The sequence below is a fragment of the Alteromonas sp. CI.11.F.A3 genome, from assembly GCF_032925565.1.
In the GTDB taxonomy this organism is placed as follows: domain Bacteria; phylum Pseudomonadota; class Gammaproteobacteria; order Enterobacterales; family Alteromonadaceae; genus Alteromonas.
The window spans coordinates 2,996,843-3,227,528 of the sequence record NZ_CP136708.1; the positions used below are offsets into that span (position 1 = coordinate 2,996,843).

General features: G+C 43.6%; 200 protein-coding genes and 14 tRNA genes (2 of these 214 cut by a window edge). 111 read left to right on the plus strand and 103 right to left on the minus strand.

Annotated features, from left to right (window positions below; genetic code table 11):
- Positions 1-583, plus strand: partial view of a glycosyltransferase gene (locus tag R1T43_RS12910; RefSeq protein ID WP_317349490.1) — the final stretch only. 638 nt of this gene lie to the left of the window's left edge; 583 of the gene's 1,221 nt are visible here — the last part of the coding sequence; the start codon falls outside the window, past its left edge; its stop codon occupies positions 581-583.
- A gap of 99 nt (positions 584-682) precedes the next feature.
- Here R1T43_RS12910 and R1T43_RS12915 read toward each other — a convergent pair whose 3' ends face one another.
- The 5 genes from R1T43_RS12915 to R1T43_RS12935 form a co-directional block, all read right to left on the minus strand.
- On the minus strand, positions 683-2,137 hold the full coding sequence (locus tag R1T43_RS12915) for an oligosaccharide flippase family protein (RefSeq protein ID WP_317349493.1): 1,455 nt from the start codon (positions 2,135-2,137) through the stop codon (positions 683-685).
- Between the two features lie 58 nt (positions 2,138-2,195).
- Entirely contained in the window at positions 2,196-3,095 is a 900-nt protein-coding gene (locus R1T43_RS12920; protein ID WP_317349496.1) for a glycosyltransferase family A protein, read from the minus strand.
- Positions 3,096-3,181: 86 nt separating this feature from the next.
- On the minus strand, positions 3,182-4,282 hold the full coding sequence (locus tag R1T43_RS12925; protein WP_317349498.1) for a glycosyltransferase family 4 protein: 1,101 nt from the start codon (positions 4,280-4,282) through the stop codon (positions 3,182-3,184).
- A 4-nt stretch (positions 4,283-4,286) separates the two neighbouring features.
- The gene (locus R1T43_RS12930; RefSeq protein WP_317349500.1) at positions 4,287-5,597 is read right to left on the minus strand and encodes an O-antigen ligase family protein; all 1,311 of its coding nucleotides are present in this window, start codon (positions 5,595-5,597) and stop codon (positions 4,287-4,289) included.
- Between the two features lie 6 nt (positions 5,598-5,603).
- A complete protein-coding gene (locus R1T43_RS12935) occupies positions 5,604-6,740 on the minus strand; it encodes a glycosyltransferase (RefSeq protein ID WP_317349503.1) in 1,137 nt (378 codons plus the stop codon).
- A 505-nt stretch (positions 6,741-7,245) separates the two neighbouring features.
- On the opposite strand from R1T43_RS12935, the gene R1T43_RS12940 reads away from it, so the two are divergent.
- The 5 genes from R1T43_RS12940 (at position 7,246) to R1T43_RS12960 (ending at position 12,505) form a co-directional block, all read left to right on the plus strand.
- Complete coding sequence (locus R1T43_RS12940) at positions 7,246-7,944, plus strand: transglutaminase-like cysteine peptidase (RefSeq protein WP_317349506.1); 699 nt, start codon at positions 7,246-7,248, stop codon at positions 7,942-7,944.
- Positions 7,941-9,884: an EAL domain-containing protein gene (locus R1T43_RS12945; RefSeq protein ID WP_317349509.1), complete on the plus strand. Its 1,944-nt coding sequence runs from the start codon at positions 7,941-7,943 to the stop codon at positions 9,882-9,884. The genes R1T43_RS12940 and R1T43_RS12945 overlap by 4 nt, the downstream gene beginning before the upstream one ends.
- 77 nt (positions 9,885-9,961) lie before the next feature.
- Complete coding sequence (locus R1T43_RS12950; protein ID WP_317349513.1) at positions 9,962-10,540, plus strand: hypothetical protein; 579 nt, start codon at positions 9,962-9,964, stop codon at positions 10,538-10,540.
- Positions 10,541-10,753: 213 nt separating this feature from the next.
- On the plus strand, positions 10,754-12,007 hold the full coding sequence (locus R1T43_RS12955; RefSeq protein ID WP_410548974.1) for an O-antigen ligase family protein: 1,254 nt from the start codon (positions 10,754-10,756) through the stop codon (positions 12,005-12,007).
- An 87-nt stretch (positions 12,008-12,094) separates the two neighbouring features.
- Positions 12,095-12,505, plus strand: a complete 411-nt coding sequence (locus tag R1T43_RS12960; RefSeq protein ID WP_317349519.1) for a 3-phosphoshikimate 1-carboxyvinyltransferase — start codon at positions 12,095-12,097, stop codon at positions 12,503-12,505.
- Positions 12,506-12,617: 112 nt separating this feature from the next.
- Here R1T43_RS12960 and R1T43_RS12965 read toward each other — a convergent pair whose 3' ends face one another.
- Genes R1T43_RS12965 through R1T43_RS12985 form a run of 5 tightly spaced genes read right to left on the minus strand, consistent with a single transcriptional unit; the run spans position 12,618 to position 18,083 of the window.
- Positions 12,618-13,367, minus strand: coding sequence for a VpsP family polysaccharide biosynthesis protein (locus tag R1T43_RS12965; protein WP_317349522.1), 750 nt, complete (start codon positions 13,365-13,367; stop codon positions 12,618-12,620).
- Complete coding sequence (locus R1T43_RS12970) at positions 13,354-14,082, minus strand: tyrosine-protein phosphatase (protein WP_317349525.1); 729 nt, start codon at positions 14,080-14,082, stop codon at positions 13,354-13,356. The genes R1T43_RS12965 and R1T43_RS12970 overlap by 14 nt, the downstream gene beginning before the upstream one ends.
- 7 nt (positions 14,083-14,089) lie before the next feature.
- Complete coding sequence (locus tag R1T43_RS12975) at positions 14,090-16,306, minus strand: polysaccharide biosynthesis tyrosine autokinase (protein WP_317349528.1); 2,217 nt, start codon at positions 16,304-16,306, stop codon at positions 14,090-14,092.
- Between the two features lie 29 nt (positions 16,307-16,335).
- Positions 16,336-16,836, minus strand: coding sequence for a polysaccharide biosynthesis/export family protein (locus R1T43_RS12980; protein ID WP_057796218.1), 501 nt, complete (start codon positions 16,834-16,836; stop codon positions 16,336-16,338).
- A 44-nt stretch (positions 16,837-16,880) separates the two neighbouring features.
- Positions 16,881-18,083, minus strand: coding sequence for an outer membrane beta-barrel protein (locus tag R1T43_RS12985; protein WP_317349533.1), 1,203 nt, complete (start codon positions 18,081-18,083; stop codon positions 16,881-16,883).
- Positions 18,084-18,821: 738 nt separating this feature from the next.
- On the opposite strand from R1T43_RS12985, the gene R1T43_RS12990 reads away from it, so the two are divergent.
- Together R1T43_RS12990 and R1T43_RS12995 are read left to right on the plus strand one after the other, a co-directional pair.
- Positions 18,822-20,276 (plus strand): undecaprenyl-phosphate glucose phosphotransferase, encoded by a 1,455-nt coding sequence (locus tag R1T43_RS12990; RefSeq protein WP_211069365.1) that lies wholly within the window; start codon positions 18,822-18,824, stop codon positions 20,274-20,276.
- 242 nt (positions 20,277-20,518) lie between these two features.
- Positions 20,519-21,433 carry a hypothetical protein gene (locus R1T43_RS12995; RefSeq protein ID WP_317349539.1) on the plus strand — a complete coding sequence of 305 codons (915 nt, stop codon included), beginning with the start codon at positions 20,519-20,521 and terminating at the stop codon, positions 21,431-21,433.
- Positions 21,434-21,622: 189 nt separating this feature from the next.
- Here the strand turns inward: R1T43_RS12995 and rplT are convergent, their stop codons facing one another.
- The 4 genes from rplT to thrS all read right to left on the minus strand — a co-directional run bounded on the left by rplT (position 21,623) and on the right by thrS (position 24,871).
- The gene (gene rplT / locus R1T43_RS13000; protein WP_013784592.1) at positions 21,623-21,979 is read right to left on the minus strand and encodes a 50S ribosomal protein L20; all 357 of its coding nucleotides are present in this window, start codon (positions 21,977-21,979) and stop codon (positions 21,623-21,625) included.
- Positions 21,980-21,996: 17 nt separating this feature from the next.
- Complete coding sequence (gene rpmI / locus R1T43_RS13005; protein WP_012518091.1) at positions 21,997-22,194, minus strand: 50S ribosomal protein L35; 198 nt, start codon at positions 22,192-22,194, stop codon at positions 21,997-21,999.
- Positions 22,195-22,307: 113 nt separating this feature from the next.
- The gene (infC, locus tag R1T43_RS13010; RefSeq protein WP_126873690.1) at positions 22,308-22,856 is read right to left on the minus strand and encodes a translation initiation factor IF-3; all 549 of its coding nucleotides are present in this window, start codon (positions 22,854-22,856) and stop codon (positions 22,308-22,310) included.
- A 98-nt stretch (positions 22,857-22,954) separates the two neighbouring features.
- Positions 22,955-24,871 (minus strand): threonine--tRNA ligase, encoded by a 1,917-nt coding sequence (gene thrS, locus R1T43_RS13015; RefSeq protein WP_057792559.1) that lies wholly within the window; start codon positions 24,869-24,871, stop codon positions 22,955-22,957.
- A 489-nt stretch (positions 24,872-25,360) separates the two neighbouring features.
- On the opposite strand from thrS, the gene R1T43_RS13020 reads away from it, so the two are divergent.
- A complete protein-coding gene (locus R1T43_RS13020) occupies positions 25,361-26,194 on the plus strand; it encodes a pteridine reductase (protein WP_317355823.1) in 834 nt (277 codons plus the stop codon).
- 55 nt (positions 26,195-26,249) lie between these two features.
- Positions 26,250-27,395, plus strand: a complete 1,146-nt coding sequence (locus R1T43_RS13025) for a DUF3080 family protein (RefSeq protein ID WP_317349572.1) — start codon at positions 26,250-26,252, stop codon at positions 27,393-27,395.
- An 88-nt stretch (positions 27,396-27,483) separates the two neighbouring features.
- Here R1T43_RS13025 and R1T43_RS13030 read toward each other — a convergent pair whose 3' ends face one another.
- Both R1T43_RS13030 and R1T43_RS13035 read right to left on the minus strand, forming a co-directional pair.
- On the minus strand, positions 27,484-28,737 hold the full coding sequence (locus tag R1T43_RS13030) for a mechanosensitive ion channel family protein (protein WP_317349574.1): 1,254 nt from the start codon (positions 28,735-28,737) through the stop codon (positions 27,484-27,486).
- Positions 28,738-28,885: 148 nt separating this feature from the next.
- Positions 28,886-29,515: a CPBP family intramembrane glutamic endopeptidase gene (locus tag R1T43_RS13035; RefSeq protein WP_317349576.1), complete on the minus strand. Its 630-nt coding sequence runs from the start codon at positions 29,513-29,515 to the stop codon at positions 28,886-28,888.
- A 209-nt stretch (positions 29,516-29,724) separates the two neighbouring features.
- Here R1T43_RS13035 and R1T43_RS13040 point away from each other — a divergent pair, with 209 nt between their 5' ends.
- From R1T43_RS13040 to R1T43_RS13100, 13 genes are all read left to right on the plus strand, one after another.
- Positions 29,725-29,925 (plus strand): hypothetical protein, encoded by a 201-nt coding sequence (locus tag R1T43_RS13040; RefSeq protein ID WP_317349578.1) that lies wholly within the window; start codon positions 29,725-29,727, stop codon positions 29,923-29,925.
- Between the two features lie 20 nt (positions 29,926-29,945).
- The gene (locus tag R1T43_RS13045) at positions 29,946-30,803 is read left to right on the plus strand and encodes a MurR/RpiR family transcriptional regulator (protein ID WP_317349580.1); all 858 of its coding nucleotides are present in this window, start codon (positions 29,946-29,948) and stop codon (positions 30,801-30,803) included.
- Positions 30,804-30,997: 194 nt separating this feature from the next.
- A complete protein-coding gene (locus R1T43_RS13050; protein ID WP_317349582.1) occupies positions 30,998-31,561 on the plus strand; it encodes a DUF924 family protein in 564 nt (187 codons plus the stop codon).
- A gap of 166 nt (positions 31,562-31,727) precedes the next feature.
- The gene (locus R1T43_RS13055) at positions 31,728-33,026 is read left to right on the plus strand and encodes an amidase family protein (RefSeq protein ID WP_317349584.1); all 1,299 of its coding nucleotides are present in this window, start codon (positions 31,728-31,730) and stop codon (positions 33,024-33,026) included.
- Between the two features lie 165 nt (positions 33,027-33,191).
- Complete coding sequence (locus R1T43_RS13060; RefSeq protein ID WP_211069372.1) at positions 33,192-34,769, plus strand: gamma-glutamyltransferase family protein; 1,578 nt, start codon at positions 33,192-33,194, stop codon at positions 34,767-34,769.
- Between the two features lie 158 nt (positions 34,770-34,927).
- On the plus strand, positions 34,928-35,746 hold the full coding sequence (locus tag R1T43_RS13065) for a sulfite exporter TauE/SafE family protein (RefSeq protein WP_129737666.1): 819 nt from the start codon (positions 34,928-34,930) through the stop codon (positions 35,744-35,746).
- Between the two features lie 9 nt (positions 35,747-35,755).
- The gene (locus R1T43_RS13070) at positions 35,756-36,991 is read left to right on the plus strand and encodes a pyridoxal-phosphate-dependent aminotransferase family protein (RefSeq protein ID WP_211069373.1); all 1,236 of its coding nucleotides are present in this window, start codon (positions 35,756-35,758) and stop codon (positions 36,989-36,991) included.
- On the plus strand, positions 36,984-38,216 hold the full coding sequence (locus R1T43_RS13075) for an allantoate amidohydrolase (protein ID WP_317349591.1): 1,233 nt from the start codon (positions 36,984-36,986) through the stop codon (positions 38,214-38,216). Before R1T43_RS13070 ends, R1T43_RS13075 begins: the two co-directional genes overlap by 8 nt.
- A gap of 89 nt (positions 38,217-38,305) precedes the next feature.
- Complete coding sequence (locus R1T43_RS13080) at positions 38,306-38,671, plus strand: AraC family ligand binding domain-containing protein (protein WP_013784606.1); 366 nt, start codon at positions 38,306-38,308, stop codon at positions 38,669-38,671.
- Positions 38,672-38,896: 225 nt separating this feature from the next.
- Positions 38,897-40,384 (plus strand): adenosine deaminase, encoded by a 1,488-nt coding sequence (locus R1T43_RS13085; protein ID WP_317349594.1) that lies wholly within the window; start codon positions 38,897-38,899, stop codon positions 40,382-40,384.
- Between the two features lie 2 nt (positions 40,385-40,386).
- Positions 40,387-41,766 (plus strand): nucleobase:cation symporter-2 family protein, encoded by a 1,380-nt coding sequence (locus R1T43_RS13090; RefSeq protein WP_317349597.1) that lies wholly within the window; start codon positions 40,387-40,389, stop codon positions 41,764-41,766.
- 263 nt (positions 41,767-42,029) lie between these two features.
- On the plus strand, positions 42,030-44,459 hold the full coding sequence (locus R1T43_RS13095; protein ID WP_211069377.1) for a TonB-dependent siderophore receptor: 2,430 nt from the start codon (positions 42,030-42,032) through the stop codon (positions 44,457-44,459).
- A 96-nt stretch (positions 44,460-44,555) separates the two neighbouring features.
- Positions 44,556-45,629 carry a purine nucleoside permease gene (locus R1T43_RS13100; RefSeq protein WP_317349600.1) on the plus strand — a complete coding sequence of 358 codons (1,074 nt, stop codon included), beginning with the start codon at positions 44,556-44,558 and terminating at the stop codon, positions 45,627-45,629.
- A 47-nt stretch (positions 45,630-45,676) separates the two neighbouring features.
- Here R1T43_RS13100 and R1T43_RS13105 read toward each other — a convergent pair whose 3' ends face one another.
- The 3 genes from R1T43_RS13105 to R1T43_RS13115 all read right to left on the minus strand — a co-directional run bounded on the left by R1T43_RS13105 (position 45,677) and on the right by R1T43_RS13115 (position 51,017).
- Complete coding sequence (locus tag R1T43_RS13105; RefSeq protein WP_317349603.1) at positions 45,677-47,689, minus strand: ATP-binding protein; 2,013 nt, start codon at positions 47,687-47,689, stop codon at positions 45,677-45,679.
- A 144-nt stretch (positions 47,690-47,833) separates the two neighbouring features.
- Complete coding sequence (locus R1T43_RS13110; protein WP_317349605.1) at positions 47,834-48,715, minus strand: diguanylate cyclase; 882 nt, start codon at positions 48,713-48,715, stop codon at positions 47,834-47,836.
- A gap of 193 nt (positions 48,716-48,908) precedes the next feature.
- A complete protein-coding gene (locus R1T43_RS13115; protein WP_317349607.1) occupies positions 48,909-51,017 on the minus strand; it encodes an EAL domain-containing protein in 2,109 nt (702 codons plus the stop codon).
- A gap of 325 nt (positions 51,018-51,342) precedes the next feature.
- Here R1T43_RS13115 and R1T43_RS13120 point away from each other — a divergent pair, with 325 nt between their 5' ends.
- Entirely contained in the window at positions 51,343-51,693 is a 351-nt protein-coding gene (locus tag R1T43_RS13120) for an Hpt domain-containing protein (RefSeq protein WP_317349610.1), read from the plus strand.
- Positions 51,694-51,719: 26 nt separating this feature from the next.
- Here R1T43_RS13120 and R1T43_RS13125 read toward each other — a convergent pair whose 3' ends face one another.
- Entirely contained in the window at positions 51,720-52,724 is a 1,005-nt protein-coding gene (locus R1T43_RS13125) for an adenosine deaminase (RefSeq protein ID WP_317349612.1), read from the minus strand.
- Positions 52,725-53,013: 289 nt separating this feature from the next.
- On the opposite strand from R1T43_RS13125, the gene R1T43_RS13130 reads away from it, so the two are divergent.
- A complete protein-coding gene (locus tag R1T43_RS13130; protein WP_317349615.1) occupies positions 53,014-54,345 on the plus strand; it encodes an NCS2 family permease in 1,332 nt (443 codons plus the stop codon).
- Between the two features lie 146 nt (positions 54,346-54,491).
- On the opposite strand, the gene R1T43_RS13135 is transcribed toward R1T43_RS13130, so the two are convergent.
- The 3 genes from R1T43_RS13135 to R1T43_RS13145 are packed head-to-tail and all read right to left on the minus strand — an operon-like array spanning position 54,492 to position 56,376.
- Positions 54,492-54,749 (minus strand): DUF3862 domain-containing protein, encoded by a 258-nt coding sequence (locus tag R1T43_RS13135; RefSeq protein WP_211069385.1) that lies wholly within the window; start codon positions 54,747-54,749, stop codon positions 54,492-54,494.
- A 51-nt stretch (positions 54,750-54,800) separates the two neighbouring features.
- On the minus strand, positions 54,801-55,727 hold the full coding sequence (puuE, locus tag R1T43_RS13140; protein WP_211069386.1) for an allantoinase PuuE: 927 nt from the start codon (positions 55,725-55,727) through the stop codon (positions 54,801-54,803).
- On the minus strand, positions 55,717-56,376 hold the full coding sequence (locus R1T43_RS13145; protein ID WP_317349619.1) for a TetR/AcrR family transcriptional regulator: 660 nt from the start codon (positions 56,374-56,376) through the stop codon (positions 55,717-55,719). The genes puuE and R1T43_RS13145 overlap by 11 nt, the downstream gene beginning before the upstream one ends.
- Before the next feature lie 310 nt (positions 56,377-56,686).
- On the opposite strand from R1T43_RS13145, the gene xdhA reads away from it, so the two are divergent.
- The 7 genes from xdhA to R1T43_RS13180 are packed head-to-tail and all read left to right on the plus strand — an operon-like array spanning position 56,687 to position 64,784.
- The gene (gene xdhA / locus R1T43_RS13150; protein ID WP_317349622.1) at positions 56,687-58,150 is read left to right on the plus strand and encodes a xanthine dehydrogenase small subunit; all 1,464 of its coding nucleotides are present in this window, start codon (positions 56,687-56,689) and stop codon (positions 58,148-58,150) included.
- Entirely contained in the window at positions 58,143-60,515 is a 2,373-nt protein-coding gene (xdhB, locus tag R1T43_RS13155; protein ID WP_317349625.1) for a xanthine dehydrogenase molybdopterin binding subunit, read from the plus strand. Before xdhA ends, xdhB begins: the two co-directional genes overlap by 8 nt.
- A complete protein-coding gene (xdhC, locus tag R1T43_RS13160; protein ID WP_317349628.1) occupies positions 60,512-61,411 on the plus strand; it encodes a xanthine dehydrogenase accessory protein XdhC in 900 nt (299 codons plus the stop codon). The genes xdhB and xdhC overlap by 4 nt, the downstream gene beginning before the upstream one ends.
- Positions 61,408-61,926 (plus strand): 2-oxo-4-hydroxy-4-carboxy-5-ureidoimidazoline decarboxylase, encoded by a 519-nt coding sequence (gene uraD / locus R1T43_RS13165; RefSeq protein ID WP_317349631.1) that lies wholly within the window; start codon positions 61,408-61,410, stop codon positions 61,924-61,926. The genes xdhC and uraD overlap by 4 nt, the downstream gene beginning before the upstream one ends.
- Positions 61,926-62,246, plus strand: a complete 321-nt coding sequence (gene uraH, locus R1T43_RS13170; RefSeq protein WP_317349633.1) for a hydroxyisourate hydrolase — start codon at positions 61,926-61,928, stop codon at positions 62,244-62,246. The genes uraD and uraH overlap by 1 nt, the downstream gene beginning before the upstream one ends.
- Before the next feature lie 5 nt (positions 62,247-62,251).
- Complete coding sequence (guaD, locus tag R1T43_RS13175) at positions 62,252-63,568, plus strand: guanine deaminase (RefSeq protein ID WP_317349636.1); 1,317 nt, start codon at positions 62,252-62,254, stop codon at positions 63,566-63,568.
- Positions 63,555-64,784 carry a urate hydroxylase PuuD gene (locus R1T43_RS13180; protein WP_317349639.1) on the plus strand — a complete coding sequence of 410 codons (1,230 nt, stop codon included), beginning with the start codon at positions 63,555-63,557 and terminating at the stop codon, positions 64,782-64,784. The genes guaD and R1T43_RS13180 overlap by 14 nt, the downstream gene beginning before the upstream one ends.
- Positions 64,785-64,839: 55 nt before the next feature.
- Here R1T43_RS13180 and R1T43_RS13185 read toward each other — a convergent pair whose 3' ends face one another.
- The 3 genes from R1T43_RS13185 to R1T43_RS13195 form a co-directional block, all read right to left on the minus strand.
- Positions 64,840-66,189: a diguanylate cyclase gene (locus R1T43_RS13185; RefSeq protein WP_317349641.1), complete on the minus strand. Its 1,350-nt coding sequence runs from the start codon at positions 66,187-66,189 to the stop codon at positions 64,840-64,842.
- A gap of 421 nt (positions 66,190-66,610) precedes the next feature.
- Positions 66,611-68,239 (minus strand): hypothetical protein, encoded by a 1,629-nt coding sequence (locus R1T43_RS13190; protein WP_410549020.1) that lies wholly within the window; start codon positions 68,237-68,239, stop codon positions 66,611-66,613.
- Between the two features lie 101 nt (positions 68,240-68,340).
- Positions 68,341-70,206, minus strand: coding sequence for an alkaline phosphatase PhoX (locus R1T43_RS13195; RefSeq protein ID WP_317349646.1), 1,866 nt, complete (start codon positions 70,204-70,206; stop codon positions 68,341-68,343).
- 373 nt (positions 70,207-70,579) lie between these two features.
- Here R1T43_RS13195 and R1T43_RS13200 point away from each other — a divergent pair, with 373 nt between their 5' ends.
- A complete protein-coding gene (locus tag R1T43_RS13200) occupies positions 70,580-72,499 on the plus strand; it encodes a tetratricopeptide repeat-containing diguanylate cyclase (protein ID WP_317349648.1) in 1,920 nt (639 codons plus the stop codon).
- 11 nt (positions 72,500-72,510) lie between these two features.
- Here the strand turns inward: R1T43_RS13200 and R1T43_RS13205 are convergent.
- Positions 72,511-72,587, minus strand: a tRNA-Val gene (locus R1T43_RS13205).
- A 143-nt stretch (positions 72,588-72,730) separates the two neighbouring features.
- The gene (locus tag R1T43_RS13210; protein WP_317349650.1) at positions 72,731-73,813 is read right to left on the minus strand and encodes a patatin-like phospholipase family protein; all 1,083 of its coding nucleotides are present in this window, start codon (positions 73,811-73,813) and stop codon (positions 72,731-72,733) included.
- A gap of 257 nt (positions 73,814-74,070) precedes the next feature.
- Between R1T43_RS13210 and hmgA the strand changes: the two genes are divergently transcribed.
- Positions 74,071-75,372, plus strand: coding sequence for a homogentisate 1,2-dioxygenase (hmgA, locus tag R1T43_RS13215; RefSeq protein WP_317355825.1), 1,302 nt, complete (start codon positions 74,071-74,073; stop codon positions 75,370-75,372).
- 320 nt (positions 75,373-75,692) lie between these two features.
- Positions 75,693-76,766, plus strand: a complete 1,074-nt coding sequence (gene hppD, locus R1T43_RS13220) for a 4-hydroxyphenylpyruvate dioxygenase (protein ID WP_211069400.1) — start codon at positions 75,693-75,695, stop codon at positions 76,764-76,766.
- A gap of 135 nt (positions 76,767-76,901) precedes the next feature.
- Here hppD and R1T43_RS13225 read toward each other — a convergent pair whose 3' ends face one another.
- Positions 76,902-77,267: a VOC family protein gene (locus R1T43_RS13225; protein WP_211069401.1), complete on the minus strand. Its 366-nt coding sequence runs from the start codon at positions 77,265-77,267 to the stop codon at positions 76,902-76,904.
- 403 nt (positions 77,268-77,670) lie between these two features.
- Here R1T43_RS13225 and R1T43_RS13230 point away from each other — a divergent pair, with 403 nt between their 5' ends.
- The 6 genes from R1T43_RS13230 (at position 77,671) to R1T43_RS13255 (ending at position 81,052) form a co-directional block, all read left to right on the plus strand.
- Positions 77,671-78,060 carry an ACT domain-containing protein gene (locus R1T43_RS13230; RefSeq protein WP_211069402.1) on the plus strand — a complete coding sequence of 130 codons (390 nt, stop codon included), beginning with the start codon at positions 77,671-77,673 and terminating at the stop codon, positions 78,058-78,060.
- Entirely contained in the window at positions 78,060-78,563 is a 504-nt protein-coding gene (locus R1T43_RS13235) for a PTS glucose transporter subunit IIA (RefSeq protein WP_317349656.1), read from the plus strand. The genes R1T43_RS13230 and R1T43_RS13235 overlap by 1 nt, the downstream gene beginning before the upstream one ends.
- A gap of 96 nt (positions 78,564-78,659) precedes the next feature.
- A complete protein-coding gene (locus R1T43_RS13240; protein WP_317355828.1) occupies positions 78,660-78,995 on the plus strand; it encodes an ArsC family reductase in 336 nt (111 codons plus the stop codon).
- On the plus strand, positions 78,989-80,122 hold the full coding sequence (gene dapE / locus R1T43_RS13245) for a succinyl-diaminopimelate desuccinylase (RefSeq protein ID WP_211069403.1): 1,134 nt from the start codon (positions 78,989-78,991) through the stop codon (positions 80,120-80,122). Before R1T43_RS13240 ends, dapE begins: the two co-directional genes overlap by 7 nt.
- Positions 80,119-80,802 (plus strand): M15 family metallopeptidase, encoded by a 684-nt coding sequence (locus tag R1T43_RS13250; RefSeq protein WP_317349659.1) that lies wholly within the window; start codon positions 80,119-80,121, stop codon positions 80,800-80,802. Before dapE ends, R1T43_RS13250 begins: the two co-directional genes overlap by 4 nt.
- 82 nt (positions 80,803-80,884) lie before the next feature.
- Positions 80,885-81,052, plus strand: a complete 168-nt coding sequence (locus R1T43_RS13255; protein WP_317349660.1) for a DUF2897 family protein — start codon at positions 80,885-80,887, stop codon at positions 81,050-81,052.
- Between the two features lie 130 nt (positions 81,053-81,182).
- On the opposite strand, the gene R1T43_RS13260 is transcribed toward R1T43_RS13255, so the two are convergent.
- The 7 genes from R1T43_RS13260 to seqA form a co-directional block, all read right to left on the minus strand.
- Positions 81,183-81,509, minus strand: a complete 327-nt coding sequence (locus tag R1T43_RS13260) for a heavy metal-binding domain-containing protein (RefSeq protein WP_013784663.1) — start codon at positions 81,507-81,509, stop codon at positions 81,183-81,185.
- A gap of 125 nt (positions 81,510-81,634) precedes the next feature.
- Positions 81,635-82,039 carry an HIT domain-containing protein gene (locus tag R1T43_RS13265; RefSeq protein WP_317349662.1) on the minus strand — a complete coding sequence of 135 codons (405 nt, stop codon included), beginning with the start codon at positions 82,037-82,039 and terminating at the stop codon, positions 81,635-81,637.
- A complete protein-coding gene (gene astE, locus R1T43_RS13270; RefSeq protein ID WP_317349665.1) occupies positions 82,032-83,069 on the minus strand; it encodes a succinylglutamate desuccinylase in 1,038 nt (345 codons plus the stop codon). Before astE ends, R1T43_RS13265 begins: the two co-directional genes overlap by 8 nt.
- A gap of 90 nt (positions 83,070-83,159) precedes the next feature.
- Positions 83,160-84,461 carry a bifunctional diguanylate cyclase/phosphodiesterase gene (locus R1T43_RS13275; RefSeq protein WP_317349668.1) on the minus strand — a complete coding sequence of 434 codons (1,302 nt, stop codon included), beginning with the start codon at positions 84,459-84,461 and terminating at the stop codon, positions 83,160-83,162.
- Between the two features lie 252 nt (positions 84,462-84,713).
- Positions 84,714-87,191 carry a glycogen/starch/alpha-glucan phosphorylase gene (locus R1T43_RS13280; protein WP_211069408.1) on the minus strand — a complete coding sequence of 826 codons (2,478 nt, stop codon included), beginning with the start codon at positions 87,189-87,191 and terminating at the stop codon, positions 84,714-84,716.
- A gap of 217 nt (positions 87,192-87,408) precedes the next feature.
- Positions 87,409-89,061 carry a phosphoglucomutase (alpha-D-glucose-1,6-bisphosphate-dependent) gene (gene pgm / locus R1T43_RS13285; protein ID WP_317349671.1) on the minus strand — a complete coding sequence of 551 codons (1,653 nt, stop codon included), beginning with the start codon at positions 89,059-89,061 and terminating at the stop codon, positions 87,409-87,411.
- 27 nt (positions 89,062-89,088) lie between these two features.
- Positions 89,089-89,826 carry a replication initiation negative regulator SeqA gene (seqA, locus tag R1T43_RS13290; protein WP_317349674.1) on the minus strand — a complete coding sequence of 246 codons (738 nt, stop codon included), beginning with the start codon at positions 89,824-89,826 and terminating at the stop codon, positions 89,089-89,091.
- A gap of 218 nt (positions 89,827-90,044) precedes the next feature.
- On the opposite strand from seqA, the gene R1T43_RS13295 reads away from it, so the two are divergent.
- The 6 genes from R1T43_RS13295 to cynS all read left to right on the plus strand — a co-directional run bounded on the left by R1T43_RS13295 (position 90,045) and on the right by cynS (position 97,691).
- Positions 90,045-90,956 carry a MoxR family ATPase gene (locus tag R1T43_RS13295; RefSeq protein WP_317349675.1) on the plus strand — a complete coding sequence of 304 codons (912 nt, stop codon included), beginning with the start codon at positions 90,045-90,047 and terminating at the stop codon, positions 90,954-90,956.
- 3 nt (positions 90,957-90,959) lie between these two features.
- On the plus strand, positions 90,960-92,048 hold the full coding sequence (locus tag R1T43_RS13300) for a DUF58 domain-containing protein (protein ID WP_317349677.1): 1,089 nt from the start codon (positions 90,960-90,962) through the stop codon (positions 92,046-92,048).
- Positions 92,045-94,072 carry a DUF3488 and transglutaminase-like domain-containing protein gene (locus R1T43_RS13305; RefSeq protein WP_317349679.1) on the plus strand — a complete coding sequence of 676 codons (2,028 nt, stop codon included), beginning with the start codon at positions 92,045-92,047 and terminating at the stop codon, positions 94,070-94,072. The genes R1T43_RS13300 and R1T43_RS13305 overlap by 4 nt, the downstream gene beginning before the upstream one ends.
- 427 nt (positions 94,073-94,499) lie before the next feature.
- Positions 94,500-95,348 carry a formate/nitrite transporter family protein gene (locus tag R1T43_RS13310; RefSeq protein WP_317349682.1) on the plus strand — a complete coding sequence of 283 codons (849 nt, stop codon included), beginning with the start codon at positions 94,500-94,502 and terminating at the stop codon, positions 95,346-95,348.
- A gap of 44 nt (positions 95,349-95,392) precedes the next feature.
- Entirely contained in the window at positions 95,393-97,201 is a 1,809-nt protein-coding gene (locus R1T43_RS13315; protein ID WP_317349685.1) for a bifunctional protein-serine/threonine kinase/phosphatase, read from the plus strand.
- 40 nt (positions 97,202-97,241) lie between these two features.
- Complete coding sequence (gene cynS / locus R1T43_RS13320; RefSeq protein ID WP_211069416.1) at positions 97,242-97,691, plus strand: cyanase; 450 nt, start codon at positions 97,242-97,244, stop codon at positions 97,689-97,691.
- A 230-nt stretch (positions 97,692-97,921) separates the two neighbouring features.
- Here cynS and fusA read toward each other — a convergent pair whose 3' ends face one another.
- The 5 genes from fusA to R1T43_RS13345 form a co-directional block, all read right to left on the minus strand.
- Positions 97,922-100,006: an elongation factor G gene (gene fusA, locus R1T43_RS13325; RefSeq protein WP_211069417.1), complete on the minus strand. Its 2,085-nt coding sequence runs from the start codon at positions 100,004-100,006 to the stop codon at positions 97,922-97,924.
- Between the two features lie 194 nt (positions 100,007-100,200).
- Positions 100,201-101,295, minus strand: a complete 1,095-nt coding sequence (rlmM, locus tag R1T43_RS13330; RefSeq protein ID WP_317349690.1) for a 23S rRNA (cytidine(2498)-2'-O)-methyltransferase RlmM — start codon at positions 101,293-101,295, stop codon at positions 100,201-100,203.
- Complete coding sequence (locus tag R1T43_RS13335) at positions 101,288-101,632, minus strand: DUF423 domain-containing protein (RefSeq protein ID WP_317355829.1); 345 nt, start codon at positions 101,630-101,632, stop codon at positions 101,288-101,290. The genes rlmM and R1T43_RS13335 overlap by 8 nt, the downstream gene beginning before the upstream one ends.
- 165 nt (positions 101,633-101,797) lie before the next feature.
- Positions 101,798-102,514, minus strand: a complete 717-nt coding sequence (locus R1T43_RS13340; protein ID WP_317349693.1) for an alpha/beta family hydrolase — start codon at positions 102,512-102,514, stop codon at positions 101,798-101,800.
- Between the two features lie 42 nt (positions 102,515-102,556).
- Complete coding sequence (locus tag R1T43_RS13345) at positions 102,557-103,450, minus strand: transcriptional regulator GcvA (RefSeq protein WP_317349696.1); 894 nt, start codon at positions 103,448-103,450, stop codon at positions 102,557-102,559.
- Positions 103,451-103,678: 228 nt separating this feature from the next.
- Between R1T43_RS13345 and R1T43_RS13350 the strand changes: the two genes are divergently transcribed.
- Positions 103,679-103,966: a hypothetical protein gene (locus R1T43_RS13350; RefSeq protein ID WP_317349699.1), complete on the plus strand. Its 288-nt coding sequence runs from the start codon at positions 103,679-103,681 to the stop codon at positions 103,964-103,966.
- A 62-nt stretch (positions 103,967-104,028) separates the two neighbouring features.
- Here R1T43_RS13350 and kdsA read toward each other — a convergent pair whose 3' ends face one another.
- The 6 genes from kdsA to hemA form a co-directional block, all read right to left on the minus strand.
- Positions 104,029-104,883 carry a 3-deoxy-8-phosphooctulonate synthase gene (gene kdsA / locus R1T43_RS13355; protein WP_317349702.1) on the minus strand — a complete coding sequence of 285 codons (855 nt, stop codon included), beginning with the start codon at positions 104,881-104,883 and terminating at the stop codon, positions 104,029-104,031.
- A 24-nt stretch (positions 104,884-104,907) separates the two neighbouring features.
- Entirely contained in the window at positions 104,908-105,279 is a 372-nt protein-coding gene (locus R1T43_RS13360) for a SirB2 family protein (protein WP_317349705.1), read from the minus strand.
- A 78-nt stretch (positions 105,280-105,357) separates the two neighbouring features.
- On the minus strand, positions 105,358-106,932 hold the full coding sequence (locus R1T43_RS13365; protein WP_317349708.1) for a DUF3369 domain-containing protein: 1,575 nt from the start codon (positions 106,930-106,932) through the stop codon (positions 105,358-105,360).
- A gap of 98 nt (positions 106,933-107,030) precedes the next feature.
- On the minus strand, positions 107,031-107,927 hold the full coding sequence (gene prmC, locus R1T43_RS13370) for a peptide chain release factor N(5)-glutamine methyltransferase (protein ID WP_317349711.1): 897 nt from the start codon (positions 107,925-107,927) through the stop codon (positions 107,031-107,033).
- A gap of 4 nt (positions 107,928-107,931) precedes the next feature.
- Positions 107,932-109,017, minus strand: a complete 1,086-nt coding sequence (prfA, locus tag R1T43_RS13375) for a peptide chain release factor 1 (protein ID WP_211069426.1) — start codon at positions 109,015-109,017, stop codon at positions 107,932-107,934.
- A 15-nt stretch (positions 109,018-109,032) separates the two neighbouring features.
- Positions 109,033-110,307, minus strand: a complete 1,275-nt coding sequence (hemA, locus tag R1T43_RS13380) for a glutamyl-tRNA reductase (protein WP_317349713.1) — start codon at positions 110,305-110,307, stop codon at positions 109,033-109,035.
- 114 nt (positions 110,308-110,421) lie between these two features.
- On the opposite strand from hemA, the gene lolB reads away from it, so the two are divergent.
- The 16 genes from lolB to R1T43_RS13460 all read left to right on the plus strand — a co-directional run bounded on the left by lolB (position 110,422) and on the right by R1T43_RS13460 (position 123,342).
- Positions 110,422-111,042, plus strand: coding sequence for a lipoprotein insertase outer membrane protein LolB (lolB, locus tag R1T43_RS13385; RefSeq protein WP_211069428.1), 621 nt, complete (start codon positions 110,422-110,424; stop codon positions 111,040-111,042).
- A gap of 13 nt (positions 111,043-111,055) precedes the next feature.
- The gene (ispE, locus tag R1T43_RS13390; RefSeq protein ID WP_317349714.1) at positions 111,056-111,931 is read left to right on the plus strand and encodes a 4-(cytidine 5'-diphospho)-2-C-methyl-D-erythritol kinase; all 876 of its coding nucleotides are present in this window, start codon (positions 111,056-111,058) and stop codon (positions 111,929-111,931) included.
- 5 nt (positions 111,932-111,936) lie between these two features.
- Positions 111,937-112,012 (plus strand) — tRNA-Gln (locus tag R1T43_RS13395).
- Positions 112,013-112,055: 43 nt separating this feature from the next.
- Positions 112,056-112,994, plus strand: a complete 939-nt coding sequence (locus R1T43_RS13400; protein WP_208806010.1) for a ribose-phosphate pyrophosphokinase — start codon at positions 112,056-112,058, stop codon at positions 112,992-112,994.
- A 310-nt stretch (positions 112,995-113,304) separates the two neighbouring features.
- Positions 113,305-115,698 (plus strand): putative bifunctional diguanylate cyclase/phosphodiesterase, encoded by a 2,394-nt coding sequence (locus R1T43_RS13405; RefSeq protein WP_317349715.1) that lies wholly within the window; start codon positions 113,305-113,307, stop codon positions 115,696-115,698.
- 88 nt (positions 115,699-115,786) lie between these two features.
- Entirely contained in the window at positions 115,787-116,242 is a 456-nt protein-coding gene (locus R1T43_RS13410; protein WP_317349716.1) for a ribose-phosphate pyrophosphokinase, read from the plus strand.
- A 101-nt stretch (positions 116,243-116,343) separates the two neighbouring features.
- Positions 116,344-117,345, plus strand: coding sequence for an NAD(P)-dependent alcohol dehydrogenase (locus tag R1T43_RS13415; protein WP_211069432.1), 1,002 nt, complete (start codon positions 116,344-116,346; stop codon positions 117,343-117,345).
- Positions 117,346-117,569: 224 nt separating this feature from the next.
- On the plus strand, positions 117,570-118,202 hold the full coding sequence (locus tag R1T43_RS13420) for a 50S ribosomal protein L25/general stress protein Ctc (RefSeq protein WP_211069433.1): 633 nt from the start codon (positions 117,570-117,572) through the stop codon (positions 118,200-118,202).
- A 5-nt stretch (positions 118,203-118,207) separates the two neighbouring features.
- Complete coding sequence (gene pth, locus R1T43_RS13425; RefSeq protein WP_211069434.1) at positions 118,208-118,789, plus strand: aminoacyl-tRNA hydrolase; 582 nt, start codon at positions 118,208-118,210, stop codon at positions 118,787-118,789.
- 38 nt (positions 118,790-118,827) lie between these two features.
- Positions 118,828-119,919 carry a redox-regulated ATPase YchF gene (ychF, locus tag R1T43_RS13430; RefSeq protein WP_057792703.1) on the plus strand — a complete coding sequence of 364 codons (1,092 nt, stop codon included), beginning with the start codon at positions 118,828-118,830 and terminating at the stop codon, positions 119,917-119,919.
- Positions 119,920-120,100: 181 nt separating this feature from the next.
- Positions 120,101-121,063 (plus strand): peptidylprolyl isomerase, encoded by a 963-nt coding sequence (locus R1T43_RS13435; protein WP_317349722.1) that lies wholly within the window; start codon positions 120,101-120,103, stop codon positions 121,061-121,063.
- Between the two features lie 171 nt (positions 121,064-121,234).
- Positions 121,235-121,311, plus strand: a tRNA-Met gene (locus tag R1T43_RS13440).
- Positions 121,312-121,351: 40 nt separating this feature from the next.
- Positions 121,352-121,436 (plus strand) — tRNA-Leu (locus R1T43_RS13445).
- A gap of 4 nt (positions 121,437-121,440) precedes the next feature.
- A tRNA-Gln gene (locus R1T43_RS13450) sits at positions 121,441-121,516 on the plus strand.
- Between the two features lie 41 nt (positions 121,517-121,557).
- Positions 121,558-121,633: transfer RNA gene (locus R1T43_RS13455), tRNA-Gln, on the plus strand.
- A gap of 305 nt (positions 121,634-121,938) precedes the next feature.
- Positions 121,939-123,342, plus strand: coding sequence for an alanine/glycine:cation symporter family protein (locus tag R1T43_RS13460; RefSeq protein WP_317349725.1), 1,404 nt, complete (start codon positions 121,939-121,941; stop codon positions 123,340-123,342).
- A 99-nt stretch (positions 123,343-123,441) separates the two neighbouring features.
- On the opposite strand, the gene R1T43_RS13465 is transcribed toward R1T43_RS13460, so the two are convergent.
- The 3 genes from R1T43_RS13465 to R1T43_RS13475 form a co-directional block, all read right to left on the minus strand.
- Complete coding sequence (locus tag R1T43_RS13465; RefSeq protein WP_317349728.1) at positions 123,442-124,059, minus strand: flavin reductase family protein; 618 nt, start codon at positions 124,057-124,059, stop codon at positions 123,442-123,444.
- Between the two features lie 550 nt (positions 124,060-124,609).
- Positions 124,610-124,783 carry a hypothetical protein gene (locus tag R1T43_RS13470; RefSeq protein WP_167347515.1) on the minus strand — a complete coding sequence of 58 codons (174 nt, stop codon included), beginning with the start codon at positions 124,781-124,783 and terminating at the stop codon, positions 124,610-124,612.
- A gap of 316 nt (positions 124,784-125,099) precedes the next feature.
- A complete protein-coding gene (locus R1T43_RS13475; RefSeq protein ID WP_013784727.1) occupies positions 125,100-125,651 on the minus strand; it encodes a carboxymuconolactone decarboxylase family protein in 552 nt (183 codons plus the stop codon).
- Positions 125,652-125,807: 156 nt separating this feature from the next.
- Here R1T43_RS13475 and R1T43_RS13480 point away from each other — a divergent pair, with 156 nt between their 5' ends.
- Positions 125,808-126,389, plus strand: a complete 582-nt coding sequence (locus R1T43_RS13480) for a TetR/AcrR family transcriptional regulator (RefSeq protein ID WP_317349734.1) — start codon at positions 125,808-125,810, stop codon at positions 126,387-126,389.
- A 463-nt stretch (positions 126,390-126,852) separates the two neighbouring features.
- On the opposite strand, the gene R1T43_RS13485 is transcribed toward R1T43_RS13480, so the two are convergent.
- Together R1T43_RS13485 and R1T43_RS13490 are read right to left on the minus strand one after the other, a co-directional pair.
- Positions 126,853-127,029, minus strand: coding sequence for a hypothetical protein (locus R1T43_RS13485; protein ID WP_211069439.1), 177 nt, complete (start codon positions 127,027-127,029; stop codon positions 126,853-126,855).
- Positions 127,017-128,261 carry an FAD-dependent monooxygenase gene (locus R1T43_RS13490; protein WP_317349739.1) on the minus strand — a complete coding sequence of 415 codons (1,245 nt, stop codon included), beginning with the start codon at positions 128,259-128,261 and terminating at the stop codon, positions 127,017-127,019. Before R1T43_RS13490 ends, R1T43_RS13485 begins: the two co-directional genes overlap by 13 nt.
- A 352-nt stretch (positions 128,262-128,613) precedes the next feature.
- On the opposite strand from R1T43_RS13490, the gene miaB reads away from it, so the two are divergent.
- The 5 genes from miaB (at position 128,614) to lnt (ending at position 134,146) form a co-directional block, all read left to right on the plus strand.
- On the plus strand, positions 128,614-130,047 hold the full coding sequence (gene miaB / locus R1T43_RS13495; RefSeq protein WP_231518729.1) for a tRNA (N6-isopentenyl adenosine(37)-C2)-methylthiotransferase MiaB: 1,434 nt from the start codon (positions 128,614-128,616) through the stop codon (positions 130,045-130,047).
- A 26-nt stretch (positions 130,048-130,073) separates the two neighbouring features.
- Positions 130,074-131,186 (plus strand): PhoH family protein, encoded by a 1,113-nt coding sequence (locus R1T43_RS13500; RefSeq protein ID WP_317349742.1) that lies wholly within the window; start codon positions 130,074-130,076, stop codon positions 131,184-131,186.
- Complete coding sequence (gene ybeY, locus R1T43_RS13505) at positions 131,183-131,650, plus strand: rRNA maturation RNase YbeY (RefSeq protein WP_211069442.1); 468 nt, start codon at positions 131,183-131,185, stop codon at positions 131,648-131,650. The genes R1T43_RS13500 and ybeY overlap by 4 nt, the downstream gene beginning before the upstream one ends.
- Positions 131,651-131,777: 127 nt before the next feature.
- The gene (locus R1T43_RS13510; protein WP_317349744.1) at positions 131,778-132,635 is read left to right on the plus strand and encodes an HlyC/CorC family transporter; all 858 of its coding nucleotides are present in this window, start codon (positions 131,778-131,780) and stop codon (positions 132,633-132,635) included.
- Positions 132,636-132,640: 5 nt separating this feature from the next.
- Positions 132,641-134,146 (plus strand): apolipoprotein N-acyltransferase, encoded by a 1,506-nt coding sequence (gene lnt, locus R1T43_RS13515; RefSeq protein WP_317349746.1) that lies wholly within the window; start codon positions 132,641-132,643, stop codon positions 134,144-134,146.
- A gap of 206 nt (positions 134,147-134,352) precedes the next feature.
- Here lnt and pta read toward each other — a convergent pair whose 3' ends face one another.
- Positions 134,353-136,488 (minus strand): phosphate acetyltransferase, encoded by a 2,136-nt coding sequence (gene pta, locus R1T43_RS13520; protein ID WP_317349747.1) that lies wholly within the window; start codon positions 136,486-136,488, stop codon positions 134,353-134,355.
- 64 nt (positions 136,489-136,552) lie between these two features.
- The gene (locus R1T43_RS13525; protein WP_317349749.1) at positions 136,553-137,734 is read right to left on the minus strand and encodes an acetate kinase; all 1,182 of its coding nucleotides are present in this window, start codon (positions 137,732-137,734) and stop codon (positions 136,553-136,555) included.
- A 525-nt stretch (positions 137,735-138,259) separates the two neighbouring features.
- Between R1T43_RS13525 and R1T43_RS13530 the strand changes: the two genes are divergently transcribed.
- On the plus strand, positions 138,260-138,703 hold the full coding sequence (locus R1T43_RS13530; RefSeq protein ID WP_317349751.1) for an Hsp20 family protein: 444 nt from the start codon (positions 138,260-138,262) through the stop codon (positions 138,701-138,703).
- A 101-nt stretch (positions 138,704-138,804) separates the two neighbouring features.
- Here R1T43_RS13530 and R1T43_RS13535 read toward each other — a convergent pair whose 3' ends face one another.
- The 7 genes from R1T43_RS13535 to dapB form a co-directional block, all read right to left on the minus strand.
- Positions 138,805-139,194: a DUF3224 domain-containing protein gene (locus tag R1T43_RS13535; RefSeq protein WP_317349753.1), complete on the minus strand. Its 390-nt coding sequence runs from the start codon at positions 139,192-139,194 to the stop codon at positions 138,805-138,807.
- Positions 139,195-139,297: 103 nt separating this feature from the next.
- Complete coding sequence (locus R1T43_RS13540) at positions 139,298-139,843, minus strand: NUDIX hydrolase (RefSeq protein WP_317349755.1); 546 nt, start codon at positions 139,841-139,843, stop codon at positions 139,298-139,300.
- 318 nt (positions 139,844-140,161) lie between these two features.
- Entirely contained in the window at positions 140,162-142,033 is a 1,872-nt protein-coding gene (locus tag R1T43_RS13545; RefSeq protein WP_317349758.1) for a hypothetical protein, read from the minus strand.
- 223 nt (positions 142,034-142,256) lie between these two features.
- Positions 142,257-142,733 carry a transcription elongation factor GreA gene (greA, locus tag R1T43_RS13550; protein ID WP_317349760.1) on the minus strand — a complete coding sequence of 159 codons (477 nt, stop codon included), beginning with the start codon at positions 142,731-142,733 and terminating at the stop codon, positions 142,257-142,259.
- A 126-nt stretch (positions 142,734-142,859) separates the two neighbouring features.
- Complete coding sequence (gene carB, locus R1T43_RS13555) at positions 142,860-146,075, minus strand: carbamoyl-phosphate synthase large subunit (RefSeq protein WP_057792733.1); 3,216 nt, start codon at positions 146,073-146,075, stop codon at positions 142,860-142,862.
- Positions 146,076-146,088: 13 nt separating this feature from the next.
- Positions 146,089-147,219 (minus strand): glutamine-hydrolyzing carbamoyl-phosphate synthase small subunit, encoded by a 1,131-nt coding sequence (carA, locus tag R1T43_RS13560; RefSeq protein WP_211069451.1) that lies wholly within the window; start codon positions 147,217-147,219, stop codon positions 146,089-146,091.
- Between the two features lie 343 nt (positions 147,220-147,562).
- Positions 147,563-148,363 carry a 4-hydroxy-tetrahydrodipicolinate reductase gene (gene dapB, locus R1T43_RS13565; protein ID WP_317349764.1) on the minus strand — a complete coding sequence of 267 codons (801 nt, stop codon included), beginning with the start codon at positions 148,361-148,363 and terminating at the stop codon, positions 147,563-147,565.
- A 243-nt stretch (positions 148,364-148,606) separates the two neighbouring features.
- Between dapB and R1T43_RS13570 the strand changes: the two genes are divergently transcribed.
- Entirely contained in the window at positions 148,607-149,287 is a 681-nt protein-coding gene (locus tag R1T43_RS13570) for a cytochrome b/b6 domain-containing protein (RefSeq protein ID WP_317349767.1), read from the plus strand.
- Between the two features lie 51 nt (positions 149,288-149,338).
- Here the strand turns inward: R1T43_RS13570 and R1T43_RS13575 are convergent, their stop codons facing one another.
- From R1T43_RS13575 to grpE, 6 genes are all read right to left on the minus strand, one after another.
- The gene (locus R1T43_RS13575; protein WP_317349769.1) at positions 149,339-151,231 is read right to left on the minus strand and encodes a propionyl-CoA synthetase; all 1,893 of its coding nucleotides are present in this window, start codon (positions 151,229-151,231) and stop codon (positions 149,339-149,341) included.
- Between the two features lie 197 nt (positions 151,232-151,428).
- A complete protein-coding gene (locus R1T43_RS13580) occupies positions 151,429-153,984 on the minus strand; it encodes a bifunctional diguanylate cyclase/phosphodiesterase (protein ID WP_317349771.1) in 2,556 nt (851 codons plus the stop codon).
- 311 nt (positions 153,985-154,295) lie between these two features.
- A complete protein-coding gene (locus R1T43_RS13585; protein ID WP_247670541.1) occupies positions 154,296-154,796 on the minus strand; it encodes a c-type cytochrome in 501 nt (166 codons plus the stop codon).
- Between the two features lie 155 nt (positions 154,797-154,951).
- Positions 154,952-156,088, minus strand: coding sequence for a molecular chaperone DnaJ (gene dnaJ / locus R1T43_RS13590; protein ID WP_317349776.1), 1,137 nt, complete (start codon positions 156,086-156,088; stop codon positions 154,952-154,954).
- Positions 156,089-156,268: 180 nt separating this feature from the next.
- On the minus strand, positions 156,269-158,203 hold the full coding sequence (gene dnaK, locus R1T43_RS13595; protein ID WP_317349779.1) for a molecular chaperone DnaK: 1,935 nt from the start codon (positions 158,201-158,203) through the stop codon (positions 156,269-156,271).
- 117 nt (positions 158,204-158,320) lie between these two features.
- Positions 158,321-158,941 carry a nucleotide exchange factor GrpE gene (grpE, locus tag R1T43_RS13600; RefSeq protein ID WP_211069458.1) on the minus strand — a complete coding sequence of 207 codons (621 nt, stop codon included), beginning with the start codon at positions 158,939-158,941 and terminating at the stop codon, positions 158,321-158,323.
- Positions 158,942-159,180: 239 nt separating this feature from the next.
- Here grpE and R1T43_RS13605 point away from each other — a divergent pair, with 239 nt between their 5' ends.
- Positions 159,181-162,666, plus strand: a complete 3,486-nt coding sequence (locus tag R1T43_RS13605) for a sodium:solute symporter family transporter (RefSeq protein WP_317349782.1) — start codon at positions 159,181-159,183, stop codon at positions 162,664-162,666.
- A 161-nt stretch (positions 162,667-162,827) separates the two neighbouring features.
- On the opposite strand, the gene R1T43_RS13610 is transcribed toward R1T43_RS13605, so the two are convergent.
- Positions 162,828-163,466, minus strand: a complete 639-nt coding sequence (locus R1T43_RS13610; RefSeq protein ID WP_317349784.1) for a response regulator transcription factor — start codon at positions 163,464-163,466, stop codon at positions 162,828-162,830.
- Between the two features lie 322 nt (positions 163,467-163,788).
- On the minus strand, positions 163,789-166,083 hold the full coding sequence (locus tag R1T43_RS13615; protein WP_317349786.1) for a TonB-dependent receptor: 2,295 nt from the start codon (positions 166,081-166,083) through the stop codon (positions 163,789-163,791).
- A gap of 273 nt (positions 166,084-166,356) precedes the next feature.
- On the opposite strand from R1T43_RS13615, the gene R1T43_RS13620 reads away from it, so the two are divergent.
- From R1T43_RS13620 to tmpT, 8 genes are all read left to right on the plus strand, one after another.
- Positions 166,357-167,652 (plus strand): GntP family permease, encoded by a 1,296-nt coding sequence (locus tag R1T43_RS13620; RefSeq protein ID WP_303462327.1) that lies wholly within the window; start codon positions 166,357-166,359, stop codon positions 167,650-167,652.
- 12 nt (positions 167,653-167,664) lie between these two features.
- Positions 167,665-168,978 (plus strand): homoserine O-acetyltransferase family protein, encoded by a 1,314-nt coding sequence (locus R1T43_RS13625; RefSeq protein ID WP_317349787.1) that lies wholly within the window; start codon positions 167,665-167,667, stop codon positions 168,976-168,978.
- 74 nt (positions 168,979-169,052) lie between these two features.
- Positions 169,053-170,111 carry a PHB depolymerase family esterase gene (locus tag R1T43_RS13630; RefSeq protein WP_317349790.1) on the plus strand — a complete coding sequence of 353 codons (1,059 nt, stop codon included), beginning with the start codon at positions 169,053-169,055 and terminating at the stop codon, positions 170,109-170,111.
- Complete coding sequence (locus R1T43_RS13635) at positions 170,104-170,871, plus strand: 3-hydroxybutyrate dehydrogenase (RefSeq protein ID WP_317349793.1); 768 nt, start codon at positions 170,104-170,106, stop codon at positions 170,869-170,871. Before R1T43_RS13630 ends, R1T43_RS13635 begins: the two co-directional genes overlap by 8 nt.
- Positions 170,872-170,950: 79 nt before the next feature.
- Complete coding sequence (nadK, locus tag R1T43_RS13640; protein WP_057792762.1) at positions 170,951-171,826, plus strand: NAD(+) kinase; 876 nt, start codon at positions 170,951-170,953, stop codon at positions 171,824-171,826.
- A gap of 96 nt (positions 171,827-171,922) precedes the next feature.
- The gene (gene recN / locus R1T43_RS13645; RefSeq protein ID WP_211069465.1) at positions 171,923-173,608 is read left to right on the plus strand and encodes a DNA repair protein RecN; all 1,686 of its coding nucleotides are present in this window, start codon (positions 171,923-171,925) and stop codon (positions 173,606-173,608) included.
- A gap of 119 nt (positions 173,609-173,727) precedes the next feature.
- A complete protein-coding gene (locus tag R1T43_RS13650) occupies positions 173,728-174,084 on the plus strand; it encodes an outer membrane protein assembly factor BamE (RefSeq protein WP_057792766.1) in 357 nt (118 codons plus the stop codon).
- 181 nt (positions 174,085-174,265) lie between these two features.
- Entirely contained in the window at positions 174,266-174,907 is a 642-nt protein-coding gene (gene tmpT, locus R1T43_RS13655) for a thiopurine S-methyltransferase (RefSeq protein ID WP_317349797.1), read from the plus strand.
- An 87-nt stretch (positions 174,908-174,994) separates the two neighbouring features.
- Here tmpT and R1T43_RS13660 read toward each other — a convergent pair whose 3' ends face one another.
- Positions 174,995-176,290: a DUF445 domain-containing protein gene (locus tag R1T43_RS13660; RefSeq protein ID WP_317349799.1), complete on the minus strand. Its 1,296-nt coding sequence runs from the start codon at positions 176,288-176,290 to the stop codon at positions 174,995-174,997.
- Between the two features lie 3 nt (positions 176,291-176,293).
- Entirely contained in the window at positions 176,294-176,710 is a 417-nt protein-coding gene (gene arsC, locus R1T43_RS13665; protein ID WP_410548975.1) for an arsenate reductase (glutaredoxin), read from the minus strand.
- A 488-nt stretch (positions 176,711-177,198) separates the two neighbouring features.
- Here arsC and R1T43_RS13670 point away from each other — a divergent pair, with 488 nt between their 5' ends.
- Together R1T43_RS13670 and R1T43_RS13675 are read left to right on the plus strand one after the other, a co-directional pair.
- Positions 177,199-177,870: a DUF4097 family beta strand repeat-containing protein gene (locus tag R1T43_RS13670; RefSeq protein WP_317349802.1), complete on the plus strand. Its 672-nt coding sequence runs from the start codon at positions 177,199-177,201 to the stop codon at positions 177,868-177,870.
- 31 nt (positions 177,871-177,901) lie between these two features.
- A complete protein-coding gene (locus R1T43_RS13675; protein ID WP_317349805.1) occupies positions 177,902-178,468 on the plus strand; it encodes a sugar O-acetyltransferase in 567 nt (188 codons plus the stop codon).
- Positions 178,469-178,567: 99 nt separating this feature from the next.
- On the opposite strand, the gene dkgB is transcribed toward R1T43_RS13675, so the two are convergent.
- Positions 178,568-179,371 (minus strand): 2,5-didehydrogluconate reductase DkgB, encoded by an 804-nt coding sequence (gene dkgB / locus R1T43_RS13680; protein ID WP_317349808.1) that lies wholly within the window; start codon positions 179,369-179,371, stop codon positions 178,568-178,570.
- A 324-nt stretch (positions 179,372-179,695) separates the two neighbouring features.
- Here dkgB and R1T43_RS13685 point away from each other — a divergent pair, with 324 nt between their 5' ends.
- Positions 179,696-180,355: a hypothetical protein gene (locus R1T43_RS13685; protein ID WP_317349810.1), complete on the plus strand. Its 660-nt coding sequence runs from the start codon at positions 179,696-179,698 to the stop codon at positions 180,353-180,355.
- Between the two features lie 224 nt (positions 180,356-180,579).
- Here R1T43_RS13685 and rluB read toward each other — a convergent pair whose 3' ends face one another.
- From rluB to R1T43_RS13710, 5 genes are all read right to left on the minus strand, one after another.
- Positions 180,580-181,476: a 23S rRNA pseudouridine(2605) synthase RluB gene (gene rluB, locus R1T43_RS13690; protein WP_317349812.1), complete on the minus strand. Its 897-nt coding sequence runs from the start codon at positions 181,474-181,476 to the stop codon at positions 180,580-180,582.
- Positions 181,469-182,113: an SMC-Scp complex subunit ScpB gene (scpB, locus tag R1T43_RS13695; protein ID WP_317349814.1), complete on the minus strand. Its 645-nt coding sequence runs from the start codon at positions 182,111-182,113 to the stop codon at positions 181,469-181,471. Before scpB ends, rluB begins: the two co-directional genes overlap by 8 nt.
- Before the next feature lie 2 nt (positions 182,114-182,115).
- A complete protein-coding gene (locus R1T43_RS13700; RefSeq protein WP_317349817.1) occupies positions 182,116-182,928 on the minus strand; it encodes a ScpA family protein in 813 nt (270 codons plus the stop codon).
- A 9-nt stretch (positions 182,929-182,937) separates the two neighbouring features.
- Complete coding sequence (locus R1T43_RS13705; protein ID WP_062086778.1) at positions 182,938-183,558, minus strand: L-threonylcarbamoyladenylate synthase; 621 nt, start codon at positions 183,556-183,558, stop codon at positions 182,938-182,940.
- A gap of 89 nt (positions 183,559-183,647) precedes the next feature.
- Positions 183,648-184,538: a PHP domain-containing protein gene (locus R1T43_RS13710; RefSeq protein WP_317349821.1), complete on the minus strand. Its 891-nt coding sequence runs from the start codon at positions 184,536-184,538 to the stop codon at positions 183,648-183,650.
- A 284-nt stretch (positions 184,539-184,822) separates the two neighbouring features.
- On the opposite strand from R1T43_RS13710, the gene R1T43_RS13715 reads away from it, so the two are divergent.
- Genes R1T43_RS13715 through R1T43_RS13745 form a run of 7 tightly spaced genes read left to right on the plus strand, consistent with a single transcriptional unit; the run spans position 184,823 to position 191,820 of the window.
- Positions 184,823-186,445 (plus strand): anthranilate synthase component 1, encoded by a 1,623-nt coding sequence (locus tag R1T43_RS13715; protein WP_317349824.1) that lies wholly within the window; start codon positions 184,823-184,825, stop codon positions 186,443-186,445.
- Positions 186,442-187,071: an aminodeoxychorismate/anthranilate synthase component II gene (locus tag R1T43_RS13720; RefSeq protein ID WP_410548976.1), complete on the plus strand. Its 630-nt coding sequence runs from the start codon at positions 186,442-186,444 to the stop codon at positions 187,069-187,071. The genes R1T43_RS13715 and R1T43_RS13720 overlap by 4 nt, the downstream gene beginning before the upstream one ends.
- Positions 187,072-187,075: 4 nt before the next feature.
- Positions 187,076-188,107, plus strand: a complete 1,032-nt coding sequence (gene trpD, locus R1T43_RS13725) for an anthranilate phosphoribosyltransferase (RefSeq protein WP_317349825.1) — start codon at positions 187,076-187,078, stop codon at positions 188,105-188,107.
- Entirely contained in the window at positions 188,100-189,497 is a 1,398-nt protein-coding gene (trpCF, locus tag R1T43_RS13730) for a bifunctional indole-3-glycerol-phosphate synthase TrpC/phosphoribosylanthranilate isomerase TrpF (protein WP_317349826.1), read from the plus strand. The genes trpD and trpCF overlap by 8 nt, the downstream gene beginning before the upstream one ends.
- A gap of 15 nt (positions 189,498-189,512) precedes the next feature.
- Positions 189,513-190,694 carry a tryptophan synthase subunit beta gene (gene trpB, locus R1T43_RS13735; protein WP_061997530.1) on the plus strand — a complete coding sequence of 394 codons (1,182 nt, stop codon included), beginning with the start codon at positions 189,513-189,515 and terminating at the stop codon, positions 190,692-190,694.
- Positions 190,694-191,503, plus strand: coding sequence for a tryptophan synthase subunit alpha (trpA, locus tag R1T43_RS13740; protein WP_211069480.1), 810 nt, complete (start codon positions 190,694-190,696; stop codon positions 191,501-191,503). The genes trpB and trpA overlap by 1 nt, the downstream gene beginning before the upstream one ends.
- Positions 191,504-191,520: 17 nt before the next feature.
- Positions 191,521-191,820 carry a YciI family protein gene (locus tag R1T43_RS13745; RefSeq protein ID WP_211069481.1) on the plus strand — a complete coding sequence of 100 codons (300 nt, stop codon included), beginning with the start codon at positions 191,521-191,523 and terminating at the stop codon, positions 191,818-191,820.
- Between the two features lie 321 nt (positions 191,821-192,141).
- On the opposite strand, the gene R1T43_RS13750 is transcribed toward R1T43_RS13745, so the two are convergent.
- Positions 192,142-192,606, minus strand: coding sequence for a pyridoxamine 5'-phosphate oxidase family protein (locus R1T43_RS13750; protein WP_211069482.1), 465 nt, complete (start codon positions 192,604-192,606; stop codon positions 192,142-192,144).
- A gap of 501 nt (positions 192,607-193,107) precedes the next feature.
- On the opposite strand from R1T43_RS13750, the gene R1T43_RS13755 reads away from it, so the two are divergent.
- From R1T43_RS13755 to R1T43_RS13765, 3 genes are read left to right on the plus strand one after another with little or no spacing between them, the layout of a single operon-like run.
- The gene (locus tag R1T43_RS13755; protein ID WP_211069483.1) at positions 193,108-193,383 is read left to right on the plus strand and encodes a PepSY domain-containing protein; all 276 of its coding nucleotides are present in this window, start codon (positions 193,108-193,110) and stop codon (positions 193,381-193,383) included.
- A gap of 1 nt (position 193,384) precedes the next feature.
- Positions 193,385-194,059 carry a response regulator transcription factor gene (locus R1T43_RS13760; protein WP_211069484.1) on the plus strand — a complete coding sequence of 225 codons (675 nt, stop codon included), beginning with the start codon at positions 193,385-193,387 and terminating at the stop codon, positions 194,057-194,059.
- 10 nt (positions 194,060-194,069) lie between these two features.
- On the plus strand, positions 194,070-195,395 hold the full coding sequence (locus tag R1T43_RS13765) for an ATP-binding protein (protein WP_211069485.1): 1,326 nt from the start codon (positions 194,070-194,072) through the stop codon (positions 195,393-195,395).
- Here the strand turns inward: R1T43_RS13765 and R1T43_RS13770 are convergent.
- Positions 195,392-196,435: an AI-2E family transporter gene (locus R1T43_RS13770; RefSeq protein WP_317349835.1), complete on the minus strand. Its 1,044-nt coding sequence runs from the start codon at positions 196,433-196,435 to the stop codon at positions 195,392-195,394. The two genes, R1T43_RS13765 and R1T43_RS13770, sit on opposite strands and share 4 nt — an antisense overlap.
- Positions 196,436-196,510: 75 nt before the next feature.
- Between R1T43_RS13770 and folX the strand changes: the two genes are divergently transcribed.
- Both folX and R1T43_RS13780 read left to right on the plus strand, forming a co-directional pair.
- Positions 196,511-196,879, plus strand: coding sequence for a dihydroneopterin triphosphate 2'-epimerase (gene folX, locus R1T43_RS13775; RefSeq protein ID WP_057792815.1), 369 nt, complete (start codon positions 196,511-196,513; stop codon positions 196,877-196,879).
- A gap of 79 nt (positions 196,880-196,958) precedes the next feature.
- Positions 196,959-197,852: a TIGR01777 family oxidoreductase gene (locus R1T43_RS13780; RefSeq protein WP_211069487.1), complete on the plus strand. Its 894-nt coding sequence runs from the start codon at positions 196,959-196,961 to the stop codon at positions 197,850-197,852.
- A gap of 254 nt (positions 197,853-198,106) precedes the next feature.
- Here R1T43_RS13780 and R1T43_RS13785 read toward each other — a convergent pair whose 3' ends face one another.
- Both R1T43_RS13785 and R1T43_RS13790 read right to left on the minus strand, forming a co-directional pair.
- Positions 198,107-200,629: an ABC transporter permease gene (locus R1T43_RS13785; RefSeq protein WP_317349841.1), complete on the minus strand. Its 2,523-nt coding sequence runs from the start codon at positions 200,627-200,629 to the stop codon at positions 198,107-198,109.
- Positions 200,630-201,328, minus strand: a complete 699-nt coding sequence (locus R1T43_RS13790; RefSeq protein WP_317349844.1) for an ABC transporter ATP-binding protein — start codon at positions 201,326-201,328, stop codon at positions 200,630-200,632.
- 17 nt (positions 201,329-201,345) lie between these two features.
- Here R1T43_RS13790 and R1T43_RS13795 point away from each other — a divergent pair, with 17 nt between their 5' ends.
- From R1T43_RS13795 to R1T43_RS13805, 3 genes are all read left to right on the plus strand, one after another.
- On the plus strand, positions 201,346-202,002 hold the full coding sequence (locus R1T43_RS13795; RefSeq protein ID WP_317349847.1) for an arylesterase: 657 nt from the start codon (positions 201,346-201,348) through the stop codon (positions 202,000-202,002).
- Between the two features lie 68 nt (positions 202,003-202,070).
- Positions 202,071-202,256 carry a hypothetical protein gene (locus R1T43_RS13800; RefSeq protein WP_057792825.1) on the plus strand — a complete coding sequence of 62 codons (186 nt, stop codon included), beginning with the start codon at positions 202,071-202,073 and terminating at the stop codon, positions 202,254-202,256.
- Positions 202,257-202,336: 80 nt separating this feature from the next.
- Positions 202,337-203,317 carry a hypothetical protein gene (locus R1T43_RS13805; protein ID WP_317349848.1) on the plus strand — a complete coding sequence of 327 codons (981 nt, stop codon included), beginning with the start codon at positions 202,337-202,339 and terminating at the stop codon, positions 203,315-203,317.
- Positions 203,318-203,380: 63 nt separating this feature from the next.
- Here R1T43_RS13805 and dusC read toward each other — a convergent pair whose 3' ends face one another.
- The 10 genes from dusC to gltX all read right to left on the minus strand — a co-directional run bounded on the left by dusC (position 203,381) and on the right by gltX (position 208,750).
- On the minus strand, positions 203,381-204,319 hold the full coding sequence (dusC, locus tag R1T43_RS13810; RefSeq protein WP_317349850.1) for a tRNA dihydrouridine(16) synthase DusC: 939 nt from the start codon (positions 204,317-204,319) through the stop codon (positions 203,381-203,383).
- Positions 204,320-204,479: 160 nt separating this feature from the next.
- A complete protein-coding gene (locus R1T43_RS13815; RefSeq protein ID WP_317349851.1) occupies positions 204,480-204,653 on the minus strand; it encodes a DUF1289 domain-containing protein in 174 nt (57 codons plus the stop codon).
- Entirely contained in the window at positions 204,653-204,883 is a 231-nt protein-coding gene (locus R1T43_RS13820) for a hypothetical protein (protein ID WP_211069493.1), read from the minus strand. Before R1T43_RS13820 ends, R1T43_RS13815 begins: the two co-directional genes overlap by 1 nt.
- Positions 204,884-204,950: 67 nt before the next feature.
- Positions 204,951-205,865: a M14 family metallocarboxypeptidase gene (locus tag R1T43_RS13825; RefSeq protein ID WP_317349854.1), complete on the minus strand. Its 915-nt coding sequence runs from the start codon at positions 205,863-205,865 to the stop codon at positions 204,951-204,953.
- Between the two features lie 128 nt (positions 205,866-205,993).
- Positions 205,994-206,069: transfer RNA gene (locus tag R1T43_RS13830), tRNA-Glu, on the minus strand.
- Between the two features lie 165 nt (positions 206,070-206,234).
- A tRNA-Glu gene (locus tag R1T43_RS13835) sits at positions 206,235-206,310 on the minus strand.
- Positions 206,311-206,534: 224 nt separating this feature from the next.
- Positions 206,535-206,610: transfer RNA gene (locus tag R1T43_RS13840), tRNA-Glu, on the minus strand.
- 221 nt (positions 206,611-206,831) lie between these two features.
- A tRNA-Glu gene (locus tag R1T43_RS13845) sits at positions 206,832-206,907 on the minus strand.
- 272 nt (positions 206,908-207,179) lie between these two features.
- Positions 207,180-207,255, minus strand: a tRNA-Ala gene (locus R1T43_RS13850).
- Between the two features lie 85 nt (positions 207,256-207,340).
- Positions 207,341-208,750 (minus strand): glutamate--tRNA ligase, encoded by a 1,410-nt coding sequence (gene gltX, locus R1T43_RS13855; RefSeq protein ID WP_317349856.1) that lies wholly within the window; start codon positions 208,748-208,750, stop codon positions 207,341-207,343.
- A 313-nt stretch (positions 208,751-209,063) separates the two neighbouring features.
- On the opposite strand from gltX, the gene R1T43_RS13860 reads away from it, so the two are divergent.
- The 4 genes from R1T43_RS13860 to R1T43_RS13875 all read left to right on the plus strand — a co-directional run bounded on the left by R1T43_RS13860 (position 209,064) and on the right by R1T43_RS13875 (position 211,527).
- A tRNA-Val gene (locus R1T43_RS13860) sits at positions 209,064-209,139 on the plus strand.
- Between the two features lie 62 nt (positions 209,140-209,201).
- Positions 209,202-209,277 (plus strand) — tRNA-Val (locus R1T43_RS13865).
- Between the two features lie 22 nt (positions 209,278-209,299).
- Positions 209,300-209,375: transfer RNA gene (locus R1T43_RS13870), tRNA-Val, on the plus strand.
- Between the two features lie 526 nt (positions 209,376-209,901).
- The gene (locus R1T43_RS13875) at positions 209,902-211,527 is read left to right on the plus strand and encodes a response regulator (RefSeq protein ID WP_317349859.1); all 1,626 of its coding nucleotides are present in this window, start codon (positions 209,902-209,904) and stop codon (positions 211,525-211,527) included.
- Here the strand turns inward: R1T43_RS13875 and R1T43_RS13880 are convergent.
- Both R1T43_RS13880 and moaA read right to left on the minus strand, forming a co-directional pair.
- Positions 211,515-212,042 (minus strand): GNAT family N-acetyltransferase, encoded by a 528-nt coding sequence (locus R1T43_RS13880; protein WP_211069497.1) that lies wholly within the window; start codon positions 212,040-212,042, stop codon positions 211,515-211,517. The genes R1T43_RS13875 and R1T43_RS13880 overlap by 13 nt on opposite strands.
- Positions 212,043-212,122: 80 nt before the next feature.
- A complete protein-coding gene (moaA, locus tag R1T43_RS13885; protein WP_211069498.1) occupies positions 212,123-213,091 on the minus strand; it encodes a GTP 3',8-cyclase MoaA in 969 nt (322 codons plus the stop codon).
- A 300-nt stretch (positions 213,092-213,391) separates the two neighbouring features.
- Here moaA and R1T43_RS13890 point away from each other — a divergent pair, with 300 nt between their 5' ends.
- The 3 genes from R1T43_RS13890 to R1T43_RS13900 all read left to right on the plus strand — a co-directional run bounded on the left by R1T43_RS13890 (position 213,392) and on the right by R1T43_RS13900 (position 215,791).
- Positions 213,392-215,185, plus strand: coding sequence for an ABC transporter ATP-binding protein/permease (locus tag R1T43_RS13890; RefSeq protein ID WP_317349862.1), 1,794 nt, complete (start codon positions 213,392-213,394; stop codon positions 215,183-215,185).
- A gap of 64 nt (positions 215,186-215,249) precedes the next feature.
- Positions 215,250-215,465: a DUF3820 family protein gene (locus R1T43_RS13895; protein ID WP_057792841.1), complete on the plus strand. Its 216-nt coding sequence runs from the start codon at positions 215,250-215,252 to the stop codon at positions 215,463-215,465.
- A 2-nt stretch (positions 215,466-215,467) separates the two neighbouring features.
- Positions 215,468-215,791, plus strand: coding sequence for a hypothetical protein (locus R1T43_RS13900; RefSeq protein ID WP_211069500.1), 324 nt, complete (start codon positions 215,468-215,470; stop codon positions 215,789-215,791).
- Between the two features lie 99 nt (positions 215,792-215,890).
- Here the strand turns inward: R1T43_RS13900 and R1T43_RS13905 are convergent, their stop codons facing one another.
- The 4 genes from R1T43_RS13905 to R1T43_RS13920 form a co-directional block, all read right to left on the minus strand.
- A complete protein-coding gene (locus R1T43_RS13905; RefSeq protein ID WP_057792846.1) occupies positions 215,891-217,234 on the minus strand; it encodes a class II 3-deoxy-7-phosphoheptulonate synthase in 1,344 nt (447 codons plus the stop codon).
- A gap of 98 nt (positions 217,235-217,332) precedes the next feature.
- Complete coding sequence (locus R1T43_RS13910) at positions 217,333-218,106, minus strand: ATP-binding cassette domain-containing protein (protein WP_317349868.1); 774 nt, start codon at positions 218,104-218,106, stop codon at positions 217,333-217,335.
- Entirely contained in the window at positions 218,103-219,101 is a 999-nt protein-coding gene (locus R1T43_RS13915; protein WP_247670543.1) for a FecCD family ABC transporter permease, read from the minus strand. Before R1T43_RS13915 ends, R1T43_RS13910 begins: the two co-directional genes overlap by 4 nt.
- 3 nt (positions 219,102-219,104) lie before the next feature.
- Positions 219,105-219,572 carry a low molecular weight protein-tyrosine-phosphatase gene (locus tag R1T43_RS13920; RefSeq protein ID WP_211069502.1) on the minus strand — a complete coding sequence of 156 codons (468 nt, stop codon included), beginning with the start codon at positions 219,570-219,572 and terminating at the stop codon, positions 219,105-219,107.
- Positions 219,573-219,666: 94 nt separating this feature from the next.
- On the opposite strand from R1T43_RS13920, the gene pepE reads away from it, so the two are divergent.
- Positions 219,667-220,389, plus strand: a complete 723-nt coding sequence (pepE, locus tag R1T43_RS13925) for a dipeptidase PepE (protein ID WP_317349873.1) — start codon at positions 219,667-219,669, stop codon at positions 220,387-220,389.
- Here pepE and bioD read toward each other — a convergent pair.
- The 4 genes from bioD to bioB are packed head-to-tail and all read right to left on the minus strand — an operon-like array spanning position 220,360 to position 224,286.
- The gene (gene bioD / locus R1T43_RS13930) at positions 220,360-221,031 is read right to left on the minus strand and encodes a dethiobiotin synthase (RefSeq protein ID WP_211069504.1); all 672 of its coding nucleotides are present in this window, start codon (positions 221,029-221,031) and stop codon (positions 220,360-220,362) included. The genes pepE and bioD overlap by 30 nt on opposite strands.
- The gene (locus tag R1T43_RS13935; RefSeq protein WP_317349877.1) at positions 221,028-221,903 is read right to left on the minus strand and encodes a methyltransferase domain-containing protein; all 876 of its coding nucleotides are present in this window, start codon (positions 221,901-221,903) and stop codon (positions 221,028-221,030) included. The genes bioD and R1T43_RS13935 overlap by 4 nt, the downstream gene beginning before the upstream one ends.
- Positions 221,900-223,168, minus strand: a complete 1,269-nt coding sequence (locus tag R1T43_RS13940) for an 8-amino-7-oxononanoate synthase (RefSeq protein WP_317349879.1) — start codon at positions 223,166-223,168, stop codon at positions 221,900-221,902. The genes R1T43_RS13935 and R1T43_RS13940 overlap by 4 nt, the downstream gene beginning before the upstream one ends.
- Entirely contained in the window at positions 223,168-224,286 is a 1,119-nt protein-coding gene (bioB, locus tag R1T43_RS13945) for a biotin synthase BioB (protein ID WP_062086808.1), read from the minus strand. The genes R1T43_RS13940 and bioB overlap by 1 nt, the downstream gene beginning before the upstream one ends.
- Before the next feature lie 98 nt (positions 224,287-224,384).
- Here bioB and bioA point away from each other — a divergent pair, with 98 nt between their 5' ends.
- The 3 genes from bioA to R1T43_RS13960 all read left to right on the plus strand — a co-directional run bounded on the left by bioA (position 224,385) and on the right by R1T43_RS13960 (position 226,732).
- A complete protein-coding gene (gene bioA / locus R1T43_RS13950; RefSeq protein WP_317349882.1) occupies positions 224,385-225,665 on the plus strand; it encodes an adenosylmethionine--8-amino-7-oxononanoate transaminase in 1,281 nt (426 codons plus the stop codon).
- Between the two features lie 79 nt (positions 225,666-225,744).
- The gene (locus tag R1T43_RS13955; RefSeq protein ID WP_317349885.1) at positions 225,745-226,266 is read left to right on the plus strand and encodes a DUF2937 family protein; all 522 of its coding nucleotides are present in this window, start codon (positions 225,745-225,747) and stop codon (positions 226,264-226,266) included.
- Between the two features lie 184 nt (positions 226,267-226,450).
- Entirely contained in the window at positions 226,451-226,732 is a 282-nt protein-coding gene (locus R1T43_RS13960) for a hypothetical protein (protein WP_317349888.1), read from the plus strand.
- Positions 226,733-226,924: 192 nt separating this feature from the next.
- On the opposite strand, the gene R1T43_RS13965 is transcribed toward R1T43_RS13960, so the two are convergent.
- Positions 226,925-228,136, minus strand: a complete 1,212-nt coding sequence (locus R1T43_RS13965) for a GNAT family N-acetyltransferase/peptidase C39 family protein (RefSeq protein WP_317349891.1) — start codon at positions 228,134-228,136, stop codon at positions 226,925-226,927.
- A 2-nt stretch (positions 228,137-228,138) separates the two neighbouring features.
- Positions 228,139-229,650, minus strand: coding sequence for a RimK family protein (locus tag R1T43_RS13970; protein ID WP_317349893.1), 1,512 nt, complete (start codon positions 229,648-229,650; stop codon positions 228,139-228,141).
- Positions 229,651-229,989: 339 nt separating this feature from the next.
- Here R1T43_RS13970 and R1T43_RS13975 point away from each other — a divergent pair, with 339 nt between their 5' ends.
- A protein-coding gene (locus R1T43_RS13975; RefSeq protein WP_317349895.1) for a calcium/sodium antiporter crosses the window boundary here: on the plus strand, positions 229,990-230,686 show its 5' portion. It continues 272 nt past the right edge of the window; the window shows 697 of its 969 coding nt (coding positions 1-697); its start codon is at positions 229,990-229,992; its stop codon lies beyond the right edge, outside the window.

Genomic DNA, 230,686 nt, shown 5'->3' on the forward strand with positions numbered 1-230,686 from the left:
GGGTGTTGACATAAATAAATTCGATTTTAAAGAGCGCCCTCTTTCCAAGCAAATTCAAATTGTGAGTGTAGCCCGCGCCACAGAAAAGAAAGGTTTAGAGTATGCTATAAAAGCAATGAGTTATTTAGACGATGCTTTTCATCTTTCCCTCATCGGGGGCGGTGCTTTAGAAGATAAACTGATCCAGATGAGTAAAGAATTAGGCGTATCTCACCGTATAACTTTTCATGGCCCAAAAACCCCACACTTTGTAAAAGAAACGCTAGATAATTCAGATATATTTTTATTACCTTCGGTAATCGATAGTATGGGTGACATGGAAGGTGTACCTGTTGCCCTTATGGAAGCAATGGCTTCAGGTTTGTTAGTTGTGAGTACTTTTCATAGTGGTATACCAGAGCTTATTGATGACGGTATAAACGGATTTTTAGTACCAGAAAAAGACCCTGAGAGTATTGCGAAAGCGATTACAAAGATAACAACATTGGAGTCACTCACTAACATTCGAACTGAGGCGAGGAAAAAAGTAGAAATGGAGTTCAACTCACTCACCCTTGCTAAAGAGTTATATAAGATAGTCTAACACGGGTACACTAATAGCTGAAAAGCCCTCTAACTGAGGGCTTTTCTTTACTTCATCTAAAAAACTTTAATGTTTATCTTCTATAATTTCATTAGTCATCTACTTTTTCTTTTTCAACAGCAGCGATTTAAGCTCGGCAACTTGTCTAGATGTTTGTTTGAGAAAGAGTATAAATGAAAAACTCACATAAAATACTGCACCTAAGCCCATTAAAATAACTAGATTTATTATGTCGTAGTTAATCTCGGCTGCAATGAAAGGTTTTACATACATCAACGCTAAAAACATTCCAATTGAGGATAATGCTGAAGGTGCTATCGACACGACTAAAGCTTTTGTATCTATAAAAATATGCTTTTTAACTATGGCTAGTCTTACTGGAGTCGCTAAAAAATTGCTAATGACGAGGCTAATAAGCATGAACGTTACACCAAACCATATTGTACATCCAGCGACAACTACGTTGCACACAATGTTAACCAAGACTAAGTTAAATGCATCTTTAGTTTTAGCTTTCGAAATTAGCAGGTTGGGTAGGAAGCTGGCTATTATTAGCGGGAAAATGCTAAAGGCAGATATCGTCATATAATTTGCACTGGCGCTAAACTTTTCACCAAAAGCTACAGTCACAAAAGGATCAGCTATTGCTGCAAGCCCCATAAATATTGGTGTCACGATTGTTGACGCCACGGTAACAAGTCTTATAAACAGCCCCCCTAAATCCGAACCCTCTTTCACACGTGAGAAACTGGGAACAATCATGGAGTTTATTGAACTCATTGTGACTTGATTTATTACTACCTCGCCTTTGTGTGCAGCTGCAAGAAGTGCGAAGCTTACAGGCCCTAATACAAACCCCGTAAATAGATTGCTGGCTTTTTTGTTTAAGAAGCGCAGTACTACCATCCAAAACAATGGTAAGCAAAAGGTGACTAATTCTTTAAAGTCATCCTTATCAAAATTAAAAGATGGTTTGAATTTCGATACATAAATTAGAAACAAGTATTGTATGGTTATATTGATTAGCTTGCCGAAAATTAGCGACCATATACCATAACCACTTTCTGCCATAAAAATAATTGAAATTGCGGATATAAGAGTGGCGCAGAATTTAGCCACTCCCATTTCTTTGTTTTTGAATTCCCTAAGCAACTTCCCTGTAACTACCACCTGTAAACTAGTTACTAGCGTTATTGGAGCTAAGCTAACGACTACTAACGCAGCTAATTCAGAATAACTGTAATACGCTATTGGAGCACCTATACCTACGATCCCTGCTGATGCTATTAAACCCATACCAAATACAAATGTCATCGTACTGGCAGCGTACCTATCTTCCCATTCTTTCCTTTGAACAAGATTTTGGTTAACACCAGCATTAACTAATGTATTCGCAAACTCTATGAATAGAAAACAAAAACCCGCTAGACCAAACTCTTCTAAAGTAAGAATTCTTGCTAAGTAAGCGTATACGAGAAAATCGACTACGTTTATCCCCGTCCGAGTTAGAGACATCCATAAACTGCCCGCGGTGGCTTTCTTTTTGATCGACATTTAACTTAGTAATCCATATGGTGACAGTCGCGCTTGAAAATTTTTTCAACCTTAAACTTTATTGTCTATTTGAGGCTTTACCTAATGAAAGCGCAATTAGTTCAAACATGCTTACTGCAAAAATTTTAAAAAGAAGAAGAACTATTGATAATTTCCTGAGCAATGAATAGTTAGTTTCAAGAACTATCTTTTTACTTCGCCCCAGAAATGTTTTTAGCAGAAGTACACAAAAATTTATTTTTTCCTTTAAACTAGCTTTACTTAAAGACGAATCCCAAGTCCCCCCTATGATGCGCTTTCTTTTCACAATTAGCTCTCGTACGTTTCTAGAGGGGTGCTTTACGAGTGCCTGGCTGTTATAAATAACTCGGCCCCCGTTTTGTACAACACGTGCACTCATTTCGATATCTCCGCCAGATTTTAAAGAGGCGTTGAAAGTTCCGCATTTATCAAAAAGCAGCTTTGAACAAAAAAAGTTAGCTGTTATACATTTTCCATTTTTTGCATTTTCTTCTTGCTTCATAGAAAAAGTATTTTCAAAGTCTAGGGCACTTTGTTCAGTTTTCTTTTCATTTTCACGATAAAACTCTACTTCTCCTGCGAGAATAGTGTTTTTGTCTAAATTCTTTAAGTTAGCTAAATTGGATTCAATCCATTCTTTCGAAACTAGGCAATCAGAGTCAGTAAATGCAAAAAAACTGCCGCGACTCAATGATATTCCATGATTTCTTGCTGCATATGAACCTGGGGTCATGCAACGTACTACTTTGACATTGTCATGTTTAAGCGGAAAAGCACTGGCTATTTCAAAAGTTCGATCAGTTGAACCATTATCAACAACTATAACTTCCAATACAAAATTAGATACCTTCTGCCCGCATATTGCTGCTATACATTCAGCGATTCTATTTTCGTCGTTATAAACAGGCACGATTACAGTTACAATGGGTTTATCCAAAAATTACCCCTTAACATTTAGGCTATAAGAGTTTTGATAAGAAACTAGGTTCACTTCACATTCTTAATAGTTAGATTTACTGTAATCTAATGTGTATCCAAGTCTTCGAATGCATCAAACGTTTCGCTTGCGATAATATCCCAATCAAATTTAGATAAAAATATGCCTTTATCTAGCTTTAAGTTAAGCGAGTCCAATCCATTTAACTTTTCACTCAATTGAGAAGTATTACCTACTTCGAAGTAGCTAACATCATGAGCTTGAATATCTTTGTTTGGCGCTATGTCACTTAATAGAACTGGGGTGCCTGCACTAATTGCTTCCAGCGCCACTATAGGCAATCCCTCGTGATATGAAGGGAGCACAAAAACTTTTGCATAACTAAATAAAGCATGCAATTCTTCCCCTTTACGTCTACCAGCAAAGATAATATTGTCAGATTTGTGCTTTAACAGATCGGAGGCATATTCATCGATGTGATCAGCATCACCAACAATTACCAATTTGTCGGTAGACTTAGAGTTTTTGTACGCTTCAATTAAATCGTGAAAACCTTTCTCCGGAACAAGTCGTCCAACGGTCAAAATATAATTTTGAGGTTTTATATCTAATTCTTGAGGCAAATGAGATGAAGAGACTTCTTCTAAAAATTTAGGCAGCATTCCATTAGGAACATAACGAACTTTTCTCGCATACTTGATATATCGGCTTCTCAAAAGCTCTGTTAGCGTTTTCCCCACTACTAGAGTGGCATTAGAGAAACGCACTCCCAAGTACTCTCCAAACTTCAGAACCTTTTTAGCAAATGGACTCCATTTTTGCCTATCATAATCAGCACCATGATGAGTAACCACGACTTTCATCCCTAATAATCTAGCTAACGGTGTAAACAAGGCGGGGCCAATAGCATGAAGATGAATAATATCTGGATGCACAAATATTCTAGCGTATAGTATGGCGAAAAAAGTATGCATAAATGTTTCTAAAAACTTATGTTTTAACGTCCACACACTTATTACATTTACACCTTCATAAGTATATTTCTTCTGCTTCACATAAGGGGAACGTGCGATTACAGTAATCGATGCACCGTTTTTTACCATGCGTGGATACAATTGTTGGCAATGTGACTCTATCCCTCCCATCACCTCCGGAATACCTCTAAGTCCTATTGCGCATATTTTCATATAATTATTTAACTTCCATACTTATTTGATGCTCTGAATAATTTCTCTGAACGCTCGGGTTAGCAAAAACAGTACCTAATGCCAGCGCAAAAAATATTAAGCCTTCAATATTCCATAGTGGCATCGTAGCCATATTCATTATCATAAAGCCGATTATCGAGAATGCTAAGATTTTGCCAAGTGGTTTATTTGAAAGGTTGAAAGACACAGTCAGAATATATGCTAACAATCCAATAAAGGATATAAAACCAAAGTAGCCATACTCATATACGTAAGAAACATATGTGTTATGAGCATATAAATCGAACTTATACTTCCATGAGTCTGGGCCAAAGCCAAAAATTTGGTGTAGTAAATCCGCGTTGGTAAACGCGTTAATATATTGACTCCAGATGTATACCCGCGCAGACATAATATCCTGCTCAGCATCGCTAAAATACATTGGAGCTTTAAAAATAAGGTCAAGATTTCCAACCAGTAGTCCCACATCAGCGAAGCGCTCTTGCATTGATAGTGACAGAACGAAAAATAATATAGCGAGAACCATAGTAACGATTGTCAGAACTGGAGCCTTCTGAGAGGGCTTTAAGCGCTGTTCGACTAAGGTAAAATAGAAAATTGCAGCTATTGGCAAAATCGTAAGAATGGCAGTTCGGTAGTTAACTAACACAAGAAGGACAACTGCTATCGTGAATAGAGTAGTTCTGAAACTAATCGCGTTTCTGTTGACTAAACCTAAAACAAATATGAACGACACTACAATCATAGAAAACGCAGCTTCATGATTATAGCCACCTATATAGCTAGTAGAGCCGTCAGCTTCAGTAGCTTTAGCTTCCCCTAAGATTATCGATAAAACTTGTAAGGTTACTGGCATTATAAACGCTACCAACAACTTCTTAAATGTTTCATTCTGCCCTTGGCTTCTGATAGACAAAAACAGAGCACCTGCCAACACTAAGAAATAACACCATTTAACTAGTACATTTATGGTGCCTGGGATTTGCATATTCACGAACCCGCTCACGGCAATGGCGGTGAAAAACATATAAAAAGGGAATAGTTTTTTTAACGTAAATACAGCGGTAGGAATAAGCAACAGCCCCAGTCCTGCCACACCTATACTGCCTAAAGCATTCAATGAAAAACCGGCCACTAAAGAAGGGTAAGTAATAGTATGAAATGCAGATAGAAAATAACGTAGCCAAATTGCACAAATGGCAAAGGCTAAATATTTATTACAGTTACCGGTAATGGTTCTATAAACCATAATTAGGCTTACCACCCCTACCAGTAGTTTGATTGCTTCAAACATAATTAATTAGTCATCTTTTTCTAGAATGGCACTTACACGCTTATGAAAAGCTGCATAAGAAAATTGCTGCGCGCACGCTTGGCTTTTCGCTACATAACGCATTCTGTTAGCGCTACCTTTAAATAATACCAATGCATCGGCAACACCTTGTGCGTTATTTAACTCACACAGTATGCCATTCTTTTCCTCGCTGGCTCCAGAAACTTGGTAAGGGTATTGTTCAGCAATAATTTCAGCCGGGCCCGATTCACAATTTGTCGCAATAACCGGCTTGTCTAAACACATGGCTTCCACTATGGCATTGGGAAAACCTTCTGCATTGCTGGTTGAAACAAAATATTCTGCTTTGGCTACATACGGGTAAGGGTTTGGCTTAAAGCCTAAGAAATGTACTTTATCTGCTATGCCTAGTGTTTTTGCTAGCCCTTTAAGCATGGCTTCTTCATCGCCTACACCAAGAATAACCAGGTCTTCAACTATATTGGCTTTCGCATAAGCGTTTAGTAACAGTGAAAAGTTCTTGTTTTTAACTAACCGCCCTACCCCAATAATATATGGTGCCTTGGGAATGTCGGTTACCTCTTCACTCGCAAGCTCATGAAGCTGAGCAATATCGTACGGGTTATACAATAAGGAAATTTTTTGTTCAGGCACTGCGTAATTTTCAATTAAATCGGCCTTTACGCCCTCAGACACCGCTACAACATTATGGGCACGCTTATACAAAAGCTTAACTAAAAATCGGCTTATAGCATCTTTTAAACCGCCTGATAAATGGCTAGTGGTATTCACTCGCTCACTAATAATGGCGCGGTAGCCTAACGATCTTGCTATCGCAATATTTAAGAAGTTGCTTCGTGTTAAGAAGCTGAAGCATACTTGCGGATTAAGGGTTTTAAGTAGCGGTTTTAATTGTTGGTAACCGGCTTTTAAGCTGCCATTGCTGGTAAGCACCGTTTTAGTAACATATGGTGGGCACTGCTGGCTTTCTTCCAGCGTGTCTAAAAGCACAAGGTGAACGGGTACGTTTGCGTGGGAAAAGTAATCTTCCATAATTGCTAGCAGCTTTGCCATTACCCGTTCAGCGCCACCGCCTTCAAGGGAATTAATTATAAACACCACGGGGCGGTTACTTTTCAGCATGAAACTTCGTTATCCTTGTCATTAGACTAAATGCTAAAGGTAAGTTTAGCACAGCTCAAAATTGGTTTTGTAGTAAAATTACAACATTACAACTAGTAGCACTTTTGCTCTATTGTGAATAACTGGTGCGAACACTAGGGGTTTGGGTTAAAACCTAACTGTTTGTGCAGCTGTTTCTTTTTAAATTATCTTTATAAGCTATCTTTTAAGCTGACTTATTAACTATATTCGCATAGTAGTAATTAATGTTCAGGCTATATACGGTTACTATTATTGTATACGGTTTCTACAAGTATTATTCAGAATGCCATTCATGAAACATGCCAAATATTAATGTTAGTGATTGTACCAACGATACTACGTTGAAAACACTTCCAACTTTTCTATAAGTTTGACATTATCAATTTACTGCCACATTTTTAATATACTATGAAGTGGTTAACTTTTTTTTACAGTTACTTTTTAGTGAATTCGTTTCACTTAGGTGCATTAAGGCTCAATTGGCATGGCAACTCGCAACGCGTGTAAAAATTACCGCCGAACCTGTATTTATGCTCTAACGGGGTTGCTTTTTAGTGCGGTATCGTATGTTGTTGCACAACAAAAAAATATATTCACCCCAGCAGTCTATAGCCGAGTTGAAGCGCTGTTTGGTAAAAATGCCTCTTCTGATGTAGCAAAGTGGCGACAATTAGTTACCAACAGTCAGAACGAAGATATTGATGAAAAGCTTTATCAGGTAAACCGTTTTTTCAATCGGTTTGAATTTGTGGACGACCTGAAGCATTGGCGTCAACCCGATTACTGGGCCACGCCTATCGAATTTATTGCAACAGGTGCGGGCGACTGTGAAGATTATTCTATTGCTAAGTATTTTTCGTTAATAGAACTTGGCATTCCTGAATCGCAACTTCGCCTTATGTACGTGACCGCGTTAGAATTGAACCAACCCCATATGGTATTAGCCTATTATCCAAGCCCTACCTCTATTCCGTTAGTGCTTGATAATATTAACCGCCGTATACTACCTGCAAATAAGCGACGTGATCTTGCGCCCGTGTACAGTTTTAATGGTGAAGGTCTTTGGGCTGCAAAGTCTATGGGAACAGGCAGAAAATTAAGAGGCAGCGGCCCCATGAAAATGTGGGACGACATGATAGATCGTTTAAACAGCGTAATGCTCGGAGATACACAAGAACAATGAAATTATCTACCCAACTAAGCGTTAGCTTGCTCATTTTTTTACTGGCCGTGTTCGCCGGTTCTTTTTTTATTAACGTAAAAATGACCAAAGAATATGTGAATGAACAATTGGCTACCCATGCACAAGACACCGCCACCTCTTTAGGTTTGGCTATGGCGCCTTATCTGTCACAAGAAAATGGCCAAGCAGTGGCCGAAACTATGGTAAATGCCATATTCGACAGAGGTTACTACCAAACAATTTCGTTAAAAGATGCCAATGGCGAAACGCTCATTATTAGGCAAAACCCGAATAAAATAGACACGGTACCGAATTGGTTTACAGAAGCGGTGCATGTAACCCCTCCCGTAAAAGATACCGAGCTGAACGATGGCTGGACTATCGCAGGGCAGCTTTCGGTACAAAGTCACCCAGGGCTTGCTAATGAAAAGCTTTGGGATAGCATTACGCAAAGTGCACTTATGTTTTTTATTGCCTTTGTAATCGCCTACTTAGTGCTGTTGGTTATTATTCGTCAAATTACTAAACCTCTGGAAATAGTGACTGAAAAAATTGGCGATATTCAAAATCAAAAATTCTCAGAAATTGATTACCAACCGTTTACCAAAGAGTTTTCTTTTATCACGCTAGCCGTTAATAAGCTGTCTAGAGCAGTAGAAAGCATGTTTAAAGAACTAACTGCACGAGCTGAACAGTTTAAGGCCATTGCTTATGGCGACAGCCTAACAGGCCTTTCTAACAGAAATGCCTTCAATCGACACATGAACGCACTATTAAGTGGCACGGCTACGGTAGAAGAAGGTTATGTGGTTTTAGTTAGGTTAACGCAGCTAGCACGGGTAAATAACCTTCTTGGCGGTGCCGAAGGTGATGAATATGTAAGTGCGGCTGCAAAAAAACTGAAGCTGGCTGTAATGCAATTTCCAGATAAAGTGACTTTATTTAGAGTGTCGGGTTCTGACTTTGCCTTACTTATGGAAGCAGTATCGCAACAAGAATGCGAAAAAAGACTGAAAAGCCTTAGCGATGAAATTAACAAAATAGATTTTCTTAAAGATGGTGACAAAACTGCCTGGATTGGTGCCGCTAAATATTCAAGTGAAAATAGCTTTTCCGAAGTGATGGAAAAAGCGGATAGCGCTCTGTTGGCAGCAACAAAGCTAGACAGAGGCTGGCAGTTTGCTTCAGAGCTAACGTACATACATAGCAATACTGAATGGCGCGAAAGGCTAAACAACATACTATTGCAGCAGTATGCCGACATTTTAATTCAGCCAATTTTTAGTACCGAAAACAAAGCGCCTTGTTATTACGAAGGGTTTGCGCGCTTTAAAGATATGTCTACCAATACAGATATACCCATGTCGCAGCTAATACCAGCATCGGAGCGACTTCACTTAATACCCCAAGTAGATAGGCTTGTAACGTCTTTAGTGGTGAGTAAATTAATGGCATCGCCACATACTGTGGCAGTGAATATTGCTACTGCGTCAATTGCGAATGCCGACTTTTGCCAATGGCTAAGTGGTTACCTTATTGAAAACAAATCGTTATGCGATAGATTAGCCTTTGAGATTGAAGATTCAGCTATTATTTATTACCGTGAAGCAACCCTTAAATTTTGTGAAATGGTTAAACGTGCAGGATGCACCATTACTATTGAACATTTTGGCGACAATCTTGCATCATTAAGTGGGTTAAGGGCTATTCAGCCCGACTTTGTAAAAATATCCGGCAAATTGACCAAGGATATTCATGAAGACAAAGACAATCAGTTATTTGTTAGCAGCCTAGTAAGTATTGCTAATGGGTTACAAATTAAGGTTATTGCTGAGCTGGTTGAAAGCGAACTTGAAAGTAATGCGCTTAATAAGCTGCAGGTTGTTTATCAGCAAGGCTATCACTTTGCTAAGCCTACAGCATGGCGTCTAGGGAAGTAAAAAGCTAAGACAAGGGGCGTTCATTTGGTATACAATACCTCATGTATGCAAACAGAATTTTTGAAGTAGGAACTATTATGCGTAATAGATTTATTTTTTCTTTAGTAATGAGTGTGCTTATTGCTATTTCGCCAGTAGCTATTGCGCAAGAAAGTGCAGGTAGCGTTCCAGGTTTGCAAATTAGAAACCAGTTATTAACCGTTATTGATAATGGTACTCCAGCTGAAGAAGCGTCGGTTACCGTTAGTAACGATGTGCTTGCGAATGGCAGTGTTGCTATTCCGGCTGAAAGCTTGCCTTTTTTACAGACTAACCAAGCTGCGTTTGAAAGCATGGTAGGTTTATTGGTAGATAACGCAACTGGGTTTGAATTAGCTATTGCTGGTTTTGGTGCATTACCAGAACAGTCATCAGAAGTGGTTACCATTGCGATGATTATGTTTCCAGAAGATGCCAACGAAATTTATAACGTTGCATTGCAAACGGGCGTAATTAGTGCCGAAGACGCATTGTTAGCTGCAATTAATGCAGGCATCGATACCTCTACCCTTACCGCTACTGCGGCGGGTGCTGCTGGCAACGACGTATCACCACTAGGTGTGGGCACAGGCGCTGCTGGTGCGGGCGGTGGCGATACTACTGTTTCAGCGAACTAAGTTATATTGTAATTAAACTCTGTGTTAGCGATCGTTAGTGGTAGTAATAAATGGCGATATTAAATGCTGAGTGTTAATAATAGAAAAACCGAAAAGCTTCTTTTCGGTTTTCTTTTATTTACCCTTTTTTGGCTGCCTATCCCTTTAGGGGCCAATCGCCCATGGGCTTGGGCCCTTATGCAAATTTCTATTTTTTGTATAAGCGCATCATTAATGGCCTTTCACTTTCGCACCGTTACTGTTGTAGTTCGCCAATATCGTGTTTTCGTTCTGCTATGGGTTTTGTTTCTTGCTTGGCAGCTACTAAACTTAATTCCCCTGCCCGCTTCACTTGTTTCCAGCCTACGACCAGAAAAGCTATTACCCGAATACGCAAATGTACCAACTGGTGCTAGTTGGTTACCGCTTAGTTTTGATGTAGGCCAAAGCCAAATTGTTTTTTTGAAATCGCTTTGCTATTGCTTGTTGTTTTTCAGTGTATTGGCATTGGTACGCTCTACATCACGGCTGAAATTTGTATTAATAACCATTAGCGCAAGTGGCATATTTCAGGCCATTTATGGGTCGCTTGAGGTGTTATCAGGTATTGAGTACAGCTTAGTGTTTAAGCAATCTGTTACCCACATTGCTACCGGCAGTTTTATTTACAAAAACCATTTTGCTAATTACTTATTGCTTTCTTTAAGCGCGGCACTAGGCTATTTAATAGCGAGTTTAGGGGAAGACGATGGCTTGTCTAAAAGAGAAAGATTGCGGCGGTGGCTAAAGTTTTGGTTAGGTAATAAAGTGCTGTTTCGTATTGGTATTATTATTATGGTTATTGCATTAGTAATGTCGCGTTCAAGAATGGGGAATACGGCATTTTTTGTTAGCATGACTATAACCGCAGCCCTAGGTTTGTGGTATTTCAAGCCTAGACAAAAAAGCTATGTAGCCTTGTTTATAAGCATGCTCGTTATCGACATTATGATTGTAAGTAGTGTATTTGGTTTAAACGAAGTGAAGCAACGCCTTGAACAAACCGATTTAACCAATGAGAGCCGAGACGAAGTAGTTACCGACGTACTGCCCTTGTTAACGGAATACCCGCTAATAGGTACAGGTGGGGGAACCTTCTATACCGTTTACCCTCAATTTCAAAGTGAGAGTATTCAGCACTTTTACGATCATGCTCATAATGAATACTTACAGTTTAGTATTGAATTTGGCGTTATTGGCGCACTGTTTATGGGCGTATTTGTACTGTGTTGCGGCATAAATGCATTCAATGCTTTTCAGCAACGCCACCACCCTCTGCCACGTGGAGCGGCATTTGCGTGTTTCATGGCTATTATTGGTATGGCCATACACAGTAGCGTAGACTTTCCCTTACAGGCTCCAGCTAACAGTGCGATATTTATTACGTTGCTGGCATTAGGGGCAATGAGTAATCGTATTCGGGTTCGTAAATCAACATCGCGCAAATGAACCTCATATAATTAGGATGCTGCTCAAGCGCCTAATTAAGGGCTTATTTATGCATATACTTATTAATAACATTATGGATAGTGCAACGTGGTTTTAAAAGTTAATCACCCCATTCAGGAAGAACCCAACGTTAAGCATATGCTAGAAAGAATGCCCAAGCATGTGGCTAACTCTTTTAGTGAAGAACAGTTAACCCATATTAATACCGCATTAGCAGGCAGGCGTTGGGGTAAGCATAAATTAGATTTAAGGGGTACCCTTGGTATTGGCCACAGCCGTTTTTATTTTGTACTTTTAGGTGGCAAAGATAAACGTGACCCTTCACGTATTGAAAGTAAAATTGGCCAACTTACTTTGGCGTTTGGTTTCACCCTATTTATTCTATTCTCGCTACTAGTAGGTATGGTTTTGCTGTACATATTAAAATCGTGGCTAGGCATTAATTTGTTTGAGAGCTTTTCGCTGGGATTGTGGGATTGGTTTAAAGCTACGTTTTAAGCAAAGGCATTATAAAGATAGTTTACACATGGCTATGCAAAGCTAATGAAAATGCTAGTAACGGCATGCTTCTACCGGTAAGTCCAACGGTAATAAATGAACCTAAATACTGCTAGTGGTACGTGATGCAGTTGGGAATGCGTTTTCTTACCGGGTAAGAAGCCAAGCGCATCCATCTGCATGCGGGCTCTTCTGCGCTGTATTTAACTATACTTTGAACAATTGCTTCTCTGCTATGGGGGTTTGCCAACCCTAATTTCATATGATGTTTTAATGGTTGAATAACGTTAATGTATTCAGGCGATCGTGCCGAAAAATTGGCTAAGCCATATTCCACTATAAATTTGTGTACTACGGCGTCTTGTGGGCCTGACTGAGCCGCTTTATTCATATATTGATAGAAAGTATCGTCTACTTCATTAAGCTTCCATTTAACCGACGCTAAGCCTATCCAACTAGCTGGCCAGAGTGGCCGTAGCGATAAACTCTGCTGGTAATTGGTAAAGGCCAGTTTCAAACTATTCGTTTTGTCACTTTCAGTAGCGCTTTGAGCCGCACTTTGAGAAACAAAGGCTTGCCACTCATAAAGCTGCCCACGCATTTGATAATACAATGCGTTATTTGGAAACATGGAAATAGCAGAATCTATTTTGGTGATAGCATCGCTTACTTTACTTTGTGTAACCAGCTCAGGTTTACTTTGCCATGCTTCTAACTGGTTGTTTACACGATAGTAATAGTTTCCCGATACGAAAAACTGAGCACTCCATATTACGCCCCAGGCGGCGGTAATAAAAAACACGGTACGCACAACACGTTTTATCAATAATTGATTGTTGTTGTATACGTTAGATAAGGTCACTACTTGCCCCTACTATCTTACCCGGTGTAGTGACGAAAACTTGCTGGGCGTAGGCCGCGTCTACCGCCGATACCACTGCAAATGCTTCGCCCATATCGTTAGGTCTACGAACAGTATCGTGGGTATCAGAAGCCACTACATGAAAACTTTTATTGGCAAGTAGTGTTAGCGCAAAGTTCTGCACTGGCTCACTGAATCGGCCTGTAAGTGCGCCAGCCGTTACTTGAAACCAGCACCCTATGCGCTGCAACCACTCAAATTTGTGTTGCTCACGTAGTAGCTCTCGGTTTCGCTCTGGGTGTGCAATAAGCGGCTGTACGTTGTTTTTCAATAACCACTTAATTAGCGGTTCTAGCCCCGAAGGTATATGACTATGAGGCATTTCAAGCAGCATCACCTTTTTGCCATCAATATCACCTAAAAACGGAACGGCGTTTTGCTTTATCCAAATAGGAATGTGTTCTGACACGCGAAGCTCTGCCGCGTAAGACAATTTAAGAGGAATATGTTGGCGTTGAAGTTCTAGCACCAGTTCATTGTACGCGTTTTCAATAATAGCAGGGGTATTATCGAAAAAGCCGGGGTGAATATGAGGGGTACAAACTAAGTGCGTAACACCGCACTCAAGCGTTTGTTTGGCCATGTCAATCGACATGGCCATGGTTCTGGCACCATCATCAATACCAGGTAATATATGACTGTGAAGGTCTATCAATTAATTTTTAGCTGTCCTTATGACTAGTATAATCATACTGATCATAAAACCCGCCGTACCTCTGTGCTACATCAGACTTTCGTAAGTCTACTTGATTTAGCACTACCCCATCAAGGCGATGTCCAACTTGTAAGAAACGAGACAACCCAGTATTGATCACTTTCTCGCTAGTACTGTCGGCGCGCACTACATAAATAATAGAGTCGCACGAGTTAGCAATAACCATTGAATCACTTACTGCTTGGGTAGGCGCAGTATCAACTACCACATATTTATATTGGGTTTTTAATTCTTTAATTAATGCATCGAACCCTTTATCGGCAAGAAGCTCTTGTGGGTTAGAAGGTATGGTACCGGCAGAAAGAATATCAATATTCGCCTGCTCATCACGCACCAAGCATTCATCAAAACTGTGGGTTTTAAGAATAAGGTTAGCCACACCGGGTTGGTAATTAGGAATATTAAATTGCTTACCAATGCTCGGGCGGCGTAAATCAGCATCTATCAATATGGTCTTATCTAATTGCCCTAACGCGAACGCAAGGTTAATAGATACGGTAGTTTTACCTTCTTTAGGCACGCTAGAGGTAACCATAATAGCTTGGTTGTCTTTATCTAAATTCAATAACGACAAACTAGTACGTAAGGTTCTAACCGACTCGGCAAACTGATGTTTTTTACCATCAAAATAAGTACGAATAGGTAAATTGGTTTTCTTCTTATGGGCCAACCATGGAATTAACCCCAACATACGCTGGCCTAATTTACGTTCTACGTCTTCTACAGAACGGATACCGCTATTTAGCGTTTCCATGGTAATAGCTAAAAACACGCCAAAACCAATACTGAATACGAAAGCCGCACCAATCAAAAGCTTTTTATTCGGCTCAGAAGGTTTAGATGGAACAACTGCGCTATCTAACACTCTAGCGTTAGCTGATTCAAAACCACCCAACTCATCGGTTTCTTTCAATCGAGTAAAGAACGAATTATACAGTTGCTGGTTAATATCAACATCACGCTGAAGTGCTTTGCGCTCATTATCTAACGCAGATAAGCCACGGAATTCTGCTTTCGCTACTTCTACTTCTTGCTTCAGCTGCGCTACGCGCTGTTCTGAAACTTGATACTGGGTAGTAATACTAGAAATAAGGTCGCGAGTTTGCGTATTTAAGGTTTCACGAATTGAAGAAAGCTCGGCATTTGCCGCAATCATTTTCGGGTGTTTAGGGCCGTACACTTTGCTAAGTTCAGACACGCGAGTCATGGCTTTGGCTTCGTCGCGGCGCACCCCTTGAATGGTAGGGTGATTTAGTACTTCTGGTAACCGTGCAATGTCTTCAAGGGTAACATTGTTACGCGTTTGTCTGTATATAACTGCATTTAATTTAAGTGCAGTTTGTGCATCAAGCAATTGTGAACTCAAACGCTCTAGTTCGTCAGCAGCAAGGCCAACTACACCGTCTATATTCACCACTTGGTTACGCTCATAAAATTGCGCCAAGTTCTTTTCAGCAATATCTAACTTGTCTTTCAAACCTTCTAAGCTTTCAGTAAGAAACGACGTTGCTTTTGCTGTCATGTCTAGTTTAGCTTGAAGGTAGTTTTCAATGTATACATCGGCAATAGTATCGGCAATTTCCGCCGACAACGAAGCAGATTCAGTGGTTACTGAAATCTTCATTACCTGCGTGTTGTCTACCATACTAACTTCTACGGCGCGCATTAACCTGAACACGGCCGAACGTTTTTTTGCTGCGATAATTTGTGCTTCGGTACGCTCTACTACTTCTTTTTGAGGAAGAAATGGCAGCATATCTTTCGCACTAGCAAGAAGCGAATCTACGATACCAGGGCCTTCTTTAGGCGGCATGAATTTATCGTTTAAGTGTAAGTTCATGCCCTCTACGGTGCGTTCTGCTATTTGGCGCGAGCGTAGTATTTCGTATTGGGTTTGCATGTAATCTTTACGCTTAGTATCTAAGCCATACACTTCTTCAATTGACACCACATTTGCGTTTTCGGAATCGACTAATATGGTAGTAGACGACGTGTACAGTGGCGTCATACGCATTACCAGCAAAGCCACCAATATGGTAAACGCAATGGCTAATGAAACTATACGGAAAGCGTAGCGTTTCAGAATTCCAAGGTAGTGTGCAATATCGATAGTTTCGCTATCTAACACACCGTGATTAACATCATCCCTATTAATTACTGCCATGTTGTTTTTATATCCTGAAATTCTGTTAATTAGAAAAAGCGTTGATTTACGGTAATGATGTCACCGGGCTGAATCATATCGCTTACCGTAACGGTAAAACTGCGTGATGTGCCATCTTTTTCTCGAACTATAGTTATTTTGTCTCTTGCTGCTCGTTCGGTATAACCGCCAGCTAACGCAGCGGCTTTATTAACCGACAAACCAGGCTGATAAGGGTAACCACCTGGGCGTTTAACCTCACCGTCTATAAAGAAGGGGCGGTAGTCAATAATCGTCACCGACACTGAAGGGTTTACTAAATAATCCCCTTTTAAGCCTTCATAAATAAGCTGTTCTACTTCGCCTAAGGTTAAGCCTACTAATTTTACTTCACCCATAAACGGGTAGTTAATAGTGCCAACATCGGGCAAACGTACTTCCATCGATAAATCGTCTTGCCCAAATACGTTAATACTTACTCTGTCACCTGAGCCCAATTGATAGCGGCTCATACTCAAATTACCTTCTTGTGCTATAGCATTGAACGACATCACTACAACAAAAAGGAATGCGAAAATACTGTTTACACGTTGCTTCACAAGCTAACCTCAGCAGATAATCCAATTACACTTCTGTCGTAACCAATAGTATCTCGGTTACTGTCTCTGTCATTTAATGTGTAGTATAGAGAAAAGCTTAAATAACGACGTGCTTGATAGTTTAATGCAGCAGTATAACGCATTAAATCATCTTCACGATTAGCAATGCCTTCGTCGTCTAATACATACTCATCACTATATCTACCAATACTGGCCGTAGTGCTTAAGCGCTCAAGCCATTCATGATCCCAAGACACTGTGTAATCACGGCCGCTAATAAAGTTACCTTCACCGTTGGTTTCACGTGTATCGGCACTGGTAGCGAAACGAAATGTAGAATACGTTAAGGGTTGCCAATCAATTCCTGCTTCCCAGTTAACGTCGTTAAAAGTACTACGAGTCGCTGACTCAAAATCTCTTTCTGTATAACCCACTTTAGCAAAGCCAGTTGTTGCGGCGGTACTTTCCCACTTAACACCCGCTAAAATACGCATTACATCACTATCTCGGCTTTCAGCAGCAGACTCTTGACGGTCATAACGAACATACGTATTGGTTACATCTAACACTAAGGCTGTTGCTGGCGCAATTTTATAGGCGAACTCTGCGCCTATCTTATTACTTGCTCTATCTCTAAGTAGGTAGGCCTGTTCTTCTCGGTCATAATCTAACGTTTGGCGACTTGTCTTAAGGGTTAGCATCCCGTTTGACGTTAACGCACCGTAGCTGTATTCAGCACCGGCATACATACTTTTAAAGGTATCAGGCGAAGTAATATCGTCGCCGGCCCCTAATGAAAAACCCGTACCTCGATCTTCATGACCATCTTCATATTGCGCAGTTCCACTTAGGCGATGACGACTATTTAGCTCGTATTCACCGGTAGCCTCAACAAAATGGTCAGTGTAGTCATCTGCACTGCTTGAAAAGTACACACCGCGCTCTAAGCGGTATCCAAATTGAACGGGGTTGCCATCAATTTCGGTTGCCGCAATAATTTCTGGCGAAAGCGTTGCGCGCCAGCTGTAAATTTTAGGTTCACCATCACGAGCATAAGCAACGTTATCAACGTAGCTCAATGAAGAGTTGAACGTGGGGATAATGTCGAATTGGCCTGCTTCAATACGGCCAGCCTCTTGTGCATTCGATATGGCGCTAATTACCGACAGTGCAACAAGGCTTGTTGTCCTTTTAAACATACTCGCTCCTAAAATTTTTTTGGTCTTATTATGGGTAAATGTTGGGGTAAAACAGTGCAACATCTGCTTGCTTGCTCAAAAAAACAACACCAACCACATTTATTTAACCGATTTGAGTGTGAAATTCATAATCTTTGCGCTATATGCCATCTAGCATGCTAATACTGTGCCATACAGTTTAACGAAACAATAAATGAAAATTTTCGTTACTTTTTATCAGCCCTAATCAACTTGTACGTATCTGCTAAACATACCCCGTATATATTTCAAAACCTACCCATCACCACTGCTAGCATAGCGAATGAATATTGCAGCAATGTGTCTAGATTACGGGCTTACCTGTAAGTTGAGGCAACTTTTCAACCCCGTTAAAGCGACGTTTTCAGGTTGAAAGTTAATAGATTTATGGCACGCAGTATAAAGATAATTAGTTATCTTACAATATCATTTGAAGAATTGCTTTCAATAGTTTTGTAATAAAATTACAACTTGCTTATACTATAGTTAAGCTGAAAGAGTGGTTAATATCGCTTAGTTAGCTTTTTGTTAGCTTGGCGTGGTTAAGCCCCTCTTCCTGTTTTCAATTTTGCTTTCAAAGCTTTTCGGTACAAATCTTGCTTTAGTTTAACTAATCAGCTTAAAAAGTAATTTAAGCTAAAGCTTATAATAAACGCAGTGGTCTTTTGCTTTATTGACAATTGAAGTCGGCGTGAACTTTTATTTCTTAGAGATACTTACATGGATAATAAAGTAGCACCTAACCAAGTCCTCAAATCTCACGAGGTTGAACCCAATGCTTCTGGCGGGCTTATCGTTAGGAACCAAAGTGGTTTCTCAACCATATATAGGCTTATTGATTTATGCTTAGTGACCTTACTTTATTACGCTTCAGCGTTTTATTACCATAGCCCAGTAACCGCTGGCAGCCTTCTATTCCTTTTTGTCTTTGTTATTAGTTTCCAATTATCTGGTGAATTTGTAGAACTTTACCGTTCTTGGCGTGGCCACAGAACGAATGAAATGCTTCGTGCAGCGGCTATAGCGTGGGCACTTAGCATGTTGTCTACCACCGCTTTTGGGTTCTTTTTCTTTGGCGATTTAAGAATTACGCCACCTGGTGTTTTATTATGGGCCGCATCTTCATTTGTTGTGGTACTTGCTTGGCGCTATGTAATGCGAAAATTCCTTTTTCGCCTTCGCCGCAGCGGATTAAACTCAAGAAAATCGATTGTAATTGGTGCAAGTCAGTTGGGTTACAACATGGCCAATCAAATTGTGTCAAATGAACATTTGGGCATTCGTTTCTTAGGGTTGTTCGACGACAGAAGCGAAGACAGATTGCCTCATGAGTTTAGAAACCAAGTATTAGGCAATATTGAATCGGCCATTGAAATGGCTAAGCGCAATGAAGTGGACTACATATATATAGCGCTGCCAATGAGTGCAGAAAGCCGTATTCGCCACATTCTTGAAAAATGTAGCGACACCACGGCTAACGTTTATATTATTCCTAACTTCTTCATGTACAACCTACTAAATGCCCGCTGGCAGTCGATTGGCTCTGTACAAGCGTTAAGCGTGTACGACACCCCATTCCAGGGTGCTAGCGACATTTTAAAACGCTTTGAAGACATTGTATTAAGTATTCTAATCTTAATCATGCTGGCTATCCCAATGTTGGGCATTGCTGCAGCGGTTAAGCTTACCTCTAAGGGCCCTGTCATTTTCAAACAGAAACGATATGGGTTAGATGGAAAGCAAATTACCGTTTATAAATTTCGCTCTATGACTACGCAAGATAACGGTGCTGTGGTTAAACAAGCCACTAAGAATGATGCTCGCTTAACTAAAATTGGTGGGTTTCTGCGCCGTTCTTCTATTGATGAACTTCCACAGTTTATTAATGTGCTACAGGGCAGAATGTCGATTGTAGGCCCTCGCCCTCATGCAGTAGCGCATAATGAAGAATACCGTAAGCTTATAACGGGCTACATGCTTCGCCATAAGGTGAAACCTGGTATTACCGGTTGGGCGCAAGTTAACGGCTTACGCGGCGAAACAGAGACAGTGAATAAAATGGTACAGCGAGTAGAGTACGATTTAGATTATATTCACCGCTGGTCTGTTTGGTTCGATATTAAAATAGTCTTTATGACGGTATTTGGTGGGTTAGCGAATAAGAACGCTTACTAACACTATCTGTTTAAATTTGGTTAGTGCCAATTTTATCAGTTTAAGATTGTAAAATTTTGATACACCTAATCTAAGCCTCAACACCACGTGTTGAGGCTTTTTTGTTTCTGTTAACGATGTATTTAAATGATGAGGCGCTTGCCAGTTCATTCTTCAACGTACTATTGGAGGCCATTTTAATTGTAGTTTCCGGCTCCTTGAGTGTATAAATAAGTGACACCCATTACATTATAAGCCACGCTATGAAGTACCTATTACTGGCAAGTACGTCATTTTTACTCACTGCTTGTTACTTATTACCTACACAAACTCCCTCACCTTGGTTAGTAATTGATACGTTCAATAACGAATCGCTAACTGGTTGGCAATTAGCCGACACGCAAAATGACACTGAACCTTATGCATGCCCCTTTAAAGCGAACGCCCAAGTGACTGAAATTAAATTTTACGATCCTCGGGCAGCTTCATGCGCAGCCTTAGGCAAAGGTACCCATACAAACATCTCCCATACTCTGCCTAACGCTAGCAACGGCTATTTAATTAAAAAGCCTGCAGCTGACGGCGTTGTGGGGAATAGAAAAGCCCTAAGCTTCAAAGCACTGCCTGTACCTGTAAACGTGGGCGATACCTATACCTTTTATACCAAAATTTGCGTTGAGCGATTTCCTAACAACCATGCTTTTGGCATTAGTAACATGAAACCTGCCGACATAATTAAACATGGTTACAACGCGTTTGAACCTACCCTAAGAGTTACCGATAAGTACGAATCGAACGGGTATAAGAACGACGGTAGCTTAATGGTGAAAATAGACAGTACGGATAAATACCGCCAATACGCCAGTGTAAAAAATGCTGACAAAAAAATATCACAGCCTCTTACGGTGGGCGAATGGTACGAAATTTGGTACGTGGTTAATAACGCCACGGTTGAAAATGGTGGGCAAGTTTATAGTGTGTACGTGAAAGGCGGCGAGTTCAGCCAGCAAACCTTAGCGTATGAAAACGCTACTTTTAGAATGAAACGAGAATTAGCCCTTATTTACTTTTTGGCTAATAGCAATACAGGGCCAATTGATAAACCATACGGTAATGGCGGCTTGGCCTATGATGATATTTATATGAGTAAGGGTGTGAATTTGTCTACACCTTATTAAGTGCGTGTGAGAGCCGTGGGCTAATCGCTATTTAACACAGCCTGGCTCTTTTCTGTTTTGGTTTTCCGTTTTGTGGGCTGCGCTGTGTACGAATAGTGCTGTTAACAAAAAACTAAACGCCAGAAACGAAAAAAGGCGAGCATCCTGCTCGCCTTTTCCCGAAAGAACTTAAACTTAATTAGTTAATAATTAAGCTAATGCGCCTTTAGCCGCATCGACTAGTGCGCTGAAAGCCGCTTTGTCATGTACAGCGATGTCGGCAAGGATCTTACGATCGATTTCAACAGACGCTTTTTTCAAGCCGTTAATGAAACGGCTGTATGACATACCATTTTGACGTGCAGCAGCATTAATACGTGCAATCCACAATTGACGGAATTGACGCTTGCGCTGACGACGGTCACGGTAAGCATATTGACCAGCTTTAGTTACGGCTTGTACCGCTACGCGATAAACACGTGAACGAGCACCGTAATAACCTTTTGCCTGCTTGAGGACTTTTTTGTGACGTGCACGTGCTACCGTGCCGCGTTTTACTCTAGCCATTAATCAGTCTCCTAAGTCTATACGTACGGCAACATGCGCTGAACCAATTTGGTATCAGAATCATGAACCAGTTTCTTGCCACGAAGGTGACGTTTACGCTTAGAGCTCTTCTTAGTCAGAATGTGACGTAAGTGAGACTGTTTGCTTTTAAAGCGGCCAGAACCCGTTTTCTTAAAACGTTTGGCGGCACCGCTTACAGTTTTCATTTTAGGCATTGCTAAAACTCCGCATTGTTAGTATCGACGCTGGGTATGCAGTTACCGGTTGTCGGTTAATGTTTAGCCGCAGGGTGTTTTGAGATTGCAGTACCTCAAAAACTTTTAGACCACTACGACTTCTTAGTTGGGGCTAGCACCATGATCATTTGGCGGCCTTCCACACGACGTGGGAAAGACTCGCACACAGCAATCTCTTCCAAATCCGCTTTAACACGGTTAAGAAGCTCAATACCGATCTCTTGGTGCGCCATTTCACGTCCGCGGAAACGGATCGTAACTTTGGCTTTATCACCACCTTCAAGAAAGCGACGCAGGTTGCGCAGTTTTACCTGGTAATCGCCTTCATCAGTGCCAGGGCGGAACTTAATCTCCTTGACCTGAATTTGCTTCTGTTTTTTCTTCTGCTCTTTTTGAGCTTTACTTTTTTCAAAGAGGAATTTGCCATAGTCCATAACTTTACAGACTGGCGGCTCAGCATTCGGACTGATTTCTACTAGATCAAGACTGGCTTCTTCAGCAAGTTTCGTCGCTTCTGCTAACGTCACAATGCCGGCTTGCTCACCGTCTTTGCCAATTAAGCGTACTTCTTTGGCTTTAATTTCATCGTTTATGCGGGCTTTGTCGCCCTGAGCCTTGTTATTAGCGCCTTTAATGTGCATTCCTCCAAACATTTAATTCTTCTGTTTGCTCATCATCTGTCTTTAATTCAGTACTGATAAGCAAACACCGTCGTGTAGTATACACGAAAACCCTCAAACTATTTAATGGTCTTTTCTGCCACTTCCTGATTTGCCATGGCAATAAAAGCTTCCAGGCTCATTTTGCCTAGGTCGTCACCGCGTCGTGAGCGTACTGCTACTTCGCCAGCTTCCATTTCTTTATCGCCTACCACTAGCATATAAGGAACACGCTTGAGAGTGTGCTCGCGGATTTTAAAGCCAATCTTCTCATTTCTCAAGTCCGACTTTGCTCTAAATCCACTTTTTTGCAGTTTTTTTGCACATTCTTGTGCATATTCACCCTGACTATCGGTAATATTTAGAATTACCACCTGCTGAGGGGCTAACCAAAGCGGGAAAAGTCCGGCAAATTCTTCGGTAAGAATACCGATAAATCTTTCTAGTGAACCTAAAATAGCTCTGTGGATCATAACAGGCACTTTACGTTCGCCGTCTTCAGCTACGTAAGTAGACCCTAAACGACCCGGCATAGAGAAATCTAGCTGAACCGTTCCACACTGCCATGCTCTGTCTAAGCAATCATGAAGGGTAAATTCAATTTTAGGACCGTAGAACGCGCCTTCGCCTGGCAAATAACTAAACTCAATATTTTTCTTATTAAGTGCTTCTGCCAAAGCAGCTTCAGATTTATCCCAAATCTCGTCACTGCCAACTCGGCTTTCAGGGCGAGTAGAAAGTTTTACCACGATTTTTTCAAAACCGAAGGTATTGTACGCATCGTATACCATGTCAATACAGCTACCCACTTCATCGAGTATCTGTTCTTCGGTACAAAACACGTGTGCATCGTCTTGGGTAAACCCACGTACACGCATTAGACCATGTAAGCCACCTGATGGTTCATTACGGTGACAACAACCAAACTCTGCCATACGCAACGGAAGGTCGCGGTAAGACTTTAAGCCTTGGTTAAATATTTGAACGTGACCTGGGCAGTTCATTGGTTTAATTGCGTATTCACGCTTTTCAGATTCAGTGGTAAACATGGCATCGCCAAATTTGTCCCAGTGACCCGATTTTTCCCACAACGAACGGTCCATCATTAATGGGCCTTTTACTTCGCCGTAGTCGTACTCGCGCAATTTGCCACGAATAAACTTTTCTAATTCTGTGTAAATAGACCAGCCATCATTATGCCAAAACACCATACCCGGCGCTTCGTCTTGGAAGTGGAACAAGTCTAGCGTTTTACCAATTTTACGGTGATCACGTTTTTCAGCTTCTTCTAAGCGCTGCAAATAAGCTTTAAGTTGCTTTTTATCTGCCCACGCTGTGCCGTAAATACGTTGCAACATTTTATTGTCGCTGTCGCCACGCCAGTAAGCGCCGGCTACTTTCATAAGTTTGAAGTTTTGGCAGAATTTCATGTTAGGCACGTGAGGGCCTCGGCACATGTCTACGTATTCTTCATGGTGGTATAATCCTGGACGATCATCATGACTGATGTTCTCATCTAGAATTTCCATTTTATAGGTTTCACCGCGTGCTTCGAATGCATCACGGGCTTCTTGCCAGCTAACTTTATTTTTAACAACGTTATAGTTAGTTTTAGCTAGTTGAAGCATACGCTTTTCAAGCTTTTGAATATCTTCCTGGGTTAGGCTTTCTTCCATATCAACATCGTAGTAAAAACCGTTGTCGATAGTTGGCCCAATTGCCATTTTGGTGTTTGGCCAAAGTTGCTTAATAGCATGGCCTAACAAATGCGCACAGCTGTGGCGAAGAATTTCTAAACCAGCTTCATCTTTTGCGGTAATGATTTGTAGTTGAGCATCTGACTCAATAAGATCTACGGCGTCTACCAATTCGCCATTTACTTTACCGGCAATGGTGGCTTTCGCTAAACCTGGGCCGATATCGTTGGCAACATCTAATACAGAAACTGATTGGTCGAAAGCGCGCTGGCTTCCATCAGGAAGGGTAATTACTGGCATGATATGTCCTTTACAGTGGTGACGCCTACTCTGCGCCACTTGCAATTTTAAATTTAAAAACACCTATTGGGTGTTAAAGCGATGTCGTTATGTTCATTGCTTGCGCGGTATTTGCGGTACTAGCGCAATAAACAATATAACTTTGATGACCGTTTACTCTTTGCCGACTTCCATACTTGGGCCGGCCGTATAAACGATAATCGATGGGCGATTATAACGACTGAAAACGCACTTGCAATGGGTAAGGGTATTTTCAATGCCTTGCTAGCCACATTTCGTGCATTTGAGTAAAAACATTTTGTGAATTTCACCTGTTTTTACCTGAAACCTTACTTATTCTTATCTTTAAATTATTGGAAATGCTGTCAAACTTAAGCAAACTTGCTTATGCGAAAAGTAACACCGAATAAAAAAATCGAACAAAAGCCCCGAACAACGGAGTAGTGCCTGCCAATGCCTAACGAACACAAACTTACCGACAACCACAACATGGAAGATGAAGCCGCTAATGCAGACATTGCTACTGAACAAGTGACACAAAAACATTCACCTGTAGCACTGATAACCGGCGCAGCGAAACGCATTGGTGCCACAATGGCGAAAACCCTTCACAGTGCTGGGTATCGCGTGATTGTGCATTACGGTCAATCGGCTGAAGACGCAACCGCTTTGGTAAGTTCGTTAAATGCAATAAGGCCCAATAGCGCAATTTGTTTGCAAGCGAACTTGTGCAAGTTAGAGGATATTACTCGCTTAGCAGAACAAGCCACTGCGCCAGATGCGTTTTCATCTAGCAGTATTGCCAATACACAGAGTCAACGCGGCATCGACGTACTCATCAATAACGCCTCTAGCTTTTACCCTACCCCCCTTGGCGATATTTCTGCGAGTGACTGGCAAAGCCTAGTGGGCAGCAACGTACAAGGCCCCTTATTTTTATCGCAAGCGTTATGGCCTGCACTAAAAGCGAGTAACGGCTGTATTATTAATATGGTTGATATGCACATAGACCGCCCACTGCCCCACCATACGGTATACGGCCTTGCTAAAACAGCGTTGGCGTCTATTACCCGTTCACTGGCAGTTGAAATGGCGCCGCACGTACGCGTGAATGGTATTGCGCCGGGCGCCATTTTGTGGCCTGAAAGAGAATTAGAGCACGATCAAAAACAGCGGTTATTAGACAGTATTCCATTAGGCGGGCTTGGCTCACCCGAGGATATTGCAAACACCGCAACATTTTTGATTTCAGCTCAATACATTACTGGGCAAATTATCTATGTAGATGGTGGTCGCAGCTTACACACTAATGCGTCGGCGTAATTGCCTGATTTCACAGCGCATCATTCAAACTGAGCGCACACATATTGGAAAGCGTATGCGATTAGCAGGTGTTGTACTTATCTTAGGTTTATTACAAGGGTGTTTTGGTGCGCCCAGTATTGATGACACCATGGATGAATATACCACTCGCTTATCTAGAGTATTAGATACACCACTGGTAGATGAACGTAGCCCTTCTACGCAGCCATTAAACCCTACTCTTGCACTACCGTCTCAAACCTACCCCTCGCTAACAGAACTTGGTAACAATGTTACTGCCTTAAATATTAATATAAGAGAGTTCTACGCCATACAAGATTGCGAGCTTGGCCGTATAGTGGCCGAAAGAAATACGGCATTGGGTAAAACGCAATTACCTTCACAGCGCTTAGGTTACGAACATCGCGTATTGAAGGCGCTGGCAAATTGCGAAACCACGTTGCAAGGTGCACAAGACCCTATTGCAGCTACGGTGGCGAGTTGGCGTAAACAAAAGCAGGCGCAGTATCAAAGCGTATGGGCAAACGTAGTACAAACCAGTACCGAAATGCGACTGGGTTTAAGCATGGCTGCCTCGCCATTACAGGCAAGTGAAAATAAAGATGCTAATGCCTCGATTAATGCGCTTAACTTTATTAACGGTTTAGCTGGCACATCAATTCTTAAAGAGGTTGTTGAAGTACAGCCAGAAACGAAACGTAAAGAAGATGGCTATAGCAGTAATAGTGGTGATAGTGGCATTAACGGCGATGCTGGCGTAGCCGATTACGACAGCCGCGAACTTGAACAACAATTACAGATTATTGCGTCTTCAAGGCTTCCCGCCAAGCTATGGCAAACGCAAGCTATACTGCACAATCGCTTAGTGGAACTTAATCAAGCTTTAGCGCCTGCTCTGAACGATGTGCATTGCGAAAATGGAGTAACCAGCGACAAGGCGACTATTTTACGCAACGTATTTTACTTGTACTTTATAGAAGAAATTCAGCCCATTGCTAGCACCTTAAACAGCTACCATTATCAGCTACAACCTTTATGGGACCAATGGAGTAAAAACACCGCATTAAGCGCGCCGTTTAAAGCGCACATTCATACTCATGCTGTTGAAAACTTCACACTGTACAGTGATGCGATGAAAGCCCACGTGGTGTTATGGCAAGACTTTCTGGGTCGCTGTAACTTATCGCCCACCGCGCCATAGTTTACGGCATTCTACTTAGAACAATCTTTCGAGAGACTAATCTTTTAAGAGGCCACTCTTTTGAAGGGCCACTCCTTTGAAAAGCTATCTACAGAATATTTTCACCACTTTCTGGGTCACGGGCTTTTTTAGCTTGTTCTCTAATATCTTCGGCTTCGCTGCTAACGTCATCGTTTTCGTGCGCTAAATTAGCTTTGCTGTTAGATGCCGGTGCTTTATTGTTAGCCGGCGTACCTGCTATTTCTACCGCCGGCTTTTGGTTTTCCGCTAACTGAGTGTTGTTACCTTGCGAAAAGGGTTTATTAAGCGATGTGAACCCGCTGCTTTCATCTTCTGCAGCGTTGTTATTGCCGTTATTGTTGCCGGCATTATCCACGGTTTGATTAGACACTATGGCTAATCCGTTAGGGAAAACACGCTCACGGGCATCGTCAGGCATACTTATATCTTCTTCTGTGAAGCGGCCCACAATTTGACGCATTAGTAATGACGACATTTTAAGCACGCTGGTATCTTCAACATTTACCCAAAAATACACTTTTAAATTGTAGGTCGATGCACCTAAGTTATCGATTAACACTTGAGGTTCGGGATCTTCAAGTACCTTTGCATGACTAGATATTATCTCAACGGCCAGATTTTGAGCATAACGAATGTCTGCATCGTACCCTACTCCTAACACAAAATGGCCGCGCATTAATGGGTTGGCGGTTAGGTTTTTAATGACACCTTTATAAATGGTCGCATTGGGAATTTGAATATGGTTTCCGTCGAAATCTACCATGGTAGTTGCACGAGACGTGACCTTTTGAATGATGCCGGTAAACTCGTTTATTTCGACAATATCGCCAATTCGAAACGGCCTTTGAATAGTCAGCAATAAGCTAGAAATAAAGTTTTCGGCAATATCACGAAAGGCAAAGCCCAGAATTAACCCTACTACACCCGTACCGCTTATTACCGCCACCGCAAAGCCGGTTAACCCTGCCATAAACAGAAATAAATACACGCCAAGCAATATAATAATCAAACTAATTGAACGTTGGGCAACCGACTTAATTAAAGGCGTTAACGAGGAAAAAGAAAACGGCTTAAGTAGCAATCGAGATAACGGCCCTGCCGCGATAATAAACAGCGTCATTATTAGCAGGCCGACACCAAGCCCAGGTAGGCGATACAAAAAGCCATGCCATAAATCTAGTAAGACCGACTGTGCTTCGGTGAAGTTTTCTACCCCAGATGTGGGCGCAACTGTATCTGCTGCTAATACAGTTAGAGGTGTTAGGTTTGCTACGTCGAAAAAGACCGTGAAAAATGCCGTAAATAAACTGATGATGCTCACTTTCGCTCCTTGAAATGAGATTAGCTACCACGAGGGAAGCCAAATAATTATACGCTCAACCCGCTAAGGTTCTTGTTAGTGCTGTTTACCACTATAAGTATATTAATACGCACATGTTAGTACGCACAGGCTCGCGAAGTGGTTTACGCTAAGGGCCAGCCACCACTAAATATGAGCCTAAACCAATGGTGAATAAAAAACTTCCCCAAATAGCATGCTCTATTACCACAATGGGTGTTGAATTTGTTTGCATGTAACGATAGCCAAATATAGCGCCACCGAACCACGATATAACAACCGCCACCCAATTCCCATAAATCAGATGCGCCAAGCCAAATACAAAAGTGCTTAACGCCCAGCGCGCATTTCGTGAAGGTAAAATACGTTTATAACGGTGGAAGAAAAAGGTTCTAAAAATGATTTCTTGAGGAATAACCGACACCACGGGATACACTAACAAGGTAACTACCCACATCCATGGCTCGTTAATCGGCCAATGCAAAAAAAGCTCAGGCTTAATGAGATAAACACACAGCGCAAGTAAACTTGCCCATGGTAGAAAAAGCTTAAGGGTACTTTTTAAATGACGGCCGTAATCTTCCCAATGCCATAAACGAATTCGTTGAAATTGTTTGTCGGCCAATAGCACGCTTAAACAAAACAAACACACTATGCCCAAAATAGGCATAAGCCAATTGGAGACATGATTAATCCAGTAAAGCACGGCAAGGGGCAATGCTACGAACAAGATGATCAATTCAGACCATAGCTTTACCACGAAGAACCCCTACTTAATTGCAAAATGATGACAGAAATATGAACTTAAAAAGATAATGAAATTATAGTGCCAATTCGCGTAGAAGTCTTACGACAGGGCTTATACATTAGGCTTATACATCAGGCGTAAATCAGGCGTAAAAAAGTAAGTCACGATAAATTAGCGTTTTTTTGAATTTCTGGCAGTGGAATAAAGTATGAGAATAGAACATGATGGCACGTGACATGGTATGTCACGAAGGTACGGCGGTTACGGTTTGCTTATTAACAGGCAAAAACGCTCACTTCGTGTGTATAAATAACACGCAGATGGGCACTGTTGCTGAAATATATTTCTTCACGATATTGTTGTTATTTGCTAAAAAGCATCAATATAGTGCAAACCTACAAGAACGCGACACCCACCACTGAGCAGTTGAAGATTATTCCCTATGGCCAAAAATTCAAACGATGTTATTAAGCAAATAGAGAAGCACTACGCGTCTTTATCGCCATCAGGCCAAACTATTGCTCAGTATTTACAGCGTAATCCTATTGCGGTTGTTACTCAATCAACCTCTCATATTGCTGAACAAACCAACACTTCAAAAGCTACGGTAAGTCGCTTTTTTCGTCAGCTTGGTTTTGAGTCGCATCAAGAAGCAAAAAATACGTTGCTTACCCTACGCGAACAGGGCGTGCCTGTTAGCCCTGGCACCACAGCGGTTTTACAGCACGAGCAAGAATTGAATAATATTTCGCAAACCTTCGACAATATTGATATTGCTACCCTTACTGCCATTGCTGAAAAGCTGGCAAACGCGCAACAAATTACCCTTATCGGGTTTAGAAACGCTTACCCATTGGCCCTGCATTTTCGCCAGCAACTTAAGCAGATTCGCACCTCGGTAAGGCTTTTGCCTCAACCTGGGCAAACCTTAGGGGAAGATTTAGTCGATTTGGGTAAAGACGATGTTGTGGTGTTGTTTGGGTTTCGTAGGCGCACCCGCCAATTTAAACACGTGTTGAATACCCTTTCTCACTGCCAAACCATTCTTATCACCGATCCTACCGGGCAAGTATACCGAGATAACGTAAAGCATTTATTGGTGTGTCATTTAGGCAATCATTTAAGTTCACAGGTAGATAACTACGCCCCATTCGACAGTTATGCTGCCCCAATGAGCTTGGTTTCTACTCTATGTAACTTTACGTATTCTGCCTTGGGCGACAGCGCATCAAAGCGTGTTAAAGCCATTACTAGCCTGTATGGCGACCTTGATGAATTAGAGCCTTCCGAGCGAAAGTAATAGGTAAAGTACGATTTAAATAACATGTAAAGTAATATTAACTACTTTTATTTGGTTGCTTTTTAAGCAAGAATGGAAGATCGAATTTTTAAATAAGCACGTATAACAATTCGTGTTGCCACACGAGATACAAAGAGACAACTGCGCTGTTCTCCCTTAAAAAAGGCAACCAAGCATTTGATGTTGGAGTTGAAATGGATAAATCCCACCTTGTTATAGAAGAGTCTAGCAGAGTTTTAGCGTTTTGGTTTAATGAACTAACCCCTTCCCAGTGGTTTACTCAAGATTCTGCCCTTGATCGCACTATTGCATCGCAATTTTTAAACTTACACCGCGCTGCATCACAAGGTGAACTATGGCCTTGGCGAGCTACGCCTACAGGCCGATTAGCTGAAATTATTTTGCTTGATCAGTTTTCACGAAATATATACCGAGACACTCCCCACGCTTTCTCGCAAGATCCTATGGCGTTAGTATTAGCCCAAGAGGCGGTGAGTGTGGAGGCCGACAAAGCCCTTACGCCTCAGCAATGCATATTTTTATACATGCCGTTTATGCATAGCGAATCTTTAGCTATACACGATATTGCGCTTCAACTTTTTGCGGTTCCTGGTTTAGAGCAGCAATACGATTACGAGTTGAAACACCTGCGTATTATTGAGCAATTTGGCCGTTACCCTCACCGAAACTTGGTGCTAGGCAGGACCAGTACCAAAGAAGAGGAACGATTCCTCAGTCAGGCTGGTAGCCGGTTTTAGTGCATATATGTCATTGCATATAACTCATCGCACATATTGCATATAACATCGCATACAACATTGCATGTAACATTGCATATAACACGCCAGTAACAAACGTTTCACTTGACAACAAAGAGAAACGATTGTTTCATGGAGGTATATTTTTCACTACTGCGAATGTGCCGTGTCTTCTCCTTTTGTTTCGATCTCTGCTGACTATAAAGTAAACGCTAAAAGTGCTTCAGATTCTGCGGCAGCCAATGCTTCACCAACAGCTGGCGAACTAACTGGTATTAGCTTGGAGGGCTACACTTTAGCGGTAAAAGACTTATTTCATATTAAAGGGCTACCAACCGCAGCCGGGAATCCCGATTGGTTGGCAACGCACCCTGTGCCAACGGCCACCAATAGCACAGTTGAAAAATTAATTGATGCAGGCGCTACCTTCAAAGGTAAAACAATTACCGATGAACTAGCCTATAGCCTTCACGGTCAAAATAAACATTATCCGCAGCTGGTGAACCCTATTGCACCTGCTCACATTCCTGGGGGGTCGTCTTCAGGTTCGGCTGTTGCTGTGTCGGCACATTTAGCTGATATTGGTTTGGGTACAGACACAGGTGGTTCTATTCGTGTTCCTGCGAGCTATCAAGGATTATGGGGGCTGCGCACTACCCATAATGCTATACCGTGTGACAATATGGTGGCATTGGCACCGTCATTCGACACAGTAGGTTGGATGAGCCGCGATCTCGATACCCTAGAGAAAGTCAGCCAAGTTTGTTTAGCTGATGGTTCGCAAGAAGAATTGGTTACACCACAAAACGTAAACGGTGCAGATAAAACCGACGTAGCCAACAGTGACTCAAATACAAGCTTAGTACGAATTGGTGCCGTTCAACACTTGCTGCAAAGTGCTAAACACGGTGTTTTGGCCACAAAATGGGTAGAAACACTTAATAAAAAAGCAGATAGCGACAATGCGGGTTTTACTATTACCCCGATTACCGAACACGAATTAGATTTATCGGCACTGAATACTGCCGCGACTTTTCGCGTATTACAAGGCGCTGAAATTTGGCGACAACATGGTCAGTGGATAACAGATACATCCCCTGACATTGCCCACGATATAATGCTTCGACTAAATTGGTGCGAAACGATTTCTGAACAAGAAGTTGAAGAAGCCAAGAAGCAGCAAGTGGCGTTTCAAGAATACATCAACAGCTTATTTGAAACTGTAGACGTATTGTTGATACCCACTACTCCCGGCATTGCACCACGGTGCGATGCCGACGAAGAAACACTAGCGAACGATAGGAACGCCCTGCTTGCGCTTACCTCAATTGCAGGTTTAGCAGAGCTTCCACAAATTCATATGCCGCTATTTACCCTACAAAATGCCCCATGTGGTTTATCACTGGTAGGCAAAAAAGGCAGCGATCTTGCACTTATTAAGTTAGCAAAAATACTGACAGCCTAATGCGCTAGTCATCAAAGGCCCGCACTGATGTAGTCGTTACTGATTTAAAATGACGCAGTCGCTACTGATTTGAAATGACTTCGTCATTAGGGGCTTAGCGGGCTTAGCCGGCTTAACATGAAAACAAGATCGCACTTGCCAAATAACAAATGGATAAAAAAAACAATGAGTGAAAAACATAACATAGGCTTCACAGCCCCTCACTTTGCGGCATCGCAAGTGGGTTTACATATTTTAGAAAAAGGCGGCACCGCGATTGAAGCAATGGTTGCCGCAGCGGCCTCTATTGCTGTTGAATACCCTCACATGAATGGTATGGGTGGCGACGGATTTTGGCTAATTAGTGAGCCTGGCAAAGCCCCTATTGGTATTGATGCTTCAGGCGTTGCAGCATTGGGTGCTACCCCTGAATTTTATAAAGACGAAAGCGCTATTCCTAGCCGAGGCGGAAAATCAGCCCTTACTATGGCCGGTGCTGTTGCAGGTTGGAATGAAGCATTAAAAATAAGCCACCAGTGGCAAGACGGCCTATCGCTTAATACGTTGTTTGATACCGCCATTAGCCAGGCTAATTGGGGTATAGAAGTTACGCAAAGCTTAGTAGACGCCAGTAATAAAACCTTTGACGATTTAGCCGGCGACCCAAATTTTGATCAGTTCTTAATTAAGGGCAAAGCCCTTAAAAAAGGTAAAATACTTAAACTGACGGCGCTGTCTAAAACCCTTAGCCACTTAGCGAAAGCAGGGCTTGATGACTTTTATCAGGGCGAGCTTGCTAGCAAACTGGCTACCGACTTAGAAGCCGCTGGTTCACCTATTCGTATTGAAGACTTTAACCAATACAAAGCACAAATTGTAGAGCCACTTTCAGTCACCACCAGCAAAGGTACTTTGTATAACTTACCTGCACCTACCCAGGGTGTGGCGTCGTTAATTATTTTAGCGCTGTACGACAAGGTGCAGCATTTAGGCTCTTCCGATGCCGACATGGTGCACTTATTAATTGAATGCACCAAACAGGCGTTTATTGCACGAAATGCGAACGTTACCGACCCTTCACGTACGCCGGTTGATTTAGCGAGCTTGCTCACCGATGCGTCACTTGATGAAATGGTAAAACACATTTCGATAGAAAAGGCACAACCGTGGCCGCATGTCGCGAAACCAGGCGATACCATTTGGATGGGTGCCTGCGACAGCGAAGGTCGAATGGTAAGTTACATTCAATCGCTTTACTGGGAGTTTGGTTCAGGCATTGTTAGCCCACAAACAGGCATTGTATGGAATAACCGAGGTACTTCGTTCTCGTTAGACCCAGCTAGCAACCAATATTTAAAGCCTGGATTAAAGCCGTTCCATACGCTAAACCCTGCGTTTGCCGATTTAGCTGATGGGCGCAGAATGAGTTACGGCACCATGGGCGGTGAAGGTCAGCCACAAACACAAGCTGCCCTATTTGCTCGACATGTTTATCACAACCAGCCAATTGATAAAGCGATTGCCCTAGGCCGATGGTTATTAGGCCGTACTTGGGGCGATGAAAGTAACAACTTAAAAGCCGAGCGTGACTTAGCTGAGTATGTAGGCGAAAGCCTTATTGCCCGCGGCCACGATATGGTGACTGTCGACCCTTGTAACGAACTGATGGGCCATGCGGGCGCGGTTATTCGCACGTCTACTGGTGCAGTCAGCGCAGCAAGCGATCCACGAAGCGACGGTAAAGCTTTTACCGATAAGGTCTAACAACAAAAATTACCCCAAGCCGTTTTATCGGTGTGTTGCTTTTGGCTTATTTTTAAAGGACGTCCACCCCTTTTTAAGTAAGTCAGAGCAACCCACCATAATTTACGTTGGGCGTAAATTTATTAGTAAGCACACTTTCACAACGAGACTCTTAATTTATGCAGTTTTTACTCGATAACATGACGGTAATATTATCGTTAATTGGTACAGGCGTGTTCGCCGGATTACTGGCTGGCCTGTTAGGTGTAGGCGGCGGTATTGTTATAGTGCCTGTTCTGTTTTTCTTATTTCAAGCGCTAGGGGTATCGGCTGAAAGTGCCATGGTGATTGCAACTGCAACATCACTTGCCACAATTGTGCCTACGTCTATTAGCTCTATTCGCGCTCACCACAGTAAAGGCAATGTAGATTTTGCCCTACTAAAAGCATGGGCTGTGTTTATCCTAATAGGTGTATTAGCCGGAAGTTACTTAGTAACGGTACTAGACGCAAACTTCCTAACCTTGATGTTCGGTGTTATTGCCACTTTGTCTGCTATCAACATGTTAGTTGGCAAAAAAGATGCATTGTTTAACGGCCTACCTGGCCGTGTTGGACAGTCAATTATGGCGGCGTGTATTGGCTTTTTCAGTTCAATGGTTGGCATTGGTGGCGGCACGCTTACCGTCCCTACCCTCACGTTTTGTAATTACCCTGCGCACAGAGCAGTAGGTACAGCAGCCGCTGTTGGCCTAATTATATCGCTGCCTGCTGCCATTACACTTTTATTTGTGGGCACTACCCCTGTTGACGCGCCGTTCGCTACCTACGGTTACGTTAACCTACTTGGTTTCGCGTGTATTGTTCCGTTAACGGTTATTTTTGCGCCCATTGGTGCAGGCATTGCCAATAAGCTAGATGCTGGCCTACTTAAGAAAATTTTCGCTGTTGTTCTCATCATTACTGGCCTGCGCATGCTTGCGCAGGTGTTTATCTAGGAGCCTATTATGACTGGTTTTACTCCATTAACACCTCCACCGCGCCTTCTAATGGGCCCAGGCCCTATTAATTGCTATCCACGTGTACTGTCTGCCATGTCTACACAACTGGTTGGCCAATACGACCCAGTAATGACAGGCTACATGAACGAAACCATGGCGCTGTACCGCACGTTATTTAATACCGAAAACCAGCAAACCATGCTGATTGACGGTACTTCTCGTGCGGGTATTGAAGCGGTTTTAGTATCGGCTATCGAACCAGGTGATAAGGTACTTGTGCCTATCTTCGGGCGTTTTGGTCATCTATTGGCTGAAATTGCCGAGCGCGCCGATGCAGAAGTCCACACTATTGAAGTGCCGTGGGGTGAAGTATTTACACCTGAGCAAATTGAAGCAGCTATTAAGAAAGTTCAACCTAAGCTGTTAGCCATAGTACAAGGCGACACCTCAACCACTATGTTTCAACCGCTTGAAGACATTGGTGCGATTTGTGAAGCTAACGACGTATTGTTCTATTGTGATGCTACGGCATCGGTTGGTGGTAACCCGCTGGAAGTAGACAAATGGAAACTAGATGCTGTTTCAGTAGGCTTGCAGAAATGTTTAGGCGGCCCGTCAGGTAGTGCGCCCATTACCATGAGCCAAAAGTTCGTAGATGTAGTGCGCACTCGTCATCATGTAGAAGCGGGTATTCGCGATGCACATCATGAAAGTGCTCGTGGCCCGAAAATTCGCTCTAACTATTTTGACCTTGGTATGATCATGGATTACTGGGGTGATGAACGCCTAAACCATCATACCGAAGCAGCGACCATGCTTTATTGCGCACGAGAATGCGCTATTTTGCACCTTGAAGAAGGCCAGCAAAATGTTATTGCACGCCATAAAGTGGCAGGTGATGCCATGTTAGCTGGTGTGCAAGCGCTAGGCCTTACGCCTTTTGGCGACCTTGCCAATAAAATGAGTAACGTAGTGGGCGTGGTTATACCTGATGGCGTGCACGGCGAACAAGTTCGCGAAGACTTATTACTGCGTTTCAACATTGAAATTGGTACTAGCTTTGGCCCTCTTAAAGGGAAAATTTGGCGTATAGGCACTATGGGGTATAACGCTCGCCAAGATGCCGTGTTGCACACCCTACAGTCGCTTGAAACCGTATTACGCAAGCAAGGTATGTCGTTACCGGCCGGTGCTGGCGTAGACGCTGCGCTTGCTGTGTACTCGGGAGCCATGAATGTCTGAGTTTTCTGATGCAGCCGCGCTAGTGATGGCGCGCTGCGAAGCGCTAGGTTCATTAAGCCAAAATCCCACCTGTTTAGACAGGCGCTATTTAACCGAACAACATAAGTTGGCGAATCAACTTACCTCTGGTTGGATGATAGAAGCAGGCATGACCACGTGGCAAGACAGCGTGGGTAACATTTGGGGTCGTTACACATCAGCTGTACCTAACGCTCCTCGCTTGATCATTGGAAGTCATCTAGACACCGTGCCCAACGGCGGAAAATACGATGGCATGCTAGGTGTGGTTGCACCTGTTACGCTAATGGCTATGTTCAGCGGCGAAAGACACCAATTCCCTTTCCATATCGATATTGTTGGGTTTTGTGACGAAGAAGGCACACGTTTTGGCACCACGTTATTAGGAAGCCGCGCGTTAACCGGAAAATGGCAAGACGAATGGCGTAGGCTAAAAGACGAAGATGGCATTTCTCTAGAAGATGCGATGAAAAACTTTGGGCTAGATTTTGATGCCATTAACAGCGCTGCAATTGCACAGACTGACTTGCTTGGTTACTTAGAACTGCATATCGAGCAAGGCCCAGTGTTAGAGCAAGAAAACTTACCGGTAGGTGTGGTGAATGCTATTGCTGGTGCGAAACGCTTTTCGTTAACCGTTACCGGTATGGCAGGACATGCGGGGACTGTGCCCATGTCGATGCGCCACGACGCATTGTGTGCCAGTGCCGAAATGATTTTGGCGGTAGAGTCTATTAGTCAGCAGCGCCCTGGTGTTGTGGCTACCGTAGGTAAAATTGAGAACGCCCCTAATGGTGTTAATGTGATTTCAGGTAGATGCCAGTTCTCTTTAGATATTCGAAGTGAAGAAGACCCGCTCAGAGAAGCCGCATTGGCAGAGATTTTGCAGAAAATCAACGACATTGCTGTACTACGCAATGTGGAATTAAAGATAGAGCAAACGCACAGTGCGCCAGCGGTACATTGTGATAGTGCGCTACAAAATACATTGCTTAAAGGTGTAACTGAAGCTGGGATCGTACCCAAAGTACTGGCCTCGGGTGCAGGGCATGATGCAATGGCAATGGCTGAAATATGCCCTGTTGCCATGCTATTCACACGCTGTAAAGGTGGTATTAGTCATCATCCGGCTGAGTCAATCACTACAGACGATGTTGCCGCGAGCTTAGCGGTAATGCACCACAGTCTTCGCAAGTTAAAGTACTAAGACTCGCTTTGGTGCTTTGTTATGGGGCTTACGCTAACCCTCACCTTTAAGTGCAATTCGTTGAATGATAAGAAACAGGTATAAGTAAGATGAAGATAGCAAGGATTTATAATGACGATGAAGGTAAGAGCCACTTTGGTGAAATCGATATTCCGCTAAAAGATGGCGGCCCTATTGGTCTATTGTCAGAAAAGTTTGGCGCCGATAAAATTATCTTTAGAGAAACTCCCGCAGACTATGACTTTAAATGGCATCCTGCGCCAGCACGCCAGCTTCTTTTTATCTTAAAAGGTCGTGCGGAATTTACGGTTTCTAACGGTGAGCGCCACGTATTTGGGTCTGGTGATGTTATTTTACTGGAAGACACTGAAGGTGAAGGGCACTGCTCAAAAGCCATGTATAACGAAGTGCGTCATTCTATCTTTGTTACGCTAGACGAAGGTGTTGAATTCTAATAGCTTTCATCGCCTTGCTGTTAATTTGAGCGCGTCATATTGGCGCGCTTTTCGTTTTAAGGCACCAACTTGGTGCGCGCCACATTTTAACCTTTATTCTTCCCGCATCTATTTTAACTAAAAATATCTGTTTATCATTGAGTTAACCTTCTTATTGAGCATGGACTAACTGGTCAGCTTCTTGCAAACCACCCGCATTATAATTTCAATACTGCTGTAGTACTCATGCGTTTGCGACTTACCTTTTTACCTTTCTATCTTGTTGTATTTATCTCTCTTTCCAGTTTTGCCTATAAAAGCGTTGCTGCATCAAGTGCGGTTGCTGATTCTTCCCCTTCTAATTCTTCATTTTCTATGCCGTTGTGGTTTGAAGATTTCAAAAAAACCGCCTCGCCACGCCAGATGTATCAATTTTTACACGCCATGCCAAAAGGAGGTGATTTACATCACCACTTGTCGGGTTCAGGGTTTAGCGAATGGTGGTATGAACTCGGTTCAGATCCTACAAAAAATGGCGGTTATACCTATTACACCCAAGTGAACAATAGAAAGTGCAAGTCAGACAAACCCCAGTCAGATAATCAAAATCCACTACGCTTTCACACCATCAGTGAAACCACATGGGTGACGCTTCCTGATTGTCTGCAACAAAACTATACCGAATTAGCGTTGCTTAACGAAGATCAGAAGCAAGATTTTATGGATAGTATTCGGCTGCATACGCCCTCAGAAGGGCGAGACGAATTTTTCTCTACACATTGGCAACGGCTAAATGAATTAACCGCCAACCCCATACTGGTTTCAAAAATATTGCTTCGCAATATGCAGGAATATCAAAAAGAAAACCTACAATATTTAGAGACGCAAGTGAATGTACGCTATGCGAAAAAACCCGACGGAAGCCCCTACTCTCCAGATGAAGCATTAGCAGTTTATACCGACATGCTTGCCAGCGAAGAAGCACAAGCCACACAGGTTACGGTTCGCTTGCAGTATGCATTAGTGCGCTTTTTGCCCGACGCGGAAGCACAGCTGGAATGGATTTATGACTTTGTAGATAAGCATAGAGATATTTATGTCGGCATAAACTTGGTGGGAAGAGAAGATGATAAAAATGGGCAGCCCACGCGTTTTGCATCAACACTGCGAAAGCTTCGTGCAAAGTATCCCAAAATTTTGTTGGCCTTTCATGCAGGCGAATCAGAAACCGCCGACTCGAACGTGCGCGACACCTTATTACTTGGTGCAGAGCGTATTGGGCACGGGTTAAATACCATTTTTGATCCAGATACTTTATTGCTAATGAGAAACAGCCATTACCTTATAGAAATTAATCTTATTTCAAATTTACTGTTAGATTATCTACCTAATTACGACAGCCACCCGTTTCCAGAATATCTACGTACCGGTATTCCTACCGCGTTATCTACTGATGATCGCGGAATGTTCGATTCCACTTTAACCGACGAATTTTATATCGCGGTAACCCAATTTAACTTGAGCTGGGAAGAACTGCTCAACCTGGGTATCAACAGCTTGCAGTACAGCTTTTTACAACCGGATGTTAAAGCACAGCAACTCGCTTTATATCATCAACGGGTGGCTGAATTTGAAAACCAAGTTGCGTCAGATACCGTGCCTACCCAAACCCCGACGTTTCGCGCATTCATCTGTACATTTGAAAGCCAACTGTGCAGCGGCGATAAGGACTGATCATGCAAGAACAACATCAAGATTTACTTTATGGTTTGCACGATAAACCCAATGCGGTGGCGTGCTTAACCGCCGCGTTTCAGCACATGCTAGCGAGTTTTATAGGGGTGATAACCCCAACGTTAATTATCTCTGCCACTTTAGGGCTTACAGAGCATACTGCTTACCTTATTTGTATGGCGCTTTTTGTCAGTGGTGTGGGTACCTTTATCCAGACTAAAAAATTCGGCCCTGTAGGCAGTGGCCTAGTGGCTATACAAGGGACCAGCTTTGCGTTTATTAGTGCGTTACTTTTAGCGGGTATGAAAGTAAAAAATGAGGGTGGAAGTAGCGAAGAAATATTGTCACTTCTATTTGGTCTTACGTTAGCGGGCGCGGTAGTTGAGGTGGTGTTTAGTTTATTCGTTACCCAGCTAAAGCGCATTATTACACCGCTGACTACCGGTATTGTGATTACCGCCATTGGCTTATCTCTGATTAACGTAGGAATGACGGATTTAGCCGGTGGATTTAACGCTGAATCTTTTGCAAGTTTAGACAATTTAGGTTTAGGGGTAAGCGTTTTACTCATTATTGTATTTTTAAATGCGTCGAATAATCATTGGGTACGGCTGTCGGCCATTTTTGTAGGAATGACGTTGGGCACTGCCTATGTGTGGATCACTAAAGGTTTAGACTTTTCTCACCTACATAACTTGCCTGCCATTGCCGTTCCACAGCCCTTTGCCTTTGGCATTAGCTTCGACATTACCTTGTTTTTACCCATTGCACTTATCTACTTATTTACCGCAATTGAAACCGCGGGCGATTTAACCGCGAATAGCCTGTTTTGCAAAGAGCCTGTGTCTGGCCCGCTTTACTTATCTCGTATTAAAGGCGGTATTTTGGGCGACGGACTTAATTCTATGATTGCTGGCGCCTTTAATACGTTTCCCAACACCACCTTTGGCCAAAACAACGGGGTTATTCAGCTTACCGGTATTGCGAGTAGAAAAGTGGGTTTCTTTGTGGCGGGCATGTTTGTTTTTGTTGGCCTATTCCCTGTGGTAGGTGGTGTGCTGCAAGCTATCCCTAAGCCGGTGTTAGGAGGGGCAACCTTAGTGATGTTTGCCATGGTGGCTGTGGGTGGTTTAAAGCTACTTGCTAGCTACGCGTTAGATAGAAGAAGTAGCTTAATTACCGCGTGTGCTTTGGGTATGAGTATTGGTGTAATGATGGTACCCAGTGCGCTATCTCAGCTTCCTACTTGGTTGGAAAACGTTTTACTCTCTCCTGTCACGTCTGCGGGGCTAACCGCTATTATTTTAGATCTTACTTTGCCCAGTGCACCGCAAAAAGCAACACAGAATATACCGAAAGCAGCAACAAATATGCACGGCTAAGAGTAAAGGGCAAATTTGGTGCAACATTCACGTTAACCATCACAATGCTGGTGCAGAGATCCACCAGCATTGTTTCACTTCACATTTTAATAACATTGACGCGTTTCCCCATTTTGAAAAAGTTCAATTAAATCATAAATTTAAATTTATTTAATTTCCTGACCAACTGGACAAGAAGATGGCACTCATTGTGCTATTACCCAGACAGAAAAATAAAAAAGTATAAAAGGCCTTTTTAAAGGCTATTAAAAATAGAGGAAACCATGATTAACACTACATTCAAACTAAACCCATTCGCCCGTGCGCTGGCATTCGGTCTGACGTTGTCAGTGCCTTCAATTGCACTTGCACAAGACGCTGAATCTGCGCCGAAAGACGCTGACGTTGAAAAAATTGAAGTAACAGGGTCGCTGGGCAGTTTGCCTGGTCAAGATGTTGAATCAGTTTTTGGTTTTGGAAAATCAATTCTTGAAACGCCGCGTTCTGCATCAACGATTTCTCAAGAACAAATGGAGCGTTTCAACGTTTCAGATATTGATGAACTAGTGGCATTTGCACCTGGTACATTTACCCAATCATTCTTTGGTGTTGCAGGCTCACTTGATGTACGTGGTACACCTGGTGAAACCTATTTTCGTGGCGTTAAACGCCTAGATAACCCAGGTAACTACCCAACGCCAATTGGTGCTTCAAGCCGAATTGATATTGTTCGTGGCCCAGCGTCTCCTATTTATGGCCCGTCTAAGATTGGTGGTTACTTAAACTTTAACCCTAAATCTGCTCGTGCATCTTCTGGTCAGTATTTAGAGAAGCCTGAAGGTGCAATCTCTTATACTACGGGTTCGTGGGATAAGAGCGTGTTAACTGCAGAGGTTGGTGGTCCAGCACAGGTTGGCGACAAAACAGTAGGATATTACCTGTACGGTGAAGTAGAAAATTCAGATAGCTATTATGAAAATACGCAAACTGATCAAACCATTCTACAAGCCGCGTTCAACATCGATATTACTGATAACCTTCGTGTTGAATTTGGTGGTATGTACCACGATTACGACGGCAACCAAGTTGCTGGTTGGAACCGTTTAACACAAGACCTAATTGACGACGGCACTTATATTACCGGTACTGCTCAATCGCTTGATACTGACGGCGACGGTTCAATTAGTCATGAAGAGTATGGTGCAGTAAACATTGCGGGTAACAGCTTCTTCTACGTTCCTGGCGCTGCATTTACCGATGATGAAGCAACTGCCCTAATGGCACTTGAAAACGTTGGTACGACTACCCTAAACGGTAGCCAAGTATTGGTTGCACCAGACGACCAACTGGGCAACGAAGCGATTACCTTTTACTTCGACACTATTTACTACGCAGACAACTGGGAAGTTCGTAACCAGTTCTTCTACGATTCATACGATAATATCAACGAAAATGCGTATGGTTTCTCGCAGTTCCACGATAGCTGGGTAATTGAAGATAAAATTGTTTTCGCCACTGAATATGAAAACGATAGCTTGTTAGCGCAATTCCAGATTTCACCGTCAATTCGTTATACCGACTTTTTACACGGTGATGATTTTACCTACGAATACTTTAACCGTCGTGATTTGACCATGGCTTCTTCAGCATTAGACAGACGTTTACTGTCTACTCGCTCAGGCATGAACTACGACAACTACGATGAAGGTAACTACCTTGATTTAGGTATTGGTGCCATGACCGACCTTACCTGGGATTGGGGCTTGAACCTTGTTCTTGGTGTGCGTTATGACACTATTGATATCGAAACCACATCACGTCAGGACTTATTATTACCTGGTGCTCGTATTGAAGGCAATGAAGGTACGCCAGTTTCTGCTGAAGACACAGTAGGCGGTTGGTCGTGGAATACCAGTATTTCATATGAACTTCCGTTTGGTTTAATTCCTTACATCACTGCTGCTGAGCAAGCGACTATTGTTGCCGGTCAAGGTGCTGAAATTGGTGTTGGGCAATTAGAAGATGGTGCATTTGATACATCTGAATTGTTTGAATTTGGTATTAAAGGTTCATTACTAGACGACACCCTATACTTTGCACTTTCATCATTCGAGATGGAAAGAACTGACTTTAGCAGCCAAAACACCGTAACGAACAACACGACCAACAACAAAGGTACTGAGTTCGAGTTACGTTGGGTAGTGAACGAAAATCTTGTAATGTCTGCTGGCTACACCAACATCAAGGTTATTAACCTTACTGCACTTGAAAATGGTAACCAGTTTGGTTTCCTAGGCGCTGAAGACCTAACAAGCCTTACCGATCCATCGCTTGTATTTGGTGGTAACGTCATTGGTTTGAACTTAATTGGTGAAGGCTTTGCTAACACTGATGCACGTAAAGCGGGTATTCCTGAAAACGTGTACACAGTAACTGCAACTTACGACTTCCAAAACGGTTATGCGGCTAACGTGAGTGTAGTTGACGTTGAAGAAGTGGCATCAGGTTTCTCTGCTTCGGTAATGCTTCCAGCATACACGCTAGTGAATGCTGGTGTGTCTTATCAAGCAGATGACTGGTCTGTTAACTTCACCGTTAAGAACTTAACGGATGAGCGTTATTTCCGTGCTAACTTCCCTGACTTATTCGGTAGCCAGGTTGTATTGCCTGAATTACCACGTCATTGGAGCGCGAAGTTCGCTTATAAGTTCTAAGCCACTGTAATATATGTGTTTGTAATACGTACAGTTGTAAAGGTAAATCTACCCTCGTAGATTTACCTTTTTTTATACCTAAGAGGACAATTATTAATGCGCTATTTTGCTAATGCTATTCTCGCCCTTTCTTTTTTCGCTTCCGCTGGGCACTGCGCTGAAACCACTCCCCCTATCGAAATCAAAGCCGTTGTGGTTGCCATGTTTGAAATTGGTGAAGACGAAGGTGACAAACCCGGTGAATTCCAACTGTGGAAAAAAGGCCAAAAGCTTTCAACCCGCTATGCCCTTCCCCATGCTCACCATGATATTTTTGTTAACGAAGAAACCGGTGTACTAGGTATTGTAACGGGCATGGGTATCGCTCGTGCCTCTGCCGCTATAATGGCGCTTGGGTTAGACCCAAGATTCGACTTAACGCATGCTTACTGGCTTGTAGCAGGTATTGCAGGCATGGATCCTGCCGATGGCACTATTGGCTCTGCTGTATGGACAGACTATGTGGTTGATGGCGACCTAGCCCATCAAATTGACGCACGTGAAATTCCAAGCGATTGGAAAACCGGCTACTTCCCGCTTTTCACTCATTCACCTTACGCTGATGCTGCGTCGGTAAACCCGGAACAAGCCCCTAACGGCGAAGTTTATATTTTAAATGCGAATTTAAGGGATTGGGCGTTTAATCTTACTAAAGATACGGCGTTACCTAATACTCCCGCTATGGATAAGTTACGTGCTACCTATACGGGGTATCCTAAAGCGCTTTCGGCACCCACCATTATGACTGGCTCTCATTTATCTGCTTCTACATTTTGGCATGGTGCTTTGCTAAATGATTGGGCGAACGACTGGGTGGGCTACTGGACACAAAGTAAAGGTAACTTTGTCACTTCAGGTATGGAAGATTCAGCAACCCTTCAAGCTCTCACCTATTTAGATAACGCTGAATTGGTTGATAAAGACCGCGTACTTATTCTACGTACTGCCAGTAACTTTACTATGCAGCCCAAAGGACTGACTGCTGCTAAAAACCTTGAATTAGAAAGTTCTGGGGAAGGCTATGCAGCGCTACAATCTGCCGTAGAAGCAGCTTACGCTGTAGGTTCGGTGGTTATTGAGGAAATTACGACAAATTGGGATACAGTGAAAACTGACATACCGGTTAAGTAATAGTAAGACAGTAGCGTTTAAACATCAGTGGCAGCGGTCTTTTGCTGTCACTGGTGCATTTCAAAAGACTTACTGAGCAACACTTTCTTAAGTTCTAGCGAGACATTACGTTGATCGACAGGTTTACACAAAAACGCTGACATGCCTGCTTCTCTACACGCTTTTCTGTCTTCTTCTGACGTATTGGCCGTAACTGCTACAATACTACCTTGGCTGTGCATCAACCCCTCTTCAAGAATGATTTTTGTGGCTGACACCCCATCGAGCACTGGCATGGCACAATCCATGAAAATAAGATCGTAGTCTTTCTGTCTAGCTTTTTGTATTGCCACTTCTCCATCTTCAGCTTCATCGGCAATGAAATTGTATTTTTCCAACATGGAGGCAAGCACGATGCGGTTAATATCGTTGTCATCCACCACCAGGATAGACAATGGTATAGTGAGTAAACTTGATGATAGGGCATCGTCGTGTTCAAGCAGGCCTTGTTTAACATCAGTTAGGGTCACCGGAAGAACAATATCAAAACAAGTGCCTACATTCATTTCAGAACGAAGCTCTAGCTCGCCATCCATTTTCTCAACTAACTGCTTTACGATAGAAAGCCCTAAACCTGTTCCACTTCCTTTAATAGCCGATTGCTTTTGCCCTTGTACGAAAGGCGTGAATAACGAAGCTTTAGTTTCCTCATCCATTCCTTTACCAGTGTCTTCTATGGAAATAAGCAAGTTAGGCACTTTGAATGCTTCTCTTAGCGTCAACTGTATGGAGATGTGCCCCCGTGAAGTAAATTTAATGGCGTTATGGATTAATTTGGAGATGATTTGCCCTATCCTGTTGGCATCACCATTTATGTAACTATTTTCGGGGAATGACAGAGCCGCGTATAAACGAAGCCCTTTTTCTTTGCACAAGGGTTTAAATACATCAATCAACTCTTCTGCCATTGCCCGCACGCAGAAGTCATTTTTCTTCAGTACAAGCTCACCATTGGAAATTTCAGTATAGTCTAAAACATCGTCGATAAGCAGCAATAAGCGATCAGCACTCTTAAGCGCTAAATCAGTTTTTCGCTCACGAATATTTACGCGCTGCTCAAACTTTATTGCCTGTAGCATGCCTGTAATACCATTAAGCGGTGTTCTCAATTCATGACTGATACGAGATAACAAGTGGCCTCTTTCTTTGAATGCCATTTCAGCATCTTTCTGCCTTGCTTCTACTTCCAAGCGAAGTTTTACCGACTTATCAACATTTTGAAATGTACCGAAAAGGCGAACACAATGGCCATCAAACATTTCAACCATGCCATGATTTTCTACCCAGACAGAGTTTCCTTTTGCGGTTACTAACTGCAAAGTAGCGCTCCATGGCTCACCCGTTTCTATCGCATGATTAACTAGGCGTATTATTTCATCACGGTGGGGCCCCTCTTTATAAAACTCTATGGCAGAGCTAAGCGCTGGCACATAGTTTTGAGGGACTTCGTGAATTACGCGGGTCTGAGATGACCAAAAAAGGGCGTTTTCAACAATATCAACTTCCCACACCCCTATGTTGGCCACTGACTGCAGTTTTTCGAACAACTCAGCATGCTTTATAGAATTATCGTCAGCACCACGTTCTTTTTGTAAAACGCTTTCTAACCAGTTATCAAGAAGAGACAACTTTCCTTTATCGTAAGAAGATTCTATATCTTCCACACTGTTTACCAGTATTAACACAACATGATAGTTACCAACACGGTGAACTCGGCCAATAATAAAGTCTTTTGCCAATAAGTTTTGCTTCGCCCACAGCTTAACCTCAGCGCAGCTTTCTAACTGACTGGAAGGAAGAGAAGCTATATCAACAGGAAAAGGGGGCAATAGTAATTGATGGGGAGCTAGAGAGGCATCGGCTTTGGCAATAACATCGATATGTTCACAAGTAACATGCAAAAGTAAGCCTTGCTGCATGGATAATATGTCGCAACCAGACCTTAGTACTTTTTCAAAGTTAAGTACCGTTGAAGAAACGGAAATAGGGTACTTTTCTTTACTATCGAATTGTTGAGACATAGCAAACCGCCATTAAAATCAAGAAGCCCTCTAAGGGAGAGAGGAGCTACTACAGTTATTACACTGCTCCATTACGGCAATAATAGTGGTTCTTGCAAATAAAAAAAATTAAACAATAGGCTATTATTCTAAGGGAGAAGCGGTTTACCCTATGGCGCGATTACGCCCTGACTCTTTGGCTTCAAAGAGAAAAATATCAGCAGACTCGATAAGTGAAGATACGCCGGTGTCCTGTAACTCAACGGCAGATCTGACAGCATAGCCCGCGCTAAGGCTTAGCATTCCACCTTTACCGGCATAATGCGTAATACATTCACTTCTTATTGCAGCCACAATGTCTTCTGCAATTTTCTTAACGCCATTCAAATCGGTATAAGGTAATACCAACATAAATTCTTCACCACCAAATCGAATGGCAGCATCTTTAGGGCGTCGAGCATGCTCAGCAATAAGCCCTGACACTTGTTGAAGGCAGATATCACCTTGAAGGTGGCCATAGTTATCGTTGTAGAGTTTAAAAAAGTCGATATCCATCATGATGACACCTACGGTGCCATGATCGCGCGCAACTTGCTTTACTAATAATGGAATTTCATTGCTCAAGTACATTCGGTTGTATAAACCTGTTAACTGATCGTGAAAGGTCATTTTTTTAAGTAGTTCTGTGCGTAACTTACCTTGTAAGTGGTTTTTTATGCGATGCGCAAGTGTAGAGGCGGTAACTGGTTTTAAAACAAAATCTGAAGCCCCCACTTCCCAACACATATTTTCAGTTTCAACATCAATAGTAGAAGTAACAAAAACAACCGGTATGTGAGCGGTATCAGCACTGTCTTTTAAAGTTCGACAAACCGTAAGCCCATCAATATCGGGCATGTTCATGTCTAACAGAATGAGATCGGGCTTATGCGCAACACATTGGCTAATTGCCTCTTCGCCGCTTGCAGCAGAAATACATGTAACGAAAGGCTCGAGTATTGAGGTTAAAAGCATCCTGCTAATAGGCTCATCATCGACTACGAGCACTTTGCATGCCGCGTATGGTTTAAGTTCTAACTGCATAAATTAACAAAACTGTTTTAAGCTCGGGAGGAAAATTGCATTATTATGCATACTACAGCAACATTCGCTAAATATTAACTCAAAAAAATAAAACTTATATCTTTTCAGAAACTTAACAACTTAATTTTTTAAGTTGTTAAGTTATTATATCATATCACTACGTCATTAATGACGTATGGCTCAAAAATCGTGCGGTGAATTCATCCTCTGATAAAGGTTTACACATGTAGTAACCTTGGCCATATTCACAGCCTAACTGTCTCAGCGAGTGAAACTGCAATTCGGTTTCAAGCCCCTCTGCCACCAAAATCATGTTTAGACAATTGGCAAGGCGAACAATAGCGGTAACGATATCGAGCGCCTGGGGTTCGTGATCCATATCTTTTACAAAAGAGCGGTCAATTTTAAGTACGTTTAAAGGAAACTGACGTAAGTAAGATAAACTTGAATAGCCAGTGCCAAAGTCATCTAGTGCTAGTGAAAGCCCCAATGAGGAAAGCGCGAGTAACATTTTTCGCGTTTGGTCAAAATCGTCCATTAATGCAGATTCGGTTACCTCTAACTCTAACAGCCTTGGGTCGATGCCGGTCGAAACAATCACTTCCTCAACTTCTTTAGCAAAGCAAGGGTTCGCTATTTGCTGGGCAGATACATTAACTGCAATCACGAGCGGTTTATTTGCTTCAACACACTTAGCAATAAACTCACAGCTTTTCACCAAAACTTGCTTACCTAGCCGATGAATTAACCCCGTTTCTTCAGACAATGGAATAAATTCATCAGGTGGGGTTATATTGCCATCTTCGTCAATGAGTCTCACAAGGCTTTCTGCGCCAACAACTTTGTTTAAATTCAAATCGTATTTAGGTTGGAAAAATACCGCCAAGTCGTTGCTATCAAGCGCGCTACGAAGCTTTACTTCGGTCTCAACCCGCTTGCGCATGGCCAATTGGAGATCTTTTGAGAAGAAGCTGAATTTATCTTTACCTGTGGCTTTTGCGCGATACATAGCGGTGTCTGAGTGACGCATCATTTCTTCTGCACTAGAAGCATCTTGTGGATACAAGCTAATGCCAATACTCAAACTTAGTTGGTGATGCCGACCATTAATATAAATGGGTTCTCTTGCACTTTGCAAGCAACTCATTGCCACCCCGTCGGCACTTAAACCACTACCTACATGGGTCAATAAACATGCAAACTCATCACCGCCCACCCTTGCCAGTATTGCTGACGTACCACATGCTTGTTGAAGGCGTTTCGATATAGATAATATAATAGAGTCGCCGACTTTGTGTCCCAGCGCATCGTTTAAATATTTAAAATTATCAATGTCTATAAGTAACAAAGCGACACTATACTGCGCTTTGTCGGTGCGATTAATAGACTGAACAATTCTGTCATGCAATAGCACGCGATTAGGTAAGCCTGTAAGTTGATCGTGGTTAGTGACATGGGTCATTTGAACAGCCATTGCAACCGATTCAGACACGTCTTGGAACACTACAACGGCCCCTCTAACATTGCCTTGCGCATCTAAAATTGGAGATGCCGTATCTTCTACCCTGCACTCTTTACCTTGCTTGCTCACTAACTTTACGTTAAACGCCATTGCAACAGGTCGCTTAACCTTCATGGTGTATAACGCAGGGTTAATCATTGCCGTATTAGTCGTGGCGTCTCGCAACTCCATGATGTCATCAACCATTCGCCCGCACGCTTCAAATTCGTTAAAGCCCGTTAAGCGCTGAGCAACCGGGTTTATAAACGTCACAATACCTTCTGCATCTGTGGCGATAACGCCATCAGCGATAGCATTAAGCGTAATGTTTAGCTGCTCTTTTTCCTCAAGAATTCTTTCGTTATAAATGGCTAGCTGTGACTTTTGACGTTGAATTAAAAGATGGTTTTTAACGCGCATTCGACAAATTTCTATATCGATAGGCTTCGCAATAAAATCGATAGCGCCCAATGCGAGTGCCTTTCGCTCATTTTCACTGTCGGTAAAAGATGTAACAAAAAGAATGGGGATTTCTCGTAAACCTAAATCCGCCTTCACCGCTCTGCAGATGTCGAAACCTGAGCGCTTGGGCATACTGATATCAAGAATAATTAAGTCGGGTTTGTGTATTTCGATAAGGTGAAGGGCTTCAACACTGTCATTGGTACTAATTACATTCGCTAAACTACTTATCGCTGATTCTAAAATGATAATGTTGATGGGTTCGTCATCAACAATAAGTACCTTTTGCGCACGCATATCCATAGCAGTCCATTTTCCTATTTACATCTTTCTCTATTAAGTATCGACCACACCATGCTTTTCGTTATTAGCCTTTAGTATATATTCGGCCACGCTTATGTAACTAAATTTGTATTGGAGTATTGAAGAGACGGGCTATCTACCAAACAAATGTTCAATACGTTCAATAGGTTCACCCTTTATATTAAAGGAAAACTTAATGCTGATTTCAATATAATATATTCAAACGTATTGCAAATATGTTCACAATTAAATTTTTTTAATATAAGGTTTCTTTAAGAAGTTAGTTACTGACATTTTTAATCGGCTCAACAGGCAATAGCATCTTATGAACTTAGACACTACATCGCTTTGGCAACATGAACAGGCGTTACAACGCTTAGCGGGAAATCACGCACTGTTGAAGCGCGTTGTTGAGATGTTTATTGAGCAAATAGACGAAAAATATTTTACGCTTTCTACGGCGGCTTCAAATAAAGACCGAGAAGAAGTGCGCTTTAGTAGTCATGCTATTAAAGGTGTTTCAGGTGATGTGGGTGCTGAAATGTTGCGCCAGAAAGCTTCACATATTGAAATATTATCGATGTCTGATGATTGGGAAAAGATTAACCTTGAGGTAAAGGCCTTAGGATCAGTCATTGATGCCACTAAATCTGAAATGGCAGCCGCCCACGCTTAAAGAAGAACGATGAGCGGCGTAACTGATTAGCTCGTGAGTGAATGTATGTGAGCAATATAACGTTGCTTAATTTCATCCGGTAAAAAGCTAGCCTTGAAACTATTGATAGCAAGCTGCTTCACGTGATCTTCTGTTACAGGCAGTGCATCACACAGCGCAACATAATTATCATTCAAAAACCCGCCAAAATACGTAGGGTCATCTGAATTCACCGTAACCATTAACCCCTCATCAAGAAGCGATAATATATTGTGCTTGGCTAAATCATCTACCACACACAGCTTCAAATTACTTAATGGACACACGGTTAAAGGGATTTGATTGGCCTTAATGTAAGCCATCAATTTATCGTCTTCCTGGCACCGTACGCCATGGTCAATCCGGTCTACGTTCAGCAAGTCTAAGGCTTCCCAAATGTATTCTGGAGGTCCCTCTTCACCTGCATGAGCGACTATTTTAAACCCAAGCGCTCGCGCTTCTCGAAAAACCCGTTCAAATTTAGACGGAGGATGACCTAGTTCAGAACTGTCTAAACCAACCGCATCTATTACACTGTAATAAGGCTTGGCAGCTTCAAGTGTGGCAAAGGCGTCGCTTTCTGGTAAATGCCTTAAGAAAGACATGATTAAATAACTAGAAATACCATACTGCTTTTGTGCATCTTTCATAGCCCGCAAAAAACCGGGCATGAATACATCAAATCCTATACCTCTTGCGGTATGGGTTTGTGGGTCAAACATGATTTCGGTGTGAACCACATTGTCTTCATGACAGCGGGTGAAATACGCCCACATTAAGGCGTAAAAATCATCTTCGTCAATGAGCACGCCCGCACCCGCGTAATATATATCAAGGAAACTTTGAAGATTAGTAAATTGATAGGCGGCAGCTATCTCTTCAATGCTTTTATATGGCAACGTGATACTATGTTTACTTGCCAGGTGCCACATAAGCTCAGGTGTTAGGCTGCCTTCTATATGTAAGTGCAGTTCAGCCTTCGGGAGTTTTTGAATTATTGTTGATAGCGACATGGCCCCTCACAGTTAGAAGTGCACCACATTGATGCAATCTGCATCTTAAATAGTGCACAATTTCTTTTCTAGCGTTGATTTAGTCAGGCGTTGTTATAACGCTTCCGAAGTGAAATACAGGGTTTTTAAAACCTTTATTAGTTAATTTCACTGGCGTACCACTGACTTTGCGTATTCTGGCTATGATTACCGTAGCACAAAACGCACCAACAAACTGACTAAGTGGTCAAGTTTTTGCTTCATGCAATATCAAATAATGATAAATGACTCAACGCATAGAGAAATCTACATGTCTAATAACGTATTAGATCGCCTGTTTAAGCTTCAGGCGAATGGAACCACAATAAAAACAGAAGTGGTAGCGGGGCTAACGACTTTCGCCGCCATGTCGTACATCTTAGTGGTAAATCCAGGGATCCTTGGATTAAGTGGAATGCCTATCGAAGGGTTGATCACGGTTACCGCGCTAGCTGCCTGTTTAGGTACGTTATTGATGGCGTTTATGACTAACTACCCTATCGCGCTTGCGCCTGGTATGGGTTTAAACGCCTTCTTTGCGTTTACCATTTGCTTATCTAGAGAAATTCCGTGGGAAGCCGCGCTTGGGATAGTATTCTGGAACGGTATTCTCTTCTTAATTCTGTCCTTAACTGGGATAAGGACTAAAATTGCCGAGTCGATTCCCCCCGCCCTCAAAATTGGAGTGCAATGCGGTATAGGGTTATTCATTGCCTTTCTTGGACTTAAAAATGCAGGCTTGGTTGTTGATCACCCCGCTACCTTTGTGAGTCTTGGTGATTTATCTGACCCTGCTGTGATGCTGGCGCTACTAGGCATTATTTTTACTATTGTGATGGTAATGAAGAGGGTGACTGGCGGCATTCTAATTTCTATTGTACTGATTACTGTTATTGGTGCCTTTGTACCGACAGAAAATGGCATGCTAACATCTTCGCCAGAAGCGATTATCGGGTTGCCCGAGCCTATTTCAAGTACCTTTATGGCAATGGACTTCTGGTATCCCATTGACCATATTGCCGAAACTTGGGACCTAATATTCGCCCTTATGTTCGTGAATATGTTTGACACCATCGGCACCTTAATTGGGGTTTCCCGCCGTGCGAACCTGCTAGATGAAAATGGAAAGCTTCCTAAAATTGGCCCTGCTATGACTGCAGATGCTTCTGCCAGTGTAGTGGGTGCTTTCATTGGTACATCACCGGTCACCAGCTATGTAGAGTCTGCTACTGGGGCATCTGCTGGGGGTAGAACAGGATTAACCGCGGTGGTCGTTGCTTTGTGCTTTGTACTAGCGTTGTTTCTAACACCCTTAATGAAAGTTATCCCATTGATGGCAACGACCCCAGCCCTCATTATGGTGGGCATATTAATGATGGAAGCCATTCGCCAAATAGATTTCGACGATTTAGGTGCGCTTGCTACCGCAACAGTTGCGCTAATAGCCATGCCCCTCACCTTTAGTATTAGTGAAGGTATTGCACTTGGCTTTATTACCTATGTGGGTATTAAGATGGGTACAGGGAAATTCAGAGAAGTGAGCGGGTTAACCTACGCACTGGCGGGTGTGTTTATACTGCGCTATATATTTGACCTAAAATAGTAAACACAGCCCTATGCTTAACATATAAAAAAACGGTGAAGATAATCTTCACCGTTTTTTTATGCTTAACCTAAACTCATTGACCTATCTAAATTATCTAAATTATCTAAACTGCTTAGGCTATACGTAGATTGAACTTGCTAATCCTACTCTAAACCATCGTAACTAAAGGTAACGGCTTTATCGCCCATAAAGACTATCTTTACGTGCTTCGCTTCTTCGTTACCCCAAACGCACGACACTGCGCCCATAGTTTTTGCGCAATTATCTGCAGCCCCTATCACTGATGACACTTCATCTTGTGACATACCCATTTTTAGTTTGTCGTAGTTTTCTTTATTTAGCTTCGAACAGCCCGTTAACACGAGTGCTGTTAATAAACATAAGGCAATTTTTGCTTTCATTTTTATATCTCCAGTTTATATAGCGTAGCTTACTTCTTATAGCTTTACACTTTACTGAGATTTTTCAACCATTGGATGTTCGGCTAACCAATGTCGAGCAATGTCTTCACGGGTAGCAAGCCACACTTTATCGTGAGATTTCACATATTCGATGAAACGTTTCAACGCCGCCATTCTTGCCGGACGCCCTAAAATACGGCAATGCATGCCTATTGATAACATTTTAGGTGCTTCGCTGCCCTCTTCGTACAACACATCAAAGGCGTCTTTTAAATACTGGAAGAACTGCTCGCCACTATTGAAACCTTGTGGTGCAGCAAAGCGCATATCATTGGTGTCTAGGGTGTAGGGCACCATTAATAGGGGTTTACTGTAATGGTTATCAAAATAGGGTAAATCATCGGCATAAGAATCGGCGCAGTAGAGAATGTCTTCGCGCTCAGCAATAAGTTTGAGCGTATTAGGACTGGTTCGCCCTGTATACCAGCCAACGGGTTTCTTGCCGGTGAGTTGCTCATGCAAATTAATAGCGTCGTCGATTTCTTTGCGTTCAGTGTCTTCATCCATGTCTTGATAATGAACCCACCGCATAGCATGACTTGCTATTTCCCATTTAGCATCTAACATAGCCTGCACCGCATCGGGGTGACGCTGCATGGCCATAGTGACGCCAAAAACCGTTACGGGAATATTGTAGCTGGTAAGCAACCTATGAAGTCGCCAAAACCCGGCTCGACTGCCGTATTCGTAAATAGATTCCATACTAAGGTGTCTATCATTGAATGCTTGAGCACCGATGATTTCAGACAAAAACGTTTCTGAGTGCTCATCGCCATGAAGCACGCAGTTTTCGCCGCCTTCTTCATAATTTAATACAAACTGGAGGGCAATTTTAGCGCCGTTCGGCCAGTTTGCTTTAGGTACATCAGCCCCGTAACCGATAAGATCGCGAGGGTAAGCGTGGGAGTTATTCGACATCAATATTCTCAATATAACGACTTGGCACAGGCAGATTGCAGCCACCTAGCACTAATTGAATTAACTGGCGTGTGGCCGTTTCAAAATCGGCCTTAATCATTTTACGACCACGAAGACGGGTAATTTGAGCAGAGAAATCTGCATAATGCTGGGTGCTGGCCCAAATGGTATAAAGCAAATATTCGCCATCAAGCTGGGGGAGTTTACCGACTTCAATCCACTGATCGATAAGTGCTAAGCGCCCTTCCATCCATTTGGCATGTTCTTCATCAAAATAACCGGTTAAGTTCTGCGCACCGTTAATAATTTCCATCGCAAATATTTTAGAAGCTTGGGGATGGGTGCGAGATACTTCCATTTTTTCTGTGATGTACGCCGCTAACACTTCAGCGGGATCGTCTTCTACGGTAGCTCTATCGAAGTGGGAGTTCCATAAAGACAGTGTTTCTTCTAACACTGCCACATACAATTCTTGCTTCGTTTTAAAATAATAAAGCACATTGGTTTTTGGCAGGTTCGCTTCATCGGCAATTTTTTGAACCGCCGTACCTTTGAAGCCGAACTGGGCGAAACATTTTTCAGCTGCTTGCAGTATGTTTCTTTTGTTTGTGGCGCCGACTCCTGCGTCCGTGTCTCTTAATTTGGTCATCGTTATTATTTTATCCTTTACTACACATCTGGCATCCGTTTGTATTACGTTATCACGGTTTTAGCGTAAAACAGAAAACGTAAACATTGTACCGTTACCTCAACTGAACATTGTGTTCTCTATATTCAACCTTGCATGATTCTTGCCTGTATTACATCAACAAGTATGCAGCTTTGCTTACCAGATTAGGGGCTATTCTCAAAGGAAGCCTTTTTTTTAAAGCAATTTTTTGACCAAATGGTCTACTTTTCTTTCAAGAATACCGCTATATTAATGGATATATCAATGAAAATAGTTATGAGGTGCGGGTATGATTCGCTTTCTTATTAATCAACAACTCGTTGAGCTGGACGATACCCGGGCTGACCTAACGTTACTCCAATTCTTACGCGAGCACAGAAAACTTACGGGCACAAAAGAAGGGTGCGCCGCTGGCGATTGCGGCGCATGTACCGTTGTAATTGCAGAGCCAACGCCACAGTTTGATGAGTTACATTACCGTACGGTAAACAGTTGTATTACCTTAATGTCTGCTGTGCACGGCAAGCAACTTATTGCGGTAGAACATTTAGCTCAAGACAATACATTACACCCTGTACAACAAGCACTTATCGACTTTCATGGGTCACAGTGCGGCTTTTGCACGCCAGGGTTTATTATGTCTATGTTCGCTTTATATCATCAAGAAGGTACGCCCAATCGCGATGATGTTTTGCATGCACTATCGGGCAACCTTTGCCGCTGTACCGGCTATCGTCCGATTATTGATGCTGCACTATCCGTGTGTGGAAACACACCTGATGACACATTTGCGCGTAATGAAGCCGATACCTTGAGCGCGTTGAAGCAACTCACCGGTACGCCTTTAATTGGTACTAATAATTTGCTTGTGCCAGATTCCCGCACTGCATTAGCTGATGCCATCGCACAGCACCCAGATGCACTCTTAGTGGCAGGCAGCACCGATTTAAGCTTGATGTTTACTCAACAACTTAAAGATGTGAGCACGTTAATCAGTTTAAGCGGCGTAAAATCTTTAAAAGGATGCACTGCAAACGAACATTCGATCACCTTTGGTGCAGCCACACCACTAAGTGATTTAACACAGCCGTTATTAGCGCACTTTCCTCAGTTGGCTGAGTTGATTACCCGCTTTGCTTCATTGCCTATTCGCAACCAAGCCACCCTAGGCGGCAATGTTGCTAACGCTTCACCAATAGGTGATATGCCGCCGGTATTGCTTGCCTTGAACGCGGTATTGCATATTGATAATGGAACAGACACTCGCGCTGTACCTGTGAATTCGTTTTTTACTGGCTATCGCCAAACGGCGCTACAAAAAGGCGAATGGCTATCTGCCATCGAAATTCCTTACCTAACGGCCAATGAATTAGTGGCTGCGTACAAAATTTCAAAACGCATGGAAGATGATATTTCTGCCGTGTGTGCCGTGTTCAAGGTAACCTTAAATGACGGCAAAGTGGAAAATGTTAGCACTGGGTTTGGCGGTGTTGCCGCAACCCCTGCTAGCTGCAATGCATTAAATAGCGCACTAAATGGCAAACAGTGGGCTAGTAGCGAATGCTTAAGTATTGGTAAGCAGATTTTGAGCGAAGCTTTCTCCCCTATTGATGATGTGCGCGCGAGCGCGGAATATCGTAAAACGGTACTGGCTAATTTGTGGCATCGGTTTTGGCTAGAGCATCAAAACGCTAGCCAAACTGGCGGTCACACAAGTAACAAAATTGAAACTCGGGTGGTGCAACATGCGTAAACTTATCGATAGCGCAAAAGATTCAGCCTCAACACAGGTTGTTCATACCTCGGTAAAGCATGAGAGCGCGGCTAGGCAGGTTCAAGGAAATGCGAAATACATTGACGATTTAGTAGAACCGCAAGGCACTCTGTATGCTGCTATTGGCACCAGCCAGTGCGCGGCCGGTATTATTGAGTCTATGGACTTGTCTGCCGTACGTGCAAGTGAAGGTGTGGTTGATGTTATTACCATCGATGACGTACCAGGTCATAAAGACATTGGGCCGGTTTTTGAAGGCGATCCTTTGCTGGCCAATGGTGAAATTAAATTCTACGGTCAGCCGTATTTTGCCGTACTTGCTACCTCAGTACATTTAGCCCGTAAAGCGGCATTAAAAGGTACTGTGCAGGTTATTCCTACAGCCCCTGTGTTTACCACCGATGAAGCACACAAGCACGAACGCTTTGTACGCCCTACTCATCGCTTTGGTCAGGGTGATGCTGATACCCAACTTGCAAGCGCGCCGTTAAGCTGCAAAGGCCACCTTTCGATTGGCGGTCAAGAGCATATGTATCTTGAAGGGCAAGTCTCACTGGCTATCCCTGATGAAGATGGCCGTATGAAGGTGTATACCTCTAGTCAGCATCCTAGTGAAGTACAAAAGCTTGTAGCTGAAGTGCTTGATATTAAATTGCATCATGTGATGGTAGATATGCGTCGCATGGGTGGCGGCTTTGGGGGAAAAGAAACCCAAGCAGCCCAATGGGCTTGTTTGGCGTCTTTATTAGCTTCTCGCAATCAGTGTGCAGTGAAATGCCGTTTACCCCGAAGTACAGATATGCACGTGACGGGCAAACGTCATCCTTTCGATAATAGCTTTGAAGTTGGCTTTAACCAGAACGGTAAAATTGTCGCCACAAAAGTAGATATTAACGGAAACTGTGGGCATTCCCCTGACTTGTCAGATGCTATTGTCGATAGAGCCATGTTTCATGCTGACAACGGTTACTTTTTAGGTGCAAGCAACATTGTAGGTCATCGCCTGCAAACTAACATAGTATCGCATACAGCTTACCGCGGTTTTGGTGGTCCTCAAGGGATGATTATGGCTGAGGCCATGATGGATGCTATGGCTCGTAAATTACAGGTAGACCCGCTAACCGTACGTAAACAAAACTTATACGGGCCGGAAACTGGCACTACTACCCCATACGGAATGGAAGTAGAGCACAACTTACTGCCTGAAATGATAGCGAAACTTGAAAAAGACGCTAATTATTGGGCACGCAGAGACGAGATTACCGAATTCAACCGCAACAGCCCTGTGATTAAAAAAGGCCTAGCCCTTACCCCTGTAAAATTTGGCATTTCTTTTACCGCAAAGCATTTAAACCAAGCTGGCGCACTGGTACACATTTATACCGACGGTAGCATTCAAGTAAACCATGGCGGCACAGAAATGGGCCAAGGTTTGCACACCAAAATTGCCCAAATTGCGGCAAATGAATTTGGTGTGTCGATGGACATGATCGAGGTGACTTCCACCCGCACCGACAAAGTACCCAACACATCGCCAACGGCGGCTTCAAGCGGCACAGATTTGAATGGTAAAGCCGTACAGAACGCTTGCATCACGTTAAAGCAACGTTTAGCCCTGTGCTTTGCAACCGAACTCGGTATGCCAGAGCAAGCCGAAAAGGTACAGTTTACTGCAGGTAACCTAGTGTTAGGTGAGCACCAAAAAGCCTTTAGTGATTTAGTTCAAGTGGCCTATTTTGATCGGGTTTCTTTATCGGCCAACGGGTTCTATAAAACACCGAAGCTGCATTACAATCGTGAAACTGGCGATGGCCGCCCGTTTTTCTATTTCTCTTATGGTGTGTCGGTAAGTGAAGTCTCTGTCGACACCTTAAGTGGTGAGTATTGCGTTGATAAAGTCGACGTACTTCACGATGTAGGTAACAGCTTAAACCCTGCTATCGATATTGGCCAAATAGAAGGTGCCTTTATTCAAGGCATGGGTTGGTTGACTACTGAAGAACTAGTGTGGAATAACGATGGTCGCTTAACCAGTGAAAACATGGCGACCTATAAAATTCCGGCCATTGGCGATACACCTAAACATTTTGATGTGAAGCTTTTTGGCAGAGAAAATGCGGAAGACAGTATTTACCATTCAAAAGCGGTAGGTGAACCTCCCTTCATGCTCGCAATTTCAGTGTGGTGTGCTTTGAAAGATGCTATTTCAAGTATTTCTGGTTACACCCAAGATCCACAATTAGATACCCCCGCCACGCCAGAGCGGGTGCTTAACGCCGTAATACAAATGCAAAAAACAGCGCATTTTCAATCGGATCAGAACACAAAACAGGCACAGCAATGAAGGCGAGCACCTGGTATGAAGCGGTAGCCCAGTGTCAGCAAGACGGTGCGCCCTATGTTATCGTGACGGTCATTAGCATTGCTGGCTCTACTCCCCGTGAAGCTGGCAGCAAAATGGTGGTTACCGATGCACAAAGCATTGATACCATTGGCGGCGGGCATCTTGAGTTCGACGCCATTAAAACAGCTCGGGGAATGCTAAGTTCTGGCGCTAATGCTGGTGCTAATACTGGTGCTAATGGTAGTCGCAGTGAAAACCATGCCTATAATAATGCCAACACCGAAATACGTTCTTACCCTCTTAGTAGTAAGCTAGGGCAGTGCTGTGGCGGTGCAGTCAAAGTGTTGTTTGAAGTATGCAATCGACATGCACAGCACATTGCTATTTTTGGCGCGGGACATGTGGCAAAAGCACTAGTGCCTATTCTAGCTCAACTTCCAGTACGCATTTCGTGGATTGATAATCGAGAAGACTTGTTTAGTGACCCATTGCCAGCAAACGTCAAAAAAGTGGTAGAAGAAGCGCCTGAAACCGAAGTGCGAGGCCTTGAAGAAAACACCTGGTTGGTAATATTGACGCACGATCATCAACTCGATTACCGCATTACCGAGCAAGCCTTGAAATACCCTGCGTTGCCCTTTGTGGGGCTGATTGGTTCACAAACTAAAGCCAAGCGTTTTATTACGAAATTAGAACATCGTGGTTTTAATGAAAGTGATTTAGCGCGCTTAGCAACCCCTATTGGCGATACTTCAATACCCGGCAAGCGCCCTATTGAAGTAGCGGTGTCTATTGCCTCACAAATTATTCAGCGCTTACATGCTAGTGAGAACAATAATCAAAATACTGCCATTACGAACGCCGCGACATTTGAAAATAAGGAACATAATGTATGACCTTAAACGAACTTAATACCCTATCGGCCAGCGCTGCTACCGATTGGTTTCAACAAACCTGCGCAGCACAGTCGTGGATTTACAGTATGGTAAACGGTCGCCCTTTTGGTACCGTTAACGAGGTGAAAGAATTTGCAAAAACTGCATGGTCAAAATGCGGTAAAGACGATTTTTTAGAAGCCTTTACCGCTCATCCTATGATTGGCGATGTAGATTCGTTACGTAAAAAGTTTGCCAATACAAAAACTATTGCTAGTGGCGAACAATCAGGCACGGCCAGTGCATCAGAAGCTACATTGCTTACGTTAAAAGAAGCAAACCAAGCTTATCTGGAAAAGCATGGTTTTATTTTCATCATTTGTGCCACTGGGCTGTCGGCTGACGCCATGCTTAGTGCCTTGCAATCACGATTACCCAATAGCACCGATGAAGAGATTCGTAACGCCGCCCAAGAACAAATTAAAATTACCTTGTTGCGCATAGACAAAGCGTTAACTGCCAAGGATGAACATTAATGAATACTTTATCTAGTCATGTATTAGACACTACATCGGGCAAACCTGTTGAAGGCATTGCGCTTACCCTTACCTTGCCTAACGGTGAAGTGCTTACCGGTAAAACCGATAACGATGGACGCTTCAACCAATGGGGCCAAAAATTTGAAGCCGGCGTGTATACCTTACGCTTTCATAGCCATGACTACTTAATTGCTACGCATGGAAAAAGCTTTTACCCCCATATTGATATTGCGTTTGAACTTGAAAGCGACGGCGGCCATTACCATGTGCCTTTGCTTATCTCTCCTTTTGGCTTCAGCAGTTACAGAGGCAGCTAATTATAATGCAGCTTTTTCGTGCGAATATTGCACACTTTCCAACGCCCAGCGCTGCGCCATCTTCCTTTGCACAAGACATTAGTGTTATTCACGATGGTGGTTTAGTAATCGATGGCAAAAAAATTATCGCTACTGGCGGATTTACCGCAATGCGTGAACAGTACCCAAATGCAGTGCTACATGACCATAAAGATAGCTGGATATTGCCTGGGCTAATCGACAGCCATTTGCACTACCCACAAACTGAAAGTATCGCCAGCTATGGTGAACAACTTTTAACTTGGCTGGAAAACTATACTTTTCCTACTGAAATGCAGTTTGCGAGCGAAGAGCATGCACAGAAAATTGCCAAGGTCTTTTTACAACAATTGTTAAAAAACGGCACTACCACTGGCTTTGTTTTTTCATCGGTGCATCAAGGCTGCTGTAACGCGTTATTTAGCGCAGCCAGCGAGATAGATATGGCCATTGTGGCAGGTAAAGTCTGCATGGACAGAAACTGCCCAGCCGACTTACAAGACTGCCCAGACACCGCACAAAAAGACAGTGCCGTGTTAATCGAAAAATGGCACAACACAGGCAGAAATCGCTACGCCATTACGCCACGATTTGCGCCAACTAGCTCTGAAGCGCAATTAGCGGCTTTAGGTGAACTGGCCACCCAATACAAAGATGTATTTGTGCAAACCCACTTGTCTGAAAATAAAGATGAAATTGCTTGGGTAAAATCCTTATTTCCACATGCTACTGGTTATTTAGACGTTTATGACAAGTACAACTTGGTGCGTCCGCGTTCTGTATTTGGCCATGGTATTCATCTTTCTAGCGACGAATGGCAGCGCTTAGGCGAAGCAGAGGCTACTTTGGCGTTTTGCCCCACATCGAACCTGTTTTTAGGCAGCGGATTGTTCGATCTGCAAACCGCACGAGCCAATAATGTACATGTGGCATTAGCCACCGATGTAGGCGCGGGTACCAGCTTTAGTATGTTGAAAACCTATGGCGATGCGTACAAGGTCAGCCAATTGCGCCATACGCCTATCTGCCCAATCGAAGGGTTTTACTTAATGACTCAGGGCGCTGCGGTTGCGCACAAACTTGATGATGAAATTGGCAATCTTAACGCGGGTTCAGTGGCCGACTTTATTATTGTAGCGCCGCGGTATGACGAACTCATGGAATTACGAATTAAGCCCAATGCAGAATTTGACGATGTCTTTTTTGCACTTAGTATTTTGGGTGATGATCGCGCTATTGCAGAAACCTGGATAAGCGGTCAATGCTGTTATAATAAGAAGGAAACACACTATGCCATGGCTTGATTGGATAAGCTTGTTTGTACGCTGGTTTCACGTCATTGCCGGCGTGGCCTGGATTGGCGCATCGTTTTATTTTGTCTGGTTAGATAATAATTTACGTACCCCACCTCAGTGGAAAGAAGATAAAGGTATTAAAGGCGACTTGTGGGCTATACATGGCGGCGGCTTTTATGAAGTAGCCAAATATGCCTATGGCCCAGAAAAAATGCCTGAAACTTTGCACTGGTTTAAATGGGAAGCCTATACCACGTGGCTTTCGGGCTTTGCACTTCTGATTATTGTGTATTACTTTGGCGCTTCAGCGTACTTGATTGACCCACAAGTTAACGATATGTCGCCTACTATGGCGATATCCTTAGGTCTTGGGCTTATATTTGGTGGCATTGCCATTTACGAATTTGCCTGCAGAAGCCCGCTGGCTAAATACCCTGTCGTATTTGCGTTATGTTTAGTGACACTTATTTGCGTAGTGACCTACCTGTCAACACAATGGTTTAGTGGTCGCGGTGCTTACATTCATGTGGGTGCGTTAATTGGTACCATTATGGTGGGTAACGTGTTTTTCAACATCATGCCTAATCAAAGAAAAATGGTCGCCGCAGTGCAAGCGAAAGAAAGTATCGACCCACAATGGGGTGCGGGCGCTAAATTACGTTCGATGCACAATAACTACTTCACCTTGCCGTTATTGTTTATCATGATTTCAAATCATTACCCTATGACCTATCAGCACGAGCAAAACTGGTTGGTACTTATTGCATTGATGGCAGCTGCCGCATGGATACGCCACTTCTTTAACTTGCGTCATGTAGGCAAGACTAAACCTTCAATTTTAGTCACAGGTGCTATTGCTATGCTCGCCATTGCCCTTTGGGTTTCATGGCCGCAAACGCCAGCCCATATTGAGGTAACTGGCTCTGGGAATGGATCTGTCAATGAAAGTGCGGCTGTGGTTACTGATGAACGTGTGGCAGAGCTTGTGAATACCCATTGTGTAGGGTGTCATTCACGCACCCCTACTGATGAAATTTTTAAAGTGGCACCGTTAGGTGTGGTGCTAGATAGCTGGGAAGATATCACTCGGTATGCACCTCAATTAGTAAGACGCACTACCGTGACCAAAGACATGCCATTTTTGAATAAAACCGGCATGACAGAGGAAGAGCGGGCTGAAATAGCAGCGTGGTTTACCACTACGCATGCTAATAAAGACAACTAAAATCGTTAAGGGCAATGTCATATTGCCCGGCCATACCGATAAATTAGGATCTGTTTTACACTACCTTTTGAGCGCCAGTATGTGTTTTATACTGGCGTTTTTGTTTATACATTGCTTCATCAGCTGCATCTACCCAGTTTTGCGCAGTCACTATGCTTGAATCCCATGTGTGCCACCCCAAACTAAATGACAAAGATGTTTTAGTCATCGTCTCACTAGCACCCTTTTTTGCGCCCTGTTGTTGCTCGCCGTTGTTTTCTAATTCATTGTCAAATTCTATATCAAATTCAGTTTGCATTAAGCGCTCGTAAAACACCTCTGCATCGGCGTCATCAGAACCGAATAAAAGCACAACGAATTCGTCCCCCCCTAAACGCGCAAAACGATCAGTTTCACGTAGGGTGTTTTTCATAATTTCTGAGAAGCTTACTAATGCCTTATCTCCGGCCTTATGACCAAAGGTGTCATTAATACCTTTAAAGTCGTTAAGGTCTATGAATACAAGCGTTGAGGGTTTCTGGCCGCGGTTCATTCGTTGTATTTCTTTATCTAACTGAATGAACATCTCTCGTCTGTTTGATATACCGGTGAGTGGATCGGTCTTTGATAGATACTCAAGTTTAGAAATCGCTTCTAATAATGCTTGCTGTTGCTCTTTTTCATGAGAAACATCATCAGCGGTGCCTACCACTAATATCTGTTGATCGTTTTCATCAAACAGTGGCACCCCCCTATCATGAATGTACTTTACCTCTGCGTTACTGGTTTTAATACGATATTGTAAATCCCAGCTTTCCAGCGGCTTCGCTTTGTATGCCTTTTCCACTAACAAGCGGTCATCTTCATGCACATAGGACAAAAACGCATCGGGCTTGGCGTGCAGCTCATATTCGTCACGCCCATAAATATTGCGATAACCTTCGTTGATGTAATGAATACGGGTTAATTCGGGGTTTGCTACCCATACAAAAGTATGTGCAGAAAAGGCGGCTACTATCTTGCTGAACAGCGCCTCTGCTTTATAAAGTTCAGATTCAATGCGCTTTTTATCATCAATGTCTTCAACTACAGAAATAAAATAATCAGGCTCGCCTTGTTCATCACGTACAAGGGTAACCGTTAACCTAGCCCAAACGGAATGACCTTTAGCATGAATGTATTTTTTTTCTATTGTGTAAGTATCTATTTCTCCACGAAGTACTTGATGCAGTAGGTATAAATCCTCTTGAATATGTGCGGATTCCGTAATGCTTTGAAAAGACATTGTGACAAGTGTGGCACTTTCATAACCTAAAAATTCACTTAGCTTACTATTCACGCGAATAAGATCGCCATGTGGACTAACATGCGCCAATCCCACGCCACACTGCTCAAATGTTTTTTCGAAAATTTCCTTTTCTCTCATTAGCCCCGCGCTATCCATTCACTACCTACTTGCCCTATTTTTTCAACCCAAACCTCAAGTGTAGTCAATATTTCTCTGCTGCGACGGAATATAAAGATATTTTCGCCAATTACTCATGTTATAAGCAGCAAGAAACCAGTTTAAATAGTGCGTATCTTTTTAACGTTAGGGATTCTGCAAGTGTTTAGCACCAGTGCCTTGCCTACTCATGCCTTACAGGTAGATGTATCAGGTGGGAAATTTCAAAATAGTGAAATAACACATACGACCGAGTTATCACCGATTGTGACATTCACAATAGAAAAAGCTCACCAACATATTGTGATGAGCTTGTATTTAACGAAATGCCTTACGCATTGTTAAATTGGAAAGGAAAAATACGGTTAGGCGCTTGTTCTTTATAACGCTGAGTGCCAGAACATTACTGCCCTGCCACTTCATGTGTCTCTTTTTCATTCCAATTTAAACGCATATCCCATTTAAAGCGATGCTCTGGCTTCAGCGGAGGTTGTGCAGCATCAATATGACTCAATACATTGGTGGCTTCTGTTAGCGTAGCATCACGGCCAAACAAGTAGCTTTGCTCTTGCACAATGGTTAAGTACGCTTTATTTAGCGCTAATGCGCGTTCGGGGCTTGGCGTGATGAGTTCATAAACAGACGCTGCCTTACTTACTTTTTCCGCATTTACCATGCCATTATCATTAAACCACTTCGCTAGCATCTCGCCGTTTTGGCGAAATTCATCGCCCCCACCTACCCGTTGCATGTAAGTAAGAAATTCACCTTGCTCTTCGTTAATATTGGGCACATCTTCCATCGCGTGCAGGTTGATATAACCCCAGCCGATGCTTCCTGGTACTTTGCGGGCAAAGGAAAAGGTTTGATCGAATGTAGAGCCTACGGTTTTGTGACATCCATTACAAAACGCGAGCTCTTGATCATGCTGAGCCCGCAACTCACCTTGCTCATCTTCAATAAAGCCATTAATGGTCCAGCCAAATCCGTTTTCAATGCCCTGCTCACCTAAGTAGCGCGTTTGCGGTAGGTTTTCGAAATGCTTGTCTTTTGCCTCTGCGTAATAAGCTGACGCTAAACTCTCACGGCTTCTAAAGCGGTGCTTTTGCATATACCGCACTTCTTTCATGCGTTCAGCGTTGTATATATCGCCGTTCTCATCCACACCAATGTAGCGCACGGTGTGCAAAAATTCGGTGCCTTCCGGGAACAACATATGCGCAAGTTCAACATGGTCAGCATCGCCAATGTAATGGGGCTGACGCACCATGGTGGTTACGTGTTCACTTATTGCATTGTCACCGTTTATATCAAGCCCCAGTGTCTTTTCATTAAGTCCGGCTACCGGCAACGTATCAACTTCTTTTAGCGCCATTTCAACGAGGGTTAAGTTCGCTAAGTATACATCACGACTGTATTGCCCTTTATGTTGCTGGAAGGCGTGTGGCAGTCGAATCATAGCATCGCCTGTTGAGCCATTGGTCGGCCAAAAAGTACTGGGGAAAGGCTTGTAGTTGTACGATACCCACCCGCTATTGTCTTTCGCGAACCCGTCTTCATCAAATGCAGCAGCACCGGTACTTAAATTTTCGATATGCATATAGCTTGGAATAGTGCTATCGCCTTCAATGGCTGCGGTATAATTATCTTGGGCTATGTACTCTAAAATGGCATCGTCTTTTATGCCCGCTATTAATTCTCGTCTATCAATAAATAGGTTTTTCCAGCTATTAGTTAGTCCCACTTCTGAGAATTCATAATTACCTTGAAGTGTGCCATCACCCATTTGATTCGGGCGTTTTTCGGTGCGGTCGTAGCTTTGATGGCACGCATAGCACGGGTTATTTTCACCTTGGGTTTTAGTGTAACACTGAGGTGGAATAACCGACTCAGGGTTATAGACTTCGTTATGCTCTATGTAGGCCAGTGCGGGAATGGTATCCCCTTCTTGGTAAGGGTATGTATTCGTTTGTTCTGCTAACACAGCTTCAACCTGCTGGGCAGGTGAACACGCAAACAATAAAGGCAGCATAGAAGCAGTGAATAAAGGTAGTAACTTAGTTTGTATTTTCATAATAGTAACAACGACAAAATCCGGGCACGATGTGCCCGGATGAATTAAAAGGAAAAAACTTACTTATCTGCTGGCTCGTACATCCACAGCGTATTATTTTCCTGGAAACCGTCTTCACCGATAAGAATACGGCCGTCGTTCATCACCACTACGTTATCAGGTTGAGATAGCTGTTCTACATCACAACGCTCTGCACCAGTTAGGCTTGAGCGGTAAGTACCGCCCATAACAACAGGCTCAATGCGAGTAATATCATAGCCAGCTTCCAGACGTGCACGATACACACCGCCACAATCTTTAACGCGAGCAGAAAGCTGAATATCCCCTTCGTCATCAACCATGGTGTTATCTAGGTCAGCTATGCCAATATAAAGGTAAGCATTTTCAACCACTTCACCCTCAATAGTATCGGTGCCTTCCACGGCTTCTTCAGCGCGTTTAAGGTTAATTGAAATACCTTCAAGTTTACGCCATTCAGCAGTGGCTCCTTTAGCTCGCGCCGCCGCACGTGATTCTAAGAACGCCACGCGATCGTCCATCGGCTCACCTGCAGTTTGGCTACTACCACCCTCTTCAACAGTAGGGTATGTAGCATCGCCATTTGCCCACGCTTCTACATCGGCCATGGTAATGTAAGAGCTTTGGCCCTCTACATAATCATCTGTGCCAATCCCGTTGTACTCGTCAACCCATGCACGAATCGTCATGTTATCGCCGCTAGCCAGTTCGACCCACTCAACGGCAAAGCCTGTTGTAGCAGGGTCATTTTGACCAACATCTTGCGTTAGCTTGGCGCCGAAAAGGGTACCCGAAGAAAGGTCTTCAGGAGTATCAGCAACAAATTTGAATAACACGCCACCGGTATCATCTTGAGAAAGATAAACGGTTTTTCCATCAGGCATAACCGTTGAGTTTTCATGCTCGTAGCGACCCATTGCTAGGTGCTTAACAATCACTGGCTCATCAGCAAGTGGCTCGGTCACTTCGGCAATGTAACCATAGTTATAAGGATTTGACGCATCAGGCGCAGTCATTTGCCACATACGACCAAGACGCGCTTCTGTTGCTACCGCTTCTGGGTTATTCCAGTTAGGTGATGTGGTTGAATCTACTTCTGAATCTACTACCCATTCTTCAGAGGTTAACGGCGTATTCCACGGTGACATTGAACCGAAACAGTTTGCCGCTGTGCCCCATACTGGCGAGAAATCAAGCATCATGGCTTCGGTAACTTGCCACATGCCAAAGTCGTCTTTTTCAACTTTCATACGGCTCATGCCGCCTGGAAGCTCTTCCCAGTTTGAGAACAAGTAGCCTTCGCCAGCATCAGTAGAAATGAAACCATTAAAGTCTGGCATATCGTTTTCTAAAACAAGCTCTTCACCATCTAGCGTATAGATGTGACCTAGGCCTTCTGGTAGTTCAGTACCAAAGGTGTCGCCCGTTTGACCAAGTACTTGATATTGACCAATGGCTGAAACCACCACTTCTTTTTCTTCATCAGAAGCAGGTACAGGTGAATTAGGAAGCGTAACCGGTAAGTTATTGAAGTTAGCACCAGCTAATACACCTACCGTGCCAGTATTAATAGGCATAGCGTTAACGTCATTAGTCACTGAGTTAGTGCCCGAAGGATGTTGAACGTTGAAGAAAAGGTCACCTTCGTCGGTTAAGAAAATACCCGTTACCTCAGCACCTAGAGGAACAGTAGCAATACGGGTTAATGTTCCCGCTGTATCGCCTTCTTCACCTTTATCGCCTTGCTCTCCCTGCTCGCCTTGTTCGCCAACAGGGCCTTGCTCCCCTATTGCTCCAGCAACACCGTCTTCTCCGTCATCGCCTTCTAATGAACAAGCAGAAATGCCAAATGCAACCGCTAAAGCTAGCGCCGAATATTTTAAATCGCGTAAACGTTCAATTTTCATCAACTATCCTTTTTATAATCATTAGGTTGAGACGGAACAAATTCATTCATCTCTGAAATGGTCTTAGCGGCAAATATAGTGAGGGAGTTATGTGACTGATAGGTGACACATTATTGACATAAAATTGAAGCTTTCTTGACAGAGTCCTATTGCGCCGTTTTATGTTGTATTTGCAAACAACGATAAATAATTGCGATGTATTAAAGGCACTGTTGTTTTTATAACGTATGGGAAATAACAACGTTTAAGCTATCATTATCTCTTTGCATCGCTAAATTTGTGTAAAGATGCTGTTGTAAAACATTAAGTTATGACTTTATGAGATGCTATAATTGGAATGCGACGAACGTAACTTGGTCAACGAGTGACATCAATGGATAGAACTATAAATACAATACGCTATAGCAATCGTGCTTGGCTAATAGCGTTAACTTTCACCCTATGGGTTTGCACAGGGAAATTTGGCCTTGCTCAAGATGGAAATACAAATCCTTTCATTGGTGCGCCAGATTACCAAAATACACAAACGTTGCTCAGTGACTTTAGGCAAAGCAGGCTTGATTACTTAGAAAATGAAGACGCCCTCATAAACGCTTTTACGTTAACTAAAGCGCAAAACTGGGAAGCGCTTCATAAAGAAGCTGCGGCGTTGTATTCCGAATTACTTTTTAGACAAGAAAAATACGCAGTCCTTGAGAGCCATTTATCACATTATCTAAGTGAAACGAACCAACAAGAGCAAACTGATATACATTTGCTTTTTTTAGAATCGAAATTAAAAACGTTATCTAAGGCTGGAGACCCAGAGCCAGGTAGAGCCCTTGCTAAACAATTAGAGGCACAAATTCCACAGCATACAACAGAAGAAAAAATCATTATTTTTCGGGCATTGGCCTACTACTACACCGACACTGATGTGTTGAGAAAAACCCTTAATGCCGCGTTGGAAGGCCTTGAGTTGGCAATAAAAAACGGGGATATCGCATCGCAAGGCTATTTTTACCGAAAAATAGCGGATGCGTATAACTATTTAAGCGAAAAAACCAAAGCCATATACTATGCAAAAAAGGCGGTAGACACCTATGAAAATACCAATGACGGGCTATTTACGGCCAAAGCGCATTGGAGCTTAGGCAATATCCTTCTTGAAGAAGAAGACACAGAAGCCGCCTTAGTATATTTAAATAAGGCGTTAGATTATTTCAAAAAAGTAGATATGAGAAAGGGCCTAGCGTTCGCTCAATACTCAATAGCAAGTATTCAATACCTCCAGGCTAACTACGATACCGCACTCACACTAGCAAAAGAAAATATCGAACTTGCTCGCGCGGCGGGAATTGATGATATGCAACTTGCGTCTATGATTTTACTCTCCAACATCTATCTAAAACAGGGCTTTATAGAAGAAGCCGAACAGGTAAATGACGACGTCTATTCACTCATAGATAAATTTAGTCGCAGCATTTATAAAGCAGAATTTTTGAGCGAACGTTATAAATTAAAGCGAGAGCTCAATCATATTGATGATGCGTTTGATGCCATCGAAAAGAAGCTTTTTTATACCAAAAAGCATTATGAGGCTACGAGTGAAAGCAACATTAAAGCCTTGCAAATAAAGTTTGAAGTAAAAGAAAAAGAAGACAAAATTCGTAAGTTAGAATATCAAAAAGATATTAGTAACCTTCAAGCTAAAGAAGAATATCAGCAAAAAATAATATGGCGTCTTAGTGCTACCATTGCGTCTATTTTAGTGCTGGTGGTTTTGCTACTGTTTTATCGACAAGCCTTACAACGTAAAAAATATCATCGTATCGCATCTACTGATTATCTGACGAAGAGTTTTAACCGCAGAGGTATATTGAAAACAGCTGAGGCTAAACTTGCTCAACAAGATATGGCAATTGCCATTGTTGATTTAGATTACTTTAAAAAAATCAACGACGAGTATGGCCACGATGTGGGCGATTTAGTGCTTATAGCATTCGCTAATGCTGCGAAAGACACATTGTCTAACGATGATGAGTTTGGCCGCTATGGTGGTGAAGAATGGTTATTTGTTTTGCATTCTACTGACGAAAAAGTCATTAAAAATACGTTTGAAAAGCTTGCTGAAAACTATCAAAAATACTGCAATAACTTAGATGCGTTTACGAACAATATAAACATGACATTTAGTGTTGGCGTATCTGTTGGTGATAAATCGAATAGAACATTAGATACGCTTATCAAGCGTGCAGACAGTATGCTTTATGAAGCAAAAGAAAACGGTAGAAATCAGGTAATTGTAAATTAAATCAAAAGAAGTGGTGCGACTACCCTGATTCGAACAGGGGACCTCTACCATGTCAAGGTAGCGCTCTAACCAACTGAGCTATAGTCGCAAATGTACTTCGGCAGGACTGCCTTAAGGACGGCGAGCATAATAGCGATGCGCAGTGCGTCCTGCAAGTATATTTTGTGTTTAAGGTGTGCGATTGATTGATTTGCCACCATTTGTTCAAAAAAATAGGTATTTCACACCTATTTAAACGTTCTCGCGCTGCACAAATGGCAACGGCTTGATGTTATCAACAATACTGCCATTACTCGCTATTTTCATGAAGTACTCCCCTAACCTATCGGTTTCTTGCAATACCGTTTGCCAATACTTAATACGGGTAGTGGCATCGAGTTGCTCGAAGTCTTTTCGATCTGGAATTTTACCGTATGGCAGGCTTGCCACGAACTCGGCAGATGGCACCAGCATGACCACATTGTCGTAACTACTTTTATGTGCAACGCGCCGTTTTAATCCTTTATCGAACCAACCAGGTATTGGCTTAGGGTAAAAATGTGGATACAGCACTAAGCCCTTTTCAGGGCCGAACTCTAGGTCAAAATGATAATCAACAATACCACCATCGCGATACATAGCTTGAGGGGCACCTGCAATATCTCGAATTCCTTCAAGTACAACAGGAATAGCACCGGAAGCTAGCAGTGCATTGTGGATATTTTCGTTGTTTAATTCGTAGTGTTCAGTGGGAAGTTGATAAGGGTCTTTCACTGAAAACTCGGTATTAGGCGAAGAAAAAATACAGCGTGTATAGTATCTACCTAAGTTTTTTCGCGTAACCGCGTTAGCCGCGGCGCTCATGGCAAGACCGGATAACTGCGAAAACTTATGCTCGCGGCGGGTAGCCCCTAAACATTTAGCGACAAAGATGTGTGCTTTAAATCGCTGGTTTGCCAATACTTCCTTTTTACCTTCGCTATCCACCATTTCTTTCACTAGTGCTTCGGCCTTGCGGGTTATTTCCGCAGGCGTAGGTTTATCGCTGTAGGTAGTCGTGGAATAAGAGGTAGCTAGCCGATTAATGGCAGCAAGTGGGTCGTCTTGTACTGCACAGATAGCCCTGAAAGCACCGGCCGATGAACCTATAACATGTATTTGATGGTCGACATTTTTAAACCACTCTGGAAAGAGTACTCTGTCTAATCCTGCCAATGAAAACCATTTTGGACCGCCTGAAGCGCCGAGAAAATAACTGAATAATTCGGGGTGAAAGCCTTGTTGCTTAATGGTATTCATTGCCCCATTGCCGGCATAAATTTCTAGCGGTGCCACGTGTTGTCTCTATTATCATGTTTGCGCCTAATTTATCAGTAAAAGCCGTAAAATCAATGGGCCGTCCATCACCTTTATGAAACCACTACTATAAGTGAACACTTATGTAGGAAGTTGCCGCCTGTGTAAACAAATCATCACACATCACCATTTCACTGAAATCCTATCGGCACCACGCAATTGATTTACTTATTATTAATATTTACGCTACATAAATAGTCGCGTTAAGCATCAGTAGTATTTGAAAGGTGGGTATGGTGAATCAACTAACTTATTTGTCGGGTTTTAATAATGAGCATGAAACTGAAGCCTTACCTAATGCGTTGCCAAATGGGCAGTTTAGTCCGCAGAAAGTCAATTATAAACTCTATGCCGAGCAGTTCAGTTCCAGTGCTTTTACCGCGCCTAGAGCCGAAAACAGACGTACTTGGACTTATCGCATACGGCCTTCTGTTGCCATGGGTGATTTTTCACCTTATAAGAACACGCAGCTTAAAACTGGGCCTGAAAGCAATTCGCCATGCCCTCCCAATGTGATGCGTTGGAACCCCTTACCCTTGCCCGATGAAAGTAGCAGCATAGATTTTATTGAAGGTTTAGTCACCATAGCCACAAATGGCGATGCTAATCAGCAAACCGGAATGGGCATTCACTGTTACAGCGCGAATACGGATATGGGTAATAAGGTATTTTACTCTTCAGACGGTGAGATGTTATTCGTGCCACAGCATGGAAACATGGAAGTAAAAACTGAGTTTGGCAAGTTACACCTATCCGCGGGTGAAATTATGGTGATCCCTCGAGGGGTGCGTTTCAGCATTACTCCTATCGATGGCGCAATTCGAGGGTATATTTGTGAAAACTACGGCCAGTCATTTGTTTTACCAGAACGAGGCCCGGTAGGTGCGAATGGATTTGCTAATCAAAGAGACTTTTTATACCCCACTGCGTGGTTCGAGGATGTCGACACGCCCCATGTTATTATCAACAAGTTTTGTGGGCACCTATACGAAGCGCCACTTTCACATTCCCCCTTTGATGTGGTTGCTTGGGTAGGTAATTCAGCGCCTTACAAGTATGATCTTAAGCGCTTCAATGTGATCAACACCGTCAGCTATGACCACCCTGACCCTTCCATATTTACGGTACTCACTTCGCCATCTGAATTGGCAGGGACTGCTAACGTTGATTTTGTCATTTTTCCGCCTCGTTGGATGGTGGCTGATAACACTTTCCGCCCGCCTTACTTCCATAGAAACGTGATGAGTGAGTTTATGGGCTTAATAGAAGGCAGTTACGATGCTAAGGAAAAAGGGTTCATGCCTGGCGGCATGAGTTTGCATAATTGCTTTACCCCACATGGTCCCGAAGCCTCTGTGTTCGAAGCGGCATCAAATGCCGAGTTAGCTCCCCATAAATACGAAAATACACTGGCGTTTATGTTTGAATCTCGCTTTCCCATCGCCCCCACTGAGTTTGCACTGAGTACCCCGCTTCGCCAAACCGACTATATCGATTGTTGGAAGGGGATAACCAAGCATTTCGACGGTAAAATATAGGCGCAGAGCTGTTGGGTGTTTTCATTAAATGTACCTAAAAATGAACATCAGCCCAACAGCATCAAATAAAAACAAACCAATTAAATACAGCAACTTAATTATTTAACGAGGGATTCAAATTGCCTTTTATCGCAACTGAAAACTAATCGTTACACTGAATATACAACAGCACCTCGCGTCATGTTTTAACAGTCTATTGCCCTTATATTTACCTCGCCATTACAATCAAATCTTCTATTTATATCCGCCTTTGCATGGGTTCAATAACAAAAACGACTTAACTAACGCAAAGGCTCTGACTTCAGTAAGCGAGAAAGAAAATGGCAGACGTATTTGAAAATCCAATTGGGTTAGATGGTTTTGAGTTTTTAGAATTTACCGCGCCGAAAAAAGGTTTATTGGAGCCTATGTTTGAAGCTATGGGGTTTACTCGTGTAGCAAGGCACAAATCAAAAGATGTAGAGCTGTGGCGCCAAGGCGATATTAACCTTTTAAGTAATTATGAAAAAAACTGTCACGCTTCTTACTATGCCGAAGAGCACGGCCCTTCAGCGTGTGGCATGGCCTTTCGTGTTAAAGACTCTCAGCACGCGTACTCTGAAGTACTAAAGCGTGGCGCACAGCCAATGGACACCCACACAGGTCCTATGGAACTGAAATTGCCAGCAATTAGAGGCATTGGTGGTGCGATGCTTTATTTAATTGATCGCTATCAAGGCGAAAACACCATTTACGACATCGATTTTACCTGGATTGAAGGTGTAGACAGACATCCTATAGGTTGTGGTTTCCATACGCTAGATCACCTTACCCACAATGTGTATCGCGGGCGAATGAACCATTGGGCAAAATTCTACGAATCGTTATTTAACTTTCGCGAAATTCGCTACTTTGACATTAAGGGTGAGTACACTGGGCTACTGTCAAAAGCCATGACTGCGCCTGATGGAAAAATTCGTATTCCACTCAATGAAGAAGCGGTTGGCGGTGGCGGTCAAATTGAAGAATTCTTAATGCAATATAATGGTGAAGGTATTCAGCATATTGCCTTTGCTTGTGACGACCTTATAAGCTGCTTAGATAAACTTAAGGCCAAGGGCATGAAGTTTATGACGCCGCCACCTGATACCTACTACGACATGTTAGAGGAACGGTTACCCGGTCACGGTGAGCCTGTTGGCGAATTCAAACAGCGAGGTATTCTGCTAGACGGTACCACTGAGGGCGAGTCTCCTCGTTTGTTACTGCAAATTTTCTCAGAAACGGTTTTTGGCCCAGTATTTTTCGAGTTTATTCAGCGCAAAGAAGATGATGGATTTGGCGAAGGCAACTTTAAAGCGTTATTTGAATCGATTGAACGGGATCAGGTAAATCGCGGTGTGTTAAGTAAGTAGTAGCCCAACGCTTCCTTACCGATTTACATATAATGGCGTTAGTGGTGTCAGCCCCCTTAGCTACAGGCTGACACCATCCTGTATATTCTTACAATATCTTTATTTTATTCCTGCGCGATCCTTGCCATACGTTTATCAATCTGCGCCTTGTTCATAAAGCGCACAATACGCCCCTGATGGGTCTTTGATAATGCAAAAACGTGAAGTGCCATGGTGACGAATGTCTCCAATTTGTTCCCCACCAGCGCTTTTAGATGCGGCTAATGCTGCGTCTAATTCGGCTACCGTGAAATACGGCACCCAACCACCAGGAATATTGCTATTGCAGCCTCGCTTATGACATATGCCACCAGCAGGGATACCATCTTCTTTCATCATGACATAATCGTTGTAGCCACCCATGTCGAAGGCTTCTTTTTTCCACCCCATTACATTGACGTAAAAATCAGCTAATTGGTCAGCGTCATCGGTGGTGATATCCATCCATAAACTATCGCTCATTTCATTCCCCTTTTGAGGTTTTGTGCTCTAAGACTAGCGAGCCAGTATTTTTACTTATTATTCATTGATAGTTGCACACTCATTGATAATAAACCACGTAGTGATCGCGTTTATTACGTTGGATAAAAGATAGCAGTGTCAAGACAAGAAATTGCAAAATAAGCAGAACAATTTTTAAATATGTATAGACAGAGGCTGTGGAAAATGCTTGTGAATAGGTAAATGTTATCCACTGGCTATTGTTTGTACAGTTTATTTTATTGTTTAAATTCATGCGGTTAAACAAAAGCCCCAAACTACTCAACAAACTTATCCACAGATTAAGTGGATAACACGTAGCACTTAACCACAGATAGTGTTTTAATGTGGATACTTTGATTGAAACCTTTTTTTCCGGTTATTCATGCCAAAACAAACACTCGCTGTACGCCCCCAACAATTTACGATCCACAGCCTAGATGGTGACAGTGCCATTCCTGCAAATGTACTTCAAAGCCCACTATTTTTCTTGGGCAAAACAGAAGATGAACTGTCTATTGTTATCCCTTCAAACCTAGATGTAGATTCACTCGATTCTGATGAAGGCTGGCGAGCACTTGAACTGCTCGGCCCGTTGCATTTATCTATGGTAGGTATTATGGCACAGATAGGCGCGGTGCTTGCCGCAGTAAAAGTCTCTATCTTTGTTGTATCAACCTTCGAAACCGACTTTTTCCTTGTGAAAGATAATAAACTTGCTGATGCAACAAAGGCATTAAAAAATGCAGGCTATACGGTTCTTGAGGGCAAGTAGTGTTGATAGAAAAGCAACTCACCGCGCCTCCTGAGCAATTTAAAAAAGCCATTCCTATTGCATCACCGGTTTCAGGGCAATGTGTTTTACTGCAACACGTTAATGATGACTTAATAAATGTTGGTGCATGGGGGCCGGGTTTAGCGCTTGTTACAGCTTCAAGTAAAGTGGTATCCCCCTTTAATGCAACTGTAATGAAAATAGATCCCCTCGACTATTCATTTGAAATTAAATCTTCTTTTGGGCTTAAATGTCGAATCAAATATGGCTTACACACCCAAATGCTGTGCGGGGCGCAGTTTTTAACTCCGTTAAAACAAGGCCAGCAGATTAAAGCCGGTGCGATGTTATTTAGTGTAAATTCTGCGTGGCTAAAACAACAAGGCGTGGAAAATATTTGTATAATGACCCTATTAAATGCCAAAGCCTTGTTAGGTGTTCTACCTACGCATCAAAAATTTGTTGATGCGGGTAGCGACACACTGTTAACCCTGTATATTTAGGCAAATTCGAACCCTTTTTGAAAATGTATAATAACGCGCTTATTATGCACCTATTCTAACTTCACGCTGTAACGGAGTATCCTTTTGAGTACAACAATGTATGGCATCGCAAATTGCGACACGATTAAAAAAGCTAAGAAATGGTTAGCTGAGAACAACATCGAATTTACTTTTCACGACTATAGAAAAGACGGCATAGACGCTGAATTTCTTGCCGACGCTGAAGCCAACCTTGGCTATGAAGTGATGTTGAACAAACGTGGGACTACCTTTCGCCAACTTGATGACAGTGATAAAACAGATATCACCCGCGAAAAAGCCCTTGCTTTGTTACTGGAACACCCTGCGATGGTGAAGCGCCCTGTTTTGAATCATAACGGCACGTATCACATTGGCTTTAAACCTGCGCAGTATGAGGAAATATTTTGTTAAACGATAACGTAATAGACATTGCTAAAAACTTAATGAACAGGCGTTCGGTTACCCCTGAAGATGAGGGCTGCCAAGAAGCCATGAAAGACTTCTTAGGTACCTTAGGGTTTAACAATGAAACCATGGTGTTTGACGATACCACCAACCTTTGGTCTCGTCGTGGTACCGAAGGCCCAGTTTTTTGCTTTGCTGGTCACACCGACGTGGTGCCTAGTGGCCCAGAGAGCGCATGGAAAACTCCGCCTTTTACGGCTACTGAAGTAGATGGCTATTTACATGGCCGTGGTGCTGCCGATATGAAGGGTAGCTTAGCGGCAATGTTAGTGGCAACCCGCCAATTCGTGGCCGATTATCCCGATCATAAAGGAAGTATTGCCTACCTTATTACTAGTGACGAAGAAGGGCCGTTTATTAACGGTACTACACGTGTCATTGATACCCTTGAAGCGCGCAATGAGAAAATTACTTGGTGCTTAGTGGGCGAACCATCTTCTACGGATGAAGTGGGCGATATTGTCAAAAATGGCCGTCGTGGATCATTAACTGGCGATCTCACTGTTAAAGGTATTCAAGGTCATGTTGCTTACCCACATTTAGCTAAAAACCCCGTTCATTGTGCTACTCCGGCATTAACTGAATTAGCGCAATCTCATTGGGATAATGGCAACGAGTTTTTCCCCCCCACCAGCTTTCAAATTTCAAACATTAATGGCGGTACAGGTGCAGGTAATGTTATTCCTGGCGAACTTCATGTGTGCTTCAACTTCCGGTTTTCAACCGAAGTAACAGATCAAGAACTGATTAAGCGTGTTACGACTATCTTGGATAAACACGAACTTGATTACGACATAAAGTGGACGTTTAACGGCCAGCCTTTTTTAACCGACTCGGGCCCACTATTAACTGCCACCGAAAAAGCGATTGCTGATGTACGTGGTAAACCCACTATTTTGTCTACCGCAGGCGGCACATCTGATGGCCGTTTTATTGCGCCTACGGGGGCACAAGTTATTGAGTTAGGGCCAGTGAATGCCACCATTCATAAAATAGATGAATGCGTGAAAATGAGCGACTTAGAGTCTTTAAGCGACATGTACTACGGTATTTTGGTTAATCTACTCGCATGAACCCCGCTATCTGGTTAGGGCAAGACAATCCTCACCTTGTTGATGCAGGAAATGGACATTCCTTGCATGCTAACGTGCTACCTGCCTTTGTTAATATGCAACAAGCTGCCCGTGATGATGGTATAGATTTATGCTTAGTGAGCAGCTTTCGTCAGTTTGATAAACAGTGCGCTATTTGGAATAGAAAATGGCGCGGCGAAGCGGCGCTATTGGATAGCAAGGGTACCGCATTAAACCCGAATACGTTATCGGACGTAGAAAAACTACATGCAATACTGAAGTGGTCAGCGTTGCCTGGCGGTAGTCGTCATCACTGGGGTAGTGATTTTGATGTTTATGACAAGCACGCGGTTGAACAATGGGACGGTAAATTTTCATTGGTTGACAGTGAATACCGTGAAGGTGGGCCTTGCTTTGCATTGGCTAAGTGGCTTGAAGCGAACATGCGCACTTTTGGCTTCTTCCGCCCGTTTAGTGAAAACAAAGGAGGCGTGGCGTGTGAGCTTTGGCATCTGAGTCATCAGGGCGTTGCCACTGAATTTGAACAAGCGCTTTCCCTAGCAGCACTGACTAGTGTGATTGAGCGCAGTGGTATTGAAGGTAAAGCCGTTGTGCTTGAGCATATTGAAGAGATTTACTGTCGCTATGTGTTAAATCGTGGCACAGCGTGGGAGGAATAAGCTCATACATAGCTGCAAACACATCACAGTGTGTAGAAGCGCGTACAAGAAGTTTAAGCAAGAATAACTAATGGAGACAGGGATGAATACGCTTTGGGTCGTCATTATTATCGTTATTGTATTGGGCGTGGTCGTTGGCAATATTACGCTGTTAAAATACAGTGCTAAATTTAAATTCCCAACGCCGCTTAAAAAGAACGACGATAAACAACAGAAGAATGGGTTTGAAGATGAAGAGGACGACTGGTAAAACAGTCGCCCTGCTGAAAAGTGCCCCATATTCAATTTTCGTACACCGGACTTGAACTAGAGTTTGGGCTTGAACTCGGGTCTGGGCTAAAACGAATCAGAACGTAGAATCGTTTTAGCCTAACGGCTTTTTAAAGCGGCGATGTTTTTACTGCAGTACCACTAATACTCACCATCAACATACTGCCCTTATCCCCGATAACTTGGTAATCAAGATCTATTCCCACAACCGCATTTGCTCCCATGCTTCTAGCTTCGTGTTCAAGTTCAGTAAACGCCAGTTTTCTCGCTCGGGTTAACTCTTCTTCATAAGAACCAGAACGACCACCTACAATATCGCGAATTGAGGCAAATAAATCTTTTACTATGTTAGCGCCCATTACGGCCTCGCCAACCACAATGCCATAGTAGGCTTCAATCTTTTGGCCTTCTAAAGTAGGCGTAGTTGAAATTATCATGGGTTGCTCCTTGCTAAGTTATTATGAAAATTGCGTTTATATTTTGGTCTTTTAGTAGACCATGAATTATTCACAGAAGTGCTAGCCACCTAGCACACAATTGACCTGTACACGTTTACCCTAGCCTATTTAGATAATGCCTGTTTCAGCGCATCAACCAATTCAGTCGCTTTATCGTCAGGGTAAGCCACAACAGCTTGCGCGCCCCAAATTGGCTTTGGCCATGCGATATCACTTTTATACCGTGCAACATGGTGAATGTGCAACTGACTCACCACATTACCAAGCGCCGCTATATTTAATTTATCAGGTGAAAACTGAGTTTGTAATGAACGACTTACCTGTGCTGATTCTTTTAAAAATTGCTGCTGTTGCTCGTCTGATAATTCAATGATTTCAGTTACCCCATCTACACGAGGCACTAATATTAACCATGGAAACTGGCTATCATTCATGAGCAATACCCGACAAAGGGGCAAATCGTGAATGAAAATCGTATCAGCCTCTAGCCTTGTATCTAACTTAAACACTGAGTTTCTCCAACTTTGTGGGTACCACTGTTAATAAAGCGCGTTGCCCTATTGCCACATTCGCATTAGGAAACACTATCGCTTCTCCGTCTTGCTGTGCCGTGTAGGTAGCACCAGTTTCAGTAGCCAATACCGTGTCTTTCGCATAATCCGTAAAATTAGGCGTATCGTCATCGAAATGCAACGTAAAATCGTCTTGATGGCGATTGATAACTTGATTCACCCGATAAATATCTAGCGAGTCTATATCAACCTCGGGTCTAAAGTCATCGTTACAAATAAGTGCAGTAATGGATTGTTTTGCTGCTTCAAAACGGCTCATGTCGTTTTGACCAAATGGCTGCACTTTACCTAATTCAACGGTAAAGGCATGCGCGTGATGCTGCACAGAAGAAGAGTAACTAAACGTTGTGGTCGCTGACTCAGATAACAAGATAGTTTGAATACCGCACGCGGCTAAAAATCCAAGCTGGCTTTTACTGTGCGCTTTGCCATGTAAATACGGATACACCGCAAACTTTTCATTTTTAGACTCTCGAATAGCCGTATGTAAGTCGTAGTGATATTTCTCGTCGCCAGGACGTGCCACAGCAAAGAAATCGGTTATCGCATCTTCTAGCGCTTTAGCCCGTATGCGCTCGCTATTGTTACAACCTTCACCTTTAGAGTGTGCACCATTAAACAATCGGTTCATGTTTTCTTCTACGAACCTTTCAGCAATATCCATGGCGGGTAAATTACCGAAAAGAAAAAGTACACGATGACTAAGCGTTATTTTACCGGTAAAAATATGCTGTACCAGCTCGTCGCATATTTCGATAGGGGCGGTTTCATTTCCATGAACACCACTTGATAACACAACGTGTTTATTTACCGACGTTTTTGCTCGTGGCGTAAAGGCGATAATACCCGGCGCGGTAATAGCAACGTCAGTACCATTGTCTAATGAAAATTGAATTGGAGAGGTAAATAACTCAGGTTGAGTTCTAGACAAAGAAAGAAAATTCTCTTGTTCGATAAGTTGCTGCATACATAAACCAATAATAGCTTGAATAGCACTAGTTTAGCGATTTGGTCAGGCTAATGCACGTATTGCCACAGTTAGCAGAAGGTATTTTATTTACGCACGTAAAGGAGAGTTACCGACAATAATTTCTTGCTGCGCCAACTCAATAAAATCATTCAATGGAATGGCTTTTGAAAACAAATAACCTTGCCCTATGGATACACCTACCTCTCGAAGAATGTGTAGTTGAGCAATAGTTTCCACGCCCTCGGCGATTACATCGCAGTTCTTGGCTTTTCCGATGACTTTGGCAGCTTCGATAATGGCTCGATTTACAGGATGTTTAGCTAATTCTATGACAAACGTTTTGTCTATTTTAAGGGCACTTAAATCAAGATCGCGTATATAAGCTAAGTTTGAATATCCCTTACCAAAATCATCTACTGAAATAGCGACCCCTAACGCTCGTAACTCATCGAGCTGCTTTTTCACCATAAGTGAATTAGACAAGGCCACGTCTTCCGTTAATTCTAACTCTATGCGTGTAAGCGGCATGGCGTACGATTTACTGAGCATCTTTAACGAGGGGATCAGATGATTATCATACAATTGAGTAGGCGAAATATTAACGGATAAGGTTAGCGATAAACGGTGAAAATCAAAATCAACTAAGCTTCTAAACGCATGCTCTAACGTCCAATAGCCCAGCTCATTCATCATGTTATACGACTCTGCCGCTTCAATAAGTGGGCCTGGAAATAACACACCGTCTAACGGATGATTCCAGCGAAGTAGGCACTCTGCGCCAATGACTTCAAGGGTTTGCAAATTTACTTTAGGCTGATAGTAGAGCTCTAATTCATTTTGCGACAAAGCGCGTTTCAAATCGGCTTTTAATGCAAGGCTTCGACCTGTGTCTGTTGTATCTTGCATACTGTACAGACAGAAATTTTCGTACTTATTTTCTTTAGCTTGCTTTAATGCAGCCTCTCCGCGAGATACAAATGCTGTAATTTCGAAGGCTTGGCTATCTGATGTCACTACACCTACATTAAAATCGGCAATGAATGCATGGCCGTCGTGATGCATGGGGGTTTTGAAATGTTCTACCAACCGTTCGAACATGTCGCGCATTTGGCTGGGACTGCGCATACCAGGAAACGCAATACCGAACACATCACCGCTTATTCTTCCTAGGCCAATATCTGCACCAAATAGGGAATGAATACGATTAGCAATTTCTAGCAGAAATCTATCGCCAATATTAATCCCCAAACTGGTCGTGACATCTGAAAAACGGACCACATCTACCAGCATTAGTGATAACGACGGATGTAATACACCACACTTCGAAATGGTATCGATAAACGCAAATCGATTGGGAAGTGTAGCCAGCGACTTATGATGTTGGCTCATGACAGATTCCTTGCACTAAACGGCGGCTAGGTACTAAAAATTGGCAAATGGTAGTTCAACATGACTTATCACTAAGCGCAACGGCCGCTAAGTATATAAGTCCATACTTAATTATAAATCGTAGGCCTTTTTTCTTATGATCTGACTACGTATTGATTTTAATTTATTTTTTGCTTTGACCTGATTAACATACCACGACAAAAAGCCCAGAAAGCATAGCATTTCTGGGCTTTTTTCAGAGACTAGTTGAGACTAGTTTTCTATCTTGCACGGTGAAAGTTTCCAAATACGTTCTACATAATCTTTGATTGAACGGTCTGAGGTAAACTTACCCATTTTAGCGGTATTAATAATCGCCATTTTAGCCCACCGCGCTTTATCGCGATACGCTTCATCAATAGCGATTTGTGCATCACAGTAGCTGCGGAAGTCAGCTAGCACCATGTATTGGTCACCATGATCTAACAAGCTTTGCTTAATCGATACTAACGCACCTGGCTTGCCTGGCGTGAAGTAATCCGTTTCAAGCCAATCTAATACCGCTTTAATTTCAGGGTCGCGATAATAGTAATCGTAAGGCTTGTAGCCTTTCTCTTGCTGTTCGTGCACCTCTTCAACGGTTAGGCCGAAGATAAAGATGTTGTCATCGCCGACTTCTTCAGCAATCTCAACGTTAGCACCATCTAGCGTACCTACGGTAATAGCGCCGTTAAGTGCTAACTTCATGTTACCGGTTCCTGACGCTTCTTTACCCGCGGTACTGATTTGCTCAGATACATCAGATGCCGGAATCATTTTCTCAGCAAGAGACACGCGATAGTTCGGCAAGAACACGACTTTAATCTTGTTATTTACACGCGGGTCATTATTGATTTTATCAGCCACTTTATTGATGGCGTAAATAATATCTTTCGCTAATTTGTATCCCGGAGCCGCTTTCGCACCAAATATGAATACGCGAGGTACCATATCGTAATCAGGGTTTTCTAATAGACGGCGATACAAAGCCATAATGTGAAGCAAGTTCAGGTGCTGTCGCTTGTACTCGTGCAAGCGCTTAATTTGCACATCGAAAATAGCGTTTACGTCTACTTCGATGTCTAACGACTCGCGAATTTCATCAGCAAGTAACTGCTTGTTATTCAGCTTCACTTGCATGAATTGCTTTTGGAACGTCTTGTTGTCGGCGTACTTTTCTAGCGCCTCAAGTTTGTATAAGTCTTTTGGCCAGTCGGTGCCAATTTTCTTATCAATTAATTTAGAAAGCTCTGGGTTACACGCTTTCAACCAACGGCGTGGTGTAATACCGTTCGTTACGTTAGTTAATTTACCCGGCCATAGCGCATCGAACTCTGGGAACAAATCAGACTTAACTAGGCGAGAATGCATTTCAGCTACGCCGTTAACCGCAAATGAACCGATAACCGATAAATGGCCCATACGTACCATTTTCTCGTTGCCTTCTTCAATAATAGAAAGCTTCGCTTTAATGCGGTTATCGCTTGGCCATTTCTTATCTACCTCAGCCATAAATCTATGGTTAATTTCATAGATGATTTCCAAATGGCGCGGTAGGATTTTTTCAATCATACGAGCAGGCCACTTTTCTAGCGCCTCAGGCAACAAGGTATGGTTGGTGTAAGCAAACACTTTCGTGCTTATGCCCCATGCTTGATCCCAATCTAATTCCGCGCGGTCAACTAAGATACGCATAAGCTCAGGGATTGCGATGGCTGGGTGAGTATCATTTAATTGAATGACTACCTGATCAGCAAAACGGCTCCAGTCATCACCATGTGCACGTTTATAACGGCGAATAATATCTTTCAACGAACATGAACAGAAGAAATACTGTTGAATCAAGCGAAGCTCTTTACCCGCTTCGGTTTCATCGTTTGGATAAAGCACTTTTGAAATGGTTTCCGCTTGCACGTTTTCTCGCTGTGCATCTACGTAACCACCGGCGTTAAATACATCCCAGTTGAAGTAATCAGAAGAGTCTGACTGCCATAAACGCAACACGTTTACGGTTTTGCCTTCATATCCAACAACAGGAATATCCCAAGGGATACCTTTTACAATCGAGCCAGGATGCCACTCTTTTTGAATACGGCCGCTTTCGCCATACTTGGTTTCTACATAACCAAATAGAGGCACTTCTTGAATTGATTCTGGGCGGCAGATTTCCCACGGATTACCGTAATCGCGCCAGCTATCAGGGCGTTCTATCTGAGCGCCACTCTTAATTTCTTGACGAAAAAGTCCATGCTCATAGTGAATACCATAACCAATTGCAGGCAGTTCCATCGTTGCAAGTGAGTCGATAAAGCACGCCGCTAAGCGCCCTAACCCACCATTACCTAGCGCCATGTCTGGCTCTTCTTCCATGATGTCGGTAATCTCAACACCCAACTCTTTCAACGCGCCACTAGCAATGTCAAATAAACCCAAGTTTTGAAGGTTGTTTGACAACAATCTGCCCATTAAGAATTCGGCAGAAAAATAGTGTACTGCGCGAGTATCATTGAAGTAGTGACTTTTTTGGGTTTTGCGAAGGCCTTCTAATACCTGAGCCTGAATGGCAGCACAGGTGGCTTTCCACCATGCGTGGTTATTAGCCTTATTTTCATCCGTACCTAGCGTACAGTGAAGGTGCTTAACAATAGCGGCTTTAAATTCAGCCTTATCTAGCGGTAAAGAGGTTTGCGTTTTGGCAGCTTTTGCATTCATTTTGCGTCTCACTCTGGTTGACGTGTACAAAGGCACACTCAATGTGTAATTTAATTACAGAAAAAACCAACGATATGAGAGCAATATAGCAGTGCTTAAACGATTATGTTGTGATAATTTTGTTAAAATAACAAAAAACCGGATGAAAACGTATGCATTCATCCGGCTTTTAACTTATATGTAACAAATAAAGGCTTTAGGCGGTTAGTTTTTAGCCTTATTTGATGATTTTACCTACTAACGCTTCTGCTTCTTGAATCAATTCCTGTAAGTGAGTTTCACCTTTGAAGCTTTCAGCATAAATTTTGTAGATTTGTTCAGTACCAGATGGACGTGCTGCAAACCAACCATTTTCAGTAGATACCTTTACACCACCAATAGCGGCATTGTTACCCGGTGCATGGGTTTGCACTGCCGTAATAGGTTCACCTGCTAGGGAATCACTAGTAACTACCGAAGCATCCATTGCAGAGAGCTTCTGCTTTTGCTCTAAGGTAGCAGCGACATCTACGCGATTATAAACTGGCGCCGAAAACTGTTCGGTCAGTGTTTGATAATGTTCACCAGGATCTTTTTTGGTCACCGCCAAAATCTCAGCGGCCAGTAAGCAAAGAATAAAGCCATCTTTATCGGTAGCCCAAGTCTCGCCATCACGTTGCAAGAAAATACCACCGGCACTTTCTTCACCTGCAAAACCAATATTGCTGTTCGATAGGCCATCAACAAACCATTTAAAACCAACGGGCATTTCGGCAAGCGGCTTATCTAAGCTATTTGCCACGCGGTCAATCATGCTGCTCGAAACCAGTGTTTTACCGATTTTCAGTGAAGCTGGCCATTGTGGTCTGTTTGTATATAAGTACTGAATAGCCACCGCTAGATAATGATTAGGGTTCATCAGACCGGCACTTTTACATACAATGCCGTGGCGATCGAAATCTGGATCATTACCCCAAGCTAGGTCAAAATCGTCTTTTAATTCGATTAAGCCTGCCATAGCATAAGCGCTTGAACAGTCCATGCGTAATTTACCGTCTTTGTCACGACGCATAAATCCAAACTGAGGGTCGACAGCAGGGTTCACAACCGTGATGTCTAATCCGTATTTCTCGGCAATACGTGACCAGTACCCAATACCAGCACCACCCAATGGATCGGTACCTAGTTTCAAGCCGGCCTTAGCAATGGCCTGCATATCAATAACCTGAGCAAGGTCATCAATATAAGGTTCCATGAAATCTTCTTCGCGAACTAAACTTCTGGCTCTAACCGAACGGATATCAATGCGTTTAACGTCTTTATTGCCCTCGGCAATAAGCGCATTAGCGCGGTTTTGAATTTTCGTCGTCACGTCGCTATCTGCAGGGCCACCATGAGGAGGGTTATATTTAAAACCTCCGTCTTCAGGTGGATTATGTGATGGGGTTATGACTACCCCATCAGATTTAACAGCCCCGTTTTCACGATTGTAACGAATGATAGTACGGGAAATGACCGGCGTTGGTGTATAGCCTAAGCTTTCGTTGTCGCTCCGCTGGATAACAACATCTACCCCGTTGGCACTGAGTACTTCAATAGCGGTGATCATGGCAGGCTCAGACAAAGCATGGGTATCTTTACCTATAAATAGCGGGCCTGTAATACCTTCTGATTCACGATATTCAACTAATGCTTGGCATATTGCACTAATATGGGTATCGGTAAAAGTATAGTTCGACGCCGATCCTCTGTGCCCTGAAGTACCAAAACTTACTGCTTCAGTAGGGGCAGCGGCGTCTGGTTTGTAGCTGTAATATTGGCTAACAAGTTGCGCCACATTAATCAGTTGCTCAGGTGCAGCTGGTTTACCAGCCTGCGGATGTAAAGCCATGAAAAGTCCTTATTTTAAGTTAAGCGTTTATTTGCCCTCTGGGGCGAATCGACTTACTACCGTTTCGACGACATCGGGCTGATACCCTAATGTACGCAAAACTTGTTCCAGCATGTTTACTTTTTTCGCGGTATTGTTGTTGGTGACTACCCAAAATGGGCTATCAGGAATGGCTTTGGGGTTAGTACTACTGCCATTTTCTAACAATGCCTCTTTGTTTGTAGCAAAATAGGTACGATTTTTACCGATAATCGATTTAACATTTTCAAAGGTATCGCTATTTAGCTTATGCGCAGCACTTAAAATAAATAAGAACTGGTCGACACGTTTGGTAAACGTCGATAACGCATCTTTAGATACCATACCCACAATATCATCTTTATTGTGATTTTCTATTTCAGTTACTACTGGCGCGGTCACGTCTTTTTTAACAGGCGCTTTGGCGGGGGTTGTTGATTTTGCAACAGGTGACTTTGTTGCTGCGGCTTTGGCAACCGTTGTTTTGGGCGCCGCTTTCGTCACGGTTTTAGTGGCGGGCTTCACTTGTGCTTTTTGCGCCGAAGCGGTAGCAGTAGGGGCAGCTGCAACCGGTGCTGGCGTAGCTTGTACTGACTCATCAGGTAGGGAGGCGTTGCTTGCACCCTTTATTTCACCATCTTCAGGCAATAAAAGCCTACGTAAAATTTCTGATGCGCTCTCGCCTATATGTTTTGTTTGGCTGGCGATAAAGGCATACAAATCATCATCTATTTCAATGCTTTTCATAACTACTTCCTTAACAAGATGCCCCATTATAGACAACCGATACGCACAGCGCAGCACTATTTCTAACCTAGCCCTAAATTCGTTAAAACCAACATTAAAATGATGCTTTTAAGGTGTTAAATAACCAAGCTTATACCTTTGTATGGGAGCCAACTGCTATTTCAGCACTTTAGTTGCTACTATCAGTATATAAGGGGTTTAAAAGGTAACGTTTTATCATGCGAAAAGAGATTCAATTAGTGCATGACGCGCTAAGTCAGAAAATTATCGGCAAATCTGAACAGCTAAAACTCGCGGTGACGTGTTTACTAGCACATGGTCATCTCCTTATTGAAGATTTACCTGGCATGGGTAAAACCACACTTTCCCACGCACTTTCCCACGTATTCGGTCTTCAGTATTCGCGTATCCAATTTACGTCAGACTTGCTCCCATCAGACATGCTTGGCGTGAATGTTTATCAAAGTCACAATGGTGAATTTCAATTTAGACACGGCCCCATATTTAGCCAAGTTGTTCTTGCCGATGAGCTGAACCGAGCCAGCCCTAAAACGCAAAGTGCCTTGTTAGAGGCGATGGAAGAACGCCAAGTGAGTATTGATGGCACCACCCACGCGCTACCTTCGCCTTTTTTTGTTATTGGCACTCAAAACCCTGGTTATCAATCTGGCACCTATCCGCTGCCTGAATCACAACTAGACCGCTTTTTTATGCGTATATCGCTGGGCTTTCCTAATTGGGAAGCCGAAAAAGCTATGCTACAACAATCAACCGATGTCCAGCAGCAGATAGTGTCGTGTTTATCGCAGACTGATTTGATCACGATGCAAGATGCGGTTACCCAAGTGCATGCTAGCGATGATGTGATTAATTATATATTGCGATTAGTGACAGAGAGCCGAGCACAAGGGCGCTACCCTACCCCATTATCGCCACGGGCTAGCCGGGCCTTGTTGCAGGCAGCTAAAGCTTGGGCTTATATACACGATAGAACCTTTGTTACGCCAGATGATGTGCAAGCTATTTTCATTGCCGTTACTGAGCATAGGCTTAATGCAAGTACCCCTGAACATACGGGCTCGTCACTAAGTCAGCATTTACTGGATAGTATCGATCCGCTGGCGGCGTAATCCATGTTTAAAAAGGTATTTCACAAGCCTTGGCTTGCTTGGCTAGATAAACGCATTCCGCCGAATCCTTCACATGCACTGAATATGCGTTCGGTATTTATTTTACCGAGCCGTTTTGGCTGGGGATTTATCGTGATGTGTATGTGCTTATTTCTTTTAGGCACTAACTATCAAAATAACCTCATGTTGCTATTAAGCTATTTGTTACTTAGCGTAATGTTACTCACGTTGTTTTACAGCTATCAAAATTTTGCGGCTATTGCCCTTAGCGTGTCGCCGCCAAAAACCGTTTTTGCTAACACGACAGCCCACCTTACTCTCAATCGGGTTAAGCACTCCAACTACAAAACCAAACCTGAAGGTTTATTGCAGGTTCAGTGGCTTCAGATACATAAGCTCAAGCTGCCGAAGCTCAAAGATACGACCTCAATAACCTTTGATATTGGTAATCAAGAACAACGACTTTCTATTCCGGTGTTACTTTATACTAGAGGTGAACACAAACTTCCCCGCTTAACGTTAAAAAGCGCCTACCCCTTCGGGTTATTTAATTGCTGGACCCACCTAGATTTTGACGTAGAGGTTATGGCATATCCAGAGCCAAAAGCTGGGAAACTTGGTGAAGTGGTTCACTACACGCAAGACGCTGCTGGAAGTAAAGAAGATGAGCGACAAGGTAATGAGGACTTTTTTGCCCTTACCGATTTCATTGAAGGCGAACCATTAAACCGAGTTGCATGGAAACAGGTCGCTAAAACAGGAAACTGGGTGGTAAAGCAGTTTAGTGAACAAAAAAGTGATGACGTATATTTAAGCTTACCGCCAAACACACCACTCGAAGAAGGGTTAAGTGCGTTAACCCAAAAAATAGTGTCGATGCAATCACAAGGTGTGCACTATGGTTTAAAGCTAGGTAGTACAACCTTTACGCCCAATAACTCTATTGCACATATGCATCAATGCCTAAGGGCACTGGCGACTTACCCCAACACAACTTTTGCGGTCAGCAGTGCTTCCACCACTCCAGTTGCCGCAGCCTCATTAGCAGCCCAAACCACAGGTGACAGCGCTTCGAAAGGGCTTAGCAAATGAACCATAAAGCAAATATGCTGCTAGCCACCTGCTTTATGGTATTAACGCTTAGCCTGCTTACCCCACTGCTAACTTGGGTGGTATTGCTCGCCATATGCGCGGTTATTATGCAAAGCGCATTATATTTTAGGTGGCAAGAATATAACCCAAGTAGCCGCACCGTAAATTTATTAGCGGTTCTGTCCTTAATAGCGTTAGGTTGGTTTGGTCTTTCTATTGGTTTGCTCAATAGCATGATTAACCTCTTAGTCATCGCCTGCTCATTGAAGCTTATGCTGCTTTCAAGAACAAAAGATTTTTTACAGCTTTTCTGCTCCTGCATATTTCTTGTGGGCTGCGGTTTTATTTTTGCGCTAGGGTTAGAAGCGTGGATAGGCTACGTCGCGGTAATTGTGCTTTTGTTTACTGCTTTATCATTGGTATACGCCCCCGCCAGAAGTTTTAGGGTGTCTATGCGTAAATCGGCGATAATACTGCTGCAAGCATTTCCTTTGGCTGCATTGTTATTTGTAGTGATGCCGCAGCTTCCGCCTTTATGGCAAATGCCGACGTCTAAATCGAATGAAACAGGTTTATCGGACTCGGTCACGCCAGGGGATATTGCTTCACTGGCGAGATCGTCCGATTTAGCTTTCACTGCAACCTTTGAGCAAAGCCCACCTTTGGCCGAACAGCGATATTGGCGCGCCATGACGATGGAAGCCTTTGACGGTAAAACGTGGACCATTAGCCCAAGACGAAAACAAGCTGAAGCACAGCTTAAAACCATGGGCCGAAGTCTTGCAGCGCCCTCAACTAAGGCATCATTAACACCCTCAGAAAACTACCAGTTGATTGTAGAGCCCAGCAATCAGCGCTGGCTATACTCTCTTGATGTGTCTGCTGAAAACACAGATTTAGACAATCCTGAGATGTGGCGTCAGTTTAATTATGCATTAAGAGCAGCACGTCCAATTGTGGGTAAACGAGCGTTTTATTTAACTTATTTTCCAGATACGCCACTTGTTAGTGAGATATATGATTTTGATTATCAGCTTAATATTCAATACCCAATAGACAGTAACCTACGTACCCAAGCGTGGGTAAAGCAGCTAACGGCAAATGTACAAAGTGAGCGAAGTATTGCCGAAGATATTTTACGTCACTTTAAAACCGGTGGATTTAGCTACACCCTACAACCTAACGCTATGCCGAACTCGCCTATAGACACCTTTATGTTCGAAGCAAAGGCAGGATTTTGTGCCCACTATGCCAGCGCCATGGTGTTTGCCCTTCGGGTTGCGGGTATTCCTGCTCGTATGGTGACAGGTTATCAAGGTGGTGAATTATTAAGTGATAACGTAATACAAGTTCGCCAATATGATGCCCACGCTTGGGTGGAAGCGTTAATAGACGGCGTTTGGGTGCCATTCGACCCTACCAGTATGGTTGCTCCCTCTCGCATTTCCTTTGGGTTAGAGCAAGCACTAGCCGATTTTAACGAAACCCGCAGTGAAGGCATGTTTAAAGATTTAGGTTCTGCTGAGCTGTTTTTATCGATAAGAGGATGGTTTCGCCAGCTAGATTATCAGTGGAGTAGATTAGTACTGGGTTTTGATAATCAAACACAAACGGATTTATTGAAAAAACTCCTTGGCGATTTAACCTCTCAAAAAATGACGTTTTTCTTTCTAAGCGTAATTGGAATAGTGAGTATTTTTTTGCTGGTGTTGTTCTTCCCTATTAGAAGAAAGTCGACCTTGCCTAAACATCAACGCATTTATTTAAACGCCGTTGAGTTGGTGTCGAATTTTACTCAGATAGCGAGAGAAAATAAGGGAAGTACTGCCTACTTCAAACAAGTGAAACCTTTTTTACCAGCAAATGCAGCATCGCTATTTAACACGCTTACTCAAGACTTTGAACATGCACAATATCAAGGTGCCACAGACGGTGGTCGCGATAGCCAAAAGCAAAAAGAACGTACCATGACAGATGCACTTGCTGCGTTACAAAAAGACTTAAAGCGAACAAAACCAAATTAACGCTGTGTATTGTTGATCCGCTTTAGTGTCCGCTTTAGTGTTCACTATAGTGATCAGCGAAAAATGCGTAAGTACATTTGGTATAATATCCACCAATTCAGTGCACCTTAGCACTTCATTTGCACCATTGTGGTTTGATTCTGATCATTCCAGCAATACATTAGCTTAAGTGAATAACAATAAAGCACTGATTTAAAACAATTTAAAATAAAATCGCTTTTTTGGCACTATTCTCGCTAACCATTAATCAGTACGAGTCGGTTTGTAAGCTGACTAACACAATCTATCGAATTGGATAAAGACGTCCACAACCTTCTTTGGAAACAGGGAATGGTGTGGACGTTTTTTTTTGTTCGTTTGTTCTATCGATGAAAGCAGTGATGTGGCTCGTTAATTTAAAATAATTTACAAATCAGGGTGATTAATTATGGCTTATTTACTTCCCGCCGAGTTTGCCACGAAAATGGTAGATGCCGGTGAATCTAAAATCTACATGTCTACTCGCGACACACTTATACGCGCCTACATGGCAGGTGCAATATTAGCGCTAGCTGCCGTATTCGCTATTACTATTGCAGTGCAAACAGGCATCTTCCTACTGGGAGCGGTATTGTTCCCCGTCGGTTTTTGTATGTTGTACTTAATGGGGTTTGATTTGCTAACCGGTGTATTTGTACTCACGCCTCTTGCGTACTTAGCGAAACGACCCGGTGTTACTCCTAAACAAATTTTACGTAACTGGGGTTTAGTCTTTTTAGGCAACTTTGGCGGGGCATTGACGGTTGCCTTTATGATGTCTTTTATTTTTACCATGGGCTACAACGTCGATGGTGGCGCTATCGCTGCTAAAGTAGCCAGCATTGGTGAAGCAAGAACATTAGGCTATGCAGAGCATGGCACCGCAGGTTGGTTTACTATCTTTATTCGCGGCATGCTTTGTAACTGGATGGTATCACTAGGTGTAGTTGGCGCTATGATATCTACACATGTAAGCGGAAAAGTGCTGGCCATGTGGATGCCTATCATGCTGTTCTTCTTCATGGGCTTCGAGCATTCTGTGGTAAACATGTTCTTATTTCCATTCGGTCTTATCATGGGCGGTGAATTTTCCATCATGGATTATTTCGTTTGGAACGAAATTCCAACAGCCCTTGGTAACCTTGTTGGCGGTTTAGCGTTTACTGGTTTAACGATTTACAGCACCCACGTTAAAACTGCACCTAAGCGTAAAATTCCTGTTGCTGAAAAAGCACCAGCGAAAGTCGCTGCCGTATAATTTATCAAGCCCGATACGCTTCCACTGTATCGGGCTTTTTTCTTATGCAGATACAATCTTTATCACTTCACTATAGCGAATGCAGCAGCGCTGGCGTTAAGCCTATAAACCAAGACGCGTGCGATGCTTTTATCCCCGCTAATACTAGCCCAGCTTTGACATTAAAAGGGGCTGCCTTTGCGCTTGCCGATGGCATAAGCAGCAGTACGGTTAGCCAAATTGCCAGTGATTTGGCAATTAAAGACTTTATTAAACAATACTTTTGTACCCCTGAAACGTGGGGGGTAGCGCAAAGTGCTAAAACCGTTATACAAAGTATCAATGCCACTTTATATACCAAAACCCAGCAAAGCCCTTTTTGCTATACCCCTGATAAGGGTTACGTATGCACTTTTTCTGCGGTTATTGTTAAAGGCGATACGGCGCATATCTTCCATGTGGGTGATGCCAGAGTGTGTTTGTATTCCGATGGAAAGCTACAAGTACTTACCCAATCTCATCGGGTAAACCACTCAAAACATGAATCTTACCTCGCTAACGCACTGGGCGTGCATGCTAATGTGGACATCGATTACCTTACGGTACCGTTAAAAGCAGGCGATACCCTTACTCTAATGACAGATGGCGTGTATGAGTATGTCTCTTCCCTCACACTTGCTTCACTGATATCGACGGTGCACGCACCTGAGAATGACGCTTCTGTTCGTAACAGCTCTTTTCAAAACAGTTCTAGTGTAAAAAAGAGTGACACACCTCTCGCGCAACGCCTGGTAGATTTGGCGCTAGAAAACGACAGCAATGATAATGTTTCCTGCCAGTGTATAACGGTAGCGAGCGTGGGCGATGGCAAATTTGTAACACCGGAATATGCGGTTGATGAAACGTCACTTCCTATTATTAAGCAGTTAAATGTAGGAGAGACAGTAGATGGCTATCGTATTGAACGACAACTATACCAATCGGCTAGAAGCCATGTTTTCTTGGCGTGGGATGAAAATACCAAAACCCATGTCGTTATTAAAATACCCTCTACTGAACTGGCACAAAACGGCGAATACCTAGAACACTTTGCGTTAGAAGAATGGCTAGCACGGCGGATTAAATCTAACCATGTGATTAATGTACCTGCCCGTACTCAGCCGCCTTCATGCATGTATACCATTAGCGAATATATTGAAGGGCAAAACTTAACCCAGTGGCTAACAGACAACCCTAAGCCAGATGTAGAAAAAGTGAGAAGTATTATTGAGCAGGTAGCTCAAGGCTTAATGGCTATGCATCGGGAGGGGCTGCTTCATCAAGATATTCGCCCTGAAAATATCATGATTGAAGCATCTGGTAACTGTAAAATAATAGATTTAGGCTCGGCTCGTGTTGCGGGCATTAGTGACGCACTGTTTGAACATGAGAGTGATATTATGGGCACTGCAGCTTATGTTGCTCCAGAATATTTTTTGGGTGACAGTGGCTGTGATCAATCCGACCTTTATTCCCTTGCGGTACTTACCTATTACTTACTCAGCAACCGTTTTCCTTATGGAACACAGGTAGCCAAAACCCGCACCGTGGCGGCGCAGCATAAACTTAAATACCAATCGGTACTTGATGATAGACGACCTATTCCAGCTTGGATAGATGACACGTTAAAACGGGCGTTACAGCCTAACCCTGAAAAGCGTTTTACCAGCTTATCTGAATTTACCTATCATCTTCGCCACCCTAGTCCAGCTTTTCTCAATCGCGTAACTGCGCCATTAATACAACGTCATCCACTGAAATTTTGGCAGGGACTTTCTCTGCTATTAGTGATTAGTAATGTAGTGACATTCTTACTGCTTTATGGCAATCATTAACTCATATCAATAACCCGTATCACTCGAAAAAGGAAATGCAATGATTACCAATCGAACTCAAGTTACCGACATGATCCAGTCTTCAAAAATTTCTAAAGGAATTAAATGGAGTGAAATTGCCCAAGCTGTCGGACAATCTAAAGAATGGAGTACCGCAGCTTGCTTAGGCCAAATGGCTATGACTAAAGCTCAGGCAACGGCCGTAGGTGAAATGCTTGAACTGAGTGATGAAGCTATTGCGTGGTTGCAGATTGCGCCCTATAAAGGCTCGTTGCCAACCGAAGTACCTACCGATCCGCTTATCTATCGCTGGTACGAATTAGTTAGTGTTTATGGCACTACCTTAAAAGAACTTATTCATGAGGAATTTGGTGACGGAATTATGAGTGCTATCGATTTCTCGATGGATTTACAACGTGAGAACGATCCAAAGGGTGACCGTGTAAGCGTGGTGATGTCTGGAAAGTTCCTACCTTACAAGATGTATTAATTAGCCAAGGTGCTATTGGTAATAGGTTATGGCTGAAGCGGTCTTTACTCACTTCTTATAAGAGTGTCCTGAAGTACCCCACTTAGTCGCTTTGTGTAGAAGCTCCGCGTGGCGAAGCAGGCATAATGTGCGTAGCGTTAAGCAACAAAAAAGCCCGTCTGGTATGCCAGACGGGCTTTTATATGCTTCACACTAAGGTAAGCATGAATGCCTACCTAGTTAGTCGCTAATTACTTAGCTTCTTTACGTGCTTTAGCTTCTTCCATTACTTTGTCAGCTACGTTTTGTGGACAAGCTGCGTAGTGTGAGAACTCCATAGAGAACTGACCACGACCAGATGTCATTGTACGTAGTGAACCGATGTAACCGAACATTTCTGATAACGGAACGTCTGCTTTAATGCGAACGCCAGTTAAACCAGCTTCTTGGTCGCTAAGCATACCACGACGACGGTTAAGGTCACCGATTACATCACCAACGTGATCTTCTGGCGTGAATACGTCAACTTTCATGATTGGCTCAAGAAGTTGTGCACCCGCTTTAGGGATCGATTGGCGGAAAGCGCCTTTAGCTGCGATTTCGAACGCGATTGCTGATGAATCCACTGCGTGGAAGCCACCGTCAAAAAGTTCAACTTCAACGTCTAGTACTGGGAAGCCAGCTAGAACACCTTCGCCCATCATTGACTTGAAGCCTTTCTCTACTGCAGGCCAGAATTCTTTTGGTACGTTACCACCAACAACTGATGAAGTGAACGTGAAACCAGAGTTCGCTTCGCCAGGCTTGATGCGGTAGTCGATTTTACCGAACTGACCAGAACCACCAGATTGCTTCTTGTGCGTGTAGCTATCTTCAATTTCTTTAGTGATAGTTTCACGGTAAGCAACTTGAGGTTGACCAACAATAAGGTCTACACCGTAAGTACGCTTAAGAATGTCTACTTTGATGTCTAAGTGAAGCTCACCCATACCTTTAAGGATGGTTTCGCCTGAATCTTCATCAGTTTCAACTTGGAAAGAAGGATCTTCTGCAATCATTTTACCGATAGCGATACCCATTTTCTCGTTTCCGCCTTTATCTTTAGGCTGAACAGCAATCGAGATTACTGGAGTTGGGAATACCATTGGCTCAAGTGTTACTGGATCTTTCGGATCACAAAGTGTGTGACCAGTTTGTACGTTCTTCATGCCTACGATTGCAATGATGTCACCCGCTTGTGCGCTAGATAACTCAATACGTTCGTCAGCTTGCATCTCAACCATACGGCCAACACGCTCAGTTTTACCTGTAAACGAGTTAAGGATGGTGTCACCCTTGTTCAACTTACCAGAGTAAATACGTACGAAGGTTAGTGCACCAAAACGGTCATCCATGATCTTAAATGCTAACGCTTTAAACGTTTCATCAGCAGATACGATTGCATGTTCACCGTTTTCAACACCTTCTTCGTCCATAAGAGGCTGAGGATCAACTTCTGTAGGAGATGGTAAGTAGTCAACAACAGCGTCAAGTACTAGTTGAACACCTTTGTTTTTGAATGCGGAACCACAGAATGTAGGGAAGAAAGCAAGGTCACGTGTACCTTTACGGATACAACGCTTGATGTCTTCAACCGAAGGTGTTTCACCTTCCATGTACGCTTCCATTAGGTCATCGTCTTGCTCTACAGCAGTTTCGATAAGCATTTCATGGTATTCATCAACTTTGTCTACCATGTCTGCAGGAACGTCTTTAATTTCGTAGTTTTCAGGAAGACCAGTGTCATCCCAAACGTATGCTTGTTTAGTCAATACGTCTACTACACCTACGAAGTCATCTTCGATACCAATTGGTAGCGTCATAACTAGTGGTACAGCACCAAGTACTTTACGTACTTGCTCAGTTACACGGTAAAAATCAGCACCCATACGGTCTAATTTGTTTACGAAGATAATACGTGCAACTTCTGATTCGTTAGCATAACGCCAGTTAGTTTCTGATTGCGGTTCAACACCACCAGAACCACAGAATACACCGATACCGCCGTCTAATACTTTTAATGAACGGTAAACTTCAACTGTGAAGTCAACGTGTCCAGGAGTATCGATAACGTTGAAGCGGTGATCTTTCCAGAAACAGCTTACTGCTGCCGACTGGATAGTAATACCACGCTCAGCTTCTTGTTCCATGAAGTCAGTAGTTGACTCACCGTCGTGTACTTCACCGGTTTTATGGATTTGACCAGTAAGCTTCAAAATACGTTCTGTAGTGGTAGTTTTACCCGCGTCTACGTGGGCGAAAATACCAATGTTTCTGTAATGGGATAAGTCTGACATTAGTTCACTTTCATTGATTCAGCGTAAAAAAACGGCCGGATTATAAAGGATTTCTGTACAAGAGATATACCTTTATTTAGCACAAACTCTGAAAATGTTTGTGGAAAACCGAGCCACCATTAATTTTTTATTTAAATATCAATAGCATAAGCAATATGAATATTTTATTAAAAATAACAAAAACACACCTCGTTTTACGAAGTGCGTACAATCGTTACTGTAACTTCATCTCTGTCATGATAGAGATGTCTTACCTTGACAGTGAATGCATCGTCTAACGCATCCAATCTGGTCATTAACGTCGACATGGCCTCGATTACGGTTTCATATCGTCGTTTCATGGGTAGCTTTAAATTAAACACTGCGTGAGTGGCCCAATGTTTTACCAACCAGTCACCCATCAGCTTTGCTACCCGATCGGGTTGCTCTATCATATCACACACAAGTAAATCTACACGACCAAATTGTGGTCTGTATGTAAACCCGTCTGCAGCATGATGTTCAACAAGCCCTGTGCTCATTAAACTCTCGGCAATGGCACCATTATCAATCGCTTCTACGTACATTTCACGTTTCACCAATTGATAAGTCCACCCGCCTGGGCAGGCCCCTAAATCTACAGCTCTGCCACCGGCTCTTAACACCAATCGTTGTTCTTCGGCACTTAGCATGTTCACCAACGCGTCTTCCAATTTAAGGGTCGAACGACTTGGCGAGTCAGAAGGGAACTTTAATCGGCAAATGCCCAAATGGTCATTAGAGCGGTAGCCAGCAAGACTATAACCTATATAGCAGGTTTCAAAAGATTCAAAGAAAACATGCAGTTTAGGTTTAGTATCGTTTTCCTTAGGCGATAACCAGCCCTTCTTTCTTAATGCCTGACGAAGAGGAACGGTAAACTTCCTACAAAATTTCGCAAGGGTTTTGCCATCTTCCGTATCTGGGTATTCAACGTCGATAGCGCCGAATACGCCATGTGCGCCAGTGAGTTCTTCTAGCGATACATCTTCTAGCGCCTCGAGCACTTGCCCTACTCTATCGTCTTTTTCTATGTTATTCAGGGTAGCGAACACCCCAATCAATTGGCGGGGGAATATAGACTCACTCACTGCAAATAACGAAAGGGCGTTGCCCAAGCTTGTTTTATCGTACAAATGGTAATGTACAAAGCCCGTGTTCGATTTTGATACAGGATAACCAAAGAATTCTTTTTCGCCATAACGGGTAGCCAGTTCATTAGCGGTGTCGTTTTCATAGCCGGGGCGACAATAAGCCAAAATGCTAGTCATTAGATTTTTCCTTACTGATCTTTCCATTCAGAACGGCGATGGCCAATGCTATCCACCCGATAATAAAACATAGGCCGCCCAAAGGCGTAATGGGGCCAAATAACCCGTTACCGGTTATCGCTAATAAATACAAACTACCACTGAACAGCGCACAGCCAATCACATAAAGTGCCGCTACCGCGTTAAGCCATTTAGACGAAACGTATGCTGATAATGCGGGAAGCGCGACTATGGCTAAACCATGATACATCTGGTAGCGAACCCCAATTTCAAATGTAGATAATGCGGTTGGTGCTAATATTGCCTTTAGCCCATGTGCACCAAAAGCCCCTAGCATTACCGCGGTAGCCGCCAAAAGAATGCCAGCGCAAAGCCAGATTTTATTTAGGCTTTGGCTATCGTTTAGCCCCTTGTTAACAGCTCCTGCGTTATCTATTGGCTTATTCAAAGCTGCTACCCATGACATTGAGTGAGAGTAAAACCGAAGGTAATTGGTAATTCATTATGTATTTACGCGTGCCTTTATAAAATCAGCGGTCGATTTAGCCGCGCATTCTATATGGGTCTCTAACGTAAAGCCACTTTGCTTTCTAGGTTTAAAACTGTGATCGCCGTCAGCTAAATAGGAAACCGCAATAGCACTAGATAAAGAATAGGCACTCACCTCATCTTTCGTTCCAAAGGTATCACGCTCGCCTTGCAGTATAAGCAGCGGCTTACTAAGCGTTTCTAAATGAGCGGTTCTGAGTTTTTCTGGCTTCCCTGGTGGATGAAATGGATAACCGAATGCTATAGCGCCTATTATTGATTCAGCATCATCAAGCAACATGGTTGCCATTCTACCGCCCATAGATTTTCCACCAATAAAGGTAGGTACACTAGCTTGGGTGTTAGCCACTTCGTTAATGAGCGCATTAAAATGTGCAAGTAACTTTTCTGCTTTATCAGGCGGTCTACGCTTCCCCGTTTCCATCATGGTTTGCATATAGGGAAAGTTAAATAGTACCACTTCAATATTTTGACTAGTTAACTGCGAAGCCATTGCTTGCATAAAATCATGGTGCTTACCCGCACCCGCGCCGTGCGCAAGAATAAGGCGGGCTATTGGCGTTGCAGTTTTGTCGCTTGTACTTACAGCTCTCACGCCAGCGCCTTCTGTACTACTATCTTTCGCATTTACGTCTGCTGAATTCACAGAGTGAATTTCAAAATCAAACATCACCGCACTCATTATCTGAATTATTTCTATTTTTGAAATTCATTACTCTTGCTCTTCTTCTACCAAGCCTAAGATCCACTCTCTGAACGCGGCAATCTTACCTAACTCAGCTTGGGATTCTTCGCACACCAAGTAAAAAGCATCACGGCTTTCTACTTTCTCTTCAAATGGCATAATTAATCGACCAGCATCTAACTCTGGACGCGCAAGCACCGTGTTACCTAATGCAATGCCCTGCCCCAATGCCGCGGCTTGCAATACCAACATGGAATGACTGAAAACCGGACCTTGGTTTACATTCACACCCGATACACCCACATATTTAAGCCAGTTTTTCCATGCTGCGCGACTTAAGTCATGAAGCAGCACATGATGACGCAAATCTGCCAAGCTTGTTAACGGCTTAGGCCCATTAAAAAGCATAGGAGAACACAAGGGGGTGAGAAATTCGCGGTGCAGTTTGTCGGCCTGTAACCCACTCCAGCGGCCTTTTCCGTAGTAAATCGCAACATCGACATCGTCGTCCAGAAAGCCTTCATCAAAATCTACCGCTTTAATTCTGACGTCTATGTCAGGTTGCGCCACGCTAAATTGACTGATTCGAGGCACCAACCACTGACTGGCAAAACTCGGCGGCATAGCAACAGTGATGGCGCCTTTGCTGCCTCTTGCCAGTAACCTTTCCGTGGCTTCTTGTAAGTTTTTAAAGATGTCCTTCAACTCAAGAAAATAGGCTTGGCCTTCCTCGGTTAACAGCAGGGTTCTGTTACGACGAATGAATAACTTCATCGATAAGAATTCTTCAAGCGCTTTAATTTGATGACTTACCGCTGCTTGCGTAACAAAAAGCTCATCCGCCGCTTTAGTGAAACTTAAATGTCGGGCGGCCGCTTCAAAGGCTTTTAAAGCATTTAGAGGGGGAAGACGTCGATGCATGTTTAGAAATAAACCCTGTGTGACCTACTCATACTATAGTAGCAGTGTTTGCATTAGTTTTACTAATGACAACCCATACTTTTACTCGTTTTATTTTTGCACTAATTTTGGCTACTATTTGCGCGAACTTTGAAAAGAGGTACGAATATCAACTCTTTACAAAGCCTACTTGTTAAGCAATTTAACAAATGGAAACATATTTTTAAATTATTTTTATTAGGTGTGAAAATGAAAAAATTATTACTAGCTAGTGTATCTGTAATGGCTTTTGCAAGCGCTGCTGCGAATGCTAACGTTCAACCAGAAAAGATTAATCTTCAATCATTAATTACTACTGCAATGACCAGCGTAAACATGGCAGACGTATTGCCTGAAAACGACGCTCACATTAGTGTTAAGAAACAGTCAACTGCATTACTGGCAGAAGAAACGCAAATCGCGTTACATAAAAATTTGCTTGCCATGGCGAAAGAAAATAACAAAGAGACTACTGTAATAGTCGCTGAAAGCGAATAGTAAGTGTCCACACCTGATACGCGTGCCGGTGCATCACACCGGCATTCGCCATCAGACTTGGCCTAGGTATTACTGGTATCTAACGGCTCAAACCCTTTCACCAATTTATCTAACGCTTTCATTTGCGCTAAATATGGCTCAAGTTTCGCCAAAGGCAACGCACATGGACCATCACACTTTGCTTCATCCGGATTCGGATGCGCTTCAATAAATAAACCCGCTAGGCCTAATGCCATACCACTTCTTGCAAGTTGTGCCGCTTGAGCACGACGGCCATCGGCAGATGTCGCCCTACCACCTGGCATTTGTAAAGCGTGGGTAGCATCGAAAATTACTGGTGCGTAGGACTTCATTGCATCCATGCCCAGCATATCAACCACAAGGTTGTTGTAGCCAAAGCTACTGCCTCGTTCACATAAAATAACTTTATCGTTACCCGCTTCACCTAATTTAGTAATGATATGACGCATTTCATGAGGTGCTAAGAATTGCGGCTTCTTCACATTAATAACACTGCCCGTTTTAGCCATTGCAACCACCAAATCAGTTTGGCGTGCTAGAAAAGCCGGCAGCTGAATCACATCAACCACTTCAGCAACCGGGGCGGCTTGATGAGGTTCATGTACATCGGTAATTAATGGCACATTAAACGTTGCTTTAATTTCTTCGAATATGCGCAGGCCCTCTTCCATACCAGGGCCACGGTAAGACGTTACCGATGAACGGTTAGCTTTATCAAATGAGGCTTTGAACACATAAGGAATACCCAATTTCTGGGTCACTTCAACATAATGCTCGGCAATGCGCATGGCAAGATCTCGAGACTCTAATACATTCATTCCACCAAAAAGTACGAAAGGTAAGTTATTGGCCACTTCTACATCGCCAACACGAATGATCTGTTGAGATTCAGACATAATTAATTCGTTATCCGTTAATTTCTAGAATAAGGGTTGTTTGGTTACTGCCACCATCGCAGTTGTCATTAGTACAATCAGCGCGGCAATAAAGAACGTCCAACGTCCTAAAGGTGTTTTTGCCTTTTTAAGCGCAAATAAACCGAGTACGATGTAAGCAATTACGCCCGCTAATTTAAATGTAAGCCATGCATTTACAATGGGATATTGAGACAAAATAACGCATAGCCAAATTGCACTCGCTAATAAAACAGTATCAACAATATGAGGCACAATTTTAACCCACTTTTTGGCTAAAATGGTGGCGTCGAATTGTGACCAAATAAAGCGAAAAACAAACAGTAAAATACTTAATCCTACTGCCGTCAAATGCAGATGTTTCGCCATCATATACATACAATAATTCCTGTCGTTCTTAAGCTTTGATTATGTAATTGTTTATTATTGTACGTTATTTACAGGCATTCGACTAAGTTAAACATATTCAGGAATGTCAGGGTATTGATGTTGTATGGCGATGAATCTTTCAATGTGGTTCACCAAGTAATCAACTAACTGAGGGTCGAAATGTCGCCCCTTTTCTTCTATGAGCACTTTTTCGACCTTGTCTATTGGCCACGCCGTCTTATAAGGACGCGTATTGAGTAATGCATCAAACACATCTAGCAAGGTTGCTATGCGACTTTGTAACAAAATAGCTTGCCCTTCAAGGTTTTCAGGATAGCCTTTGCCATCCCATCGTTCATGATGTTGTCTTGCCAATGTTGCGGCTAACTGGATGGTGGGCCTAGATGAATCTTTTAAAATTTGATAGCCGAATTCAGCATGTTGACGAATAGCAAAGACATCATCTTCGGTTAATGGCTGCGTTTTACGCAAAATGGCAACAGGTACCCGAGAGTTACCAACGTCATGAAGCGGTATTGCATGCTTAAGTAACCGCACATCATTTTCATTCATGCCTATGCCACAGCCCATCACCTCTGCCATGGCACTCATTCGCGCAATATGATTACTGCCCTGCCCTTCATGCTCCATGGCTTTGCCTAAGCGTTCAATAATTTCTCTTTGGGTACTTTCCACTTCAATGGTTTTAAGTACATTGTCAAATGCTAGCTGAACACTGTTTGAAAAACGTCTAACTAAGTGCTTGTCATTATCTCCAATGCGTCGTGGCAAACCAGATAAATAGAGCAAAGCGCCGTTTTGGGTTTTGCTGTTGCAGTACGCCACCACGTGGTCTTCTGCGTATACAATTTCACGGTCGCGCATCGCGCGCTTGCACAGTTCATATTGTTCAGGCGACACGGCGTCTTTTAACAAAACACCTTCTTTATCTGAATACTCACCGTTGCCCGCAAATACGTAAAGTTCGTTAAGATCTAGCGCTTTGGTAGAGTTTTGTGACGCATCGGATGTAGCAGCTACCGCAGTAGTAATATAGGCCGCATCTTGCGAACAACCCAAAATTGACGCGAGTTGTTGAATAATGCCTTGCATAAATTTTTCGAGCGAACTAGATGAAAATAAGTCTACAGACGCATCAATAATTTTTTCCAAGCCAGCTCGGCTCTCTTCAATCACGATAATATCGCGATAAGAACGCAGTGCGGCAATGATAACGGTGAATAGCTTTTGTGCGGTAAGTTCTGTTTTAGATTTATAGTCATTAATGTCGTAATTAATAATGACATCTTTTTCAGGCGCTTGCCCTGGCTGACCGGTACGAAGAATAATACGGGTAAAATGATTGTCTAGTTCGTTGCGAACATAATCAGCTACCAGCAAGCCCGCATCGTCACTTTCCATCACTACATCGAGTAAAACCACCGCAATATCATCATGTTCTCTAAAGCAACGTTTTGCTTCATCGCCACTGTACGCACTAATGAATTCAAGGGTTTTACCGTTTAAGAAAAAGTCATTGAGAGCCAATTTGGTGATCGCATGAACTTCGGGTTCATCATCAACAATAAGAATTTTCCATGTGCCCAACTCTTCTACTACATCATCGTCATCTTCTTCGATGAAAAATAAATCGTCACTCATCTATAACTTCCTGGTCCCAAAATGCTTTTAAAATACTAATGCAATACGTATTTTTAGCAAGTCTCATATGGAAGTAACAAAATAGAAGTGACAAATTCTTAACGTGTTGTAGATAGGTAACCGTAAGTGACTCGATCGTTTCCACCATAATCTTTTTCGGTATGAACGTTTACAAAGCCTTGAGCCTTTAACAGGTCGCTAACTGCCTTTGCTTGGTCAAAACCATGCTCGAAAGCCAGTAAACCGCCTTTAAATAAATGCATGGGTGCAAGTGCAACAATATGCTTTATATCATCAAGCCCATCGGCGCCCGAGGTAAGCGCTGATGCTGGTTCAAAACGAACATCCCCCTGTTGAAGAAAAGGGCTGGATGTTTCTATATAGGGTGGATTGGAAACAATAACGTGAAATCTTTCGCCCGTTAAATTATCGAACCAACTACTTTGCTTAAACTGTGCATTAGTAATGCTATTAAGCGCTGCATTGTGCGTGGAGAGTTGAACAGCTTCATGCAGTAAATCTACACCTGTGACATTTGCATGGGGTAACTCAGAGGCCAGTGCCAGGGCAATCGCCCCCGTGCCTGTGCCTAAATCACAAATGGCTAGCTTGTTATTTTCTAACCCAGGGCCTGCGTGCTTATTATTTAAACGCGTATTGGCAAATTCAGCTGACGCGATACAAGCAAGGGCCTGCTCTACCAATACTTCTGTATCGGGTCGAGGAATAAGGGTATGGGGCGAGGTTGCTAAACGTAAAGTCCAAAAGTCACGGCTACCGGTTAGGTAAGCTACTGGCATACCTTGTGCGCGTTTAGTTACTAACGTTTTAAAGCGGGATAACTCGTCAACGCTTAAGGTTTTGTCTGGCCATGTAAATAGGTAAACTTGAGGTTTATCTAATACATGGCTTAACAGCACTTTGGCATCAACCGCTGGCGATTCGCCTTCATGTAACTCGGCTACCGCCCACGCTAATGCTGCGTCTATACGCATGGTATTATTCGTCTGACAACGAGGCTAATAAGTCAGCTTGATGCTCTTGCATAATAGGGTCAAGAAGCTGCTTCAAATCACCTTCTATCACTTCATCTAAACGGTAAATGGTTAGGTTGATGCGGTGGTCGGTTACGCGGCCTTGCGGGAAATTATAGGTACGAATTCGCTCTGAGCGATCACCACTTCCAACTAGGCTCTTACGGGTAGATGCTTCTTCTGCCGCTCGTTTTTCTTCTTCAATGTTATTCAATCGAGCTTGCAATACCGACATGGCTTTCGCACGGTTTTTATGTTGCGAACGCTCATCCTGACATTCAACCACTAACCCTGACGGTAAGTGAGTAATTCGAATAGCAGAGTCGGTTTTGTTAACGTGCTGACCACCGGCACCCGATGCTCTAAAGGTATCGATGCGAAGGTCTGCTGGGTTAATATCAATGGCTTCTGATTCTGGAATTTCAGGTAATACCGCTACTGTACACGCAGAAGTATGTATACGACCTTGAGATTCTGTATCCGGTACACGCTGAACGCGGTGACCACCAGATTCAAATTTCAAAATACCGTAAACGCCGTCACCACTAATATTCGCGACAACTTCTTTATAACCGCCGTGCTCACCTTCGTTAGCGTTTACTAGCTCGACGCGCCAACCTTTGGTTTCAGCATAACGGCTGTACATACGGAATAAATCGCCTGCAAATATTGCTGCTTCATCACCACCGGCTCCGGCACGTACTTCTAGGAAGCAGTTGCTGTCATCGTTAGGATCTTTAGGTAACAATAAAACTTGAAGCTCAGTTTCTAGGCGTTCAATATCTGCTTTCGCAATTTTTAATTCTTCTTGCGCCATTTCACGCATTTCTGCGTCATCTTCTTTGAGCATCTCATTCGCTGAATCAAGATTTTCTTGCGCTTGTTGGTATGCATTAAAGCCTGCAACTACGCTTTCTAGCTGGCTAAACTCTTTTGACAAATTACGAAACTTATCTTGATTGCCGATTACTTGTGGGTCGCCTAATAAGGCCTGCACTTCTTCGAAGCGTTCCACCAAGTTTTCGAGTTTTCTGACAACCGAGTCTTTCATATTTTTATGTTTACCTTATTTTTTGATATCTGACGTAGTGTCAGATAACGATAGTGCTTGCCCCAACCACCGGCTCAGCGCCGGGTCATCATGCATGGCAGCTTCTCTAAGTGCCAGGGTTGTGGGGTGCAGCAATGTATTGGTTAGCTTGTAGGCCATTTCACTAAGCACCGTTTCAGCATCTTTGCCTTCAGTTAACTGTGCCAATGCTTTCTCTACTACGTCGTCACGCTGTTCCATGCCCTTTTGACGATATTGCCTAACTAAATCGATAGATTGTTGAGACTGCTTCCAGCTCATATAATCGCCAGCTTGCTTTTCAATTAGCTTTTCAGCTTCAAGAGCCGCTTGCTCACGATTTTGTAAATTCTTTTGAACGATGTGCTGTAAATCATCTACGGTATATAAATAAGCATCACCCAATTCATTCACTTGGGCTTCAATATCTCGAGGAACCGCTAAATCAACTAAAAACATTGGCATATTTCTGCGCTGTTTCAACGCTTTCTCTACCATACCCTTGCCTATTAAGGGTAGCTGACTAGCGGTAGAGCTAATAACTATATCGAAATCTTTTAAATGTTCCGGTACTTGAGACAGCGTAAATACGCTGGCATCCAAGGTTTCAGCCAACGCTTCAGCACGTGAAATAGTTCGGTTGGCCACCGCTAAGCAACTTACCCCTTGCTCTTTTAAATGCTGAGCCACTAATTCGATAGTTTCACCCGCACCCACCAACAAAACCGAGCGCTTAGGTAGCTCAGCAAATATATGCTTGGCCAATTGCACTGCGGCATAAGCCACACTAACCGCATTTGCACCAATTTCAGTTTCGCTACGTACACGTTTGGCAACAGAGAAAGTGTGCTGGAACAGCTTATCAAACTCGGTATTAATCATACCTGAGTGTTTGGCATCGCCAAAGGCTTGCTTAACTTGCCCTAATATCTGTGGCTCGCCAAGAATGAGGGAATCTAAGCCACTTGCCACCCGCATAATATGTTTAACCGCGTCATCTGCAGCAAGCACATAACTGTTGTTGGCAATTTCATCAACCTCAACATGGTGGAAGTTTGATAACCACTCTAATAATGCAGTAGCACTTTCATGCTGAGTATTCACATAAAGCTCTGTGCGATTGCACGTTGATACAATCACCGACTCATCAACCCCGTCTACCTTTCTTAATGACGCAAGTGCTTCCACCAGAGAATCTGGTGTAAAAGCCACTTTTTCACGCAATGCGACAGGGGCGGTTTTGTGATTAATACCAAGGGCGAGTAGAGTCATTCAAATCTGTGCTGGCAACGTCGGACGCGCATTGTACGAAAAACCCAAAATGATTGAAAGTGTTGGTAGAACTGTGTTCACATAAAGTATGAACTTTACCTAAGACGATACCCAATGATTCGCTTCGTTTTTATACTTGTACTGGTTAGCCTACTTATCAGCGCCTGTACCACACTACCTGATGGCCCTGAACGCGCCGTAAACCTTAGCGCCCAGCTTAAAAAGGTGGCACAAGTTGATGCCTGGCAATTGCGCGGAAAAATAGCTTTTAGGCAGGAAAAAGAAGGGGCTAGCGCTAACCTTTTGTGGAAAACCGATGATGTCGATTTTCATTTCCGATTAACCAATTTGCTTGGTGTCACCATGGTTGATTTGAACGTAAATGGTGATAAAGCGATTTTAGAGGCGGGTAATGACGTATATGAAGACGCCGACCCCGAACCTTTAATTTACTATACTACTGGCATGGATATTCCCGTTGAACCCTTACTTTCGTGGATTAAAGGGCTTCCTCTTGCCGATGATAAATTTACTCTTACTGACAAGGGGCTACTTAATACGCTTGAAAGTAATTGTAACGCCTGTAAAGGGTGGCAAGTCAGTTATGCTAACTATGGCAATGTGACTACTCCCGAAGGCAATAATGTGTGGCTACCCCATTCAATAAACTTGGTTCAGCCCAATCCGCCATCAACAACGCTAAAAATAAAAATATATGAATGGACGCTGCTTTAGTGAGAAACCCAACATGACAAACCTAGATTGGTGGCCTTCCCCTGCCAAACTTAATCTTTTTCTGCATATTAACGGTCGTTACCCTAATGGCTATCACCAATTGCAAAGCTTATTTCAAATGCTTGATTACGGCGACAAGCTAGCTTTTGCAATCAATGATTCCGGCGTGATTACTATGCTTACTCCTCTTGAAGGGGTAAATGATGAAGATAACCTTATTGTGCGTGCCGCCAAACTACTCGCTGAACATGCGAATATTCATAAAGGCGTTAGTATTAGTTTAGAAAAATGTTTGCCCATGGGCGGCGGGATTGGCGGTGGCTCATCAAATGCTGCCACCACCCTAGTCGCACTGAATCATTTATGGGGCGTAAAGTTATCAGAAGACGAACTTGCTGAGCTAGGGCTCAAATTAGGTGCAGATGTCCCTATATTTGTTCGTGGTCTTACTGCTTTCGCATCAGGCGTAGGAGAAGAAATCACCCCTGCCCCACAAGAAGAAAAGTGGTATCTGGTGGCGAACCCCAATGTGCATATTAGTACCGCCGAAGTATTTACAGCTGAACAATTGACCAGAAATACGCCAATTATGCAGTGGGAAGACTATCAATTTGAAAAAACTCGCAATGATTGTCAGCAATTAGTCGTTAATCGCTATCCCGAAGTTGCAAATTTATTACAGTGGTTGGTACACTACGCACCGTCGCGAATGACGGGCACAGGTGCCTGCGTATTTGCCACCTTTTCTGACGAAGTTTCAGCCGTACAAGTTCAGGCTCAACTGCCCGACACTTGGCAAAGTTTTGTCGCAAAAGGTGTGAATCGCTCACCGCTATTACAAAAATTAAAAAAATCAGAGCACGTGTACGCCACATCGGACAAGAAATAAAAAATTGGGGTATAGCCAAGTTGGTAAGGCAGCGGGTTTTGATCCCGCCATTCGTAGGTTCGAGTCCTGCTACCCCAGCCAAACCTCTTTTATCAACGCACTGAGGAACCCACTTGTGCCAGATATGAAGCTCTTTGCAGGTAATGCCGTACCAGAACTTGCCCAGAAAGTCGCCGATCGCCTTTATACCAAACTCGGAAACGCCAAAGTAGGCCGTTTCAGTGATGGTGAAATTAGCGTAGAAATTCATGAAAACGTCCGTGGTTCGGACGTTTTTATTATCCAATCAACCTGTGCCCCCACTAACGACAACCTCATGGAATTGATCGTGATGATCGACGCTTTGCGCCGCGCATCAGCAGGTCGTATTACTGCAGTAATTCCATACTTTGGTTATGCGCGTCAAGACCGTCGCGTTCGTTCAGCCCGGGTGCCAATTACTGCAAAGGTTGTCGCAGACTTTCTTTCTAACGTGGGTGTAGATAGAGTACTTACTATCGACTTGCACGCCGAGCAGATTCAAGGTTTCTTCGACGTACCGGTAGATAATGCGTTCGGAACGCCTATCTTGTTGGCCGATATGGTTCAGCGCGATTTTGCCGATCCGGTTGTAGTATCGCCAGATATTGGTGGTGTTGTGCGTGCTCGTGCTACCGCTAAGCTATTAAACGATGCTGACCTTGCCATTATCGATAAACGCCGCCCTAAAGCGAACGTTGCTCAGGTAATGAACATCATTGGTGACGTTAATGACCGTGACTGTATTATTGTGGATGACATGATTGATACTGGCGGTACATTAGCCAAAGCGGCTGAAGCCTTGAAGAGTCATGGAGCACGTAATGTTTATGCTTACGCCACCCATGCAATTTTCTCTGGAAACGCAGCACAAAACTTAAAAGAATCGGTTATCGATGAAATTATCATTACCGATTCTATTCCGCTTAGTGCAGACATGCAGAAGATTGGAAAAGTGAAACAACTTACACTATCTGAAATGCTTGCTGAAACGATTCGTCGTATCAGCAACGAAGAGTCTATTTCAGCCATGTTTGAGTACTAGTTACTCGTAATAGTCGAGAGTTCTCGACTTGAATAGTTATCGTGAGCATCTAGAGCGATAACCATTCACGATTCACTTTTTGAAAAAGGGCCTACGGGCCCTTTTTTATTGCCCGTATATTTACGCTTTGTTCCCTACGTCCAAAACGATTAAAAAATGTTAAAACAAACAGCCACGCTTTTACTATTATTAAAGCTCTTAAACTATCAGTCGATAACTGGTTCAGTGTTTAGCGGTTAAATGCAATGTATTCCGCGTAAGCTTTCTTATCAGCAAAATCCAAATAAAAAGTATCAAAAAGGAGCGGTTAGTGGATGCAAGACAAACACGCTCATTAGCAGTATTTTGGTACTGGCTGCGTTGCTTTTGGACTGATCCTGACGCCACACCTGAACTGGCTAATTACTATCGCGCACAACAAATTGATTCCTTATCCAGACAACTTCCCCTTGCAAGCAGTGCTACTGTTTTAATCGTTATTCTATGTTCCATTTTTGCTCACGGTCTTATTAACCACAACGTCTTAATTACATGGTCTTTGTCGTTACTTATTATCGCCGCCGGCGATGTAATTGCATGGTACTTATTTGTTAAACGAAAAGTGAAAAATACTGGGTCAAAAGGCGCACTGTTTGTATTGGCAGTCATGTTAGGGGCCGCCGCCCTATTATATGCGCAAATGACTACCCTATTGCTTGGCGTTTTAGATACCCAAGGCAAGATTATCTTGGTTGCTATTATTGCCGCATTTATTACCACCGGGGCATGGCAATTTGCGTCTTTGCCTGCCGCCGCATTGGTCTGGGTTTTGTTTCTAACTCTGGGGGTATCAGTAAGTATCCATATTACTTACGATGGTGAGTATCTTTTTATATCTGCGTTGCTGGTAATTTATTGGCTGTACCTAAGCTGTGTGGTCATGGTTACCTCGAAACGCTTTGTTTCCGGCTTAATGGCAGAAACCGCCATTGAGCATCAGCGTCAGGTTGTAGGACTGCTATTAAAGGACTTTGAAGAAAACGCCAGTGATTGGTTATGGGAAATTGATCACAAAGGGTGTTTAAAGCATGTGTCTTTGCGTATGCAAGATGTACTGGGCAAACCCGTACAACAACTTTCTGGCAGCCATTTTTTAAGCTTACTCACTGAATGCACACCCGCTGAAAATAATGCAGAATTAACAGAGTTGGCCACCAATTTTCAAAAAAATGAACCCTTCACGCTGGATAATATTCCTATTGAAATTAATGGGAATGTAAAGTGGTGGTCGCTGACTGCCCAGCCACTGATTAGCAGTAACGGTGACTTATCGGGGTGGCGTGGTGTAAGCACCGACGTTACCGATGCGCTACTTCGAGAAAACGAAATGATGTTGTTGGCTAATATCGATTCATTAACCGGGCTCGCTAATCGTCACTTATTCAGTAAAACATTACATGAAAGCTTTCTCGATAATACTCAACTAAACAATACCGACATCGTTAACAAAGTTACATTAATAACCTTAGATCTTGATAACTTCAAAATCGTTAACGATACGCTGGGTCATTTAGCGGGGGATGAATTATTAAAAGAAATGTCCAATCGTTTTCAGGAAATAACGCCAAAAGATGTGTTGCTCTCAAGACTGGGAGGTGATGAATTTGCTTGGCTTTTTAAACATGCTCTTACACCTTTGCAAGCGACACAGTTCGGTCAAAAAGTGCATGCGCTCTTGGCTGAACCCTGGCTACACCAAGAACACGCATTTGATTTGGGTGTCAGTATTGGCGTAGCTAATGCGCCTATGGATGGCAGCTCTCCCGTGTCTCTACAAAGAGCCAGCGACATGGCGCTATATGCCGCCAAAGCAAGTGGGAAGAACAAGCTTTGTTTTTACGACCCTAAACTTGATGAATACGCTATGTTGCGATTAGCGTTGCTCAACGATTTTCGTCAAAGCTTTGCCAATAGCGACTTCGTGGTGCTTTACCAACCTCAAATACGGTATAGCGATAATTCACTTATCGGCTTTGAAGCGTTGGTACGCTGGCACCATCCTGAACGAGGTGTTGTTTCCCCTGCCGATTTTATCCATCTAATTGAAGAAAATGGCATGATAGTGCAATTGGGAGAGTGGGTATTAAGGCAGGCGTGTCGCGATGCTATGAGTTGGCCTTCGCCATTACAAATAGCGGTGAATGTTTCCCCTGTTCAAATTGAACGAGCCAATTTGCTGACGACGGTATTAAAGTCACTTAACGCCTCCGGCTTGCCAGCCTCCCGATTAGAACTTGAACTTACTGAATCATCACTAATGTGTGATGGGGATAGCACAATTGCACTGTTAAATAACTTAAGAGAACAAGGCGTGCGTATTGCTCTGGATGATTTTGGTACAGGATACTCTTCACTGTCTTACCTACAACGCTTCCCTTTTGACAAACTTAAAGTAGACCGAAGTTTCGTTATGGCCGCTTCAGAACACACCCAAAGCATCAATAATGTTGATGCAGAGTCTATTTTGTTTGCCATATTGCAACTAGCGAATGCATTAAACTTACAAACGACTGCAGAGGGCGTGGAGACCATAGAGGTGTCGTCCTTGTTGCAAAGTCTAGGCTTTACTAATGCTCAAGGCTTTTTTTATGGGCGCCCAATGACAGCAGAGCACGCTAAAGATTTCATCAACGAATGGCCTGACATTCAAAATAAAGAGAACTAAACCTGCTATAAAGTAGTCTTTCTATGTAGCCATATAGCCGCATTCGGTTTACGGTTGGTATCTAACAAAAATGAATAAAGAGGCATTTATGAAATTCACTCGCACAATATCTACACTGTCAGCCGCTGCATTACTATTAGCCCTTGCTGGCTGTACTGACGAGGACATCACCACCGTAGATACCCCAAAAGAGCCCCTTATGACTGAAAAAGAAGATGTAAAACCACAGCAAGCCTTAGTCGCTAAAACCGCTGAACAGAAACGTCTTAGCGCTTCGGATGAACCTACCGAAGTCACCTTAACCGGTACTATTGTGTACAAAGAAATGGAAGGTGGTTTTTATGCCTTTATCGCTGAAGGTGGCGAGCGCTACACCCTACGCAAACTTGATAAGAAATTTCACAGGAATGGTTTAATTGTGAAAATTACGGGAATGCCCATGCCGGATCTTATGACTATCACCCAATACGGCACCGTGTTACAGGTTGAAAATGTAGAAATACTCGACGCCAGCAGAGTGATAGGCAATGCATCTTCTCACTAAACATACTTCGACTAAGTTTTGCTGGGCTTAAAACAGGGAGTGATGATCGATTTCGGCTAACTACGCCGTACAAACCCCACTGTTAATAGTTGGAGAAACAAATGATTAATGCATACGCAGCAAAAGAGCCAGGCGGAAAACTGGAAAAATTTGAATATGATCCTGGCGAATTAGCCTCTCATGATGTTGAGATAGATGTGGAGAGCTGCGGCATTTGTCATAGTGATTTAAGCATGCTGGATAATGAATGGGGCATTAGTGAATACCCCTTCGTACCAGGTCATGAAGTGGTAGGAACAATAAATGCGGTTGGCGAACATGTTACGTCATTGAAAGTAGGTCAGCGTGTTGGTTTAGGCTGGCATGCTGGCTATTGTAATAGCTGTGGCACCTGTGAATCTGGCGACCAAAATTTATGTTCTGATGCCACCATGACGATTGGCGGACGCCACGGCGGGTTTGCTGATAAAGTACGAGCTCAAGCTACGGCGGTAGTGCCTATTCCTGATGGTATAGACCCACAAAGTGCTGGGCCACTATTTTGTGGTGGCATTACGGTATTTAATCCCCTAGTACAATTTGATATTAAACCCACTTCGGTTGTAGGCGTTGTAGGTATTGGCGGCTTAGGACACTTAGCACTCCAGTTCTTAAATGCATGGGGATGTAAGGTTGTTGCTTTTACTTCAAGTGAATCGAAGAAGAAAGAAGCATTAGAGCTTGGTGCCCACGACACCTTAAATAGCCGTGATGAAGACGAACTTAAAGCCGCTGCAGGTAAGTTCGACCTTATTATCTCTACCGTGAACGTAAAGCTTGATTGGAATTTGTACCTATCTACTTTAGCGCCTAAAGGCCGTTTACATTTTGTTGGCGCAACCTTAGAGCCGTTAGACATAGGCGCATTCAACCTTATTGGCGGCCAGCGTTCTGTTTCAGGTTCTCCTGTAGGTAGCCCTGCTACTATCAAAACCATGCTGGATTTTGCTGCGCTGCATGATATTGCACCAGTGACCGAAACCTTTAAGTTCGATGAAGTTAATGAAGCAGTACAACGGCTTCGCGATGGTAAAGCCCACTACCGCGTGGTGTTAACTAAATAAGCTTTAGGCTAGTGCCATGTTAAATTCTTCAAATATGTGAAGTCTTGCTAATATGTGCATACCCGCCAAGTAAAATTTGTATGTTATAGGCCTCGGTGTTAGAATTCGCCGCCCTCAAAATTTGAGGCGGTGATTGTTGCTTACAATTTGTAACTGCAACGCCCTATAACAGTAGGTTCTGGTCGCAAGAACTTACATTCTTAATTTTTTATTGGAGACATATAATGTCTAAAGCAATTTTTACTCTGGACGCTACTGTACGTACAGACCTAGGGAAAGGTGCGAGCCGCCGCCTACGTCGTGAAGACAAGCTTCCTGGTATCATCTACGGTGGTGAAGAAGCACCAGTGTCGATTACTCTTGAGCACAACAAAGTAAACAACGCTGCTGATTTTGAAGCGTTCTACTCTCACGTTCTTACTTTGAACGTAGACGGAAAAGCGGTTGAAGTACTTGTTAAAGACATGCAACGTCACGCTTTCAAGCCTCGTATTCTTCACGTTGACTTCCAGCGCGTAATCGCAGGTCAAGAGTTACACACTAACGTACCTCTTCACTTCATCAACGAAGACAAGTCTGCAGCTATCAAAGCTGGCGGTATCGCTGAGCACCACGTAAACGAAATCGAAATTACGTGTCTGCCTAAAGATCTTCCAGAATTCATCGAAGTAGATATTGCTAACGTTGAAATGGATGCAACTCTTCACTTGTCTGACCTTACACTACCTGCTGGTATCACGTCTGTTGAGCTTGGAAAAGACGACGAGACTCACGACCTTGCAGTAGTTACTGTTAAGCCTGCTCCTAAAGCAGCTGATACAGAAGAAGGCGACGAAGAAGCAGCTTCTGAGGAATAATCAGCTTGGCTGATATCCGACTTATCGTGGGCCTGGGAAATCCAGGCCCCGAATATGATAATACCCGACACAATGCCGGTGAATGGTTTCTAAACCAACTTGCCGACACCTTCAATACTCCGCTAAAACCAGAATCCAAATTCTTCGGTAAAACTGCCCGCATTACCATTGCAGGCCAAGATGTGCGTTTGCTTTACCCCACCACTTTTATGAATAAAAGCGGCCAAGCAGTAGCGGCATTAGCCAATTTCTACCGTATTGAACCCGAACAAATTTTAGTGGCTTTTGACGAACTCGACTTACCTCCCGGTGTAGCAAAATACAAGATAGGCGGTAGCTCTAGTCAAAATGGTATTAGAGACATTGTGGCAAAATTGGGTAACAATAAAGACTTCTTACGCTTGCGCATTGGTATTGGACATCCGGGTCACAAAAGCCGTGTTACCGGACATGTATTAGGTAAGCCCCCCGCTGACGAAAAAATGGCCATAGAAAGTGTCATTGACGAAGCAGTGCGCTGTACTGAAATACTCCTTAAAAACGACCTAAAGCAAGCGCAAAATCGGCTACACTCCTTTAAGGCGTGAGCCTAAGCTAGCACTAATTCCAGACAAGGATCCCTACCATGGGTTTTAAATGCGGTATTGTTGGACTACCAAACGTAGGTAAATCAACACTCTTTAATGCACTGACAAAAGCAGGTATTGAAGCGGCAAACTTCCCTTTTTGTACCATAGAGCCCAATACAGGCGTTGTACCTGTACCGGATCTTCGCTTGGACAAACTGGCTGAAATCGTAAACCCTCAACGTGTTATTCCAACAACTATGGAATTCGTTGATATTGCAGGTTTGGTTGAAGGCGCTTCAAAAGGTGAAGGCTTAGGCAACAAATTCCTAGCTAACATCCGTGAAACCGATGCAATTGGCCACGTAGTTCGCTGTTTCGATAACGAAAACATTGTTCACGTTGCAGGTAAAGTTAACCCACAAGACGATATTGATATTATCAATACCGAGCTTGCACTTTCAGACTTAGAAACCACAGAAAAAGCCCTACATCGTGTTGCTAAACGCGCTAAAGGTGGCGATTCTGATGCTAAGTATGAACTTAAAGTTTTAGAAAAGATTAAGCCTCACTTAGATGAGGGTTTATTACTTCGTTCTTTAGAACTGACTAAAGAAGAGCACGCTGCAATCAGCTACATGAACATGCTTACCCTTAAGCCAACCATGTACATTGCAAACGTTGACGAAGACGGTTTCGAAAATAACCCATACTTAGACAAAGTACGCGCTATCGCTGAAGGCGAAAATGCCGTAGTTGTTGCAGTATGTGCGGCTATCGAGTCTGACATTGCTGAACTTGAAGACGACGAGCGTGAAGAATTCATGCAAGACATGGGACTTGAAGAGCCAGGTCTTAACCGTGTTATTCGTGCTGGCTACAACTTGCTTACGCTTCAAACCTACTTTACCGCAGGTGTAAAAGAAGTACGTGCTTGGACTTTCCCTGAAGGCTCTACCGCACCTCAAGCAGCTGGTAAGATTCACACCGACTTCGAGAAAGGCTTTATTCGTGCCGAAATCGTCAGCTACGATCACTTTGTTGAATTCAACGGTGAACAAGGCGCGAAAGACGCCGGTAAGTGGCGCTTAGAAGGTAAAGAATACATTGTTAAAGATGGCGATGTGATTCACTTTAGATTTAACGTGTAATAAGAAATATAGCCTAGGCTAGCGCTTATTTTAACGTACAAAGAACCACCCTTATGGGTGGTTTTTTATTGCCTGTAGAATTAGTTGTTGATTTAACAGGCAATGACTCGGTATTTTAAATACATAAAAAGACACTTATACCAGTGCTTATAATAAGATTCTCATTAGGGCTTGCCATAAAATGATAAAAAACCTCTTACATTCACTTTCAGCACCTTCACAGATTTCAGCACTGACCGTTTCGCTTTGTGTGGCACTTTTAGGTGTAAGCAGCGTTTCATCAAGCGCGCACGCAAAAGATCACGAAAAAAGCCTTGAGGCCACTCAGATAAAAGAAAAACTCTTGTTGGATACCGACATCACCAATAAATGGTACAAGGTACCAGCTAAACATACCGTTACGCTTGAAACGCACTATGGTGATGTAGTCATTGCGCTGAACCCGGCTTTAGCGCCTCATCATGTAAAACGCTTTCGTAAGTTAATAAAAACTGATTTTTATCAGCAGCAGTACTTCTATCGGGTGGTAGATGGATTTGTAGCACAGGGCGGTAGTAATGAAAGCCATGCGCCCTCGTCAGAAACCAGTAATTTACAGGCTGAGTTTGTTATCCCCCTTTCATCATCTGCGGTTGTTATTGAAGATAACGACATGTTTGCCCCCGCTACAGGTTTTCTAAATGGGTTTCCCGTAGGAATAGATAGCGATCGAAATGAAATGTGGGCACTTCACTGCCCTGGCACTGTCGCTTTTGCCCGTAATAGTGAAAAGGACACTGCCAGTACCGAGTTTTATATTGTGATTGGGCAAGCTCCAAGACATTTAGACAGAAATATGTCTGTTATTGGGCGTATACTGGAAGGAATGGACGTATTACAGCAATTACCAAGGGGGCCAATAGAAAATAGTGGCGTTATTGAAGTACCTTCAGATAACAGTAAGATAAAAAATAGTTACGTGGGCAACAAAGATACATCGGGTAAACAGTATTATATTCAGCTTCCCTCCCACCCCGAATTCCAAAAACGTATGAAAACTGGGCAAACACTCGATAATTCTTTCTTTCATGATAAAATTTATAGCCCAAGACCCATTGATGTTTGCTATTACCAGACTAAAACTTCATCAACGCCTTGGAATTAAGTTTAAGTTTTTTGGCGATATTTGATTAAATTCGCTGCACTTTGACTAGATTTTAGACCTGAACGCACAGATATTAGCCACTTAGAAAAAGTTCGTAAAAAAGGGGTTGACGGTCGCCAGTCATATCCGCATAATACGCGCCACTTCCTGAGAGGGAAAAGAAAAGCCGGAGGCTATGTAGCTCAGTTGGTTAGAGCACATCACTCATAATGATGGGGTCGCAAGTTCGAATCTCGCCATAGCCACCAATTTTTCTTTTTATCTAACTTCTCTTGAGGTTCTGACTGTGCGGGAGTGGTGGAATTGGTAGACACGCTGGATTTAGGTTCCAGTGCTTCACGGCGTGAGAGTTCAAGTCTCTCCTTCCGCACCACAGTTGGGGTATAGCCAAGTTGGTAAGGCAGCGGGTTTTGATCCCGCCATTCGTAGGTTCGAGTCCTGCTACCCCAGCCATTTTTTCCTAGTAATTGCGCTTTTGCTGCGTGGTTATCACTTGGGGTATAGCCAAGTTGGTAAGGCAGCGGGTTTTGATCCCGCCATTCGTAGGTTCGAGTCCTGCTACCCCAGCCATACATAAGAAACCGGTCCTTCGACCGGTTTTTTGTTTTCTGGCATAAATAAAGTTGTAATCTAACCACTTATTGCTGCTTCACTCTTTTTTCCCACATGCTACTATATTTGCTTACTGTGTCTTTTGAGCTCTTCTGCAAGATGCTTTCTTCTGCGGTGCTTTTGTTTAAGTACTTTCCATTGAAGTGCTTTAGATTAAATGTGCTCGAGATTCAGATATTAGCCTTTTAAGGTATTCGTCTTTACGCGAATAACAGCCTCTTTAGGATTTCTACGAGTCTTACAACAAAAACAAAGGAAAACGCGTGATATACGACTTTGTCTCGGCGGTGAATAACGTCTTATGGGGTAACGGCCAAGTATTAATTATAATGCTATTGGCGTGTGGTATTTGGTTTACCGTTAAATTAGGTGGTGTTCAATTACGTCATTTTGGTCACATGTTTTCCTTATTGAAAGGAAGCAACAAATCCTCGAAAGAAGGTATTAGTTCTTTTCAGGCATTATGTACTAGTTTATCGGCACGGGTAGGTACGGGTAATTTAGCTGGCGTAGCGGTGGCAATTTCTTTAGGTGGCTCTGGCGCTATCTTCTGGATGTGGATGATTGCCATATTAGGTATGGCCACAGGCTTCGCAGAAAGTGTACTTGGGCAACTTTATAAAGTACGCGACGAAAACGGTGAGTTTCGTGGCGGCCCTGCGTATTACATTAAACAAGGCTTAAATAAAACCTGGTTAGCCGTAGCTTTCTCTTTATGTCTTTTCTTCGGCTACGGTTTTGTATTCAGTGCGGTGCAAGCGAATACCATCACTGATGCACTTAACAACGCTTATCAATTCCCCAGCGAATACACGGGTATAGCCATTATTGCCCTAGCCTCTTTAATAGTAATAGGTGGCTTGCGGGGTATTGCCAGGTTTGCTGAATTTGTTGTGCCTTTTATGGGTATTGGTTATGTATTAGTGGCATTGGGAATTACCTTTATCAACATCTCAGAACTTCCTGCCATGTTGATGGACATCATAAAGTCTGCATTTGGACTACAAGAAGCCGGCGCTGGCGCATTAGGTGCAGCCATTAAAAATGGTATACAACGAGGGTTATACTCAAACGAAGCCGGAAGTGGCTCCGTGCCCCATGCTGCGGCCAGTGCGGTGCCAAACCCCAACCATCCAGTGTCACAAGGCTACATTCAAATGCTGGGCGTGTTTTTAGATACTATGGTGCTGTGTACCTCTACCGCGTTTATTATTCTGCTTGCGGGCGGGTCTAGCTCTGACCAAATGGAAGGGATCAGATTAACCCAAGACGCAATGAGCAGCCATTTAGGCGAAGGGGGAACCGACTTTGTCGCCGCCGCTATTAGCTTATTCGCCTTCACGTCGGTTGTGGCTAACTATGCCTATGGCGAAAGTAACCTACACATGTTTAAACTTGATAACCGTGCTGGGCGAGCCGCCTACACGATAGGTTACTTGGGTATGATTTACTGGGGTGCGCAAGCAGCTATGCCACAAGTATGGGCCATGGCCGATATGGCATTAGGATTAATGACCGTTATCAACATTACCGCTATTGTATGGATGACGCCAACCATCGTGTCTATCAGCAAAGATTACTTTGCAAAACGCGACCGCGGCGAAAAAGTAGAATACAAAACCGGAGACTGTGAAATTCAGGGTAAATCTGAAGACGGTATTTGGTAAGCGGAACTTTTTGGATCGTAATCTAATCTTGGAAAAATATATCGCAGTGGCTACTAACTCAAAACAGTAGCCACTGCTTTTTTATGTCATAAGCCCAATTTATATTGGCCTGAACAGTTCAAACATATTACTGCTATCTACGGTGAAATAATCCCCTACTCCGCCACCGCGCATAACCGGTTCTGCTTTCAAGGTTTTATACACACCCGCTTCAATCATGTTTTTTTGAATATGCACGCCAACAACCTCTCCCATTACAAACCAACTTTCACACAAGCCACCTTCCGCATTTTTTAGCTGTACGATATCGGTAAGCTTGCACTCCATGCTAACTGGGCTTGATTTCACTCGCGGCACATCGACAATGTGAGATGCGACGGTATCCAAACCAGCAAACGCGAACTCATCTTCATGGGCTGCTAATGGTGCACTGGTTTGATTCATAGCATCTACCAACGGCTTGCCGACGAGGTTCCAACAGAACTCACCGGTCGCTTTGATATTTTTAAGTGAATCTTTATCACCCACACTAGAAAAGCCAATGATAGGTGGCGTGTAATTAAGCGCGTTGAAAAAACTATATGGCGCTAGGTTTAGCTTACCGTCTTTACTTTTAGACGAAATCCAACCAATGGGCCTAGGCGCAATAATGGCGTTGAAAGGATCGTGGGCTAGACCATGCCCTAATTTAGGTTCGTAGAAGTGAATATCAGACAAGAATGTTCCTTAGCAATCATGGTGGTTAATTAACTCTTTTACCATTGTGAGTATAGCGGCTAAGGTGTTCAAATTGCAGTAGTGAGTTTAGGCTGGCTGTGAGTTTAGGCCGCTTATGGGTTTGGCAGCTTATAAGTTTATGGATAACTAATTTACATAACTTGGCAGGTATGGTGACTTTATAATTACGATGTATTACGTGTTGGTTTCTCATTCAGATGAATCGCCAAAGGACTAAACCATTAAACAATCACATACAAAAAACGACGTTAAGCCATGCTTATACGCCGTTTTGTATTCTTATGAATTAATGCAGCGAACTATTTTTTCTTCGCTTTTTTAAGTTCTTTCTTAAGCTTTTTAAGCTTACCTTCTTGCTTAGAAATTTTAGCTTTAGTTAGTTTGATTTCTTGTTTAACTTTCTTAGCTTTAGCCATTGGAAATATCCTTTTATTGCTATTGGTTATTGAGTGAGGAATGCTAGGCAATATACGCTCACTCGAAGTAATCACTGCTTTAAAAGCAAGTGCATTATTCGTTTCGCAAACTACTAATCCGAAGACTTGGCTTTTTGCGCTTCAGTGAATTCTTTAATAAACCGCCTGATCTCTCTTGCCGCTGTGGTATCAAGCTCTTCACAGAGATGAATAAAGTCGGCACGCTCCTGATCGTTAATGCGAATAATCAGCTGACTATTCTTTTTTTTATTCTTTTTCTTATCCAACGTAAGTCCTCATCAAGAACAGCACTAGTCTAAAATGCCAGCCCGTAAATGCCAGAAGATACCAGTTCATGCGATTTATGGCTATACAGCATATAGCATTTGTATATACATTTTCAATATTTATTACTGTTGTATGACACTCTTGTTTAACTGATATAGCAAAATACGAGAAAACTAGACGTAAAAAAACGGCCTATGATAAACAAAGGCCGTTTCTTGTATGCGTATGTTCTATATGAACTTGCGTAAAACCATCGCGATTTTATTACTGGTAGAAAGTTAGTTCTCTCTACCTTTTCTCAATCTTCTCTCTACCTTATTTAGGTTCCCAAGCAAATGATTTAAATGCATCGTCTACAGGGGTTTCAGCTAGGTGGTTTGTGTAGTTACTCATCACTTTTTGCGCCAAAATTAGAATGATTTCTAATAGTTGCTTGTGTGCATAACCCGCATCGTAAAACGCTTTAAGCTGTGCATCATCGATATGACCGCGACCACGCGTTACTGCTAGTACGGTATCTTTCAATGTGTTTAGCTTGGCATCAGAAAGAGTTTCGTCATTACGTAACTCTTCAATTAGCTCATCACTTACTTTCATGCTTTTAGCAATACCGGTATGCGCTGGTACGCAGTAATGACACGCATGCTCTACGTTAACCGCTTGCCATACTACAGTAAGCTCTTCTGCATTGAATGACGTATCTTGTGCCAAACCGTGAAGTACTTGATAACCTTCAAGCAACGTTGGCGCTTCCGCCATTACTGCATGCAAGTTAGGTATCATACCGAAAGCTTTTTGAGAGTTCTCAAGAAGTGGTTTAGCTGCTTCTGGTGCGCTATCTGCTGTGTGTAATGTAAAATCGCTCATGTCACTCTCCTATTGATGTGAACTGAAAACCAGTAACTAAAATTGATAATAAATACTGATTACGTTTTGATGTAATACAATATAGGTTTACTTGAACACTTGTTCAAGTCATAATTGAACAAGTGTTCAAAACATTCGAATATAAGGTATACCAGAATGAAATATGTAGAGTCTGAAGTGATTGAGAAGGCCACCACGCTTTTTTGGCAAAAAGGCTTTCAGGCTGCTGGTATGCGCGATATTCAACAAGCCTTAGATATGCGACCGGGTAGCATTTATGCGCGCTTTAAAAGTAAAGAAGGTTTGTTCCAACTGGTAGTGGAAAAGTATGTAGCCAATACTCAGCAGAAACTCAGCACGGTTATTAATGCTGATACTCCTCTTGATGCCTTGCGTGCTTTTTTTGTTAGCGAGCTTATTAACCCTGAAGAAATGCGCTTTCAACGCCAATGCTTATTGATTAAGTCTATTACCGAATTAGAGATGTTGGGTGAAAACGGAAAACAGTCTGTGCTGGAGGGTATGAGTACCTTAAAAGCTTGCTTCAAATCGATTGTAGAAAAGGCCGTTCAAACTAATTCTCTACCTTCAAGTACACCCGTTGATAAAGCCGCGGATTGGTTACAAAACCAATTTGTAGGGCTTCGCACTTTTGCCTTAATGCAAAGTGACAATCTCGCCATTGAATCTATGATTGATAAAGTACTCATCGACCTTAAAACATCTTGGCCTGAGTAATTGATGCAGAAGGTAAGCTTGCATTAGAAATTTTACACTGCGTGAATGATGTTGCAGAGCGCCCATGGGTGGGTTTGCGCTCGTCTCTGAATGTTAGCTATTCGCTCGGTATATCTGGGGCATTGTGAGAGCTTGCATTAGAAACCTTCCACAGCATAGATGCTGTGGCAGAGCACCCATGGATGGGTTTGCGCTCGTCTCTGAATGTTAGTTTTTAGCTCGGTGTATCTGGGGAATTGAGAGAGCTTGCATTAGAAATCTTCCTTAGCACGGATGCTAAAGCAGAGTACTTTTGGGTGGGCTTACTACGTACTTCTGAATGTTAGCTATTCGCTCGGTATATTTGGGGCATTGTGAGAGCTTGCATTAGAAACCTTCCACAGCATGGATGCTGTGGCAGAGCGCCCATGGATGGGTTTACCGCGCGTTTCTAATGCAAGCTCTCACAAGGGCCACGTAAAGACTAACTAAACATCATGCGAAGAAGTTGTGCTACCAGTAATATGCCCATTAGCGGCCAAATCCACTTCGCCCATTTGGCGGTGTCTTCGTCACTAATGCGCATTTTAGAGCGCTCGATAAGCGGTATCACTATAAAAAGTGCGCCGAACAGTACGGCAAGTATTATTAAAACTTCCATTCTCGCATCCCTATCGCATATTTAAGTACTTCCCGTTTGGCTGGCTCAAACTGCTGAGCTACAGAAAGTAATTGGTTTCTTAACCATTTAATGGGGCCAATATCGTTACTAAACAAGCCATAGAAACCATCCATAGCAGACATCATTAACCCGTTATCACGCTGGCGCGGTTTTTCGTAGTTTGTTATTAAACGCTTTTTAAACTCTAGCGACGTTAAATCGATACCTTCGGCAGTCACCGTCAATAAGGTTTCAACATCTCTAAACCCTAAATTAACGCCCTGCCCCGCTAATGGATTGATGGTATGCGCCGCATCGCCCACCAAAATAACGCCGTCGATAACGTAACGGCTAGCATGCGCTCGGGTTAACGGGAATGTGGCTTTGTCTATTACCGTGAAGTCGTTACCGTTTTTTAAAAGCTCACTAGGAAATGCATCTACAATGGCTTGCTTTAATTGTGCGTCATTTAGCGTTGATAACCGTTTTAGTTCATCGGGTGAGTCGTACCAAACTAACGAGGCGTAATTGTCGAACATTGGCAAAAAAGCTTTAGGGCCATCAGGTGTAAATTCTTGCCATGTAATGGCATCTACCGGATTTGTCATTTCGATGGTAATGCCCATGGCTTGTTGACTATATTGCCAACCAGATACGCCAATATTCGCAACCTGTCTAACTTGCGAAGCCGCACCATCGGCACCTATTAACCACTTGGCGTGAATAGTTTCGCCGTTATCAAGACTAAGAGTGGCGGCAAGGTTTCTTGAAGCATCAGAATCAACCGAGCTATTAACCGAGTCACTAACCGAGCTATTGCAAAGCTTGATATTGGTAACTTTACAGCCAGTAAACCAGGTAACGTTATCAAACGCCTTTAGCGCTTGATGACACCCTAATTGCAATAATCGGTTTTCAACAAAAAAACCTAACTGGGGCACATCGATACTTTGCGCGGTAAAGTCGGTTCGATGGGCGGGGTCGTCCCAGACACTCAAGCCGGTATAGGGTTTAACGCGCATTGCTTGAATATATTCCCACGCGCCTAACGAAGTTAGTAAGGAGACAGACGCATCACTAATGGCTGAGACTCTCAAGTCTGGCTTACTGGTTTCGTCGAAGCCTTTGGGCAAGTGAGGTTCAATTATAGCGACGCGGTATTGCTGCTTCGCTAAACCTAATGCAAGCGCAGCCCCCACCATGCCACCACCATTTATACAAAAATCATACATACTTTAAATCTCTTTTGCTGACCCACTAGCTTACTCGCTTTACACTAATGAATAATACGAATGTGAGCCCAAATCCGTTCGCCTTTTCATTTTACTAGTATCTTCTGCTTCATGCTTTATATCCGCCACACCGCCCTTGCAAGATGGCAGTGCATTAAATTCCGGCGAATGTGGGTGAATACACTGGGCATTCGACGTTATAACAGGTAAAATACGCGGCTATTTTGAACATCTTCCCAAAACTGCAGTGGCAGGCTTTGCCAGAAATTACACCTAACCTAGTTAGCGTGTGGCATTTTCAACCGCCAGTCAATTGCTTACGGGAACTCTATCAGGTTATCGACTAGTTGTTATGACTAAAAAGCTGTATATCAAAACCTGGGGCTGCCAAATGAACGAGTATGACTCGGAGAAAATGGCAGACTTACTCGACTCTACTCATGGCTATTCTGCAGCAGAAACTGCGGAAGAAGCCGATGTTATCTTGCTTAACACTTGCTCTATTCGTGAGAAGGCGCAGGAAAAAGTGTTCCACCAGCTTGGTCGTTGGAAGAACCTTAAGCAAGATAAACCCGAGCTTATTATTGGCGTGGGCGGATGCGTAGCTTCTCAAGAAGGTAGCGTTATTCGCCAGCGTGCCCCTTATGTTGATTTAGTTTTCGGCCCGCAAACATTGCACCGTTTGCCCGAAATGATTAACCAACTTAAAGGCGGCGAAAAGTCGGTTATCGACGTGAGCTTCCCTGAAATTGAAAAATTCGACCGTTTACCTGAGCCTCGTGCTGAAGGCCCAACGGCGTTTGTTTCTATTATGGAAGGCTGTTCTAAGTACTGCACATTCTGTGTAGTACCCTATACCCGTGGTGAAGAAGTAAGCCGTCCGGTAGATGACGTACTACTAGAAATTGCCCAGCTTGCCGGTCAAGGTGTACGTGAAGTTAACTTGTTAGGCCAAAACGTAAACGCGTTTCGCGGTGAAAACCACGATGGCACCGTATGTCGTTTTGCCGAGTTATTGGAACTTGTTGCAGCTATCGACGGTATCGACAGAATTCGTTATACCACGTCGCATCCGGTTGAATTTACCGATGATATTATTGACGTGTACGCCACTATCCCTGAGCTTGTTGATCACCTTCACTTGCCTGTACAAAGTGGTTCAGATCGTATTCTTAACTTAATGAAGCGTGGTCACACGGCCATTGAGTATAAGTCTAAAATTCGTAAGCTTCGTAAAGTTCGCCCTAACATTAGTATGTCGAGCGATTTCATTATTGGTTTCCCAGGTGAAACCGATGCTGACTTTGAAGCCACAATGGACCTTATTCAGGCCATCGATTACGACCTAAGCTTTAGTTTCATTTACAGTGCTCGCCCAGGGACTCCTGCAGCAGATGCGGTAGATGATGTAACGGAAGATGCGAAGAAACAGCGCTTATATTTATTGCAGCAGCGTATAAACCAACAAGCGTTGCGCATTGCCCGTAACATGGTAGATACCGAGCAGCGTATTTTAGTTGAAGGCCCGTCAAAGAAAAATCCTATGGAGCTTTCTGGCCGTACTGAAAATAACCGCGTCGTAAACTTCGAAGGTACGCCGGATATGATTGGTGAATTCGTAGACGTGAAAGTGACAGACGTATTTTCTAATTCATTACGTGGCGACGTTATTCGCCGTGAAGATGAAATGGGCTTGCGTGTTGCCGTTTCGCCCCAATCTATTATGGCTAAGCACGAGGCTGATTTGCCTGACGCAATAGGCGTAGGTCAATTCAACCCAGCATAAATAGTAAAAGTGAGGAATACAGTAGTTTGAGTACATTGGTAAGTAATGAATTTGATTTGGAACCGGCAGACACAAAACGTTTGTCTAACTTATGTGGGCCGTTTAACGACAACATTAAGCAAATAGAGCGCAGGTTGGGAGTAGAAATTACTTACCGAAATAATGCGTTCAAGGTGTTAGGTGAGCCACGTCAAATTCAGAGCGCCACTGAATTACTTAAACAGCTGTATGTAGAAACTCAGCCAGTAAAAGGCCGCTTGCCTGAACTTGAACCTGAGCAAGTGCACTTGGCTATTCAACAGGCCGCGGCTTTAGAGCAAGATACAGGGTCAGGCGCTGGCGATTTCGGTAAAGAAGTACACATTCGCACAAAACGCGGCGTTATTAAGCCTCGTAATCCGAATCAAGCTCAGTATGTGGCGAATGTTTTAAACTACGACATCACCTTTGGTGTAGGCCCTGCTGGTACTGGTAAAACGTATTTAGCCGTTGCTGCAGCCGTTGATGCGTTAGAACGCCAAGAAATACGTAGAATACTACTTACTCGCCCTGCGGTAGAAGCGGGTGAGAAGTTAGGCTTTTTGCCAGGCGACCTTTCACAGAAAGTAGACCCTTACTTACGCCCGCTTTACGATGCCTTGTTTGAAATGTTGGGTTTCGAAAAAGTTGAAAAGCTAATGGAACGTAACGTCATAGAAGTGGCGCCATTAGCCTACATGCGTGGCCGTACGTTAAACGATGCCTTTATTATTTTGGATGAAAGTCAAAATACCACGGTTGAACAAATGAAAATGTTCTTAACCCGTATTGGCTTTAATTCAAAAGCGGTTATTACCGGAGATATTACCCAGGTAGATTTACCTCGTGGTGCCCGTTCTGGTTTACGCCACGCTATCGAAGTATTGGATAATGTTGACGATATTTCGTTTAACTTCTTCAACGCTGAAGATGTGGTAAGACACCCTGTAGTTGCTCGAATCGTGCGTGCTTATGAGCATTATGACGCCGAGCAAGAGCGTGTTCGCAAAGAGAAGAAAGAGGAAGCCCTTCGTCTTCAACGTGAACAAGCTGATGCTAATGCCTTATCTGGTAGTTCATCTAATAGTACATCTGTACAACAGAATAGCGATAGCCAGTGATAGCCATTGTAGATTACCAGCAAGCCTATGAAGCTGATGAGGAAATGGCTAAGGCCATTCCCTCTGTTGAGCAAATTGAAACCTGGGCTAATGCGGTACTTGTGGCCGAAAACACGGGCGAGCAAGAAGTTACCGTACGTTTCACCGATGATGAAGAGTCACAAACACTAAACCATGAATACAGAGGTAAAGATAAGCCGACCAATGTGCTGTCTTTTCCTTTTGAAGTTCCACCCGGCATTGAAATGAACTTGCTTGGCGATTTGGTTATTTGTGTGCCTGTGATCATGCGTGAAGCAGAAGAGCAAGACAAAACACCCACCAACCACTTTGCCCATATGGTCATTCACGGAATATTACATCTTCTGGGATACGATCACATAGACGATGCAGATGCTGACATTATGGAAGCAAAAGAAATTCGTATATTGGCATCTTTAAATATTGGTAATCCTTATCAATAAAACCCAATAGCGCCAACAAGTTACACTTGGGTAGTTGCGTAATTTACGTGCAAATAAACAATAAAGGATTGACGCCCCTCCCCAAGACATTTAACGTTGACGTTGTATCAATAAATTAGCGGACATTATGAGCGACGATAATCCTCACTCTACCAACGGCTCCCAAGGAAAAAGTTGGTTAGACAAACTTAAACTTTCTATCTCTGGCGAGCCGAGAAGCAAACAAGAACTGGTTGAAGTTATTACTGAAGCCGAGCAGAACGAAATCATCGATCCCCAAACCCGGGAGATGATTGAAGGTGTAATAGGTGTCAACGAAATGCGAGTTAGGGATATTATGATCCCACGCGCGCAAATGACGACCATAGACGTTGAAAAAAACGTTGATGAATTCCTACCTGTTGTGTTGGAATCAGCCCACTCCCGCTTCCCCGTTATTAGTGAAGATAAAGATCATATTGAAGGCATATTGCTTGCTAAAGACTTACTGAGCTATGCGTTTAACCCAGAAAAAAGTCTTAATTTACGCGATATCTTACGCCCTGCCGTGATTGTGCCGGAAAGTAAGCGTGTAGATGTACTGCTAAAAGAATTTCGCCAACAACGCTATCACATGGCTATTGTTGTGGATGAATACGGCGGTGTGTCTGGGCTTGTTACCATCGAAGATATACTAGAGATTATTGTTGGTGAAATTGAAGACGAATACGATACCGAAGAAGACGGTACCGATGATATTCGCCCACTGAACAAATCGACCTATTCAGTTAAAGCGTTAACGCCTGTTGACGAATTTAACGCCTTCTTTGAAACCAAATTCAGCGAAGAAGAAGCCGATACCATTGGCGGTATTGTGCTTAAAGCGTTCGGGCACATGCCTGAAACGAACGATGAAGTTACCATTGGTGATGTTCACTTTAAGGTAACCAACTCTGATAAACGCCGTCTTATACACCTTAAAGTATCGGTGGCCTCTCTGGAGTAACTCCGTTGAAACGGTTCATTCCTTATTTACTGCTTTTACTAAGCGGCGCTAGCTTAACGCTGGCGTTTGCCCCCTTTGGTATCTGGCCACTTGTTATCCCCGCGTTTGCATTGGGTATCCGGCAAGTGATGAAACTTACGCATCGCCCTTTTTTAGCGGGCTGGTTGTTCGGACTAGGCTGGTTTGGAGCAGGTATTAGTTGGGTACATGTAAGCATTGCCGATTTTGGTGGCTTACCGCTAATTGCATCCATAGGCCTCATGGTTTTATTATGTAGCTACCTTGCGTTGTTTCCGGCGCTTGCGTTTAAGCTTACTGCTCGCTATTTCCCTCATCGTCTTTGGCCATTGGCTTTACCTTTTTTCTGGGTATTCGCAGAATGGTTACGCAGTTGGTTATTAAGCGGTTTTCCGTGGCTTTCTTTAGGCTATAGCCAAATCGATAGTGCTCTAGTGGGTTGGGCACCCATTATTGGTGAAACCGGCATGACGGCCTTGCTGGTAATCGGAGCAAGCTTGTTTGCCGTGGCGCGTACTAAAGGTCATTTTACCGGCGCGGTTGTGGTTAGCTTAGCTTTATATATTAGCGGGTTTATTGCCAATCAGCATACATGGGTTGCGCCTAAGCAGCAGTATAATGTTGCAATGGCGCAGGGTAATATTGCACAGTCTTTGCGATGGGTACCTGAACAAGACCGCCCTACAATGGACCGTTATTTAAATCTTACGGAACCGCTGTGGAATAACGACCTGATTATATGGCCTGAAGCAGCGGTACCAAAATTAGAGCCCCTCGCGTTAGATTACTTAACACAAGTTAATGCTCGCGCCTTTGCCGAGAACACAGCGCTTATCACAGGCATTGTTAATTTTAATTGGGAAACCGATGAGGCGTGGAACAATTTGATTGTACTGGGTAAAAGAACCCCAGATTCCACAACACCAGACTATCAGTACTTCCACAACAACCGGTTTGCTAAACACCATTTATTACCCATTGGTGAATTTGTGCCTTTTGAAGATTGGTTACGCCCCTTAGCGCCTTTATTCGATTTGCCCATGTCTTCCTTTGCAAGAGGTGATTTTCAGCAAGCTAATCTCGTTGCTAATGGTATCCATTTGGCGCCAGCAATTTGTTTTGAGATTGCCTTCCCAAGGCAGGTAGCTGCGAATATTTACAACACCACCGACATGATAATTACGGTAAGTAACGATGCGTGGTTTGGCCATTCTCATGGCCCAGCTCAGCATTTAGACATTGCCCGTATGCGCGCCGCCGAGTTTGGACGCCCTGTGGTGCGTGCTACCAATAATGGCATCACCGCTTTTATTGACCACAAAGGCAATATAACTGCACGGTTACCTCAATTTGAAGCGGCCAGTTTAACTGCCCCAGTGTTGGCAACCTCTGGTTTTACGCCCTATTACCTGATTCAGGACATAGGCGTATGGGTGCTTGTTTTGGTATTTTTCTTTATTGCGCTGTGGTTAAGAAAACGTTCGAAGGCTTAGTAGCGAAGCCAATCGCCTAGTTTTAATTGATTCGGCAAGTTGAATGGACGAACTAAAATTCAAGCATAAAAAAACGGCGCTTCATGCGCCGTTTTTGTACGTGTAACTAACTAGTTTTCATAGTCATAAACTAATCGATACAGCCTTAATCCAAAAATACAGCCTTGAACTGCTATAAGGTCGTGAACTGAATGTACAGCCCCGAACTAATTCGCGGCCTGAATAGCAGTTAACGCAATAGTAAACACAATATCATCTACTAATGCCCCACGGCTTAAGTCGTTGACTGGCTTGCGCATGCCTTGCAGCATTGGCCCAATACACACCAAATCAAAACTACGTTGTACCGCTTTGTAAGTGGTGTTCCCCGTATTCAAATCCGGGAATACAAATACGTTCGCTTTGCCCGCAACTGGGCTATTTGGTGCCTTACTGCGCCCTACACTTTCAATGGCTGCTGCATCATATTGAAGCGGCCCATCAATCAGTAAATCTGGGCGAAGTTTTTGCGCTATTTCCGTTGCTTCACGTACTTTTTCAACATCACTGCCTGCACCTGATGTACCGGTAGAATAACTGATCATGGCCACTCTTGGTTCAATACCAAACATCTGCGCCGACGTAGCAGACTGAATAGCAATATCCGCCAGCTGCTGGGCGTTAGGATCTGGATTTATCGCGCAATCGCCATAAACCAAGACTTGGTCTGGCAGCAACATGAAAAATACCGATGATACTAACGACGCATTTTCTGCTGTTTTTATTAACTGCAGTGCCGGACGAATAGTATTCGCGGTAGTGTGAACAGCGCCAGACACTAAGCCATCAACATCACCTTGCTGTAACATCATTGTACCTAAGGTCACGTTGTCTTGTAGCAGCTCACGAGCGACTACATCGGTAACCCCTTTATGCCCTCGAAGCTTCACTAACCCAGCCACATAATCTTCTTGAATGGCCGCAGGTGAAACAATTTCAACCCCATCGCCTAACACCACGCCTTGCTGCTGTGCTACGCGTTGTATTTCGCTTTCATCACCAATAAGCACGGGGCGCGCTAGCCCCCGTTTGGCACATATAGCGGCGGCAGCCACGGTACGGGGTTCATTACCTTCAGGCAGTACCACGCGTTTATTAACTTGGCGGGCACGATTGGTAAGGTAATAGCGAAATGCGGAGGGAGAAAGTTTCTTTTGACGTGATACTTTTTCGGTAAGCGAAGATACCCATTTGGCATCTAAACTTTCTGCTGCATGTACCATCACTTTTTCGATACGCTGGCTATCATCTACCGGCACTTCTTGATTGAAGGCATGAAGATTTTGTGCGGTTTGCCACGTATTAGTATTGACTAACATGACAGGCAAACCTGTTTCCAGTGCTTGGCTACATAACTGCTTTATATTTTCATCTGGTTGATAACCACCAGTTAGTAACAGCGCGCCTAACTTGGTGCCATTTAACGCCGCTAAGCAGCATGAAACAAATACATCACCTCTATCACCAGACATCACTTGCAGTGCACCTGGCTTTAGGGTGTGTGTCATATTATGAATTTCACGGGCAGCAAACGTAACGCTGCTTAATCGACGTGAAGCAATATTGCCTTCGCTAATTAATGTGGCGTTCAAGTGCTTTGCAATATCGATAGCACGAGGCGACATGAGCTCGGCGTTCCAATCAATATTTCCCAGCAGGTTTAAGCCTTTGGCAAAAATAGGTAACTCGCGCAACGCTTTACTGCGCGTTTCATCATGCTCTGGTGCTTCTAGCACACTCAAATCGGTACGAAGCTGACCATGTTCGTCGTAAGGCGCGTTCACTTTGTTAAATATGCAACCTACTACCTTTTTACTTTTATGGCCGCCGTAAGCGTCTACCACAATTTCAAGGCGATGGTTAATATCAACAGGATCATCGTTTCCTGGCACGCAAACAAACACAATATCGGCATCTAAAGCGCGACTAATTTCAAGGTTCAATCGCTCTGCGTAGGGGTGATGGCGAGTTGTTACCAAGCCTTCGATAACGGCTACGGCATCGGGTTCTTGATGCGCCTCAAAGCGCTCTATAATCTCTTCAAGTAATTCATCAGTATTGTCGCTACTGATCATTCTCTCTACTACGTTCAAATCAAACGGCGCAATAGGCTTAACGCTACAATGGTGACTAATAATCGCTGTTGAGCGTTCTTCACCAGTATCGCCTCGGCGAGGCTGTGCTACAGGTTTAAAAAAATTCAGTTTAATGGCTTGTTCTTCTAATGCACGAACTAGCCCAATGCTGACAGTAGTTAACCCTACGCTAGTGCCAACGGGGATCAGCATAATACGGCGTGACATAGTTGCTCCTAAAGCAAAGACAATTTACGCGAAAACAATTTACGCAAAAGTTTATCCAAAAAAGCTAGGCAAATTTCGCAGCTTCGGCGGCGATAACCCACTCTTCATTAGTGGGTACGATTAAAATAGGTTTGGTGGATGAAGAAGACGCTATATTTCCTTTTGCACCAAAACGCATAGCTTGGTTACTTTGCTCATCTAGCGTAAAACCAAGGTGAGAAAAATAACCCATGGTAGTGGCGCGAATGTACGATGAATTTTCACCAATACCACCGGTAAACACTACAGCATCTAAGGACGGCACCGCTATCATGTAACTAGATATATACTTGGCTAAGCGATAGCAGAACATTTCAAGAGCTAATAGCGCGCCTTCATGCCCCGCTTCTGCCGCTTCTTCTAAGGTACGGCAATCGTTACTTAGTTCCGAAATACCTGCTAGGCCAGATTCTTTATTAATCAGTGAATTAATTTCAGCGGCAGTCTTTCCTAACTTTTCCTGTAACGTACCCGGCAGGCTGGGATCAATATCGCCGCAGCGCGTTCCCATCATCAAACCTTCAAGCGGCGTAAACCCCATACTGGTATCTACGGCAACACCTTTTTGAATAGCCGTAACGCTACAGCCATTCCCTAAATGAGCACTAATAATGCTAGTTTCTTCAACAGGTTTATTTAGCAACTGTGCAGTACTGCCTAAAATAAATTTGTGGCTAGTTCCATGAAACCCATATTTACGCACACCATGCTGCTCGTACAAGGCTTTGGGTAGCGCATACATATAAGCACGCTTTGGCATTTGCTGGAAAAAAGAAGTATCGAATACCACGATATGAGGTAAATCTGGGTACGCAGCTTGGGCAGTGGTGATGCCTTTCAGGTTAGCTAAGTTGTGCAGCGGCGCCATGCTCGCATATTCTTCTACCGAGGCTAATACGCTATCGTCGACTAACGCTGCTTCTTTAAAGCGTTCACCACCGTGAACGACTCGATGGCCCAAAGCAATTGGATTAACACCTGTACTAGCAATTATGTTTTGAATTGCTGCTAATGCTTCTGCATGAGTGGCATTGGCAGGTAGGGTTTGCTGCTCTTTTTGTCCGTTTAATTTAAACGATATACTTGCATCATCATTTCCTAAGCTTTCTGCAATACCACTTAGACCAGCTTCACCTGTATCGGCATCTATAATAGCGAATTTTACTGACGAACTGCCGCAATTTAATACAATAACTTCTTTTTTCATTAGATTTCTTGAGTTTGATTAAGTAACAAAAAGAACGCTAAGTGTAGCATTTATGTACATAAATGCTTACTTAATACTCTTTAAAGTAAATTCTAATAATACTATCCCACATAGCGCAGATGCAATTAATTATCATTTAGTTGAGTGGTTGTTGTATGTACTGCTTAGACGTCACCCTAGATTATTTTTCACATATTTTTTATTTATTTGATGGTTATCTATTTTCAAAAAAGTAAGGAAAAAGCAAAGCGCAAAAACCTTCATAGATAAGCTTGATTAATAGCGCTTCGGTCGCACTTTATAACGCATGGTGACCAAGGCAAATTAGCGTTCGTCGCGGGGAAAACTAAATAGCTCTCACGCTTTAAAATATAAATTTAAATTTTTTTTAAGAAAAACCTTGAAAAGAATTTGAGCCACCCTATATCTATTATGTCGACGCTGAAAGCTCAGGTTGACAACACCGCCGCCGAATAGTCGGGGCGAATTATTTTTAACATATTGCTAAATTAATAGGATATGACTATGCGTACTATCGATCTATCTCCACTTTACCGTTCATTTATTGGTTCTGACCACTTAGCTTCATTGGTTGATGCCGCTTCTCGTGCTGAAAAACAAAGTACTTACCCCCCTTACAACATTGAATTGCTTGGCGATGATAAATATCGCGTCACAATGGCGATAGCGGGTTTCAGTAAAGATGACGTATCCATTGAAGTTCAAGAAAACACCCTAGTGATAACAGGTACACGTAAGACGGAAGAAAAAGAATCCGCCGAACGTAAGTTTCTTCATAAAGGAATATCCGAGCGTAATTTCGAAAGGAAATTCCAACTGGGCGACCATGTGAAGGTGTTAGCTGCTGATATGGAAAATGGGTTATTGCACATCGATATGGAGCGTGTCATACCCGAAGCTAAAAAACCTCGTCAAATTGAGATTGGTTCTCGATTAATAGAGAGTTAAACAAAGCTTTTAAAAATCATTTCCCTGGTTTTGGACGGCGCTGAGAAGCGCCGTTTTTTCGTTTACACCTAACATATGAGAAACAAGGTTATCGGTAAGATTTATTCGGTAAAATTTATTGTGTAGTTAGCTTTACCGCCTTCGGCAGACTCGAACGTTCCCGAAATATTACAATGAGAGAGTTCGCCTGTTGCACTTCCTTCAATAGAGGAAAAGTTGCTGCTGGCAATGCCATTTTCAAATTTTCCATCGTGTTTAAAAGAGACGGTGCCTCGACGACCGTCTATAACCCCTACAAAACTCTCGAATCCAACGAATAGCGCCAACATTGATGTTTGATAAGACATGAGAAATTCAACGTCGCTTTGCCCCGCCATGCTGCCTTCATAAGCTTGGGTAATGCTAGCATGGGTTTGCTTAACACCTTCTCGTTTTTCACTTAGTATATTTTCATCCCACCCCGTAATGGAAAATTGCCCATTGCAGTTCATTGTTTGCTCCAGAGAAAAAGTGTGGTCACACAATACAAGTGAGTGCGACGCCGTTCAACATAAAATTGTTACACACTGTTACAGCCGATAATCAGATTATTAACTAAATAAACCCTTTTAATCTTGCAAGTCCAAACGCATTGCAGGTAGATGCATCTTTAATCGTACCTTCAGCAATCATTGATTCTAATTCCTTTAAATGCACGGGTATGATTTTTAAATCTTCTTCCTCAACATCTAACTTCTGCTCTCCCTGCGTTAGCCCTTTTGCGACAAATATATGATAGCCCTGATTGCAAAAACCATAGGCGAGGTATTGAAAGCCAACATAATGCATTTCATCGGCAGTAAACCCCGTTTCTTCTTTTAATTCGCCCGCAGCCAACACTTTAGGATCGGCATCGGGGTTGTCTTCCCAAGCACCTTGTGGAAATTCTAGCAGTCGCTGCTCTACTGTGTAGCGGTATTGTTCAACCAAATAAACAATATCACCATCGATGGGAAGGATAATCGCAAAATCTGGTTTTTCAACAACGCCATAAATGCCTTCATTCCCACTCGCGCGTCGAATTCTATCTTCTCGTACTTTCAGCCACTTATTTTCGTAAACCACTTTCGAGGTAAGCGTTTCAATATCCCTATTCGACATAATAGCGCCTTTTGGTAAGCCGGAAAAAGTTAGTGTACAAGTGCTACCCACGATGAGCAACCACTGCAAATCAGCCTTACTAATGCGCTAAAAGTCTTATAAAAAGACTTTGTAAAAGAACTGAAGAGAAAGTAGACAGAGAAAATTGGACACACACATTAATTTGCTTTTATTTATGAGGTTTCTAGAAATGAGGAAAGAGACAAGAACGTGTGGGTACAGGTGAAAATAGACAGTCACTCACATCGCTTTGTGTGATTTAAGTGACTGTCCTACTTTTTTTAATGCTAACACTACATTAAGGGGCAAACGTAAGGTCTACTCTTTTTCAGTAGAGTTAGTGCCATCATTAGTTTTATTACGCAAGAAACCGGCGGCTTCTTCATCCTGTTCCAATGTTATCTTACTTTGCGTGGTTTCATTGTGAGACCGAGTTTGCTGATTTACCTGGTGAATGGTGCCAGCGTTGGCTAAATCGGCCTCATTGGTAATAGACGCTATAGTTTCACGCCCGCGCAGGAATGCTTTAATCTCTGTGACAATTTCGCCTAGCTCAGCGTCATTCTTATTCATTCCCATGATGAAACGTGGCGACTCTAAATTGTTCATGCCACTTGTGGCAAAAATAGAAGTGTTAATTCTGCTGGTAATGATCCAAGGAGTAATGCTGCTTCGCACCACAACGTTTTCGGAACGTGTAGAGTCATGAATGGCCATTCCTGTAGATACGCGAGACTCTGTATAAGTACCTTCCGTTTTCATAAACATCAGCAATGAGGAAAACGTCATTTCCCCCCAAAACATGTGCGACGCTTTATTCATGACATTGGCAGCACCGCGTACCGTTAGCCACGCGAACACTAACCAAATGAGATTGTTTCCCATCGTAATTGCGGTATTGACTTGTGCGTCGGTATTTACGCCTTGGCGAATAACTAAGTCGAGAACTTCAGCGAGCTGCAACCCACCCACATAAAATAAAATTGCGGCAGCAACCACGGCGACTTGCGCTACAGCAGTGAGAGCCATTTTCTTTTTCTCTGGCAAAGTCACACCGTCTGTTAATGTAGGCTGAGTTTCAATTAATAACTCTCCCTCAAAGCTCCCTTTACCTTCTGCCTGCTCTTTTAATCTAGGATCGAAATCAGCATAAATACGATTTGGCACTTCCCGATATCGACGATTCGCAAGCACGATATTTTCAATATTGATAAAAATTTCATTAGGGTGAACCGACTCCTGCATATTGGCGCGAAATTCACTAACTTCCGTTTTAGGTGTAACCTGCCCCATTCGTTTGTATAGTAGCGGCATAATTAACGCCATCACCGCAATGACGCACACCAACAGTAAGGCTAAGTTGGCCCAAGCGCTAAATAGTGGGAATGTATTTGCCCAAGCCTGTACTTTATCGATATCGCGGCCTACTAGCTCATCTAAAAATACACCCGCTCCCAATGGAACCACTATCGCTAGACCAATAATCACCCCTAGCGACAAACTGCTTGCTTTCGCAAGTTGTGAGTTACCTTCATTGTGAATACCTTTTGCAGTAGAGCTCCAATTTGCTATTAGGTACACAAGAAGCAAAATAGAGAGCAAAGGCATTACCAATACTTTTGCGACTTCTCCAGCCAACCCATTACTAACCAAAAAGTAGACAATAGCGAAAGCAAGTATCGCGACAAGAAAGGTTACCGCCATGGCAATAATTTCTTGAGATAGATGGCGTAAAGGGAAAGGTAGAAACGTAAGTTTCGGCAGTATGCTATGCACTAATCTGGCTAGCCAACCACGAGGCTCTTCAAACGTGGTATTGCGTCGCCCCATCAACATAGCATGTAAGCTTTCTTTCGAATACAGCAGGGATTTTTGTTCTGCTTGTGCTGCATCTTGTTCGGACACCGAGTGGTTGTACGCAAGAGAGGTAGGTACGGTTCGTCCTACAAAAAATCGCATGAGCTGCAAAATGCCCACAGCGCAATGTTTAATGCCCGACACAATTAGTACAAAAGCGACGCCTAAAAGGGTATAACCACGCACCTTATTCTCGGCAAACAAATCGGGGACGCCTGATACTGCATAAATAGCTAACGCGAGTACCAAACCACCACCTACGGCGCGAAATACACCTTCTTTTTTGAAAGGGTTGGCTATGCCTAACGTCTGTGAACCAAAATCATAGGCCATTGAAAAAATCCCTGTTAAATAAAAACTTATGCAGAATAAACTTTGCCCAAGGGTTAGGCAATGAAAAGTCTCAGCAAGATCGTAAAGAATTGACCGTTAAGAAACGAAACCAACAGTTAGAAAGAGAGAGGCAAAATGACTGTGCGTCCCATTTTCGCGAAGCTAAATTTTGGCCAAAAAAAAGCTGGTCGAAACCAGCTTTTCTATCAGTCTTTCTTGGTACTTAGATATATTCAACTTCGATAATTTCTACTTCAACACTGCCAGCTGGCGTTTGAATAGTAACCATATCATCAAGCTCTTTACCGATGAGGCCGCGAGCGATAGGTGAATTTACCGAAATACGGTTTTGCTTAATATCGGCTTCGTCGTCGCCAACGATACGGTATGTAGTTTCTTCGTCGGTATCAACATTTAAAATGGTAACGGTAGTGCCGAATATAACCTTACCTTTGTTTTCCATTTTAGTAACATCGATAATTTGTGCGTTCGACAATTTACCTTCAATATCTTGAATACGGCCTTCACAGAAACTTTGCTGCTCACGGGCTGCGTGATATTCAGCATTTTCTTTTAAGTCGCCGTGCTCGCGAGCTTCAGCAATAGACTGAATAATACGCGGGCGAGTTTTTGTTTTAAGTTCGTTTAGTTCGTCGCGCAGAAGCTGTGCGCCGTGCGCGGTCATTGGATACTGACTCATGAATACAGTCTCGACTGGCTAGTTGATTTTAAACAGAAAAAAGTGCGCCTTCCGGCGCACTTTTGATTGGTTCACATAAGTGTCATATACACAGGATACCGCGTATCCCATGTAATGTCATCAGTGTTAGAGTCTTGCGTGAAGCTCTTGTACTGAAGCAACCTTGTCACGATCGTCTGCTGACTTCGCACGAATAGTGGCAAAAGCAGCATTCATTGTGGTGGTGTAGGTAACCTTATTCAACAATGCTTCTCGGCGAATGTAAACCGAGTCGGTAATCGCTTGGCGACCTTCCGTTGTATTGATGATATAGGCGTACTCACCGTTTTTGATAGAGTCCACAATGTTAGGACGACCTTCAGACAGCTTATTCACTACAGAACAGGCTATACCTGCATCATAAAGTGTTGTCGCTGTACCGCGAGTCGCTTCAATGCTAAATCCAGCACCGTTCAATGCTTTGGCTAATTCGATAATTTTATTCTTATCGTTATTACGCACAGAGATTAACGCTTTACCTGATTTAGGTAATGGCGCGCCTGCACCTAAGTTAGCTTTAGCATACGCTTCTTCGAAGGTATCACCCACACCCATCACTTCGCCAGTAGAGCGCATTTCTGGGCCTAGTAGTGGATCAACACCTTGGAATTTAGCAAATGGCAATACCACTTCTTTTACAGAATAAAACGGAGGAATAATTTCTGTCGTAACACCCTGCTCTGCCAAGCTAACACCCGCCATGGCGCGCGCAGCAACTTTAGCAAGTGGAACACCTGTGGCTTTCGACACAAATGGCACTGTGCGTGCTGCACGTGGGTTAACCTCAATTAAGTACACTTCGCCATCTTTTACCGCGAATTGTGTATTCATTAGGCCAACTACACCAAGTTCAAGCGCCATGGCTTTCACTTGTTCACGCATAGTGTCTTGAATCTCTTTGCTTAAAGAATGTGGTGGTAATGAACAGGCTGAATCACCAGAGTGAACACCGGCTTGCTCAATATGTTCCATGATACCGCCAATCACCACTTCTTTACCGTCGCAAATTGCATCGATATCAACTTCAATCGCGTCATCTAAGAAACGGTCTAGCAATACAGGCGAATCGTTAGAAACCTTCACCGCTTCCGTAAGGTAGCGTTTTAAGTCTTTAAGGTCGTAAACAATTTCCATTGCGCGACCACCTAGTACGTACGAAGGACGTACTACCAGTGGGAAGCCAATACCGTCAGCCATTGCAAGGGCTTGCTCAATATTGGTCACGGTAGCATTCGCAGGCTGTTTAAGGCCTAGCTTGTTTACCATTTGCTGGAAACGTTCACGATCTTCTGCTCTATCGATAGCTTCAGGCGACGTACCAATAATAGGTACACCAGCCGCTTCAAGAGCACGTGCTAATTTAAGCGGCGTTTGGCCACCGTATTGCACTATCACGCCTTTTGGCTTCTCTTTAGCCACAATCTCAAGCACGTCTTCAAGCGTAACTGGTTCGAAGTACAAGCGATCAGATGTGTCATAGTCGGTAGAAACCGTTTCAGGGTTACAGTTAACCATAATGGTTTCGTAACCGTCTTCACGCATTGAAAGCGCCGCGTGAACACAACAGTAATCAAACTCAATACCTTGGCCGATTCGGTTTGGACCGCCGCCTAACACCATAATCTTATCGTTGTCAGTGGGGTCAGCTTCACACTCTTCATCGTAGGTTGAATACATGTAAGCTGTGCTGGTAGAAAACTCTGCCGCACAAGTATCAACACGCTTATACACTGGCGTTACACCAAAGCCGCGACGGGTTTCACGAATGTCACCTTCCGCCACTTTCGTTAACTCTGCTAAGCGAGAGTCAGAGAAACCTTTGCGCTTAAGTTTGCGCATAAGATCTTCATCAATACCGTGCAAGCCGCACTCAGCAACTTGAGCTTCAAGCTGAATAAGCTCTTCAAGCTGAACTAAGTACCAACGGTCTACGTTGGTGAGGGTAAATACTTCATCAACGGTCATGCCCATGCGGAACGCATCGCCGATATACCAAATACGCTCAGCACCAGGCTCACGTAGTTCGTAAATAACTTTATTGCGTGCTTCAGGGTCTTCTAAATCGACCATTGAGTTTAAGCCATTCGCGCCAACTTCAAGGCCACGAAGTGCTTTTTGTAATGACTCTTGTTGGTTACGACCAATCGCCATCACTTCGCCCACTGATTTCATTTGCGTGGTTAAGCGATCGTTCGCACCAGCAAATTTTTCAAAGTTAAAGCGAGGAATTTTTGTCACTACGTAATCGATTGAAGGCTCAAACGATGCTGGTGTTAAACCACCAGTAATATCGTTAGCAAGCTCATCAAGGGTGTAACCAATGGCTAACTTGGCAGCCACTTTAGCAATTGGGAAGCCTGTGGCTTTTGATGCTAATGCAGATGAACGCGATACACGCGGGTTCATCTCGATGATCACCATACGGCCTGTATTTGGATCTACACCGAACTGAACGTTCGAGCCACCGGTTTCAACACCGATTTCACGCAATACTGCCATAGCGGCATTACGCATTAGCTGGAATTCTTTGTCAGTAAGGGTTTGCGCTGGCGCTACTGTAATTGAATCACCAGTATGTACACCCATGGCGTCGAAGTTTTCAATAGTACACACAATGATGCAGTTATCTGCACGGTCGCGGACGACTTCCATCTCGTATTCTTTCCAACCAATTAACGACTCATCAATAAGTAGTTCTTTGGTAGGTGAAAGGTCGAGACCACGGCCACAAATTTCGTTAAATTCGTCAATATTGTATGCAATACCGCCGCCGCTTCCACCCATGGTGAATGAAGGACGAATGATACAAGGAAAGCCAATGCGCGTTAACACATCGTGGGCTTGATCCATGCTTTGTGCAATTTCAGCACGTGGGCATTCAAGACCAATGTTTTTCATTGCCTTGTCGAAGCGCTCACGGTTTTCCGCTTTATCGATAGCATCAGCCGTTGCACCGATAAGCTCAACATTGAACTCTTTCAATACACCGTGATGATCCAAATCGAGCGCGCAGTTTAGCGCGGTTTGTCCGCCCATTGTTGGCAGAATAGCGTCCGGACGCTCTTTTTCGATAATTTTGCGTACCACTTCCCAATGAATTGGCTCGATGTATGTCGCATCGGCCATTTCAGGGTCGGTCATGATAGTGGCGGGGTTCGAGTTAACCAGAATTACGCGATAACCTTCTTCGCGTAGCGCTTTACATGCTTGAGCGCCTGAATAGTCAAACTCGCAGGCCTGGCCAATGACAATAGGGCCAGCACCTATGATGAGAATACTTTTTATGTCGGTACGTTTTGGCATAGCGGGCTCGTTCCTACTGCTTGTGTTGTTCGATTAATTCAATGAAGTGGTCGAATAGCGGCGCAGCTTCGTGCGGTCCTGGGCTTGCTTCTGGGTGCCCTTGGAAACTAAACGCTGGCTTATCGGTACGATGAATACCTTGTAACGACTTATCGAACAACGAAACATGCGTTACTTCTAAATTAGAAGGAAGGCTTGATTCATCTACAGCGAAGCCATGGTTTTGACTGGTGATCATAACCACATTGCGTTTTAAGTCTTTCACTGGGTGGTTAGCACCATGGTGACCAAACTTCATTTTCACCGTAGTAGCACCACTGGCTAGGGCAAGTAGTTGATGACCTAAACAGATACCAAACACTGGCAACCCTGTCTCAACGATAGTTTTAATCGCTGATATGGCATAATCACATGGCTCAGGATCACCAGGGCCGTTAGATAAGAACACTCCATCAGGCTGCATAGCTAACACGTCTTCAGCAGGGGTTTGCGCTGGTACCAAGGTAACGCGACAACCACGGTCTGCAAGCAAACGTAAAATGTTGCTCTTAACCCCGTAATCATAAGCGACTACATGATATTTGCTATCGGCTGGAGTGATATACCCTTCGCCTAATTTCCAACTGCCTTCAGTCCATGTTTTTGGCTCAGTAATACTTACTACTTTTGCCAAATCCATGCCTTTCAAGCCAGGATAATCTTTTGCTTGTGCTAACGCGCTCGCTTCATCTAACTCATCAGTACAAACGATGCAGCCGTTTTGCGCGCCTTTATCACGTAAAATACGTGTTAAACGACGGGTGTCGATATCGGCTATACCTACAACGCCTTTGGCTTTGAGGTATTCAGATAACGTTTGTTGTTGACGGAAATTACTAGCAACAAGGGGTAAGTCGCGAATGATAAGACCTTTAGACCAGATTTTATCTGCTTCAACGTCTTCTTCGTTAATACCGGTATTGCCAATATGTGGATAAGTAAGGGTAATGATTTGTTCAGCGTAGGATGGGTCAGTGATGATTTCTTGATAGCCTGTCATTGAAGTATTAAAAACAACTTCACCAACGGCAGTGCCTTGCGCACCTATCGCCGTTCCTTTAAAGACAGAACCATCCTCTAACACCAAAAGGGCAGAATTAGCCAAGTCAACCTCCAGATTAAGGATAACTATGTGTTTGAACAGAATTTCTGTTCAAACCCCACAAAAAATGAGAGTACTGATTTAACAGCGCTCATTTTACGATCTTTGCAGCTAATAAAACCGTGTTCTACAGCCAGTTTTATAGCTTTAGAATACGAAATTCGGGCAAATTCCGGCGAGTATACATGACTGACTAAAAATGTCTAATTTAAATATTAAAAATTATTAAAATAACTACTTAAACTCATTTACCTTGTATAACCGCCAAAACCACCACTTATTAACTTGCAATATTTTCACATAAGCTGCTGTTAAAATTAAAAAACACCGCTATAGCGGTTGGCTTTTATTTTAAATCTAAAACATCCACCATTGAATATAACCCCGCCGGCTTACCGTGAAGCCACTGGGCTGCATGCACCGCGCCTTTTGCAAACGTTAAACGACTTGATGCTTTATGCGTTATTTCTAAACGCTCACCAATATCGGCGAACAATGCGGTGTGCTCACCTACAATATCGCCTGCGCGAACGGTAGCAAAACCAATAGTACCTTGGTCACGCTCAGGCTCTTTGCCTTCTCGGCCGTAAATAGCACAGGTTTTAAGGTCACGACCTAGCTCATCGGCAATGGCTTCGCCAATGGCCATGGCGGTGCCCGAAGGCGCATCTTGTTTGAATCTATGGTGGGCTTCAGTAATTTCTATGTCGGCTGTATTACCTAGAGCCTTCGCGGCTTGTCGAACTAATGACAACATGAGGTTAACGCCCACGCTGTAGTTAGCTGCAAATACGATGGGAATGGTTTTAGCCGCTTCATCTAGCGTAGCCAACTGACTTTCGCTTAGCCCAGTAGTACCAATGACAACTGGCATATTATTGGCCACACACCATGCAATGTTACTTTCGAACACCACTGGCAATGTAAAATCAATCATTACATCGGCGTGTTGCTGCGTTAGCGAAGACATGCCTAAGCAATCAATTGGCTTTTTACCAATGCCTGCCAGTTCACCCACGTTCATGCCAACCCAGGGAGAGTCATCACGCACTGTTGCAACACTCAGTTCTGCATTCGCGTTTTGATCTAGTGCTTCAATAAGCACACGACCCATGCGCCCATTAGCGCCAAATAAACCTACTTTCATTTACGTTATTCTTTTCCTTTAACAGTAAATGCATTTTGCCAAATGCAGTTACTATTGCAACGAGATAAGCGTAATTATTATCGATAATTGAAAAATTGCGGCATTAATACAAAAAAGGCAGCCAACCTATCGTTTTTAACGGTAAAAATAGCTAGCATGGTAAAGTGTGGGTTTACCCCAAGACCTGAATAACGTTTGAAATATCGTTTATTGAATGACTTCAAAACACATAGGCAGAATAATATGCGTCAACAGCTTATATGGGATCTCCCCACCCGGCTTTTCCACTGGCTACTGGTTGCCAGTATTGCAGCACAATATGTTACCGCTGAGTGGATGGACGATGCGACCCAGGGGCATTTCTATATTGGCTACTTTACCTTGGGGCTTTTGGTATTTAGGTTGGTGTGGGGATTCATAGGCCCAACTTATGCCCGCTTTAGTCAATTTGTGAAAGGGCCAAGTGCGGTAATAGGTTATCTGCGTACGCTGCTTGATAAAAACAGTGTCGCCGTGGCAGGCCACAATCCTCTTGGAGGCTGGTTTGTCGTAGTAATGCTTTTACTCTTATTGGTGCAAGCGGTAAGTGGTCTATTCATGACCGACGATATTTTTCTAGATGGCCCCTACCGCCATCTTGTCAGCGGTAGCACATTAGACCTAATGAATACCTTGCACCACCTTGCCTTCGAAATTTTACTGTGGGTAATAGGCTTGCATGTTGCCGCTATTGGGTTTTATGCCGTGTATAAAAAGCAGAAACTTGTGCCCCCTATGTTTCATGGCAAAAAAGACACCAACGACAAGCCCATTCCTTCGTCTCGTCTTTGGCTTGCACTGGCTATTGCCCTGGTAACAGCAGCTGCGCTTTATTATGCAATAGAAGTTGCGCCACCCACACCTGAAGTAGAAGAGTACTTTTAACTGCCTGTGTCGCTGTCTATGTAACTGACTATGCAGCTTGATATGTAAGGCTTAGCGTTCAACTAAGCCTTTGTGTTTCATTAAATCGGCAATCTCTGTCACACTGGCTGGGTCGTCAATGGTCGACGGTATATTAATTGGCTCATCGGCGGCAATTTGTCTTAACAGCTTACGCAATATTTTTCCTGATCGTGTTTTTGGCAAGCGGTTCACAATAACGGCACGCTTAAAACTAGCCACCGGCCCTATGGTGTTTCGCACTTTAGCAATGAGCTCTTGCTCAAAAGCTGCCTCTTCTACTTTAACGCCATCTTTAAGTAACACTAAGCCTACTGGAATCTGCCCTTTAAGCGCATCAGCTATTCCAATTACGCTGCATTCAGCCACCGCATTGTGTGACGCTAGAACTTCTTCCATTTCTCCAGTAGATAACCGATGCCCCGCCACATTAATGACGTCGTCGGTTCTACCCATAATGAACACAAACCCTTCTTCATCTATGTACCCATTGTCACCTGTGCTGTAATAGCCTTCGAACTCCTGCAAATACCCTTGGGTGAAACGCTTATGGTCACGCCAAATAGTCGTTAAACACCCAGGAGGTAACGGTAAAGAAATAGCAATGGCTCCCTTTTCACCCGTTGCAACCGGCTCACCATTAGCGGCCAACACTCTCACATTAAAACCTGGTGTGGGTACACTTGATGAACCGGGTTTAGTACTAAGCGGTTCAATGCCAATAGGGTTTGAACAAATGGGCCACCCAGTTTCAGTTTGCCACCAATGGTCAACTACTGGCTTACCGGTTTTTTCTACTGTCCAATGATATGTGGGCGGGTCTAATCGTTCACCGGCCATAAAGATAGTACGCAGGCTACTTAGGTCGTACCGGGCGATACAATTAGCTTCAGGATCTTCTTTTCTAATCGCCCTGAATGCGGTTGGCGCTGCAAACAATACATTAATTTTATGCTGCTCTACCATACGCCAGAATGCGCCAGCATCTGGTGTGCCTACAGGTTTGCCTTCAAACATCACTGTCGTCGCGCCCTTTATTAGTGGCCCATAAACAATGTACGAGTGCCCTACTACCCAGCCCACATCTGAGGCTGCCCAAAAAACATCGTCTTGGTCTATTCCGTAAATGGCTTGCATCGAATAATTAAGTGCTACTGCATGACCTCCATTGTCACGAACAACCCCTTTAGGTTTGCCCGTTGTGCCTGAGGTATACAAAATATAAAGGGGGTCGGTAGCATCTACCGGTGTGCATTCTACTGGCTCACTGGCTTCACATAACGCTTGCCAATCGTGGTCAAAATCATCTACGAGGTTCGCACTAAGTTGTTTGCGTTGATAAACAACACAGCCTACGGGTTTATGGTGAGCAAGGGCGATAGCGTCATCAACCATTGGCTTGTAAGGCAGTAGCTTTTTGCCTTCTATGCCACACGACGCTGTAATAATAAGGGCAGGTTCTGCATCATCAATTCTGACCGCCAACTCACTAGCGGCGAAGCCGCCGAATACTACCGAGTGAATAGCCCCTATTCTTGCTACCGCTAACATTGCCACCGCCGCTTGCGGGATCATCGGCATGTAGATAATAACCGTATCGCCTTTCGTCACACCTAGGCTGGTGAGCGCGCCCGCCAACGTGGCTACTTCATTAAGTAGGGTGTTATAAGTCCAGGTTTCTTGCGTGTTCGTTACTGGAGAATCGTAAATTAGGGCCGCGTTTTCGCCGCGCCCCGCTTTTACATGGTGGTCTAACGCCAAATAACTGGTATTAAGCTTCCCCCCTTTGAACCACTGAGGGTAGCCATTTGTGTTTTCGCTTAGGGCTGTTTTAGGGGGAGTAAACCAGTCGAGATGCAGTGCTTTGTCTTGCCAAAATGCTTCTGGGTTATCAATTGACGCCCGATATTCTTGATGATAATTCATGACCGTTTCCGCAATAGAGTATTACTTTACCCTACTGCATAAACATGAATTTTTCGTATAAGACTTCAGGCTTACGTTAATTAACTCACTGTAAAAATTAAAGTTATTTCTTTAATATTAGTATTTGCCGCATCAAGAATTTGGTGTTTGTGACTAAATAGCTGGGCTTAATCTGGTTTGCTTTAATCAGATGCACACTATTTTACTGGTAGTTTTGCTCGCCAATCTCTGACATTAAGTGGCTTGTCTAAAAAGTACCCTTGAAAAACATGGCAACCACGCTTTATTGCGTCGTTAAATTGCGTGGTATTTTCTATTCCTTCTGCCACTGTTCTTAACTCGAAGATTTTTGCGATATCGAAAATACTGTTTAGCAGCGGGCTTTGCGCCCCATTCTCGTCTTCTTCATCGATAAAGTCCCTATCAAGTTTCACTTCTTTTATACAAAGGTCGCGAAGGTAACTTAGATTTAAATTCCCACTACCAAAATGATCTATGGAGAATGATACCCCTTTATCGGCTAGCTCTTTCATTGAACTACGCACCAAAGCAAAAGCTCCAATAAGTGCGGCTTCTCTAAGTTCAATGGTAAGGCTCCCTTTAGGAATATTCCAATGGGCGATCACGGCTAGCATTTTTTCGCTAAAGTCGGCTCTAGCCATATGTTTGGCACTTATATTAATTGAAAGTCGTGTTCTCAAACCGCTTTTATTACACTCGTATAATAGCTTTCCACATTCATTTATTACCCATTGGCCAATTTCAACAATGGCATCACTCTCTTCGGCAATAGGAATAAACTCAGCGGGGGTAATTAAGCCTAATTGGGGGTGCTGCCAACGAACCAATGCTTCAGCACACACCATACTGCCATCACTTTCATATTGGGGTTGTAACTCTATGAAGAGCTCATGATTACTGACTGCAGCACCAAGAGACTGGCGTATGAAATTGTATCTGTCATAACCCACACTAGAAGCACTATGAAAAACCACTGGGGCATTCACTTGGTCTGCGCTAAGTTGGTTATACCCTTCCCCAAGCATATGCCTGACTTTCGTTACGCTTGCCTCCATACCTTTGAGTTGGCAAATGGTTACCACGGCATAAATTTTATGAGGGCTGTTGTGCAAAGTAATGTCGCTACACACTTCATCGGTAAATTGCTGGCGAACTGCATCTATAGCGTTTCGTGCGGCTATGTCTTCTTCGGTGATGATGCCTTCGTATAACAGATAGAAGCTGTTTTCGGCGCCTCTGAAAACAGCGAAAGGTTTAGAAAATGTGCGAGTAAGCCTAGAGGCAAGAATACGCATCACATAGTCGGCGGTAGGCTGGCCAAACGCCTGCTTATACTGACCTATATTATCGATAGCTATTTGCGCGCTATAAATATCTGCGTAGGTTACCGCCGCTTTTCGAATAGCACATTTCAAGCCTTTTTCGAACAATTTAGCGTTTGGCAATTGAGTGATATTGTCATAGTAAGCGGCTTGATAAACTTGGTCAGCTAATTGTTTTCGAACACTCATATTTCGAAATACCACCACTATTCGCTTTTGCATATCAAAATGAAAAGAAGATAATGAAATATCAACGGGTATCAGGCCACCATTTTTATGGCTAACAAAGTGATTTTCTAGGGACGCTTTAGCGGTTTTCCTACCCCCTTCCATAAACTTTATCAGATATTCTTTGGTATTTTGTGATTCAACTTTGGGCACCAAAATACAGATATCTTGCCCTATGAGTTCATCAGCATCGTAACCTAACACGTGCTCAACCGTATTGTTGGCTGTGATCACAGTGCCATCTTTATCAATGGTCACAAGCGCATCAGAGATACTGTCTAAAATTGTAGAAAGGTATTCCGTGTAGTTGTGTTGTGTATCGGATAGACGTTTATGTTCCGTTATATCCTGCACAGAACCATAAATCCTATACACCTTATCTTGATGGGAGCTGGTTACCTCTGACTGAGGTGTGCCCGTCATTTTCAGCCAGCGCCGATAACCTTCTGCATTGATGTACTCTACTTCTAACGCAAAAGTAGACAGTGACTTTATAGCTGCTTTCATTGCTTTGGCAATTTTTTCGCGGCTCACTTGGGGGAAATTGGCTAACGCTCGCTCTACCGGAATATCTCTTCCCGGCGTAACACCAAATAATAAGTAGGTTTCTCGCGTCCACGAGACAAGGCCTGCATGTAAATCTAATTCCCAGCCACCAACATGAGAGATTCGCCCAATTTCATTAAGCAACTGAATTTTTTCGGCGAGTTTGTCGGTAAAAGGATGTTGAATAAGTCTATATTGAAGACTGAGTTCTATTTGCTGGCGAGCTATACTGGCATAGTGCTTTTGTTGATTGGTTAGTTGGTGACAACGCAGCACAATCAAAACTGCACCAATAATATTACCTTGAAAATCTTTTATTCCACCTACAATCACATTTTGGCTGCTACAAATAGTTAGCGCTTCTGGCCATTCAAAATCGCTGCCTGGTAATGTGGCACTCATTTCTGTCATCGATAACAGAAGCTGAGCATGCTTGGGCATGACCAGTGTTTGTTTTTCAGAATCGGCATTACTGTCATCGCAGCACAGTATATCCACGCAAGTGGCAGTAGGAGATAACGAAACAAGCAAGACAGCGGTAGCTTCTGTATTTACCCTGGCTTCACTCAACCGCGAGGTAACCTCTGGCAAGCTACTATCTTGTAAAGAGCCCAACAATCCGTCGTGAAGCTGCATTTAGGTGAACTCCAATCCATCTCAAGATGGTTATAGTGCGATCATTTGTCGTTAATTATTTGCTTATCAACTTCACTGCTCAATCAAAAAACATGATCATTATTTAGTCAACAATAGAGAATTTTTACTCATTTTTCCAGCACATTTGCACTAACAAGTGGGCAATTATTTAGTATATAAAGAGGATTTATGAGCAAACATGAATGATATGTATATATGCAGCTAGAGGCATGGAGGTAAGGAGATAAGGAGATAAGGAGATAAGGAAATAACAGCGCACGAACTACATGCGCTGTGAAGAACTAAAACAGTTAGTCTTTTTTGTAGTCGTCATGACAAGACTTACAGCTTGCTCCCACTTTGCCAATCGCGCCGCGGTAAGCACTTTCATCGCCTGCTTTCACTGCAGCTTGTAAACCCATTGACGCTTCTTTTAACGCGGCAATTTTAGATTCCACATCGGAGAAGTTTTCCCAGACTGCGTCTTTCGCGCCTGTGTCTACATCAAACTTACGGGTATCAACAGATAAGTAATCACTCATCATATCAGCAAGTTGCTCTAGTCGTACCCCATTGGTCATCATCACAGACTCATCAAAAGGTAGCGCTCCTTTTGCCATGCCGCCCAACGGCCCCATGTTGCTGCGTACCAATTGGAATATCGCTTGACGGTATTGAGTCGCCGCTTTTGCATGCTTTTCTGACGAGGCTTCTGATGTTTCCGTCGCCGCAATTGCTCCACCAGCTAAACACGTTGCTAAAGCTGCGGTAGCTAATGTGGTCTTGATTGTCTTTCCTAGAATATTTTTCATAGTTATCGCCATGCCTGTTCGATTGTGTTGGTCTGTTTTCTATCCTGACGAATACCCACCTTTTGCGCAAGGTTTTAACCTGTAAATTTTGTGTTTTTTCTTTATTTTAGGCAAAAAAAAGCCCTCATATGAGGGCTTTATAATTTTAATACGATTTAGTTAGTTAAATCATCGAAAAACTTTTTCACACCGTCAAAAAAGCCTTGTGCTTTCGGACTGTGTCTACTTGATGCTTTGCCCATCGATTCTTCTAGCTCTTGTAGCAATTCCTTTTGACGTGATGACAAGCTAACCGGTGTTTCCACCACAACTTTACACATCAAATCGCCAACTGCGCCACTTCGAACCGATTTAACGCCTTTACCACGTAAACGGAACATACGTCCTGTTTGGGTTTCAGGGCTAATTTTAAGTTTCACTTTGCCATCGAGTGTAGGCACTTCTAGCTCGCCGCCTAGGGCTGCTGTGGTGAAACTTAATGGTACTTCACAGTACAAGTTGTTGCCGTCACGCTGGAAGATTTTATGATCACGAACATGTACTTGAACATACAAGTCACCTGCCGGTGCACCATTCTCTCCTGCTTCGCCTTCGCCAGATAAACGAATACGATCGCCGGTATCAACACCTGATGGAATCTTAACATTAAGGGTTTTGGTTTTTTCTTTACGACCATGGCCATGACAGCTGTTACATGGATCTTCGATAATCTTGCCTTTACCTGAACAGGTTGGGCAAGTTTGTTGAACCGCAAAGAAGCCTTGGCGCATTTGCACCTGACCATTTCCATGACAGGTTGGGCACGTTTTAGGCGAAGAGCCTTTCTTCGCACCAGAACCGTCACACACTTCACATTCAACCAATGTAGGCACGCGAATATCTACGCTTTTGCCACGTACCGCTTCTTCAAGCGATAACTCTAGGTTGTAGCGAAGGTCTGAGCCTTGACGAGCACGTGATTGACGACCGCCGCGAGCACCGCCGCCACCGAAAATATCACCAAATACATCGCCGAAGATATCACCGAAGTCGCCACCACCACCAAAGCCAGCGCCACCGCGATTAGGATCTACACCAGCGTGGCCATACTGATCGTAAGCGGCACGCTTTTGCGCATCGTTTAATACTTCGTAGGCTTCCTGGATTTCCTTGAATTTAACTTCAAGGGCTTTATCGCCCTGCGTGCGGTCTGGGTGATATTTCATCGCTAGCTTTTTATACGCTTTTTTAATTTCGCGTTCGCTAGCGCCTTTATCTACCCCAAGCACTTCGTAGTAGTCACGTTTCGACATAGTGTTTACTTATCCTACCTATTATTATCACAGGGACGTTGTTTGAGCACATTGTCGCCCTTGTGAAACTACATTTGTTTATCGCGTTTTATTACACGACAAAGGCGCAACAAGTGAACCTGGTGCGCCTTAACTGCTAAAGTCAGCTCAACTTACGTTGGGCTTATCGCAACAGCTTGCTTACTTTTTATCTTCGTCTTTAACTTCTTCAAACTCAGCGTCAACAACGTCTTCATCAGCTTGGCCAGATGCTTGTTGCTCAGCACCTTCAGCGCCAGCTTCTCCAGCCGCACCTGCTTGTTGTGCTTGAGCCGCTTCCATCAACTTGCTAGACGCTTGAATAAGTTCTTGCGTTTTCGCTTCGATGTCTGCTTTATCTTCGCCTTTAACCGCAGTTTCTAGCGCGCTAACCGCTTCTTCGATTGGCGCTTTATCTTCTGCACTTAGTGCATCGCCAACTTCTTCAAGTTGCTTACGAGTAGCGTGGATCATGCCGTCAGCTTGGTTACGTGTTTGAATAAGTTCTTCAAACTTCGCATCAGCTTCTTTGTTCGCTTCTGCGTCAGCAACCATCTTCTCGACTTCTTCATCGCTTAAGCCTGAAGACGCTTTGATTGTGATCTTCTGCTCTTTACCTGTGTCTTTATCTTTCGCAGACACGTGTAAGATACCATCCGCATCTAAGTCGAAGGTTACTTCGATTTGAGGGGTACCACGAGAAGCAGGACGAATACCTTCAAGGTTGAACTGACCTAGTGATTTGTTACCGCTAGATTGCTTACGCTCACCCTGTAGTACGTGTACTGTTACCGCAGACTGGTTGTCTTCAGCAGTAGAGAACGTTTGCGACTTCTTCGTTGGAATAGTCGTGTTCTTCTCGATAAGTGCTGTCATCACGCCGCCCATGGTTTCGATACCAAGAGACAGTGGTGTTACGTCAAGAAGTAGTACGTCTTTAACGTCACCAGAAAGTACACCACCTTGAATTGCTGCACCTACTGCTACGGCTTCATCAGGGTTAACGTCTTTACGTGGCTCTTTACCGAAGAATTCAGTCACTAGCTTCTGAACTAAAGGCATACGTGTTTGACCACCTACCAAGATGATATCTTGGATATCGCCTACTGATAGGTCAGAGTCTGCCAATGCTTGCTTAAGCGGGTTAAGGGTATTCTTAACAAGCTCTTCAACCAAAGACTCAAGTTTTGCACGCGTTAGTTTAATCGCTAAGTGCTTAGGACCTGAACCGTCTGCTGTGATGTACGGCAAGTTAACTTCAGTTTGCTGTGAAGAAGAAAGCTCAATTTTCGCTTTCTCACCGGCTTCTTTAAGACGCTGCATTGCAAGCGGATCTTTACGTAAGTCGATGCCTTGATCTTTCTTGAATTCGTCAACAAGGTAGTTAATTACACGGTTATCGAAATCTTCACCACCAAGGTGAGTATCACCATTAGTTGCTAGTACTTCAAACGTGTGCTCGCCGTCAACTTCATCAATTTCGATGATAGAAATATCGAACGTACCACCACCAAGGTCATACACTGCAACAACGTTATCGCCTTGCTTTTTGTCCATACCGTACGCTAACGCAGCCGCCGTTGGCTCGTTAATGATACGTTTAACTTCAAGACCAGCAATACGGCCCGCATCTTTCGTTGCTTGACGTTGTGAATCGTTAAAGTAAGCAGGAACAGTAATTACTGCGCCAGTCACTTCTTCGCCAAGATAATCTTCAGCGGTTTTCTTCATTTTCTTAAGTACTTCAGCAGAAACTTGAGGAGGCGCCATTTTCTCGCCTTTCGCTTCTACCCATGCATCACCGTTGTCTGCACCCACAATTTTGTAAGGCATGATGTCGATGTCGCGTTGTACTTCTTTATCTTGAAAACGACGACCAATTAAGCGTTTAATCGCGAAAAGCGTGTTTTCAGGATTTGTTACCGCTTGGCGCTTAGCAGATTGACCTACTAAAGTTTCGCCGTCGTTTGTGTAAGCAATGATTGATGGCGTTGTACGATCGCCTTCCGCGTTTTCAAGTACGCGAGGTTTGTCGCCGTCTAGCACTGCGACACATGAATTCGTTGTACCTAAATCGATACCAATGATTCTACCCATTACGTGTCTCCAAAAATTTATTTAATCTACAATTTTAGTGGGGTTATTCCGCACTATTTTCAATAGTTGTCAGTAAAAAAACTGACATTTTTGTGTAATTTAAGCCGCAATACGTATTTACGCTTGCGTATCTACACCACCGCTAGGCGCTCTGGAAACCATAACCATGGCTGGGCGCAACAAACGGCCATTAATTTGATACCCTTTTTGCATAACCGCCATCACCGTATTTGGTGCGTGGTCTGCACTTTCTTGCATAGACATAGCTTGGTGCAAGTCAGGGTTAAAGGTTTCACCCTGCGGATCAATAAGGCTCAATCCAAATTTCTCAATAGTGCTTAAGAAACTTTTATGCGTCATTTCCACACCTTCAAGCAACGGCTTAACCGCTTCGTTTTCGCCGTCGGTCAATTCGATAGCGCGCTCAAGGTTATCAACGACAGGAAGAAGCTCGCCTGCAAAACGCTCTAATGCGAATTTACGTGCCTTTTCAACTTCCATTTCAGCGCGGCGACGGGCATTTTCCATATCAGCACGAGCACGTAGTACGCTATCTTGCTGCTCTTTAATGGTTGCCTGTGCTTCTGAAAGTGCTGTTTCTAGCTCATAGATGCGCTGCGTGGCATCTGATTCAGATTCGGGTGAAGTTTGCTCTTCTTGTATAACTTCAGCATCTTGTACGGTTTCGTCTACGCCAGAAACTTCTTGCTCTGCCTGCACGTCGCGGTTATCGCTCATGCTTTCCTCCAAACGTTAATGTCTATACTGCATAAACCCATGAATGACTCGTACTCAATCATGGGCAATGTCTGCGTTGGGATTAATTATGGGGCTGCTTTAACCGCCTTCAAGGGTAACCACACTATTTTTATGGTTTGTTTTTAAGTTTTTTTAAATAGATCAATAAATGCGAGCTACACACCCACTCATTGTAAAAAACATGTTAACTTTGACAGGTATTGTATTAGGGAATTTTGATGCTCAGTATTTGGACCGTAGGTACGGTAGTTGCCCTTTATTTGCTCGCATTATTTGCCATTGCCTTCTGGGGCGATAAACGGCTACGTGATAATCAACAACACCCCATTTTATATAGCTTGGGATTGGGAGTTCACTGCACATCTTGGGCGTTCTTTGGCACGACATCGCAAGCTGCTGAATATGGCTGGGCTATTATACCTACCTATATGGGTATTATTCTTACCATGGCATTCGCTTTTCCTGTGGTACTGCATATAAGCCGGTTATGCCAGCAACACAACATAAGCTCATTAGCCGATTTAATTGGCCTCAAATATCAGCATTCACACCTTATTGCCGCACTAATCACTTTGCTGTGTTTTATTGGTGTTATTCCTTATATTGCCTTGCAGTTAGATGCCATCACAAAAAGTATTAACCTCATTACGCCCGATACCCAGCACTCTACGCAAAACGTAAGTTTATATGTAGCGGGGCTAATGGCTATCTTTGCCATTGTATTTGGTACTCGCACGCTTAACCTTACCGACAAACACCCGGGTTTACTGCTTAGTATTGCGTTCGAATCCCTCATTAAACTTATTGCGCTTTGGGTAGTAGGCGTATTTGTTTGCTTTTATTTGTTTGATGGCGTGCTTGATTTAGTCACGCAAGCCGCTAGCAACGACGCTGCGCGCGGTGTTATTTATGCCGACAGGGCTCCATGGGTATATTTATCCCATGTGCTTTTAGGTGTGTGCTCTATGTTTGTATTACCGCGCCAATTTCACATGAACTTCGTTGAATTAAACGGCGAAGGAGAGCTTCGCACTGCTCGTTGGTTATTTCCCTTGTATTTATTGGGTATGACGGTTTTTCTTATTCCCCTAGCATTGGCGGGTAAAGTCTTACTGCCACAAAGCGTCAATTCCGATGCGTATGTATTGGCTCTTCCTTTGTATGCAGAAAATATGTCTGTTTCTATCATCGCGTTTATTGGGGGCTTATCGGCGACCACCAGCATGGTAATTGTGGCAACGCTTGCCCTTGGTATCATGATAGCCAACAACCTAGTGACTCCGTTGTGGTTAAAGCTGCGTTTGCGCGCCGAACCCAATCACACCATGCAGCCTAGTAAAATTTTAACTATTCGCCGTCTTACCGTATTGGTGGTGTTGTCGGTGGCACTTTGGTATCACCTTAACGTTAGTCAAGCGGCGCCATTAGTAAAAAGCGGTATTATTGCCATTGCCTTATTAGGCCAGTGCTTACCTGTGCTTATGTTCGGTATATATTGGCAACGAAGCACCAAATCTGCCGCCGTCTGCGCGCTGCTAGCCGGCTTTAGTTTTTGGGTGGTGTACTTGTTATACCCCAGTATCATGTCGAGCTATTATTTTAATAGTCCACCTTCCGATGCCGAGCTAGGAATGGGATTCGCTTATTCGTTGTTAGCGAACTGCGTTACCTTCATTGTGGTTTCTTATATTACGTTCAAGCGCCCGCTTCATGGCATTGAACAGAAATCGCCTACATCTCCTGCTTTTGCCATTCGCATTAACGATTTAACGGCGTTAACCCAGCGTGTACTCGAACCCAGTGTTCATCAAGCGCTAGTGAATCAATTATCTGTGAATATCTCGGATGCTAATGCAAATTCTGGGTACGCAAACCATACCCTACTGCAGCGCACAGAAAAATTGCTCAGCGCTCAAGTAGGCACCCCAAGTGCGCGCATATTGCTAGGCGCTATTACTGAAACTAAAAACGAGACCTTGCCTGAACTGGTAGATTGGGTGGAAGAAGCCTCACAATCTTTTCAGTTTAATCATGAAGTACTGCAATCGTCGGTACAAAATATTGAACAAGGCATTAGCGTATTAGATGAAAAGCTGCAGTTACTAGCGTGGAATGAGCGCTATATTGAAATGTTCAATTACCCACGGGCTTTCCTTAAAACCGGTATGTCGATTGAAAGTATTCTTGCTTACAACGCTAAGCGAGGGCTATTCGGTAACGCTGTTATCAGTAACGAAGAAATCAATAAACGTATTGTTTATATGAAAGAAGGCAGCCGGTACAAGTATGTTCGGAAGCAGCCCGATGGAAAAGTGATTGAGCTAAATGGCTCGCCCTTACCTGGTGGCGGATATGTAACAACCTACAGTGATATAACAGAATACATAGCTATTCAGGAAGCCCTTGAACGGGCTAAATCCGACTTAGAACACCGCGTAGCTGCTCGCACTGAAGAGCTACAACACGCCAAATTGGAAGCCGACAGGGCAAACGAAAGTAAATCGAAGTTTTTAGCTGCGGCGGGGCACGATCTTATGCAGCCATTTAATGCCGCCACTTTATTTGCCGCTATGCTGGCCCAAAAAACCAAAGGCGGCGAACTGGCCGCGCTTTCAGAAGGGGTAGTAAGCTCGCTAAATAGCGCAGAAAACCTGCTAACCATGTTACTCGATATGACCAAGTTAGAGTCGGGTAAGCTTATGCCGCAAACAAGCAACTTTGCATTGGATGACATGTTAGCGCCATTGGTGCAAGAATTTAGAGTCATAGCGGCGTCTAAAGGCTTAACCTTGTGTTATGTACCCACTAAACTCGTTATTCATTCTGATAAAAACTTGTTACGACGTATCGTGCAAAACTTGTTATCGAATGCAATCCGCTACACCACAACTGGCAAGGTGTTAGTTGGTGTAAGGCGCAAGTACTCACAATCAGGCCCCAAGCAGCACTTAGAACCAGCCTCACCACTAATTGATATTTGTGTGTACGACACAGGGGCTGGTATTCCCAACCACCAGCAAAGTGAAATTTTTAACGAGTTCCACCAATTAGATGAAAAACAAAACGCTCAAGGTTTGGGGTTAGGGTTAACCATTGTAGAGCGTATAGGGAGATTACTACATCACCCTATTTCGTTGGTATCTACCGTCAACAAGGGCAGCAAGTTTAGTGTGTCAGTGCCTTGCGTTGAAACTTCAGCTAAAAGTGGAAACTTACCAGTGAAAAGTTCAAGCGTGGCGCATGCCGTAACGGCAGAGACTCAAGCAAACAAAGCCACTGTCGACATAAGCCCTAGCGCAGCGACACCAGATTTACTGCCTAGCAAGCCGTTCTTAGCCGGCAGGCGAATACTACTGATAGAAAATGATGCACAAATAGCCCAAGCCATGAACGTATTGCTTTCAGATTGGGGCGCAATAGTGCTAATTGGGACGAATATCACAGAGTCGATACAAGCGTGCCCTACTCCACCAGATTTGCTGCTTGTCGACTATCATTTAGATGCTGGTGAAACCGGAACACAAGCTGTTTCTCAACTGCAAGGTAAGTGGGAACGTAAAGTATCAGGGGTTTTAATTACGGCGAATCGAAGTGAGGGTATCAGAGAGGCTGCCAGCGACTTAGGGCTTTATTATTTACCCAAGCCTGTTAAACCATTAGCCCTTAAGCGCTTACTTAAAAACGAATTGAAACTTGATGATTAGCTTATTAATTACTCTAGGTTTTAGGTTAATTGCCGAACTAGAAAAATCAGTGGTCAAATCTCATTAATAGGCTTGGCATATAAATGAATGATTTTATTTATGGGCTGGTTTAATTAACGGCCTTGTTTGATTAATAAGAAGTTTTAATCAGTAGCTTAAACCTATTCGTGCACAGCCATGGCATGTTTGAAAGCAATACCTGCTTTTGTACGATTAATGACATTCAATTTTCTTAATACCGCTGAAACGTGCTGTTTCACGGTAGACTCGGAAATATCCAGTTCGTAGGCAATTTGCTTGTTAAGCAATCCATCAGCCACCATTCGAAGCACTTTCAATTGGTGCGGTGTGAGCATCGCGAGTTTAACGCTAAAATCGTCAGTGTCAGTGCCATCATTAGTGAGGTTCGCTGCCGATTCAGGAAGCCATTGTTCGCCGTCTAGTACACGTTCGACTGCCTCGGCTATGCATTCTATGGATGCCGATTTAGGAATAAAACCGCATGCACCTAAAGAGAGCGCCTTACGAATAAGATTCGCCTCTTCAAAGGCCGTCACCATGACCACCAATACATCAGGATATCGCGCTCGCACCTCAGACAACCCTATCAAGCCATTATTACCCGGCATCTTCACATCCAAAAATACCAAATCAATATCTGGGTTAGCGTCAAGCTGACTGAGAGTTTCATTCAGCGTAGATGCTTGCAGTATATCGGGCCCTACAATGTCGCCAAGGGCTTGGCACATTGCCGCTCGAAATAAGGGGTGATCATCTGCAATAAGTACACGTATTTTCATTTTGTTATCTGCCGCACAACTGTAACAACAATGTTAAATTAATAATAACACGATGGTTACAAATACCTAGTGTTAAAAGGTGTTTATATTGCGTGGAAACATACTATCCAGATAAAAGTAGACTCAAATAAAAAAGCCGGAACTCTCATTCCGGCTTTTTTTGTATAGCTATTTTGTATAGCTACTTGGTATCGCTAATTTGTATTTTTCGTATATCTAGCGATTGCGCTAACTTTTACGCTAACTATGGCGCTAGCTATTACACTTACTATTTCTCTAGCCAAGTGCGCGAGTTATCGCAAGTTCTCACGATTTACCGTATCTAAAAACGATAACCTAGCGTGACGTGAACCGTACGTGGGTCGCCATAATAACCAATTAACGTAGTATCACCGCCTAGGCCGGGCCCAAAGTTACCGTCTTCGTCTCGGGTAACAAAATCATACCCACCCACCAAATATTCTTCATCGGTAAGGTTTTTCACATGAAGGCCGGCATACCAATCGCCTTCTATACTCTCCCATCGCGCGCTTAAGTTCACCATCCCATAAGCGTCTTGCTCAATTAGGTCGCTAGTTTCAAACAATAAGTAATCACCACGATAGTAATAGTTAGCGTTAAATGAAATATCACCAAAGCCGGTTTCTAGCAGATAATTAGCGCCAATGTTTAACGTATTTTCAGGCGTGCTAGCCAAACCAATGAGAGGGGGTATCGCATTGTTCTTCTTAATTTCAAAATCGATGTACCCGTAAGCCACATCAAATTGTAAGTTATCAGAAGCTACCCACGTCATTTCTACTTCAGCACCTTTGGCAGCCGTTTCCGCTGCGTTGCGTAGCCTTTGATCCAGTGCAGTTGGGTCGCTTAAGTCACCTTCAATACCAATATATTGTCGGTCTGAATGGTCGTACGAGAATAACGTCACATTCAATCGCAATGCATCATTCAAATCGCTTTTCATGCCCACTTCGTAGCTATCAACGACTTCGGGTTCTACGCCAGGCTCATTTACCGTAGCGCGTGGATTGAAGGTCCCCGATTTAAAGCCCTGCGAATAACTCGCAAAAAACATAGTATCGCGACTCATTTGGTATTCCACACCAACTCGCGGCGTAAAGCGCGACCAGCTTTCAACTGCCGCCCCTTCAAATACACCATCACCGTCGCTGTCAGTGCCCAGCACCTGCGGAACTAAGTCACCATCAGGGCGAACATACCCGTCGAACCAATCGGTATAAGGGTAAACATTCGCGAAGATCAAGCCGTTATTTACTGTTGCCGATTTTTCTTCGTCTGTATAGCGGGCACCAAGTGAGAGAGAAAGCTTGTCGTTAATGTCGTAATTAAACTGCGCATAAGCGGCCCAACTTTCAGAGTTATTACAGCCGCTTACTTCTCGGGTTAAGCCGGAAGCGCCTAGCGCCACACCCAACACACCTAATACAGCGTCAAAGTTTCCGCATGACTCACCATCATAAAGATATAAGCCAGATACTAGCGAGTAGCTATTTCCAGTGTAATTTAGCTGTAATTCATGGGTGTCGTTGCTGTCGTCATACTCGGCAGGCACGTCGAAAATGGGCAATGCCGTATTATCAAAATCGATATTTGTAGGCGAGTAACTCTCGCGGTGTGAACCTATGTATTTAAGTTCTAAATTATCACTTACGTTATAGCGAGCTAGCCAGTTATATCCCTCAAGTTCTACTTTATTCCAAGTAGGTAAACTGGTGTACGAATCGAACTTTGAATCAGGCACTGGCGCGTCGGTCAAAATACTGGGGATAAGACGATAGCCACCTTTTGCATTCGAGGTATCTTCGGTTTTATCCCAGCCGAAACGGAAAAATAAATCATCACTAGCGTGTACTTCTAGCGTAAGGCGCGCTGCCCATAAGTCTTTGTTGTAGTTTTCTTTGTCTTGGCCGTCTAAAGCGCTAACTAAGTATTCACCAAAACCGTCGCGGTTTAAATTAGCGTACCCTACGCCCAAATACACAGTATCTTCTACTAATGGAATTTGCCCGGTGACTTTTAGATCCCGCTGGCTGTAACTACCAAGCGTAGCTTGCACGTTTAACTGGGTTTCCCCTGACATCTCTTTGGTGACATATTTAACGGCCCCACCAATAGTATTTTTGCCATAAAGTGTGCCCTGCGGCCCGCGTAATACCTCTATGCGCTGTACATCTAATAAATCGAGTACTGCACCTTGTGGGCGAGCGATGTAAACATCGTCAACGTAAATCCCTACACCAGGCTCGTATCCCCAAAGCGGATCTTGCTGACCTAAACCACGAATGAACGCCGTTAACGTAGAGTTAGTACCACGGCTGGTTTGCAATGTAGTGTTAGGTGAAAACTGCTGAACTTCAGTGAGTACGCTAATGCCCTTTTCGGCTAATTCAACAGCCCCAATAGAGGTGATAGCCACAGGGGTTTCCTGCAACGACTCAACGGTTTTTCGTGCGGTAACTTCAATACGTTCTAGTTTGCCTTTATCGTCAGCATCAGCGTCTTGAGCAAAGGTAGAAGGTGAAATCAACAGTGCGCTCGCAACAGCAGCTGCACAGATAGAGCGAGGGTAACGCTGCATGTGTGTAGTGAGTGACATAATGTGTCCTTTTTAGTTCTAAATTATCGTTACTGTCGGATGTAATGCCTGCGGTCGAACTTTACTCTAGGTAATTTTACCCTTGCCGTATGTAGTACCATCGTACTATGTGAATTTAGCGCCACTACCGTCACACTTTAGCCCTAGGACATGACTTCACCAATCATTAATTGATATAAAAAGCCATGACTTACAGCTACATAAACGCAATATAAACATAAACTTAACTGTTCTGGAGAATCTGCGGTCACAGATTTCTAAGGAAAAATAATGATGTTAAGTATGATTGGTCTGGTAGGCGGACTCGTATTATTAATTGTGTTAACCATTCGGGGAATGAACCTTTTCATTGCAGCCCCCTTATGTGCACTGGTTGTGGCGTTAACCAACGGCATGTCTGTTTTTATTGGTGATATAAATTTTGTTGAAACCTACATGAGTGGGTTTTCAGGCTTTATCGCCGCATGGTTTTTTATGTTTTTGCTTGGTGCTTTATTTGGCAAATTCATGGAAGACAGTGGCGCAGCCGATTCCGTCTCTCGTTGGATAATACAACGTATTGGGTACAAACAGGCTGTGTTAGCAGTGGTGCTGGCTTGCGCTATTTTAACTTACGGGGGCGTGAGCGTTTTTGTTGTCGCCTTCTCGGTTTATCCTATGGCAGTAAGCTTATTTAAAGATGCTAACTTACCGCGCCGTTTCATACCCGCCGCCATGGCATTTGGCTCGGTCACCTTTACCATGACCTCTGCCGGCTCACCAGAAATCCAAAATTGGATCCCCATTAAGTATTTAGGCACCTCGCCCTTCGCTGCATGGGAAGTAAGCTTAGTGGTTGCTATTTTCATGGCAGTGCTTGGTTACTGGTGGTTGGCGAAAATGATCCGCAAAGCGATAGCCAATGGCGAAGAATTTGAAGCACGAATTACCGACCCTGAAATACGCGAACGAGACTACCCTCACCCACTTACCGGCATTATTCCCTTGCTTGTGGTGCTATGTATTTCCTTCTTTTTACACGAAGCACTAGCACAACTTGCGCTTATTGTAGCCTTAGGGGGCGGTGTGCTTACCTTGCTAATAATAAACCACGCCCACTTTCACAATTTACAAGCGGCGATTAACACCGGCACAACCGGCGCGCTGGTAGCCATTGGCAATACCGCGGCTGTGGTCGGGTTTGGTTCAATCGCCAAAAACACCGAGGCATTTCAGCAAACGGTAACCTTAATGACGCAAATCCCTGGCAACGAGTTAATTGGCGCTGCTATTGCGATTAGTGTAATAGCAGGCTTAACCGGCTCGGCATCTGGCGGGCAAGCCATTGCGCTGCCACTACTTGCACCACATTATCTCGACCAAGGTGTGCAACCAGAACAATTACACCGTATTGTTTCTATCTCTTCTGGTGCGCTAGATTCACTGCCTCATAACGGGTATGTTGTCACCACAATTCGCGCTATATGTCATGAAACGCATAAGGCAGCCTACGGTGCAGTCGCAGCATTAACCGTAGTCGTACCGGTTATAGGGCTAGCACTTGCCATTGGCCTATTCAGCGTGTTTTAGATAAGGATTTCCATGAAACTAAAAATAGCTTTTTTATATTGTACTTTGCTGGCGTTGCCGCTGATTACTACAACAGCGTGCAGTGCTAATGTGGCGAATTCTGCCAATTCAGCTTTCACTGAATCAGTGAAGTCTATCGCCACAACTAATGGGGCAAATACTGCTGATACAAGCATAGAAACAAATCAACCAACGCTGATTACGAAGAAAGAAACGTTCTCAATAGAAAGCTTCACCACATTTGGTGGCAAAACCATTAATAACCTGAAAGTGGGTTGGGAAGCCTATGGGCAATTAAATACAGATAAGAGCAATGTTGTTCTTATTACTCACCATTTTTCGGGCACGTCTCATGCGGCGGGTGTATATGAAGAAAAAGATAAAAAAACAAGCCCTAACACAGGCTATTGGGATGCGTTAATTGGCCCTGGCAAAGCCATTGATACGGATATCTATTACGTTGTCAGTGTAGACAGTTTAGTGAATTTAAACGCCTATGATAAAAATGTTGTTACCACAGGTCCCGCTACTATTAACCCCGAAACCGGTAAGCCTTGGGGACTAGATTTCCCCGTGGTGACAATCCGCGACTTCGTAAATGTGCAAAAGGCGCTACTGGAAAGCTTAGGTATACAAACACTGCATGCGGTGGTTGGCCCTTCTATGGGGTCGATGCAGGCTATCGATTGGGCTAGTGCTTACCCAGACTGGGTGCCAAGAATGATATCGGTTATTGGCACGGCTGGAAGCGATGCGTGGACAACCGCCGCGCTCTCTCACTGGGCGATGCCTATTCGATTAGATGCTAACTGGCATGAAGGCAGCTACTCTCGACAAAACCAACCCACTGAAGGGCTTGTAGCGTCTTTAATGATGATTACCCAACATGCGTTGTACCCCACGTATTTTAACCAACAAGGTAATAAACTAGGATATCAAGCTGTGGAGCAAGCGCCGTTAGAGCACATTAACGCTCAGCACTCTATTGTGAAATGGTTAGAAAAACGCGCGCGCCAACGTGCTGAAAAAATGGATGCAAACCACCTTCTTTATTTAGTCCGCGCCTGCCAATTGTTTGTAGCTGGTCATGGTAATAGCTTGAAAGCAGGGCTTGAAAATATTCAAGCCGAAACTTTGTTCTTACCGGCATCCACCGATTTGTTACTTATGCCTTATTTAGCCGAGTCAGCTCACAATCAACTCAAAGGCTTAGGGAAAAAAAGCGAACTGGAAACACTGAATGGCCCCTTCGGACACCTTGAAGGAATTGTAAACGTGCAAGCCGAAGGCGAGCGCATTGCCGCTTTTCTTTCAAGCGCCTTATAAATACTAAAAAATGAACCGTTTAAATATGTGCAATGCTTACCAGCCAATCAAGCATTTAACTGTAGGAACCTGTTATGAAAACAACTTATAAAATACTGGCCAGCGTTTGTGCGCTTTACAGTAGCGTAGTGTTATCCAGCTCGGCTAATTCAGGCAATGGCCTACCACCGCTAAATCTTGATGTTGAGCAAGCTACGGTATCTGGCCTTTCTTCTGGTGGATACATGGCCACGCAGTTTCATATTGCACATAGCGACTGGGTGAAAGGCGCAGGTATTATTGCTGCAGGGCCTTATTATTGCGCGCAAAATGATATTACCACTGCATTAAACCAATGCGTAAATAAGGTAGATACGCCAATCAACCTAGATGCACTTTCCAGCGTTGCCGTAGACTATGCAAGCGAAGGCAGCATTGCGCCTTTAACGGGCCTTAAAGATGCCAAAGTATGGTTATTTCACGGTACTAACGATGTGCGAGTAACAGCACAAGCCAGCGATTTACTGTACCGCCAATACCAAAATTGGACAGACACTCAAAATATTGTGTACGTGAACGATCAAAGCGCAGCACACCACTTCCCTACCTTGAAAGAAGGCAGTAATTGCAGCGTTTCAGAAAGCCCTTTTATTGGTAACTGTAATTACGATGCAGCGGGCAGTATGTTAAATCACCTGTTACCCAACTTAACCGCACCCGACGATACCGTTTCAGGCAAGGTTTACACTATTTCTCAGCAAAAGCTTTCAGGAAGCGATGGCGAAACCTTGGCCGAAAAAGGATTTGTTTTTGTACCCGAAAACTGTGCAGAAGGTGAATCGTGCAGCTTACATATTAGTTTTCATGGCTGTAATCAATATGCCGAAGTGGTTGGCGATAGCTATGTAACAAAAACCGGTATCAATCGTTGGGCCGATGATAACAATATCGTTGTGTTGTACCCGCAAACTAAAAGATCGTTATTTATGCCATTAAACCCACAAGGTTGCTGGGATTGGTGGGGCTATTCTTCAGATGATTATGCAAATCGAAAAGGCGCTCAAATTTCTGCTGTTACTAATATGATTAAAGGGATTAACACAGGCGCTGCCAATAAAACAACGATGAATACAGGAACGGCAAACAATGACTAAGCGAACCGTATTTATAACTGGTGGTGCAAGCGGTATTGGCTTTGGTATAGCACAAGCCATGTCGAAAGCGGGGCATCATGTGATTATAGCTGATATTAATGAACAAGCTGCACAGCGCGCTGCGAACGATATTCTAAAAGAAGGTGGCAGTGCCAGTGCTATTGAGGTTGATGTGTGCAATGCTCAGCAAGTGGCGGCTTTACCCGACTTGCTCGAGGGGCAAAAAGTAGATGTATTGATTAACAACGCCGGTATTCAGCATGTCTCACGCATTGAAGACTTCCCAAGCGAAAAATGGCAGCAATTAATTAATATAATGCTGGTTGGCCCCGCGCTTTTAACCCAAGCGTTTTTACCTGGCATGCGAGAGCTAAACTTTGGCCGAATTATCAACATTGGTTCAATTCACTCCCTGGTGGCCTCCCCTTATAAATCGGCTTACGTGGCAGCAAAGCATGGCCTACTAGGGTTTGCTAAAACTATCGCCCTTGAAACCGGCGACTGTGATGTCACTATCAACACCCTTTGTCCGGCTTATGTTAAAACACCGCTGGTCGAAAAGCAGATTGCCTCACAGGCCAAAGAAAACAACTTTACAGAAGAGGAAGTGATCAACAAAATAATGCTTGAGCCCATGCCTAAAAAACAGTTTATTAGCGTAGATGAGTTGGCGGACACGGCGGCATTTTTAATGTCGGATAGTGCACGTAATATTACTGGCCAAACTATGGTACTGGATGGTGGCTGGACAGCCCGATAAACGTTGCGCTAAGGCTTTCCATTCGTAAAATATCTGTGCTAATGTCCTGACATCAGTAAGGAAAACACATTAGCACTACATGTCCTATCAAACCGTTGCTTTAATCGGCAAACCTCAGCACGCTGCTACTCATGACAGCTTAAATCTTTTGGCTCAATACCTCACCGCAAAAGGCTGTGAATTATTGGTTGAAGAGAGTATTTCAAAAGAATTAGAAAGTGATAATCATCGCGCATGCAACTTAGTTACTATTGGTAAAGAAGCCGACCTTGCCGTAGTAGTAGGCGGTGATGGCAGTATGCTAGGTGCAGCAAGGGTATTAGCGCGCTTTGATATCCATGTGGTGGGCGTAAACCGAGGCAACTTAGGTTTTTTAACCGATATCCACCCTGACGAAATTGTGCAGCAACTCGACCTTATTTTTGAAGGTGAATGCGTCGTTGAAAAACGCTTTCTACTAGATGTGGGTGTGTATCGTCATGAAAAACTAAAAAGTAGCAATTCCGCGGTGAACGAAGTGGTTCTTCACCACGGTAAAGTTGCCCACATGATGGAATTCGAAATTTATATTGATGACCAATTTGTGTTCAGCCAACGCTCAGACGGCCTAATTGTGGCAACCCCGACTGGCTCTACCGCCTATTCACTGTCGGCAGGTGGCCCTATCATCATGCCCAAGCTTGATGCCCTTACGCTCGTGCCTATGTTTCCACATACATTGAGCAGCAGGCCAATTGTAGTCGATGCCGATAGTCAAGTGTCGATGAAGGTATCGAAAGTTAACAGCGACTCACTACAAATCAGCTGCGACAGCCACATTGTACTTCCTGTGCTTCCTGGCGATGAAATACGCATTAATAAAAGTGAAGATAAACTTTATTTAGTGCATCCAAAGGGCTATAGCTACTTCAATGTACTGCGCAAAAAATTAGGCTGGGGTAGTAAGCTTTATTAAGTAACACGGAAGAAGTAAATTAATTTTACCTAACCTCTTTACATACTCAAAATACTGTATATATTTACATATACTGTATAAACATCGAGTATAGTTATGTTAGCGCATCTTTCTATTAGTAACTTTGCAGTGGTTAAGCAACTTTCAGTTAATCTTGAAAAGGGGCTCACTGCCATCACTGGGGAAACCGGTGCCGGTAAGTCTATTGCCATTGACGCTTTGAGCCTATGCTTAGGCGAGCGAGCTGATGCCAACGCGGTAAGAAGCACCGCGCCTAAAGCAGAAATCATTGCTCATTTCGCATTGGCCACAAATGCGAATGCAAAGCGCTATCTCGATGAACACGAACTTACCTCGGACGAGGATGAAAACAGCTGTTTCATTCGCAGAGTCATTTCAAAAGAAGGCCGCTCAAAAGCCTTTATTAATGGCATTCCCGCGTCACTACAACAATTGAAAGGTTTAGGTCAGCATCTACTTGCTATACATGGCCAGAATACGCACCTTCAGCTTTTAAAAGAAGATTATCAACGTCAGCTTGTTGATACTGTAGGTAACCACAAAGACAGCCTCTCAAATGTAAAACAGCACTATGCCTTATGGCGTGAAAAGCAAAAAATGTTGAGCGAACTACAAGCGCAAGCTCAGCAGCGTGAAGACAGATTACAGCTGCTTACTTACCAAGTTAGAGAGTTAGACGAATTTGCCTTAGAAGACGGTGAGTTTTCAGAGCTTGAAACTGAACATAAGCGCCTAAGCAACGGGCAAAGTCTTTTAGAGCAGGCACAAACTAGCTTTTATCACTTGTACGAAAGTGACGAAGGCAATGCACTGTCTATATTGCAAAATAGTATAGACCGTTTGGGTGAGCTTGAATCCCATGATGCGAGCTTGAGCCCCATTCTTGTTTTGTTAAATGAGGCAGCTATTCAAGTTGAAGAAGCGGCTGGGGAATTGCGCCATTATTGCGACGATTTAGAAATAGACCCACTTCGTTTACAACAAGTAGAAGCGCGCTATGCAAAAGCAATGGACTTAGCCCGTAAGCATAGTGTTATGCCAGAGGAATTATTTGCGCACCACCAAACCCTAGCCAGTGAGTTTGCTTCGTTGGGCGATCAAGAGTCTTTGTTAACCACGTTAGAAGATGAAGTAGATGAGCTGAAAGCACAGTATCTAAGCGAAACGAAAGTGTTATCAGAATGCAGGGTGAAAGCTGCAAACTATTTGGCAAGTGAAATTGAAATACAAATCCATCAGATGAACATGCCCCATGCGAAGGTAGCCATTGAGGTAAACTACGATGAGTTTAAAAAGCCATCAGCCTTGGGCCAAGATACGATTGAAATTAAAGTATCCACAAACCCAGGCCAAGCAGCGGACAAACTTGATAAAGTCGTATCTGGCGGTGAGCTTTCTAGGATAGGGTTAGCCATTCAAGTTATTGCCAGTGATAACCATGCTACGCCTACTATGATTTTCGATGAAGTAGATACGGGCATTAGCGGACCTACTGCATCTATTGTAGGAGGGCTACTTCGCCGCTTAGGCAAACAGGTACAGGTTATGTGTGTTACCCATTTACCTCAGGTTGCTGCTCAAGCGCATAACCAGCTCTTTGTTACCAAGCTTACCGACGGTGAAAGTACTGAAACTCAAATGTTGGCGCTAACGAAACAAGATAGAGTGGATGAATTGGCTCGCTTGTTGGCTGGCGACAAAGTAACCAAATCGGCGCTTGCTAACGCAAAAGAGTTATTGAAAAGCGCGCAATCGAACTAAAATGCAGTTGATTGGTCATACTTGTCGATGTAGCATGCCTTCGTGCTTACATTAACGCACCCCACCCGCCTTTATGCTGTTGGGTAACGAAGAAAAAGCAATACTGGACTGATTTACGCATGAAGTTGCAACATTTATTAATAATTTTAGGTTTAACCCTTACATCAAGCGCTTGTTCTAACTGGATTTATCGTATTGATGTGCCTCAAGGTAACTTTCTCGATCAACGAGACGTTTCAAAACTACGCATCGGCATGACTAAAGAACAAGTTATTTATGTACTTGGTAACCCAGTAGTACAAGATTCTTTCGATGATGATACTTGGTACTACGTTTACGATATGAAGCGCGGCATGAAAAAACGCGGTGAAGATTTCCAAAAGCAAATGGTTATTACATTTGAAGACGGCAAAGTAACGTCAGTAGAAGGTGACTTTGAACTGTCTGAAGATTTTAATACGCCGCTAGACAGTTAAGTAGCAATAAAGTTATGTACCAATAAACTTGGGTACAAAAAACTACCTAACGATATATAGCGAAGGAGCTTTTGTTTATGAACAGATTGCTCCTAGCTTGATATTGTTTTACTCAAGTTGCTTTACACAAGTTTCTCCCCTCGATTAATCTGTAACCCTCGCACGTTAAAGGAATATATTAATGGAACACGATTTTTGGCACAGCAAGTGGCATAAAAATGAAATTGGTTTCCATGAACCTGAGGGCAATGCACTTCTCGTTAAGCATGCTGATACCTTGTTAGCTGCCGCCTCACCGCGAATATTCGTACCGTTATGCGGTAAAACTAAGGATATCCATTGGTTGCTTGCTAACGGCTGCGAGGTGGTAGGTGCAGAGTTAAGTGAAATTGCGATCACGCAATTATTTACGGAGCTGGATATTGAGCCAGAGGTCACGTCCGTAGGTAGCCTTAAGCTTTTTAAAAATGGCCCGCTAAGTATTTTTGTTGGTGATATTTTTGAGCTAACCGACGAAACACTAGGTAACGTAACCGGTATTTATGACAGAGCCGCATTGGTCGCATTGCCGACCGCGCTTCGCGAGAAATATGCAGCGCATATTTGTACCATCACCAAACGTGCCCCCATCCTTTTGATAAGCTTCGATTATGACCAATCCGTCATGCCAGGCCCTCCATTTTGTGTCGACGAAACAGAAGTGACTCGCTTATATAATGCTAGTTATTCTATTTCGTTACTTGAACGTGAACCAATAGAAGGTGGCCTTAAAGGTAAAGTTGCTGCAGACTCATTGGTCTTCAACCTTCAACCTGAAGCATAATTAGTAAGGTTAAGCTGGGTGGCATAAGCGTTAGAAATGCCCCCACTTGCAATATATTGCCTAAAACGTTGCGTAACCCACCATTCTCTATGGTGAAGTAAATGCGATAATTTGCTCTAGACCAAATAATAATGCACCAATTAAGCCTCCGACCAAGGTACCATTGATTCGTACCTTTTGAAGATCACGCCCAATATTGAGCTCAATTTGCTCAGCCATTTCGTTCTCATCCCAACTATTGATTGTGTCTTCGATATGCTTGGTTAAAAAGTCCGCCAACTCTGGTGCCATGTATTTTCCAGCTTCACCAATATGGCGGTCAAATGCGCTCGATAAGCGTTCATCAGTGGTTAAAGAGTGGCCTAGTTCGTTTAGCCAATGTGTCACTTTGGTTTCTGCTTTTCCGCTTTCAGCGGTTAACGATTCAAGCATACGGCCATGTAACGATACCCAGCTTTTATTTAAAAACGCTTTAAGGGCAGGGTCATGAACCAGTTGCTCTTTATAATTATTGATACGTTGCGCCATCGAATCACTAGTTTGCACTTCGTGTAAAAAGTCATTTACCTGCTCGTCAAACGCGTGTCTTAGTGGATGAGCATCATCGGCATACACGTCATCAAGTACGCGAGAAACCGCTTTTACCGCGATCAGTGCTCCCCGTTCACTCAACCAGGTTGAGGGAAGTAGCTTTTCTAAACGGTTATGCTCTGTTTTAAGCCAATCTATGAGTGTGGCGGCAATATATTCCTGTGTTTCAGGCTCACCCATTAATTTAGCAACGTTTCCTAGCAACTTGTCTAGCACAAGCTGATGATGGCGCTCTCGGGTAATACTGCTTAACACAGTAGCTATCAGCTGTTGTAAGTCGAGTTGATTAATTCCTTTTTCTGCCGTTTTTCCAATGAAGGCTTTAACCGGTTTGTCATCCACTAGACGAAGAATACCGGCAAGTGCATCACATAAAAATCGGCTTAATTTTTTCGCATGTTGAGGGTCTTCCAACCATCGCCCAGCCCCTTTCGCAGGCTGGCTAGACGCAATGAGCGTTTCAATGGCACTCGCATGAAAAAACTTTTCTTTTACAAATTGTGATAGGTTTTGCGCTATCACTTTTTTATTGCTTGCGACAATATTGGTATGAGGGATGGGATACCGTGCAGGTATAGGCTTGAAAAGCGCTGTCACTGCAAACCAGTCAGCGAGCCCACCGACTAATGCGGCTTCGCTGGCCATTTTTATAAGCCCCAACCATTTAGCACTCGCCAAGCTGGGAACGTAAACTTGTGTAACAATGGCACTAACGAAAACACCCGCGGCTATCAATAAGCAAATTAATGCATTTTGCTTCGCGCGCTTTAACTGCGAATGTTTGTCGTGCATAAATTACATCCTTTTACCAAGTTCATCTAAAATTTGCTCACCATCTTCTTTAAAATACGGGCCTTGTGGCCATGAAGGTAGTAAATCGAGTACTTTTTCACTAGGCCGACACAGCCCAACACCTTTTTCCGTGCAAACTATAGGCCTATTTACCAAAACCGGATGTTTCAACATAGCATCAAGCAAAATATCGTCTAATACCGATTCATCTAATAACCCTAACTCTTCTGCAGGTGACTTTGTTGTTCTAAGCGCTTGTCTGGGGGTTAAACTAGCGGCAGCAAACAACCCAAGTAACTGAGATCGAGTCCAACCTTCTTTTATATAATCTACAACAATCGGCGAATAGCCAGCATCTTCAATAATTTTTAATACGTTACGGGATGTGCCGCAAGCGGGGTTATGGTGAATAACAATCATAAAAATAGCCCTTGAAAGAAATTACTTAATAAATTAATTATTCACACCGGCCACATATGGTATTTCATATTTATTATCATTTAAGTGTGTGTCCGACGAATCTCGAGTGTGTGTCCAATTATCGATTGTCGTCTTTTGTCGGCCTTTGTCATGGCCCTTTGCCTTCTGTCTGTCTTTATCTTTTTGTCTTCTTGTCGTTTAAGTGTGTGTCCAATTATCGAATAGCTGCCAGCGCTACTTTTACAATCAGGTTCTTACAGCGCTTAATTGTGCTAATTAAAACCACTCGAAAACCTAACAATTGGTGTATTTCGCTATTATCTAGCGAAGTTTTTAAAAGCCATAATTAAGACATGACAAGAAAAACTGTAAGTCACTGATAATCAATAAAAATCACTCTTGGCATGCTCTGTGAAAGATGATTATGAAAGATAACCAGATATTAATGCGTAATTTATAACGCTAAACACCACTGAAAAGGCTTTTCGATGAAAAAAACACTTATTGCCAGCACCCTATTCTTTGCAGCTACAACAATGCTTTCAGGCTGCGTCGTCCATGTTGGCCACGCTAGTGCTCAAGAGGGTGAAGATATTAGTAGCGTATTTGGTAGCGTAGATGTAGCAACACATCGTTCAGTAGGCGACCTTTCATCAGTCAATGGCGATGTATCACTTGAAGATCATGCCCAAGCCGAAGATATTAGTGTTGTCAATGGCAGTGTAGAAATGGGTTCTCACGTTCGCGTTGATGAAGTCAACATCGTCAATGGTGACCTTGATGCTGGTTCCCATCTGCATGTAGCCAACAGTATTGAAACGATGAACGGCGATGTAAGCATTGCACAACAAAGCACAATTCAAGGTAGCGTAGAGACCGTTAATGGTGATATTCGAATTGCTGACAGCATCGTTGAGAACAATATTGAGAGTATGAATGGAGACATCACCCTCAAAGGCGATACGTTAATTAAGGGCGACATTATTTACAAAATGCGTGACGAAGGCTGGCTGGAAAGAAATAGCACAAAGCCTAAGCTCACGATTGAAGTTGATGTGTCTATTGGCGGCTCAATAATTCTTGAACGCCCGGTAAATTTGGATATTGCTAACCCTGCACTGCAAGAAAAAGTGATTGTCAGTTATTCGTCTAGCAAGTAAGGTCTGGGCATTATCCCAAATGTAGACTGGTATGAACGAAAAACAAAAAATGTTATCCGGTGAACTTTACTATCCTAACGATCGTGAATTAACTGGGTTGCGTAAGGCCTGTCGGGTACAACTAGATGAGCTTAATGCTACATGTCAAACAGAGCACAAAGCTCGTACCCGTCAATTAAAGGCGCTTTTTGGCAGTACAGGCAAGCGCTTATACATAGAGTCATCTTTTAAGTGCGATTATGGAGAAAACATCCATGTGGGTGAAAATTTTTACGCTAATTTTAATTGCGTAATATTGGATGCTGCCAAGGTGACTATTGGCGATAATTGTATGATTGCGCCGCAAGTAGGTATATACACCGCAACGCACCCTATCAACCCAGTATCAAGGCAAATCGGTATTGAGTTCGCCAAGCCTATTACTATTGGTCACAACTGTTGGATTGGCGGTATGGCGGTGATAAACCCAGGCGTAACCTTGGGCGATAATGTGGTAGTGGCATCAGGAGCTGTTGTCACCAAAAGCTTCGGTGACAACGTTGTTATTGGCGGTAACCCAGCCAAAATCATTAAAAACATTGAAGTTGGCGAGGTATAGGCCCTCATATATGTACAGAACCTACGTATCTCTCTACGAGTAGCCCTCCCACCACGCTATTGGTGAGAGGGTTATAAATGTTTATCTAATGATAAGAGCCTAATCCCACTTGGGCGCGAAGTCTGGATTAACGATACGCTCACCGTTATCTAACTCATCGATGCGGGTAATATCATCATCCGTTAGAGAAAGTTCGGTATAAGAGAAATTTTGCGCCAAGTGCTTTTTATTGGTTGAAGAAGGAATGGTGTTAATCCCTTTTTTATCTAACCATGCCAATACCACCTGAGCGGGGTTAGAGTCATGCGCATCTGCAATAGCCGTTAATGTGTCATCTTTCATTACATCACCGACGGCAAAAGGCATATAAGCCGTTACGCCAATACCGCGCTCTTCACAAGCTTGTACAACCTGACGGTTCTGCATGAACGGGTGAAGCTCAATTTGGTTTGTGTATATCTCACCCTCACCCAGTATTTTCTCAGCCTGTTTAATCTGATCTATCGTGAAGTTAGACACCCCGATATGACGGGTCAAGCCAAGGTCTTTAGCTTGCTTTAAACGCATGAGGTAGTCTTCAAGGGAGATGTCGTCACCTGGGTAAGGCCAGTGAATAAGCAGTAAATCGACATACTCCACTTTTAGCTTCGACAAACTCTCGTGAACGCTAGGAATAAACTTATCTTCACTGAATGATTCATACCACACCTTGGTGGTAATGAATAAATCAGAGCGAGCGATGCCGCTGGTTTTAATAGCGTCGCCAACAAGCTCCTCGTTTTTGTATATTTGCGCGGTATCTACATGCCTGAAACCTACATCGAGTGCATCGGTTACAGCATTGAGTGCAGTATCACCTTCCAAACGAAATGTTCCCATTCCTAACTGAGGCATATCTTTCATATCAGTCTCCTTTTTTGTGCACGTTTATCAAATCATTGATGTGTTGTTCCTACGCACTCAAACCACGGGGAGATCGAATTCATTGAAAAAAGTTAATCCATGCAATAAGAGCATCAGCATTAATTCGAAAATTCGCCTATCTGCATCGAAAATGATAAAAAAAGTAGAAAATGGATCTACGAAAAAGTATCCTGCCCGCCATTAAATACATGCCTTGAAGCCCTAATGTTTAACCGTTTTTACCTGCTGATAATTTTATGCATTCCTGTCAGTAACTTAGCTATAGCGTCGGATATTAAACACCTGCGTGTCGGTGTTGAAGCTATGAATTATTACCCTGTAATGGACTTTACTACCCCGCAACATCGCGGTTTGTTAAGCGATATCATGACGAATTTTGGCGATCTGCATAATATTTCTTTTGAGTACATTCCCCTCCCCTTGCAAAGATTCAATCATTGGTTCGAAGACAATGCCATTGATTTTCGCTTACCTGACAACCCCAGGTGGACGCAAAGCAGTACTGCAGGTCTTATTTACGGTGAAGCGTTAGTAACAGTATGTGATACCTCGGTTGTGCTCACTGAAAACAGTGACATTCCAATGAATGAAGTTACTCGACTTGGTTTATTAAACGGCTTTACCCCAGCCGAAAAATGGCAACAAAAGCGTACTGACGGCACGCTGACTATTGCGAATGAGCGTTCGGTTCGTATCCTTACTCGCATGCTGTTGAACGGCTTAGTGGATGCTATTGATTTAAATATTGCGACGATTAAAAGTGAATTAGTGTCGCTGGGCTTACCTGAAGATTTAGTGGCGGTCGCAAAGAATATTTCTGCTAACGGGGTAAAGTATCGTATATCTACCCAGTCTCAACCAGATGTGTTAGCTAAGCTTAATCGTTATGTGATTGAAAACCGAGACTCAATAAATGCTAGGGCTCGTGAGTACGGCATTGCTGCTGGAACAAATTGCGACTAACTGTTTTAGCTGTAGGTTTTCGAAGCGTAAACTTGATATACACACCAGCGGTCTTGATTGACACAGCAGAGCACGTGATTGACACAGCAGAGCACGTGATTGACACAGCAGAGTACGTGATTGACACAGCAGAGCACTTGATTGGCAAAGTAGTACCAGAAGGATAATTTTGTAAAAAAAAACGGGCAAAGCCCGTTTTTCTAATCAATTTGTTCAGATTGCTGTTAACGCTTAGGCGTTCTCGCTACCCGCTTTTTAACACCGCCATTTTCTTTGCGTACCTTGTGCTTTTTCACAGAGCGACGCATACGGCTTAAACGTGCATGATCTAATTTGCCTTGGCGTACATCCACCATGGTTTGCGTTTCTTCAGGTAATTGCACAATATCACGTAGTGCGTTGACATCTTCTAAACCCAGCTCTACCCAAGCCCCTTGTGGCAAACGCTTTTGTAAGTCCATTGGACCGTATTTAACACGGATTAATCGGCTTACCTGCACACCTTGAGATTCCCACAAGCGTCTTACTTCTCGGTTACGCCCTTCTTTAAGCGTAACGTTGAACCAACGGTTCATGCTTTCTTCTTCAGAGCCTGGAGGGGCAACTTTGCCCGAAATGCTTAAGAACTTAGCTTCACCGTCTTCAAGTTGAACGCCCTTTTTCAAGGTATTTAACGTTTGATGTGTTACGTCACCAAATACACGTACAGCATATTCGCGCTCTACTTCACACTTAGGGTGCATCAAGCGGTTTGCAAGCTCACCATCGTTGGAAAACAACAATAGGCCGCTTGTGTTCATATCTAAACGCCCTACCGCAATCCAGCGGCCCATACGAATAGCAGGTAAACGGTCAAACACCGTGTCACGCCCTTCCGGATCGTGGCGGCTGCATAACTCTCCTTCAGGCTTGTTATACATTAAAACGCGGCATACAGGCTGTTCAGTTTGACGAGACAACAAGTGTCCATCAACACGAATCTGGCCACTCTCGTCAACACGGTCGCCCAATGTTGCCAATGTACCATTCACCGAAACGCGGCCTTGTTCAATCCAACGTTCCATTTCTCGTCGCGAGCCTAGCCCTTGATTAGCTAGTACTTTTTGCAACTTTTCAGTCATTTGTATCACTCTTTATTTGCTTGTTTTCGGTCGCACGGTCTGTTACCTCAGACGGTGCCTCATTTAACACCTTAAGCGACGAGGTGGACTCAATACTTTTTGCCATTTCATCAAAAGCATCAGAATTTGGAAGCTCTGACAATGATGAAAGCGAAAAGTAATCTAAAAAAGTATGGGTGGTGGCATATAACGCTGGCCTGCCTGGCACTTCTTTATGCCCCACTACTTTTACCCATTCTCGTTCTGTGAGTGTCTTCATTATACTACTGCTTACCGCTACGCCTCTTACTTGCTCAATTTCTCCACGAGTAATAGGTTGACGATAGGCAATAAGTGCCAAAGTTTCCAACATAGCGCGGGAATACTTTGGGGCAGTTTCCTGCCATAGTTTGCTCAACCATGGACTTAACGCATCCACAGATTGAAATCGGTAGCCACTGGCTACTTTAACTAATTGTATACCCCTAGGTTGATAATCTAAGGTTAGCTCATTAATAACTGTTTTTAAGGTTCTTTCTGCAACCGTGAAGTCACTTAGCACCGTATCTCTTAATTGCTGAATAGACACTGGGGCATCGGCAACGAAGATGGCGGCTTCAACCAGTTGTTTTAATTGAGCTGTTTTAATTTTTTTCATTATTACTCAACACTGCTGCCTAATTTTACATGAATTCGGGCGTAAGGACCTGCCTGAATACAAAAAATCAGTTGTTCTTTTACCAATTCTAAAATGGCTAGGAAGCACACCACCACACCAGCGCGACCTTCTTCCACCGTGAATAACCCCTCAAGTGGCGTAAATTCATTGGCGTTTATCAAACTAAGAATTAACGACATTCGTTCACGGGTACTTAAGGCTTCACGGGCAATGGTATGGTGTTCAAATGCCGCTGCCCGTTTCATTGCTCCACTAAACGCGAGGACAATTTCCGCTAGGCTTATCTCTGGCTCAATTCGCACTGGCGAAACACTGTCAGCTACCAATACCTGGGTATCAAAAATGTCTCGTTCTAAACGAGGTTGAATATCCAAGTCTTCAGCGGCTTGTTTAACCAGTTCGTATTCTTTTAGCCGCCTAATAAGTTCAGCGCGAGGATCTTCTTCTTCGTCGCTATCGCTAGTACGTTTAGGTAACAATAATCGAGATTTTATCTCGGCTAAAATTGCGGCCATTAATAGATATTCTGCCGCTAACTCTAGTTTTAACGACATCATGGCATCGACATATTCCATGTATTGCTTGGTGATTGTCGCCACCGGCAAGGTAATAATATCGAATTTTTGCTTTCGAATAAGGTACAGCAGAAGGTCGAGCGGCCCTTCAAACGTTTCTAAAATAACTTCTAGTGCATCAGGCGGAATAAATAAGTCTTCAGGCTTTTCTATTAACGCCTCGCCGTGAATAAATGCGAGCGGAAGCGGCTGCTGAATAGGCGATTGCTCACTGCTCATCTATACGCACTATTCAAAAGGGGCTGGATCGCCCGTGCCACGGCGCATGATGACAGGAGTATCTTCAGATAAATCAATAACGGTAGTAGGCTGCTCACCCAAATAGCCGCCATGAATGATAACTCCCACCTGCTTTTCCAAATTATCGCGAATAACATCAGGGTCAGACTCAGCCATAGTATTACCCGGCAATATAAGCGATGTCGACATAAGCGGCTCGCCTAAGGTTTCCAGTAGCGCTAACGCAATGGCGTTATCGGGCACGCGAATACCAATCGTTTTACGCTTAGGATTTTGCAAACGCTTAGGGACTTCACGGGTGGCTTTTAGCACAAAGGTGTATGACCCTGGCGTGTTATTTTTAATTTGTCTAAATGCCGTATTGTCTACCTTGGCGTAAATAGATAATTCAGACATATCTCGGCACATGAGCGTGAAGTTATGATCTTTGCCAATCTCTCGAATACGGCATAGTTGCTCTAGGGCTTTTTTGTCTTCCATTTGACAACCAATGGCATAGCCAGAATCGGTAGGATAAACCACTACCGCCCCTTCACGAATAAGCTCACAGGCTTGGTTCAACAATCGTTGCTGTGGATTTTCAGGATGAATATAGAAAAACTGACTCATAATAATGTCCTGTTCATGCCTATTGCTTGGCTTCTGTTACTATCTAGCTAAAGAAAGGCAGCTGATACCACCCTGCGAGCAGCTAGTCGCTAATCATTAAGACTAGGTGTAGGTGTAGATTGATTTACAGCGTCTGCAAATCCTTCTACCACAGGCCAATCGTGCCAAATAGGCGTTAAGTTACTGCTAATGCCCAAATTCTTACCTAGCTCTGTCCATCGTGATGGAAAGTGAAAATCAGAGCCTGCCGAGGCCAATAAATTATGGCTGGCAGCGAGTTCATTCACCAGCGCTTGCTTGTCTTTGCTAATACCTGGAAATGCGGTTTCAATTGCATCACCACCCGCTTGGGCAAATAAATCAACTAATCTGCGTAACCATTTTGCGGTCATATCGTAATGAACCGGGTGTGCTAACACAGCTTGTCCACCCGCGCCTTGGATCCACTCAATGGCAGTTTCCACACTAGGCCAATCCGCTTTTACTGCTGCACGCTTGCCTTTGCCTAAATACTTTTTAAAGGCCCCATTCATGGTGCCAACACCATAGTTATTCACCAGCACACGAGCAAAATGTGCGCGAGTGACCTGTCCTTCGCCCGCCAATGCCATGGCGCGTGGAAGTACACCTTCAAACCCACACTTACCCAACTTTTCAGCTATTTTTTCTGCTCGAGCTTGACGGGTTTGAGCCTGACCTTCTAGTTGCGCTAAAAATGTTGGGTTGGTTCTATCAACATTTAACCCCACAACGTGAATATCGAAACCATGCCAGTTGGTGGAAATTTCAACACCGTCAATAATTTTTAACGGCCGTTTTTGTTTCGCTTGCGTGTTATGCGCCGTTTCTAACCCTGCCACTGTGTCATGGTCAGTAATGGCTAGCACGTCAACCTGCATGGTGTGCGCGCGCAATATAAGCTCCTCTGCAGTGAGGTGCCCATCGGAGAATTTGGTATGGCTGTGGAGATCTATTTTCAAAGGCTTTTCAATAATTGGTTGACACAAAGGTGAATTTGTTTTCTTCTATACGCACAAGTATACAGATTTACGCCTTCGATAACTATCGATGTTCGTACAAGATTGAACCAAACACGAGTTTATTCATGCAATTAATGACAATCACAACAGCAACAATTATTGCTTCTTGGTGGTGGCACTCCCTCGATTAACGGGTGGTGTGCGCATTTGTGCGTGAATAAAACACAAAAGGCCCGTATTTACGGGCCTTTTTTTTATCTTTTTGCAGTCGGAGAGTGGCAAAAATGAGTTTAGCGGAACTGGGCACAACCCCAGGCAAAGTGGAAACAATTGAGCAAGTTGGGCATTACATCGACGACCCTCTTGCAGCCTTCGCACATATTTGTGCCAAACGTCCTAATGCCTTGTTGTTAGAGTCGGCAGAAATTGACTCTAAAGACGATTTACAAAGTTTATTGATGGTTCAAGCGGCCTTGCGCCTAGAATGCAATGGCAACCGAGTTGAGGTTAAGGCCCTAACGGCAAACGGCGCTTCCGTACTGCCGATTTTCAAAACGCAGTGCCCTTCAGGGGTAACATGCATTGACAGCACTGACACATCAGTCACCTTATTATGTGAATCTGCGGATGCGCAGTTGGACGAAGACAGCCGCTTAAAGTCTGCCAGTGTAATGGATACCTTGCGTATTATCGTGAAAAAAATAAAGCCTATTCGTCAACACCCTCACGCGCTCTTTTTAGGCGGTGTATTTGCCTATGACATGCTAGCAGGGTTTGAGTCATTACCTCATGTAGAAGATGGCGAAAATGATTGCCCTGATTTTGTGTTTTACTTGGCAGAAACGCTTATTACGGTAGATCACCAAACTCGTGAAACCCATTTAATTGGCAGCGTGTTTAGTGGCGAAGACGTGGCCCAGCAATATTTTGGGATTTCTCAGCGCTTAGAATCACTGCACCAGCAATTGCAGGCTATGCCTGAAACACCCACCTTAACTTCAGGTTCTGGTATTGATGGCGCTGTTAGTAATGGAGAGACTGCAGTAAGCGTAGATAAAAGTGATGAAGAATTCTGCAATAATGTGCTTGAGCTAAAACAACACATTCTGGCAGGGGATATATTCCAAGTGGTTCCATCGCGAACGTTCTCACTGCCTTGCCCTTCACCGCTTCTTGCTTATGCACATTTAAAAGAACAAAACCCCAGCCCTTACATGTTCTTTATGCAAGATGAAGCCTTTACTATTTTTGGTGCCTCACCGGAATCAGCGCTTAAATATGAAAGTGAAAGCAACCAAGTTGAAATTTACCCCATTGCTGGTACTCGCCCTCGCGGTAAACGCCCAGATGGCAGTATCAATCATGACTTAGACAGTCGTATTGAACTTAACTTGCGTGAAGACAACAAAGAGAAGTCTGAACACATCATGCTGGTCGACTTAGCTCGAAACGATGTGGCGAAAGTAAGCCGCCCGGGAAGCCGCTTCGTAAAAGACTTATTGAAAGTAGACCGCTATTCTCATGTTATGCACCTTGTATCTCGTGTTGTCGGCCAACTTCGTGATGACTTAGACGCACTACACGCTTATCAAGCTTGTATGAACATGGGCACTTTAGTGGGTGCGCCAAAAGTAAGTGCCGCTACATTGATTCGTGAAGTAGAGCAAAAACGTCGTGGCAGTTATGGTGGTGCAGTAGGTTATATAAATGGCCAAGGTGATATGGATACCTGCATTGTTATTCGCTCGGCATTCGTGAAAAACGGCCGCGCGTTCATACAAGCCGGTGCCGGTGTAGTTTATGACTCTATTCCACAAGCTGAAGCCGATGAAACCCGTGCAAAAGCGCAAGCTGTTATTAGCGCGGTTAGCGCAGCACTTAAAGCGGAAGCGGAGACACAAGCATGAGCATGACCATGAGCACCAAAACCACCTTATTCTTGCTCGATAACGTCGACTCTTTTACCTATAACTTGGTAGATGAGTTACGCGCGCTTGATTTAGAGATAAACGTATATCGCAACACCGTGTGCGCCGATATGTTATTTGAGAAAATGCAAGAGCAAGCTACCAAGAGCCCAGTATTGCTAATGCTATCGCCAGGCCCAGGCGCACCTAGCGAAGCGGGCTGTATGCCAGCTTTACTTGAAAAAGTTGCAGGTACCTTTCCTGTACTAGGCATTTGCTTAGGACATCAAGCCATTGTTGAATACTATGGCGGCATTGTGGGCCGCGCTACGCAAGTAATGCACGGAAAAAGTTCTGCTATCATCCATTCAGAAAAAGACATGTTTACAGACCTGCCACAGCCATTACATGTAGCTCGTTATCATTCGTTAGCCGCACAAACACTCCCTGACGCTCTTGAGCCTTGTGCATCGTGTGTTAATGATGATGGCTCTGAAACCGTCATGGCCGTGTTTAATAAAACTGATAAAATGCTGGGATTTCAATTTCACCCTGAGTCGATATTAACGGCCCAAGGTAGTGTGTTGCTAAAGCAAAGCATCGACTATTTAACGCAACAAGGATAAAGCCATGTTTGACGCTACTCCATTACTTGAAAAACTTATCAAACAAACGGCGCTGTCTCAAACCGAAGCTTACACATTGTTCAACAGCATTATGCACGATGAACAAAGCGAAGCCGTTATTGCAGCCGTGCTCACAGCTTTAAAAATCAAGCATGAATCACCAGGTGAAATTGCCGGTGCGGCTAGTGCCATGGTGGCGAACGCCAAACCATTTCCTGCCCCCACCTACCCGTTCGCCGACATCGTAGGCACAGGTGGAGATGGACATAACACCATCAATATTTCGAGCGCAGCGGGTGTTGTTGCCGCAGCGTGTGGTGTGAAGGTGGCCAAACATGGCAACAGAAGTGTATCGAGTAAATCTGGCTCCGCCGATTTGTTCAAACAGTTCGGGTTGAATTTGGAAATTACCCCAGAATTGTCGAGAAAATGCTTAGATGAAGCAAATTTCACATTTCTTTTTGCGCCGGTTTATCACGCTGGCATGCGCTTCGCAGCCCCCGTCCGTGCTGCCCTGAAGACTCGAACCCTATTTAATATACTAGGTCCACTAGCCAACCCAGCGGGTCCAACCCATGGTGTGTTCGGCGTTTACTCTCCCGAACTGCTTGAACCTTACGCAAAAACCCTTATGCTTCTTGGCCAACATCGCGCCATGATTGTTCACGGCGACGGCTTAGATGAACTTGCTCTGCATGGGGAATCTATCATTTACGATCTTGAGCACGGTGATATTCGTAAGTTAACCGTGACCGCTGAAGACTTCGGTCTTTCCTCATACCCATTATCGGCCATTGAGGGCGGCGAGCCGGAAGAGAACAAGAAATACATTGAAGCTGCGTTAGCCGGTGAAGGCCATGAAGCCCATCGTGCTGCCATTGCCATGAACTGCGGCGCACTACTTAAAGTTACTGGTACCGCCGATTCATTTAAAGACGGTACCGAGATGGCCATGCAGGCTATGAAAGACGCAAAACCTTTGGCGGTATTAAACCAAGTTGCCAAAATCAGTCAGGAGGTCAGCACTGATGCCTAATGTGCTAGAAAAAATTGTTGCCGATAAACGCATTGAAGTTGATGCCAGAAAAACGGCTTTGCCCCTCGAGAACTTTAAAGCAGATTTAATGCCTTCGAACAAAAGCTTGTTTGAAGCATTGAACGAGCAGAATGCGGGCTTTATATTTGAATGTAAAAAGGCCTCGCCCTCAAAAGGGCTTATTCGCGAACATTTCGACCTAGATGAAATTTTAGCCGCATACACACCCTATGCCGCGGGCATTTCAGTACTTACTGACGAGAAGTATTTTCAAGGTAAATTTGAATATTTGGCCTACGTTACAGAACGTGTAGCACAGCCTGTGTTAAACAAAGATTTCTTTATTGATACTTATCAGGTTTATTTGGCTCGTCATTACAACGCTGATGCCGTGCTGCTAATGCTAAGCGTGTTAGACGATGCGCAGTATCGTGAACTTGCCACCGTGGCCAATAGCTTGTCGTTAGATATTCTTACTGAAGTGAGTAACGAAGAAGAAATGCATCGCGCCATTGCCCTTGAAGCAAACATCATTGGCATCAACAACCGTAACTTACGCGACTTATCCACTGATTTAGCGACCACAGAACACTTGGTGCCTATGCTGGAAAAGGCTACGCACGACTTTGTTGTGATTTCAGAATCTGGCATTTATACCCATGAAGATGTACTTCGCTTAAGCCCGCTTTGCCAAGGTTTCTTGGTAGGCAGTGCACTTATGTCGCAAGCTAATTTAAATCGTGCTGTTCGCAGCGTAATTTTCGGTTCGGTAAAAGTTTGCGGGTTAACCAGTGCTGCACAAGCACAACTTGCATTTGAAAGTGGCGCCAGTATGGGGGGGCTGATCTTTGCTGAGAAATCTCCTCGCTGCGTCACCGAATCTACTGCAAAAGATATCGTAGAAACCGTTGAAGGCGATTACGTAGGCGTGTTTGTAAATCACGACATCGATTATGTTGCCAAGTTAGCTACATCGCTCTCGCTAGCCGCCGTTCAATTGCACGGCAGCGAAGATGCAGCATATCGAGCAACGCTGAAAAACGCCCTGCCAGCAAGTTGTGAAATATGGCAAGCCGAAGGCGTGAAAGGCGCATTGCCTGAGCAACTACCTCAGCTATTAGAAGACGAGAATATCGATTATGTACTGCTTGATTGCCAAGTAGGTAATGCCAAAGGCGGTACAGGTGAAAGCTTCGATTGGCGATTGTTAGACAATATAGCCAACAAGCAAAAAATTATTCTAGCCGGTGGAATTAACGCTACCAATATTGCCCAAGGCATTAACGTAGGCTGCGCAACCATCGACGTAAATTCAGGGGTAGAAAGTGCCCCAGGCGAAAAGTCGGCTGAAAAGTTAGCCGAGCTATTTTCAATTTGTCGCCGCTATTAACACTTAGGACAACGCATGAATCAATTAGATACAAAATTTGGAGAGTTCGGTGGCATGTATGTGCCAGAACTACTTATTCCTGCACTGGACCAACTAGAAAAAGCGTTTCTAGATGCGAAAGATGATCCTAGCTTCAATAAAGAGTTTTTGGGGTTATTAAAAGATTACGCAGGTCGCCCAACAGCGATGACGCTAACCCGTAATTTGGTAAGCAACCCTAAGGTAAAATTGTACCTTAAACGTGAAGACTTACTTCACGGTGGTGCCCACAAAACCAACCAAGTATTGGGTCAGGCGCTATTAACAAAGCGTATGGGTAAAACCGAAGTGATTGCAGAAACTGGCGCTGGCCAGCACGGCGTTGCTACGGCGTTAGCATGCGCACTATTAGGCCTAAAAGCCCGTATTTATATGGGTGCTAAAGATGTAGAGCGTCAAGCGCCTAACGTTTTCCGTATGAAGCTAATGGGTGCAGAAGTTATTCCGGTAAATGCTGGCTCTGGCACACTTAAAGATGCGGTAAACGAAGCCATGCGTGATTGGTCTGCTAATTACGATACAGCACATTATCTGTTAGGTACGGCTGCGGGTCCTCACCCATTCCCAACAATCGTACGTGAATACCACCGCATGATTGGCGAAGAGACCCGTGCACAAATTTTAGAAAAAGAAGGCCGTTTGCCAGATGCTGTTGTGGCTTGTGTAGGTGGTGGTTCAAATGCCATTGGCATGTTTGCTGATTTCATCGACGAACCTTCTGTAAGACTTGTGGGTGTTGAGCCTGCCGGTAAAGGGGTGCACACCAAAGAGCACGGCGCCACTATTGTGACCGGGACCAAAGGTATATTGCACGGCGCTTACACCTTCATTATGCAAGACCATGAAGGTCAAATTGAAGAGAGCTACTCAGTTTCTGCCGGATTAGACTATCCTGCAGTTGGCCCTCAACATGCTTATTTAGCCGAAACTGGTCGTGCTGAGTACGTTGCAGCTACTGATGAAGAAGCCCTTAACGCGTTTCAATTGCTTGCACGCAAAGAAGGTATTATTCCTGCGCTTGAGTCTTCACACGCCCTTGCACACGCATTAAATATGGCCGACGAAGCAGAAGAAGAAACCATTATTGTGGTGAACTTATCTGGCCGTGGTGATAAAGACTTGGCTCATGTAACAAAAATTTTAGGGGACAAACTGTAATGGAAAGATATGCAGAAATGTTTGCGCGCCTAGACGCAAAAAATGAAGGCGCTTTTGTTCCCTTCGTAATGATAGGCGACCCTGACTTAGCGCAATCTGAAGCGATTATTTGCCAGTTAGTAGAAAGTGGCGCCGATGCTTTGGAATTGGGTATCCCTTATTCAGATCCAATCGCTGATGGCCCTACTATTCAAGCCGCTAGTATTCGTGCCCATAAAAGTAAGGTTTCAGTAGCCAATTGTTTTGAATTACTTGCTCGCGTTCGTAGTAAGTACCCACAAGTTCCTATTGGTTTGCTTTTATACAGTAATCTAGTAATGGCACAATCAATCGATGGTTTTTACAAAAAAGCCAGTGATGCAGGTGTCGATTCTATTTTGGTTGCTGATGTTCCTATCCGCGAAGCTGCGCCATTTCAAAAAGCAGCAGATGCCAATGGCATTTCACAAATATTGATTGCTCCGCCGAATGCGACCGATGAAACCATGGAAAAAATTGGTGAATATTCGAAAGGCTATACCTACTTGTTAGGTAGAGCTGGGGTTACGGGCGCTGAGACTGCGGTTGAAATTCCTGCCGCGGAATTGATTGCACGACTAACAGCACACAAATGTGCACCTCCATTACTTGGGTTTGGTATTTCTACGCCAGCACAAGTTAAGTCGGCTATTGATGCTGGTGCAGCAGGTGCTATTTCGGGCTCCGCTACAGTGAACTTAATTGCGGCAAACTTAGACGACAATAATGCGATGCTAAGTGCATTAGGTGAGTTTGTTCAGTCTATGAAAGCGGCTACTGCTAAAGATTAAGGATTAGGTGTCATAATATGCTTTATATGATTTGCGCTACCGATGTAGCAAATAGCTTAGAAAATCGTTTAGCGGCCCGCCCTGCGCATCTAGCGCGTTTAAATACGTTAAAGGATGAAGGCAGGTTAGTGATAGCTGGCCCCTTCCCCGCTATCGACAGCCCAGATCCTGGCCCAGCAGGTTTTACAGGTTCATTGGTGGTAGCAGAGTTTGAATCGCTAGAGGCGGCGCAAGCGTGGGCAGATGCCGACCCTTACATTGAAGCGGGCGTCTACGAAAGCGTAATGGTTAAGCCATATAAGAAAGTGCTTCCTTAGCGGTGATTGAGCTGCGCCTATTTATGGTTTTATAACGAGTAAAGGCGCTATGGCAAGCTTTTAAGCCCTTTGTGGAAAATACGTTAATCAAGCAATGAGCTTCGATTTTCGCCAATAAAAAAGCCTGAGAGAAATGCTGACGCATTCCTTTCAGGCTTTTTTGTGTGCACCGCTAAATTGGACACACACTCAAATCCAAACCATTTTTAAATTTGGACAGTCACTCCAATTATGCGTTCGGCTGGCTAATTAGCACTTATTACCTACCGACATTTAGTTGGAAACACTTAGTTGGACACACACTCATCCAAACTGTTTTAGCTACAATGTGACTTTGTCGTGTTCACCCATTTCATCTGGTGAAATGGTTTTACCCGTCATCAGTTTAAACATCCCTTTAAGAGAAGGGTCTGCTTCCCAGATTTCGGCATCCGCCAAATTAAATCGCAGCATAAGTAGATTAGGATCGTCCTTACCTTTCTCGTACCATGCCTCAACGCCGTTAGACCAATATTTATCAATAATGTCTTGGCGAGTTTCCTGAACTAAAGTTCCTCGGATGCATGCAAATACATCATGCCCTTTCGACGAAAACTGTACCATTGCTTCGCCACCTTCAGCGATACGATTATCCTTGGTGGTATAAAACCAAAATTCGCTATTAGCATGCTTATCGAGCTGGGCACGCATTGGCTCAGAGTGCGTATTTTTACCAGTAAGACTTACCATTACATTTGGGCTGCTAGACATAGCTTCCCACATTGCCGTTTTAATATCGTGCGACATATTCCCTCCGTTGCATACAATTAAAATAAACTTACCTAATTACAATTCACACTGCGTGCCAGAAAGAACATTAATCACTACAGACGAGGCCATACAAGGGATATACAAACAAGGCGCCCTGTAAAAACGTAAAGCATTTCGTACTAGTACCTATAACCTATTCACTCTTACAGTAAGTTTTTCACACCAACTAAAATTGAGAACTAATATTGGACACACACTTTAACTTAAGAAAAAGTTGGACAGTCACTCAAACGTGAGTGGCTTCTGTCACCTATAAACTTAAAACTTGAGTGTGTGTCCAATTCAGTAGTTAGTTGAATTTCTTGTAGACTTAAGTGACTGTCCCACATTCATTCTTGCACTTCAGGCTTGATACTAAGGCTTTATGTACACGCTCAATTTAGCAAGGTAGACTTATACAGACATTCAGTAATGGTTCAGCTCCGGTCTATATACTAGATATCTATCGGGCTTTGCCTGCTTTTTTGGTGAGGATATATGGTGAACACACTTCGCGCGGTGGCTTTAGTGCTAACCCTGTTTATATGCAGTGGTGGTAGTGCCTTTGCGCAGCAGGAAAAGAGTGGCGAATTAAGCAAGAGCCAAGCTGTGGAACGTGCCCGTCAGGTCGAAGCTGGACGTGTACTTCGTGTAAGCCAAACTAACCAGAAGTACCGCGTTAAAGTTTTAAAGGAGTCGGGCCGTGTAGTCTCTGTTGACGTAGACAAGCGCTCTGGAAAAGTGAAGACATCTAAGAAAAATTCAAAGGATTAACATGCGGATACTCATTGCTGAAGACGACAGCCGCCTACTAACCCAGCTTGACAGCCTACTACAGCAACATGGCTACAGTGTAGATTTGGCCGACAACGGCGAGCATGCGCTTTATCAACTCAATGAATATGCTTACGATTTAGCTATCATCGATATCGGCTTACCTAAAATGGATGGCTTCGAAGTTATCCGAAAAGCAAGGCAGGAAGACATCCGCTGTCCCGTACTTATCTTAACTGCTCGTGATCGCTGGCAGGAAAAAGTCGAAGGGTTAGACGCAGGAGCTGATGATTACCTTACTAAACCTTTTCACAATGAAGAGTTATTGGCACGGGTTAAAGCACTAATTCGTCGCGCCTCTGGTCAAGCAAACCCTGTCATACAGTTCGGTCCTATTTCGCTCGACACAGTCGCTGAAGAAATTACCGTCAATGATGCCCCTCTTGAATTGACTGCGTATGAATACAAAGTCATGGAATACTTGATGCTGAACCCGCAGAAAGTGGTCTCGAAAACAGAGTTAACTGAGCATATTTACGATCAAGATTTTGATCTCGATAGTAACGTGATTGAAGTTTTTGTTGGCCGATTGCGTAAAAAGCTAGATCCTGAAGGTAGCTTCAAGCCCATTGAAACCCTTCGAGGGCGTGGATATAGGATTAACCGCAATCTATGAAGCATAACCGATGAAACAATTGTCGCTGAGAATACGGAGCATTCTATTAGCGATGGGCGTACTTGCCCTTTTTGCACCGCTGACTGTGGTTATTTTAGATGACGCCTATACCACTAGTTTAACCCAGGCCAAGATGAGTGAACTTCGACTCATGAACCTAGGGTTGCTCTCGGCTTTTGAGCTAGACGGCGATATTCCCTTCATGCCTGAGATTTTATACGAAGAGCAACTTAACTTACCTGGCTCTGGTTACTTAGGTGTGATTGTTTTTCGTGGCCACGTTGTATGGCAGTCAGCTTCAGCATTAGATTACACCTTGCCTGCCCCAAATCTTAACGTCAATGTTGGTAACGAGCTCTTCGTTGAATCTTACACGGCCAATTTCGACGGCAATACAGATTATTTTGCCTACGCGTTTACCGCCGAATTTGCCTCAGAGAGCAACTTCGAGCCAGTCCGTTTTTACATTTTCAATAATAAGCACCTGTTTGATGAAGAGCGGGAAACCTTTATATCTGTGGTGTGGCGTTGGCTACTTATCTTATCCCTCGGTTTGCTTGTACTGATAATAGTGGGGATCAGCCTTGTGCTTATGCCAGTAAGAAAACTTATTAGCGAAATTTCCCTTACCTCTACCGGCCAGAAACAACAGCTTGATGCGCACTACCCTGTCGAATTTAATCCATTAAAACAGTCAATTAATGAGCTGATTGAATCTGAATCTCAGCAGCGAGCTCGTTATAAAAATAGCTTGGGCGACCTTGCTCATAGTTTAAAAACACCACTAGCTGTGGCTTTAGGGGTTAAGAAGCTTCCAGAGCAAGCCGTTGAATCTTTAAATCAAATTGACCAGATCATTCAACGCCAATTAAAACGTGCTAGTGCGGGTAAAACCGGGTGGCAAGCGGCTATCCCTCTGTTACCTATCACACAAAAAGTGGCTAACGCCATGGATAAAGTATATCAGCATAAACAATTGTCGATAACGATTGAAGCCATTAACAAGGTCGCCATAAAGGCTGACGAAACCGATATTATGGAAATGGTAGGTAACCTGTTAGATAACGCCTGTAAGGCTGCAGACTCGAAGGTATTGGTTACGCTAATCAACGAAGGAAACTGGGCGGTGTTGACCATTGATGATGATGGCCCCGGCGTCCCTTCGGATAAGAAACAAGCACTGTTAGAGCGTGGTACTCGATTAGATACTTACGCAGACGGGCAAGGAATTGGCATGGCCTTGGTAAGCGACCTTGTTGCCATCTACCAAGGTAAACTGCTTATCGAGCGCGCCCCTATTGGCGGCGCTCGCTTTATTGTGAAGTTCCCGGTTTAAGCTCTTTCTTTTTTATCGCCCGCACTAGACAACAACACCGCAAGCCATTGGCTTTCCTCTCGAGACTCTAGTGCTATTTTCACTACCATCGTAAGCGGCACAGATAACAGCATTCCAACTGTACCTAATAACCATCCCCAGAAAATAAGAGATAAAAACACCACTAAGGTAGATAGCCCCATTCCTTTGCCCATCAACCTTGGCTCTACCATATTGCCCATAATGGTATTTACTAACAAAAAGCCCAATGCCGCCATGCCTGCTGAAGCCAAACCATATTGAACAAACGCAATAAGTACAGCTGGAAGTGCAGCGATTATTGAGCCTATGTTAGGGATGAAGTTCAGCATGAATGCCAACACAGCCCATAATAGAAAATGGTCGATACCCATCACATAAAGCCACGTACCGATAATTAACCCCGTCCCTAAACTCACCACAGTTTTAATTGCCAAGTAGCTATTTACAGAACGAATAAAGCGGTCGATGTGTTGTAGCTTCATGTCAGGGTCTGACAATGCAATGTGAAGACGTTTTGGAATGCTGTCTGCCTCAAACAACATAAAAATAACCGTTAACAATATAAGGAACAAGTTCGACAATACGCCGCCCATACCGCTAATAAAATTAGTCGCGACTGACATCGCGGTGGCGGGATCTAAGTGTGTGGCAATTAGCTCTTGGTTAACGTTAATATTGTATTGTGCGAGTTTTTCTATAATCCACGAAAATTCGGTATCAAGCTTAGCCCGGTACTCTGGAAGATTTTCTCTAAATTCCGTCATAGACTGTCCTACAAGGCCAGCAAGAAGAAATCCAAAGACTAGTATTAATAGTATTACTAAGGTGATAGAAAGCCATTTAGGCACGCCAAAACGTCCGGTCCAATGAATGATTGGGCTACACGCAATAGCAATAAATATTGATAAGAAAAAAGGTACCATAATTGTACTAGCGGACTTTATACCCGCCATGACAACAACTAAACAAGCGAGAACAACAAGTACTTTCGCTATGGGTGAGCGCAATTCCATGGACATTTTTGTGCATCATTCCTAATAAAAAACTCAAACACTTTACAGTGACTTATACATAACTACAAATACGAGAACACAATGACCTTCAACTTAGCCACAATTAAAATTAAAAACCTGAGATTGAGAACCTATATTGGTATTAACGAAGATGAAATCATCAATAAACAAGACGTTATCGTTAATGTGAAAATTGATTACGATGCCCAAAGAGCGACAGACAGCGACAATATGGAAGACGCGCTAAACTATAAGGTGATTACCAAGGCCATCATAAAGCTGGTAGAAGACAACCGATTTTCATTGCTCGAAAAACTCACTGCTGACGTATTAAGTTTAGCTGCTGAACATTCATCAGTCCGTTACGCCGAAGTAGAGGTTGATAAGCCTCATGCACTGCGATTTTCTGACTCGGTGTCGCTAACGCTTTCGTGTAATAAAACCGGTTGAGCGTTGTTCAGGACTTTTTATAAGCACTTATGTAGGCACTTATATAGGCATTTTGCTAACTCTCTTATAGGCATATTGTATGAAAATTTTAATGTCAGGCGGCACTGGCCTTATCGGTAGCGCGTTTATTAATAAATTTAAAAACGAGCATCAGTTTACTGTCATAACAAGAGCCCCCCAAAAAGCTAAGCAACAGTTGGGTGACGATGTGGCTTTTGTTTCAGAGGTGAGTGACATTGATGATATTGGAATTTTCGATGCCATCATCAACTTAGCTGGCGAACCCATTGCCGATAAACGTTGGACAGACACTCAAAAGCAGAGAATCTGCGATAGCCGGTGGGATATTACATCTAAACTTGTGGCAAAAATTAATAGTGCGAGCACCCCACCACCAGTATTTATTTCTGGTTCGGCCATTGGTTTTTATGGCAGTAAAGGTAGTGTTGATGTTACCGAGCAAACGCCCCCCCACGAAGAGTTCACCCACGACCTTTGTGCCAAATGGGAAGCTATCGCAACGTCTGTCGCTCGCAGCGAAACACGTGTATGTACGCTTAGAACCGGTGTAGTGTTAGCTAAAAATGGTGGGGCATTGGAAAAAATGGCACTGCCCTTCAAACTAGGCTTAGGCGGTAAAATAGGCAGTGGCGATCAGTATTTATCATGGATCCACATTGATGACATGGTATCGGCTATTGCATATCTACTTGAACATGACAGCTGCCATGGGCCGTTTAACCTTACAGCTCCATCACCTTCGACTAATAAAGATTTCTCGCAGACATTAGCAGCAGCGCTTTCAAGACCGTGTTTGTTTACCGTACCGGGCTTCGTTCTGAAGATAGCTATGGGAGAGTCTTCTGACATGATACTAAAAGGGCAAAAGGTGCTACCTGAAAAGCTCGTTACCTCAGGCTACACGTTTACCTTCCCAACATTACAAGGTGCGCTTGAAGCAATTTATAAGTAGTGAAGCTTATTTGCACTGAGTCAACTTCACTGAAGTGCACACTGAAGTGGACACACACTCAAATTTCATCTAAGAGATTACATTTAACTTTAAATGAAATTGGACACACACTCGAATTAGGGTGTGTGTCCAATAATTTGTAGGTTGGCTTGCACGACCATCTCTAGCGAAATAGAACACTCACTTGAGTGACTGTCTAATTTACTCACATTTTAAAACAGCTTTTCTTAACTCTCGTTGGCTATATATAGCCCCTAGACCATCTTCCTCAGCAGTGCTGATGTATTTAACGTAAGCAAGCGCCAGCATCCAATCGCCCCTAACGCGCCTACCACGATTGCACCAACAATCGGCGCAATAACCCAATACTCAAAGTGTAGACTTGCGGTCATTTGGAACACATTGGTTTGCAGCATATACAAGCTAAGCTCATTAGCGAGCGCTGCCATGAAACCTGCAATCACGCCGATGATTAGAAACTCGAACACCACGCTTTTGCGAATTAAACTGCCTCTCGCCCCAAGCGTTCTCAAAATTGCCAACTCTTGTCGTCTTTCATCCATGCTGGCTTGAACCTGGGCAATTAACACTAAACTGCCTGCTACAAGAACCAAGACTAAAATAAACTCAATGGCCACAGACACTTGATTGACAATATCTCTTAGCTGGTTAATTCGCGCATCAACGTCAAACATAGTGATAGACGCAAATGGCTTTAACAACGTCGTTAGTTGTGATTTCTGTGCTTCGGGTAAATAGAAGCTGGTGATGTAAGTGGGATTGAACGACGCCATAGCCTCAGGTTGAATAACAAAGAAAAAGTTAGGCTGCATGGTTTGCCAGTTCACTTTTCTAAAACTTGTTACCTTAGCTTTAACGATTTCACTGCCCACATTGAACATCAGCATATCGCCTAATTCAATGCCAAGTCGCTCGCCTACGTCCGTTTCGACTGAAACGGCGAATACGCCCTCTTCTAATGCATCAGTGTTATCCCCGTGCCATGTACCACTGGTAATTTCGTTCTCCTTTTGTAACGAATTACTCCAAGTTAAATTCGCTTCACGTCCAAGTCCTTGTCTACCTTCAGTATTTGAATCTTCCTCTTTAGACACTTCGGTATTTACATTGTCATCATTCACTGCAACGAAGCGCCCTCGTATCACAGGGTAAAACTCTTCGATGGTAATTCCGTTTGATTTGAAGTGTGTGTCCAATTCTGTTTTTTGATCGCCAGTTATATTAATCAAAAAGTAATTTGGTGTGCCTTCGGGTAATTGAGAACGCCACTGTGAGACCATGTCGTTGCGCATAACCAGTACCACAAGTAACAACATAATAGTGACTGAGAAGCTAATCAGTTGAACACTATTTTCCATTGAACGGCGTTTAATTCGCGCCCAAGCAAGCTGCCAAGGACCCATTTTTCCTGAGCCGAATTTGCGTCCCGCAGCAATCAGCAAAAAGGTTGCGCCTAGCAAACCTGCAACTAAAACCACGCCAGAGCCAAACAAAATAAGGCTGATCATCAAATCTTGGCTATAAATCCACATCAGTAGAAAAATAGCGCCGCCTGATGCCACATATTGGATAGTTCTAGAACGCAAATTGGTGCTTAAATCACGACGAAGTACCCGCAGTGGAGGAATTGAAAACAACTGCATCAATGGGTAAAGCGAGAACAACAATGAGCAAGTAGCCCCAGTGAAAACCGCAATTAGCACTGGCCGCCAGTGCCAAATAGATAACGCCACATCAACTTTTTCAGCAACTAACCACACCACAACTTGCTGGCCAATGAAACCCATTATTAACCCAATAATAATGCCTAGCCCGGTAATAAATAGAATTTGAAGAAGATAGATTCTGCGAATAACCTGCTTTGTCGCACCGAGTGTTTTCATGATAGCGACGGGGTCGAAATGGCGCTGGCTATACCGTTGAGCTGCCACCGCAATGGAAACCGCGGCAAGCACTATGGCCAGTAAACTCGCCAATAAAAAATACCGCTCAGCACTGGCTACCGAACGACCAATGGCTGATTCGTCATCTTCAACTGTACGCCAGTTATGTAAATCATCTTGCAAACTAGGGGTTAACCAGTCGTAAAAAGTGCTGATAGCACTACTTTCACCTTCAAAATAGCCCACGTAACGTGCCCGACTGCCTGGCCCGGTTATTGCTGTTGCGTCCAAATCGGACAGTCTAATAAGGGCGATGGGGTCGGTATTAAAAACACTGAATCCTGCATCAGGAATATCAACCAGTACTTTAGTTACAGTAAATTCAGCATCACCTATTTCAATGCTGTCTCCTAAACTAAGCTTCAGCGTTTGAAACAACAAAGACTGCAGCCACACTTCACCTGGCTTGGGCAAACCGGTAGCCGCTTCTTTCTGTCCAAAAGGCACATCTGTGGTATTAACCGTGCCCTTTAGTGGATAATTCTCATTAACAGCTCGAAGGTCAACTAGCGACATTTCGTCACGATAAAACACCATCGACCGAGTAGTAACCTGCTTTGCCGTGTTAAGCCCCTCATCACGCGCCCGCTGTAACCAAGCCTCATTAATGGGGGTATCAGAGCGTAACTGTGCATCAGCCGCGATAAATGCCGCAGAGCGCTCTTTTAAGGCACCTTGTAACCGCTCACTAAATAGTGACAGCGACAATACCGCTCCTACCGACAACACAATTGCCAATAGAATGATGGTTAACTCTCCGCGTTTCGCTTCATGACGAAACAATCGCCATGCCAAGGTCGATGTCGTACTCATTTATACAGCCTCTGTACGCTGTATCGGCGATACCACGGTAGACTCAGTCAATTCACCCGCTTGCATGGTTAACTGCCTGTCACACTTATCGGCAAGCTCGTCATCGTGGGTAACCAGCACTAACGTTGTACCCTTTTCTCGGTTCAGCGCAAAAAGAAGATCTTCTACTTTGTGGCTGTTTGTTGCATCCAAGTTTCCAGTCGGCTCATCTGCAAATAGAATTTTGGGAGAAGTAATAAAAGCCCGCGCAATAGCAACACGTTGCTGTTCACCACCTGAAAGTTGATTTGGATAATGACTCGCGCGATGACCAATGCCGACTTGTTCGAGGATCTTAGTCGCCATCTGCTTAGGGTTGTCTAAGCCTGCGATTTCAGCCGGCAGCATTACATTTTCAATAGCCGTTAAACTTTGCACTAACATAAAGCTCTGAAATATAAAGCCTACTTTTTGACCTCGCAACACAGCGCGAGCCTCTTCATCCATAGTATGTAATGGTTCGCCATCTAGATGAATTTCTCCTTGAGAGGCTTCATCTAAGCCGGCAAGCAGCCCTAATAAAGTAGATTTTCCTGAACCTGACGCACCGATAATGGCAACGGACTCACCAGACTTGACTTCAAAAGAGATAGGATGAAGGATCTCAAGCGTACCTTCGCTCGTACTTACAGACTTAGTTACTTTGGATGTTTTAATCATATAGGGGTCATCAATTCGTGATTTATCGTTTTCGCAGCGCCGTTTTGTTCACACTGCTTTTATTAATACCGTTATCCGCATTATCAGATCAGACCGATACCATCGTCCCTAATAATTCAGCTAAATTACTGATTCTAGGTGACAGCCTATCTGCTGCATACGGGTTAGATCAACAAGAAGGTTGGGTGAGTTTGTTACAAAAACGCTGGCGTGACGAGAATATATCGATCGATATTGTAAATGCTGCGGTAAGCGGTGAGACCACTGATGGCGGTTTAGCTAGGCTTCCAAGGTTAATTGAACAACACACACCAAGCCACATTTTAGTAGAGCTTGGTGGGAACGATGGCCTTCAAGGGCACAGTATCAGTAAGATTAGGGACAATTTGAGCGCAATTATTAGAATAGCAAAATCAGACAATACCGTCGTTTTTGTACAAGACATGCAAATACCCACTAATTACGGCAAACGCTATACACAAATGTTTAGCGACACTTTTGAGACTGTCTCTGAGCAACATGAAGTTACAAAAATTCCTTTTTTTCTTGAGGACATAGCACTTCAAAAAAACTTAATGCAACGTGATGGTATTCATCCTAACGCAGAAGCACAACCAATGATTGTCGATTTTATGTTCGAAAAATTGACACCTTTAATCATAAACAAGGGTTAACCTGTGCTATGCTTTTAACCTTATATGTTAAATGCTAGAACAAATGACAGCTTAACTTGGAGATTGTTATGGACGTTTCATCATCAACGTCAACGCCAGTATCAAATGTACTTCAGTCGCCACAACAAGAACCACAACGGCAGGTTCAACAACGTGCAAGCCAGCAAACTGAAGTAAGTGCGCCCCAGCAAACGCAAGAAGCGGCTCCGGCCACAGACAGTCGAGTCGGCTCGCGTATAGATACCTACGTTTAGCGATAAAACCCGCCCTAAGCACAGTAGTTTATTAACGCATTTCCAGCATAATCATTTCCGAATCACTCGGAGATATGGAAATGCCGCTACCTCGATACAAGCAAGTTAATTTAGATGTCACACCTTATTATCACTGCACATCACGTTGTGTGCGGCAGTCCTTCCTTTGTGGCGTTGATGCCAGCACAGGCAAAAACTACAATCATCGCAGACAGTGGATTGTAGATAGGCTACACAAGCTCACTAAAACCTTTGCCATTGACCTTTGTGCCTATGCCGTAATGCACAACCATACTCACATAGTGGTTCATATCGCAAAGGCGAGAGCTGAACATTGGAGTATGGATGAAGTGTTACTTCGCTGGAAAAATTTTTATCGGTGCCCTTCAATAGTCCAACGTTATCTTAATGAAGAGGCCCGTAGTTCATTATCTGAAGTAGAGCTTCAAAAAGTTGAAGAGTTAAGTGAGATTTACCGTCATCGCTTGTATAGCGTAAGTTGGTTTATGCGGCTATTAAATGAGTTTATTGCTCGAAAAGCGAATAGAGAAGATGAATGTTCAGGCTACTTTTGGGAGCGCCGATTTAAAAGCCAAGCGATATTGTCTGAAAATGCGCTTGCAGCAACCATGGCCTATACCGATTTAAATCCCATCCGGGCCAATATAGCCAAAACTCCAGAGCAGTCTCACTTTACCAGTATTCAGTACAGAATTAATGCTTTGAAAGTAAACAAAGTGCCTGCTCGGCTTATGCCATTTAATGATCAAGTTCCTATTAATGAGAACAGCCTGCCATTTAATTTAACCGATTACTTAGTGCTGGTAGATGAAACCGGTCGCGTTATGCGCCCTGACAAGAAAGGTGCTATTTCCCCAAAAATTAAGCCTATCTTAGACAGGCTTAAGGTCTCTGGTAAATCTTGGATTACCCTCTCAACCAAACTAGAAAGGAAATTCACTGGCCCTATCGGCTCTGCAGAGCGAATTTGCGTGTTTGCATCTGCTTGCGAATATGACAGAAAGCCAAACATTGCGAATGCCAGAAGGTATCTTCAATAAATTTTCAGGTTTGAATTCATAACGCGAAATCAACAAGGAACGAAGCTAATATACCTTAATAGCCTAGTGAGAAGCATGCCTGGTTAACACATCTACAATTTCTTGTGATTTTGATAAGCGTCTGATGTCGTTAAACAACAATTCAGCTTCGGGGTACTGTCTTTTTAAATAGCCACACCACTGCTTTATTCGATTGGGGTAGTATTTACCCTTATCACCGTAGATTTCATAGCCTGAATAGCGAATAAGCAATGCGGCCACATCTTCCCATGCCATTGGCGGCTCGCCGTTTCGAATACACCTTGCTAGGTTTGGCATGGCAAGCGCTCCCCTACCCACCATTAAGTTAGTGCAGGCCGATTGCTCTTGGCAACGTTGAGCTTCTTCTGCATTCCAAATTTCACCATTTGCCACTAGTGGAATATTGGTGTTTTGCTTTATTTTAGCAATCCATTCCCAGTAGGCTGGTGGCTTATAGCCTTCCGTTTTTGTTCTGGCGTGTACAACTAGCTCAGATGCGCCCGCTTCAGTAATAGCGATAGCATTTTCTATCGCAAGAGATTTGTCTTCAAATCCCAACCGAATTTTGGCTGATACAGGTTGTGAGGCGGGCACCGCATCGCGCACCGCTTTTACAATGTCGTGTAAAGCTTGGGTTTCTTTTAAAAGAACCGCACCGCCTTTGCTTTTATTAACGGTTTTTGCAGGGCAACCGAAATTTAAATCTACTCCAGGCGATCCCAAATCAACCGCAGTATAAGCATTTTCTGCCAACCATTGTGGGTGCTGCCCTAATAATTGGACACGCACTGGAACGCCGTTAGGGGTTTTGCCGCCATTATGTAGCTCGGGGCATAGCTTGTAGAAGGTTTTATTAGGAAGCTTTTGATCCACTACTCTAACGAATTCAGTTACACACTGATCGAACCCACCTACATGGGTAAGCATATCTCGCATTAAATGGTCGACAACACCTTCCATAGGCGCCAGCATGATTTTCATAACTAAATTTCGCTAAAACTGAGTGGTTAAAATGGGCGCGAGAGTGTAGCAAAGTGCGAGTTATATGACCATGCTATTTAAGTTTCGATAGGAAATTGTGTATTTAGAGTGACTGTCCAACTTTAATTTGAGTGACTGTCCTAGCCTTAACTGTTCAACCCTAACTCGAGTGTGTGTCCAACTTTTGGTTTTTTAGGCGGATTAGGACGTTTTGTTTTTGCTGTGTGTTGTAATTGGACCAGTTGGTAATTTCCTTGATGGTGCGCTTACAACCGGTGCATACATCATCGGCGTCTAGCTTACAGTTGGCAATACAGGGTGACACTATATCCACTAATACTTGGCCTTAAGGTTTTGATTTTCTGATGCAGTATTTTTAGCAATAAGAGAAGCATGTAGCATAGCATCAATCACTCGTTGCGTAGGCTCTTTGGCAGTCCACATACAAACATGCACACCGAACTTCGCATTCAGGTACGCGTCGAACTGGTTTTTATCTTCATAATCACCCTTCACCAGTTGTTGTTTATAGCCATCATAAATTAATGCAGAAAATGTAAACACGTGAGCCTCCTCATCGAGAAGGCTCAACTATACATCTAGACGTCTAAACATTCAAACATCTAAACGTCTATTTTATATATTCCAACGCTGCGGTGATCACAGCCACTTGGGCAGCGTTACAGTTTTCAACCGTGGCATTAGCGCTATCAGGGTAAACTTCTGTTGTAGTTACAAACTCTGCGTCTGTCATGCCACCACAAAGATATAATGCTTTTTTGTCGTAACAAATCACACCATCAGACAATAAGTCAGCACCTATAATTTTACCGCTATCATCAGCAGGTGCAATATGAGTTACCTGCTTAACCGCATCTATAATAGCTTCCTGAAATGGCTTTTGTGGATTTGTGGTATTCGCCACTAGGTAAAAACCATCAGGGATATTCCAATTATCATGGGTCGTTGCATCTCGTGATGCTAATGCAGGCCTAAACTCACTGTTATCGGTATCAGTGGTTTCATGTAAATCGACATGCAATGTAAATGGCAAGTTTAAGGATTCAACAAATGCCATTAGCTGCGCTGATTCCGGCGCTGGAGAATTAGGATAAAATGAACGATTAGGATCTAACGCATACTGATCCCAACGGTTAATCGTCTCATAACCCCAAGGGCTAACACATGGAACTACAATGATGGTGAAGTCTTCTGCATACTCGCTTAGCTTAGTATTAATAAACTGAAGCGCGCCCTGCACCCCACTGGTTTCATACCCATGTACACCGCCGGTAACTAGCACTGCTGGCTTGGCTGCGTCGGTATCTTTAGGTATATTCTTTGGAATTACGGCATACAACGGGTATCGAGACTCATCGTAAGGCAACGCGCCATACTGCTTTAATTCAAACCCTTCAGGAATACTCTCTAATTGCTTAAGTACCTCATCGCTGTACGAACGCTTAATAGTTTGGCGCTGTTTCCACTCTTCTTTCTCTTCTTCACCCCAAGGTTTTCCTGGCGTGCCGATAGGATAATTTTGCATAAATAACCTCTTTGTTTATCCGGCTATATTATCAAGATGGTATTGGTTTGTATGTGGAATATCGATAAGAACGGGAGGAATTAAGGTGTAGAAACGAAAAAGCCAACCCGAAGGTTGGCTTAACGATATGGCGTCCCCAAGGGGATTCGAACCCCTGTTACCGCCGTGAAAGGGCGGTGTCCTAGGCCTCTAGACGATGGGGACAGAAATTTTGCTAGTGAAGTAAACTTCACTAAATTTCTGTAAGGAGAGGTGAGCTCCGCGAACCGAGCGACCTTTTCTTACAGAAGTACTAAATTTTTGTCGCTGATAGTAATTTTTCAATCACTACCGGCCTATTTCACAGTTACGGACTGTGACACCGGAAAATGGCGTCCCCAAGGGGATTCGAACCCCTGTTACCGCCGTGAAAGGGCGGTGTCCTAGGCCTCTAGACGATGGGGACAAAAAATCTTCTTTCAAAAGCTACGCTTTTGAGATTTTTTGTAAGGTGAAGCGAGCTCTGCGAGCTGAGCGACATTATCCCTACAATCAATCAATTTCTGTAAGGAGAGGTGAGCTCTGCGAACCGAACGACCTTATCCTTACAAAAACAAATTTTTGTCGCTGATAGTAACTTTTCAATCACTACCGGCCTATTTCACAGTTACGGACTGTGACACCGGAAAATGGCGTCCCCAAGGGGATTCGAACCCCTGTTACCGCCGTGAAAGGGCGGTGTCCTAGGCCTCTAGACGATGGGGACAAAAAATCTTCTTTCAAAAGCTACGCTTTTGAGATTTTTTGTAAGGTGAAGCGAGCTCTGCGAGCTGAGCGACATTATCCCTACAATCAATCAATTTCTGTAAGGAAAGGTGAGCTCTGCGAACCGAGCGACCTTTTCTTACAGAAGTACTAAATTTTTGTCACTGGTAATTTCAAAAATTACCGGCCTATTTCACAGTTACGGACTGTGACACCGGAAAATGGCGTCCCCAAGGGGATTCGAACCCCTGTTACCGCCGTGAAAGGGCGGTGTCCTAGGCCTCTAGACGATGGGGACAGAAATTTTGCTAGTGAAGTAAACTTCACTAAATTTCTGTAAGGAGAGGTGAGCTCCGCGAACCGAGCGACCTTTTCTTACAGAAGTACTAAATTTTTGTCACTGGTAATTTCAAAAATTACCGGCCTAACTTAATTCAAAAGCTACGCTTTTGAGATTTTTTGTAAGGTGAAGCGAGCTCTGCGAGCTGAGCGACATCATCCTTACAAAAACAAATTTTGCCCGAAGGTTAAACCTTCAGCCTAAACCACAATATAACTTGCAGTTAGATTTGGTGGAGCCAGGCGGGATCGAACCGCCGACCTCCTGCATGCCATGCAGGCGCTCTCCCAGCTGAGCTATGGCCCCGTTGTGTCTTAGTCACTATTGTGTGACTGTTCCGTGACAGCGGGGCGCATTCTAGGCATCCACCCCATTTATGTCAACGGTTTTTTTATGAATTTTCTCTGTTTGCTATAAAAGTAAGCGCTTTGTCGATTCTCTCGCCAACTTTCTCTTTTGACAGCAAATTAAGGGTGACATCTAAAGACGGTGAATTGCCGCTTCCAGTAGTAGCAACACGCAGTGGCATCCCTACTTTGCCCATTCCCACTTCTAGCTCTTCAGCGGTTGTATTGATAGCTGCCTGAATATTTTCCGGCTCCCACGCTTCAATAGCCATCAACTTCTCTTTTACCAGCTCTAGCGGCCCACGCGCTACTGGGCGTAAATGCTTTTTAGCAGCGTTGGCATCAAAGTCTTCATAATCTTGATAGAAGTAAGTAGAAATTTCAGCGAGCTCTTTTAACGTTTTTACTCTGTCAGCTTGAATAGCAATAACAGACTCAAGGGCTGGCCCAGTCGTTAGGTCTACTTCTAACCCATCAAAGTGCCATTTTAAGTGTGCAGCAACTTCACTGGCTGGCAAAGTTTTGATGTAATGCTGATTCAACCAAATCAATTTTTCAGTATTAAATGCAGAAGCCGACTGACCAATCGCGTCTAAACTGAATAACTCAATCATTTCATCAAGGGTAAAAATCTCTTGGTCACCATGTGACCACCCTAGCCTTACTAAATAATTAAGTACCGCTTGAGGCAAGAAGCCATCATCACGATATTGCATAACACTAACTGCACCATGACGTTTTGATAACTTTTTACCGTCATCACCTAAAATCATAGATACATGAGCATATTCCGGCACAGGCGCGCCTAATGCTTGTAAAATGTTAATTTGACGGGGCGTGTTATTAATATGATCTTCACCACGAACAACATGAGTGATGCCCATATCCCAATCGTCTACTACAACGCAAAAGTTGTAAGTTGGTGTACCGTCGGTGCGCTGAATGATTAAGTCATCCAATTCACTGTTGTTAATTTCGATTTTACCGCGTACGTGATCGGTAATAACAACCGTGCCTTCTAATGGCGTTTTAAACCGAATGACAAAAGGTTCGCCTTCTGGGTGATCGGTACGATCACGCCATGTGCCAGGGTAACGAGGTTTTTCGCCACGTTCTTTCTGGGCTTCACGAATAGCATCCAACTCTTCAGCGCTCATAAAGCACTTATACGCTTTACCTTCATCTAATAGTTGTTGGATAAGGTCTTTATATCTGTCAAAACGATCAGTTTGATAGATAGGGCCCGTGTCCCAAGTCAAACCTAGCCACTGCATGCCATCTAAAATGGCTTGCTTAGCTTCTTCAGTGGAACGTTCAATATCTGTATCTTCAATACGAAGTACAAATTCGCCGCCATTGTTTTTGGCAAGTAACCAAGAATATAAAGCGGTGCGTGCGCCACCAACGTGAAGGTAGCCTGTAGGGCTTGGTGCAAATCGTGTTACAACCGACATGATAAAAACTCTCTATCTTTATTAGATTGTGAAATTGCGCGCATTCTACCAGTCTCCGCTTCACGACAAAAGCAGCACGATGCATTTGCTTAGCATATTAGCTACCAATAGAAACTTACATTTATGCTTTAATGGCGTCTTGGTTATTAGATGGCCTCATTTAAAGCTTACAATTCCATCAATTTAGATAAAAAGCGGCCAAAATGTTCACTTTTCAGGCATACAGTCATTTTTCTTTCATTTTATTATTGACAGTATGAGAACCGACTCTATAATACCGCCCCACTTGCTTAGGCAAGATAATAAACAAGACGGACGCTTAGCTCAGTTGGGAGAGCATCGCCCTTACAAGGCGAGGGTCACTGGTTCAAGCCCAGTAGCGTCCACCACTTCTTCAAGTGGCTATGAAAGTTGCACAACTTATCATAATTTTTTAGTTTGAAATAAAGATGGACGCTTAGCTCAGTTGGGAGAGCATCGCCCTTACAAGGCGAGGGTCACTGGTTCAAGCCCAGTAGCGTCCACCATTTCAAACACCACATTTTAGTTGGACGCTTAGCTCAGTTGGGAGAGCATCGCCCTTACAAGGCGAGGGTCACTGGTTCAAGCCCAGTAGCGTCCACCACTTCCCTTTTTTTAAATTCTTTATAAACACGACACGACAATCACTGGTTCAACAACTTCGTTGCGAGCCACAGTAGCGTCCACCACTTCCCTTTTTTTAAATTCTTTATAAACACGACACGACAATCACTGGTTCAACAACTTCGTTGCGAGCCACAGTAGCGTCCACCATCTCTTCTTAATAAAACTTCTTCAATTTCTATAAGACCACCGGTTCAATAACTTCGTTACGAGCCACAGCAGCGTCCACCATCTCTTCTTCAAAAAATCATTTTCTAGTATTTAGATTAACTAGTTCACGCTGGTTCAACAACTTCGTTTCTATCAACAGCTGCATTCACCACCTGTCATACCTCAGAATAAATAACTGAAAAAACTAACTTAACACCCCTGCCCTCTACCTGTTTTTCATGCCATGCATCGCAATATTAAAGACCCTATTAAACAATGGTGATAGGTTAATTATTCAACTAAACTCCTATTAGGTTGTTTACACAAGTAAGCATTGACGCACATACGAGGTTGTAATGAACCTACAGTTGGCTAGACAAACCCGCTTATTAATTGCGGAAGATCAGGCTTTGGCAAAAAGTCATATGAAATATGCTTTGGAGCAACTTGGCTTCCAACATATCGATTATGTGGATCGTGCTGCGTACGCCCTTACCTCACTGCGCACCCGGCAGTACGATGTCATTGTTTGCGCTTATGATTTAAGGCAAGAACAAGGGGGCTATAATTTATTCGAGCAGCTGAAAACCGAAAAGATTATTCCTCTTACTACCGGCTTTATTTTTACCAGTGCCGATACTGCCATTGATGTTGTTCATGCAATAATCGAGTTGCAACCCGACGAATTCTTAGCAAAACCATTTTCCGTCAACGAACTTGATAAACGACTGAGTAAAGTCGTCACCCGTAAAAAGGTGTTTCATGATGTCTATCGTTACATGGATGACCAGAATCCCGAGCAGGCACTTAAAGAATTAGAGTTTATTTTAGTTGAACCTAAGAACGCTGAACACTTCCCGTTAGCCCTTAAAACTAAGGGCGATTTATTATTGTTGAATAGACAGTTTGAAAACGCGAAGCTTTTTTACCAATCAATCATTAACATTCAAAACTTTACGTGGGCAAAGCTTGGTCTGGTTCAATGCTACATTCACTTAGATGAATTTGATGATGCAGAACGAGATCTTATTCAACTGGCACTACAACCTGAAAGTATGCTGAGCGCCTATGACTTATTGGCAGAGCTTCAAATTAAGTTAGAAGCCTATGATGAAGCACTGGAATGTGTAAATGTGGCTAGCGATATTTCACCTCGAAATGTGATGCGCCATATTACTGCGGTACAACTTGCTAGGTTAACCCACGATTATGAGGGGCAATTTAATAGCGCAAAAAAAGTGGTTCGTTTCGGCAAGAATTCGGTGCACGACACCCCTGAAATGTACTTATCTGTCGCAAGAGCAGGTATCGACTTTGCGATGACAGCAGAAACCTCTCAAACAAACAAAATTATAAAACAATCTAACGAATATCTGCGCCAGCTAAAAAGCGCCTACCCAAAAGTTAATCTTGACCATCAGCTTCAAGTTATTAGTGCCCGTATTCACTATCTAAAAGATGAAAATGATAAAGCAAAAGATCTGCTTGATGCCTTAGATATCGATAATCTTGAAGAACAGTCTGTCGAAACTTTATTAGACTCGGCAAAGGCCTTCCACGACTTGGGGTTAAGAGGAAGCGCGCTTAAATTACTCGATAAAGCGACATTAAGGCAAAAAGAGCTTGATGCGCCAAACAGCTTACTTAGCCGTTATATAAACCAAGAAGTTGTTGAGAAAACAGCAATATCAATTAGTCCTAAAAACCTTAATGACGTCGCTGTGGTGCAGTATAAGCGTGGCGAACTGGCGAAATCTTACCAAACGTTCGAGCAAGCATTCAGGGTTATGCCTCACAACCCTGCCATTGCGTTAAACCTACTGCAAGCGTCAGCAATGCGACGCTCTCGTGAAGGAAAAGCGGAAGCCAGTATGAACTCGGTTATGAAGAAGTGCCGCTTTACGCTGGAAAGTGCTTCTTTATCTGAAGAGCAAAGCCAGCGCTATGAAACGGTTAAGGGGCTGTTAGATCAGGTGGTGTAAACCACTACCTTTTCTTGGTAAAGGTTGTCTTTATATTCAATTTCATGGCTATAGGACATACCTATTTTTTCCATCACTTTAATGGAATTTAAATTTTCCGGTTTTGCCATAGCACAAAATTTGTCGATGCCAATTTGATACAAAGCGTCTTTCACTTGCATCGCTGCCTCTGTGGCATATCCCTTCCCCCAGCTGGCTTGTTTAAAACGCCAACCAAGTTCAATATTATCAATCTCAGGATCTTTAGTGAAAAAGCCAAAAGGGCGAACTAAAATCCAGCCGATATCCTCTTCACTTTCTTTTTCTTGTACTCGCCATAAGCCCCAACCTAATGCTGGGTTTGAATACGCTTGAAAGCGTGGTACGAAGGTGTTCGTAATATCTTCACGTGATGTTTTTTGACCATCACTGATAAATCGCATTACCTCTTCGTCTTGATCAAGCTCCCAAAGGAACTCTAGATCAGAGTCGGTGATATAATGGAAAGACAGGCGCGCGCTATCTTCAATAAACATAGATTTCCCTTTCTAATCGTTATTATTACGAGCAACTTTATACTGCTGCTTTCGTATTTTTTGGCGCAACGAACGTAAGTTTAGCCGCCTAACATAGCTAAGTGTTTCGTTGCCCCAGTATTACCTTCATGCAAAAAGTGCGTTGCATGCTTTTCACCTAAACACTCAACTAAGAACTGTTGTAGCCCTACTACATCTTGCTCGGCCAATAGGTGTCGCATATCAATACCGTGCTCACTAAATAGGCACAAATGTAATTTACCATTGGCGGCAACGCGAAGTCGATTACAACTTTTACAAAAATCTTTGCTGTACGGCATGATGAGGCCAATTTTACCCGCATAGTCAGGATGAAAAAATTCCTGCGCTGGTCCGGCGTCTTTGCGCCTAACCATGGGTTGCCATCCGGCATCAATAAGTGTTTGCTTAAGCGGAGTGCCACCTTGGTGCTGCGCTTTAAAGAAATTAGTTGTATCGCCGGTTTCCATCAATTCAATAAACCGCAATGTGACTGGCATGGTTTTAAGCCACTCAAGGAATCGATTTAACCTTGCATCAGAAAAATCGTTTAGCAGCACCGAATTCACTTTTACATCAAGTCCGGCTTCAACCGCAGCATCCAACCCGGCTAACACTTGCTTTAATTTATCTTGCCCAGTAATTGCTGCAAACTGCCTTGGATCTAGGCTATCTATACTGACATTCACTTGGTGTAAACCTGCCTGCTTCCACGCAGCAGCATGTTCAGCCATACGACCACCATGGGTGGTCATGGCCACTCGCTTAATTCCAGGAGTATTTGCCGTTGTACTTAAAATATCGAGGAAATCGCGTCGAAGTGTTGGCTCGCCGCCAGTAAGACGGACTTTGGATGTACCCAAACCTGAAAACGCGCTCAGCAGCGTGTTAATTTCGCCTAGGGAAAGAAAATGCTCACTAGAAGGACCTTGATAACCGTCAGGCAAACAATACTGACAGCGAAAATTACACGCCTCCGTTACCGATAAACGCAAATAATGGAATTGTCGTCCAAAGCTATCTTCTAACAAATTTTCTCCCTTGAGGGGTACGTAAAACAAATAGTGTGATTAAATAGACTATGATGTCTTTGCGCCAGTTTACGCGGCCGCAAATAAGAATGAAATGCTCGATAACGCATAAATTAGAACGTTTTATCGTACCGTTACCCTATTTATCTTAAATAAATATAACGGTTCACCGTAGACGATTTAGTTTAAGATTCGTTAATCTACCACAATTCATCTTAGTAAAGGAGTTTTCACTCCTACCTTCCGCTAGCGTCATCGCGTTGCAACGTCCCAACCATGCAGTGAGAACATAAGTACACCATGCGAAAAAATCGATTTCCTTTAAACGAAAATGAGCCTATTAAATGGCAGGTGCTCAAACAGTTATGGCCATACCTTCTAGAGTTTAAAGGTCGGGTGGCATTAGCGTTAATGTGCTTAGTTGCTGCGAAACTTGCCAGCATTGGCTTACCATATGTACTTAAATACACGGTAGATAGTTTAAACGGTGATGTAGAAGCCTTAGCCATTGCCGTGCCTATCAGCTTAATTATTGCTTACGGTGCACTTAGGCTTACCAATGTTTTACTTGGCGAAGTACGAGACACATTATTCGGACGTGTTACTGAGCGCGCCATGCGCAGGCTGGGTTTGAAGGTATTTAATCACCTCCACAATCTAGATTTAGGGTTTCATTTAAACCGGAGAACAGGCGGCTTATCTAGAGATATTGAACGTGGCACAAATGGCGTGAGTTTCTTAATGCGGTTTATGGTGTTCAATATTGTCCCTACCCTTTTAGAAATTGGCTTAGTCGTGATATTGCTATTGATTCAGTTTGGCTGGTCTTTTGCAATGATCATTGTGGTCAGTGTTATCTGCTATGTCATGTTCTCGATGAAAGCCACCGATTGGCGCACCCGATTTGTACAACAAATGAATGAGGCCGACTCCACAACTAATTCACGAGCGGTAGACAGCTTACTTAACTTTGAAACCGTAAAGTACTTCAATAACGAACGCTTCGAAGCAAACCGATACGACACAGACTTGGCTGGCTGGGAAAAAGCAAGGCGTAAAAATCGATTATCCCTTTTCGCCTTAAACGGCGGCCAAGCCAGCATTATTGCGCTGGCGATGACAGCCATGATGGCGAATGCAGCTTATGGTGTAATGGAGGGCGAGATGACCATTGGTGACTTCGTGCTAATTAACGCTTTCACTATGCAAATATTTATGCCGCTTAATTTCTTGGGTTTTGTGTATCGGGAAATTCGCGGCTCGCTAGCGAACATTCAAAACTTATTTTCCCTACTGGCCCAAAAGCCAGCAATTGAAGATAAACCCAATGCAGCTCATCTCTCAGTAGACCAGGCGAGTATACGTTTTAGTAACGTTCAATTTCACTATCAGCAAGCACGGCCTATTTTAAAAGGTATTAGCTTCGACGTGCCATCAGGCGCCAAGGTGGCCGTGGTCGGCGAAAGTGGTGCAGGTAAATCCACCATCATGAAGTTGCTGTTTCGTTTTTACGAACCCAGCGAGGGTGGTATTTATATAAATGGGCAGGATATTCGCGACCTTAGCCAACATAGTTTACGAAGCCATATTGGTATTGTTCCGCAAGATACGGTGTTATTTAATACATCCCTGGTTGAAAATATCCGTTACGGTAATCCTGATGCTAGCGATGATGAGGTTAATCATGCGATTAAACTTGCACATTTAACCCAGTTTGTTGAAAGCTTGCCGGATGGATTAGACACCACAGTAGGCGAACGTGGGCTGAAACTCTCAGGCGGCGAGAAACAACGCGTAGCCATCGCTCGTGCGTTATTAAAAGGTGCGCCTATTATGATATTTGATGAGGCAACGTCTTCATTAGACAGTCAATCAGAGCAAGCGATATTAGGCGCACTTCGTGATGCAGCAAAAGGCCACACGAGCTTGGTTATCGCCCATAGGCTATCTACTATTGTGGATGCCGATACCATCTTAGTGTTAAGCAAGGGCATGATTGCCGAACATGGCACCCATGAAACGCTTTTAGCACAACAAGGTATTTATAATCGGCTGTGGGCGACTCAGCAACGAGATTCAAACAATGAAGCATGAAACCAAACCCATGCATTTGCAGGCTCGCGACAACGTACATGAAATTAAAGAATAGTTGAGTAATATGGATCCAGAAGCAATAAAAAGTGCAATCAACCAAACCATGCCATTTGGTAAGTATGCGGGGCGTCGGTTATTCCACCTGCCAGAGCCCTATTTAGTATGGTTTAACACACAAGGTTTTCCCGAAGGAAAGCTGGGACAGCAACTCGCGCTCATGTACGAAATTAAACTTAACGGGCTCGAGTCAGTAGTAGAACCTCTACTGCATGACGACTAGCTATGTTCGCTCGCCCAAGAAAGCAAAAACGAGAGGCTATCGATCAGCGAATATTGCGCCTGCACACAGGCATTGCTAAAAAAGTCATTGCACAACCTTCACTCATAACTAACGTTCAAGCAACGTTAGAGGCTCGTTATGAAAGTGGCATGATGCGTTACGGTAGCTATATGTTATGGCAAGGGATTGTAGAAACGCTTCATACTCCTGAGGTATTCACAGCACTGTTACTCGCCGAAGATGAACGCACCGCAAGCCTTAGACGGGAAACCATATTTACGGGTATTTTAACCGAAGCTGAGCGAGCAGAAGTTCTGGAAGAATAAGTAAACATACGAAACATTAAAAAAGGGTAAATCGATAGTCGATTTACCCTTTTTAGTATGACGCCTTACCACTAAAGCGATAAGGTTTTCTTTCAGAAACTAGGCGTTACGTAAATGGTCAGCCACTAAGAACGCCATCTCAAGTACTTGGTCTGCGTTTAAACGCGGATCGCACTGGGTTTTATACGCCTGTGCTAAGTCTTCATCACTAATTTCATACGCACCACCCGTACACTCAGTCACGTGTTGGCCTGTCATTTCAAGGTGAATACCACCTGCATGAGTGCCTTCATCGTTGTGAGCTTGGAAGAACTGCTTAATTTCACGCAAAATAGCATCAAAATTACGAGTTTTATAACCACTAGATGCTGAGAAGGTGTTGCCGTGCATGGGGTCAGAACTCCATACCACGTGTCTGCCTTCTGCTTTAACGCGGCGTAATAAACGAGGCAAATTGTCAGCCAAGTTATCAGCACCCATACGGGTAATAAGGGTTAATCTACCAGGGTCGTTATTTGGATTAAGGGCATCAATCAAACGAATAAGTTCGTCTTCTTCCATGCTAGGCCCAACTTTCACACCAATAGGGTTATGAATGCCTCGGAAGAACTCAATATGAGCATGGTCAAGCTGACGGGTACGCTCACCAATCCAAATCATGTGCGCAGAGCAATCGTAAGGCTTACCCGTTAGCGTATCAATTCGAGTTAGGGCTTGCTCGTAGTTCAACAACAATGCTTCGTGCGACGTAAACAACGATGTTTCATGCAATGTAGGGCTAGATTGGGAATTAATACCAATCACGTCCATGAACGACAAGGTATCTTGAATACGCACAGCCATATCGTGGTAGCGTTCTTTAAGCGGGTTGTTTTCAACAAACGCCATATTCCAACGGTTTACTTCGTGAAGGTCGGCCAAGCCACCTTGAGAAAAAGCGCGAAGTAAATTAAGGGTAGAAGCACTACGATGATACGCTTCAATCAAACGGTTTGGATCCGGGCGGCGAGCCGCTTCGTTAAACTCAAAACTATTGATAATATCGCCGCGGTAGCTTGGTAGTGTAACGCCATTACGGGTTTCAAAGTTCGATGAACGAGGCTTAGCATACTGGCCAGCCATGCGAGCCACTTTGGTTACTGGGCATCGACCTGCAAAGGTTAAAACAATAGCCATCTGAAGCAATACTTTAAAGGTATCGCGAATTTTTGGCGCATTAAATTCATCAAACGATTCGGCGCAGTCACCGCCTTGAAGCAAGAAGCCTTTTCCTAAACTAACCTCACCAAGTTGACGGCGAAGATCGCGGGCTTCAGCGGCAAAAACCAGCGGTGGATATGTACTTAGCGTGTGCTCTACTTGTTTAAGTTGTGCCGCATCATCGTACTCTGGTTGTTGAAGGATAGGTTTTTGCCTCCAACTGTCTACTTGCCAATTACTCAAGGGGTTCTCCTGATTTAAATGTTTTTACGTTTAGGCAAACGTTAATCTCGTTGTGTAAGCCTTATCTGCATGCGCGCTACGATTTATTGCGCGCTACTTTACCACATTTGATCTAATACAATAGGTGCGCAAACTTGAATATCTAGAAAGTCGTCGCGCTTATTTACTGCAAAATGACAATCGAAGGTCTGTTCTAGGTTTTTGACCGACAATACCGACTCAGGCAAACCGAAACTTACGCTAGTGCCCAATTTCATTAGCAGTACTTTATAACTATAGTTTGCGCTTAATGAAATGTCATGACTGCTTAGCACTAAGGTATTCCCTTTATTGCATAAGGTTTGAAACAGCGCCATTAACGCGTATTGATGTCGAATATCTACCCCTTGCAAGGGTTCATCTAACAATAAAAGCGCTTCGCCTCGTTTAATAGCAGGCCAAACTTGCAGCAATGCACGGCAAATTTCAACGCGCTGACGCTCTCCACCTGAAAGTCTGTTTAAAGGCGTTTGCAAAAAGCCCGTTACTTCCAATGTGGCTTCTAACAAGCTGGGAAGTTCGAACGTAGGTTCACTTGAAAAAAACGAAAGATATTCTTTTACCGATACCGCAAATACGGCCTCACTTTGCTGTGCTAACAAAGTCCTAAATGTTGCTAATGCACTTAAAGGCCATTGTTGAAGAGACTGTTCTAACAGCGAAGCTTCTCCCCGTTCTGTTTCCAACAACCCAGCCATTATCGACAACAGCGTAGACTTTCCAGCGCCGTTAGGGCCAAGAATATGAACGCAATCGCCTTTATTGATATCAAGGCTGATATTGGCTAAACGCTTATTCACACTAATATCGCGCAAAGAAATAACCAGACTCATCGAAGCTGGCCTTTTAATAGTGCCCAAATGAGCAAAGGGCCGCCTAAGGTGGCAGTGATCATAGACACAGGTAGGGTAATCGCACGGGTTAGTTCAGACATCAGCACCACAATAAGCAATAAACTGGCGCCACATAGCGCGCTTGCTGGTAACAGCAACTTATTATCATGTCCCAGAATAAGCCGAAGAATATGAGGCACTAACAGCCCGACAAAAGCAATCGCTCCCGCAATAGATACTGCCGCTCCTACCCCCACGGCGGTAGCAATAAGGCTACGCTCGGTAAGTTGTTGCACATGCACACCACTGCTTAACGCAGCTAAATCACCGGCATACAACCTATTAAACTTGGCAGATTGGCGCATTTGATACCACAAACTACCAATAATAAGTGGGCCGCTTACCCACAAAATAGGCCAAGTGGTTTGATACACGCTTCCCATCAGCCAAAACGTTAAATTACGTAGTGATTGGGCATCACTAAACATGTACAACCAAGCAATAACAGCCCCGCTCAAAGTAGAAATAGCGATACCCGATAGAATGACAGCAACTGCTGAGCCCAGCAGTTTTCGAGCAAGGCGATAAATAACAAACGTTGTTATTAACGCACCAATGAAGCAGCCCAAAGGAAGTATGTAATGAAGATAAGGCTGTGCCCACAAGGGTGTAAGCAATAACAGGGTTGCAGCCACTAAACTGGCGCCGCTGGTGATACCTATAATACCTGGGTCAGCCAACGGATTGCGCAGTACTATTTGAAGCGTGGCGCCACTTACGGCCAATACACTACCTACTAAAATGGCGGTAATTATCAGCGGAATTTGAAGTTGTAATGTGATGTGTTGTTTTAATGCAGTGGGTGAATCGGTTAGCCATACTGTGGCTAAGACGCCAACGATGAGCAGAAAGGTAATACTGCAAAGTAGGAAGATGGCTGCGCTTCCTTTTCCCGCACCGTCCTTGACCGCCGCGCCCCTTAAAACCGTGTGCATAGCTTAGCTCTGTTGAATATGTGCAATCAGCCCGTCAGAGGCCTCTTCTATTAAGTCTAACACTAATTCAAAACCCCGTTTTCCGCCATAATATGGGTCTGGCACTTCTTTATCTTCACTGTCAGCGAAGTCTAGAAATAAGTGGATTTTTCCGTGGTGTTCCGGCGCAGACATTTCACGTAGATTGTCTAAATTACTGTTATCCATCGCCAGAATATAGTCGTACTTTTCGAAGTCTTTGTCATCTACTCGTCGGCACTTTAAGCCTTTAAAGCTATAACCTCGCTCTACACCAACCGCTTGCGAGCGTTTATCTGGCTGTTTACCAATGTGATACCCATGGGTTCCGGCAGAGTCTATGATTAGTTTTAACCCTGCGTCAGCCGCTTTGCGAATAAACACAGCTTCGGCCGTAGGTGAACGGCAAATGTTACCCAAACAAACGAATAACACCGATGTGTTCTGACCCATATAAAAATTCCTTTAAAACCAATAACGGCACTAAGCTAAACTTTATGTTAACTTTCACGTAAATAACGCCGTTTAAAAAAATTGTGGAGCAGTAATGACCGCACATGTATTAATGTTAAGTAGTTCTCGTCAGGGCGACGAAGCGTACCTTGAACATGCGAGAAGCCTTATTCTTGCACACTTAGGTAGCATTCGCGACCTACTATTTATTCCCTATGCAGCAGTGACACAAAGCTACGATAACTACGTGTCGGCTGTCGCTTCAGCCTTGCCAGAATGTAATGTGACAGGGCTTCATACTTTTGATAACCCTATACAGGCTATCAGTAATGCAAAGGCAAACAATCAAGCTATAGTAGTAGGCGGCGGAAATACCTTCCATTTGATGCATACTATATACCAACAAAACTTATTGGTATCACTTCAACACGCTATTGCTGAAAGCGCGCCCTATATTGGCTGGAGTGCAGGCTCTAACATTTGCGGGCAAAGCATTCGAACAACCAATGATATGCCAATTGTTGAGCCGAAAAGCTTTAATGCGCTGAATGTAGTGCCTTTTCAGTTGAATCCGCACTACAGCGATTATCACCCGCCTGGTCACAATGGCGAAACGCGAGACCAACGGCTAGCGGAGTTTACGGTGTTAAACCCCTGCACACCTGTGGTGGCCATTCGTGAAGGAACCGCCCTTTCTTTGTCTCAGCAAAAGTTAACGCTAATGGGTGAAAAAGGCGGGTTTATCTTTTTAGGTGATGAAAAGCGCCCAATCGCGCCCAATGAAGATTTAACAGAGTTTCTGAATAGCCGCCTGTAGCGCATCGACACTTGGCGCGCTTGAAAAAGGCACTTCCAGCAGTAGTGGCGCTGGCATGACGTTTTTAAGCGTAGCCAAATTGTCATCGTATCGAGACATACTACCGGTGATATCGTTAGCTACCCAACCTACAATATTTAGCCCGTCGTTTTGAATAGCTTGCGCGGTGAGCAATGCATGATTTAAGCAGCCTAGCTTCATACCCACTACTAAAATAACATCCATTTTTAGCTCGCTAACGACATCTGAAAGAAACAGCGTATCGGTTAACGGTAATCGCCAGCCTCCTGCTCCTTCCATTAATAAAAGATCTGGCGTTTCTTGTTGCAGGCGAACTAGCCCTTCAATCACTGCATTACTCGTTAATTCAACACCCGCTTCTTTTGCGGCTATGTGCGGTGCAATGGGCGGGAGAAAAGCAATTGGGTTGATGGTACTAATAGGAAGCTTAATGCTACTTGCTTGTTGAATTTCTGATGCATCTTCGTTTACCCAGTCGTTGCCTACTTTTTCACAGCCTGCCGAAATAGGTTTGTAACCTAGGCTTGTTTTTTGAAAGCTTTCAGCGGCTTTTAGTAGGTGGCAGGTAACGTAGGTTTTACCTACTTCGGTATCGGTTCCGGTAATGAAATACTGCTTCATGGTTTCTCTAATCTGAAATGACACACTTTGTAAGTAAGCGGTAGCACGCCATCGACAGCACTACTATTTTTATAGGCTAACGACAACTTTTTAATGTCACTACGTGACATCGATTGCTGTTTAGCTCCGGTTGCCCCCGCCCCTACGTTTTTGATTGAACGAAGCAAGGAAAGTACATCTTGGTGCTCATCAACATAATCTTTATTGATAAGGCGGCTAACCCGCAGCCCTGCCCCGAGGAACGAATTAAGCCACAACTGCGCTTCGGGCAAACTTGTTACAGCAGCAGGTAATTGGGCAATACTTCTCGCTTTATGAAGCTCAGAAAAAGAACCACTGACCATTATGGCAATTTCCGCCATACCCGAAGGCTTAAGTACGCGGTAAATTTCACTGGCAACAGTTTGCGGACTTGAACACCACTGCAATGCCATGGAAGAAAAAACAGAACTGAAGCTGCTATTGTCGAACGGTAACGACTGGGCTGAACCTTGTTTGAAATTAACATCAGGGAAGCGCGCTTGTGCTTTGTGCACCATACCTGGTGCAATATCTAACCCCATAACGTTTGCGCCACGTTGCTGTAACGTGTGGCTATGAGTGCCCGTAGCACAGCCAATATCAAGTAGTTCGCCATGCAAGGCGTTAGGTAAATTGTTTAACCCTGCCTGTGCAATTTCGCACTGAATATGTGCTTCGTTATCGTACTTATTTGCAGCTTTTGAAAATTGTTTCGCAACAACCGCTTCGCTTATTCCGCTTTCTGATTGAAGACCTAATTGAAGATTCGAATGGTCATTTAATTGCACTGCAACAGCGCCTTGATGGCAAAGCTGCTGAGGCACTTGTTTAGCGAAAGATTGCGGACTCATGCTATCGACTCCATCGCAAGGGCAATAGCATCAACAAGTACATCGATATCTTGCTGAGTGTGGGTAGCGCTTAGTGTTATGCGCAATCGGTCTTCCCCTTTGGGGACGGTAGGATAGCGAATAGCAGGTATCCATATGCCACGAGCTTTTAGCGCATCACTTAATGCTAACGCGCGCTCAGGGCTACCTACAATAATGGGTTGAATTGCACTACTTGAATTCGCCAATATTAAATCGCCGTTTTGATCATTGCCAATTTGGGCGCCAAAGCGCTCGCGAAAATATGCCACATTGTCATTTAACGCGTCTGTCCGACTGCTATCTGCGGCAATGTGCGTCAGTGAATACAAGGTGGCTACTGCTTGGGCTGGCGGCATCGCAGTGGAATAGACATAATGTTTTGCATAGTTAACCAAGTAATCAATTAGCGCTTGGCTTCCAGCAATAAACGCGCCTGCGGTTCCTACGGCTTTACCAAAGGTGCCCATCACTATGGGTACATCTGATTGAGATAACGCTTGCGCTTCAATGCTACCTAATCCGTTTTCACCTAATACACCCATGCCGTGTGCATCGTCTACCATCAGCCATGCATTGTGTTGCTTCGCTATACTCGCCATATCACGAAGGGGGGCGCTGTCGCCGTCCATACTGAATACACCTTCAGTGACTACCAACTTGTCACTGTTATTGGTGGTATCAACCTTTTCTAATAAATTGGATAAGTGAGCTAAATCGTTATGCCTAAAGCGACGCAGCTTGGCTTTGGTTGCCATAGCACCTTCAAGGAAGGAGGCATGCATCAGTCGATCTGCGAAAATTTCACCGGAATGTTTAATGCCGGCTGCGGCACTTGGGGTTTGATTACTAGCATCTTGATTATTAGCGCCTTGATTATGAGCCCCACTAAACAGCGCCATACATAAGGCTTGGTTAGCCGCAAAACCCGAATTAAACAACAACGCAGATTCCCGATTTAAACCATCAGCGATATACGCTTCAAGGGCTAAATGCGCTTGCGTATGACCCGTAACTAATGGCGAAGCGCCACTACCACCACCAAATTGTGCTAAGCCTTCTACCCAACTTTGCAGCACACCTTCATGCTGACGCATACCGAGGTAGTCGTTACTGGCAAAATTTAAATAGTGCTCGCCATCAATGCAGATGATGTTGTCTTTTTCGTACTGCTGGCATACTCGCTTTCGCAGGTATCCTTGCTGAGCCCGCTCACTTAAGCGGGCTTCAAGCCAATCGAAGGCCATTATGCCTCCGCGGGCTGCTGTTTTTGTTTTCGCGGTGCGCTAGCATCGTAAAATAAATCGCTAGCATCAGAACCTTGTTCTTGTTGCTGCGCAATTTCTTCTTCTAATACTTGCTGATGCGCTTCATCAGAAAAATCGCGAGTACGTTCTGTGTTTATGCCTAACTTTTTGAACAGTATGACGTCTTCGTGGGTGTCAGGGTTAGACGTAGTAAGCAACTTACAACCGTAGAAAATAGAGTTCGCACCGGCCATAAAGCACAGCGCTTGCATCTGTTCATTCATGGCTTCGCGGCCTGCTGATAAACGCACGTGAGATTTTGGCATCATGATACGGGCTACCGCGATGGTGCGGATAAACTCGAAGTAATCTAAATCTTCCAAACTAGCAAGGGGCGTACCTTTAACCTTAACCAGCATGTTAATGGGCACACTTTGCGGCTGCTCCGGCAAGTTTGCTAATTGAATGAGTAAGCTGGCTCTATCGCCTGCGGTTTCGCCCATACCCACAATACCGCCAGAACACACATTCATGCCTGCTGCGCGTACGTTTTCAAGGGTATTTAGTCTGTCTTGATAGGTACGAGTGGTAATAATATCGCCATAGTATTCAGGCGAGGTATCAAGGTTATGGTTGTAATAATCTAGACCAGCTTGTTTGAGTGCGACGGCTTGATCTCGCGTTAACATGCCAAGTGTCATGCAGGTTTCAAGGCCAAGTTGTTTAACCTCTTCCACCATTTTTACAATATAAGGCATATCTCTGTCACGTGGGTTACGCCACGCAGCTCCCATACAAAAACGGGTTGAGCCTACTTGCTTAGCTTCTTTGGCTCGCTCAATCACTTTTTCGATTTCAAGCAAACGCTCTTTTTCTAAGCCCGTGTCGTAACGCGCGCTTTGTGGACAGTATTTACAATCTTCCGGGCAAGCTCCGGTTTTAATCGACAACAAGGTGCTTACTTGTACTTCGTTTGGATTGAAGTGTTGTCTGTGAACAACCTGCGCTTGAAACAGCAAGTCGTTAAATGGCAAGGCATAAAGCGCCTCTACTTCGGCTTGTGACCAATCGTGACGAATTGTATTATTTTGCGCGTCAGGCGCGAAAGCCAGAGTCATTGACTGTCCTTTACTAATTAAGAATGCTGGCTTAGTCTATGCTCCAAACACGAGTTGTCAACTCTGACCATTTCAAAAGCTTTACTAACGGTTGAATTTTGAACAATATAGATTTTGATAAAAAACACATCTGGCACCCTTATACCTCGGCAACTAACCCACTTCCTTGCTATGAAGTGGTTGGTGCTAAAGGGGTTGAGCTTACCCTTTCAACCGGCGAGGTATTGGTTGATGGCATGTCTAGCTGGTGGGCAGCCATTCATGGTTACAATCACCCAGAACTAAACCAGGCTGCGCATAGCCAAATAGATGCTTTCTCTCACGTTATGTTTGGTGGCATTACTCACCAGCCCGCCGTTAATTTATGCCGCTCGCTACTGGAAATGGTACCTGATGGCCTTGAACGGGTATTTTTAGCCGACTCGGGCTCGGTCTCAGTAGAAGTGGCTATCAAGATGGCCATTCAGTATTGGGCCTGCCAAGGCCGCCCCGAAAAATCGCGCATCGTCGCTCCACGTAATGGTTATCATGGCGATACTTTTGCGGCTATGTCGGTATGCGATCCGGTAAACGGCATGCACAGTTTATTCGAGAGTGTATTAAGCAAACAGCTTTTTGCCCCTGCTCCGCAAACCCGTTTTGGTCAAACGTTCAGCGAAGACGATATTTTGCCTTTAGCTGAACTGTTCGAAAAACATCATCATGAAATGGCGGCGCTTATTTTAGAGCCTGTGGTTCAAGGTGCCGGTGGTATGCGTATTTATCACCCTGAATATTTAAAACGCTGCCGCCAACTTTGCGATAATTACGATGTATTGCTGATTTGTGATGAAATTGCGACAGGATTTGGACGAACAGGCAAGCTATTCGCCTGTGAACATGCAGGTATCTCACCCGATATAATGTGTTTAGGGAAAGCTATTACCGGCGGCTACATGACCTTAGCGGCTACGTTATGTACTGAAGATGTTGCCTTAGGTGTTTGCCAAGGTTCGCCCGGTGTATTCATGCATGGACCCACATATATGGGTAACCCGCTCGCGTGTGCAGTCGCCAATGCCAGCTTATCGTTAATAAATGAAAATCATTGGCAGCAACAAATCCCTGCCATTGAGAAACAATTACACACTGAGCTGTCAAAATGTGCCAATTTACCTAACGTTGCCGATGTGAGAGTACTAGGTGCCATAGGTGTGGTCGAAACAGTTCATCCTGTGAGCGTAGCGGATATTCAGCGCCATTTTGTAAAACAAGGCGTGTGGATACGCCCCTTCGGTAAACTGGTATACATTATGCCTCCGTACATCATTAGCCCAGACCAGCTCAGTAAACTCACCCACGCTATTTACAGCTATTTGAGCGGTAATACCGTAGGCTGAAAATAGATATGAATTGACTGGTCTAATGTAATTTCTACGCCGCTTAATCGCTGAAAATAACACTAGGTCAGTCATTTATATGTTCATACGCATTTTTGATAAAATCGTTTTCGCAACGCTGTTTGTTGCAGCACTGCAAGTTCCTATTTTAGCCGATCATTATCGCCAGTATTTGAGCGGCTATTACGATGCTACTCGAGAGGAAGTCTCTGCCATGTCGGCGTTAGCAACGCAACACGGCTATGCATCAGTGGGCGCAATGTTAACGGCGTTAAAGCAAAACAGTGAAGCTGTGGTAAGGGCTGATGCAGAACGTAAATCGGCGCTATTCACCAAGCTTGGTCATATAGAACAAGGGATAAAGACCCTAGAGCACGGTCACTATTATGAAAAAGCTTGGTATATGGTCACTCCATCAAATACGTCCACGCTACAGAAGGTACTAAGCAATTTCAGCCCGTCGGTGCCACTTACCCCATCATCAATTATTTTCAGCTTTATTACTGCTTTACTGATTAATTTATTATTGTGGAGCCCTTATCTTTGCTACTGCCAAGTAAGGCATTTGAAGCACAAGCCTAAGCACGCTAGCTATCGCTAACGTGCTTAGCTTATAGCTTACCCTCTCCCCTGCCCAAAATGCGCTTTGAATAACTTCTATGCAAATTTGGCACTTTCCATGCAACAACCCTAATACGAGTTTTCTTTATTTAGCGTAAAAATATCGCGCCAATTACAAAAAAACGTAAATATTATAGTTAGTTAAATAGTAAGGAAGAATGATTATGCCTACTGACGCACAATTACTTATTGGGAAAGTGTTGCAAATAAAAGACAAGATTAGTGCAAAACGTCATTGCATCCCTAACGAGCTACAAACTGAGTGGGACGCACTTGATAAGAAAACAGCTTGCTTTGAAAGCACAGCCATTTTTAAATCTGCGGTAAAAGGCCAACACACTAGCAAGCAACTTGCCTACTCTGGTTCAGTTAAAGAACTATCAGGTTTAGTTAGCCGCTTGAACGCGTTGAATGAAGAAGTAACGATTGCGCAGGTTAGGCACTAAAAAGGCGCTGCTTTTTCCTAGCTCAAGGCTTTTAAACTTAGGCTTTTTAAGTCGACCTTAAGTTTGCGTGCCTTAGCGTTATGAAACAACCGCGCCTTTTATTGTTAGTGCGACCGTGGCTACTCAGTTACTCCGGTATAGTTACAGAGTCTTTAGAAATAAGTTTTCAAGCAGCCGCTTTTAAGTAGAAGCTTATCTAGCAGCTTTTGTAGACAGTAACACCAATGTACGGACTTTACGTGTACCGTAACTGGCTAAACGAACAAAGTCGTCTCGTGCCACCGGAATGTGTTGAAATTCAACACGCTGACTCTCGTTCTGGCTATCGCCCTCGTCAGCATCTGGATCGTGCAAATAAAAGCATTGCTCATCGTAACTCGTAATAGCCACCCAATGTGGTGCTTTTTTCTTATCAAATGCATAAGTGCTTATTAGGCACAACACCGCTTTGCCAGCATCTAGCGCTTGCTCAATGGTTTCAACTCGCCACTCTTCGGTAGTAATAGCTATTTTACTTTCTTGCGCCTGACGTAAAAAATCAGCTTCTACTTGCCCAACAATATGCTTTTTGTGCTCACTTCTTACGCCGTCTGTAAATAATGGTAACGGTTGGTTGATTAACACTTCTACCGTAAACCCTTCTATTTGCGCTGCCAGCGCCAACCCAACAGGGTGGCAACCACCATGGCCTGACGTCATAAATATTGTGGTCGCTGTTCGCCAAATCGACAGTTCTTTTTGTTGGTTCATTACATAGGTATCTTGCAAGGAATACATGGCCATCATTAATGCCGATGGCCCGCAGGTAAATTCAGTCGTTTGCTGATACCAAGGATAGATGGCATGAGACAAGGCTTTCGATGGCACTAACACCTTTTGCATACGCAATGCGTTTGAATGATCATCGTAATAATCTACGTACATGCCAAACTGTTTGAAACCTAGACGTTGGTAAAGTGAAATAGCGCCCTTATTGTCCGCAGACACTTCTAGACGCATAAAGCGCTTTCCCTTGGCTAACGCCTGCTCCCCTAGTCTTGTTATTAACTTTTCAGCTATTCCCAAACCACGGGCTTCTGGTAACACGGCAATTGAATACAGCCGAGTGAGTTGCGTGCCTCTACGAAGTAACAATAGTCCATAACCCGATAGGGTCACTCCTTGTGCGGTGTGATGCTCGGCAATATAAAATTCAGCATGTTTAGCCGTAACGTAAAAACGAAAGCGACGAACATTCAGCTTATCGCTTTTAAAACACGTGTTTTCGATGTGCTGTATTTGTTTCACATCCTCTAACGTAGCTTTTCTCAACTGAATGGTTATAGCTGCATTCATTTCAGCCTCACGATCACTTTTATATTCAGGCGCCAGCCCACTGCTTTCAAACGCAAGTGCACCTTTCATGCTTATCGCCCTCGTCGCTCTAGTCTGTCAGCAAACTCCTGCATAATTAACTCATACAAGGCTTTGCCCAAATATTTGTCTTCCACCCCAGCATCTATACTTGGGTTGTCGTTGACTTCAATCACGTATACCTGATTGCCTGAATGCTTGATGTCTACACCGTATAAACCATCCCCCACAACCTTGGCTGCTTTAATGGCTGCCTGTAAAACGGGCTTAGGAACTTCAAAGGTTGGCATTGTTGTAAATCCACCGGATGAAAAACGCTCGCCTTGATGGTGATAAATTTGCCAATGATTACGCGCCATAAAATACTGACAGGCATAAATCGGCTTACCGCCCAACATACCAATACGCCAATCAAACTCGGTAAATATATACTCTTGAACCAGTACTAAGGCCGATTCAGCCAACATTTCAACCAAGCGAGCTTTTAACACATCGCGGTTTTCTGCTTTGTGCACACCACGAGAAAACGAGCTTTCCGGTAACTTCAATACCAAAGGTAAGCCGAACTCTTCAATAAGCTTATCGCAGGTTTCATCATCAGAATTCGACACAAACGTAGCCTTCGGTGCCGGTACTTTTTGATACGTAAACGCATCTTGTAAAAACACTTTGTTGCAACAGCGCAATATAGACTGAGTATCATCCATCACTATCACCCCTTCTCGTTCAGCCGCTCTGGCTAAACGGTAGGTGTGGTGGTCTATTGCCGTAGTTTCACGAATAAATAATGCATCATAGTGCCCCAAATCTTCAGGCGACAAACGTGAAACCACATCCGCTCTAAACCCCATCTTTTCAGCGGCTTTTACAAAGTGGCGAATCGCTTTTTCGTCGCTAGGTGGCGTCGATTCATCAGGGTTAACCAAAATAGCCATATCCCAACGAGTGCGCTTACTTGCTTTAGTCGCACGCCATTGTTTCGTGGTGTAGCTTTCTAATTGTGCAATACACAACTGCTGTTGTTTGCTATCTAGCGCAGTAAAGGGCTTAGCCGCAATGTCAGCAAAGCCAACCACGTTGTGTTTGCCACTTACCTTTTTACTGTCCTTTTTGTTTTCTTGTATGTCCGCACGTAAATCAGACACTGACATGGTAAGTAGCAAAATCGGACATGGATACTTTTCAAACGCTTGACGCGCTACACGCTTAAACCGCTGATCTTTAACTTCACCAAAAAGTACCAATAAAGGCGCAGCAGGAATGTCAATATTATCAACGGGTAATGACAACGCAAAAGGCAGTCTATCCACACTGCGTGCTTCTGCTAGTCGAAGGTCGTTAATGGTATTTACGCCGGGCAATACCAAGTGATTGCGCGCCTGTGCTAACAATGAACAGTAATACCCTTGGCTTAAATAACGGGTGGTGTCACACAGGTTTATTACCCGTATTTTTGGTTCATTAAGTTTCGGAAATTCCGCCAAGTAATCTTGAAAGGTAAGTACCGTTAACGCTGTTTCGCTAAATGGCGTAACATCGTCAGCCACAATCAACGTATTGTGCATGTAATTCGCTTCTAAATAATATTAAGTAAGTTACAATTCGAGTAGTGCAGCATGAGGAATAATACTCACCACCACTCAAGTAAGAATGGCGCTGAGTTTACGCCTAAAGTGAAAATTGCAAAGTGAATTGAGCACGGCTTTTTTTCATCGTTAAGACAACGAAAACTTATCTATCACATTGGATTATTGATGGCGTAGCGCAGTTGTTCGTTAAAAAGCGCTAGGCGATGATTCAAGCTCAGCTAAAATAAGGCGATAGCCGAAGATAATTGTCGTTTTCACTTAGCTTTTTTATAAAAAAACTGCGAACAGATTTCAGAAAAACAAGTAGGAGATTGTATGTTATTAGCCAGTTTAGCCATTCTTGTGGGGCTACCGGTTTTGCTATGGAGCGCAGGGAAATTTGTAGGCGGCGCAGCATCTGTCGCTAATCATTTTGGGGTGTCTCCCCTTCTAATTGGCATGCTCATTATTGGTTTTGGAACATCAGCACCTGAAATCATTGTCTCAATCTTTGCAGCCATTCAGGGGAATTCAGGTATTGCGCTAGGTAATGCCTACGGCTCGAACATCGCTAACATACTGCTTATTTTAGGATTAACCGCGCTTATCAGCCCTATAGCGGTTAAATCGAACATTATTAAAAAGGAAATTCCTGTATTGCTGGGCATTACCTTTTTCGCCTCATGGCAGGTGCTAGACCAATCGGTTTCAAAGGATGATGCTTTTTCATTACTTGGCCTTTTTGTACTGCTCATTTCGTGGAGTATTTGGCATGGTATGCAAGGCAGTAAAGACAAACTTGCCGATGAATACAGCGAGGAAATAAACGCATCTGAAGGTACAATCAAAACCCATATAATATGGCTTCTTACGGGTCTATTACTGCTAGTAGCCAGTTCTCGCATGTTGGTGTGGGGCGCTGTTGAAGTGGCTACCTACTTTGGCGTTAGCGATACCATCATTGGCTTAACCGTTATTGCGATTGGAACCTCGTTACCTGAGCTTGCTTCATCGCTTATTGCAGTGAAAAAAG

Coding starts and splice junctions, on each gene's coding strand:
- R1T43_RS12915 (WP_317349493.1), bottom strand. CDS start 2,137: ATGTCGATCAAAAAGAAAGCCACCGCGGGCAGTTTATGGATGTCTCTA.
- R1T43_RS12925 (WP_317349498.1), bottom strand. CDS start 4,282: ATGAAAATATGCGCAATAGGACTTAGAGGTATTCCGGAGGTGATGGGA.
- R1T43_RS12930 (WP_317349500.1), bottom strand. CDS start 5,597: ATGTTTGAAGCAATCAAACTACTGGTAGGGGTGGTAAGCCTAATTATG.
- R1T43_RS12935 (WP_317349503.1), bottom strand. CDS start 6,740: ATGCTGAAAAGTAACCGCCCCGTGGTGTTTATAATTAATTCCCTTGAA.
- R1T43_RS12940 (WP_317349506.1), top strand. CDS start 7,246: ATGGCAACTCGCAACGCGTGTAAAAATTACCGCCGAACCTGTATTTAT.
- R1T43_RS12945 (WP_317349509.1), top strand. CDS start 7,941: ATGAAATTATCTACCCAACTAAGCGTTAGCTTGCTCATTTTTTTACTG.
- R1T43_RS12950 (WP_317349513.1), top strand. CDS start 9,962: ATGCGTAATAGATTTATTTTTTCTTTAGTAATGAGTGTGCTTATTGCT.
- R1T43_RS12955 (WP_410548974.1), top strand. CDS start 10,754: ATGGCCTTTCACTTTCGCACCGTTACTGTTGTAGTTCGCCAATATCGT.
- R1T43_RS12975 (WP_317349528.1), bottom strand. CDS start 16,306: ATGGCAGTAATTAATAGGGATGATGTTAATCACGGTGTGTTAGATAGC.
- R1T43_RS12980 (WP_057796218.1), bottom strand. CDS start 16,836: ATGTCGTTCAATGCTATAGCACAAGAAGGTAATTTGAGTATGAGCCGC.
- R1T43_RS12985 (WP_317349533.1), bottom strand. CDS start 18,083: ATGTTTAAAAGGACAACAAGCCTTGTTGCACTGTCGGTAATTAGCGCC.
- R1T43_RS12990 (WP_211069365.1), top strand. CDS start 18,822: ATGGATAATAAAGTAGCACCTAACCAAGTCCTCAAATCTCACGAGGTT.
- R1T43_RS12995 (WP_317349539.1), top strand. CDS start 20,519: ATGAAGTACCTATTACTGGCAAGTACGTCATTTTTACTCACTGCTTGT.
- rplT (WP_013784592.1), bottom strand. CDS start 21,979: ATGGCTAGAGTAAAACGCGGCACGGTAGCACGTGCACGTCACAAAAAA.
- rpmI (WP_012518091.1), bottom strand. CDS start 22,194: ATGCCTAAAATGAAAACTGTAAGCGGTGCCGCCAAACGTTTTAAGAAA.
- infC (WP_126873690.1), bottom strand. CDS start 22,856: ATGCACATTAAAGGCGCTAATAACAAGGCTCAGGGCGACAAAGCCCGC.
- thrS (WP_057792559.1), bottom strand. CDS start 24,871: ATGCCAGTAATTACCCTTCCTGATGGAAGCCAGCGCGCTTTCGACCAA.
- R1T43_RS13020 (WP_317355823.1), top strand. CDS start 25,361: ATGGAAGATGAAGCCGCTAATGCAGACATTGCTACTGAACAAGTGACA.
- R1T43_RS13025 (WP_317349572.1), top strand. CDS start 26,250: ATGCGATTAGCAGGTGTTGTACTTATCTTAGGTTTATTACAAGGGTGT.
- R1T43_RS13040 (WP_317349578.1), top strand. CDS start 29,725: ATGATGGCACGTGACATGGTATGTCACGAAGGTACGGCGGTTACGGTT.
- R1T43_RS13045 (WP_317349580.1), top strand. CDS start 29,946: ATGGCCAAAAATTCAAACGATGTTATTAAGCAAATAGAGAAGCACTAC.
- R1T43_RS13050 (WP_317349582.1), top strand. CDS start 30,998: ATGGATAAATCCCACCTTGTTATAGAAGAGTCTAGCAGAGTTTTAGCG.
- R1T43_RS13060 (WP_211069372.1), top strand. CDS start 33,192: ATGAGTGAAAAACATAACATAGGCTTCACAGCCCCTCACTTTGCGGCA.
- R1T43_RS13065 (WP_129737666.1), top strand. CDS start 34,928: ATGCAGTTTTTACTCGATAACATGACGGTAATATTATCGTTAATTGGT.
- R1T43_RS13070 (WP_211069373.1), top strand. CDS start 35,756: ATGACTGGTTTTACTCCATTAACACCTCCACCGCGCCTTCTAATGGGC.
- R1T43_RS13075 (WP_317349591.1), top strand. CDS start 36,984: ATGTCTGAGTTTTCTGATGCAGCCGCGCTAGTGATGGCGCGCTGCGAA.
- R1T43_RS13080 (WP_013784606.1), top strand. CDS start 38,306: ATGAAGATAGCAAGGATTTATAATGACGATGAAGGTAAGAGCCACTTT.
- R1T43_RS13085 (WP_317349594.1), top strand. CDS start 38,897: ATGCGTTTGCGACTTACCTTTTTACCTTTCTATCTTGTTGTATTTATC.
- R1T43_RS13090 (WP_317349597.1), top strand. CDS start 40,387: ATGCAAGAACAACATCAAGATTTACTTTATGGTTTGCACGATAAACCC.
- R1T43_RS13095 (WP_211069377.1), top strand. CDS start 42,030: ATGATTAACACTACATTCAAACTAAACCCATTCGCCCGTGCGCTGGCA.
- R1T43_RS13100 (WP_317349600.1), top strand. CDS start 44,556: ATGCGCTATTTTGCTAATGCTATTCTCGCCCTTTCTTTTTTCGCTTCC.
- R1T43_RS13105 (WP_317349603.1), bottom strand. CDS start 47,689: ATGTCTCAACAATTCGATAGTAAAGAAAAGTACCCTATTTCCGTTTCT.
- R1T43_RS13115 (WP_317349607.1), bottom strand. CDS start 51,017: ATGGATATGCGTGCGCAAAAGGTACTTATTGTTGATGACGAACCCATC.
- R1T43_RS13120 (WP_317349610.1), top strand. CDS start 51,343: ATGAACTTAGACACTACATCGCTTTGGCAACATGAACAGGCGTTACAA.
- R1T43_RS13125 (WP_317349612.1), bottom strand. CDS start 52,724: ATGTCGCTATCAACAATAATTCAAAAACTCCCGAAGGCTGAACTGCAC.
- R1T43_RS13130 (WP_317349615.1), top strand. CDS start 53,014: ATGTCTAATAACGTATTAGATCGCCTGTTTAAGCTTCAGGCGAATGGA.
- R1T43_RS13135 (WP_211069385.1), bottom strand. CDS start 54,749: ATGAAAGCAAAAATTGCCTTATGTTTATTAACAGCACTCGTGTTAACG.
- puuE (WP_211069386.1), bottom strand. CDS start 55,727: ATGTCGAATAACTCCCACGCTTACCCTCGCGATCTTATCGGTTACGGG.
- R1T43_RS13145 (WP_317349619.1), bottom strand. CDS start 56,376: ATGACCAAATTAAGAGACACGGACGCAGGAGTCGGCGCCACAAACAAA.
- xdhA (WP_317349622.1), top strand. CDS start 56,687: ATGATTCGCTTTCTTATTAATCAACAACTCGTTGAGCTGGACGATACC.
- xdhB (WP_317349625.1), top strand. CDS start 58,143: ATGCGTAAACTTATCGATAGCGCAAAAGATTCAGCCTCAACACAGGTT.
- xdhC (WP_317349628.1), top strand. CDS start 60,512: ATGAAGGCGAGCACCTGGTATGAAGCGGTAGCCCAGTGTCAGCAAGAC.
- uraD (WP_317349631.1), top strand. CDS start 61,408: ATGACCTTAAACGAACTTAATACCCTATCGGCCAGCGCTGCTACCGAT.
- uraH (WP_317349633.1), top strand. CDS start 61,926: ATGAATACTTTATCTAGTCATGTATTAGACACTACATCGGGCAAACCT.
- guaD (WP_317349636.1), top strand. CDS start 62,252: ATGCAGCTTTTTCGTGCGAATATTGCACACTTTCCAACGCCCAGCGCT.
- R1T43_RS13180 (WP_317349639.1), top strand. CDS start 63,555: ATGCCATGGCTTGATTGGATAAGCTTGTTTGTACGCTGGTTTCACGTC.
- R1T43_RS13185 (WP_317349641.1), bottom strand. CDS start 66,189: ATGAGAGAAAAGGAAATTTTCGAAAAAACATTTGAGCAGTGTGGCGTG.
- R1T43_RS13190 (WP_410549020.1), bottom strand. CDS start 68,239: ATGCTGCCTTTATTGTTTGCGTGTTCACCTGCCCAGCAGGTTGAAGCT.
- R1T43_RS13195 (WP_317349646.1), bottom strand. CDS start 70,206: ATGAAAATTGAACGTTTACGCGATTTAAAATATTCGGCGCTAGCTTTA.
- R1T43_RS13200 (WP_317349648.1), top strand. CDS start 70,580: ATGGATAGAACTATAAATACAATACGCTATAGCAATCGTGCTTGGCTA.
- hppD (WP_211069400.1), top strand. CDS start 75,693: ATGGCAGACGTATTTGAAAATCCAATTGGGTTAGATGGTTTTGAGTTT.
- R1T43_RS13225 (WP_211069401.1), bottom strand. CDS start 77,267: ATGAGCGATAGTTTATGGATGGATATCACCACCGATGACGCTGACCAA.
- R1T43_RS13230 (WP_211069402.1), top strand. CDS start 77,671: ATGCCAAAACAAACACTCGCTGTACGCCCCCAACAATTTACGATCCAC.
- R1T43_RS13240 (WP_317355828.1), top strand. CDS start 78,660: ATGTATGGCATCGCAAATTGCGACACGATTAAAAAAGCTAAGAAATGG.
- R1T43_RS13250 (WP_317349659.1), top strand. CDS start 80,119: ATGAACCCCGCTATCTGGTTAGGGCAAGACAATCCTCACCTTGTTGAT.
- R1T43_RS13255 (WP_317349660.1), top strand. CDS start 80,885: ATGAATACGCTTTGGGTCGTCATTATTATCGTTATTGTATTGGGCGTG.
- R1T43_RS13260 (WP_013784663.1), bottom strand. CDS start 81,509: ATGATAATTTCAACTACGCCTACTTTAGAAGGCCAAAAGATTGAAGCC.
- astE (WP_317349665.1), bottom strand. CDS start 83,069: ATGCAGCAACTTATCGAACAAGAGAATTTTCTTTCTTTGTCTAGAACT.
- R1T43_RS13275 (WP_317349668.1), bottom strand. CDS start 84,461: ATGAGCCAACATCATAAGTCGCTGGCTACACTTCCCAATCGATTTGCG.
- R1T43_RS13280 (WP_211069408.1), bottom strand. CDS start 87,191: ATGAATGCAAAAGCTGCCAAAACGCAAACCTCTTTACCGCTAGATAAG.
- pgm (WP_317349671.1), bottom strand. CDS start 89,061: ATGGCTTTACATCCGCAGGCTGGTAAACCAGCTGCACCTGAGCAACTG.
- seqA (WP_317349674.1), bottom strand. CDS start 89,826: ATGAAAAGCATTGAAATAGATGATGATTTGTATGCCTTTATCGCCAGC.
- R1T43_RS13295 (WP_317349675.1), top strand. CDS start 90,045: ATGCGAAAAGAGATTCAATTAGTGCATGACGCGCTAAGTCAGAAAATT.
- R1T43_RS13300 (WP_317349677.1), top strand. CDS start 90,960: ATGTTTAAAAAGGTATTTCACAAGCCTTGGCTTGCTTGGCTAGATAAA.
- R1T43_RS13305 (WP_317349679.1), top strand. CDS start 92,045: ATGAACCATAAAGCAAATATGCTGCTAGCCACCTGCTTTATGGTATTA.
- R1T43_RS13310 (WP_317349682.1), top strand. CDS start 94,500: ATGGCTTATTTACTTCCCGCCGAGTTTGCCACGAAAATGGTAGATGCC.
- R1T43_RS13315 (WP_317349685.1), top strand. CDS start 95,393: ATGCAGATACAATCTTTATCACTTCACTATAGCGAATGCAGCAGCGCT.
- cynS (WP_211069416.1), top strand. CDS start 97,242: ATGATTACCAATCGAACTCAAGTTACCGACATGATCCAGTCTTCAAAA.
- fusA (WP_211069417.1), bottom strand. CDS start 100,006: ATGTCAGACTTATCCCATTACAGAAACATTGGTATTTTCGCCCACGTA.
- rlmM (WP_317349690.1), bottom strand. CDS start 101,295: ATGACTAGCATTTTGGCTTATTGTCGCCCCGGCTATGAAAACGACACC.
- R1T43_RS13335 (WP_317355829.1), bottom strand. CDS start 101,632: ATGCTAGGGGCTTTTGGTGCACATGGGCTAAAGGCAATATTAGCACCA.
- R1T43_RS13340 (WP_317349693.1), bottom strand. CDS start 102,514: ATGTTTGATTTTGAAATTCACTCTGTGAATTCAGCAGACGTAAATGCG.
- R1T43_RS13345 (WP_317349696.1), bottom strand. CDS start 103,450: ATGCATCGACGTCTTCCCCCTCTAAATGCTTTAAAAGCCTTTGAAGCG.
- R1T43_RS13350 (WP_317349699.1), top strand. CDS start 103,679: ATGAAAAAATTATTACTAGCTAGTGTATCTGTAATGGCTTTTGCAAGC.
- kdsA (WP_317349702.1), bottom strand. CDS start 104,883: ATGTCTGAATCTCAACAGATCATTCGTGTTGGCGATGTAGAAGTGGCC.
- R1T43_RS13360 (WP_317349705.1), bottom strand. CDS start 105,279: ATGTATATGATGGCGAAACATCTGCATTTGACGGCAGTAGGATTAAGT.
- R1T43_RS13365 (WP_317349708.1), bottom strand. CDS start 106,932: ATGAGTGACGATTTATTTTTCATCGAAGAAGATGACGATGATGTAGTA.
- prmC (WP_317349711.1), bottom strand. CDS start 107,927: ATGCGTATAGACGCAGCATTAGCGTGGGCGGTAGCCGAGTTACATGAA.
- prfA (WP_211069426.1), bottom strand. CDS start 109,017: ATGAAAGACTCGGTTGTCAGAAAACTCGAAAACTTGGTGGAACGCTTC.
- hemA (WP_317349713.1), bottom strand. CDS start 110,307: ATGACTCTACTCGCCCTTGGTATTAATCACAAAACCGCCCCTGTCGCA.
- lolB (WP_211069428.1), top strand. CDS start 110,422: ATGATTCGCTTCGTTTTTATACTTGTACTGGTTAGCCTACTTATCAGC.
- ispE (WP_317349714.1), top strand. CDS start 111,056: ATGACAAACCTAGATTGGTGGCCTTCCCCTGCCAAACTTAATCTTTTT.
- R1T43_RS13400 (WP_208806010.1), top strand. CDS start 112,056: ATGAAGCTCTTTGCAGGTAATGCCGTACCAGAACTTGCCCAGAAAGTC.
- R1T43_RS13410 (WP_317349716.1), top strand. CDS start 115,787: ATGAAATTCACTCGCACAATATCTACACTGTCAGCCGCTGCATTACTA.
- R1T43_RS13415 (WP_211069432.1), top strand. CDS start 116,344: ATGATTAATGCATACGCAGCAAAAGAGCCAGGCGGAAAACTGGAAAAA.
- R1T43_RS13420 (WP_211069433.1), top strand. CDS start 117,570: ATGTCTAAAGCAATTTTTACTCTGGACGCTACTGTACGTACAGACCTA.
- ychF (WP_057792703.1), top strand. CDS start 118,828: ATGGGTTTTAAATGCGGTATTGTTGGACTACCAAACGTAGGTAAATCA.
- R1T43_RS13435 (WP_317349722.1), top strand. CDS start 120,101: ATGATAAAAAACCTCTTACATTCACTTTCAGCACCTTCACAGATTTCA.
- R1T43_RS13475 (WP_013784727.1), bottom strand. CDS start 125,651: ATGAGCGATTTTACATTACACACAGCAGATAGCGCACCAGAAGCAGCT.
- R1T43_RS13480 (WP_317349734.1), top strand. CDS start 125,808: ATGAAATATGTAGAGTCTGAAGTGATTGAGAAGGCCACCACGCTTTTT.
- R1T43_RS13485 (WP_211069439.1), bottom strand. CDS start 127,029: ATGGAAGTTTTAATAATACTTGCCGTACTGTTCGGCGCACTTTTTATA.
- R1T43_RS13490 (WP_317349739.1), bottom strand. CDS start 128,261: ATGTATGATTTTTGTATAAATGGTGGTGGCATGGTGGGGGCTGCGCTT.
- miaB (WP_231518729.1), top strand. CDS start 128,614: ATGACTAAAAAGCTGTATATCAAAACCTGGGGCTGCCAAATGAACGAG.
- R1T43_RS13510 (WP_317349744.1), top strand. CDS start 131,778: ATGAGCGACGATAATCCTCACTCTACCAACGGCTCCCAAGGAAAAAGT.
- pta (WP_317349747.1), bottom strand. CDS start 136,488: ATGTCACGCCGTATTATGCTGATCCCCGTTGGCACTAGCGTAGGGTTA.
- R1T43_RS13525 (WP_317349749.1), bottom strand. CDS start 137,734: ATGAAAAAAGAAGTTATTGTATTAAATTGCGGCAGTTCGTCAGTAAAA.
- R1T43_RS13530 (WP_317349751.1), top strand. CDS start 138,260: ATGCGTACTATCGATCTATCTCCACTTTACCGTTCATTTATTGGTTCT.
- R1T43_RS13535 (WP_317349753.1), bottom strand. CDS start 139,194: ATGAACTGCAATGGGCAATTTTCCATTACGGGGTGGGATGAAAATATA.
- R1T43_RS13540 (WP_317349755.1), bottom strand. CDS start 139,843: ATGTCGAATAGGGATATTGAAACGCTTACCTCGAAAGTGGTTTACGAA.
- R1T43_RS13545 (WP_317349758.1), bottom strand. CDS start 142,033: ATGGCCTATGATTTTGGTTCACAGACGTTAGGCATAGCCAACCCTTTC.
- greA (WP_317349760.1), bottom strand. CDS start 142,733: ATGAGTCAGTATCCAATGACCGCGCACGGCGCACAGCTTCTGCGCGAC.
- carB (WP_057792733.1), bottom strand. CDS start 146,075: ATGCCAAAACGTACCGACATAAAAAGTATTCTCATCATAGGTGCTGGC.
- dapB (WP_317349764.1), bottom strand. CDS start 148,363: ATGAAAGTAGGTTTATTTGGCGCTAATGGGCGCATGGGTCGTGTGCTT.
- R1T43_RS13570 (WP_317349767.1), top strand. CDS start 148,607: ATGCGTCAACAGCTTATATGGGATCTCCCCACCCGGCTTTTCCACTGG.
- R1T43_RS13575 (WP_317349769.1), bottom strand. CDS start 151,231: ATGAATTATCATCAAGAATATCGGGCGTCAATTGATAACCCAGAAGCA.
- R1T43_RS13580 (WP_317349771.1), bottom strand. CDS start 153,984: ATGCAGCTTCACGACGGATTGTTGGGCTCTTTACAAGATAGTAGCTTG.
- R1T43_RS13585 (WP_247670541.1), bottom strand. CDS start 154,796: ATGAAAAATATTCTAGGAAAGACAATCAAGACCACATTAGCTACCGCA.
- dnaJ (WP_317349776.1), bottom strand. CDS start 156,088: ATGTCGAAACGTGACTACTACGAAGTGCTTGGGGTAGATAAAGGCGCT.
- dnaK (WP_317349779.1), bottom strand. CDS start 158,203: ATGGGTAGAATCATTGGTATCGATTTAGGTACAACGAATTCATGTGTC.
- grpE (WP_211069458.1), bottom strand. CDS start 158,941: ATGAGCGATAACCGCGACGTGCAGGCAGAGCAAGAAGTTTCTGGCGTA.
- R1T43_RS13605 (WP_317349782.1), top strand. CDS start 159,181: ATGCTCAGTATTTGGACCGTAGGTACGGTAGTTGCCCTTTATTTGCTC.
- R1T43_RS13610 (WP_317349784.1), bottom strand. CDS start 163,466: ATGAAAATACGTGTACTTATTGCAGATGATCACCCCTTATTTCGAGCG.
- R1T43_RS13615 (WP_317349786.1), bottom strand. CDS start 166,083: ATGTCACTCACTACACACATGCAGCGTTACCCTCGCTCTATCTGTGCA.
- R1T43_RS13620 (WP_303462327.1), top strand. CDS start 166,357: ATGTTAAGTATGATTGGTCTGGTAGGCGGACTCGTATTATTAATTGTG.
- R1T43_RS13625 (WP_317349787.1), top strand. CDS start 167,665: ATGAAACTAAAAATAGCTTTTTTATATTGTACTTTGCTGGCGTTGCCG.
- R1T43_RS13630 (WP_317349790.1), top strand. CDS start 169,053: ATGAAAACAACTTATAAAATACTGGCCAGCGTTTGTGCGCTTTACAGT.
- R1T43_RS13635 (WP_317349793.1), top strand. CDS start 170,104: ATGACTAAGCGAACCGTATTTATAACTGGTGGTGCAAGCGGTATTGGC.
- nadK (WP_057792762.1), top strand. CDS start 170,951: ATGTCCTATCAAACCGTTGCTTTAATCGGCAAACCTCAGCACGCTGCT.
- recN (WP_211069465.1), top strand. CDS start 171,923: ATGTTAGCGCATCTTTCTATTAGTAACTTTGCAGTGGTTAAGCAACTT.
- R1T43_RS13650 (WP_057792766.1), top strand. CDS start 173,728: ATGAAGTTGCAACATTTATTAATAATTTTAGGTTTAACCCTTACATCA.
- tmpT (WP_317349797.1), top strand. CDS start 174,266: ATGGAACACGATTTTTGGCACAGCAAGTGGCATAAAAATGAAATTGGT.
- R1T43_RS13660 (WP_317349799.1), bottom strand. CDS start 176,290: ATGCACGACAAACATTCGCAGTTAAAGCGCGCGAAGCAAAATGCATTA.
- arsC (WP_410548975.1), bottom strand. CDS start 176,710: ATGATTGTTATTCACCATAACCCCGCTTGCGGCACATCCCGTAACGTA.
- R1T43_RS13670 (WP_317349802.1), top strand. CDS start 177,199: ATGAAAAAAACACTTATTGCCAGCACCCTATTCTTTGCAGCTACAACA.
- R1T43_RS13675 (WP_317349805.1), top strand. CDS start 177,902: ATGAACGAAAAACAAAAAATGTTATCCGGTGAACTTTACTATCCTAAC.
- dkgB (WP_317349808.1), bottom strand. CDS start 179,371: ATGAAAGATATGCCTCAGTTAGGAATGGGAACATTTCGTTTGGAAGGT.
- R1T43_RS13685 (WP_317349810.1), top strand. CDS start 179,696: ATGAATTATTACCCTGTAATGGACTTTACTACCCCGCAACATCGCGGT.
- rluB (WP_317349812.1), bottom strand. CDS start 181,476: ATGACTGAAAAGTTGCAAAAAGTACTAGCTAATCAAGGGCTAGGCTCG.
- scpB (WP_317349814.1), bottom strand. CDS start 182,113: ATGAAAAAAATTAAAACAGCTCAATTAAAACAACTGGTTGAAGCCGCC.
- R1T43_RS13700 (WP_317349817.1), bottom strand. CDS start 182,928: ATGAGCAGTGAGCAATCGCCTATTCAGCAGCCGCTTCCGCTCGCATTT.
- R1T43_RS13705 (WP_062086778.1), bottom strand. CDS start 183,558: ATGAGTCAGTTTTTCTATATTCATCCTGAAAATCCACAGCAACGATTG.
- R1T43_RS13715 (WP_317349824.1), top strand. CDS start 184,823: ATGAGTTTAGCGGAACTGGGCACAACCCCAGGCAAAGTGGAAACAATT.
- R1T43_RS13720 (WP_410548976.1), top strand. CDS start 186,442: ATGAGCATGACCATGAGCACCAAAACCACCTTATTCTTGCTCGATAAC.
- trpD (WP_317349825.1), top strand. CDS start 187,076: ATGTTTGACGCTACTCCATTACTTGAAAAACTTATCAAACAAACGGCG.
- trpCF (WP_317349826.1), top strand. CDS start 188,100: ATGCCTAATGTGCTAGAAAAAATTGTTGCCGATAAACGCATTGAAGTT.
- trpB (WP_061997530.1), top strand. CDS start 189,513: ATGAATCAATTAGATACAAAATTTGGAGAGTTCGGTGGCATGTATGTG.
- trpA (WP_211069480.1), top strand. CDS start 190,694: ATGGAAAGATATGCAGAAATGTTTGCGCGCCTAGACGCAAAAAATGAA.
- R1T43_RS13745 (WP_211069481.1), top strand. CDS start 191,521: ATGCTTTATATGATTTGCGCTACCGATGTAGCAAATAGCTTAGAAAAT.
- R1T43_RS13750 (WP_211069482.1), bottom strand. CDS start 192,606: ATGTCGCACGATATTAAAACGGCAATGTGGGAAGCTATGTCTAGCAGC.
- R1T43_RS13755 (WP_211069483.1), top strand. CDS start 193,108: ATGGTGAACACACTTCGCGCGGTGGCTTTAGTGCTAACCCTGTTTATA.
- R1T43_RS13760 (WP_211069484.1), top strand. CDS start 193,385: ATGCGGATACTCATTGCTGAAGACGACAGCCGCCTACTAACCCAGCTT.
- R1T43_RS13765 (WP_211069485.1), top strand. CDS start 194,070: ATGAAACAATTGTCGCTGAGAATACGGAGCATTCTATTAGCGATGGGC.
- R1T43_RS13770 (WP_317349835.1), bottom strand. CDS start 196,435: ATGTCCATGGAATTGCGCTCACCCATAGCGAAAGTACTTGTTGTTCTC.
- folX (WP_057792815.1), top strand. CDS start 196,511: ATGACCTTCAACTTAGCCACAATTAAAATTAAAAACCTGAGATTGAGA.
- R1T43_RS13780 (WP_211069487.1), top strand. CDS start 196,959: ATGAAAATTTTAATGTCAGGCGGCACTGGCCTTATCGGTAGCGCGTTT.
- R1T43_RS13785 (WP_317349841.1), bottom strand. CDS start 200,629: ATGAGTACGACATCGACCTTGGCATGGCGATTGTTTCGTCATGAAGCG.
- R1T43_RS13790 (WP_317349844.1), bottom strand. CDS start 201,328: ATGATTAAAACATCCAAAGTAACTAAGTCTGTAAGTACGAGCGAAGGT.
- R1T43_RS13800 (WP_057792825.1), top strand. CDS start 202,071: ATGGACGTTTCATCATCAACGTCAACGCCAGTATCAAATGTACTTCAG.
- R1T43_RS13805 (WP_317349848.1), top strand. CDS start 202,337: ATGCCGCTACCTCGATACAAGCAAGTTAATTTAGATGTCACACCTTAT.
- dusC (WP_317349850.1), bottom strand. CDS start 204,319: ATGAAAATCATGCTGGCGCCTATGGAAGGTGTTGTCGACCATTTAATG.
- R1T43_RS13825 (WP_317349854.1), bottom strand. CDS start 205,865: ATGCAAAATTATCCTATCGGCACGCCAGGAAAACCTTGGGGTGAAGAA.
- gltX (WP_317349856.1), bottom strand. CDS start 208,750: ATGTCGGTTGTAACACGATTTGCACCAAGCCCTACAGGCTACCTTCAC.
- R1T43_RS13875 (WP_317349859.1), top strand. CDS start 209,902: ATGAACCTACAGTTGGCTAGACAAACCCGCTTATTAATTGCGGAAGAT.
- R1T43_RS13880 (WP_211069497.1), bottom strand. CDS start 212,042: ATGTTTATTGAAGATAGCGCGCGCCTGTCTTTCCATTATATCACCGAC.
- R1T43_RS13890 (WP_317349862.1), top strand. CDS start 213,392: ATGCGAAAAAATCGATTTCCTTTAAACGAAAATGAGCCTATTAAATGG.
- R1T43_RS13895 (WP_057792841.1), top strand. CDS start 215,250: ATGGATCCAGAAGCAATAAAAAGTGCAATCAACCAAACCATGCCATTT.
- R1T43_RS13900 (WP_211069500.1), top strand. CDS start 215,468: ATGTTCGCTCGCCCAAGAAAGCAAAAACGAGAGGCTATCGATCAGCGA.
- R1T43_RS13910 (WP_317349868.1), bottom strand. CDS start 218,106: ATGAGTCTGGTTATTTCTTTGCGCGATATTAGTGTGAATAAGCGTTTA.
- R1T43_RS13915 (WP_247670543.1), bottom strand. CDS start 219,101: ATGCACACGGTTTTAAGGGGCGCGGCGGTCAAGGACGGTGCGGGAAAA.
- R1T43_RS13920 (WP_211069502.1), bottom strand. CDS start 219,572: ATGGGTCAGAACACATCGGTGTTATTCGTTTGTTTGGGTAACATTTGC.
- pepE (WP_317349873.1), top strand. CDS start 219,667: ATGACCGCACATGTATTAATGTTAAGTAGTTCTCGTCAGGGCGACGAA.
- bioD (WP_211069504.1), bottom strand. CDS start 221,031: ATGAAGCAGTATTTCATTACCGGAACCGATACCGAAGTAGGTAAAACC.
- R1T43_RS13935 (WP_317349877.1), bottom strand. CDS start 221,903: ATGAGTCCGCAATCTTTCGCTAAACAAGTGCCTCAGCAGCTTTGCCAT.
- R1T43_RS13940 (WP_317349879.1), bottom strand. CDS start 223,168: ATGGCCTTCGATTGGCTTGAAGCCCGCTTAAGTGAGCGGGCTCAGCAA.
- bioB (WP_062086808.1), bottom strand. CDS start 224,286: ATGACTCTGGCTTTCGCGCCTGACGCGCAAAATAATACAATTCGTCAC.
- R1T43_RS13955 (WP_317349885.1), top strand. CDS start 225,745: ATGTTCATACGCATTTTTGATAAAATCGTTTTCGCAACGCTGTTTGTT.
- R1T43_RS13960 (WP_317349888.1), top strand. CDS start 226,451: ATGCCTACTGACGCACAATTACTTATTGGGAAAGTGTTGCAAATAAAA.
- R1T43_RS13965 (WP_317349891.1), bottom strand. CDS start 228,136: ATGAAAGGTGCACTTGCGTTTGAAAGCAGTGGGCTGGCGCCTGAATAT.
- R1T43_RS13970 (WP_317349893.1), bottom strand. CDS start 229,650: ATGCACAATACGTTGATTGTGGCTGACGATGTTACGCCATTTAGCGAA.